Below are 230686 nucleotides of genomic sequence, written 5' to 3' on the forward strand. Positions count from 1 at the left end.
CTGTAGCCGTTCGAACATCGCGATCTACGGTATACACTCCGGCCATGCACGCCATTTGTTTCTGCCCCGGCTTGGGGCCCATGCGTTCGACAGAAGCACCCACAGGTGTTTTTTCCGTTTGCTTGCGTACCATCGGGATGCCTTTGTTGTCACTGGTTTGGACCAAGAGTTCTGCCTCGGTAGCTCGATCGATCGATGGCGGATTATCGAGTACCAAGGCCGCTGATTTTCCCAATCGGCTTCCGATCCGTTCGGCGCTGTCGACTGGGACGTGGAGTGACGTGATTCGTTCCAGTAACCCAACCGCTTTATGGAAGGAAGATTCGGTCGCATGAGTTCCGACCCACGACTCGAAGACCAAGGAATAATCATTCTGCGGGAGCCCTAAATGCTCGTCCAAAGGAATGGCTTGGATCGCTTGATCGGGTGTTGTTCCATAGACGTAGCGTTCGATTCTGAAATCGCCAAAGATGGAGCGATACCTCCGAGTCCGTTTGGGCATTCGATTATAGACTCGCCCTTTCTTCTCGATGGTAGGTCCAACATCTCCCTGGCCTGCTTGCTCGATGATTGTTCCAATCAATGCATGTCCGAGAGCCATTAGTCGCTTGTGTAAATCAAGCTCCGTTTGGTCGATCGCTTGCCCCGTACGAAAAGCTGTGTTAGCCAGCTCTTTAAGCTGTGCGACAATACAATCTACATTCTGGAAATCCAACGATTCGTTCATGATTTGACTCCGTGATTGAGAACCGACGAAAAAGCTCGCCGTTACCCTTATTATCTCTCTCAATACTGAAAACGAAACCAATTGGTTGTCGCCGGAAATGATGCCACAATATCTTGTGCTAGCAAATCGCGACTCACTACCGACTAAGCAACGATGAGCCGGTCACACCCCTGTACGAGCATCTTCGGTCGCAAACATCGGACCGTCGTCGCCATTTTGTTTAATCGTGAAAACACCGAATTTTGGAATGACGGAGGCAGGAATTCGCAACCGCGTAATTTGCCGTCGGCGTTCCGTAAAACGTCCACACTTCTCACAAACGGCATTTTTGCATTCTGCGGGGTCGGCATCAATGCTTGCATCGAGTGTGACGTATACCAACGAGGATTGGTCATCAAACAACGTTTCGCCTTCGATCATCGTAGTGGGGTGGAATATAAACGGGATTGTCAAATTAGACAGCATTGACTGACCGATCAAATCGACCATCATGCGAAAGCCGCCCCAAAAGCAATTGTGGCCTGCGTTCAACGATGATCGAGGCTCACCAAATTCGTATTCCCACCAATACAGAAGCGGCGGAGACCAACCGTTTAGGTTCGCATCACAACAGTCACAAGGGTTTCGGTGAATGTGAGTGCCGCAAGGGAAGAAATCGTCGCGGAAGCGATCAGTAACGTTGGACAGAACGAACAGCTTCGTCATGCAGAATCATCTTGTCTAGCAACATAAAAAAACGAAATGCAATCTATCCCTACCGTAGCGTAGCGGAGCGTAGGATAGATTGTGCACCCGAACTGTATGGCGTTGCTCCGCATCCCGACAGATTATCGCTTGACCGGGCGCTGCCCGCAACCTACCTGCGGATCCTTTTCCTTCTTACCGTCACGACGTGTAAAGCAGAATGATAGACATGCTCGGGTTTTGGGACGGGTAGACCAAACCGATGTAAGGAGTGTCATCCTGCACCTTCACCGCCCCTGTCATCATTTTGCCTCACATCATTCTGCCATCCCGATTCCTGCCATGCCTCGCCGCACCAGAGTTGCTTAAACGAGCGAAGGGCAGCCCCTCCTCAGGGGTACTTCTCCGATCCTGCCGTGGGGCTTCATAACACGGGTTTAAATGCTGACTAGCTACTGGCCCGCAAGGAAGCGAAGAGAAACAATCAGGCTCGACGTATGTCCACCCCCGACTATCCGATGCAACATCTAAGCGTATTTATGTTCGTCAACTAGGGTTCTGGGATGCCGAGGTCACGACAGATTTTGCGGACCAAAAAGTCATTGATCTCGCGATGACGCGGTACCGCACTTGTCTGGCTATTGGCCGGATTAACGTAGAGGCTGTGCTTGGCACCTTCGCGCAGAAGCTCGCATCCATTAGAGGTCAAGTACCGCTCGAGATCTCAACGCTTCATGATGATGTCAGGTCAAATGGTTCTCTCGAGACAGTTTTCCCCACGATGGCTTTCGCAGCGAGTTCTCGGTTTGCGTCGAGCACCATTTGCACGGCCTCGCGAAGATTATCTCGAGCCTCCTCGAGCGTATCGCCTTGCGTATTAGCCCCAGGCAATTCCTCAACGAAACCGATGTATCCTTCAGGCACGGCCATAAAAACCGCAGTAAGCTTCATATTTGCTCTCCTCCAATGTAATATAGACCATTTGGTTACGTGAAGCAAAGTTACAGCCCAAGATCGTCCGTTTTCCACGATCTATTACGTAGAATAACGTGGTAACGACCACGACACCAATGCACAGAACTGCCCGGGCAAGCAAGAGCGAAGCTTACCAAACGGCAAGACCGTCCATGCGTGAGTACCTGCCAACAAAAAGCTCTCGCAAATCCACGCACGCCGCAATCGACGCTGTGATCAAAATTAACGAAAAGGATCAGTCACATAGAGCGAGGATGATTGACCGCCCAAGCCCCAGGGATGGAGACGTTGACTGCATCGTACGCCCGGCACGGGCGTGAACTAATGGGGTGCAAGTCCCCTGTACGAAAATGGGAATTACTTGGAGGACAGAATAACAAATGGTAGCAAACAATCTAAGCACTAGACGAAGGCAACTGCGGGGAGGCTACAAACCGTGGAGAGGAAGCCTGCGAAGGTGTGCGTAAACGCCGGGTTTGTCCGTTGTCCCAAAAGACAACATTCCGCCGTAAAGGCATGTGCTCTTGAGGCTCCCGAAGGGGAGAAACTCGGTGTGGCGGCTATGGCGCAATCCACGCACTCGAGTTCGTAACGTGATCAAGTTAGGGGTTATCAATCGATCAGTTGAAAATGGTACCACATTATCACGGCGGCTGCAGTAATAGCAGTGCAACCCAGCAAGCGACGACCGACAGCGCGAGCAAAAACTGCCATTGTTAGTCCGGATACCAATGTCATTGCCGAAGCAAAGAACACGTAGTCGACGTACACTGCCATTTCGCCGTTGTGATTCCATGGCCCATTGCCGGTATCTTGATAGTGTTGCCAAGCTGCGACATCTGGACTTGCGTTAATTCGCAGAACTGTCGTCCAAGTCATTGCGATGATAATTGTGAGCGAAGTCGCAGATGCGATCGTACAGACGAAAGCTATGCGCTCCAGTGTGTTGCCATTTTTCGGAGCCACACCCGAATTCTCAATCAAGCTTGACGTCCGATTTCGAGTGCCATTATTGAAGGACAGAACGCCCCCATTACATCGAGTGGCGGCAAGTAAAGTTTCTAAAAGTCGAGACGGCCATTCCGCCACTTCGGTGCAATGGATTGTCCGTGCAGTTTTCGGTACTGATATTCGCTGCAGCAGGGCATGGTGCAGAATCGTTCTATCATCGTTTAACCCAGTATTTGTTGTATTCGAATCATGTCGCCAGTGCAAGCTGCACTATGGTTGTGGGATAATTTGTGGCGGTTCAATTCGAACGAGCCGTTTGGTTGGCGTTGAATCTTCGGTTGATTAGCACACCAATCGAAACGCAAATCGCATGAAGTACAAGCATCGGCAGGAAAAAACGCGTTCCGCCAGATTCTCGGTAGAACCAGTGGCAAATGTTCGCAATCGCGCCCGCGAGCACGACTATGACCATCGTTCTTATTTGTCGCGCCGCTTCTGCACGCCGGTGCTGCATTAGGGCCTTCGTTGGTTCGGAGTCAGGCAACATCAATGGGCTCAATTCGCGAACATGTAATTATCCCGGCTTTCGTACCGGTGAGTTCGTTATTGTCAGGTGTTATCCCCGAAATGTCAACAATTTTGATCCACGGCCTCAAACCGGGATAATAATTATCGAGGCCGTTATCCCGGTTTGAACGAAATTAGCCGTCTGGCATAATATGAGATGGGATTGATCGCCGAAAAGCATGGCTGTACCGAGGTAATCATGGACCGAATGAGAGATTTACTGGTCGACACCAAGCAAGCGGCGATCTTGCTTGGGGGGATCCGTACGGACCATTCTGCGATGGAAGCAACAGGGCTGGATGCCCGAACCCGTGATCCAGCTCAAGCGAAAGTGCCTCTGGTCCCGCTCAGAAATTTTCCAAAAATTCCAAAATCGGACAGAGTCGGACAAGTCCCTAGGTGCCTGATCTTCCTGCGCGAGGCTGCTGGTATGGTTTTAAGATCCGTTCTTAGGAACCAGACCCTCTTTTCCACTCGCGTGTATGTCCACAAATCAGCTACTAGCCCACAGAATCGCGGCCGATGCGTTTGAGCAATCGAGTTCTCTCGAGGCGTTTCAAGGGATCGTTCGAGAAGACTCTCGAGTCTTCGAAGCGAGCTGTGAACCATCGAGCTTGATCGCATTCTGCGAACGACTCCGCACGGATTGGTTGGAGAAGGGGATCGTAAAACCCACGGCATTGACATGCCCTGCGATAACGCAAGCTCAGTTCGGGCTCAAGACTTCGCCGGATGTCACGACGGCTCTTGCCGTCTTGCAAATGGCTGCCTCAGGCGAGGATGGGCCGTTCGAGTCGATGAGAACGGCGAGATCGTTCGAGAAACAATTTACTGGGAAGGCTTAGCAACCCTCCTGGAAAAGCTCGTTCCACTCGTGTTGCTGTTCATCAAGGCCACTGGCGATTAATGCATTTTTCTTCACTTGACGTCCAACGGGAATCAGATCCATCATAGAAACCGCAATTCGAACTCTCGCCGATTAGGAGGAAGCAAACTATAGCCGCACTCCTGTTGGACCCTGCTCCAGAAGCTGTTGCAAGGTCTCGGTGGGCAATGCCTGTAGGTCGGGGGCCATCGTTGGATCCGGGAACGGAAATCCGACCCCAAGCTCGGTGTTACCGTTGTTTTCCAGGCCCCCGAAGTCACCCCCGAAGTCGGAAGAATGCTATTTGCCCTCGAAGGAGAGATGAACCGAAGCGAAATTATGGAGGCCATGGGTTTGAAAGATGAAAAGCACTTTCGACGATACTACCAGCAAACAGCAATCGCAGCCGGCCTCATCGAAATGACGATTCCTGACAAACCCAACAGTAGCAAACAACGATACCGACTTACTGCCCTCGGCAAAACGGTCCTAAGGTGATCGGCAACTGAAAAATAGCGAATTGACGCTGGCTGGTTCGCGAGCGTATCCTGCTCAACTTGGCTTCGAGAGCCGTTTGACGTGCGCCCATAATGTCGGCGAAACATCATTGGGGGCGCCAGTAATCAGTTGCTTCAGGCATTCAGCGGAAAACGACAGTAAACAAGCTCGCGACCGAGTCGCGCAGGACGATCACTGATTGCAAGATCAACTACCGCGCGGATACCGTTGTCATACAGTAACCGAAGATCACGAGCGTCCAACGCATTGCCGATGTATAGTAGATTGGAATGTGCCACTCGGATCAATCAAACGACTCGATGGTCTGGAGTAATTTTGAGTGGACGAATACCTATTTAAGTTGCCCAGATTTTACAGTTACTCTTCAATCGGTTTTGACGAAACGACTTGTACGCCACCGCAAACCGGACAGAACGAAGTGAACATTTCCATTTCTGCATCTGTTGATACGTGTGGAAAAATCTTTGCCTGCAAGTCTGATGGTGCGTCGAAAAGTTCTCTCATGCCGCATTTGTCGCAGGCTTTTATATACCAATCGCGTCGTTCGTTAAGATACTTTTCGGTGACCATGAATGGATAATTACCAACGTTCGCCGACAGGAACAGAATCTTGTCTTCAAGTCGAAGCGATAGTAAATGGAGTGGCTGATTCAGCAGAGTACCTTCGTATGCACCAGCACGCTTGCCAGTGACGCGAACCCATACAAGCTCGGGAAGTGCCTGAGTCAGTCGCGGGCCCCCTTCATGCACGATTACCTGTAGATCATCTGGGTATTCAGGATGAAACATTCCAGATAGCGCCGGGTCTGTTCGCCAAGGATGCTCGGAATTCTTCATGGGCAGGGTATCTTGAATGTCGTGTTCCGTTTGTCGAAGATATGACTGGCTATGCACCGTTGAATCCTGCGAAGATGGGGCGTCACAACCAACACTGGCTAGCACCAGGAGCAATAGAATCATCTTAGTGTTGGGCACGAACCACCTCTACAAGCGAATAGACAACTAAACGGATTCTGCACCGGAAGGACCATTATTGTGAGGATCTATCCGAGAATAGTCAACAATTTTGATCCATTTGGCCTCAAACCGGAACAATGTTGAATCCGATCAAAGTCCTTTAGGATGCATTTCCGTTGCGACGATGATCATCGCAACAATCGTCCCGGCCAAATAGAGTGGCCATCCGGTGATCAAGTTTAGCCTGTCTGACGTCGAACGGAGATTGAGACGGAAATGACTTACGATGCATCCCATCCAAAGTATTGCGAGCAAAGGAAGTACATTAGGCCAGTTAACTCCTAACCCTTTGAGATCTATCAAGACGAAGAACGTTGTCGCCAAAGATCCGAAGAAGCGAAAAACTATTCGAACGACAATTGCAACGAGGCGTTTTCCATTGAGTGAGGCTTTCTGAGATGCACTCGAGTACGAATCAGGATTTTCTCTAGGTGGCGAGTATGGATTCTCCGTTTCCTTCATTAAGCGAACTCTTCGAGTGAGCCAAAGTCAACAACATTGGTCAATTGTATCGAAAATTCTTACTCTTACTCTTACTCTTACTCAGGTTTTCACAGTACCCGTATTCCATACGCTGTTTCGAGAACAAGCACCACAAGCTTTTATCATTCGGCTTCACTGACGAGTCACACTCCCACCGAGTTAACTCGGTGGTGAGCCTGGGGCGTTGCAGGCACCTTAAACGAAACGAACCACCGGGGCTCATCACTGTTCCACGAACGAGATCGAGCCGACACCGGTTTTCTTGACCGTTTTCTCTTCGGGATTTCCTGCAACTCTGATACTCCCAACACCCGTCGTAGATGCATTGATGGATTGGGACGCGTGGACAACAGCGCTACCCACACCGGAAACCTTAACCGAGACGTTTTCCGCAATCAATTTGCTGAAGTTAACGCCTCCGACGCCGGTGACCGAGACATTGAGGTTTTTCACGCTTCCTTCGGCCTGAATGCTACCCACTCCGGAAAGCCTAACATTGAGTTTGTCGCTATCGATCCCAAGCAGTTTCGTGTTCCCTACACCTGCGGAGCTTACCGATTCCACCATCGGTGTAGTTATGTTGACCAGCAATCCGAGCGATGTAGAAAAATTACCTGTGGACTTGATGATCAACTCACCATCTACCACTTCGGTAACTACCAACGGAAGTATATTATCATCTGCGGTGACTTCTACTGTTTGGTTATCGCCAATCGTGATCATCACTTCACCGACCGTAGTGTTGCGAATCGAACGAAATTCATCAAGGTCTCGGGCTTCGGACTGAGAAACCCCAGAGCCTGTGATGGCAACGGAGCAGCCCGAAACAGCCAACAACGTAGCGTAAACGGGGAAATACTGGATCAATCGATTCATAGCTATTAGCCTTGGACCTTGGTATGTTTTTTCGAGTAAAGATGGGCTTGGCGGAACCCTCGTCCAACAGGACACTAAAGACTTATTCTAGAGCATTACCGAAGCCTTGGTTTTTATCAACGGAAATTTCTCCAACTACGGACTTTCGTTGGAAAGGTTAGGGACTAATTGCTGTTTTCGCGATGGCTTGCTTCTTAAAGCAAGGCAAATGAGAAACCACCATTTACCGAACGCGGGTTTAAATACTCGTTTGCTAGTTTCGGTGAGAAGCGAAGTAAGATCATGAGTCAAGGCTTAAGCCCTCACATAGTACTTGGATGCGAAATCTGATCCTATTTGGGTTCATGTACTTCGCACGCCAGTGCAAAGGCACCGCACTTAATGCATGTGCCGTTTGTAAGGATATGATCCGAACGCCGGTATAAGGTAAGGGACGAATTGCAATGGCTACAAGCTACGCCCAGTCGCCGATCTAGCCAGACGTAGGGCAATAGCGGCAGGAGTCCTGATGGTAGCAGGAATGTGACGCCAAAAACCAAACCCATGATGGCGCCGTAGTACCCGTCGTCTTGCAAATTTTTGGTGCGATCGTGGAACACCATGCTCAACGCGTGAATCTGCGGGAAGTAGGCATACCATGCGGAGAATAGCAAAAGCATAATCGCGATTGAGATGGTCGAATACGCTGTCCATGCCCAACACCGAGACCGTCTTAATGCGGTTATGTATTCAGCACGCGTCACAACTCACTCCAACGACGAACGTGAAATTATCCTGCTTTTTTACCGGCGAAACCGTTAGTGTGAAGTGCTATCCGAGGATAGTCAACAATTTTGATCCAAATAGATGAAAACGGACGGTAAGCCACTGCCTGCGATCGAACTCAACTGCAATCGTCTGTGGTCCCGGCACTTCATGGAAATCTTATTCCGAGTAGGTCGTGATTGGCAGCCCTTACGGGTTGTTTTCCCTTCGAAAAGTTAGACTTCGCTCTGAAGACGGGCCACCGACAAGCGTCCTTGAATTTGATGCGATTTCATGATTTTCTCGCACAGAGCGCTATACTGCTACTTGGTCTAATTTCTGGGAATGGCCCATGCTGGCCATGGGGAACATCGATTTAGCGGGAGACCCAGTCGCGATACGATTTGTAGTCGCCATACGGATCGCCATTAGCACGTGCGGATTCCATGTATTCATACATCGTTGAACGAAATCGTTCGTTGTACCGCTCGCCCGAAGGTGTGAGTTCCGCGTACCGATCCCAAATCCATTCGATTGTTTCCATATCTACGTAGGACTTCTGTCGTAAAGCAATATCGGCCTCTAGCTGCTTCAGATCCAACAGTGTTGCATGGAATTGCAACATGCTATTTCCGTGCAGATTATCGGTCCATCGTACGGCAGCAGCCCATTCGTTGTCGTCCAGCCCAGTGGGAGTCGCAAGGATGAGATGGCCAATACGCAACCTAATTGCATCGGAAACTTGACAACGACGCATGTGTTCAAACAGAGTGCGATCTAGGGCAAACCATATTCCGACAAGGCATGCGAGCCCGGTTAACGTTCCAACAACATAGCGATTTCGATAAGCGACAGCCACTTGTTAGTGCCTCCTAAAAGCGAAATCCATGCCCATTCATGTTCGGCTTTTCTGTTCCGTGTCCGCATATTCGCGTTCTGCACCACGCCAGTACAACACGCCCATCAGGTAACCGCCAACTACGAAAGCGATCCAAGTAAACGCGAAGACCTGCCAGAATGCCCCTTTGAGCAAAAGACCAAGGGACGTGGCACATGCGAGGAGGCCACCCCAGCCTATCACCCAGCGTTGGAAAATGTAACGCGTTCGTCCTGACTCTCGCGTTGGTGCCCATTCTTTAAGCTCACTCCACTTGTCTTCTTGCGCAAGCTCTCTGAAACAGCTTGGACATTCCGCGGTGTCCTCTTTAGGCAAGCGAACGCCGCAGTTATTGCAGTGAGTGGTGGTATTAAGTGTTGCCATGGTCTTTCAACGCTGAACGAAATGCAATTCCTCCGTCGGAACTTTGGGAAAGATCGTACATGCAAATTGAACGGGGATGCTCATATACGCCGGCGATTATCGCTTGGCCGGTCGCGGTTCGCAACCGAATCTTGGATTCTTCTCGATTCCGCACCGTCATGAGGCGGAGGGCGAGCCATGTAGTAAACGCAAAATCCCAGGCTGCTCAGCATTTACTAACGTTGCTTTCGCATCCTTTGAGAAACATGCGGCACGCGGTTGGCCCCAATTTGCGGGTTTTTAGATTCTTTATCCCCATATTGACTGCATGTTCCAGGCCCTTACATTAGCAACGAGTTTCGTTTTGCTCGGTTTAATGTCTATCTTCATTTCGAGGACTCTTTTCATGATTGTAACGAATACGGAAACCGTGAGTGGACACAACATTCGCCAGACGCTCGGACTGGTACAAGGAAATACCGTGAGGGCCAAGAATGTCGGTCGCGACATTGCGGCCAGTTTTAAGAATCTGGTGGGAGGTGAACTCAAGGGATACACAGAGCTGTTGACAGAATCTCGACGTGAAGCCATGCAGAGGATGCTCGCACAAGCACAACAATTGGGGGCCAATGCCGTTGTGAACGTCCGTTTCTCAACAAGCTCCATAACTGCCGGAGCTTCGGAACTCTACGCTTATGGGACTGCAGTGATTATCGAACCAGCCTAAACGGGGCAAACAATAACCCCTGAACGCGTGTTCTTTGACCAGGCCATTTCCCCTTAGTATGAGTTAGGTAATCCATGGAATTTCTCATAGGTCTTTTGTTTACCGTAGTTCCACTTTTTGTTTTCGGTGTTTTGATAGGACGATGGGTTGAGAAATCGCACTTGCGAACACTCGTCGACCATGAGCAATCGCGCCAAGGCTTTTTGGTGACCCAGTTGAAAACGTATCCAAACGCTATCTCTGGTCAGCAACCTCCCTCGCTTCTGACTTCGGAAGTTGTAATTGCCAGCGACTATCTTAAGAATTTCTTAGCCTCCTGGCGCAACCTCTTCGGAGGCGAAGTGCGTTCCTACAGTCGCATGGCTGATCGCTCCAAACGGGAAGCGATCCGACGTTTGGTCGATCAAGCGAGGGGACTCGGATATAACGCACTCTGCAATGTGCGGGTGGAAGCAGTAGAAATCGGGGAACGGCGGAAAAGGGGTGCTCAGGCCATGTCGTGCTGTATTGCCTACGGTACGGCCTACTATTACGCTCCGTCGGCTGATACCGCAAAACAGGCTAGCGATTCTTTATGAGTGGTGTGGCACCTGAGCCTAATCATCCCCCGCAGAAAAACAGTGCCGGTTCGGTGCCTCAACCTAGTCCGTATCAAACCCAGCTTTCGCCGCTCGCTGACAAACCTTCTACCGCCAATCCAAGAGATCATTCGATCGAGGCAGAGCCCTGGTTCTCAAAGTCCGATTTTCTTGGATCACCAAACGATCAACACATACCACACGAAGAGGCAGGTCACTTTAGTGTCCATCCCGGTGCTCTTTCGGAACAGGAGTTGGCAGAGCACTCCGTTTGGGATGAACCAACGGTATCGGGCTTGTCCCATTCTGGACCTGATGAACGGGCCGTCACATGGTTCCGTTATTACCTGAAGCAAGTGTCGCAGACCTCGGTAGCCACGACGTGGCTGGTCACTGCGGCATGCGTGTTTTTGTCGGGGCCGGCTGCAATCTTTGGTGCATTTTTCGGATCGGCAGGAGGTCAACTTCTGGTCATGGTCGTGCTTTTCGGCCCCACTGTAGAAGAGATCCTCAAAATCGGTTTAGCACTTTGGATTGTCGAAAAGCGTCCGTGGTTATTCGCATACAGGGTTCAGATTTATCTTTGTGGTGTCGGTGGAGGACTTTTGTTCGCTGCGATTGAAAACTGGATCTACCTCAATGTATATATACCTCAAGCGAGCCCTGGGTTGGTAGTATGGCGTTGGACTGTTTGTGTGGCGTTACATACGGTCTGCTCGACGATCGCAGCATACGGTCTGATTCGAATGCGTCACGGGATGCTGTTCCGCCAATCTCCACCACGTATCAGTGACGGAGGGCTTTGGATTGCCACCGCGATCACTCTCCATGCGATTTACAATTTGAGTGCGTATTTGGGGGAGAGTTTTTTGTTTTAGTGTGGGGCGATTTTTCGTTTTGCCACGTGGGTAATCGATTGCAACTAAATGATTTTTTGAACTCGCTTGGCTTTTCCTTCGGAGGCAGGCAAACTGCCTGGCGAGGTTGCTCGAACACTGATCCTCAAGCCGAGTTGGACCTGTAGCGCTTCTTCAATGGCAGGCACTTGATTCTCGGCAACGTCGACATCGAGAGTCACTTCATCGATCGCCCCTCTTTTGTCCAAATTGATGCGAAAGTTTTTGACAGACTCAAACTGTCTCAAAATCGCCTCGATACTCGAAGGAAACAAGTTCACACCTCGGACCACGAACATGTCGTCCGCTCTTCCCAGTATTCCACCCTCGAGCTCGACAAAGGTCGTGTCGGAGCAATTGTCGTACCTCGGTTTAACAATGTCTCCCGTCCTGTACCGCAGTACAGGTGCACCTACTCGCCCAAGCGATGTAAGCACGAGCTCTCGATAGTCTGAGTTCGAATCGCCAGAGTTACGCCCTTCTAGAGGCAAGAACTCTGCAATGAATTCGGATTCAATGACATGCAATCCATTACCATCTGATGCACCGAACCCCCATGGACCGATCTCGGTAGCTCCAGCGTGATCCATGACCCGAGCACCAAAATTTTGCTCGATCTGAGCTCGAACAGAGGGAATCGAACCTCCCGGTTCACCCGCGACAAAGACGATGCGAATGGAACTATCTCGAAGGGATTGACCACGTTCTCGGGCCGCTTGTGCTAAGTGCAGTGCATAGCTAGGAGTCGCGAAAAGCACAGAAGGTTGTGACGTGCGAATCATCTCCAGTCTTGCGACAGTCGACATCCCTCCCGAAGGGATGACAAGACAGTCACGTTTTAGGCAAGCGTCATGAGCGCTCCAAAAGCCAATAAACGGTCCGAAGGAGAATGCCATGAGGATGCGATCACTGCTCTCGATTTGGCACGCATCGAGCACATACTGCCAGGTGTTCGTCCACCATTCCCAGTCCGCTTTGGTATCTTGGATCACCATGGGCCGGCCATGCGTGCCGCTCGTTCGGTGGTAGCGATGGTAAAGCGACTGCGCTTGTTCGCCCCAGTAGGTATGATGTTTGGCGACACCATCCTCGGTGGTCGCGAGCCATTCGGATTTGGTAGACAACGGGAACTCTTGCCACTGATTCAGAGAATCTAATTGCAAGCAGTCTCCCTGGAGTTTGTTGCGATAGTAGCTATTTGCGGGCAAGACTCGACGGAGCAAGGCGTTTAATCGGCCAAGCTGGTAGGTTTGAAGATCGGCACGTGGCAAGTGCAAAAAAGCACGTCGGCTCTCGAAACTAGATAGACTCGAGTCACTGGAATGGGAGCTCATTGATGGGTTGGCCAACCGTTATTGTGGGTTCGTTAAATCCAGTTTCGTGATAAACTACCGGAATGATTGTAGAAGGGATTATAACCACCGAAGACGAAAACGGGAAAATGCATGTGGCACCTATCGGGCCGCATGTCGATCCGGATTTTAGTACTTGGACGTTGTACCCCTTTCAAACATCAACCACTTTTTCGAATTTACATCGTAGTGGGCGGGCCGTATTTCATATCACCGACGATGCGTTTTTGCTCACCGCCAGCGTGCTGGGGCTCGGCAATTCCACCACATCGAATTCGATCCAAGGTTCGAGTGCAGCGGATATGCGTGAAAAAGCTTGTGTAAAGTGGGCGGCGCAGATTGCACGCGCAAGATCCGCAACGCTTCACAGCGAGTTGGGCTGGGTTTTGGATCGGTGCCATCGTTACATCGGATTGGAGGTCACCCAGTGGGACACGTCGGCTCCTCGGGCGACTGCCGTATGTCAGGTTGTTAGCCAAGGCTCCAACGGCGATTTCTGGGGCTGGAATCGGGCGAAGCATTCGTTGCTGGAGCTAGCCATATTGGTCAGCCGTAAGCATCTCACCGATCGAGCAACCTGGGACGCAGAATGGGAGCGGCACCGAATCATCATCCACAAAACCGCTGGTCCTGAGGAACTGGACGCGTTGGCGTTGCTCACAGCTCTGGTCATGCCATAATGGATCCGGTTTGGGACCAAGTTTCTTAGAATTCGAATTGTAATGACAGCCAAATATCACATTGGGATCGACTTAGGGACGACCAATTCGGTGCTCGCCTTTGCTCCTGCCGACGAGCCGGAGGCCATGATTGCCGTGTTGCCTATTCCACAGATTACGGCCCCAGGCACCGTGGAAAGACGGTTGTCTCTGCCATCGTTTCTGTTGCGGATGGATGGGGAGCCGGATCCTACCTTTCGCATGGATGGATTTCGTTCACCATACGGTGTGGTTGGAGAGTATGCGCGCCGCGTCGCTAGCGAGCAACCTGATCGTGTGATTGCCGCCGCTAAGAGCTGGCTGTGTCATAGTGCTGTGGACCGCACTAGCCCGTTACTTCCTTTCGAGAACGATACACCGGAGTTACGGCTGTCCCCGTTGGAGGCGACCACAGCGTATCTGATGCATTTAGTCGATGCTTGGAGCCAGCAATTTTCGGATGCACCGTTTCATGAGCAAAGGGTGGCTATAACCGTACCTGCTTCGTTTGACCTCGATGCCAGGGAGCTTACGAAGCAGGCAGCTATGACAGCTGGTTTCCCCGAAGATTTTGTTTTTTTGGAGGAGCCACAAGCGGCCCTCTACAATTGGATTCACGCCCAGGGAGACAATTGGCGTCGACAACTTAAAAAAGATGACTCCCTTTTGGTGTGCGATGTCGGGGGAGGAACTACCGACTTGACACTAGTGCAAGTCACCGAGGAAGCCGGGGAGTTGGAACTGAGTCGGTTGGCGGTCGGCAAGCACTTGTTGGTTGGTGGAGACAACATGGACTTGACCCTCGCTCACGTTGCTTCGCAACTCTTTGCCTCCAAGGGGCACAAGCTCAATGCATGGCAGTCGACATCGCTATGGCATTCCTGTCGATTAGCTAAGGAATCGCTGCTCCACCCTAAAGCTCCCAGCAGCGTGCCGCTCAACATTTTGGGACGTGGTAGCAAATTGATCGGTGGGACGATATCCGTGGATCTCGAGCGATCGATCGTTGAGTCTACTTTGGTTGATGGGTTCTTTCCAGTCGTGGATTTACAAGATCGACCGGTCGAGTCGGGAGAAACGGGCTTTCAGGAAATCGGGCTGCCGTTCGAGCCCGACTCCGCCATTACGAAACATGTGGCTGCTTTTTTAGGCGACCATTTGCACAAAACTCCCAGTCAGCGGATTTCGCATTTATTGTTTAACGGCGGTGTGTTCAACGCATCGCCGTTCCGTAATCGTCTCGTTCAAACCATCTCGAATTGGAACCAATCTTCGGAGGATGCACTGTTTGTGTTGGGAGGTGTGGAGGATTTGGATCAAGCGGTCGCTTGCGGAGCCGTTTATTACTTGTGGGCAAAGGATCACGGCGGCATTCGCATACGTGGGGGGACTGCTCGCAGTTATTACATTGGCATCGAATCGACTGGACCTGCCATCCCGGGAATTCCTCGTCCGCTACATGCCTTGTGCGTAGTACCTCACGGGATGGAGGAAGGGACGGAGTGTATCATTGGTAGCAAGGAGGTTGGACTTAGGACTGGCAAGAAGGCACGTTTTCGCTTTTTCTCTAGCACCACGAGAACAGCGGACAAGCCTGGGCAGTTGCTCAAAGAATGGGACGAGGGAGAATTGACGGAAACACCACCCATGGAGACAGAGTTGGCTGCTACTGATACGCCGGGGTTGGTTCCGGTACGTTTTGAGAGTCGAGTTACCGAGCTAGGAACGCTTGAGCTCTATTGCAAATCGTCACGATCCGATGACGCTTGGAAACTGGAACTACAAGTTCGATCACCTGATTAATCAATTCGCTGGCATAGCAAAGGAAAACCAGAGCATGAAAATCTTATTAACGTCGGATGGATCGCCAGCGTCGCTCGATGCCGTCAAGGAGTACTGCCGCCTCAGTGCGAACGTGCCTCACGAAATCACAGTACTGACGGTAGATGATGTACAGCCGTACGGCGTACTGAATCGCAAGATGCGACAGCAAGTGGAAAGCTTGCAGAAACAAGTCGCTTTGGAAACCTTTACTGCGGTAGAAGATGTTCTCAAGCAGAGCGGTCGTAGCGGACAACATATCGAGCGGAGCGGCCATGCTGCAAATGAAATTGTCGGTTGGACCGAAAGTCATCCGGTGGATTTGTTGGTGATCGGAGCACGTGGTGCCGGATTCATTTCTCGTTTGCTTTTGGGGAGCACCAGCGATTCGGTTGTCAGCCACTCCCATTGCCCAGTGTTGGTAGTGCGACCAGCGAATCATCCTGATGGAGTTGAGCAGTCCCCTCACGTCACGTTGGCGTGGGATGGCTCTGAGAACTCCAAGATGGCATTGGAGTATCTCAAGACCTGGAGACTGACTCCCGATGCTCGCATATCTATATTATCCGTCCTGCCGCGTCCGAAAGAGTTGCCGGAAGATATTGTTTACGATGCCGAACACGTGGATGCCCAGAAGAGCGAAATAGAGGGCCAATCAGAAGAGCTAAGGCAGATCTATAAGAACGTAGACGTGCATGTCGTCGAAGCGATTTCGGTCGCATCCACCATCATTGGCTTTGCCGATCGCAACAACAGTTCGCTCGTAGTCATTGGTGACAAAGGACGATCTGCGATCCAGCGAATCTTGATCGGAAGTGTCGCGCGGCATGTTTTACACAGCGCGACCTGTAGCGTGCTGATGGTAAAGGCTCCGCAAGTTTCTAACTAGCCGCGAGAGTTCTTGGTGGCAAACACGATCTAAGTTGTTTGCCCGAATGCCGCAGCTAGAAAAAGCTTGCTGTGTAGATATCGCTACTCAGCGGGGAGCTCTTTCAAAATTCCCATTTCCAGCACCCATCGGGTCAGAGCGACATCGTTCGACAGGCTTAACTTGTCCAAGATGCGCTGGCGATGCCTCGCGACGGCTTGAAAACTGGTTCCGAAAAGGGCGGCGATGCTCTTGATTGGTAGGCCTTGAACGATCCTCGAAACAACTTCTTTTTCGCGTTGTGTCAAATTCGCAAGCAAACTGACCGCCTTGTTGCGTCGATCATCGTTCAGCTTTTTTTGCTGAGAGACGGCAATCGCACGGCTCAAACTGTCCTCGAGTTGATTCGGCGCGAATGGCTTTTCCAAATAAGCCAGGGCACCGGAAAGAAAGGCGTCCGAGCACGATTGGACGCTACCAAGTCCGGCTGTGATAATCGTCGGAACATTCCAACCCATGTCCTTTAGGTGCCGCATGAGATCGATACCAGGCATGTCATCCAGCTCGCTACCAATAAACATGCAGCCGACCGGTTCCTCTACGACTAATTGTCGGAAAAGGCTGGCGGTTTCGAACACCTGGCAGCTGATACCCTGACGCGAAACTAGATCAAAAATGCTTTTTTGAGCCTTTTTGTCGTTGTCGACGATCAAGACCGCTACCTGCAAGGCCGGATCAACCTGCACTGCTGGATCAAGTGGTTTGGAGTCCAATTGTAACAAGTGGTTGTATTGGGTTGGTGTATCTGGCGTGCTTGGGATGGAAATTATCTACATGATCGATCTGTTTCTCCGTGCTGCTAGCTCGCCCAGCGAAGTGGCCGAACACATCTTTGGTTGCTCAAAAAACGAAAAACGCAAAAATGTAAACCCGTGGGTGTAACCAAGGTTCCGGTAGATTCGGGACGGAATTTTAGAAAATCGTCCTGCCGCAGTTGCGGAATTTGCCAATAATGTGGCCTTGTTGTGAGCCCGGTGGCACGCTCTGAGGAGCGAAGGGCGTTTTAATGCACCACAACCTTCGTTCCTCAGGATGTTCCACCCTCTCATCGTCGCACGTGGCTACCAACGTTCCGTCAGGTTACCATGCGGTGCCTTCAGGCCACCATGTGGGCAAACAGACCAGAAATCAAACAAACTCAGACAAAACAATCGCGAGCAAAATAGCTTTGAATCCTAAACCCCGTGACAAAACGTCCCGCCGCAAATCCGCCTCAGGCACCGATTCGGAGAATGCAATGGCAAGCCGAACTTCTCCGAGGATAGAGGAACGCCTGCTGATCGAGGAGCTTGGTTCGTGGGGAGCAGACAAAAGGCCGCAGGGCTCTAGCGAGTCTCGCCTGCAGATTCTTAGTGTCTCCTCTGGGCGACACCAGGCTGCAGAGTGGATCTGCCAGAACTGGGAACATTCCGAAGCATCATGCTGGCATATAGATTCCTTCCAGGCAAATCGCACATCGATGCAGTTCGCATTGGACTTGGACAACCAGCCCATTTCGGCCCCAGAAAATCTCAAGATTCTTTGTGCGGCCGATGCGCCGAGCAAGACCTTTGACATGGCTATCCTTAGCCTTGTTAGTACAGGAGAAACAGAGCTGGCACGCGATTACTTGCAACAGCTCTTTTGCCAACTACGAATCGGTGGCTGGCTCATTGCTGCGGTCGACAACAAAGAGGACACATGGCTTCTGAACCAGATGAAGTCGTTTGAAAAGAGCATTAAGTTCAAGAACCATAAACGTGGAAAAGTTTATTGGATCGAGAAAACCGCCGAGTTGAAAAAACTCAAGGACTTCAGTTGCGAGTTAGCGTTCCGCGATTGTGACGAGCTGGTCAAGCTAGTGACAAGGCCTGGCGTTTTTTCTCACCGAAAGCTTGACAATGGTGCCAGGCAATTGCTCGATGCCGTGGACGTCTATCCTCAAGCCAGATTGCTAGACATCGGGTGTGGCAGTGGATCAGTAGCCCTCGGGCTTGCCATGCGAGACCCAACGGCCCACATTCATGCGGTGGATTCCAGTGCCCGGGCCATCGATTGTTTGATGCGGGGGGCGAAGCTCAATCAATTGACGAATATCACCGCCGAGGTCAATTACACAGGTGTCTATGGCGATCCTAACTCGTATGACATGGCGCTGGCAAACCCGCCGTATTATGGCGACTTTCACATTGCTGAGAAATTTATCGCGGCCGCTCAGCGATCGCTGCGGCCCGGCGGGCGAATCGTTCTCGTCAACAAGCAGCCGAGCTGGTACGAAGAGAATCTCAAGAGATGGTTCGAGGATTGCGAGGTATACCCGTCCCGTCGCTATTTTATCGCGTCCGGTATCAAGGCGACGTCTTAGGAGTATTAAGCAAGGTTTTAATAAGCGGCACGAGTTGCGATTGTGCCTGCTTGGACCAATCGAGAACTTCGCTGTGCTCGGTTTTTGTGGGCGCATCCGGCGTGGCGACGTTGGTAACGATGGAGAAAGCCAGGACTCGCAAGGCGCGAGATCGGGCGACCAGCACTTCAGGCACCGTGCTCATGCCGACCATGTCAGCCCCAAGTCTCGCGAACATTCGGTACTCCGCTCGCGTTTCGTAGGTCGGCCCAAGGGTGGCTAGGTAGGTACCGCGGTGAAGGGGAAATCCTAGGGACAAAGCGACTCGCTCTGCGTCTTTCATGAGCACCTCATCGTAGGTGCCACCCACCCTGTTGTGATGACCATAACGCAGAATCTCCTCTGCGCCAGCCGAACCTCGTTCGCCCCTAAGTGTTAGCTCTTGTTCTGAAAAGGGGGACTTTCTCATCGCGTCAATGTGCTGATCGATCAATACAACTTGGCCGCTGCGGAAACGTGGATTGATCCCCCCTGAAGCATTAGAAACGATTAGCTCCTTCACTCCCAAACCAGCCAGAACGCGGACCGGAAAGGTTGCTTGGACTGGACTCCAGCCCTCATATAAATGCGCCCGACCGGCTAAAGCTGCGACTGCTCTGCGACCGATACGCCCCAGAACCAAATTGCCAGCGTGCCCGGAAACGTGGGACAAAGGGAATCCTGGGATGTTGGCATAAGGTATAGTGATAGGATCCTCAATCTCCTGTGCCAGGGAGCCAAGCCCGCTGCCCAGGATCAAGCCCACCAGGGGGCTGGCTCTGAGCAGCAGATCGACGGGGGCGGAAGCACGCAGATATTCAACCGCGATTCGTTCTTGCTCGAGAATGTTCATTAGTAAAACTTTTTCTGTGTCGTGTGTTTTCGAATCGAGCAACAAAATTACCGAGGAGTGCCTCGCAGCGGAAGTTGTTAAATTTCCCGACAGCGGAGTAGTGGGAGTTGCCAAACTTCCAGCCAACGACGTCCCTGTTCACCACCCTGAGCCGTATTCGCAATCATTTGGCCTTGTGAAACCGGCGGTACTTTACCATACTTTTCAAAGCATTTACATGATATTAGGCGAAGCCACCTCCCGCAGCGTTGCGGGTTTATCAGCCACGGGTGTCCCCCGGAGGCTGTTCGTTTTTCTGGGCATCCGATTCGGATGTCGTTAGAAAGTGCGTTGGACTTTGCCGCGAACCCTTCGTAACCGAGTTCGGCTAATTGGCTCGAACCCCGTTTAGAAAGTAAGAATTATGGCGAGATATACAGGACCCAAAGCACGGGTCAATCGTCGTTTCGGTGCACAGTTGTTTGAAAGCGCTGGTGCCGTTCGAGCCTACGAGAAGCGAAGCGAGCAGCCACCAGGGATGCACCCAAAGAGCCGCCGCACCAGTAACTACGGTACCGCTCTCTCGGAAAAGCAAAAGATCAAGTACTACTACGGACTCGGTGAGCGTCAGTTGCGTCGGTACTTTGCTGATGCGGTTCGCAAGAAGGGCAATACCGGGGAAACCTTGCTGTTGATCTGCGAGCGCCGGCTCGACAATGTTGTGCGTCGCGTGGGTTTTTCCAAGACGCGGCCACAAGCTCGTCAGGGGATCGTGCACGGTCACTTTAAAGTGAACGGTGTCAAGGTAACGAGCCCATCGTACGTGCTCCGCCCAGGTGATGTGATCGAAATCCGAAGCAGCGAAGCAGTTCGAAACCTTTATCGTGGCATTATCGCCAACAATTCCCCAGTTCCTTTGGATTGGGTGACGCTCGACACCGAAGGGCTCAAAGCTACGATGCTAGGTCAACCCGGTCCGAGCGACATTTCGCTGCCGGTAAACGCTAACATCGTGGTTGAATTCCTGTCTCGATAATCGGTTCTACCAAAGACTGACACTTTCGAGTTCCCATTCCTCATTGATAGAGTGGACTTTTGCGCATGCATGCATCTGTTGTTGTTTTAGGCGGTGGACCTGGTGGGTACGCCGCAGCTTTCCTGGCAGCGGATGAAGGACTCGAAGTTGTTTTGGTGGAAGCCGAGCCCCGGCTTGGGGGCACCTGTTTGTTACGTGGTTGCATTCCTTCCAAGGCGTTGCTCCACGTGGCGAAGGTGATCGAGGAGGCTCACGAGTTAACCGAAGGATGGGGGGTCGAATTTTCGAAGCCCATCATCGACATTGATAAGGTTCGAGCACGCAAAGACAAGGTGATTGAGACCTTGACCGGCGGGCTCGGGCAACTGGCTAAGCGTCGTAACGTCAAAGTTATTCGAGCGCGAGGCAGCTTTGAAAATTCAACGACACTGCTGCTCGAGGGTGACGATCCGTCGATCCCCGAGGGGGGCAAGGTGACGTTTGACTACTGCGTTGTGGCGACCGGTTCGGTGCCTGCTATGCCACCCGCGTTCAAGATTGGCTCCGATCGAGTTATGGACTCGACTGGCGCACTTCTATTGAAAGACATTCCCGAGCGACTACTCGTTATCGGTGGTGGATACATCGGGCTAGAGATGGGAACCGTTTACGCCAGCCTGGGTTCAAAAGTATCCGTCGTTGAGATGACCGAAGGCTTGCTCCCCGGTGCTGACCGAGATTTGGTTAAGCCACTGCATAATAGGCTGAAGACGCTTTTCGATAACCGTATCTATTTGAACACCAAGGTAGGTTCGATTGCCGAAGTTGATAATCAGGTCGAGGTCACCTTTGAGGGGCCAGGTAAGTTTGGACACGAGCGATTTGATCGGGTCCTCGTCAGTGTCGGCAGACGGCCCGTAACTCAGGGGGTGGGGCTAGAGAATACCTCAGCAAAAGTGAACGAACGAGGTTTTATCGTTTGCGACAAGCAACAACGAACGAGCGATCCGCACATCTTCGCGATCGGTGACGTAGCGGGTGACCCGATGTTGGCCCACAAAGCCAGCCATGAAGCCAAGGTCGCGATCGAAGTTATCCTCGGTCGTCCTGCTATTTTTGACAAAGTTGCAATCCCTGCCGTGGTCTTCACCGATCCCGAGATTGCTTGGGCTGGATTGACCGACGAGCAAGCTAAGCGAGAAGGTTTAGTTGTGGCAACCGAAACCTATCCTTGGGCAGCGAGCGGACGAGCTCAAGCGCTTGGTCGCACCGAAGGGTTTACCAAGTGGCTCATCGAACCCGAATCGCAACGTGTACTTGGATGCGGGATCGTTGGTCCTGGGGCAGGCGAGTTAATCGCTGAGGCAGCGTTAGCAATCGAGATGGGATGTGAGATCCGCGATGTAACCGAGACCGTTCACCCTCACCCAACTCTCAGTGAAACGCTCATGAACGCCGGTGAAGTTCACTTTGGAACAGCAACCGAAATCTACAAGCCAAAAAAGCATTAGGCTTGACTGGCTTGGCGTAGTGAAAAACGTTGGGTGGCACGCCCTGAGGAACGAAGGGCGTGATCCTCCATACCCCTGGTGCCAGTGGTAGCCACCTCTTTTTTGGTAAGGCCAGACTAGCTCCGTCCGCAAGGCGTTCCTTCTCTCGGGATGATTACAAGTCTAATCTGCTTCGAGTGCTGCTTTCTGTTGGTCCACTCGCTCTTGGAGATCGACAGCGAATCAAAAATCTCGGAGTGTTTTCAAAATACGGCTTCTGATCTTCCTGACGTTAACTGACGTGACACCGAATTCCTGAGCAACCGATTCCGTTCCATGACCGTCGATGACGGAGCGACAAAAAATCTCCCAAGCTCGATCGCTATACTGTGACTTGGTTAAGTCAATCTGCGACTGCCATTTCTCACAACCGCCAGCGCTCGATACATCACTCGTTCGGGTCAAGAACGAAATCGCATGCAGCATCTCATGAACACTCGAGCCCCCGATAGCCTCAGGTTGGCTCGCGTTGTTACGGTAGTGATCCGCAATACGGCGAGACACGATCACCTTTAACCAAGCTCGAAATGCCCCAGCTCCCGGCGTACCCGAAAAGGTCCGGAGGTTTCTGGCAATGCTGAGCCAGGTTTCTTGTTCCACGTCAGCTGTCGCATCGGGCTTGAGACCTCGAACACGACACCAATGTCGGATCCGAGGACCGTATAGCAATACCAATCGATTCCACGAACTAGGTTCGAATTCTTGTGCTCGCGCGATAAGAGTCGGGCTCGTACCGCTCGAGGCATTACTCTGAAAGTTCTGATTGCTCATAGGTCACGTTTTGGATCGATCAAATTTCGTGTCACACCTCCACGACTTCTATGTTAGTCCCGATTTCAGAATATTGGCAACACCACAAAAAATAGTCCCCTGACCCAGCCAACAAAACAAACAACCGGAACAAGAGGAGCTAAAATGCTATCGATGTCTACCCTGAATGAAGATCAATCGAGTATCCCAACCCCCTGCCCAGGTCGCGATGAACTGCAACGATATTTACTCGGTCTGACCGATGACCGAGAGATTGAGAGCCTCGAAAACCATTTGGAATGCTGCCCCAGGTGCAACGATTTCTTGTCTGAGTTAGAAGCAGCAGAACCGGATATCATTCATCAGTCTTTTGAGGAAGGTGTCCTGAGCAAAGTTCTACAGACCATCAAAGTCGATCGCTTCCTAAGAAACAGTGCGATAATGGAGGTACCGGACAATCTGGGCGTCTACAGGATTGTCGGCCCACTTGGCTACGGTGGGATGGGCAGAGTCTACGCAGCGGAGCATACGAAACTCCATCGAAAAGTCGCATTAAAATTGTTACCGGTCGCGAATTGTCCACCCTCGGCCGTAGAACGATTTGAACGCGAAGTGATGGCTGCGGGCAAAATTCAACATGCCGCCATCGTCCATGCAACCGATGCCGGAATCGAGTCAGGGTTCCAGTACCTCGCTATGGAGATTGTTAACGGTTGGGACTTAGCACGGATAGCAGTCATTCTTCGAACAGCCTCCGTCGCCGACATTTGCGAAATAGCGAGACAAGTTGCTTTGGCATTGTCTTACGCGCATTCGCTTGGAATGATTCACCGCGACATCAAGCCGTCGAATCTTATGCTGGACAAAACGGGGCAACCTAAGTTGCTTGATTTCGGCTTGGTCCTTTTCGACCAATGGACCGCACCGACGAATGATCTAACGACCGTTGGGCAGTTTCTCGGTACTTTTGATTACATGGCTCCCGAACAAGCGGAAAGGAGTGGCACGGTCGACTCCCGATCAGATATCTACTCTTTGGGGGCAACCCTTTTTCGTATGCTGACCGGCCAGAACCATCTGGGAATGAGCCAGTCTCAATCGCCGCTCGAAAAGATTCGACTCATCAGTGAGCACAATCCCATTCGGGTCGAAACGCTTAGACCAGATTTACCATCAGCTCTATGCAAGCTGGTAAATCAAATGCTGTGCAAGCATCCAGAAGATCGCCCTGCTGTTGCTGCTCATGTCGCGGAATCTCTCGAACCATATTGCAAGACGGCCAACCTGTTAGCTTTGTCGAATTACGTAGAGTTGCATAGCAATGAGTTGGCTGATCAAAGTAACGAAAGTCTACTTCCACCGCTCGCAGCACGTCAGCGGCCAAGCATACGTGTGCCTCGACATTGGGCATGGATCGCTACAAGTTTCCTGCCGTTCCTTGTCTATTTTGGAGTAACCCTCACGATTCAAAGTGATTCCGGAACGCTCGTGATTCAATCGGAGCTCGAAGATGTTTCCCTCAAACTGAGGAAATTAAAGTCGAGCACACAAAGGGAACTAAGTATCAAGCATGGGAACTCGCTCACGACACTCCAGTCGGGTGAATACGAAGCAGTCATCGAATCTGCAACCGATCAAGCGGAGATTTCCGATAGTCTTATCGTGTTGAAGAAGGGTGAAACGGTCGTTGCAAGGATTACAAAAGCTAAGCACCAAGACTTGTCGACCGTCGGACCAAAAGAAATGAAAGGATCGCTAGGTACGGATGAAGAGATTGCGAAACTCGGCCTCCCGACCGAGACCCTCGTCCTAGAATTCGATGGTAAATCCATTCGTTCCTTAATGCGATCTGTCATGTTGGAACGATCGTTCGATCGTTGGAGCGATGCAGCAAATAGTCTCTATCGAGGCTTGAGCGAAACCGAGCGAGAATCCATCTACGGGCTGGTCATCGAGATAGCAAAGAAAAACGGATTTGTAACTCCGAAGCGTTCGATCGCTATCGAGTGGATATCAGATGAGATGGTAGAAGAGTTATTTGTTGAGCAATTGGAGAAGCGGTTTAACTTGGTGGAGTCGTTTAGAGAAATAGATGAAGCGATTGACATAAAGCGGTTTCGTTCTGGCTCAAAGCTTTTCGAAACGCTGGAAAGAAAAATCGTAGTCAATTTAACACTCCATCAAATTTCGGAGGTAATGAAGGATTCACAAAACAGCATGTGGTCCAATGAGCGACTCCTCTCGGAGCATCCAGGATTTTTGCTGCTTCACCCGCTGGTGCGAGCGAACGACACGATTACCAAGCTCCCGCCTGTTTCGATGAACTCGAACAGGTGCATCGACTTGCAGAAAGTCCTGCTTAAAGGCGAACGAAAAGATAAATGGACACGTCTCTGGAGTATTTTACCTGAGCTCACGGACCTTCAATCAAACAATCCAGAGTTTCTTGAGTCAACAATGGAGATCCTAGCCTCCAAGATTGCCTTTTGGGCTGATAGCGAGGCGGTCATGCCAACCACGAGTATGGTTGAAAGCTTCTTGGCCCCGAAGTACCCTTTCATTTCACTTGGTGCTACTCATGGCTATTCGCACAAGGCGGGGGCAGCGGTACGCATACCAGACTTGATTGCCTATCTCGAAGTCTGTGGACTTGTTCCTAAGGAGTATCTACCCGCGCAGCAATTGGAACTCTTATCCAGAATGCTACAGGGTAAAATTACCAATTTAGCTCCGCCGATAAAGGGGATGGTGGAACGAACGCCCGGCGTGCTCGGTTGGTCGAGCACTGGGGACTTGCAAATAATTCAAGAGACCCCTTTTCAAGGAATGGCTTGGCCGGTGCAGCCCGATGAACATGATGCTTTTCTATCACTGGCCTTGATTCGGTGGATTCAATACCTGCAACATAGCGATCGTCTCAGCCCCGCTGAAGTCTTTGAACGATTTCAGGCCAATTTCATCGATCCAAAGGACCTGCTTTCCGAGAACGCTGTCGAATCCTATAACGATTTCATGAAGGATCTCGATGATTCGGAAAAGAGGGAGCGGCAACGCGATTTTGCGTCGGTGCGGATACTGCGATACGTTCCTAAAGCGAATCGCTTGGAGATCGAGCTTGCTCCGCCAGAAGAAATTGCTGCGAATCTGCCAAGTGATGGAGATGCACAAAAGATTATTTTGGAGATGATGCTGGAAAAAGCTGGTTGGCGTATCAACTCGTTGAAGTCCGGCGAGCGAGTAGTCTTCTGAGCAAAACTACCAATTGATGTATCACCCCCGCCAAGGTGAGCGGCAGTTGGAAATCTAACGCAAGTATCACGAACGGCCTTGTTAGTTGGCGCATTGAGGCCAATGGATCGGCACTTCCGGAGGAACATAGGGTACAGCGCATCAGCACGCCCTTCATTCCTCAGTGCGTGCCACCGAGGATGCAAGTCTATGCCCATGAGGTAAAGCCATTCATGGTTCTTAAGCTTCAAGCTAACTTAAGACTTTTCAATCCACTCAGCTGGTGGCTCGATCTCGTCGGCCATGGGTGAGCCACAGTCCTTGCGTCCACTTCCTTCCAGTCGACTGATGACTCGAACCTCCATGTCTTGATCGCAAAGAATCTGACAGCCGAGCCGTACACCGGTTACGCCACGGTCTGACAAGATCTGTTGCTCGGCTTTCGTCATCTTGGTCGGCTCGCCCGAAACAAACTCGACTCGACATGTTGTGCAACGAGCTTTACCACCGCAAGCATGCAACTGGTCAATCCCCGCTTCACGCATCGCCGCCGCAAGCCGCTTTGTGGACTCAACCTCGAACGATCCGATTCCTTCAACAGTAAGCTTCGCCATCAATCTCTTTCTACAACTGGTTAGTAACAACTAAAGGTAAGTGAAAACCAATCAACGGTTCACTTCGAATTGACCCACTCCTCGATCTGCTCAGCACTCATGCCGCCAACTTGAGTATCCACAGCCACGCCATTCTTGAACAGAATCGTCTTGGGAATGCCAGACACATCGTACTCACTCGATAAATCAGGATTATTGTCGACATCGATATGTAGAACCGACGCCGCAAAATTCTTCTCCTTTAGCTTCTCCAGCTCGTCGTCCATGTATCGGCATGGCCCGCACCATGTCGCCCCAAACTTGACCAACGTAACGGGGTTCGAAGTAATCGCCTGCTTAAACTCCTCGGCAGAAACAAACGGGCCCGCGTCTTCGGATATCGTGCGTTCCCCGATGTTTCTCGGCCGAAAGAATACGACGTAAGCTGTAGCGATTATCGCGAGAAAGGCGATGAATTTGAGCGCGGGTGAGGTGTCGGATTTGACCATGGTTCTCAGACCTTTTTTTTGAATTAAAAACCTTAAGGGATTGGCTACTTTTGAGTCGCTTTAAGAAGGATCTCTCGAGTGACTTCGTAAATTTTCTGCTGACGAGTCGCTAACTCTTCCATTTCCGCTATGGAGTCGGCATCTTCGACTTGGCCGAGTGTGTCCTCAATTTTGTCGAGCCGCTGCGCTAGCGATTGCGTGCGCCGGTTGACTCGCAATTGTAACGTTTTGAGAAGACGCAGCTCTGCTAAATTGTCGACCAAAGGCTGATCCTCCGAACCTCCTTGCCCCTGCTGTTCAGAGGCTTGTCGCTTGTTCTCCTCGCGTTTCTTTTGGACCTGCTTTAAAGACTCAAGCAGTTCCTCAAGCGAAAACAGAATCTCATCCTCAATGGCTTGCGTCGTAGAGGAGACGTTCCCCTGACTTAGCTTTTTAGCAACGGTTTGTGCATCGCGGACGATTTGATCCAATGCCTCCGGGAACGCCGTGCTGGAACCTTCGTCCTGCAGCAACAGCAAAGCCCTTTGCCCTTCCATCACAACCTTGGACTGCTCGATCGCAAGCTTGTTGGCTTGAATATCGAGGGTTCGATCACGTGCGTCCCCCTCGAGCTTATCCAGTCTCCCGGTTTCTTCCCGAATCATGCGTTCCTGTTCGCTCATTCGACGCAGTCGTGACTCGAGGTCCACCAACGAACGCTCGATCTCCTCTTCTCGAATCTGCCGTAGAATCCTTTCAAGCTCATCGACCGCCTCTCGCAACTCGCGTTCCGCTTCTAGCTGCTCCTCAACCGCTTCTTGGCGGTTTTCTTCGTCCATTTTTTGTTGAGCTTGCTGCATGCGTTGCTTGGCTTGCTGCACTCGTTCTCGGGCGTTCTCTTCGCGAGTCTTGGGCTGCTGTTGCTTATCGGACGACGATTCCGATTGGGACTCGGATCCTGAATCCGACTCTGACTTCTCGGAGGATCCCTCAGACTTTTCCGAGCCCTCTTTTGGTTTCGCATCCTGTGGCTTGCTAGGCTGGGATGGATCCTGCTGGGACTGATCCTGTTTTCCCGGATTCTCGGTCGATTGTTCGGGGGGAGTTTTATCGGAGGCCTCTTTCTCTTCAGACTTTGACTCACCTGATTTGCTGCCATCTGACTTGCTGTCATCGGATTTCTTCTCGTCCGATTCGCCCGATTCTTCTACTGATTCGTTTCCCTCAGACTTTTCCCCGTCGGAGTTCTTCTCGGCCGATTGGTTGTCTTTCTTTTCCCCTTTGGATTCGGAGCTTTTGGCTTCCGAGTCGGGCTTGAGATCCTTCAGGTCGGATTCCGCACCCTCGAGCTGCTGCTCCAAATTCTGTTGGTCCGCCTTGGCTTGCTTTAAATCTTGGCCAGACTCCGTCCGCCCTCGGACCGATCGCTGCAAAGTCTCAATCCGCTGGAGTTCTTTTAAAATGTCTTCCAGACGAGCCCGTTCCTCCCGGATTCGCGAGCTGCGGTTCTCGCTTTGCAACAGCTCTAGCAGCTTCTTGAGGCTTTCCTGCGCGGACTCTTGTTCTTGTATGGCTCGGCTCAATTGTCCTTTGGCCAACATCTCGCTGGCATTGAAGAGTCGTTGCCGGGTTCCCAACTGCTTGCTTAGTTGAGCCGCTTGCATGAGCAATCCCGCATGCGTTGGATTGGTAACGGCCTCCAGCTCACTCATTCGCAGGAATGTGTCTTCCAGCTTTTGAAGCTTCAGCACCAAGTCCTTTTGCTTGCGTTCGAGATCAGCAGCTTCTTTGGCAGACGTTTGGCTGGGTGTTGCAGCCGGTGCCGGTTGCCCGATGGCGAGTTGCATCCCGTTAAGTACCCAACAACTCGCGACGCAACCCAAGATCAAGAGTGTTCGCAAGCTCGAAAACGATGGGGAGGTCAATCGGTTCATTTTAGGATATCCAATAGTTCTTTTCGTTCTCGCTCTTTTTTCAACCCCTTGGTTTCTTCGATCAAGCTGCTGTTGTTGTCGATGATGTCTCGGAGCATATCGATGATGGCGGTCTGATCTTGAATCTCGAGCATATCAGAAAGGATGGCGTTCAAGTCGACGATAATCTCATTGCTTCGCTCCACCGAGGAACGAGTCAGCTCGCTGATGGGAGCCTGATCGTCGGGTGTCTTGGCCAATAGCTTCTCGAGCTCTGAAACACCCTTGGCGAACACACCCCACTTGGTATCGAGCATAGAGCGAAGCGGCTGTTGAATTTTTTCTTGCCAGCGTGTCCGTCGGTCGGTACTCTCGACTCGGTTGTTGATGAGCTCCTTAGCAATTTGCAGGATCTCCCTTTCCACGCCGTTCAATTCCCCTTCGGATTTGGATACCTGACTGAGGGCTTGCTGGGAACGAAGTAATCGCAAGCGATTGAAACGCGCGGTTTCTTCCTCCTGGTTAACCTCTGGGGGAGGATCGGCAGAGTCGTCGTCACTCGGCGGAGGCGGAGTTGGCTTGCGTTCCAAAATCAGCAGCAAATCTCGCAATTGCGACATTTCACCGATGATGGTTTCGAGTCTTTTCCGCATGGCCGCTTCTCGTCGGTCCAGCAACAGCAGCAACTCGTCTGGAGTCACGATGCTGAGCTGAATGAGACCGGATCGCCCGACATGAGGCTCGGGAGATAGGTCATAGTAGTCGCTCGCTGCCAGTGACAAGGCGAGCGTCGATTTCGGCTGTAGAACCATGGTTCCCGCATCCCGCAACTCTTTGCAATCGATTTGAGTTCGGATTTCCTCGGTCCCGCGAATGTCGATGTCAGTCCGTCTCAAGGGCTCCTCGCCGTTGGCCAGCTCGAGCCAAATTTCGTTCACGTCGTATTCGTCTCGAACCTTGCCAACGATAGGCAACAAGGCCAGTTCGGTGATGGCACTGCCGATGCCGTCGAGAACCATGTCCACTTGTGGTGGGTTATCGACGATCGTTGAGATGACGTACTGTTGCACTCGGTTGGAGCAGACTCCTTGGTCATCCCAAAGCCGCATCTCCACGAGCAAATTTCCTTGTAGCGTTCCAACCGGAATCGTGAACGTCTTGCTGGGGGCTTCTAGTTCCACCGTCTGCTCAATGGCAACCTTTTGGTCGCGATTCGTGCTGTCGATGATGACAAAATCGCACCGACGTATTTCTTTGTTGGCTTGAACTGATAGCTGCACCGATGAGCCTAGCGGGATACGAAGGCCTGTTCGGTATTCCATCCGCTCGGTTCCTGTTCGCGATTGGGTGGAGCGTTGCAGATACTCTGGATAGGTGACATCGAGGTTAAGTCCGGTCACGAGAGGCGGGTCTACCACCTTGAGCTTTAAATCGCTCAGTCGGGCATCGCCACCGAGAATGCTCATGGTGAGCGACTGATTGAGGGATTCGAGTGGAGGACCATCGAGGAGAAAATTCTGCTTGCGATCCGTAGCGTTGAGGCGACGCATGTTGGCTCGCCCCCGGTTCCCATCCGCGTCATAGTAGTAGACGGTACAAGACTCCGGGACCTTTTTGGCATCGAGCGAGGCAAAGCTTTTGAGTTGCCCCGATTGCCCTCTGGGATAGGTTAGCGTTCCATTCTCAAAGCTGAGTAGATAGCGACTGCGGTTCTCCGCGCCGGTGAAGCTGGGAACCTCGAACTCAATTCCCTCGATACCGAGAGAAACGTTTCGAGGCCAAGGATCATTCGCTAATCCAAAAAATCGTTTGGACCAAAGATAGGTCCACTCAGGGTTCAGCAGGAGCAAGACGACGGAAACGGCCAGCGTGAAACCGAGCAGGACGAGTTGCAGTTGCAACGGCCGCTTCAGTACGAGCTCTTCAACGTTCACCGTTTCAATGCCTCTCAGGGCATTCTCTCGCGAGAGAGCGAGCAAGCCTGGACGGGTCGGGTGGTCCGCCACGGAGTTGCTCGTGACCGAGGGCTGCACGGATTGCACCGTTGTGATCAGCGAGCTTTGGAAAGTCGGGTACTTGCGTTCGATCAGCAAAGCCAACGCATGGTCGGACCAACGAACGGCCCAGCGTTTGATGATATTTTGATAGAAGAGGTAAATGATCCCGGCGCTCAAGATCGCCAGCATGCAGACGCGAACCCAGCGAGGGGATTCCGAGGCCCCGATCCAAGCGGGTAGGTAATCGATCCACCCGCAAAGCCAAAACAAGGTCACCGCCCAAAGAGCGGACAAGACCCCTGCCTGTAAAAGGATGTAACGACCGAGCAAGGAGCGAAGCTGGTCTAATGTTTGTCGGATCGGCTGTGGTAAGGGAGCCGATCCGTGACTCTTATGGGTTGGTTGTGCGTACGACATACTGTAATAGTACCCGATTCGCAGTCACGATAGAATCCACCGCCGATAGAAATCCCCTCAAAGCAGGCATTTCCCGCCTTTCTTCCCTTTCCTAAAGATCCGTCTGATCTGACTGATCCGTCTGATCTGACTGAACTGGGGCGGTCTGTAGTCGGTCTAGCCTGTCAAGGAACGCCTGGGCTCGATCTTGGTAGTGTAGTGCTGGGTACCCAACAGTGATCCTCGTTGCTGGGGATGTGATGAGTTGGTAATCTGCCACGACCGTTCTCATGTAAAACCACTTCACTGGGGGATAGCGGAAAAACCAGGGCGGTTCTAAACCACCAACGCGACTATTTAGAAACTCGTTTCGAGCCAATTCTCCATTTGCTTTGGAAAGAGAACGTATCGTAGTGAGATAAAGCGATTTTCTAAACCGTTCGCTTGCCGGGTCGAGCTTGGGGCATAATTCTCGTAGTGCCATCGGGCCACCCAATGCAGCGATTTCTGCGTCGTTCAATTCGCTCAAGGCCCACCATACGATCGATCGGCCTTCCTCGGTGATTGCAGAAAGGTATGCGCTGTCAACATCCATGAGTTGCTTTGCGCGCTGCCACGCCTGCTTCGACAAGTCGAATTCCCCCTCGGTAGCCGCGAACCTTCCAACGATCGCTAATTTTGCAAGCAACGGATTCCAATTTCTGGATCGTTGATAAAGATCGGGCGAAGGAGATGAAACAGGCAAAATCTGTTTGTCCATTCTTGAAAGATCCGCTTTGGTCTGCTCAAGAAACTTTTCTTTGGTCTCATCCTGCTTACCAAGACCTTCAACAATCTGATCAAATACAGCAGAGTGGGGATTTGAAGTGTTATCGAAAATCCGACGAGACAACGTACTAACTGCACTCTCCCATCGCCAAATCTCGATCTCTTGAAATAGCGTATGCGATTCATTTATCTCGGGAATCTTCCGTATGTCCTCTTCTAGAGCAGACAATGGAAAATTCTTCGGATCATAACTCGGTTGCAGCAGAAATCCGAAATGGAGCAATGCCAGTAGCGATGCCAGTACGGAAACCAAGATGGCCAACGGAAATGCAGCTACGTAGCGGAGCCCTAGATTCACACGATCTTGAACAACCCAGCGATTGGCAATTTTATAGATCGCTGCAATGAACAAGCATACGCAACCTAAGATGAATGCGGCAAAGAGTCTATAAGATATTTCATCTCGAAGGCTTCCCAATGGGATGCCATATTGGAATTTTTTGTAGGCCCACAGTAGCAATCCTCCGCACGCTCCTAGCGTGATTACTGTAACCGTTACAGCAATGATCGGTCGCCCAAAACAGAGCGATCCCAACGCTCCTATGGAAAAAGCTAGCGTTAACAATTCAGGGGTTGTAAATCCTGTCAGCTCTAATCCGAATCTTGGCGAGCCAATCGACATGCCTAACTTGCAGGCTGCCAGCCCTACCAAAACAAATCCCATCGCAACGATCAATCGAGTCGTCACAAGCTTCGCTGGGCTTACCCCTCGATCCGCTAAAAACCGAAAGCGGCCCAAAACCTGATCACCCGCGAAAGTCGTGGCTCCAAGAATCCCGACAGCCTGAAATAGGGAGGCACTTATCATATCTCTCAATTCATAGCGATTTAACCATGAAACCGCTGGCACTAGACCTGTAATAACTAGCAATCGTAGTCCAAGCATCTGACGGAATGCCAACACAAATTGACTCCCCAATTCTGTCGGCGATACGTTTTTCCTGATTCGATACTCGATCGCTTCAGCTGGCGAAGATCGTAAGCTACCACGCCGAACCCCGATAGACGCTGTCTGCCCATAAGTCCATCGCCATCGAAACGCCCACACCATGCAAGCGGTCCCGGTGACAAAGAAAAGAGTTCCCAAGCTAAACATGAGAACCTGTTCTGCCGCTTCGCGAGTCGCGACCAAACCCGTCTGCATAAGAAAATCGGTAGACGCCCGGGTCAGAACCCCTATGACAATCAACTGGGCGGTCGATACTGCTATCGCTCCGACGATCAGTGCTACCAAAGGTTCACGAAAGAGAAGCAATGCTAAGTAAAAAAAGGCGACTATCTCGAACCATACTAGGAACAGCACTAGCGGAAACCAAGCGAACTCCGATCGGAAACTTACAGACGGCAATTGCCCCGAGGCAAAGAGAATCAAGGGAACAATCGCCGTAAGGCACAAGACGAGAAGGCAAGCACTTAACGTGACGATGAGCTTGCTCAACAACGCTGACCGCCAACTTGTGGGCAACACGCTGGACCAACCCCATGTACCCGTCTGCCGCTCATGCCCAATGAGCATGCCGCTGCACCCAAGTGCAATGAATGTTGGAGCCAACATGGCAATTAATACCGTGGGGCCAAGGACAACTTCGTGCGGATCACCGCTTGCTAATATGCCAAATGACAACATCACGAATAGCAATTGAAGCACAGGCATGATCACGGCGATGGCTACAACGACCTGCCGAACGACCCGCCAGTCTTTCCAAAGCAATCTTCCGAACGCCGTGCGATCACAGTCCTTCTTCGATCGCGTAATATACGCATTGTTCAGGCTCGCTCCAGGGGCCGATATCAAAGCATTATCTATTGCGGTTTGCATGATTTTCTCCTTTCTACATTGCCTGGGAGAATTTCGTACCATCCATACAAGTCAGATCACCTTGCATGGGCTGGGTAAAGCCGATGTACAGTTCCTCAAGATTCGGTCGTACCGCTTTCACTTCGAAAAGATTGGCATCTTGTTGAATGGCTCGAAGCGTTTCATCGTTGAATCCCCGAACCATCAATTGAATCGTGCGGCCATTCTGGGATGCGTGCAATACCTCGAGCGAATGTATCTCGTTGGGAAGCATAAGAAGTGGATCTTTCATGGATAAACTGAGCATGGAGATGCTGGACTTGATGTCTTCCAGCGGTGCCGCTATCCGCAATTTGCCCTTGTGAAGGATTGCAATCCAGTCGGCGACTCGTTCCACCTCGTGGATTTGATGAGAGCTTAAGAATACCGTTTGCCCCGCGGCCGCTCGATCGATCATGCTTTCCAAAAAGGAACGCCGCACGACCGGATCGAGGCCGGATGTGGGCTCGTCAAGAATCAATAACTGCGGATCAAAGGCCATCGCTAGAGAAAGGGCAACCTTGGCCCGCATGCCTTTTGATAGATCCCGCAGTTTCGTCTGCGGGGGCAATTGAAACTCTTGGATCAATTGATCGTATCGAGTGAGAAAACCATCGGGATAAAATCCAGCGGCATACCAACCAGCATCGGAAACCGACATCCAATCGTAAACGGCTGGCGCATCGGAGACGTAGCCGACCGCACGTCGCAGAGGGAGTGGTGATCTCACTGGATCGAACCCGCAAACGCGGACCGTGCCTGATTGGAATTTGTGATATCCCAACAAGCCGCGAATGAGGGTCGATTTTCCAGCCCCGTTCTCGCCGAGCAAAGCGAACACGACACCTTGCGGCACCTTGAAAGACACATCGTCGAGGACGACTTTGCTACCGAATCGTTTTGATACCCGCTCTACCGAAATCGCTGCTGTCATGGTTGGTTCTCCCGTGATTGGTCGCTGTTGCTGATCGCCCTTTTGAGCCCTTTTTCGAACATATCTCGCAGTCGCTCGGGATCGAGCCCACCACGAATCGCTTCTTCAAGCACGCTTTCTAAACGCTCTGCTAGCAACTGTTTCCGGTCGCTCACACAACGCTGCTTCGCACCAGGACACACGGCCATACCGCGTCCTCGCAATGCTTGAAGAACATCCTCGTCCTGCAACTGCATAAATGCCCGCTGGACCGTGTTCGGATTGACCGCCAACTGACGGGCTAGCTCCCGCACACTCGGTATGACTTGCCCCGGGACTAAAACCCCTTCCGCAACGGCGTACTTGATCTGCCGAACAAGCTGCTCGTAAATGGGCATCCCATTATCGGGTTCAACTGATAGCTGCATCGATCGTCACCTCCTTTTTGGTGTGTTGGTGTTACGATACACCAAAACGCGGTTTAGATCAAGGAGGTAGCTGGGAGAACTCGATTATCCGAACGTTTGATGCCCTACGGTAAGTTCTCTTGCCCGGATCCGGCTCACGCTGCTCAGACCGCCATCCCCTGCAAGTGACTACTTTGGTCTGCCCTGGAGATCGCAGCGCAGGGCGATGCCCGTGCGGTCAGGCGATTGAGGCCTGCGCTCAGCGAGATACTAGCATGCGATAATACGCTATCGTTTGCTTAAGCCCATCTTCCAAGTGAAATTGAGGCTCGTAGCCTAAGAGCCTTCGCGCTAGCGAGATGTCAGCTAAGCTTTCCTTTACATCACCAACTCGCGGGGGCTGAAACTCGATCTTCGGCGAAATCCCCAGCATCTGCCCTAACAGCTTCAGCAACTGCAATAAAGTTGTCTGTCGCCCATCGGCCATATTGAATATCCGCCCACCTATGTTGGGCCGTTCTGCAGCGAGCAAGTTTCCATGAACAACGTTTGCCACAAACGTAAAGTCTCTTGATTGTAAGCCATCGCCGTAAACGATTGCGGGCTCGCCATTGAGAATGCGACTCACAAAAATGGGAATAACGGCTGAATAGGGACTGTCCGGATCTTGTCTAGGACCGAAGACGTTGAAGTATCTCAATCCAACTGTCTCGAGACCGAAGCTGTGAAAATAGGACTGGCAATAGTACTCGCCGCACAACTTGGCAACAGCATAAGGAGACAATGGCATAGGAAGGTCAGCCTCACGCTTGGAGGAAGTCGGCTGATCACCATAAGCGCTACTGCTCGCGGCATATACGAATTTTCGAACCTTTGCCTTGACGCTTTGGTCCAACATGTTCAAAGTGCCGGTCGCGCAGGCGCTGTGTGTATCGAGTGGTCGCTCGAGCGAGAGCGGAACCGATGCTAACGCTGCTTGATGAAAAACCCTTTCGATGCCACTCAGGGCTTCCTTGCAAGCGATCGGGTCCGTTATGTCCCCCTCAACGAACTCGATTCGATCCGAAACCTCTTCTAGATTGTCTCGGTTACCCGTACTTAGGTTATCAAGAACACGAACTGAGTGGCCGGAATCCAACAAGCCCCGAACGATATGAGAACCAATGAATCCAGCACCGCCCGTTACTAAACATCGAGCCATCGAGTTTCCCCTAAGAGTATTTTTGCTAACCTGCTTTTTGAAGGCTGTCCAAAGGATTGTCGCTGGAAACCGCTTTCGTCGCAACCGTCCAATATCCTATCCAAGGAATTGCTTCCCTGGAGCATTGATTCATCACCCTTTTCGCATACTTCAAATTTCCGGAAGCGATCAATGCAACACCATCACATTGCCGCCCCAAACTTTTCAGGACGCAGTCATCATTGAATCCTAAATCCAATATACAGAGGGGATACGTCTTCCATCTCGCAACTCTTTCTGCATTTCCATAGCGCATCCGCGAAACAGTGGCATCGTTTCGCTCTTCGAAGAGATCATGGAATGCGATCAAAACAGGAGCACGATTGCCAACTGGGGCCAGCGACTCAACGAGATGCTCGAGAGATCGCTGCCATTCGGATTCCGAGCGGGAACCAACGCTACGGAGTGGTTCAGGCTGCCGGCTTGGCAATTCTTTCACTCCATAGACCCCGAGAAGATAGTTTGGTTTTTGTTTAATCACTCTCTCGAGCATTTGAACCGGAAAACTATCTCGATGACTGGCTAGACTTGACACTCTATGTTCCCGATCTTTCCGAGTCTGCTAGGGGTATCGATTACTGGGGAGTATCGATTACTATCGTAGATTGCTAAACAGTTTCGCATAAGGATGCAAGACTGGTCGAGCGTTCGCTTTACTGTTGATGGCAGCGGTTCCCCGGACAGGTTCGGCCTCGGTCTCGATAATCAAGATATCCCGATCGTCCCCTAGTGCCTCACGCCGATTTTCAATCATCGCGGGCTCTTGATCCCAGCGATCTTCCGCATCGAATCGAGATGTGTCGTCGGCAGTCGATTCCCAAGCACCTAGCGAATCGGCCAGCGACAGTGGCGAGTCAAAGTAGGACGCTTTTTCAGCTTGCGAGTACTGCGTTTGGTAATCTTCAGTCTCAATAGGTTGAGCAGGATCAAACATCATGGCGTTCATGTTCAGTTCGGACACGATCTCCCGCATCTCTTCCTGAATTTGCCTCTCCAGCATGGCAGCTTGCGAAGGAGTCAGTGAGCCTGTGGCATACGACGCTTCATCAAAACCAGAAAGCTCGTTATGCATGGGCGAATCACCCTCGAGTTGCCCCGCCCAAATCGGTGCAGCCGGTTGTTGTGAAACGGATTCTACGGGCTGCAACTGCAATGCCTCCAAAAACGCATTCGCCTCTGCAACGGAATACGCTGAGGAAGTTTCTTCCCAACTGAGACGGGAAGACTCGTCACTAAGGTTACCGAACGCGATTCCCGAATAAGCTTGATAGCCCGGCGTCGACTGGATGGGAAGGGTGAATTCCTCGTCAAAGTCTGCGCCGAATAGATCCGCAGGGTTCGTAGGAACTCCAGAACCGACTGTTGATTCACGGCTGACGGATTGCCCCTCGTCAACGGCATTGGGAAACGCACCTTGATCTTCGGCAAGTTCATACTCGCTATCGGAATCATCCAGGCTGCCATACTCCACGATATCATCTTGCCCCTCGAGACTCTTTTCCAAGGAAGGCAACAAGTCTCGCAGCTGAAACGACAAGCTCGCTCTTTCGTTGCCGCTTGATTGGGCTGCTGCGGAGACGCTGGCCGTTTTTGTGTCTTCCAAGACGATCTCCACGGGAGCTTCGGAGCTGATTGCCCCTTGGATCGTGGCGACTGTCTTCTCCGGCATCGCGATCGACTCCGGTTCGCTCCATGGGTTCGGCAATTGCTGCAGCATCCCCCAAGCCTTGCCGACGAGTGCTGCGGAGATCGGTTGTTGACGCTCCTGTGCTGCAAGCAACAGGGTCTGGTCCGCAAGCTGATCGATCAACCGAGGGACGCCATCCGTTCCACGATAGATCGACTCCAAGGCTTCTCGAGTCATGACACTACTAACGGAGGCACCACTGAGTTCGATTTTGTGCGCAACATAGCCTGCCGTCTCTTGCGGAGTCAACGGAGTCAGATACGAGCGGCACGAAAGACGTTGGCACAACGATTCCATCCTAGGATGCGACAGGCAATCCTCCAGCTTCATCGTTCCGCAAAGAACCAAACGAACGCGTGGCATACCATCCCGTGTGATATTGGTCAGCAGCCGGATCTCATCAAGCAGCTTAGGAGAAAGCGTCTGAGCTTCGTCGGCAATCAGCAAGAGCCCGTTGCTAGGATTCTCGGGACTTGGTTGCAATCGATTCATAAGGGTTAGTCGCAATTCACCTTCGTTCAAATTGCGGTAAGGCATCTTCAGCTCGAAAAGAAGGCTCTGCAATAAAGCCCGCCGAGTAATCAGTTGCGAGCTAGAGAGCATCACAACGTCAAAGCTTCTACGAAAGTGCTCGGCTAAGCGTAGGCAAAGCATCGTTTTGCCTAGCCCTGTACCCCCGAATATCGCTACCGGCCCCTCAGCACGAACGATAGCTCTCGCCGCTGTCTGAAAGGTCTGCTCGGTGGTGCTGCTCGGATAGTATCGTTCCAGGGTTGGTACGGTAAGAAACGGTCGACTAACCAATCCAAAAAACGTTTCGTACATGCCTGCTTTTCCTCGAAACTTTGATCCTAGACGCCAGAACCGAATGGCCCTCATCTTTGGAATCGGTCGGTAGAGTACAAGCTCATGAGAAAGACCGTTAAAATCGGTACATATTTCCCAGGTCCGCAAGACAGCCTGCCTGTGAATGAAAAACAGCCTGCCTTCGAAAGAAAGACAGCCGTTGAACACCTCGTCCAGTGGGACTCTATAGTCGTTGGCGGCTCAGCGATCGATGATGACTCGACCACGCGTCTCAGTGCTCGTGCGGGCGGAGTCTAGAATCCTCATGGCCGCACAGGTCTGCTCCAGATCGCTAATATTCCGGACTAGCGAAGTAACCGAGCGATGAAACAGACTAAACATCTGTTGGCCAACCGGTAACTCTGTATCGAGCGATTCCTGGTGCCGGCCCGCTTCATCGAACCAAACCAAGGTCGATGGTAGATCCACAAAAGCGACTCCATTCTCGCAACATACCTGAACAGCAGCTGGCGGTCTGTAGGCGATGGCTTCGCTCCAGATCTCAGGAATGTACGCCCCGCAGCTTATCTGAGCCAAGACGGCGTTCGGGTCTACCTCGGGATCCCCAAATCCGACGCTGACGATTTGATAATCTTTCGTTTGCGAATCCGTGCGGCCTTGGTGGGCGATCGCTTGGACCCACGATGGTGCCTCACCCACGATGTAATTGCACCAATCTACAAGCTCGACGAGCTCTCTTTGGGTACGGGAGTGAAGTGACCTCTCGTTCCTAGCCGACTTGGTTTCACAAGCTAAACGTCGGTGACAGAAAAGCAATCTGGGTTTGCCAAGCCTGGTCGCGATCAACTCCTTCAAACGAATCGTAGCAGGAGCATACCTCCGGGCGAACTCCGTCATAAAAGCGACGCCAGCCCCCTGGATTTGCTTTTGCAAATCGGACGCTTCGGTGGTGGATAGATCGATCTCACCGCCACAAAAGACGGCTTTACCCTCTTTTGCTGCTACAAGCAAAGGAGTAAGCCCGTACCAACCCTCTTCGAGAATTAACACGCCATCGAGGCCGTCCGACTCTAACAATTCCCGAAAGCTGACAAAGGGAATCGCGTCAAACTCGCGCGCAGAACTTTCTGCCAGTGCGTGAACAGCGTTGTAGAAACCGACCAGAAAAAACCGATCCCTCATGGCTCGGAGTGCAGGCAAATATCTGGTCTGCCAATCTCTTCCCTGACCGATCACTCCGATCCGCAATTTCATAGAAACGGACCGCTATCTCTTCCGTCGCTTTGTCTTCGCGTTTCCTTGGCGAACCTTATAGCGTGGATTGCTTTTGCAAATGACGTAGATGCGCCCACGGCGGCGGACCACTTGGCAGTCAGGATGTCGATATTTCAACGCCCCGATGGACGAAACGACTTTCATGTTTCTACTCTGGACTTCAAAAAAGGGTTGGGATGATCCCGATTTACGCAATCGCCTGAGGCAATCTTCCCTCACTGGGGATGCGGAGTATACAAAAACCCTGGGGATCTTCAACAGCAAAAAACCAGGATAAATGCTGTTAATGGGGTATCGACAGATTGGCGTGCCGAAATGAGGCCCATCCTGGCACGAATTCCATTCCTGCAACTAATGGACGTGAAGCTGCCGCAACCTGGTCAGCCCATCAAGCAGTGTGCGCTTCTTTCCAACCGGGGCGATCAAGCCCGCATTGGGGTAAATATGTTCTGCTCGATCGCAAAATTGATTCCAAATGATGCCGTGCACGTTTACCTTCGCCAGCAACATCTGAATCGCTTCTAGCCCGTTAATAGGTAGCCTTTGTCGCCCGCTTTCGTCGCATGGCCCGCAATCCTGTTCGACGGAATTGCCTCCCCAATCCATGCCCGATTCCCAAATCGATGGTACCGGATGTTTCCAATTCGAGACAATTTCCGTTTTAGCCATGGAATGCAGGTCAGCCGCCAAGCTACATGGCGTGCTGAGCTGTATCAACAACGGCAATCCAAGAATATTCCAGTGATCCATCAAGTCCGACAGGTCAACCAAATCCCTCGGCAGCGACCCATAGGGCCAATAATTAAGATTCAACTCCAACCCCAGCCCCGACAATCCTAGATCAGCCCGAACCAAGGCATCCGCAAAATGAAGCGGACTGATCCCGTCCTGCTTTTGCCCGAGATACTCGGCCCACGGGGAATCGATGCTGACGATCACCGGTGTCTTGGGATCCGCGCGGCGAACCGCCTGAATCACCCCAACCGCGAGCTGCAAAATCTGCTCATCCGACAAACCTAGCGTGTTCGGTGCATTCAACCCCCCAGCGGCCGACCATATGTGCACCTGACCACGGTATCGCTCCACCGTTTGGGTCGCATGCTTGCATGCAGCGTTGTAAAGCGAATCGAAATCGCTAAACAAGTAAAACCACTTAGGAATCGCGTGCGGCTGCAAATTGATGAGCGGACCTCCGAGCACGCGAAGCGAATGATCCCTCGCCCATGCTATCTGCTTGTCCAATGTGGAAACGCGATCCGACTTCAAATCACCCTCGAGCTGCCCAATTTCCATCGACAACTGAACGGTGTTCGATGCCGCCTCCAATGCAGCCGTGTGCCCCTCCCATCCAGAATAAGGCACCAGCTTGACCCCAAGCAGGGTGCTGAGCTGACGCTCCGACTGATGCCTGGCTTGCAAGGATTGCGAAACAAATGCCCGCCCCAAGGGCTTGGATGCCGAAATGGCAAAGTCAATCGATGCCTGCGCCAGCTCGCAGCACTCCTCTAATCGCTTTGAGGCCAGGATAGCTTGTACGAAATAACCGAGCGAGCGTTCCATGGTCTGGGTAAACGTGTCGGGAATCTTTAACCCAATCCGCTGCCAATCCTGTGCCCTGCCACGGATCCTATGAATGGTCCCCCGAGCTAATTCGAGCGGCAGGATGTACGGCTCATCCTGGCATCGCAGCGAAGCAGTCGATACCAAAAGCAATCCGTACTCCTGAGTCGGCCAAACGATCGACAACTTGCCTGATTCGTTGACCGTGCGATCGATTAGGAGCATGTCACCGTCCAAGCGATTTCGACTCGCCCACGGAATCCCTTCAAGCCCTGAAAAGTAAGCAGTTTGCCAGATGTGCGGATCATAATCCTGGGCATTGGAGATCCGAAAACGCAATTGGCCCATGAAGGTTTGTAAATTGGAGTCAAAAACGCACTTATGCGGCTATCCTAGCGTGTGGTGCACGAAGTGTAATCGATTGTCTAGGTTCCCACAATTTGGCACTTTCAATTCCCATCCCTCGAAAATAGCTGTCTGGACAACCATTGTCCAGACGACTAATATACTAGTGGTAAAGTTGGCTTGATGATGCAGATTCCGGGAGGGTTGAGCCCATGCGACTTAGACAGCGGTTTGACTCGATCCAGCAGGAGTCTTACCTATCGATTTGGAGAACCTACGACCGGTTAAAGGCTCTGGAGGACGCGTTTTTTGCCCAGTGGCAACTGACGGCTCAGCAATACAACGTCCTTCGAATCCTACAAGCACACGACGGGCCGCTTCCCACCTTGACGATCGCAAACAAGCTGATCTCGAGGGCACCGGACGTCACCAGAATGCTGGATCGCTTGGAAAAACAGGCCTGGATCGTGCGATCTCGCAACGAATCGGACAGGCGATCGGTCCTCGTGGAAATCACCGAGGGCGGCACGAAACTCCTCGAGGCCATGACGGATGGGTTAACAGAGCTTCACCAGAAACAGTTAGGACATATGTCAGCCGAAGATTTGCAGCTCCTGTGCGGTTTGCTCGCCAAGTCGAGAGCACCTCATGAACCGGAGGGAGGAGCCTGGAGCTAGAGGAACCCGTTGCAAAGGGTGCACCAATCCATTCAAACCGCCCAACCAAATGATTCCCGCCCCACCACAAATTTGACCAAGCTACATACACTGCCCTGCACGGTTTATTGCCCGATAAGCCAGTAAAAAACGTTTTAGGAGGATAGCCGCTATGATAAACGCGAACAATCGATTTGACGCAATCGTGATCGGTGGGGGCCCGTCGGGGGCAGCTACAGCCACGATTCTCGCCCAAAAGGGATATCGTGTCGCGATTTTCGAACGAGATCACTTTCCTCGTTTTCACGTGGGGGAGTCGCTTATCCCGTTCTGCTATCCTGTTCTGGAAAAGATCGGCATGCTCCCCAAAATGCACGCGAGCCACTTTACGAAGAAGTACGGCGTGCAATTCATTAACGAACAAGGCAAGCTTTCAGAGCCTTTTCGCTTTTCGCAATACGACCCGCATGAGAGATCGCAAACCTGGCAAGTTCTGAGGAGCGAATTTGACAAAATGCTGCTCGATCATGCCCGCGAGAACGGCGTTGAAGTTTTCGAGGGAGCCCGTGTTCTGGACTGCATTCAAGATGGCGAGCGGGTGATTGGGGTCAAGGTAAAACTCGAGGGCAACGAGCAGCAATCAGACTACTTCTCGCAAGTGGTCGTGGACGCTAGCGGTCAGTCGTCAATGCTTATCGATCGGTTCGAGTTACGCCAATGGGATACCGAACTGAAGAAGGCCGCGATTTGGACCTATTGGAAAGGAGCCACGAGAGAACCAGGCCTCGACGAAGGTGGCACAATAGTCATTCAAACGGAAGGCAAAAGGGGCTGGTTCTGGTACATACCGCTCCACGACGACGTTGTTAGTGTCGGTGTCGTCGCTGATTTTGATTATCTGTTTAAGAATCGCGGCACGAAGAACCTGGAAACGATCTACAACGAAGAGGTGGACCGTTGCCCCGGTGTGAAACCTCGCATTGCCGACGCGACTCGCTGCAATGAGTACTTTGTTCAGAAGGAGTATTCCTACAAAGCCAAGCGGGGTGGTGGTGACGGTTGGGTCCTAGCAGGGGATGCGTATGGGTTTCTCGATCCGCTGTACTCGTCAGGAGTTTTACTAGCTCTCAAGTCTGCCGATGTGGTTGGCGAAGCGGTGGCCGATGCTCTTGCTGCGAACGATCCTTCCGAAGAGAGACTCAGAGTGTGGGAACCTGAGTATAACAAAGCGATGAACAGGATGAGGAACCTGGTAATGGCTTTCTATGACGGCTTGAATTTTGGTCGCCTCGTAAGGAAGCACCCAGAGAAAAAGAATCTCATCACGGACATTTTGATCGGAAACATCTTTGAGGACCGAGTCGACGAGCTTTGGCCCCTCATCGATGAGCTACGCCTCGAGACTGAAGAGAGCGTAACAGTGCAAGGAGCACGGTGACGGACGACGGTAATTGAAGGAGGAGTGTGGTCTGATAAATCCTGCCGTAGTGGCCGAGGCAACGAGGCCCACAGAACTTCCCGTAGTGGCCGAGGCAACGAGGCCTGCCCCCTGGCACGAAACCGTCTGGAGCCCACCAAAGCACTTCAAAACTCGGCGGATAGCATTACACCGCGAGAGATTAGAGTGACGCAAGAGTTGTCTTGAAAACCGTTGATCATCAATCCTCGTGCGTTTCTCTAATCTCTAGCGGTGTGGAAATCTTAAGGTGGGATTTATAGCGGACAAAATAAGGACGCAGGAAAGCGTGTGGATAAACCGGGTTGTAGTTTCTACCGACATTTTGCCCCTACGGGGCGTGGCGGATGACGCGGTGTTTGTTTTGTTTCTGCCAACATTTTGCCCCCACGGGGCAATCAAACCGTTCGTCCCGTAGGGACCTAATATCGGTAGTAACCAACGCCCCCCTTTCCCGCTCGCGTCCCGTAGGGACGCAATGTCAACGATCGTGAAGGAATCTATTGGGGCAGGCAATCAGGCCATGCCACAATCCCACCCTCCGCTGCCCAAAAAATGACTCCCCATCAATTAAATGCTGTGTCCCTTGAATCTTCTACCTGCTGGAAGCTTTATCGATGATCACCAACGGTACGAAGTCGTTCGCTTGCTCGGGCAGGGCGGAATGGCAAGTGTCTATGAAGTACGCGACCTTGCTTCCTCCGACCGAAAATCCGTAGCGATTAAGATAGCATCGAGCACCTCAGCCGACCGAAGCTCGGCATGGTCCCGGCTAATATCCGAGTACGAAATAGCACGCACGTTCCAGAGTCTGCATATCGTAACGGTACTCGAACGCGGAGAGACAAAGAGCGGGGTCCCCTACTACACCATGGAGATCGTTCAAGGTGAGCCCCTAGCATCCTGGATCAAGGAACGGGATCTCCCCGCTACCCTACCTGTCGGACACCTCGTGAAACTCCTGCTCCAGATAGCCAAGGCTATTCAAGTCATCCATGACGCGGGGTATGTCTTTGTAGACCTCACCCCTGCCAACATCTTTGTAAGGGACGTAGAGGGTGATTTTGCCGTAACCCTTATTGATTTCGGACTCGCGTGTAAAAGCGTTCCCCTCGACACCGCAGTTGACCCCTCTGCCTCACAACACAAAAGCCTCGTTGGAACCATGACACACCTAAGCCCCGAGCAGGTACGCGGCGATCCTCTCACCAATCGAACCGACATTTACGCATTCGGGATAGTCGCGTACCAACTCTGCACAGGCCAATTACCGTACCAGATGGATAATCCGATGGCTCTTATCGCCAACCAGGCGGTAGCAAAAACCCCCTCGATACGAGCAAAGAATCCTGCCATCCCCAAATCACTAGAGATCATCGTGCAAGTAGCAATGGAGAAGGCCCCCGCAGACCGATTTGCAGACATGGCAGAGGTGATTCATTACCTGGGGAAGGTAACAGAGAAGGGGTGGTTTGCCCGATTGGTGCAGGGCTTTAGGGGGGTAACGGGGTAGAAAGCGACGTAGGGCAGTTGCGGGAATACGGGTTAGATCTCTTGTTCGGTTTCGATTTTTAGTTGCTTGTTTAGATAGTTATTGAATCGCTGTGATCTTAGGAGGAAGTGGATGATGCTTGGCGCAGTTATCAGATACGACATCAGTGCGATTATTGGAATTCCCGGAATGAAGAACCGGAAGTAGACAAAAGAGAAGTAGCCGATTGCGAGTAAGACGAGTGGGGTTAGCAGTATGAAGCCTATGACTGAGGGGGTGGGTTTTCGAAGTGCTGCAGCGGCAAAGGCAATTGTTAAGAGAACGACAAACAAGACCTCGTTTCTCGGACGCATGCGATCGATCCATTGTTGATGGATAAGGTTACCAACTAAGTGGCTATGGATCTCAACCCCGAACATCCCAGATGGGTCGGATGGAACAACGAATTCATCACGGTTTAGGATTCCCTTCATATACTGTTTGCTTAGGTAACCGAACAAGACCACTTTGCCACTGATCTTGGCCTTCGCTGCCTCGATATCTCCCATTATGAGATCAACCAAAGAAACGTAGGGAATACTTTTGCTCGCGCCATAAAAATTGATAAACGAATTGGCTGTCGGAGGCACTATTGAATAGCCGCCTAATTCGACTAACGCGTAACCGATAGTAGACATTGCTTTTAACCGCTGCTTGGCCTCCAGTGAGCTTGTCGGCGTAACGGGATCGCGTGGATTTTTTAAAAACCTACCGGTACTATCGCTTGCTCCAAAAAGGTAACCCTGCGCGCCGGTAATAAACATATCGAGCTCCATTTTCGCGGCTTTGCGAAAATGTTCTCCTGACGGGAGAACTTCAGTGTCTGGTCGGTCATCGTCTCTACCTTTCCAAATGGTGGTCGGTAGCTTTGCAAAAGCCTCTGCAATACGTTCATCCGAATCAACATCATACACTCGATCGTCTGGGAATTTTCCGTCAACGACTAATGTGCGAGGACTCGCTTCAACGATTGAGTCTAGGGCTGTTGCTAAATAACGCCTAGGTAAAGGATAGCTCGTCGAAGCAGCTAGTTCTTTGAAACTCTTGTCATCGACGGCAACGATTACGACGTCCTCGGGAGGAGCAATAGGCCCCCTCAAAAAGAAGAAAAGACGAAGGGTTTGGATGTTTCCCATCGTCCCGACTGAGGAGTGGTAAAGTACTGCGGCGAGCCAGGAGAGAATAAGGGTCAGGGATACCTGCCTGGGAAAGGATCCATAACGCCTAAGAAGCGTGTTGATCTGTTTTCTTCTAATTGCTGATAATCCCATCAGTGTACGTTCGATTGGAAACATGGCCCCTAATAAAACATATCGGAATAAGTTCAGTAGAACGAAAGCTGTTACCTATCGCTAGACAGATACTACGCTTGTATCGGGGTATCGGGAGAGATTCTGAGAATTTAATCTATAAACGGACTTGCATGAGCGGGATGGCGAATTAACTAATTGAATTTATTAATACGGCAAAGCTTACTTGTAAACCACAGAATTGCTCCCAAAGCTCAAGAAGCTTGAAATCCAACCGATTAAACATCTAGGAAGCAACTTCAAGAGGCAACATGACACCACGTAGGCAGAAACATCATGCAGAACGCGGAGCGTCTTGGGTTGAATACGGGATTCTTGTGGCTCTAGTATCAATGGTCTGCATTGTCGCAATCCAGTCTCTCGGTCAAGCAATAGACGACCAATTCGCTAACGCGGAAATGTTAATCGCTGGTGCTGGAACGATGGACTGACAACAAACAAGTGTCAGTACTTAGATCGAGGTTACTCAATATATCCATTTTTCTGTTTATTGAGGGATATTCGTTGCAGAAAGTTTCTTCGTCTTGCTAACCAGCCTCCCAATCCAAGTGCTGTAACAGCCAAAGCAAGAGAAGAGGGTTCGGGAACAGCTGTTGACGAATATAGGTCGATAAAGTTCCTAACCTCTGGGGCACTAGTGGAGAGGAACATACTACCTCGGCTAGTAACACTCGTTGATGCGCCTATATTAATTCCCCATAACTCACCGTTGCCATTCCATGTGCCTCCGCCTGAATCGCCAGGAGCAAGACGAAGATCGTTTGGAAAGTTTGAACGATCTGTAAACAGCGCATTCATGTACAGATCCGGATTGCCTCCTAATAACGGGGTGCCTTCTTGAGCTCTAGAAGTACCTGCTCTTATAAAACCGTCCTGCCCGAGATAGCCGTCGGTAGGATTACCGGTTACCCCGTATCCAGAAAACCAAACGGTCTGATTTTGGGTAGGCCTCCCCTCGGCAAAAACGACATCCTTAACCCCAGCCACTGGACTTTCAAATTTTAAAATGGCGAGGTCAATGCTCCCTCCGGCCGCCGTTCCATTGTAACTTGGATGAAAGATAACCTCAGACACACGCGTAAGCGATCCTAACTCAGGTTGATTAAAATTCGGACTCGTTCCAACAAAGATATCTTGAATGTTACCGAACTCGTTTCTGAACGAGTGGGCAGCAGCGACAGCCAATCTGTCATTTATAAAAACCATTGAGCTGTGAAAAGTACCGAGATCGGTAACTCTCTTCAGAAATCCCGTATTCCCCCCTCCGAAAACACTGAAAGTCTCACCACGTTCCCTAGCCTGCTGATCATCCCCCCCAGAGATAATTATCCCCCCCTCAGCCCTCTTCTCCATCCCGCTAGGTGCAATTCCACTGAGCCCTAGCCCAGCCCCGAGCAATGCAGAGCCTAGGCCAAGTTTCCTTGACGTCTCGCCAATGAACTCACCCCAGGTTCTTGTGGGTAATGATGCGTTGAGCATGTCATCCGAAAGATGACTCGGCAGAGCGGGTGATTCGCCATGCGTTTTTGATGTTGATTGGCCAGAGGTTTCTTTAGCAGTATTTTGTTGCATAGTGCTCACCAGGACGCGAAGACGTAAGGGGCGTTGGCTCCCTGCTTTTTCCTTGGGAGGCTAGCACCTTTTTTAGGACTAAGGAACCAGGATCGAACTAGCCGAAATAGTCGAATCCTGCTCACGCCCCCTAAACCTGCGACAATCCTGAATGTTTTTGCACGATTTAAGACAGACGTGACTTAAAGTCTACAGTCGCCGTGACCTTAAATCTACATCCTTCCTGGATGACTCCAGAAGAAAGGATCCAAAGGGCATTTGGCCCCTCACTTAAGAGATGCTGTAACTCCGAGCTGCCCGAGAACGGGCCGCATGGGGACACTGGAAATCGCCGGGATGGGGTGGCATCGAAACGGTGTGTGTCCCAACCAATACACTTAAAAACTCGGTGGATAGGATTACACCGCGAGAGATGAGAGTGACGCAAGAGGTTTCTACCGACATTTTGCCCCTACGGGGCGTGGCGGGTGACGCGTTGTTTGTTTTCTTTCTACCGACATTTTGCCCCTACGGGGCGTGGCGGATGACGCGTTGTTTGTTTTCTTTCTGCCAACATTTTGCCCCTACGGAGCATTCAAACCGTTCGTCCCGTAGGGACCTAATGTCAAAGATCGTGACGAAATCAATCGAGGCAGGTAATCAGGCCATGCCACCATCCGCTGCCCAAAAAATGACTCCCCATCAAATTATTAAATGTTGTGTCACCAATATGTTCATTTCACCGTAGTGGCCGAGGCGACGAGGCCCAACCGACTGGCACGAAACCGTCTGGAGTTACGCACAGTCAGAGCAGGCGGTCTCCAGGGCGAATGGTCTCGTTGCCTCGTCCACTACGAAGTTGCGGAAACTCCCGTAGTGGCCGGGGCAACGAGGCCCGCCGCCTGACCTGACGAAACCGCGGCAGTTCACTCGCCTAAGATTAGCGACGACTGAAAGGTGCTTGTGCCGGGGCAGCCGTCTTAGCTTGCGTCCTGAGCAGTTCAGGATTCGTTGACTTAATCTCGTCGTATCGGTTCAGATACAGCGAGACAGCACGAGTCGCATGGCCTCGCGGACCAATGGGCCACTTGTACTCTTTCTTGTCGTAGATTTTCGTCAGTAGAAAATCGATACTTTTCTGAACGCGAGCCTGATGGACGTCAGCATCTGGCACGGTGAACAGAATCCATTCCAAGATATGCCCAGTAGTTTGCACCTTGCGTTCTTCATTGGGCTCGTCAGCTCGCCCCTCGAGCCAAGACGTGCTGAAGCTCCCATCCGCATTCTGCAACTGCCACGCGTACTCAACGTATTCTCTCACGAACTTATCGGCACGAGCATACTGACCATCAATCGGCAGCCCTTGACTAGTCCGCTGCTTCACGGCGAACGAGAAACCCATCAGTCGGTGCGTACCCCCACACGCAGCACCTTTGATCGGCTGAGCCAATTCCTCTGCAATAAGCTTGGGAATGCTCCAAACCTTTCCGTCGTTCGAACGCCACTGCTTATTCGAATCGAGATAGTAAGACAAACCGATGAGTTTGAACGTAAGCTCGCTCTTCTCGCGACAGGTTGCCATTTCGTAACGCACTAGATCTTCAACGGTATACTTTTGTGCACCAACCTGGATCGGATAATCTAACGGTACGCCACACTGCGCCAGGATGGCCATGAATTGGCCGGCATGCCCCTGCACACCTCCACCAATGTTAGGAACAAAGCCCCCTCGAACCGGTGTGAAAATTCGTTGTGTACGACAGGTTCCGTTGTGACACATCCAGCCGATCGCATTGACCCGCTGGTTGCCGTGAACCATCTCGTAATCGCCACCAAAGGGCAACAACGCATGCATCACCGCCCACGGAGATCGAACGGAGGTCGATTCCGGAAAGTTCAAGTAGTGATCCAAACAAGCTTGAGCCTTTAGCAGGCGTTGCGTGTCGGCTGCGCTAACAACCACAGGCAGTTCGCCCGGTTTTGCGGAAACTTGAATCCCTTGCACGCCGGGCTCGTCGATCTTGATCTGACGCTTAGGCGGAGTAAGTGGTTTCGATGCTCTTAACGCATCCGCCCCTTGTTCGTCTTTAGCACGTTCGAGCGATTTCACATCGATAATGGGAGCTTCCTGCCCCTTTTGCTCATCCAGTTCTGCAAGCGATATCGATCGCCCCGTACTATTAGTCTGTACGGACCTTGGTAGTTCAGCAGGTGCCTCTTCCGCGACAACTTGATCCTCGTCACCGAAAGGTATACGCACACTTCGGATCTTCTTTGTATCACCGGCCAGGATATCTGCCCGTCTCGGCATAGTCTCTAATTCGGTCGGTTTACTACCAAACTCTACAGCCTCTTCCGTGGTGCTTACGCCCGACCCCACACTTGAGCCGCCACCGACCCCGATTTCAAAGGAATCTGCTAGCTCTGTGTGAACGCTACCAGCCCCAGCACTCTCGAAGCTGTCTTCGTCGATCATATCGGGCATAGCGGGCAAATCGATTGGCTCCAGTCTAATGCCCTGCCAAAGGAGTATCGGAGAAAAGGGAGTCTGTGCGGCGTTGGCCAACTGCCACGACAACGAGAGACTGGACACAATATCTGTCGGCTCAAGCTTTCGCGCAGGAGCATCCCCTCGTACATTGGGATTCTTCGCTTCTCGGACGAATGGGGCGGAACGAGGAACAGGCAGATGATCGTTGATAGGGACGATCGCGTTCTTTGCTCCATTCGTGATTGCTCCATTCGTGACATCGTCCGCAGACTCATCCATTTTGCCTAGAATCAATTCGCCGCCGTCGAGAGCCATGGCGGACTGAGATGAGCCGGGAAAATTTCTCAGCAACGGCGGTTCCTCCAGCAGAGCAGGCTCGTTGGATCGCGGCTCTTTGGTTAACTCACCTGGAATGCTCGGTATGCGCTGCTTAGGGCGATCTGCTCGTCTGGTAGTGGAATCAGCGGCCGCATCTTGCCTTTCCGTCGCATCCACGGGGTTCGGTTTGTTCGCTGGACCTGATGGTGGTATCAAGATGAATGGTTCTTGAGACAATGCCGTGCCACACGACACTCCCAAACCTGTTAAGAACGACGATAAAGCAGTTCGCCTTGCGATTCGACTAAGCTGATTCAGCATTGTTTAGCTATCAATACGAGTCCTGGGGTATAGGTAGTCAGCCCCTGATTTATCGGACCAGCTGGTACGATCCATACAGCTATAAAGGTCGGAATCCGCCCCTATCATCCCCGGAAATCAACCCGCATCTATTGCTAGCTAACCCCAACGCCGCAAACCATTTTTTCGCCCAGACGGTAAGAAGGTGGTAGACTTGGAGGTCGCCACATCGCTCTTCGCTACAAGGATGTCTTCTATGCACTCTGAAATCGCGCAGTTTCTGCGTTTCCTGGACGTGGAACGCAACTCTTCCGACTTGACGATCAAATCGTATCGCGAAGATCTCATGGACATGGCAGACTTCTTGACCGACGAACGGTCTAAGCAGCTCGCACCACGCGAGGTAACCCCCACGGACTTGCGAGGCTATGTGGCTGCCTTGCACGAAGCCGGGTACGCGCGTACCAGTATCTCTCGCAAGCTGGCATCGCTCAGAAGCTTTTTCAAATTTGCGATCCGGCAAGGTTTTGCCGACAACAATCCGGCCCAACCTTTGAGAAACCCACGCGGTCAAAGGAGCTTGCCCCATTTTTTGACCGCCGAGGAAGTCGACCAACTCCTCAACGCACCGAACTCTAGCGACGCCGCTGGACTGCGAGACAAAGCCATCCTCGAGGTTATGTACAGCGCGGGGCTACGCGTGAGCGAAGTGGTCGGCATGAACGACCGAGATATTGACTTTAGCGAAGGTGTCGTTCGCATTCGAGGTAAAGGCCGAAAGGAACGCTTAGGTGCATTAGGTCGTTATGCGATTCGCGCCTTGAAAGCATACATCCCAGTACGACTTGTCAAAGAGACTGCCAATCAAAAGGAACAACCGACGTTCACAAACAAATTCGGTCAACGGCTTACGACTCGTAGCGTTGCGAGAATGCTCGAGAAGTATATCTTGCAATGTGGGCTAGACACCAGAACCACACCTCACACGCTCCGGCATAGCTTCGCTACGCACTTGCTCGATCGCGGTGCAGACATTCGGAGCGTTCAGGAAATGCTAGGGCACAAAAGCTTGGCCACGACGCAGATTTACACTCACGTCAGTACCGCAAACATTAAGAAAGCGTACATCAACGCGCACCCTCGAGCGAAGAACCCTGCGAAACAAGTTGCAAAAAAGGTCGAGTAGGTACACTCCTCGTTTAGGCGATCGGCAGATGGAAATCTTCGGCAATTACAGGGGGTTGTCTAATACGCGAATAGGAGCGTAACAGCGCAAGCTGTACGGTGTCTCCGGCAATGCGAAGCGAGCCGAGTTCGCCATTCGGCGAATGGTATAGAACAAATGGCAGAGTGTGATTACGGGTTTAACTGATGGGCGATGGATTCGTTGAAGCCCTACCGTACGTCTAGCGCCGTTACGCTTAGAAGCGATCAATCTTAAGAAGCCTCCACCAAAGGTTCTCCTTCGAGCGTGTGGGGTGCTCGAATCACCGATGGTTGGTCGACTCGCACGATCTGACCGTCGAATTTATCGACGATATGCTTGACCAGAGGATTGTTCATCATGCCGCGAATCAACTGAGCCTGATTGGTGCTAACCCGAACCGGCTCCAATGCAGGCTGCTTTTCCTGGGCCGAAGCGGCTGAGGTAGCTCTGGCTGGCTCCTGGGTAAGAATGTATTCGACCTGAACATCGCGTCCGCAAATCTCCTTGATCGCCGTAGCCAGCTTGCGGGTATTCTCCGCGGTTAACAGATAGTTGATGGAAAACTGCCCGTCACGACAAACGTAGGCACGCCATTGCACCGCAGAAGCCGGAACGACTCGCAGGACCATCCCGACACACTGAACAATGAGCCCTCCAGCCTTCTCCGCAGCTCGGTTCAGAATGTCTAACTCCCCTCCAGATTCGGTACTTTCACTGATTGCAGCCGCCTCTGGCTTTTCCCTGATCTGATCCACCGCTGACCGAGCTTCAGCCCGATCTGGTAGTGCTGCAGCGGTTGGTTGTCTTGCATCTTCCCGAACTGCATCGCTCGGCTTAGCGGCGGTCATTGAACGATTGTCGGCGGTCATCGAGACCGAACCGGCGGAGCCTGTCGAGCCTGCTGAACTTGCAGGATTGCCCGGAACATATTCCCGTGGTGGTGGGTCGACTACCGCTACGTCATCCGCTACGTCATCTTTTTTTTTTGCCACCTCGGACGATGAAGTTTTCGGGGTGGCACTTGCAGCATTGTTGCTAACCACGACGCGAGGAGGTGGAGCCGTTTGGCCCGACGCGAACGCCTTGGCGAGATCTGCAATAGCTTGCAAGTCTTGTAGTTGGCAAATCTGAACCAAGGCGATCTCCATCAATACCCGGGTTTGAACGCTGTGCCGCATTTTGACGATGGACTCGTCGAGAATCTGCAACGCGGATATCAATGTCGTCGTTCCCCACTGCTCAGCCCAAGCCTTCATTTGAGCGGCATTCTCGGGATTAGCCGTGCGAATCAAATCGCTCGATGCCCCTACGCTTAGTGCCATGAGATCTCGAAGATAGCCGAGTAGTTGCTCAGCAAGCTGTCCGAGGTCGACCCCTTCGGTGGCAGCATCGTTCAAGTCTCGCAGCGCCCCGGCCGCATCGCGTTGAATCATCTTTTGAGCAAAAGCCGCCAGTCGCGTTTCGTCCGCCGTACCTAGCATGCTGTGAACATCTTCGACTCGAATCTGCTCACCACAAAAACTCAATAGCTGCTCCAACAATGATTGGCTGTCACGCATGGAACCAGCCGCGCGACGCGCAATAAGCTGTAACGCTGCCTCGTCGGCTTGCCGTCCCTCGTTCTCGCAAATAAATTTGAGACGCCCTAAAATCTCGGACGTATGCACGGGAGGAAAATCGAACCGTTGACACCGAGAAAGGACCGTGATCGGCATTTTCTCGGGATCGGTCGTACAAAAGATGAACTTCACATGGCCGGGTGGTTCTTCCAGCGTCTTCAACAGTGCGTTAAACGCGGGTGGCGTAAGCATGTGAACTTCGTCGATGATGTAGATCTTGTACGGCGAACGACTCGGCCTCACCGCTGCATTGGCTCGCAGTTGCCGAATTTCATCGATACCACGGTTGCTGGCACCGTCGATCTCGATGACGTCCATGTCTTCCCCGGTATCGATCGCCTGAGCGATATCGGAATGGGGATCGAAGTCCCCCGACGAATCGGCAGAGGCATTCAGAGCCTTAGCAAAGATTCGAGCCGTACTCGTTTTGCCAACTCCCCGAGCCCCAGTGAATAAGTAGGCGTGCCCGACCCGGTTGGTGTGAATCGCATTCAAGAGGGCTTGGGCAACGGTCCCTTGTCCCACAAGTTCCGCAAACGTCTTGGGCCGATATCGTCGTGCGACAACGGTATACTTTCCACTTGATGGGCCACTTGATGGGACTGCGTCCATAGCCGATTGATTTCCCTGCCAGAATTGAGTCAGACGCTGTGCCAGGTCATGGTTTCAGACCTGCAAGCACTTTCAGACAAATATACATGAGTGCAGGAATATTCCTACGCTTAACGGCAAACAAAGCCCTAGCGGTTAGATTAAGGTCTTCCTTTCAGCGGTAAAACGCAGCGGAAGTGTTTGGCACGGGTGACATAAACGAAAAAGACCTACCCGGTATGATTGTGAAAAAAGTCGATTTAGGGTAGAATCCCGCCCCGTTGGGGAGTCTGTAAAACCTTGCAAAAGCTTGGTTTTTTGATCGATTCTCCGGCAGCCTTTCCAGACTCGTTCCTTGTAACCGATCGGTGCTGTTTCCGTGTCCAGTTTACCTCCTGATGACGACTTCGATCCAAACGATCCCGCCAATTTGCCAACAGCGGGTGGGGATGGCGCCGACGGGGGCATGACCGGCGAGCGGATGATCGAAGAGGCTATCGAAGACGAGCTCCGCAACAGTTACCTTACCTATGCCATGAGCGTTATCGTGAGCCGCGCTCTGCCGGACGTTCGAGACGGTCTCAAACCGAGTCAACGCCGCATTCTCGTCGCTATGAACGACTTGAACCTGACTCCTGGTGCATCTCGGGTAAAATGTGCCAAAATCGCGGGTGATACCTCTGGAAACTACCACCCGCACGGCGAGGCGATCATCTATCCAACCCTGGTTCGAATGGCCCAGGAATGGAACATGCGGCATATGCTGATCGACAAACAAGGTAACTTTGGTTCGATCGCCGGTCTTCCCGCAGCTGCCATGCGGTACACGGAAGCTCGATTGGCTGCTCCCGCCGCTATGATGCTGGACGACCTCAAGCAGGATACGGTCGACTTTATCCCCACCTACGACGAACGACGCACAGAGCCCGTGGTTCTGCCGTCGAAGTTCCCGAATCTGCTGGTCAACGGGGCTCAAGGCATCGCGGTTGGTATGGCGACGAGCATTCCACCACATAACTTGCGAGAAATCTGTACTGGTCTTATCCGGCTAATCGATGATCCCGAAACAACCATCTCCGAACTCTGCGAAATCGTCCAAGGTCCCGACTTCCCGACCGGTGGAATCATCTGCGGTCGTTACTCGATTCGCCAAGCATACAGCACGGGCCGCTCCACCATCGTGGTTCGAGCCAAGGTCGATGTCGAAGAAGGCAAGAAAGCACGATTAATCGTTCGCGAGATACCTTATCAGCAAGCACGTGACCGCGTCGTGGAGAAGATCGCCGACTTGGTTCGTGCGGATCGAATCAAAGGCATCTCGGCCATTCGCGACGAAAGCGATTTGAAGGAGCCTGTTCGAATCGTCATCGAACTGAAGCAAGGTCAAGATCCACACATCATCTTGAACCAACTCTACCAATTCTCATCACTCCAGGAGACTCACTCCATCATCTTGCTCGCATTGGTTGATGGCAAGCCACGGGAGCTAACTCTCAAGGAGATGATGCAGGAATTCATACGCCACCGAGTGATCGTCATCCGCCGCCGCACGCAGTTCTTGCTAGCCAGTGCGAGGAAACGCAAACACGTTATCGAAGGGTTGCTGTTAGCCCTGGCCGATATCGATCACATTATCCAAATCATTCGCAGCAGCCGCACTCAAGCCGAAGCCAAAGAAAAGTTGATGGGGGTCGAGTGCCCGGCGTCCATGATGGAACGAGCCCTCGGGGAGCGAGGCTATGCCGACTTCCAACTAGAACGAGGCCGCAGCGATGTCTACTCCTTAACCAGCGTACAAACCGACGCGATCTTGAGAATGACACTCGGCCAATTGGCGGGCTTGGAACAAGAAAGACTGACCCAGGAGCATTCGGCATTGCTGGACGAAATCTCCGAATACCGCGATATCCTGGGTGATTCAGCTCGCATTTTCGGCATGATCCGAGCAGACTTGGAAGACATTGCTCGCCGATTCGGTAACGATCGAAAAACCGTGATCGATGGCGAGGAACTCGGCAACTACAACATGGAAGACCTCATCACTGAGGAAACCATGGTCGTAACGATCTCCACCTCCGGCTACATCAAGCGTATTCCAGCCACGACCTATCGCGCTCAAAAGCGCGGCGGAAAAGGCATCACTGGCATGAAGGCGGTTGAGGAGGATCCGGTCGAACACCTCTTTGTGGCTAGCACGCATGCTTACTTGCTGTTCTTTACCAACCAAGGAAAAGTTTACTGGCAGAAGATTTGGGAAATCCCACAGCTCAGCCGTGAGAGCAAGGGCCGAGCCATTGTGAACCTACTCAATCTGGCCCCAGAAGAAAAGATTCGCGATTGCGTGGTCGTGCGAGACTTCAACTTGCCAGGACACTTCATGATGATGGCCACAAAAAAAGGGATCATCAAGAAAACGGAACTCGAGCAATACAGCCGCCCCAAGAAGGGTGGAATCATCGCGATCAAGTTGCGAGAGGACGATGAGCTCGTTGACGTTGTTGTAACTAAGCCTAACGACCAAATCGTATTGGCAACTGCTAACGGAATGGCTATTCGCTTCGCGGAAAGCGACGCTCGCCCGATGGGCCGAAACACTTCCGGCGTGAAGGGGATTTCACTCAAAGCGGGTGACGAAGTCGTAGGGATGGTTGTTGCCGACCCAACGGCGACTTTGCTGACAGCTTGCGAGTTCGGCTACGGCAAACGCACCAGCTTTGGTCCTGGAGACGAGATGGCTGGCAAGGAGCAACCACCGCTCGAGGATGAGAATGGCGAACCAACCGCAGCCGACGACTCGAACGGCGACGATTCGAACGGCGACGATGCAAGTGCTGGCGAGACCACGGATGAAGCAGAGGGGGATGATGTCAGCTCCTCGAACCGCTACCGAACCCAGCGAAGGGGCGGTAAAGGTGTGATCGACATCAAGACCACGAAACGAAACGGCAAAGTGATTGGAGTCGTTCCCGTCCAAGGCACCGATGACATTCTCATGATGACCATGCGAGGCAAGATACAGCGCATCGCGGCATCCGATGTCAGCGTTATTGGCCGAAACACGCAAGGGGTTCGCATCATGAGCCTAGACGAAGGAGATTCGTTGACCGCTTTGGTCCGCGTTCCTCAAGAGGATATTCCCGAAGATGATGCAATATCCGCTCCATCCGTGCCTGGCTCATCGATGGCTGAAACCGGCACCGACTCGGAACAAGACTCGAACGTCTCAGACGAAGCATCCGGCGGTGAGGTCGACACGAGCGAAAACAAAGCAAACGATGAAACCGACGGAGAGGCTCAATAGCCTTGTATGGCCGCAAACAATTGGGCGACTGACCATAACTGGGCGACCGATAAGAAGCTGTTGGTGCTTGTTTGCACTTACAACGAGAAAGCCAATCTGCCTGAGCTATTCCAGCGAATAGATCAGGCAGTGCCTGGTGTCGCGATATTAGTGGTAGACGACAATTCACCGGACGGCACGTCTGCGTGGGTAAGCGAGGCGGCTAAGACCCGCCCCAACACCTTTCTGATCAGTCGGGTGGGCAAGTTGGGTTTGGGAACCGCTATCCGCGAAGGCATGCATTATGCCATGGAGCACCAGTTCCAGTGGGTATTGAACTTGGATGCAGATCTTAGCCACGATCCGGCGGCAATTCCCAAGCTTCTAGCACAGGCGGAAAACAACGACTTGGTGATCGGCTCCCGCTACGTTGAGGGGGGCGGCTTGGAGGGATGCTCCTGGAAACGAAAGCTGGTTAGCCGCTGTGCGAACGCATATGCTCGGTTCGTAGTGGGCTGGAAGGTTAATGATTGCAGCAGCGCGTACCGTCTGTACCGAGTTGCATCTTTACAAGCGATTGATTGGCAGCAGATCCAGGGCAAAGGGTACGGTTTCCTGGAAGAGGTGCTGTGGCATTTGATCAACAAAACAGACCGCTGGACCGAAGTCGGGATCGTATACACAGAAAGAAAAAAGGGAGCGTCCAAGATCTCTCTCAAAGAGGCACTATCAACCGTATCTTCACTTCACCGAGTCGCCCGCCTCAAAGGAACAACAGGCCATTCCATCCGCCCCGAGTAGAAAGCCTTTAAGGTTCGGCTCAACAACAAGGAGATCTGCGGACGAAAAACTACCCGGTTAACTTAGGGCTTCGTCGCGTAGCGATGCTAATCGTAGCGGAACGGGCGCGAGCCCTCCGATAGGGCATCAATGAATCAATCGCCCATTTGCTCAACCAGAAAACCTCCGCTCCCAATCGTTCCCCGCTTAGTCGTACCCGCTCAGCCCCCTCCAAAAAGAATGGAAACCACCCTCCCTCTAGGAGGTACCCGCGGGGGGGGTACTCACGATGAAGCATTGACAGTCATTGTTGAGCCGACCTTTTGGTTCGCTCAACCGACCAAGTAGCCACCTTCTACTGATTCACCCAAGAGCTCAATTCCCAATGGCTTGAGCGGCTCCCACGATGCACCACACTCCTCGCAATGATCGTTTTCGATCCGACGCATGCGGCCGCAGCTACTACACTTGAGCCTATAGACACGGGGATAGATTGCTAGCAGCGCTCCCCATGTCCCCAGCCCAAACAAAGCCCCCAGCAGGAACCACAGCGCCGAGCTGGAACGCGATAACAATCGAAATCGTGCCGCTATCAGACACAGCACGCCTGACACAAACGCTTGAAGCAGACCTAGTAACCAAATGCTATTCCACGGGACGTGTCCACCGAGTACGAAGTACGACAATAATGATAATGACGATACCAAAACAGGTGGCAGCAGCAACATTACCCGAATTTGTTCTTGATACTGATAAGAATCAGAATTGTCCGCCGTACCTGCGAATTCGACAGGGGATTGGATTCTCGATTGTTGCACAACGTCGTTTTGCGAGCGAATGACCAAAAATTCTCGTTGGTTGTAATTATGCGCGAACGTCAGAGGTATAAAGGTCCAATTCTTTTCATCCTGAAACCAAAAAATCGCACCTCGGTATTCCTTCAAATCAAAGTTGCGGGGGATATCTAACGTTGCGATTGGCTTCACACCTAACCGACCAGTTCTACTATCGGTTTCGTGTTCTACGATCGACATCGTGTAATCGTTCATCAGTAATAGCTTGTGAGATAACAACTTTCCACCGACCATGCCAGATTGCGTTTCACCCTCGTCATCACGGGCAACCCACCTTTCACTTTCTGCGTACCAGTCAATCGGCTGCGGTAGAATCGGCTCGATGACGCGAGTTGCAATATCGAATCGATAAACTCCGCCAGAAGCCGAAAACAGAAAGGAACCAGAAGCCCCTTGTGAAGCCGTTTGATCTATCCTCTCGAGGACAATCGGATATCCTTCAAATCGATCCTTTGGTAGTTTTTGATGATCACCGACCGATTTGGGTCCAACAACCGCAACGAGTTGGAGTTGCTTGATTTCTGGATCATTGAGTTTTCGATAAAAATAAACCAAGCCTCGGTTTCCAAACCAAAGGTACTCGTTCGTTTCTTTGAGCGGTATCATATCCCAGGTGTCAACTCGACTAGATAGAGTTGAGAATCGCGGAAAAAGTTCGGTCCCGAATTGAAGGCTATTTGAATCGGGTTTACCCCCATCGGAGCTATCATCCTGAAGGCTGGAAACTACTCTCGCCTGTTCATGTGGTTTCCCAAGAAACGCACTAAGGGTTGGTTGCTCAACGAGCCACGGTGCGCCATCGGATTCAAACCTAATTATCATGCGAGTAGCAGGCATCGCTTGAAAACCTCGCATCGTTGTAGCCATCACCAACGCGAAGACGATAAAGGCAGCCGCGAGTGTCGACAAAAGTATTATTGTGCGTTCCACTGCGGGCAGACAGAAACTCCTTGAAGGTGCTGGTTGACTGGGGCCTCTAAGGAACGCCGAACGGGCACTGGCCATGATTAATAGCATTCCGATAACGCCCAGCAACCCAGTCACAAGGAATGCGTAGGCATGCCCCCCAATCACAGGTAATACTGCCATTGGTAAGGGCAACGCACACAACAGAGGTAGCAGACGTGCCCCAAACCAGCGACTTGTGCGGCAGGCTATCAATGAACCTGCAAAAAAGAAACCAAAGGTGAACAGAACAACGATTAAAGCTGGCACAATTGCGAATGGAGTTATGGGAAGGGTCGCAGGGCCAATCATCGAAATGTAGAATCCGCAGCATAGCAAAGGAGTCCACATAGATACCATAAAAGCTATAAAGCCGAGTATCGTTCGTATCGTGAACACTCGTGCTAGCGAAATGCCTCGTTGCACCATGTATCCACGTGCTCCACCACTCGAATCGAACCAAAAGCTCGCGACACCCAAAAACACTCCAAAAACTCCTGCGGCAATAAAGGCTTGGAAGCAAAGCTTCGAAGACAGATCCGTGAAGGCGTTTGACAAGAATAACGACCGCATCTCGATCCACAATAAAAGACTGAGGATCACCACACCGATCGGTGTCCAGCGAAGAATATCTTTCGCTTCTTTTCGAATCCAAGCATTCATCATGATCTAGCCTCTTTGCAAAAAGGATTCACTGGTTCGAGATCGCGAAAGGTAAGCGACCACCCCTTCGTCAAACGATGTTTCTGTACGAGTTGCCTCGCTACCACCGATGTTTTGTATCCACTGTTCCGCATCTTCATTGCCATCCACGATGGTCAACAAACAACGCTTCCCAATTCGTCTCTTCGAGATCAATCCCGGAATGGATACAGAATCGAACTCGTCAACGTATTCGCAACTCCATGTCACTATGCGAGACAGAAACTCAGGCACGCTTTTGTTCACCACGATACGTCCCTCTACCATGATCATTACGCGATCCGCGACTCGCTCGATATCGTCGAGCATGTGACTGCTCAACAGAACCGATCGATCCCCCGGCTCAATAAACTCTAGGATCGTTTCGTTCAATGCTCGACGAGCGACAGGATCCAACCCCAGCGAAGGATCGTCGAGCACGAGAACTTCTGGTTGACTACTTAACGTAAGGGCAATCGACACACCAGCTCTTTGTCCACGGCTCAAGTGACGAATGCGATCTGTAGGGCTAATTCCGAAACGACTGATGATGGACTGAAAAACGAGCGAGTCCCATCGAGGAAAGCAATCCGCTTGCACTCGCTCGGCATCGCAAACGGTAAGCCCAGAGTAGAGATAGTGTCCCTCAATGGTATAGCCAATGCGGATGCGATGCTCTGGCAGTAGATGTCTGCTATCGACCCCGAGCATGGAGCACGAACCTCGCGTCGGTTCCAAGAGCCCCATCAACATGCGAATCGTGGTTGATTTGCCCGCTCCGTTGAGCCCCAGCAGCCCTGTAACGCTTCCCACAGGAACCGAAAACGTTGCTTGCTGAACGACCGGTTTTGTGCCAAAGTACCTTGTCAATCCTCTGGCTTCTATTGCGAATTCTGCCATCAGTTCACTCCGTATATATTGTCTAAATATATTGTCTAATCAGCTACCGGCTTTAAACGACGAGTAAAAAGCTCCTCGACCCGCTCGAACACTTCCTCTGGGGAAAAATCGAGCGCGATCGCTTGATGAATCAACGCGTCGATGGACTCATCGAGCCTCCGCAATCGCTCGGTTTTGGAATAGATTTGCCGTCGCTTGGCCACGAAGAAACCGCGACCTGGCTGAGTCTCCAGTACGCCGTCATCCACCAGTTGCCCGTATGCCTTGGCAACCGTGTTCGGATTGATCACCAGCTCCTTCGCCAGTTGCCGGACGCTGGGGACCGAGTCCCCCACTGCTAGCTTGCCGGTTGCCACAGCTCGAATGATCTGGTCCGCAATCTGCCGAAAGATCGGCACACCACTTCCTGCTACTATGCTAATCTGCACCTTCTGGCCTCCCGTACTAACTGTACTACGTGTCATAGTACGGCTAGGCTTGCGTCGAGTCAAGCGTGGAGCGGATTAATTTTTTCGTTAGGACATATGAGAGCCTAGTATCGCCATCGTTAAGTACTGCTATACTTTGATCCGATTCCGTGCCTGTAACGATCTGACTTACGCTGGTGAGTTGCACGCCTCTTATTAAACGTCTCGTCTAATTCAAGTGATCAGAATGAACTATCGAACCAGTTTTTTTCTCGGATGTTTTGTCGTCTCCATAGGTTTCGGGTGCAAACCTGCACCAGATACAAACACAGAACTACCGGTTGCCGAGATTCCGACGCGTGAATCGGATTCCAGCCGAGCGTCAAAGATGCCCCCCTCGACTGAATCGCAAAGCGTGAGTGCAGAACGGACAAAACACGAGTTTGAAAACTACGAGTTTGAACTGCCTAGCCGATTTAAGCCAAATGCAATTCCTCAGAACTCACTTCCCCCAAATCTACGCATGGCGGTCTTTTCCAGTCTCGGAGCGAACGGCGAGCCCGAGGCAGCAATTAGCATGCTTCAGAATTCGTCTGTGGCGGGCGGGAGTGATATGAAGCGTAACCTCATCACCTTTTTTGCCGGTCTGACCAACAAATTCGGAGTCGAAGATGTTGATATTGAGGATGAAAAAGTAATCGACTGGCACGGTCTTTCCGTAACGCAGATTAATCTACGAATCATTTTTCAGGGCAATAAAATATCGGGAGGTTCGCTCTATGGTTTTGAATCTGACTCCAAGACAGTGCTCATTGGTCACATTGGCTACGAAGGAGATCCAGCTGTGTCTACTGCCGAAATGAATCAAGCACTGCAAACCTTTAGAATCAAATCGAAATAAAGTGATACGTTCCAAGCGTAGCGAAATACACGAATCCCTATTAATTTTCGTTTATGAATTGACTTCAAATAGATGGCTTGCCACGATCCTCTCCCAAGCTCCATGACACATCGTCGGTCTCTTTGCATTCTGTTCAGTCTATCTGTACTATTTGTTTGGACGCTGTCCGACATTACTCCCGCGCCCGCAGCTCAAAATGACACGACGCTCGAACAGATCCCTGAGAAACTGGTCGTACTGACGTTTGACGATTCTGCTAGATCGCACTTTGAAACAGTCCGACCGATCCTGCTAAAGTACGGCTTCGGTGCAACCTTCTTTGTTACGGAAGGCTTTGACTTCAAGGATAACAAAAAGGACTACATGACATGGGAGGAGATTTCGCAACTGCATCGCGACGGTTTCGAGATCGGCAATCATACGCGTGATCACTTAGCGATCACGGACAAGAATGCTGCGGCCCTTACCGAGCAGGTTCAAGCGATCCGGGACCGTTGCCTCGAACATAACATCCCAGCCCCGGTCTCTTTCGCTTGGCCCGGCAATGCCTTGTCAGCTCAGGCATTGGGAATCCTTCGCGAACAAGGAATCCTTTTCGCACGACGAGGTGGTGCCCCCGAGTATCCCTATGAGAAAGGTCGTGGCTTTGCCTACGAACCTGGTTTCGATCACCCCTTGCTAATTCCCTCCGCAGGAGACGCTCGCCCCGATTGGGAGCTGGAAGATTTTGTTCAAGCGGTACGACAGGCACGGCATGGCAAGATCGCGGTTTTGCAGTTTCATGGTGTGCCCGATACCGCTCACTCGTGGGTTAGTTTTCCTACGAGCCTGTTTGAGCTAAGCATGAGGTATCTCGCTCGAGAAGGCTATCAAGTTATCGCGATGCGAGATCTGGCTCGCTTCGTTGATCCGAATATTTCTCCATCCGATCTCAACGGTATCATCGAGGATCGCAAGTCGCAGTTGGCATCCGAGCAAATTCTCGATAACTCGCGTCTGCCTCGCGATGATACCGAACTGCGATTTTGGTTAGAGAATATGCTGGTTCATCATCAGTTTACGACTCCCGAAATGACGGCGGCAACCGGAATGACATCGCAGGAAATTCAGGCCGCTATCACTCGGTTGGGAATCGCGAAAGAAACACAGTCTCTTATTTCATCGAACAAGGAAAACTCGGCGTTGGTGACGTTACCGTACCCGGGAGGTCGCCATCCTCGAACCGGTTTTCGCGACGGGATGCTCCGACCTCAGCGCGAGACCAAGCTAAGCATCTTTGCTCCTTGGGAGGACGGTGGTTACGTCGTCGCGGATTTCCCGGAAGCCATCTGGTGGAACGCCAATCAAGCTCGTGAGTTGCTCTACTTAGCTCATACGCATGTTCCCACACGTTGGGATCGTCAGGGAATCACGCTGGATCGCTTGGAATGGGAGTCGGTTCACAGAGAAGACGATGGAGGAGTGAAACGCGGATGGGTATCGACTAGAACTTTGCCAAACGGTGTCACCTTTGGCGTGCGTGCGACTCCCCACCAGGATCATGTCACATTCGAAATGTGGGTTCAGAACGATACAGATGAACCGATGACGGGCGTTTCGGTGCAACAATGCGTCATGCTTGCTCGCCTAAATGGTTTCGAGGATCGCACCAACGCCAATAAGCTTATCCGAGAACCTTTTGTTGCATGCAAGAGTAGCACCGGGGACCGCTGGGTGATTACCGCTTGGGAGTCATGCCAACGAGGTTGGGCCAATCCACCGTGTCCGTGCATTCATTCCGACCCCGCCTTTCCCGACATTCCGTCTGGTGAAACACGGTCCTTATCAGGTTGGGTTTCGTTTTATGAAGGAACGGAGATCGACGCAGAGTTGGAGAGAATTCAATCGCTCCGACAGTAGCCACGCGAGGGTGGCACGCATCCATTGAAGGCTCGATTGCCGACCCTCCCGGACTCTTCGCTTGCCGGTTGAAGACCGAAATACGGCAACTATCATCGAGACTTGTCGAAAACTCTAGGTGGCAGCCAGATGATTCAAAGGTTGCAAAGACGAGCGGCTCAAGTCTTTGTCCGTTTGCGTTGTTCGCGAGGGCGAATAATGTCGGTCGCCAATCCCAACATGCCAAACAACCGAATCACATAGTAGTTCGGATCTAGTTCCCACCAACGATGTTGAACCGACGCGCTAGCTGGATCGGCGTGGTGATTGTTGTGCCAGCCTTCGCCAGCAGTCAGTAACGAAACAAACCAGTTGTTTCGACTGTCATCGCCCGTGTCATAATTTTGATACCCAAAGACGTGCGACAGCGAATTGACACTCCACGTGATGTGCCAAACCCATACGGTCCTCGCAATAATTCCCCAGAGTACAACACTGGCTGTGACTCGCAATGCTTCGGGTTCCCATCCGTACCAAGCCAGTGAGATCGACGCAACAATTGCCGTATAGAGAAACGCATGTGCGAAGTAAAATAGCCCCGCTGGACTAGGCAACTTTTCGATCCATCGATAATAAGGATCCGATAGAATATCCCGCGCATACTTCTCAAACATCGAAAAGGTCTGCAGTCGGCTGCGGCTTTCATAAACAAGCCAGTTGATGTGTGCCCAGAAAAATGTCACACGCGGAGAATGAGGATCGTCTTGTTTGTCGGAATGAACATGATGCCGGCGATGCCACGCGACCCATTGGGCTGGTGTCTCCTGCGCTGCACATATCGCTAATGTGACCAAACTTCTTTCGAACCATTTTGGACATCGAAAGCTTTTATGAGCGAGCAGTCTGTGGTAAGCGATCGGAATCGCGAGCTGGCCAAAAACGACTACGCCAGCGACGAATGCAGCAAGCCCGACCCAAGTGAAGAAGTAGGGTACAAAAACCAACAACGCCAAAACGTGCAAGGAAACAAAGAAGATTACGTAATCCCAGCGAACCCGACGATCGGTTCCCGCCGAAACCGGTCGCGGCATCTCTGATTCATTCGATTCTTTCGGGGCTTTTCCACCGACTTCCTCCAACTCCACAACGCTTGCACTCATAATTCACCGCTTCTACAAAGGTGTGACCATGCGAACATCGGCCGCTCGTGGCTTCATTCGCTGAGCCCGTAACTCTTTGTTAGACAGCAGATCCGGGAGACCCGACACCCCACGTTGGAGAAGATCACGCGTCAATAGCCAATTTTTATCAATAATCAGGAGCAGATTGCGAACAATTGCGAAAACCGCCAATTCCGGAACACTTTCCGCAGCCGGCGCAGTCAAATCGTCCACCAACCAAGTTGCGATCCTGGAATACTCGAGAGACCTCTTGACTCTGCGATGCCATCATGGGAGCCCTTCGGTGGTCAACACCGGCGTTTCCGGGGGACGTCACGATGGCAAGTTCCATGATTTTGCAACGGATCCGTTATCAAAAAATGAATGCACTAATGATCCTGTTGGTTGGTTTTACTTGGTTTACAATGACCGTAGTAAGAGTCGATTTCGAATTGCGTATCAAGTGCGTCTAGGAATTTGAGTTTGTTATGTTGAAACTACGGGTTGCTGTATCACCACTACTTTGGGCAGGCGTGCTACTGTGCGCCATGACGCCGAATTGTTTCGCTCAGCCGCTGAAGGTATTCATCCTCGCTGGCCAATCGAACATGGAGGGACATGCGGAAATCCGGACCTTTGACTACATCGGCAAAGATCCGGCCACGGCTCCCTTGCTCGAGGAGATGCGCAACCCCGATGGAACGCCTCGCGTCTGTGATCAAGTCTGGATGTCTTATTTGACCGGGCCTTATGATGGCAGCGCGAATGGAGAAGGCTTGGGAAAATTAACCGCAGGTTTTGGTGCACGCGGAGATCAACCCACTAAGATCGGCCGAAAGATCGGGCCTGAGTTCACCTTTGGGATCACCATGGAGAAAGAACTAAAGGAACCGATACTCATCATCAAGACCGCTTGGGGGGGCAGGTCGCTTAACACCGAATTTCGTCCGCCTAGTGCTGGTCCATACCAGTTGCCCAAGCAAGTTCAAGCAGAGTGGGATAAACATCCGCAGGGTGCCCATGGCATTCCCAAGCTGGAGGATCGCAAGAAATGGCAAGAAGACAAAGATGCTGCCTCGGGGGTGTTTTACCGTATGATGGTGGAGCATGTAAAGAAAGTGCTTGCAGATCCCGCTCGGGTTTGTCCCGCTTACGATCCTAAGCAGGGCTATGAGCTGGCAGGTTTTGTATGGTTTCAAGGGTTCAACGATCTAGTCGATGGCCAGACTTATCCGAATCGTAATTATGAAGAGTACTCGCGTCTTTTAACGCACTTCATCCGCGATGTTCGCAGCGACCTTGATGCACCGAAGATGCCATTCGTTATCGGGGTGCTCGGTGTCGATGGCGAGAAGAATGTCAACTTCCGCAAAGCCATGGCTGCACCGGCCGCGATGCCTGAATTCCAAGGGAATGTGGTTGCTGTCGATACGGCTCCTTTTTGGGATCGCGACATCGAAGCCGCAGAACCCAAGCAAGGCGAGTATAACAAGATTATTGAAACCGCTCACACATTGAAAAAAGATGGCACGTTCGACACGGAGCGGAAATGGGATAAGTACTGGAAACCGATTGGCAAGCCTCTGCCCCAAGATCGAAACTGGCGATACATCTCAGTCGATGCCGCCGAAGGGACGGACAAATTAGAAGAGTTCACCGATCGGCGATTCCGCGATATCAAACTGCCAGCCGGAATGGAGAATTGGTATATGCCTGACTTTGATGACAGCCAATGGTCCGCAGGCAAAGCCCCTATCGGCAAGGGGGTATGGAACCATAGCGGAATCAAGTTGGACAAACATGCATCCAAATGGGGCAAAGAGGAATTCCTGCTCATGCGTTCCACCTTTGAAGTAGATAACCTCGACTACGATTCCTACCGCATCGCGATTTTAGCGAGACAAGGGTTTCATGTTTATTTAAACGGCCAAAAGATTCACACCTACATCTGGTGGAGGGATGAGCCGTTTTACCGATCCATAATTCTCGATAAAGAACAGACTCAACATTTGAAGATAGGGAAGAACGTTCTGGCAGTTTATGCCAATGATCAATACTCGCCGCGATCTCCAGAACGCTATGCCGCCCTCGATGCATGGATTGAAGGGATCACCAAGGAGGATCAAGTGAAGTTCGATCTTGCCTTGGAGGAGATTCTTTCACCCAAAGACAGAGAGGCACTTCAGGGAGCATCTAACGGCGGCTACCACTACTTTGGCAGCGCCAAGATATTCGCTCAGATAGGTAAAGCCTTTGCCGAAGCAAACCTAAAACTCATGAAGTAACCTTGATGGCTTTGATCTTAATTCGGGCCGTGGGAAAGAGGAAAGATGCCGCAGGCTTGCCCTGCGGAGCTTCACGTTTCTCGCTAATTAATGACTCGCCCAACGCCCCCCTCATCCCGGTTCGGCGGCGAAGCCGCCGAACCGGGATGAGGGGGGAGAAACTCCACCTGTTTAGCAAGAAACGTAATATTCCCCACGTCAAGCATGGGGCATTTACACATAGTAGGTCAATTGGCTGAACAGCTACCCATTGCAATAATTACCCAATCGAATCCAATGCAATGAAGCTCGTCGCTGGTCCGTGTTAAGATCTAAGCCGAAGAAACTATGATTGAAATCAGACAGGCCATTTCCACTGACGTGGAAACCATCACACTGTTCAACATTGCCCTATGCCGTGAAACGGAGGAACGGGAACTTGATCCGGTGACGGTAAATCATGGCGTGAGGCGATTTGTTACCGAATCCAAACGAGGCAGGTACTTTGTGGCTGTGATCGATGGCCAAGTCGTGGGGCAAGCCGCTCACACGTTCGAATGGAGCGATTGGAGAAATGGCGAGATCTGGTGGATTCAGAGTGTCTATGTGCATCCTGATTTTCGTGGCCAGGGTGTATTTCGCTCTCTCTTCATGCACATTAAAGAACTCGGTGAAGCGGACATAGATTGCTGCGGCATCCGCCTCTACATGGAGCAGGAAAACGATTCCGCTCGAGAAAGCTACCGACGCCTCGGCTTCAGCGAAACCGGTTACGTAGTTTTCGAGCGTTTGTTTTCCCGAATGGATGTGTCCTGATCGTGAACGCGAAACAGCTCTTACTCGATGGTGCTACAGGCACAGAACTCAATCGCCGAGGCGTAGACACAGGGTTGCCATTATGGTCCGCCACTGCGCTTACTACGGACACCGGGCTGAATGTCCTGCGCCAAGTTCACTTGGACTACCTCAATGCCGGTGCGGACATCATTACCACCAACACCTTCCGCACTCACCGCCGCGTTCTTGCAGGCAAAGGCTTCTCCGCCCGTGAACTAACCTTGCGTGCAGTAGCTACGGCCAGAGAGGCGGTGGCTGAATTTGGCAGGCCAGCGCTCGTGGCTGGATCTCTCTCAACGCTTGAAGATTGTTATCGTCCTGACCTCGTGCCGTCTGATGATGAATGCCTTGACGAGCACACCGAACGTATCGAACATCTAGTGCAAGGAGGCGTTGATCTGCTTCTCTTCGAGACCATGAATACCGTTCGCGAAGCAGTGATTGCGGCCAAGATTGCCACGGCCACCAGCTTGCCGACATGGGTCACATTCGTCTGCAATAAAAAAGGCCATATCCTTTCGGGCGAGTCACTCACTCAAGCCGCCAAGTTACTCATGCCACTCGGAGTCAAAGCACTGGGTGTGAACTGCATGCCGGCCCACACCATTGCCCAACCACTCACCGAGTTACGCGCCACGTGTGGTGAAGACATCTCGCTGGTAGCCTATGGCAACATCGGCTTCGCAGACGATGAACAAGGCTGGACCACCACCGACTCGACCGACCCTGAAGGCTACTTGCAATACGCTAAAGCTTGGCCCGCACAAATCATCGGTGCCTGCTGCGGCTCTACCCCAGACCACATCCGCAGACTGAAGCAGGGCTTGTGATCCATACCAGCCCGATGCGCATGCAAAGATATCGCCCGTGACCATAAGTATTCGGGCTGGTGATTAAATAGTCCCTCGCGCTTCGTCGATGCTGATTGTGCGCATCTTGTTGCCAAATCGCCCGAACTGTGCAAGAACTTATGCGGTCCGAAAGTTAGGTTAGAATCGGGTGTCTCACCACCAACGAGTAGTTTTTCGGTTGGGTCGATGACATCTTTTGCCGATGGGAACGTTTGATGAACAGAGTTGCGATGAATTTTTTGCTAAGAATAGTCGTGGTGGCAGGCGTGCTGGGAAGTGCCCCCAGCTGGGTTCTATCGCAAGTGGTAGAGAATCAGGCGGCTACTTCGCGAACCGATAACTGGACGCAATGGCGAGGTCCCACCGCCGATGGTAGAGCTGGCGATAAAGCTAAACCACCCACTGAGTGGGACAAGTCTACCAATATTGCATGGACCGTCGATTTACTGGGCGAAGGTTCTGCAACACCGATTGTGCTTGGCAATCAAATCTTCGTATTGTCAGCCGTCAAGACGGATCGAAAGAGCCCGAAGCCAATCGTAAATGACGAGCGAGCTAAGACGACACCCGACGAATCTTACTATCAGTTCGTCGTGTCAAGCTACGATCGGAATTCTGGGACGACTCTTTGGCAACGAATCGTGGTGGAAGATGTCCCGCATGAAGGCAAGCACGAAACGCACACCTATGCTGCTGGCTCGCCAATCACCGACGGTGAACGACTCTACTTTTCGTTCGGGTCGCGAGGTGTCTTCTGCTATTCATTGAATGGGGAACCAGTTTGGAATCTGGCTCTCGGCAACATGCGCACCCGCAACGGCTGGGGGGAAGCCGTGACACCGGCGTTAACCGATGATTCGTTGATCATCAATTGGGATCAAGAGGAAGGTTCGTTTATCACGGCGATCGACAAACGGACAGGAAAAATCCGCTGGAAGACAGATCGCACTGGTGAAGTCACCTCATGGAATACGCCGTTTGTGACGAGCTTTGATGGCAAGCAGCAAATCGTCGTCAATGGTACAGGGGCGGTCAAAAGCTACGATGCGAAAAATGGATCGATCCTTTGGGAATGTGGCGGCCAAACCGTGAACGCAATCCCCACACCTATTCGCTTTAACGACTCCGTCATTTGCATGAGTGGCTATCGCGGTTCGTTAGCTTGTGCCATTCCGCTGGATGCTCAAGGCGATGTTACCGGCAGCACCACGCTTAATTGGAAGATAACGCAAGGGACTCCTTACGTTCCATCCCCCATTCTGTCGGGCTCGCGTCTACTATTCACCGCGGGCAATACGAATGCGCTGAGTTGCGTGGACGCTACCACAGGAAAGCCTCTGCTTGAGAGAATGCGTTTGAACGGGATCGGCAGCATGTACGCTTCTCCGATATTGGCCAATGGGCATTTTTACTTTACAAGCCGAGAGGGAACCACGGTCGTAATAAAGGATAACGAGAGCTTGGAGATTGTCGCAGTGAATGTACTTGATGACGTGATCGATGCTTCGCCTGTGGCTGTCGACGATCAATTGTTCTTACGAAGCTGGAATAAACTCTACTGTATTGAGAATGCTCCAACCACGGAGCAAAACGCAACGAGTCAGAAAGATCGAGATCCATCAACTGCTCCGTTATCCTTCAGACCAGTCAACCTTGAGAAGACTAGTGAAACGTCAGCCAATGCAAGTGTGGGGGATCTCAACGGCGACGGTCATCTGGATATCGTCTTAGCCAAAGGGAGGCACTGGCCGCTTCACAATCGGATTTTGCTAAACGATGGACAAGGAAATTTCGAAGCCCGAAATCTTGGAGATCAGCCGGATCGCAGCTACGCGGCTGTTTTGGGGGACATCGACAATGATGGTGATTTAGACATCGTCGTCAGCAACGATAAGCCTGATAAGAAAGTCGCTTACAAGAACGATGGCAAAGGGAACTTCGTTCTCGATAGTTCGTGGGGAGATTCATCGTGGAATACTCGAAATATCTCGCTAGCCGATATGAATGGAGACGGTTTTCTTGATCTGATCGTTGCGAATAGAAAGAGCTCCAGCTACATCATTCTTAATGACGGACATGGAAATTTTTTAAAGGATAACTGGATCGTCATCCCATCCGAATCCGCAACGACAATCGTGGCGGCTGATTTCGATCGAGATGGCTTTATTGATCTAGCTGTTCCGCATCGAGATGGTGGCGTTAGCCGCATTCTATTCAACGATGACAAGCTAAGCTTTCCACGAACGACAACGTTCGGACCTGCTGCATCTTCAACACGAGCCTGCGCGGCAGGAGACCTCAACGGCGACGGGGCGGTTGACTTGATCGTAGGAGATGATCGCCGAGGCACCTGCGTCTGCATCAATGATGGACAGGGGAATTTTCCTACGACGATTCCCATCGGAGATCCGAAGCTTGCTGCGTATTCGATCGCCACTGGATACATGAATGACGATGATCACCTCGATCTGATTGTTGGGTATTCCAGCGGAGGAAGTCGAGTGTTTCTGAATGATGGAACAGGAACAAGTTTTCAGGAGTTACCGTTCGGTGACAACAATGGAGCCGTTTACGGACTAGCGATCGGAGACTTGAATGCGGACCGTTTTCTCGACATTGTTCAGGCCCGCAGCGAGGCCCCGAACGCGGTAATCTTTTGTTCTGAGTCCAAGACGGAGCAGATGGAACGAGAAATTCGCAACATCTCGGGCTGGGAAGTGCACATCGCGAAGAAGCTCTTGGAGGACGAGGCTGACGATACGGCTAAAGCCCTGGACGGATTGAAGAAGATGTTGGACGAAATTGTGCGCGATGTACCAGCGCCTGCCGTACGGGAGCTAAAGAAAGTTCCGCTTTACTTTTCACCTTCGTATAAAGCTGGACGAAGTGGGGCTGAGTTTCATCCTGGGGCTGGTTGGTTGCGAGACAATGGTCGAGATCCCGCGATGGCGCAAGGAGTCGAGTTTTCTGGAGTTCATGATTTCGAAGCCGAGATGCAGAGAATGCCAAACTTCGCACTTCACGAATTGGCTCACGCTTATCATTTTAGGTCGCTGCCGGATGGTTTTGGTAATCAAGAAATCAGAGCCGCGTATCAACGAGCCAAGCAAAGTGGTTTGTACGACCGCGTCGAGCGCACGTTAGGTAACGGCAAGCCCAATACATTCGAACGAGCTTATGCCATGACCAACGCGATGGAGTACTTCGCCGAGACCACGGAAGCCTACTTCTCGCGGAATGATTTCTTTCCCTTTACTCGCGAGGAGTTGCTTAGGCATGATCCTGAGATGCATGCCTTGTTAGAGAAGCTTTGGGGCGTGACCGCTTCGAAGTAGCAGAGGTGGCTCACAAGCGAATCCCGCAGGCTTGCCCTGCGGATCGTTAGGTTTCTCGCTAAAGAAGCGATCGCCCGCCCCGCCCACGAATCCCGCCGACTCGATCGGCGGATTGTTAGGCTTCCGCATGGCAATCCAGTTCCGGCGAATCGAGCCGGAAACGTAACAATCACCTGGTCAAGCCAGGTGCATTCTCTATCCTGTCGGTGTAGCCGCAGGCGGCTCCGGAATTCCCCGTTGACGGAACAAGCGAATCCCGCAGGATTGCCCTGCGGATCGTTAGGTTTCTCGCTAAAAAAGCGATCGCCCGCCCCGCCCACGAATCCCGCCGACTCGATCGGCGGATTGTTAGGCTTCCGCATGGCAATCCAGTTCCGGCGAATCGAGCCGGAAACGTAACAATCACCTGGTCAAGCCAGGTGCATTCGCGGTGCCGCGCGGCGCTACCCGTCGGTGTAGCGAGAAACGTAAGCTTCACCTGGGCAAGCCAGGTGCATTCTCTATCCTGTCGGTGTAGCCGCAGGCGGCTCCGGAATTCCCCGTTGACGGAACAAGCGAATCCCGCAGGATTGCCCTGCGGATCGTTAGGTTTCTCGCTAAAAAAGCGATCGCCCGCCCCGCCCACGAATCCCGCCGACTCGATCGGCGGATTGTTAGGCTTCCGCATGGCAATCCAGTTCCGGCGAATCGAGCCGGAAACGTAACAATCACCTGTACAAGCCAGGTGCATTCTCTATCCTGTCGGTGTAGCCGCAGGCGGCTCCGGAATTCCCCGTTGACGGAACAAGCGAATCCCGCAGGCTTGCCCTGCGGATCGTTAGGTTTCTCGCTAAAGAAGCGATCACCCACCCCGCCCACGAATCCCGCCGACTTGATCGGCGGATCGTTAGGCTTCCGCATGGCAATCCAGTTCCGGCGAATCGAGCCGGAAACGTAACAATCACCTGTACAAGCCAGGTGCATTCTCTATCCTGTCGGTGTAGCCGCAGGCGGCTCCGGAATTCCCCGTTGACGGAACAAGCGAATCCCGCAGGCTTGCCCTGCGGATCGTTAGGTTTCTCGCTAAAGAAGCGATCACCCACCCCGCCCACGAATCCCGCCGACTTGATCGGCGGATCGTTAGGCTTCCGCATGGCAATCCAGTTCCGGTGAATCGAGCCGGAAACGTAAGCTTCACCTGTACAAGCCAGGTGCATTCCCCATCCTGTCGGCTTGTTTCGACCTACGCGACGCTCGCTTTGTAATGACTGTGGGCTATGATAGTAGCTTAAGATTTTCGCGGTGATGCCTCGAGAGGACCCTGCAATTTATGAGCAGCGAGTATTTCTGGAGATTCGGAAAAGCAGGCTTATGAACACTTCATCCGACATTATCCTCATCGGCAGTGGGATCATGTCCTCTACGCTTGCTGTGATGCTGAAGCAGTTGGAGCCACGGTTACGAATTAGGCTGATCGAAGCGACGACGGAATTGGCACGTGAGGCTTCCGACGGTTGGAACAACGCGGGGACTGGTCATGCAGGAATTTGCGAGCTGAGCTATACGCCAGTACGCGGGCCTGACGGCAAGGTTCCCATCGAGAGAGCACTCAAGATCTTCGAACAATTTGAGCAATCCAAGCAGTTTTGGGGATATCTGGTTAGGAATCAGTTGGTCGGCGAGCCATCCGACTTTATCCATTCCGTTCCCCATGTATGTCTTCTGAGTGGAGCGGAGGGAGTTGAGTTTCTCAGGGATCGGCATGCTGCCATGCAGCAGCATCATTTTTTTAAGAGCATGAAATGGACGACCGATCCCGACGAGATTCATCACTGGGCACCTCTGGTGATGGAGGGACGCGATTCCAGTCACGTGGCTGCAACGAGCGGGGAGGGCACCGAGGTTAACTATGGCCTGCTGGCACGACGAATGTGCGAGTGGTTGAGTGTGCAAGATGAATGCGAAGTCATGAGTGGTTACAAAGTGACGCGACTGCGAAGAGAACACGACGGATGGCGAGTGGAAGTGCAATCGTCAGAATCGCGTGAAGTACGACAGGAACGAGGCAAGTTCGTTTTCGTCGGCGCCGGAGGAGGCTGTTTGCCATTGCTACAGTCAGCGGGGCTTGGCGAGTTTCGAGGACTTGCCGGATTTCCAATTGGAGGCCAGTGGCTGATCTGTGACGAGCCTTCGATTTGCGCGCGACACGAATCCAAAGTTTATGGTGCCACGCCACCTTCCGCCCCTAGTCTAGGAGCGGGGCATCTAGATATTCGCCGATTGAATGGCCAGCGGCAGTTGCTATTCGGTCCCTTCGCATCTTGGACGACTCGTTTTCTCAAGCAGACTGGAAGCTGGAGCGATTTGCTTCGCTCGGTTCGCCTCGACAATGTTACGACCTTGGTACGTGCCGGAGTGCACAACAGTTCTATGGTGCGGTACCTCATCAATCAGGGGATTCAGAGCATGGAGCAACGTCTGAAAGCCTTGCGAGAATTTTATCCGCAAGCTCGCGCGGAGCACTGGCGGTTGCAGCAAGCCGGAATCCGGGTGCAGACCATCAAAAAGACCGATCGAGGGGCGATTTTCTTTGGCACGGAAGTCGTTTCCACTGCCGACCGTACTTTGTCAGCGTTGTTAGGTGCATCACCAGGCGCGTCGGTATCTGTCAGCATCGCCTTGGATGTTGTTCGGACATGCTTTCCGCATATGCTTTCCAGTGCGAAAGGTCGCGAGCGCATGAAGCAGATGATTGCCACCTACGATCAAGACCTGAAACTACCTGAGAACATCGACTCGTTCACCAAAGCTACCATGGTAGCCTCCGAACATTTAAAGCTCGCTAGGTAACCTAGCATCCGAACAATTCCAGGTTGAGCCATCAGACTTTTCCTCAGATGCACATCTAGATGAACAGACTTCCCGTTAATGGATCGTCCCTGCAATTCTGCTACGAGAGGAATGCAGTGTCTCCGAGTGGTTCCATGGTTGAATCATGCATTGGTCCGTCGGTGGCACTGGGAGTCCTCCACCAAATCTTTCGACCTACATTTTTTGACAGATCATGCTTTGCGATTTCAAACGTCCAGCAGATTCAAGGAAGCCAGCAGATTTAAAAGCTAGTTTGAGACTCTGGGATTCTATCCCTATTCTGAAATAGATTGTGAGCCTCCCTGAATCTGCTGGAGAACCCGGGCCGCTCAATCGTCTCCTTAGTTTATCTCGTTCCGACAACAGGGTATGTCGAAAGATGTAGGGCGAAAAATAGAAGCTCGAAATATGACTGGCACCAAATGACGGGCCCCCAATCGAAAGGAGATTCGGATTGACTAATCGCAGATTATGAGTGGCACCATATTCTCTCTCCAATGGTGAGAACATGGGGAAAACCGATGAGTTAGACTTAGATCGCGTTTAATACGCAGTGCCTAAATTAGGTCGCCTTAATCCTTGTCGCATGGTAAAATCAGGGAAGGAGAAAATTATGACGCTAGCTATAAACCTACCAGGACCAGCAATCGACGCTCTTCGCGAAGTGTGGGGAGATCGGTTCGAAGAGAAAGCTTTCGAGGCGCTGATCATCCAGGGATATCGTGAAAGAGTCTTCAGCGTGGGGCGTGTTGCTACGTTGATGGGGCTCAATACATCGATAGAAGCGGAGCAATGGCTAGCGGATCGTGGAGTCGAGAGGAACATTGGACCCGATGACTTGCACCTGGATGCGTCACTTCTTAGTACGCATAATACGCCCCCCTTCAAGTAAGCCCGCCGCGAATGTCGTTTGTTGCTGTCGTATCTGACACGGGGCCGCTCCACTACCTTGTATTGTTGGAACAAGTAGAATTGCTGCGTCGCTTTTTTGGCGAGATTCAAGTCCCATCGATTGTTCTTGCGGAGTTGAATCATGATAGGACGCCTCCTGCGGTACGAGATTTCGTAAGGAGCAAGCCCTCATGGCTTAAGGAGTGTTTCACTCCACCGCTTGATCCAAAGTATTCGCAGCTTGGGAGTGGCGAACAGGCCGCATTAACCGTCGCCTTGAGCCAGCCTGGATGTCTCCTGCTAACTGACGACGGTGCAGCCAGGCGGGCAGCGATCGCGGATCAAATTCAGGTTGCTGGGACGTTAGGAATTCTTCGTGATGCTGCTGTTTTAGGGCTGGTAGACATTCGTATCGAAATTCAGAAACTGAAGGAACGAACGAATTTCCGGGGTACCAACAAGTTGTTCGACGCACTTATCAAACAGGTTGATAGTTTGAAATAGGGAGCATTTCAAATGGCAATTTCAAATGGTGCCATCCATATTTTGATGACAGTTTCCCACACCTCCGGTATCGTTCCGGATATGTCGCACTAACCAAAAGGATTCCCATCATGGGTAGACTACTACGAACAGAACAATTCAGGCACGACGAGATCGCAGTGGTCCTTTGTTGTCAGCGATGTGTCCGCCGGGCATTCTTAGCCGGAATCGATGCCGTTTCAGGGGTCGATTACTCCTACCGCCGAGAATAGATACGACGCAGATTCGAAGCCCTTGCTTCTGTCTTCGCTATCGATATTCTCTCCTTTGCGATTCTTTCTAACCACCTACGAGTAATTTTACGCAACCGCCCCGACATGCTGGCAAATCTCTCCGACGAAGAGGTCGCTATCCGCTGGCTTCGCGTTTTCCCTGATCGCAGAATGGAAGAACACTTGGCTGAACCATCGCAAATCGATGTGCAGCGGGTTCTTGCTGACACGGAGATGATGGCCAAGATTCGGACGCGGTTGTCGGATATTTCTTGGTTCATGCGTGCTCTGGCCGAGCCGATTGCTCGTTTCGCGAACCGGCAAGATGGTTGTACCGGCCGATTTTGGGAAGGACGCTTCAAAGCCCAACGTATCGTCGATGACGCAGGTCTGCTGGCTTGCGCCATGTACGTGGACTTGAATCCAGTCCGGGCTGCTTTGGCCGAGTGTCTTGAGAAATCGCAACACACGTCGGTCTACGATCGCATCGAAGCGGAAAAGGGAAAGCAGATTCCTTCGGCGGCATTCGATTTAATACCGATAACGCACGAGGAGTCGGTGGCTCAGCGTGGCAAGTCTCTGGCTGAGCAACGCCAGGATCACAAGGCCAAGAAGAAGGGAACGACCAAGCGGGTGCCACAAGATAGCTGGCTGGCACCTTTGAGTCTACGATAACTTCTCTGACCGCATCGTTGTAGATCTTTCGGCCAACAAACACCTTGTTGGAAACAGAATTAAGGATAGGCTCCGATAGCAGTCTCACAGCATGCTTTCGATGGTGACCCGTTACCGCTACAAACTCGTTAAGAATTCGAGACTTGTCCTTCTTACTTGCGCAAAGGTATCGTTCACGAATCACTTCGACCAACTCGGCTTTAGCTTGCATTTCCATGGCGAAACTCCGCGATTGGGTAACATCCTAATGAGGAAACCACAATCGTTCGGTAGCGCTTTCAATGAGTCAATGCGCGGCTCAAAAACGGGGAATTCTAATTGTCGCTCTATAATTAAGGCATGGGTACTCAGCTATTACCGATCAACCGCGTTTCCAGTTATAGCCAATGGATGACTTCGAACGCTATCTCCTAATGAGTAATGTACAAACAGACTTACATCAATTGGGCCTGGTTCGTAGGGAGACTTAAACTCCAGTTTCACCGTCTCGCAACCGCCAGAACCAACCACAAACGGATGAAAATCCACAGCCTCCACACACCCACTTCGACCACAACTTCCAACAATGCCGAGGACACGAATTGAACGAGAATTTGGATTGGTAATTCCCAACTCTATCATCGAATTCTCCAGTATTGGAAAATCCAATTGTACAAGGTCCGATTGGTCAAATTGTAACGGGAGCGTTTTGCTGACTAGTTGAATTTGACCAATCCAAATTGCAATAAGTATAATAACAATCCCAAGCGAACCGCAAAACAGAGGAGCATACTTAAAAATCAAGTGATTGTGCATAGATTTCATGATAAGTTCGCTCTTCTTCGAAGATAAATGCCGAGGGCAAGGAATCCTGATCCAGAGACAATTCCAACTAACCAATAAGGAATCGGATACCCCCGCATAGTCGTTCCTTCAGGCTCAGGAATCCCGTAGTGGCTTAATGTGAATTCCTTGGTTGTATTTTTATTGAATTCGATGTCACTTAGTTTTACCCAAATGTCCGGCGAAATAGAGGTTTTTCCACTATAAAGCGTTTTCGAGCTGAATCGAAACTCGCTCGGAAACCAGGTAGCCGAATGAATCTGGTCGTTCGCGTACTTTACATCGACTATATAGGTCACAACGACCGATGACGTCGGTCGGTCTACGAGCTCATAGTGTTGAACTTCGCCACGTTTACCAAAGACAACCGTTGCGCTTTCATGGCCAAACGGATGTTCCGGTGGAAACTTGGCTTCCACGATTTGAGTATCGACCGTGCCTTCGCCAGTGCGAATGGACGTCTGTATTCCGTCTTTTTTTGAAACTATGTCGATACTCGATACATCAAATACTCGAATTGGTGAATAAATCGACATTGCATCTGTCGCAGAGAAGGAAAAAAAGACTGGATCTTTCTGTAAATTCTCTCGCCTGACATTATCCAGCTGTACTACTAAGTCTCTCAAGACATATCCCTCATTTTCTTCTCGTATATCGACTTGAAAGGAGTATTGCGAATTGCCAACTTTGACTCCTTGACTTGAGTCTGATCCAGATGATCGCCAAGTTGGCGATCTTGTGAACGAGAATGCGCCATTACTCGGAAAAGCCTGGAATGAAGCTACACGCCCCATAAGAGCAATCGTCCCTTGAAACTCAACCCCGCGAGGATCGATTCCTTCAACTCGACATCTTACGTTCTGTAGCGAGTCTAGATAGTTCGCCGTAAATCCATCAACCCGCTTCGCTAGAAGGTCCAGATCTGACTCCTGACCATAACCCGAAGCAACGCAAAATACGATCGTAAAAAATGCATAACTTAATTTTCGACACATTTCCATTTCATCAAAGTCCTTAGGTTTGCTGGCTGATAAAATTGGCCCGAATCCAGGAGGATTCGGGCCAACTAAACAGATCTTCGTAGTGCTGCAGTTAGTAGCAATTTACAACGCCACCTCCTCGATTGCACGTCTTGTCGCAGGACGGAACGTTACATGGCGATTCAGTACCCTTACAAGTTGCGGCGTTGGTCGTACAACAATCCGGACGATCGTTTGAGACCCTTTGGCGACTAGAGCTGGTAATCCTCCCACTATAGTAGCGCAGGTGCAGTTAGTTTTTCCGCCCCAAATATTTAGATCCCTATCCGAGATATTCTTGAGTGGGATCGATACTTCTTTTTGTGAGCCCAACTCAATTAGACCCAAATCAATCTTCTCGGGTGACAATATGAGTTGTGGTGCAAAATGAAGTCGTCCTAGTTGTCCCAGAATCGCGACTAGACAAAGGCTCAGACACAACGGAATAGTCCAGCCAATCTTTCCAACGCTCAACAAAGAACGTAAGCCCGTCCAGTGCGTGGCACGGAGTGCATAGGCGGACGCCAACAAAATTACGATATTCAACCCGAGGGTGAAAACTGGTGAGACCTCAATGTTACCAAAACAACCGCAACTCGACTTCCCTCGCCAAATTGCGTACAGATTTGACGCAACTGCGAATAGAAAAAATATTGCACTTGCTAATAATGAGAGAGGCATACGAATGCGCGATAAAAGCCATAAAGCAAGTACCAATTCAAGTTGGATAATCAGGACATTGAAAAAAATTTCCAAACGAGTCACTGGAATAGTTAGCCAAACCATCGCCCAAGCTTTGGCGGCGCATGCACTAAGGAGAACGAGAGCGATTACGACGCTTATCTTGCGCTGTGCAGGTGTAGATTGGTTCGACGCCACTGGTTTTACTCTCCTTGAGCAACATCAGAGTTCTGGGCTGTTGCAAGGGCGACAATCGTTGCAGCATCAACGTTCTCGCTAATGCTTCTGACAGCCCCATCCGCAAACGCGAAATTGACCAGTCCCAGATGACCCGAAAACGGCTCTCCGTATTTATTCGATAGATTCATCGAGCGACTTCCATCAGGTATGACTGTTCCCACACGAAACCCCGACCAAGCGAACAAGTAGGACTTGGTCGACGCTCGACTTGAAGACTGTAGGGCGTTTGATGGGTTGTTATCTATCAGATAGCTGAACGAATCGGTCGCCCCAATATTAATCGAAACAATCGATTTCTTAAACAGCCGAATTCCATCACCAACACTTTCCCAAAAAAGAAACGTGTTGGATGTGCCGTCCGTGACCTCACCTAGTCTGCGTTCCTTTACAAGATTATCTACTCGCAATCGAATTGTTCCAAAATACGGCTTGTTATTAACGTACGCGCCGTCATTTCCCGAGTAGTCACACGCTTTAGCGTTTACCCCAGTTACCGCGGGCCCTGAAAATCGATCAGACAAATCCGTAAGTAGCTCTGAATCTAACGTGCTTGGGCATTTAAGGATGACTAACGAGCGATCAATGTTCAGACGGTTCGGTTGAGAATTACTAGGCACCGACTTGATGAACGCCTCATAAAGTGCGTTTTGTTCTAAGTACGGCAGCATCTTAACAAACAGTCCAACATCACTCCTATACTGCCCCGACGCAGGATGTGCATTCATTGTGGGGCCAGGCAGGTGGCGATGCGCCGATTCGAAATTGATTGCTGCTAGACCTAACTGCCTTAGATTCGACTGGCAGTGCATTCGACGCGCAGCTTCACGCGCTGCTTGAACTGCAGGAATAAGTAAGCCAGCTAGAAGTCCAATAATCGAAATGACTACCAACAACTCAACGAGCGTAAAGGCAGGTCTAATCAATGATGTAGCGGAACAAGAAGAGTTGCTCACACTTTGGCTATACGGAGATAAGAACGCGTTGATCTGTTGATCTGTTGATCTGTTGATCTGTTGATCTGTTGATCTGTTGATCTGTTGATCTGTTGATCTGTTGATCTGTTACTTTTTCCCGCAAAATGAACTCCTTCGGGCTGCTCGGACAAAAAAGGATGCTCAGATCGACTTAGTTGTAGCGGATTGGTTTCTGTCATGCAAGAAAATTCCACGTATTTTTAGTAACGATTTCTTCTTAGTGTGGGACGGTGATTCAACAGGCTGTAAGTCTGTGTCAGCTACGTTCTTTGCGTTCCATGCTAATGCAAGCTGACCTTGATGACCTCGGATCGGGATCGCTTTATCATTTCATGGCTGGCGATTGCCAGACCATTCTTACAATGTAGCGTGACACACGAACCCAACTTGATCTGCTTCTTGCATTCGGATGGCCCATGAAGTGCGTTGTGTCTCGTCGTGGTCGATTCCGCAGCCTTTTGCACTGAGGAAGGATAGTGTTTTTCGTATCGGGTAGCCGTCGGCTTTGCTGCCGGCAGGACCCGGGACTCCCCGGTTGCTGGAGACCTGATACCAAGCTCGCCGAAGATTCGTCGGAGAGACTATCAACTCCATTAGTGCATCCTCTGGGGACACTTCTAAGGCTGGCTTGTCGGTGGACGCTGGATTAATCCGTTCCGTTCGGAACAGTTTTGCTTTGATATCAAGTTTCTGTTCGTAACCTCGCAGTTTTGACGAGAAGGCGACTGGGTGGCGGATATTGCCTTTCGGATATTCTGTCGGCAACGACAAACCCAGCGTTTACGCACACCTTCGCGGGCTTCTTTCCTACGGTCGGTCGCCCTTCCGCAGTTGCCCTCATCCAGTACTTCTGGTTGTAGTGATTCTCGGTGGAAGGGAACTCATCGGTCTGTTTTGCCCAGGCTTCAAAATATTCGGTGACAACATCTCGGCGAGATGATGAAGAAAATATGGCAATCGATGAAGTATCGAGACCCGAGAAGATCGACAGAGAGATAGAAAATTTTAACACATCCCCAATAATCTGCGAGTCTGATCGAAAGATTGGAGTTGAGTTCCTGAAGATCGCCCAATTGCCCCTTACCGAGATCCCTATGCAACTGACGATAACCGACTTGACCAAGACGTATTCGGGCGAGGTCCGTGCGCTCGACAATATCTCTTTGACCATTCCCACTGGCATGTTCGGGTTGCTAGGACCTAATGGTGCGGGTAAGTCGACTTTGATGCGAACGATCGCTACTCTGCAGGATGCCGACCAAGGCTCTATTTTCCTGGGTGACATTGATGTTCTGAACAACAGAGCAGAGGTGCGGCGGTTCCTTGGCTATTTGCCACAGGAATTTGGCGTGTATCCTCGGACCAGTGCTGTAGCTCTTCTGAGTCATTTAGCATGCCTAAAAGGTGTCGGAGATAACGCCCGACATCGTCGAGAGATTGTTGATGCGCTGCTTTTTCGAGTGAATCTATTCGATGTTCGCCACAAATCGGTTGCTACCTACTCCGGGGGGATGCGGCAGAGATTCGGTATCGCACAAGCGCTGCTTGGGGATCCCAAGTTGATCATAGTCGACGAACCTACAGCAGGTCTCGATCCAGGTGAGCGTAATCGCTTTTACAATCTACTGTCAGAAGTGGGTGAAAGTGTTGTCGTGATTCTTTCAACACACATTGTCGAGGATGTCAAAGAACTATGCCAAAACATGGCTATCATACATCGTGGGCAGGTCAAATTTCATGGTTCCCCTAGCTCAGCAGAATCCTCGATGAGTGGCAAAGTTTGGAGCCGCTCTATGTCGAAACAGGAACTGCGGGATCTTAAGGGCCATAGTGTCCTCTCCACCAAACTCATCGAGGGACGACCGGTTGTCCGCGTGTTCAGCGAAGTAGATCCAGGCGACGGTTTTGTAGCGGCAGAACCAAATTTGGAAGATGCTTTCTTCTTCCATATCCAATAGTACGACGAAGCGCAAGGAACCAGGTATGTTGGAATTTTTTCGCTTCGAGCTTCAGTATTGGCTTCGTGGATACATGGTCTACATATTCACGGGGCTCATGGCGTTTATGTTTGCTACAGCAACATACTCGGACAATCTACAGATTGGGGGGGCGATTGGGAACACCTTTCGCAATGCACCCTTCGTCATTCAGCAGTATTATGCAATCGCTGGACTGCTAGGTGCCTTAATCATTACCACCTTTTTTGACTCGGCGGCATCACGTGATTTTTCCACAAAGTTTGCCGATGTTCTCTTTACCAAACCGATTCGAAAATGGGATTATCTCATCGGTCGTTTTCTTGCCGCCAGTTGTGTTGCTTTGCTTCCTATGCTTGGGATATCACTCGGGATCATCATCGCGGGCTGGCTACCGAATCGGGACTTGGACAGATGGTGTGACGTCCACTGGTTAGCTCACGGACTGTCTATTATCTCATTTGCCATTCCTAACATTCTTTTTATTGGAGCAATCGTTTTTGCGATAGCCACTTGGACTCGCAGCACGCTCTATTCCTTCTTGGCAGTTCTGGGGCTTTTGGTGGCTTACAGCGTCGCATTGTCCCTGGTGAGTGAGCTTTCTAACGAAACATTTGCAGCTCTGGCAGACCCCATGGGAGCAACAGCTTTCGGCTTGGCAACCAAGTATTGGACGCCAGATCAACGCAACACATGGGCGCTTCCACTGAGTGGCTGGCTCCTTGCGAATCGTATGTTGTGGCTTGCGGTATCTGCCGGTGTTTTTTCGATCGCTGGCTGGCGGTTTCGATTTGAAACTGTAGCTAAGAATATGAAACGATCGAAACAAAACGTGCTCGCACCCAAGAGCGTCGCCACGACTCATGGCAGCTTGGACTGGCCCGTATCGATGCCGAATCCGAGATGGCTCACTCAGTGGTTCTCCTCGATTCGAATGGAGGCGTGGCTCGTACTGAAGAGTCCAGCGTTTGTCATAATATTGTGTTTTTCAATGCTCAACGCTGGGTTAGCGATTTTCTTTAGCGCGACTGAGGGTTTTGGCGTATCATCGTTGCCCGTGACATACAAAATGGTTGATATTGTTCGCGGCAGTTTGACTGTTTTTGTGATCGCTATACTGGCCTATTTCTCGGGTGTTCTGGTCTGGAAAGATCGCGATAATCGTATCCATGAAATATCCGGTGCGGCTCCCGTTTCCAATAGCGTTCTCTTGCTGAGCCATATCTTCTCCTTGATGGCTATTGTCCTCACCATCCATACCATGGTGATTGGGCTCTGCTGTCTTGCACAGTTGATCAACGGCTACACGCGATTTCAATTTGGGCTTTATTTCGTAGAGTTGACAGTAATCGATGGTGCTAGGTTCTTTTTCCTGCTCGTCATAGCCCTGGCTGCCCACACGATCTCTCCCAATAAATATATTGGCTACTTTGGTTTTATTGGATTTGTCATCGCCAATAACTTTGTCTGGCAATTGCTCAGGGTAGAAACCTTGCTCGTTCGATTCGGACGCTTTCCAAGCTATACATATTCCGATCTCTTTGGCTTTGCCCCCTATACATCTGGAATTGTCTGGTTCGTTGTTTACTGGGGATTTGTTTCGGGATGCCTACTCTGGTTGATTGCCGCTGCATTACATCGAGGAACACCTAAGCGATTTTTCGTGCGCCTGAGATCGGGACTGGTATCCTCCTCCACGTCCTCGAGAGCTCTTTTTGCAACCATGCTCTTGGCTTCTATTTGCACGGGTGGCTGGCTGTACTACAACACGCAAGTCCTCAACACTCTCCTTGGCAGCGAGGAACTCGAAAAGCGCCGAGCCGATTACGAAAGACAGTATTCATCTCTTGCGGACACTCCGCAGCCGAAAATATCCAAGGTGCGTTACGAAATCGATCTCTATCCGAGTGTACTAAATATGGAGATGCGAGGCACGTTGACTCTGGAGAATCGCTCTGGAACGACTATCGAAATGCTCTACCTTAATACCGCCCCGACCTATGATACCGAAATCTCGATTCCGGGGGCTTCTATAGTTAATAAGGACGATCGGCTTTCCGTGATCTCATGGCAGCTTGATCCGCCGATGGAACCAATGGAAAGTCGTGAGATGAGGTTTGTTGTCCGAACCAAGAATCGTGGTATCGAAAATCAAGTCAGCGATACGTCGATTGTACAAAACGGTAGTTTCTTCAACACATCGATCGTGCCCAGTTTCGGATACAATCCCAACCTTCGCATTTTAGATCCGATTCGACGAAAGAAGCTTGGTTTACAAGAAACTCAAGCGGTTCCAGATCTAACCCGAGAATGTGGCCCACTTTGTCTTACGCACTACATTGGTAGTGACGCAGATTTCGTCGATGTTGAGACGGTTATAAGCACATCGCCAGATCAGATTGCTGTCGCTCCAGGATCGCTGATCAAGAATTGGACCGAGGGGGAGCGAAAATACTACCAATACAAACTGGACCATCCCTCTCTCAATTTTTACTCGTTTATTTCGGCTAGATACGAAGTGGAGCGAAGCAAATGGGGCGATGTCGAGGTCGAGGTTTATTACCATCCCGAACACCGATGGAATGTACCTGGGATGGTAAAAGGGGTTCAGGACTCACTCTCGTACTGCTCGAAAAACTTTGGGCCTTACATGCACAAACAAGCTCGCATTATCGAGTTTCCTAGGGTCGCATCGTTTGCTCAAGCGTTTCCCGGCACGATGCCCTATTCTGAGAGTATTGGATTTATTGCCAACCTGAAAAAGCCTGACGACATCGATATGGTTTACTACATCGTATGCCATGAGATTGCCCATCAATGGTGGGCACATCAAGTGATTGGAGCGAGAATGCAGGGGGCTACCTTGTTATCGGAAACTCTAGCGCAGTACACCGCCCTGATGATCATGAAGAAAGAGTTCGGCGAGGATATGATGCATAAATTTCTCCGCTACGAGATGAACAACTACCTCCGTTCTCGTGGCTTGGAGAGGATGAAAGAACGCCCTTTGCTAAACGTCGATCCGAACCAAGGCTACATCCATTACCAGAAGGGTAGTTTAGCAATTTACTACCTCACGGAGATGATCGGCGAAGATCGCGTGAATGCAGCACTCAAGGAGCTGATTGATGCTTATGCCTACACAGGCCCCCCTTATCCGAACTCCTATGAATTGATCGATCGACTCAAAAAGCATACGCCGCCTGACCTACAGTACTTGATCCGAGATCTATTCGAAGAGATCACAATTTTTGATAACCGAACACTTGATGCGACGGTTACAAAGATCGGCGATTCGCGGTACCGCGTCTCACTAGAGGTAGAGTGTCACAAGTGGAAAGCGGATGAGAAAGGGCGTGAAACAGAAACGGATATGGACGATTGGGTTGAGGTCGGTGCCTATGGAAAACCTGCCAAGGGAAATCGCTACGGCAAACTGCTTCACAGCGAACGACATCTCTTAAGCACTGGCAAGCACCGTATTGAGTTTGAGACTGAGGATTTGCCCTATCAAGCGGGTATTGACCCAAAGAATCTTTTGATCGACAGAATCGCCGATGACAATTTGAAAACGGTTAGGGTGGAAAGCGACAAACGTTGAATTCCGCCGAAGAATATCGCGCGGCGATGAAGGAAATGCTCGGCCCGATGGCCAACTTTGACTTGCGGCCCTTTGATTGATCGGCAAGCCTAATGTACAGTATGCTGTTGCAGATCAACGCCTTGCTGTCCGCCGTCTATTTTTGTTTCGGAACCGAATTTCGCTTTTGTAAGCTGATCGTTCATGCATCCTATCCGCGAAGCTCGTGTCCGCTCTGTTTTGGAGGAGATCAAATCCAGCCAGCTTTTCCAAAGCGTTCAGTGGTTCGATACCATTGATTCCACCAATCGATTTACCAAGGACTCGATCAGAACGGGTACTTTTCCCTATCCGGCCCTTGTGGTGGCGAACCAGCAAACCTCTGGCGTTGGCCGGGGAAACAACAAATGGTTCTCTCCCGACGGATGCTTGATGTTTACCCTGGCTTTGCCATTCAAGCTGGGAGAAGGGTTGCTCCCTCTGCATATGGGCTTAACAATCGTAGAAGCAATTGAACCACTGCTGAACGCACCTCCTAAGATCAAGTGGCCTAACGACGTGTATGTCGCAGACCGCAAAGTGGGGGGCATTTTGATCGAGGTCGTCACATTGGACCAGCCTGTAGCAATCGTCGGTATCGGATTGAATTGCCAAGTGGATTTTTCTGGAGCACCCCAGGATGTGCAATCACGTGCGACTAGTCTACATGAGTTTGCTTGTGTACAAAAACCTGAAGAATATTCGCCGGAGTCGATTCTATTGCGAATTATCAGCAAATGGTCGGAGCTCGAGCCTGATCATGACGCCAATCGAGAGCGATTACTCAAGATTTGGCCCCAGTACAGTTTACTCGACGGCAAACAAGTGTACATCGAATCTGCAGGGGAACAAATTCATGGGTACTGCAACGGAATCACCGAAAGCGGGGCACTTCAAATTATCGATACCAACGCTCAGAAACGAAGTATAATCGCAGGGACTGTACTCTCTTTCGAGTAGCAGTGCAACGCGTACGGAAAACTGCTTTCCATTTGGTGTTTGGTGGGATGTAACATGATTCTAAAAGTCCTGATCTTTGCGTTCTGCCATTGCTTTGTTGCAGACGAAAGCGTTCTTGCTCTCGGAGACTCCTATACGATTGGTGAAGGGGTACCGGAGAAGGGTCGTTGGCCTGTGCAACTGGTCCAGAAGTTAAATGAGAAGGGACGCAAGTTCACGGCTCCCAAAATCGTCGCGAAGACGGGCTGGACAACCGACGAATTGCAGGCAGCCATCGCCGAGACCGAACTCGCCGAGCAATACGATTGGGTTACATTGCTTATCGGAGTGAATAACCAGTATAGAGGCCGAGATGTCGAGGAGTACAGACGACAGTTTCAAGCCTTGCTCCAAGTTGCAATCAAGAAAGCTGGCGACAATCCGCGGCGCGTTGTCGTACTCAGCATTCCGGACTGGGGCGTTACTCCGTTTGCAACGAAACGCGGTCGTGACCCGAAGCTAATCGCCGAGCAAATCGACCAGTTCAATTCGATCAACCACGATGAGTCAAAGAAGGGGATGGTTCACTATGTGGACATCACCCCCATGACCCGCGAAGCGGCGAACCAACCGGAAAAATTCCTCGTAGCAGATGAATTGCATCCTTCGACAGAGATGTACGAAAAATGGGCCAAGTTAGCTGCTGAAGTCATCCTTTTGGAAAAAGAAGAATGATCCGTTGAGGACGAACGCCAGCCCGAATCATTCGGGCTACGTGACACCCTGTCGAGTTTGTGGAAACTTGCTAAAGGTCCCTTGGGTCACTGATGATTCTAATGCCGAGACCGCTTGTTCGATCTCTGCTCGCAAAGTGTAGATCGGGGTGATACCGAACCGAATAATATCGGGATCTCGAAAATCCGGAATGACTCGATACGTTTTCACTAAGTCCTGAGTGATCTGCCACGCATTTACATGACGTAGCGAAACATGGGAACCAGATTCTTCTTGCTTTCGTGGTGTTGCTAGATCGAAACTGAGTTATCGCAAACGTTGATCGTAGAGTTCGAAAAAATACTCCATCAATCGCCAGCCACGATTCCGAAGGGATTCGATTCCGGCTTCGCACATCAAATCGACACCGGGCTCGACAGCTGCCAACGACAACATAGGCGGAGTACCTACAGCAAAGCGTTCTATACCGGGGTGCGGCTCATAGGCGCTTCCGAAATCAAACGGACTTGCAGCACCAAACCATCCTGGAATGGGATTACAAAGCTTCGAAACCCAATCTTGACGCAACATCAGAAACGCAGGCGCACCAGGGCCGCCATTCAAATACTTGTACGTGCACCCTACGGCGGCATCGACCTGTGCAGCTCCCAGGTCAACAGGTATAGCACCTGCACTGTGACTAAGATCCCAGACGACAGGCGTTCCATGTGAATGGGCGATGCGTGTAATCGTTGGTAAATCGAAAGCGTAGCCGGTTTTGTAGTTCACGTGCGACAAGCAAACCAAAGCGGTATCGTCGTTCACCTCGTTAGCGATAGCCGAATTAACTTGCTCGTGCGTTGCATGATCCAGCGCGATGGGTCTTAAACGTAGACCAAATTGCTTGCACAGCCCATCCAGCACGTATAGGTCAGTCGGAAAGTTAGCTGCATCGGTGACGATAGTATTCCGTTTTCCACGATGCTGTAAGAGTGCCCATACCGCCTTGTATAAGTTGATCGATGTGGAATCGCAAACCAGCGTTTCTCCCGGCGCGGCTCCGATTAAGCTGCCGATCTTATCGCCAAGTCGCTTTGCAATCGGCAACCAGGAGTCATTCCAGCTACCGATTAACGATTTTCCCCATTCCTCGGAGACGACTTGATTCATTCTCGCTGCAGTCGCCTTAGGGAGTCGACCTAGAGAATTGCCGTCCAGATATGCGACACTCGGATCGTCGATTACAAAACGATCTCGAAATGGCGCGGAATCCAAATCGGTCACTTCTGGTAGGTCAAATTCACCCATGCAAGGTCCAATTCCTGAGCATAACTGTCGCTGTAGAAACCGACATCGTACCAGGAATTGATGGAGAGACTAGACGACAGTGTCGTCTAGTGCTCCTTTATCGATGATGCGAGTTGGCAGGCTAGCAGACGATGCTATATCTCAAGCCCGCTTGGCCGCATAGTACAGGTTCAAAAGGAAAGACCACTGTGATACGTGAATCATTCATCCGGACATCGACGGGCTTGTTCATGAATTCAGAATCGACGGATCGAACGATTCTGGTCAGCCAATCCCATCCCTTGTGGTCCTTGCTATCGATTCGGTGTGAAAATCCAATCTCAACTAGACTCCCCTTGATATCGACTTCAACCGAAACATTAAGAGTTGTATCTTGTGTTCGATAGATCAACTCAGCTAGAGCGTTGACGATCGTATTGGGCAGATACAGAAACTGTGGATTGTCTACTCGACTCGTCACAGACAGCTTTTGTTTGACGCCTGGTCGATGGAACTGTGTTAGCGACTGCTCAAGCAATGAATGAAAATGGTCTGCCTCGAACAGAGTTGATGATTTAGGCATGAACTCTTGATGTTTTGGATGGTGCTTGGGAAGCGGATGAAATCCGTTCGTATCGAGGCTAATCGTTGCAATCAGACCAAACAGGGAGAGGATCGGTGCAGAGTTGATCGTGATCTCACGAAACAAATCGTCTTGTACGGAGTTCATGAACAAGAACCCTTGGATTTCGGAACCTCTTCCTAAGGCCAAACACAGCCCACTGCGTAGACCTTGGTCGGAGATCAAAGCAATCGAACGTTGCGCCGGCTTTCCTTGAGCTGCAAAGGACGAAAGTACTCGCTCGCAATCGCTGAAAATGCGAACCGTTCCAGGCTTCATCTTGAAAAGTGAGCCTTCCGGGTTAACGAAGCAGGAGTATCCTTTTACGAGAGCGTTCTCTGGGCAACGCGCACTTATGCTCGCGTCCAAAATAACGAGTTGGTTTCCCCCGGCGACCCTCCCCGCGAGACAAACACGGTCGACTTGATTAAAGAATTTATGATTCCTTAGCACATACATCAACCTACCTGCTGGATGGGCACAGTGCGAACCGCTAGCCAGATCTTCAGCTAGACTCGCTAGTTGGGATACAATCCACGACTCTTCCTCAAAACATTGATCCAAGGAATCGAGGCGCGCGTTGCGATAGACTTGCAAATCTCTGTGTTCAGTCTGAGCTTGAGGAACACCAGGGCCGGATGTGAGCTCTGTGGGAATCGGACTTGCGTCGAGACGCATCGGTGAACTGACCTTCTCACTCGGCAGCGCGAAATGAGATTGCAAGTCTCCGATCGTGCCAGTTGCATCTTCGTTCTCAAACGCATTCGAACCCGTAACCGTGTCCCTGATCGAAACCAATGCGTGAACCAATGCATTGATCTGTTGCGATGATATGGCTTCCGAAGAGACGATCAAATCCATAGCGGCAAGTACAACATTACATTGCTTTACTGCTCGTGGATACCCGAGAAACGATGCCTCGGTCGCAACTCGTTTCACGAGGTCGATTGCTGTCTGGCTGTGAGGTTGAAGCTCATCCCAGTCCTTTAGTTCGGCGAGCGAATCCCACGCTTTCAAGCGAGCGACAAGCTCTTGGGAATAGCTTCGATTGGGAATATCACCATGGGTCACATCGTCACACGTTAAATTCGTATTCATGGGAGATCTCGGTTTTGATCACGCGAATGGATGGAAACAAATTTCAGAAACTAGCTACGCTTATTCGTCGCTGATGTCATCATCCTCATCGTCATCTCCTCCCGCCTTGTTATGCTTTCCATCGCAGAATGGCTTGTTTAGCGACAATCCACAACCACACAGAACGTGCGATTTCTTTTTCTTATCAGGGCACAAAGGACGTCCATACTTATCAACAATATTCACGTCACCCTCGATAATGATTGGCCCTTTCGGGTTGCAGCAGATCTTGGTTGTACACGTTTCACAGGAATTTGCCATGATTGTCATTCTCCAGTCAATTGAGCGACGCGCGTTCTTTCGAATTCATCCGTCTAGGGAACAGAAATAGAGTACAAAACTGGTTTAAAACTGATTAAAAAAGAGGTCTAAGGATATGTGCCGACCACCCCAATCCCTGGTACTCGCGATAGCCTTTGCTGCGCGACGAGCCCATGATGTAGATATGATCGCCCAATCTCAGTACCCCAGATGCCGATTGACCAGCCGTTAGTTCACGATGTTCAAGCGGCAATTCTGGTGTAGCCCCCAACGGAACAAGTTGAGGATCCGATGTCTCAATCACCTCAAAATTGCGGCTTGCATAAAATGCAACGCAACCTTGAATCCGTTTTCCGTTTCGATCTTTCGGTAGGCAGGTTTTTAGAATCTTTCCTGATTCCGTTACCCAATCGAACAGACTGCCGAGGACACCGACGACCTCACCATCGCGAGCACCGTTTGCACGGACTGCTCCCGAATAGATCAAAGATCGCCTAGAGCCTCGCTCCAGGTCAGTTTCGCCGACATCCTGTACTGCATATTCACCAAAGTTCTTGCATCTCATCGACTTAGTGAACCAAGGATGATCGGCGACCCTAGCGTCTTTGATATCAGGTATGAGTTCCGGATTGGACGCTGCGAGTACCCTACCCATGCGGTTAGCAAGAACTAGATTGCGATACATGGAGTAGCTACCGTTGATGTCTCTTAATCGGCGGCTAGCCGCTTGAAGATTCTCGTCAGAAGGTTCCACAAGTGCTTGCCAAAGATATTTATCTGTTGCCCACCAGCGTATGGCTGCGGAACGCTCAAACAGATTCCTGTCTATCAGATCTATCGCTTGTTTCGAGAACGTCTCGAGCGTTTGTAAATTCAAACGCAGCTCACCGAAGGCCATCTCTCTCAACAACTCTTCCATCTTGGCCGTTGCAAAATCGCCGGTTTCCGTGATTCTCTCGAAGACAGGTCCGAGCGCAACGCCTCGCTTTCCTAGCTTCGAAGCGAATACAATTCCGTTCAGCGATATTAGCTTGATCGACTGCTTATCATCTTGAACTTTTACGTAGGTGTCTTTGTTGATCTCGGGAATTAGTCGAGATCTCATGAGTTCGTCTGGGCTGATACCATTAATCTGGCAATTGGACTCGCTCGCGAAAATCTCGTTGCTAGGAACAATCAGGTGCGAACTCCAGCCTAACCCTGCATAGTCAAGATAACCGTCTGACATTGCCGAAAAGATCGCGGAATCCTTACCCTCGATGCTGGCATAGCTACTGATCGTTCCACCCGGTGTCAGTTTTCTGTGGCCCCGTGGCAGGTGAGCGTAGTGACCGACGGCTATGATGTTCGGATCACTCGAACCGACGATACGTCCATCGCTATCGGTGAAAAACGAGTACCAGCCTTCGCGGGTGTCTCCGTCTTCAGAGAGGGGCATATAGTCCTGGAGAATGATCCGTGCTTCTTCAGCGAGATCAAAAAAAGCCCCCATGACACCAACGCCTTGATCTCCTTTGCTAGCGCTTTTAATTGATGTGCTGAATACGAGACTGTCTCCGGAGTCGATTAACGAACCGCTCGTTTTCTCGATGGCGTAATCATTCGTATCGCCCGTATCCGTCGCTCGGTTGAACCATTGCTCTTCTTTAACGGATCGTCCCAGAACCTTGGCTCGTCGCTTAGCATTGGCATTGGCTACCACGATACCGTCAACTGTTGTGATGACCAAGTCTCGGTAAAGCGTGTAGGAGCTGCCAATATCCTCTAGCCTACTGCACGCCAAAGCGACATGCTGATGGGACTCCTCAAGGTTCTTGGTCACCTTCTGGAGCATGGTGAGTGTGCCTTCTTGGCTCTTCCCCTTCCCGAGTTGGTCCGCCAAGGCGTCAACCTTTTGCTTAAACTCCTGGTAGGTATCCATATTAAACATCAGTTCCAGTTTTCGCGACTGGTAGCTTCGCACATCGTCCACGTACTGGCTGATGTCTTTCATTGTCCAATTGGTTTCCAGCGTCGGGACCTCAAACGCTGCCTTGGATGCATCAAGAAACTCGCCCATCTCGTAGAGCTGTTTTTCCAGAACACGGCTAATCTTATTCACTCTTTCCAGCGCGTCGACAAACACTGTTTCAACCGCCCACGACATCACGTCGCAGGTACGTTCGAGCAATGTCCGATCGATCAGATTGATTTTGATGTAAGCAGTGGTGCAGTAGATTGACTGACAGAAATCTTCTTTTGCAGCGTAGAATTGGTCGAATAGATTTTTCGTACCATCGTGTAGTTCTGCAGCAAAGGTTTCCACTCGCTCCATAAGATCGGTGATTTGCTCCTGCTCTGTTGCGGTTTCGCTAATAGCAGCAGCGGTGCATTTACCTTGATTGCAGATCGGTGAGACACCAATTAGCTCATTGATGATCTTTTCGTAGAACTCACGATGATCGTTGGTGATCAACGAGTTGAAGATACTGAATTTGTTTTCTGCTTTTTGATCGACAATCATGGTCAAGCCTGCTCTTCTGGTTGAAGAAGGGTTTCAATCAATCTTTGGATGGAGATTAGTGTGAAGTACTTGTCCTCGACACCGATTACGCCATCAACGAAACGTTGATCGACGTGTGGTGGCGAAGGGTGAATTTCTTCATCGACGAGGTGATATATTTGTGAAACTGCATCTACGTTCAGAACGACGGGTTCCTCGAACGCGTACAGTCCGATGTCTCTGGCTTCCTTGACGAGTCGCTGGGATGTCTCGAGGAGTATCATCTCTCCCTGATCCGAGTTGGGGCGATCTGGAACATCGAAACAGCGACGCATATTGATAACGACGGCCGTTCTGCCTCGAATGTTGACCAGTCCGTCTATTCGCGGATCGGATCCGGGGACTTTGGTGATTGGAAGCGGTCGGAAATATTCTTCCACCAAAAGTGCCGGTACGGCGAAGGCTTCGTTCTTTATATGGAATGTGGAAATCTGCATGGTAACAGCCGTGTCTTATGGTTTCGATGGATTTCGTCGGATTTGTAAGCACTCTGCGACCGTGGAGCGAACGTGATTCTTATCAATCTTTATGACATAGCGATCAAAGCCAAGGCTTAAGCCCTTTTCGCGGAAGTGATCGTCCGAAAGCGTCGTCAGAGCAACTAGCGGCAATTGATCGAATCGCTTGTCTTCCCTGATTTTCGTAGCCAATTGAAAGCCATCCATGCGTGGCATATTGATGTCTGAGATGACTAGATCATATCGATTTGGCTCAGCACAGAGTCTTTCCCAAGCCTCTAGGCCATCCTCAACGACCTCGACAGTCCATTCTTCGCGAGTTATGTATTGGTTGATCAGTTTCCTAAAGAACAAGCTGTCTTCGGCGACGAGAATTTTCGCCGCTCGAGTCTTTTCATCCTGCCTCTTGATTTTGTCTGGTGCGTGTTTCTCGAACACGCTGAACACATCGAGCAGCATCACAAGATTGCCATTATGCAGGAAGGTTCCTACGATACCCTGATTATCATCTAGTCGTGATTCGAAATTATCATCAACCTCGATGACCGAGATGTTGGGGCCGGTCAAAACACCGATAGGATAGGTTACTGCTGCGGGCCTTATGAGACAGCAGTCTTTGTTTTCTTCATTGAATGCAGTGATTGGCAAGAAAGAGTCCAATCTCATAACCGAGATGGTTTCATTTTTTATTTGACAGTACTCTTTAGATCCTACGTTTCTTATCGAATCGAGGGAGATCCGTTCAATGATCGCTACAAGTTCCAGAGGTATTGCAAAAAACTCGGTATCGGAGTAGCTAAAGACCACCATTTTCTGCTTCGGTAGGTTCTTGCTAGGGCTCGTAGTCGCTACACCATTTGCATTTGCAGTTCGTCCGTTTTTCGGCTTCTTAGAATCAACAAAACGTAGGGAGAGTTTGTTAACTAGGCCATGGATATCGAGGATGAGAGAAACATTGCCAGTCCCCAAAACGGTATGCCCGGAAAAGACTCCACAGTTGGCCAACAGTTTAGGAGTAGCTCGTACGATGATCTCCTGAATACCGAGAACTCGATCAACAATGGCACCAAACTGATGCTTTCGGTATTGCAGTATTACCAAGCAACTCTGCTTGGTCCTCTGAAAGTTGTCCTCCATTCCGAGGGCATCTCTTAGATCTAGCAGTGCCACGAGCTGATCGCGGAGCTGGTAGACTTGCTCACCGTCCACCTGAAGTATATTTTCGATTGCCTTATCATCGTATTGGATGATCTCACTGATCGCAGTCTCAGGGATTGCAAATTGCTCACCCTGAATTTCGATCACCAGGGCTTTAGTCAGCGATGAGGAAACCAATGCCTTAGCCAATGGGAGGATGGCAGCAAAGGTTGCCCCAGATCCCACTTTCGTAGAAACATCGATCGTACCGCCAACAGCCTCGATATTGTTTCGAACAACGTCCATCCCCACGCCGCGTCCTGATACGTCGGTCGCTTGGTCTTTGGTCGAGAAACCTGGTTGGAAGATTAGCATGACCTTTTCATGGTCAGATAGCTGATTAGCTTGTTCCTGGGTAATCACCCCCTTGCTGACCGCTTTTTCGCAAACACGGGTGGCGCAGATCCCTCGACCATCGTCCTCAACGGCCAGTATGATCTCTCCGCTGTGAACGTAGGATTTAAGATAGATGTTTCCTTGACGATTTTTTCCCGCCGCTTCGCGCTCAGCTGGTGTTTCTAGTGCGTGATCTAACGAATTGCGAATCAAATGCGTCAGTGGGTCGGCAAAGCTCTCCAAAATGGTACGGTCGAGCTCTAGATCGCCCCCCTCGATATGAAGTGCCACTTCCTTTCCCAGCTGGCGGGACAGATCTCTAACAATCCGACGGTATCGTTCGAACAACGAACCGGTCGTCTGCATTCTCGTTTCAATGACGGTCTCATGGACACCGGTAATCGACTGAGACAGAGTTCGAAACGCAGAGCTGCCTCGGAAATCGAACTCATTCATGAGTTGATTCCGTGCCATTACCATCGTGCCCGTCCACTCGAGCAGCTTGGTCAAAATGTGAACAGGGACTCGCATCGACTGGTCAACAGCAGCCTTTTCACCACTTGCTTTTGCGTCTGGCTTGGCGGCGGGCTTGCTGTCCGCGCTGGCTGCTTGTCCAACTTTTGGAGCGACTGGTGCAATCGATGCGGCAGGCGGCTTGGGCTGTGCTGGAGCTGGGGAGATAACGGTAGCTGGTGGACTCACCGCGACGGCTGATGCCGCTGGCGCATGATTCTGTTCGGTGTTCTTTTGCCCACGTGGTGACTCTACGCTTGTTGACGAAGTATCGCTCGCCTTAAGATCTGCGATATCCATTTTTGTCACACACTCAGGCTTCAAATTGAAGTGGTCGCAGAGCATGTCCGCAGGCAGAACCGTCTCCAGGTAGAGAATACAGTTCCCTTTGTCCAGTGTGTCGATCTTGTCCTGAGGAATGGAGCTATGAAGAATCTTTCCCAAACTGGAAAAGCCTACAACAACCCCTTCTTTCACATCAATCGCTTGGCGAATCGCTTCGAGATCGAAAGCGAGACGATAAATAAACCCCTTTTTGGTATACGCTTGCTTGATCTTAGAGACGTCTTCATCGGTCAGAGTTGCAGGACTAGCTTCGGCTTGCTTCTTGTTAAGCGCAGCTTCTAGTTTCGCGAGAGGCTCGCGACAATCAAAGCTTGCCCCGATGTCATCCATCTGCAACATGGACTTTAAGGAGTCTACCGCAGCCAACACCGCGTCCGTGACAACGGCGGATGCAGACTCGGTGCCGTTTCGAACTCGATCGAGCAGGGACTCGGCTTTGTGAGCAACGGAAACCAGATTGTCCAGCTTTAGGAAAGTCGCATTCCCTTTGATCGTATGGACAGCACGGAAAATACGATTGACGAGTTCCGAATCTGTACCACCATCGGTCTCTAACGACAGGAGGTCGGTCTCTATGTCAATTAACCCCTGAAGCCCCTCCTCAACGAACTCGGCCAAAAGCTCGGGGTCCGCGTCCTCGGGGGCACCGCTCGATGCTGCCTGGGCTGGTGAAGCGGTCGCGGGTTCAGAAGTGGGCGCAGTTGGCTCAACAGCAGTTTCATCCGAAGCGGCGGTGGCCTCGTGAGATTCAGCGGATGGCATTCCGAGAACCTTGCTCAGTTTATTGGTAGCTTCTGACGGATCGTAGCTCTTACCGACATCGGGCTCATTAAGCATACCAACCAGATCGTCTACCGCTGCGAGAATTGCATCGGTCACTTCGGGGGTAGCCTGCCGATCACCACTTCGAATTTGATCTAGAAGGGTCTCTGCCAAATGACTCAATCGGACTAGATTATCGAGTCCCATATAAGAGCCAGTCCCCTTGATCGAATGAACCGCTCGGAAGATTCGATTGACCAACGCTTTGTCGTTGCCACCGTCAGATTCGAGAGACATCAAGTCTTGTTCGACACTGCTCAAGCCTTGCAAACTTTCAGTCACGAATTCGTTTAGCAATTCCGTATCTTGAAAGTTATCCATAGGTTGGTTGTCGACTATCGTTGCATGAGTCCGTCATGGCAGACTTGTTTTCCTAACCGCCACATCTCCACTGCTTCAGCATTACACTTACTTCGCGTTTTGCTTGGCTAAAAATCACTTCGCGTATTTAGTTTGCACGGAATTGCACTATGTGTTTCGCTAGTGCGCATACCGAGGGCGAGGGCGAGTAACGACCCGACTTACTTTGGCAAGTAAGGTTAATACCTACACATGTATTCAAAACCAAAGAAATACATGGCATGCAAGACAGAGGAGCGAATTCGCAAGGAAAAATGATGCGATTTGATTTGTTCAAATGACGATCACTCACAAGCGTACGCTCTGTTCATCCATGAGAGTAGCAGGAGCGTTTATGGATTTCGCATGCAAGAAATGATTGGTACCGATCGTCATGCACCCGACCTTTACCCTAGACTTTTTTCCTACCGAGTATTACTCGCGACCTCCGGTCGAAAGTCGAGGCACCGGCTTCATCTCCAGGCTCCTTACCGGCGTTCGTAGAAAGCCGCTCGAGCTGGTGCCTGTTTCGTTTAGCAAGCTGGTTGGCGAAACAAAGGAGCGTATGCGTTACCATGATGAGCAAACAACGACGATACCGGCCGACCTAGCACGGCGTGAATCGCTTCATGGCAAGATCGACCTTGAAGCTTACCAATGGGGGATTCTGGTTGGTGGCAAGGAACTCGCATCCCTCCGCATGGTCTATATTCATGGTCCGAAGAATCAGATCATCAACACGTGGATCTTTCCTAACAGGCCAAACCGCATGCCCGTCTATGCAGCTGAGCTGATTGCTGTCGGAACAGAGGTGCGGGTCGCCTTTGTCGATGTACAAGTCCCAGTTATCTCGGATGCATCTCTTCTCGAAGACACGCAATTCTTGACTGGGACCATAGCACCACGTTTTGCAGATTTACCCTGCAACGAATTACCACCGGACTGGGCCGTGGACGCTTCCCAAGGAAACTATACCTATGCTCGCAATATTCCCTCCACAAGCCTGCCTCATGTCGAGGACTGCTACTTAGCTTACATGGATGCCTATCTGTATGGCTATGCTGCGGGGAATGTCGCTTCCGAAATACTTGGACATAAGCGCGACGAAGCGTCCATTGATACCTTGCATCAGTATCAATATCACCACATGGAACACAGCCCCGGTAACAAATTCCTGAGCAAGCTTTTTGGGGCCGATTGGACTGAAAAGTTTATGAGAGACTTTCTTTTTGCGAAACCACAAGGATAAAGCAATGAGCGTAATGAATCTTGTTCGTTCTGCGATTTCAGCCTCGCACCATCAGATTGAGCAAACACCGTTTTCCACGGGAATGATGGATGGCAGGATCACAAAAGAGGACTACTCTCGCGGGCTATCTCAATTGTGGCACATCCACAAGGCATTGGAGTCAAGCGTTCAGACTTGCTCGCAAGCGGCGGAATTCTTTACCGATGAGATGATTCGTACAGATACGATTGCCCGCGACCTCAAAGCATTCGGTTTCCAGGTGGACAGCTTTGACGTCCTGCCAGAAACAGCCCTCATCACTGAGAAGATCAACGCCTGGGGAGCGACAGTTCCTCACGCATTATTGGGATGCATTTACATTCTTGAAGGATCTAGAATGGGTTCTCTCGTCATTGCCAAACCGCTTGGCCGCACTCTCGGTTTAACTGCTGGAGAAGTGTCAGGCCTCGAATACCACCTCGAGGGTGCAGCTCAGACTCCCGCTAGATTGCGAGAGTTTAAGGCTCGAGTGGACAGTGCTGGATTGGATGACCAAGCTGAGGCGGACCTAATCGAGGGCGCAGTTCAATTCATGGATATGCTCAACACACTCTATGAAGCTTTGCCTGTAAATGAGTACAGATCCGACGCATCTCAACACCGTATGACGGCTTAATTCAAAACAACGAAAAAAGTACCGGAGAATGTAATAGCCGGTAGAAAGATAAATTGGGATTCCAAGCCATGAGCACAGACCTATCCACCGAAGAGAAGACAAAACAGTTTGTTGAAATCTTATCAGGAACCCCGGACTCCAAATCGTTGGTGCGAATTCGGAATGAGAAGGCCGATGACAAAATTCGAGATTCCATTCGGATGACACCTGGTGTCCAGCCGTTCAAACACAACTACTATACTTCTGAGCAATTCTATCTGCGCGATCGTGAGCGTGGAATCATCACCAACGTCTATGGTCAACGAGTTCTACGTGTGACGGAAGACTTTATTACAGGGGTACTTGGAGGACTAGAGGATGAGGTCGGCGACCGTGCTGGGATGGTTATGTATGAAACCGGCTATGCATGGGGTATGGAGGACATGCGCAACTTTGTGAAGCGTTCCCAAGGCGAGTTCGAGGTGGATTTCAACAAAATGGGAATGGGGATGATGCTCGAAACCTGGTGGTGGCCCCTTACGATTGAGGGCTGGGGCACTTGGCAATTCGATTTCCGCGAGGCCAAACGGGACATGCTCTTCATCGAGCTCTATGAATCCGCAGTCGCAAAGACGCTTGGTGACATCGGTGCGGTCGTTTGTTATTTCTACGCGGGTCTATTCTCTGCTGTGTTTAGCGTTTTGAGTCGAAAGGACTTCGGATGTGTGGAGATACAGTGCTACGCCATGGGGGCTGACCACTGCAAGTTCCTCATCTCTCATGCGGAAAGAGTTAATGCTGCCGCCTTCTGGCGAAGCCAAGGTGCGACGGGCAAGGATATTATGAAAAAGGTTCGTAGCACATAAGGTCGGAGGCACAGTACTCTTCCTGGCAACAACGCAACTATGATCAAGCTGGATTAAGGAACCGATTAGAAACATGACGTCTGAAACACAAAACCCAAGCAGCCCATCGACGACGGCGCGATCCACTCTAGGATCGCTTCAGGCGTTGAATCTTGGTTCTTTGCTGGTCGGACAGTTGGGGCAAGCGATCAATTGGGGAAATGCCAACAATTTCCAGATTCCGGATTGTAAGCCATGGGTTGAGCTGCCCAGTTCCGTTTCCAACCCTCAGGATACAGTGGAATCGCCCCCTGTCTCGATGACAGCCCAGCCCGCTAGTGAGACTCAGACCAGTGCCGACATCCCAGCGCCAACCGCAGTCGAGGAAACGGTTCTCGTTGAGAAAACTGAAGACACTATTGAAACAGAAGAGGCACCTCCTCAGGTTGTTTCTCAAGATGACAAAGAATCGGAGGTCGATGTCGACCACTCAATCGATGTGGAAGCGAAGGAAGAACCTGCGGCAGCCGTTAGTTCGCCTGAACCAGTGGTAGAACAAATCGAAGCTAACCAACCTGAAGTCGTGGTTCAATCTTCAGAACCCGACTCGGAACCCAGGCTCGAAACGCCGACAGGAGCCGAAATCAAATCGGAAGTCGAGCCTACAGAACTTGCCCCCCAAGATGTTGAAGCCAAAGAGGCGATCCCTGAGCAATCAGCCCAATCGGACGACTTAACGCCTGAACCAACTGTAGAGCGACCAGCAATGAATGCGGCTGCAAAAGTCGCACCAATACCGGAACCAAAACGGCAGCCAGTTGCCGAGGTAGTGGCCGCTGCACCAACCGAACCAGAAGTTCACAAGCCGGTCCCCGCCCTGCAGCCCAAATCAATCGTAGAGAGCCGACCTGTCCGCAAAGTTCCTTTACCGAACTTACAAGGTGCGGCAGGTAGACCACCACACGCGGTCACGACAACCCGCCCTCATTCCACTGATACGGACGACGCTTATCTCACACAATTGGAACGTTTGGTACTCGAGCTCAACATGGAGCTCGCGAGGGTTCGGGGAGAGCAAAGCGACGTCGATCCGATGGAGCAAATGGCCAATCGCATCATTGCGTTAAACCTAGAAAATCTTGCCTTGCGTGAGCAATTGCAGCACGCGTCCCGTCCCAGTTAATCTAGAAAGTCGAAATACACTTTAGGCCTTGAACTATGAACAATCGAATATCGGAGTTATTAATTGGCAGTGACAGTCGTTACCTCACTCCTGAAGAAAGGCAGGAGGTACTCGACTATACCAATGGCTTTCCCGAACGATTTCGGATTCTTGGTTTAATCGAATCCAATGAGGAAGCGGCCGTCCGGTTTTGCATCGATAACACTCGAAAACGATACCCAAACTTTGACAAGTATCACGGCAGTGCTTGGGCGAAGGCATTTCGAGACGTGCAGCTCACCACGCGATTCATGGCACAAGCGATGCTGCTCGATGACATGTCAATTCTGGAAGAAAAGCTATTGTTCTGGTTAAGAACGATCCTGGCAGGATTGAACTTTACTCCTGAGTTTAACAGAGATACCTACACGTATCTCAAGCAGGGGTTTCGTCAAAGCTTGCCACCGGATGCTTTTGCAGTATTTGAACCATTTCTCAACAGAACCATTGAGGTGATGTCCGATTTCCCCGCGCCAGCAACACCAGCGGTTTAGCGAATAGGTTAGAAACAGGATCATTAGATTTTTTTGTACATTATAGATTTTGTGAGAAGAGGCTTAAAGAGCGAACAATGACAAACACAACCGAATTGGAGTTTCGAAACTACTACGTTGAAAGGTTGTATATGACGGCCAATGTTGAGACCGGTGTGCTGGTCAATCGCTCTGGACGGCGAATGATTGCCTTGACTAACGACTTTCTATTAGGGCTGCACCGCGCTTTAGAAAAAGAGTGTGGAGACCGCGTAGAACAGGTACTTTATCATTGCGGCCGCAAGTGGGGACGCAACTTTGGCAAGGGGCTCGACGACGCTTGGTCTGAGTTTTATCAGTTGCCACTCAAAGACTTTCCGCTTGCATTCTTTCAAAGCCTGATTGGTCAGGAATTCGGGCACAACGGATGGGGGCTTCTCTCCCTGGATTACACTCACTTTGCTATGGGTGTCATCGATCTCTCGCTCGAGGGGGCCATCATGGCTGACATCACCGAAGGAAAGATCACCTATCCAGCAGACATACTCACCGCAGGGATTTTGGCTGGCATGTTCTCGCATTTTATAGCGAGAGACGTCGACTGCTATCAGTCCCAGTGTGCAAAGGACGGTTTCAGCGCAAGCCGCTTTTTGCTCTCCGATCCAAAGCGAATCGAGTCACTTCGCGCTTGGAAAACCAGCCCCAAATCTCACGCCGAAATTTTAAACCACCTACTTACTCTACAGTCTTAAACAGATGAGCAAGTTCTGTCAGTGGTCTCGAATGGCATTCCTACCACGTTGAAACCAGCAGAGCCAATGCATCTGACCAAAAAACAGAAGGAAGAATTATGAATAGCGCATTTTCCAAAGTAATGTCCGGGGCAGAAGGTCGCTACTTTACGTCCCTTGAAAGCGAGCAGGCACTGGGCTCTTCATTGGAACTTCCTCATCGGATGCTGATTTCAAAATGGATTCAGCAATTTGAGTTTGAGATCGTGGATTATGCCACTCACGCATTTTGCGATATAACCCCAGATTTTGATGGGCCGAGCGGATCAATGCGTCGTAAGAAGGGGCATCAAGACGGGCGGATCCTGCTCCGATACGCCGCACAAGCTGTTCGTGAAGGTTCATGCGAGATCGCGTTTGAGAAGGTCTTGTCGTGGCTTGTTGGACATTTGGATGCAGCCAATGTTACAGGACATCACATGGAGGTCTTTTTGCACTTCCTCCAACAAGGAACCCATCGCGAGCTGCCCGCGAATGCACATCCATTTGTGGACACCGTCTTTGAAGAGATGATCGCATTTGTTCGCCAAGCATCGTACAGCGGCACCATCCAACGAGCGCACCGTCGCATTGCGGAATTCGCAGCTGAACGCGTTATGGCAATCATGCCTGAGGTAAAGGCGCAGTATGGAGTCTCAAGCGTTTCCAAATGCAAGAGAGACTTTGAGCTTCTTATCAAAGAAGTCGCTCGGGTAATGAAGAGTCCCAACCCGATGGAAATGAAGAAGCAGTTCGCCGGTTGGTTGATCGAGCGGTTGATGAGCCAAGTCGAGTACAATCACGAGGTTTGGTACTGGTCATTCTTGGCACTTCGCGAAGGAATCGTAGAGTGCTGCGGTCCTGAAGCAGCTATGGCGGTCAGCGATCTCTTCGAAACGATGGCCGATAGTTCCAACAACCTGCTACAGGCAGTGCGTTTGACAACCAATGCGGGAGAGATTGCAGATGCCGCTGCCGCTAAGATGCTAGAACGTGGTGAGTCACTCGGTCTGTTGCGAACCGATGAGTTTCAAACCGCAGTTTCTATGGCAAATCGACAACTCATCACCGAGCTATCAATTTTGCATGCGTGCGGAACGGGTGAGATCCCAGCAGAACAGCTTGCCAGCGTCTGGTGTAATACGGTCCTCCCGACCATGCCATCGACACATTCCGGGTTCCTTGCCTCGAGTTTGAAAACGTTGCTGGAGGTTGTGGATGGGCGTTGGAAGGATGACACGGCTAAGGTGTTCCGACATTCAATACTACAACTTGTCGAGGTCGCACGTCGAACCGAAGGAGCGATGAGATTAGCAGAGGTTGTTGACAAAATTTCTGTTGAGTCTGCCAATTGGGCCATCGAAACGTTTAGCCAATTTGCGGCGGACAAGCGTGCCGGTTACCGCGACATTCGCTTGGTCCTCTCCAAGATTGTGCAGTTGATTCCCGCTGGTCCATCGAGTGTCAATGGATATGAGTTCCGGGCTTACATAGCGAAATACTTGCTCCCGAACTTACCATTCAACGTAGGGATTCTCAAACAGGTTTACGATCGAGTCATCCGCATTATCGAGACTCATGCAGATCCCGAGGATGCGAAAGTGGCACGATGCTATCTGGAGGAAGCGATGGGCTGCTTTGATCGACACGCGAAACTGCACGCAGTCGCAGCTCATGCGGATCGATTTGCAATTTCTGCCGTGGAACGAGGATATCAGGCTTCTCCAAGGCATGAGAGCCTGGAGCGGGGAGGAGTCAAGGCAGGTCGTCGAGATGGCAAGCTGCTAATCCAAAAGACGATTGAAGCAGCCATTATAGGCGGTGGAGCAGCGGAGGCTGCTTTGCATGAATATTTCCAAGCGGAACAAATCCGATTCAGCAAGCTGCCCGGCTCGGTTGTCGTAGAGTTTTTGAGAGGCATGCTCGAGCAATTGCGAGAGTACCCAGAAATCGCAGAGTTATTGATGGGTCTCGCGTCCGCTGCACCAGCTTATACCGGTGCATTAAGAATCAACGCACATAGCAGCGCGATGGCAGAACGGATTTCTACCGCTTCCGTAAACTCTTCACCAGCTTACAAAGAGCAATTGGGTGAACGCGGACTAGAAGCTTGCATACGAGACAACTCCGTGATGCTGAGAGGGCTCGCTAGTCACCTAATGTCCTCGCCTGGTGACGTTTCTCGGTTCAAAGCTTGGTGGAGAAAGAGAATCGGTCAAAACATTGTGGCCAGACCGGAGAATTTCGAATCCAATTCACCGTGTGCAAAGGCCAACTTTAACGAGCTGATTAACGCAATCTGGGATACCCTCGATCGCGATGAAGCAGAAACGATTGAGATGTATCTGAACCAGATTTTCGTGAACACCGGCACGAGCGGGGCGACTGAAAGATCCGGTGCCAACAGACGTTTCGTTTCGACCGCCAACCTAGCGGCATCAATTCAGCCGGTTTCGTTTGCCGATGTGGCTGCTATGAAGTAGTCTGTCAGTAGGCAGGCTGCCAGCTTGTCCGCCAACCTTCCTCCGAGGCTGGCAGCCTTACCTATGGTGACCCAAGCGATGCGACACCTAAAAATCATTCCGATTATTCATTCGCGACATGATCTAGGTTCCCTGGAACAATCGGTTCGTATCGCAAAAAGCCAGTCGATGCGCGAGTCCGCAGTCGAGAAGCAACAAAACGTCGTTGACCAGTTTTGGAGCCAACTCCAGGCAGGTATCGAAGGTTGGGGACTCGAGTACGCAAAGACGATTCTTTACCAAGATGCCCTGCCGTTTACCGGTCATCCAGAGCAAATCATCGAACATAAGATTGTTCAGGAATTAGCGGCAAAAGGGAGCACTAACCACCTGATACTAAAGTGGTTACTGGAAAAAGGGGCCCACTTAAGAGGGACAGAATCGCCTGAGTTGCTGCTAAAGGAATATGAGGCCGTGAAGAAGGCTCTCTCGCAGGGCTTGTACTCCGACATTGACGAGCCAGCTGACGTCGACCCAAACGTTGAAGCAAAATTCCTTTTGGAAAAACGAGATCGATTTATAGCGGATCGAATCTCCGAGACTTTACCCGTTGACCATATCGGTATACTTTTTGTCGGCTTACAGCATCGAGTTCAGGATTTTCTACCAGACGACGTCGATGTCGATTTTCCGTTTGGCAAGCCCAGAGATAATCAGGGCGTTGCGGTCCGTGAGGCGCGTGCTTCGTAAGGATATCCCGTATGAAGCGTGTACCAAGAATGCCGATTCTTTAGGCGAGAGGAACCGCCATACGTGCAAAATAGGCATTCCATTGCACACTTTGATTTGCCAAGCCCCAAAACAAACCGACTCTCCTAACACGCACATTCCCGACTTATTGCAGGAGATAGATTGACGATGAGTGAAAAAGAAGAAACCAAGCCTAATGAGACGATGCCGGATTTATCCGGCATGCTTGGAATCGGGGGGATTTTCGACGGCGTCTCGAACTTGATAAACAAGTTCGGTGATTTGGCGGAGAAAGGGGAAGCATTCCGCAGTGCGATGAATCAAGGGGAAACGGCCTCAGGCAAGAAATTCAACACCTCGTTCGGAATGAACGTAAGGTTCGGGCCAGGTCGGGACGGAGATGCAGATAGAGAGATCAAGCCCGTTGCTAAACCAGCCAAACGCGAGACCGACGCGCCTAGTAGCAGCGTCCCTCGGATCCGCGAACCACATGTTGAGATCTTCGACGAAGGAGATCATGTTCAAGTAATCGCCGAGATGCCTGGCGTATCTAGCGAGAACATCAGCCTTTCCTTCGATGGCAAGAAGCTTCATATGCATGGTGTGAGCAAAGTTGCTGAGTTCAAAAAAGAATTGGAATTGCCGCGAGAATTTGGTCCCGATCAGGTATCGATCGCGGCGAACAATGGCGTGGTTGAGATTCGTTTAACGAATCCGTAGAACAATCCTCAACCGATCATAACGGATTGAATAACGATTACCCACGGAAACGGGTTGTGCAATGGATGCAGGAATCAAGGTACGTCTACGAGTTGTCGAAGCAGCCAGCAGAGACGTAGGTAGAGGATTGGTAAGGTTAGATCCCGCTGACATGGAGTCGGTGGGAGTAAGAACTGGCGATATTGTCTTGATCACCGGCAAGCGATCGACGGTTGCAAAGGTTATGCCTGCGCATAAGGACAGCAGAGGCCAATCCTGGATCCAATTGGATGGAGTGCTTCGCGAGTCGGCAGCTTGCAGCATCGATGATCTCATCGAGATTGAAAAAACCGATTTTTGCGACGCTGAGCAGGTCACCATAAGACCTCGGAAAATTCGTCCTGTCGAACGCGACTTGGACTACATAGCTTCTTTAGTAGATGGATTACCCGTTCAAAAGGGGAGCGTAATCCGCGCAATTCTATTCGGCAACGAGTCTATCGACTTCGACGTCCAGGCTGCTAGCCCCGACGGCCCTGTCTTGATAACCCCGAATACGAAGCTACTGATTGAACAGTGCGCTGAAGAAGGCGGAAACAGAGCCCCCTCCTATGAAGATGTAGGAGGTGCCAAAGCTCAGTTGCAGAGAATTCGCGAGATAATCGAATTGCCACTGAAATTTCCGGAGGTTTTCGAGCGTTTAGGTGTCAGCGCACCGCGTGGCGTATTGCTGTACGGTCCACCAGGTTGCGGCAAAACCTTGATCGCACGGGCGATCGCTCAAGAAGCCGATGCAAAATTCTTTGTGATCAGCGGACCGGAGATCATTCACAAGCACTATGGCGAGAGCGAGGCGCACCTCAGAAAGATCTTCGAACAGGCCAGTAAGCAAGGGCCAAGCATCATATTTCTAGACGAGATCGATGCGATCGCTCCGAAGCGAGAGAATGCAGCAGGGGATGTGGAACGTCGCGTCGTCGCGCAGCTACTTACCTTGATGGATGGCTTGAAGCAACGCGAAAACGTTATCGTCATTGCAGCCACAAATCTGCCCAACTCGATCGACCCTGCACTGCGACGTCCAGGCCGTTTCGACCGAGAGATTGAGATTACGATCCCAGACCGCTCGGAACGTCTTCATATCCTCGAAATTCATACACGCGGAATGCCGCTAGAAGACGATGTCGATCTCAGACATCTAGCATCCATCACCCATGGATTTGTGGGAGCCGACTTAGAAGCATTGTGCCGTGAAGCGGCCATGGTTTGCCTTCGAAAGTTGCTGGATCGCATCGATTTGGGACAGAAGAGGATTCCTTACAATCAGTTGGCTTCCATTCGAGTCACTATGGCGGAGTTCCTGCAAGGATTTCAGTCCGTAGAACCATCCGCCATCCGAGAGGTGTTCGTCGAGGTACCCAATGTCTATTGGGACGATGTCGGTGGCTTGGAATCGATTAAACAGCAGCTTCGCGAAGCCATCCTTTGGCCTCTAAAATATGAGTCCCTCTTTTCACAAGCCAAGGTGAAACCAGCTCGAGGAGTCCTGCTGGCCGGTCCGCCGGGAGTAGGCAAAACGATGATTGCCAAAGCTGCCGCCACCGAAAGCCAAGTTAATTTCATCTCCGTAAAAGGCCCCGAGCTCCTGTCTAAGTTCGTGGGTGAGTCGGAACGAGCCATTCGTAACATATTCAGCAAGGCTCGCCAAGCAGCTCCCTGTTTGATGTTCTTTGATGAGATTGATGGTCTCTGTGCGACTAGGCAATCGGGTACGCAGGATTCGGGTGTTGCAGGACGCGTTCTCAGTCAATTTCTATCTGAGATGGATGGCATCGAGGAGATGAATGGAGTGTTTGTCCTCGCCGCGACGAATCGTCCCGACATGGTCGACCCCGCGTTAAGGCGATATGGACGCTTTGAACAGACCATCGAGGTCGGACTTCCAGACAGAGAAAGTCGCAAAGCCATCCTGAACGTCCATTTGAAGATTCGACCTCTTGCCGAGAAGCTCGATTTAAATGATCTCGCTGACCAAACAGAAGGTTTCTCGGGTGCAGATTTGGCGTCAATATGCAGCATGGCCGCTCGGGCTAGCATCCGGCGGGTCGTCGATCAAATCCAGGACTCTACCAAATCGACCCCCAGCGTGTTGATTACCAAGGAGGACATCATGGAGAGTCTACTTCAGGTCAAGGATGGCAAGAAAGGAAAGTCCGAATGAACGAAGCACTTTATCTCTTAGGTTTTTCTCCGAAACTGAACGGCTGTTCCGAACGAACAAAGTCATCATTACAGATTTTAAATGATTCTGGTGAACCCGCTAACGCACCATGTTACGACCCACACACACTTATGCTGTGCGAATTGTTCGAAATCGAACAACTCAAAGTTGGCCCAACCATCGCGTGGTACAGACGTATTGATCGAACCGACTTCGAAGGTGAAGCCGGAGAAAAAAATCTAGCAGATATCAATTGGCTTACCCCGCGAGTCATGGCACACGAAGAGGCGGTTAGTCAACTAAGTTCCCAGTCAGCCTTCTTCCCATCGCGGTTCGGAACATTGTTCTCGTCGGAATCGTCCCTTTACGGCTTTACGCAAAGTGCGACACCTCAGTTGCTCGAATTTTTTGGACGTATTGGAGGTAAGCGAGAATGGGGGCTCAAGTTTTTTGGTGACACTGCTCACGCAGCTAAGCTTATTGCATCGCGCGACGGACTCATCCAAGACGGCAGTCCTATGCGAGGTGCAAACTATCTAAGATTTAAGCAGCTTCAGCGAGAACTAACACGATCGCAATCTCAATTCTTTGTGGAAGCAATGGAGCAAGCCATCGGGTCCGTCACGGAATCCTTCCCTGAGCATGTTATTCGACCAATACGATCTGTCACAAAGAATGAAGGGCATGATGAATTGGTTGGCAATCTAGCTGTCTTAGTATCCGATCTGTTTTCGGACTCCTTGGCTGCTTGGATCAAGGCATGGAATGAAAGCTCTTTCCAAACGACCGCACTGCGTGCCGAATTAACTGGACCATGGCCTGCATACAGTTTCTGTCCGTCCCTTTCGAGTCCAAGTAAATCGGATTCTGAGAGGGCAGTAGCATGAGTTATAAACAGTACTCAACGTCGGATGTGAGCGGTGATCGATGGATGCTCGTCGCCGTTGCGAAAAAAGCGGCCGATTTAAGAATCTTTCCAGACAACGAACACTGTTTGTCTGGAGCAGAGGTGATCGAAGTCTCTAACCTAAAAATCGTTGCGAAAAGAATACTCCACAACGATACCTCAACGCTGACCTCAGAATTAGCGGTCCATTCTTTTAGTGAAGCAATGAACTATTTGCATGCGTCAGCTGATATTCTTCCGGTTCGTTTTGGTGTTATCCTCTCCCAACAAGAGATCGTTTCGAGCATTTTTGAAAACGAAGCAGAATATCTCGCCACTTTGAATCGTATCGAGAATTGCTCGGAACTGAATATCAGGTGGGCCATTCCTGAGCCTACGATATCAAAAGATTCTAGTATGCAAGTCAGCGATCATCGGCTTCGACAAAGTGGGGGCACTTATCTGCGGCGAAAGTTAGAACACAAACGCAAAGAGTCGCAGGTGCAGGGCGATCTCGATCTTCTATATTCACAATTCAGGGAGCGGTATCCTGATGCCATACAAAACTCGAGCACCTCAGTAGGCAACCTGAAGGTGGTCGACGGGCATCATGGCGACCAGACGTACACCATAGCAAAGCTGAATCTATTGGTTCGTCGCTCGGCCGTACGTTCCCTACTCAGTTTATCGAAACAGTTGTTGTTGCGTCACGAACCACCCACGGTAGCTTCTGGACCGTGGCCTCCGTTTTCGTTTATGGAATCGGAGGGAATTAGCAAAGCTGCATAATCCATGCAAAGGTGTGCAAATACACTTTACAAGGAAGCGGTTAGCTAAACCAGAAGCAATATTACGTGTAGATCGTTTGCGTAGGCTGCTGTCCTTTCGTGGAAAGTAGCAAGTATGCAAAGGAAATGCTCTCATTCACCGACTAGCCCGAGTCAAAGCCTCAGAACGGTTGGTGAAATAGTACTCGTTGTACTCGAGAGTGATAGTCAATATGTGTTTCTCTAGTATTGCAGGAGAATTTGAAGTGGCATCAGTACAAAAAACAACCGATTCGTCGAGCTTGGCAGAAGTTGTTGACCGCATCCTCGATAAAGGTGTCGTGATCGACGTTTGGGCCAAGGTATCTCTCGTTGGTATCGAATTGCTCTCCGTTGAAGCTCGGGTTGTCATCGCATCGGTTGAAACCTACCTGAAGTATGCTGAAGCGATCGGCTTGACTGCAACTGCAGCAGCTCCAGCTTAGTGCATTCCGAAAACTCGAGACCAGGCCGGTCCCACGATTGGAACGATTGAATCTATCGTCGGGACCGGTCTTGTTCTCGGTTTCTATTTTTTGAATTAGGTTGTTTTGAGAGGCAGAGAATGGCTAGTTTTCGCGAACAGATGCAACGATTAGCGGACAACATTGCAAGATCCAGAACCGAGCGCAAAGCATTTCTAGAAAGCAATCAGAAAGAATGCTCGAGAATGCGTCGCGAGTTGAGCGACCAGCGCAAACAGATGAAAATGGAGCTTGCACAGGAAGCCAAGACGCTTGGTAAGCAACTGGCCACCTTTAAGCGAGACAATCAGAAAGAGGTCCAAAGAACCCTTCGCGATCTGAGAAACACAAGACTCAGAGATTCGCGAAATTCCAAGGCACAATTGAAACAAGAGATCCTCAGGAACAGGCGAGAAATAGCCCGGTTCCTTCGGCAAAACAACAGCGATCGAAAGCGTTCAGCGCGGCACCAGGATCGGGCCTCTGCGGCAACGATTCAATCCATCCGATCGCAGGTCCAACGCATACGATCCGAGACAAAACGCATGACAAAAACATTGTCCCGCGACCGCAGTGATGCGAGACAGATTTGGCTTCGACTTCGAAACAAAACGACTTCGAGACGCGACATTACACCGTCGCCACAGATTAGCGAACCATCGCTGAACGGTTCCGTCGAGACGGTCTCTAGCTTGGAAAGTGTGGCAGTAAGCGTGAGAATTCCAGACCTTCCGTTGCCCCCCGTTATGGTCCCCCAGGGTGTCTCTTGAGCTTTTGGATCCGAAGCGTTAACTGAACCAGTTCCCACTTTCAAGTAAAGAATACGATCACCATGCACGAGGCATCACCACATCGCGGCGGAGCGGCACCTAAGATTTTGAGCGGAATCCCGGCCCAATCTCAATCTTCAGACTTTATTCCGCAGCCGGGGCCTGATTTCGTTGCGACCGACGCGATCAAAGAGATTACTGATCGTGCATTGGCTTATATTGAAATTGGATATGCAGTCCATTTGTCCGGTCCTGCCGGGACGGGGAAGACGACGCTGGCTTTGCATATTGCCTCAAAAATTGGTAGGCGATGCACCTTATTGCACGGCGACGATGAACTGAGAGGTTCCGATCTTCTTGGTAAGGATGCTGGCTTTCGACGACAATCTGTTCGAGACAACTATGTTAGCTCGATCCTGAAGACCGAAGAGACGGTTTCGCTCATGTGGAGCAACAACAGACTCACAACGGCCTGCGAACAGGGGCATACCGTCATCTATGATGAATTTACTCGATCACCCGCTGCCGCGAACAATGCCTTTTTGAGTATTCTCGAGGAGGGTATACTTAATATCCCATCTTCAGGGCAAGAAAAGAATATTATCCGCGTTCATCCCAATTTTCGGGCTATCTTTACGTCCAATCCAGAAGAGTATGTTGGGGTTCACAAGTCTCAGGATGCACTCTTGGATCGGATGATTACCCTAGAGGTGTCCCACCAGGATCGAGAGACAGAGATCGCGATCGTTCGTGCCAAGAGCAATCGCTCTCAGGAAGATATTTCGCGAATTGTGGATATCATCCGAACAATGCGAGAGCGATTCGGAGGGAAGAATGGGCCGACGATTCGAGCAGCCTTGGCGATTGCAAGAATCCTTGATCATCGCAAGGCTATGGTCTCTTGCGACGATCCCATCTTTATGGCGACATGTAAAGATGTTCTTTTCTATAACTCCTCCAGACAATCTTCAAAGCCATTTACCGCTTCCGATTTTGAATCTATTATTCGAGGGCTCACGACAGGTGGCCGTGAAGCTAAAGGAAGCATACCGAAGGTCAGTACAAATACACTCTCACCAAAAGCCGCAGCCAAGATAGATCTGCCGAGATCAATTGAACCTAGCCTACGGTTAGATGCTCGACTCGATGATCTCGAAAGCAAGATTCAGACGGCCAGCGTCCCACGATCTGCAGAGTTTGCACTCGACGCTAAAAATGATGTAGACAGTTCCATTCTGGAAAAGAAATCTGAGCAGGAAAATTGTGCCGATGAGGTAACCAGCATCGACATAATTCGCGATAACGCTAATCGTCGCTTGCCACGGCCACCTGCATTTGATTCCAACGGTTTCTCGAGTGCACTGCTGACCGTGAAGAAGTAGTTCTTCCTCACCATTACTTGCACCGAACTGGATTTTGATCCATGAGAAACTCCTCGACAAGACGTGGACTGCATAGCATGCGCACGCGAGCGTCCAGAAAGGCCGTCGCTTCGCTCAAAACCCCAGAGTTGTACCTTAAGCTAACGTCGCTTGAGATCGAGCGATCTCGGCGGGCTCACGAGCTCGAGAGTCTCCTGGAGAGGGCAAGTAGACTTTCCGCTAGGATCCAATCGATAGTCCTGGAGCAACAGGAGCTCCAGAGTCGGATTGCTGCGCAACAGAGCGAAAGCCAGATCCAACCAGGGGCGGGTGAAACCCAAGCCCATGATCGTTCCATCGAATTCACCTACTAGAACTACGGAGAGTTTATAATGTCGAACCAAACGGAAACAGCAACCGGTTTCTACGTGTACTCATTCCTTAATGCATCGGATGGTGAAGCCGTTCTTTCTGAAAAGTTGACCGGTATTGAAGAAGCGGAATTGACCATTATCGAGCGAGGTGACGTTGCCGTCGCAGTTTCGCCGATCGTTCCGCGAAAGATTCGCCCCCAAAGGAAATTCCTAGCTGCCCACCAAGAGATCGTGACGCACCTGGCAAAGCATTGGAGCATGCTGCCTGTTTCCTTTGGACTAATAGCGGATGATCTGGAACAAGTACACCATATTCTCGATGGGAACCGCGAGGTCTTACTCGACCAACTCGATAAAGTTGGCGGCCATGTAGAGATGACGGTCACGCTCAAATGGACGGCCGAGAATGTTGCTCAATACTTTGTGGAGCGATATCCCGAGCTACAAGCGGCCCGGGCCTTGATCGTTGAGGGTAGGGCAACCCGCGAAGATCAGATCGAAATGGGGCGAATCTACGAAGCCTTAATCAATGAGGAGCGGACTAATCACTCTCAAGTATTTCTGGATGGATTAACGCCGATTTCACGTGAGCTACAGGTACAGCCAACTCGCGATGACTCCGATGTGATGCGATTGGCATGCTTAATCCATCGCGATCGCGAGGAAGAGTTTAACGCTGCGGTTTACAAGATTGCGGAACAATTCACCGATGAGTTCGCAATCACTTTCAACGGGCCTTGGCCTCCCTACAGCTTCGTCAAGCTAGCACTCTCAATGGACTAGCATTATGTTCTATATCGATGATCTTCTGATGTCTCCGTTCAAAGGCTTTCTATTCATTGCGAAGGAAGTCGCCAAGGCGGTTGATCAAGAGAAAGAAAACCAACGAGCGAACAACATGGCGCAGTTATCTGCTCTGCATGCCATGCTCGAAGCTGGAGAAATCACAGAGGATGAGTTTGACGCACGCGAAGCAGAGTTGCTAGATCTGCTCGAATCAGAAGACTAATCAGAACACGACATGCCAAAAGGATTTGGAACATGAACAGCAACCAGGAACGGCTTAAAGAGAACATCTCACTTTGTGATGCAATCGATCGATTGCTCAACAAAGGAGTCGTAGTAACAGGTGACATAACGGTCTCCGTCGCTGGTGTTGACCTTTTGTATGTCGGGCTACGTGCACTGGTGGTCGCCATTGATGCTATGGACGAAATGCCCCCCAGCCTAACCCATGGCCAGAGACCACGCAACACAACGGGGGTTGCAGCATGAGTGATCCAAATTCTGCCACCTTTTCACCGGATATGGAACTCGCCCAAGCCATGATGGCGTCGGCTGCTGCTTCGCGTAGAGTCGAACTGAATGCTGAGAATGCAGCAACCGGGCTAGGGAGATTGGCGGTTACCATCGTCAATTTACTACACGAGTTGCTCGAGAGGCAAGCTATTCGCCGTATGGAAAAAGGGACTCTAAGCGATGATGAGATAGAGCGGCTCGGCGACTGCTTGATGAAACAATCTGAGGCAATTGATACCCTTTGCGTCGCATTTGGAATCGGTCGAGAGGACCTCAACATGGACCTCGGGCCTTTGGGCAAACTACTGTAACGATCCACTATCAACGCTCGAACCAATACACAAATCAACGGAGTGAAATGAGATGAGTACAACCCGAATTCCAACCGCGACTGCGTCGACATCTATTGCTGACATATTAGAACGCGTTCTCGATATGGGGGTGGTGATCGCTGGAGATATTCGCATCAAGCTTGTTGATATCGAACTACTCACGATACAAATCCGCTTAGTCGTTTGCTCTGTAGAAAAAGCCCGCGAGATTGGCATGGACTGGTGGAATCTCGCGATCGAGAAGAAGGGAACCGAAGCGGAGGAGATGGTAAAGTCCGATGCTGCCATGCTCGCTTCGCGACTCGAAGCGATGGAACAGCGACTTAAGGATATGGAACGCGTTAACGCAAAAGTTCGATAGACAGCCATGAACACGAGCAATCCCACAATCGACAACGCTGCCATCCGTACTGAAGAGACGGAAAAGCTTCGAACGGATCTTGAGTCTCTTGCAAACAAAGTTTCCTTCTTTACGAAGTCCGCTAAGGAGCTATTGGCGGACGGGAGCGGAGACGATCGTAGAGGTACGGTTAAGATTAGCTTTATTACCAAACAGCTTTTCGGGATCGTCATACTTCTTTGTATACTCCTAAACGTGGCATTGAGCTATATGGAAGCGACGGTCAGTCAAATGATCATTGCGAATATTGCTCTGTCTGTGCTTTATGCTTTGGTCGGCATGTGCCTAATGTCGGATCTTGCTAAAGGAAAAACACATTTTCAGGATGAGCGAGAACAGACGCACGAGCGTATTCAATCCGTGACCGTTCACCTTAATGAGCTTTTAAAGGAGCGTTTGCAGTGGGTTAACGCCATCAATGAGGCAAAATGGTGCGTCGAAAATGAACAGATCCGACTGCAACTTGCCAAGGTGGAAGCTGATTCGCAACAGGAGAAAATCCAACTTCTCAACTCAGCTCTGAACGAAAAGACTCAGGCAGCAGACGAGCTTGAAGAGCGCATCGCAAGTTTAGAGGATGAGCAAAAAACCCTGATAGCCCAGTCTGAGCAACGGAACACGGATCTCGAGCGAGCAACATCGGATCTGGAGTTAGCAGCCAGGGAGCTCGAACAAGCGGCAAAGGAGATAGAAGAAAGCACAACTAAAAAGCAACTGCTCGAGGAAGAAATCGAGCAACTCCACCAAAGCGAAAAGTTTGTAGCAGCATCTATCGAAGAAGCTCAGCTCAACCTTGAAACACTTACAAATCAGGCAACAGAGAGGAAAACGGAACTATCCGAGGTTGAAATGCGGGTGGCAAACCTTCTTCACGAAGAGGAGCGCGCGAAACAGTCCTTGGAAGAAACGTCTCTGGCCGTTGCCGAGAGTGAAGCGAGATTGGCTACCCTCGAAGAAACCATCAACGAACGTACAGACCGAGCAAAGATCGTTGAGGAGGCTCTCGCATCGATACAGTTGCAGGAAGAGCAGCTAAAGTCGGTCTGCCAAGACCTGAACTCTCAAAGGGAAGAAACAGAACGAACGCTGGAGCAGTTGGCACAGGAATTGGAAACGTTGGAGGCTAAGCGGCGAGCGTCAGATGAGATTCGACAACAGTTGGAAAATAGTATTAACGACGCTCAACAAGAAAACATAAATCTCCTCAACAATACACTCAGCCTCGAATCCCAAATCTCGAGCCAAAAGGAGCTGATCGTTCAGAACGAGGCCAGATTGAGATTGCTCGAAGAAGCTTGCGAAACGGAGGATCGGAGGCTTCAGGACCAACAATCCGAACGCGATTCCATCGAAGCTCGTGTCGGTTTATTGATGAAACAAATAAATGACCTCGAGTACCTTTCTGTCGCGAAGAGTGTCACCGAGCAGCACACGAACGATCTCAATGCTCCTGATCAATTGGACTCGACGGACCAGATGGAATCCGAACCGTGCCAACAAATGGTATGTGCGGTATGTGCACAACATGCGATCGAGATGGAAGAGCGGGAGCGAATGGAAATCCTACTCGCAGAGCTGAGTGCAAGACAGGAAGAGGCAAACCGGGCCATCGAAAGATCGCAGCAAGTAATCGCGGAAGCAGAAAAACAATTCGCCGATGCAGAAAAGCAAGCGACAGACGCTGAGAAACAGATTGCTGATGCTGAGAAGCAGGTTTCCGATGCCGAGCAACGAGTCGAGCTTCTCACCAAGAAAGCAAATGGTTTGAGTGAGCAAGTAGAGGATCGGGCTGCTGAGTTGTATGCGTTGAAGCAAGAACTGATGGCGGTAAGGTCCGAGAATCGAGAACTAGGTGATGTACAAAAGAGAAAGCAAGATGCGGAGGAAGAACTGAGAGAGCTTCAGATCCGAATTCACTCGCAAGAGCAGGAACTCGGTAAGATCCAGAGCGAGACAGATCAGCTCAGAAATGATTATGAACGCCAGGCCGATGAGGCGCGCGAGATTGAGCAGCTTATTGCAGATCTCACACAGTCGGCCGAGCGATCACGCCGGGAGATAGACGACCTTAACCGCGTTGTCGACTTGCTTAACTCCAACCGAGCGGCCCTTGATGTCGAGTGCGATTCCCTTCAAGCTCAAATGGAGCGAGATTCATTCGATCGACTTGAATTGAACCGTGAGCTAGACAGCATCAAACAGGATCTCAATGACGAGAAAAGCAACCTCGAAAAACTCGTATCGACGCGAGCGGACCTCATAACTGAGGTCGATAGGCTCAACGCTAGTTTGGAGCAGTATCAAGCCAGAATCACTGAGCTTGAGGAAGAACACCGCGAATTATCTCAACGAAATGCAGCATTCCAGGAGCTTGAAACTGAGATACAAAAGGGATCGGAACAGCTTTCACTCCTAAGATCCGAGAAGGAGCGATTAACAAGAGATGTCGAGACGAAGCGGGAAGCACTGTCCGACTACGAAGCTCAAATAAATTCCCTTCAAGACGAAATTAACCAGCTTCGAGCTAGACTTTCGGAAGGCAACCGATCTGAAGACACGCTACTTCGACGGCTTGAAGAATTGAAGGCCAAAGAAAGTGAAGCCGAAAGTAACTACGAACGAATCGTACAGGACATCAAAATGCGCACGAACGAAATCGACAAGCTAACACGGGAATCTCAAAAGCTGGAAGAGAGCAACTCTCGAGCGAACAATCAATTGCAATCTATCTCAGCTGAAGTCGAGGAGGCCCAATCCGTTGCTTCACAGTGGAAGGCCTACATCGCGACTCTGCAAAAGGAAATCGATACTCATCTAGAACGTAGAAATGCTCTCGAGAAAGAAAGGGAGCAATTACAATCCCAGTTGGTTGTCCATCGCAATGAAAAACGAAGCATCGAAGACGCGTGTGAAGTTGCTAGACAGGAATATCGTGTTCTCAATGAGCAACGCATTGATGCGGAGCGAAAACTAGAGGAAATCGAACGCTCCACAGAAAGTGAACTTCAAAATCGCGAATCGCTGGCCGCCCAGAATAGACAAGCGATCGAGCAACTTAACTTGCTGCGACGTGATGTACAGGAAATGGAGTCGACTCTGGATGCTTCAACTCGGCAATGGGAAAGCGAGCAAGAGAGAATCGCAGACTGCCGGGGGCAAATCGCAATTGCAGAGGAGCAATTAAGAACAACACAAACTGATTTGTCCCAGCTTGTAAATCAGAGAATCGCGTTGCAAAGTGAACTAGATGCCTTGGCGGATCGCAGCAAACTGAGCAACGATGAGATTTTGAGATTGGAATTAGAAATCAAAGGCTTGGAATCTGTTAAATCGGAGCTGGAAACGCTCCGGGGCGATTGCGTCCAACAACAGTCCGAACTGGCTCGTATGCAGACCGAATGGGAAAGTATCCGGGATCGCAAACAGGACCTCGAGCTCGACGTTAAGGAGCTCGAAGAGAAGAAGCAAGAACTACTCAGAATCGAGGATGAATATGGCAATCGTTGTCAGGATTTGATTGCACTCGAAACCAAGCTTCAAGAGCGATCGGACGAAATGCGTAAGCTGGAGACGGAAATCGTAGAAAAGAAGATCAGTTTCGCAGATCTCGAGAGACTCGAAACACGCATCAGAGAAGAGCAGAACAACCTCGAGAAACTCTACAAGTCCAAGGCCAGCAACGAGGAGTTGCTTCTTGAAATTTCGCAAACGATTGAGATAAAGAAACGCAACCTAGACGAGACCGAGACGGCTTTAAAGGAGCGATCAAAGAGTCTCGATGAGTTCGATGAGGCTATCAACTTTAAGTGTAATGAGATGGACGGCCTTGCTCAGCGTATCAGCCAGTCGCAGAGGGAGATCGAAAAGTTGGCAACATTGCGCAGAACGACCGAATCTACCATCGGTGAGTTAATGCAAGAGATGGAAGAACTCCAAGAGGCGTTAATGTCTCGATCACAGGAAGCGGTCGTGGCAGAGCGTACTGAGGCCAAGATGAGAGAAAAGATCCAAGCTTTAGAGACTCAGCTCGAGGCACTTCAGTCCACCAAAGAAGGACTGGCCAATGAATCGGAACAATTGACGGTAAGTGTTGTCTCCAGAAAGAGTGAACTAGTACAAACACAGTTACAGTTAACTGAATGCGACCAACAAGTTCAGCGACTACGGGAATCCATCGCAGACTTACAGGACGCAAGGCAAAGAGCCCATGACGAGCTGAACAAGGCGACTAGCGATCTACTGCAAGCGAACGAGGATTTGCGACAGAAGCAAGAGGAATTGGAATTGCTCACGAAGAAACAATCAGAAGTGGTTGTTGCAGAGCAAAGAATCGCCTCGCAGATCGTGGCGACTAAGGAAGCGATTCCGCTGGAATCTACCGAACAGGATGCATGGGGCGTACTCGAAGAAATAAAACAGGTCGAGCAAACTCTAAGAGCCGATCTGGCAAACGACACGCGTCCAAGCAATCCCAAGCAGATCGCGATGGAACCCAACCAGGAATCCGATTCTATCAACCGAACGAAGCCGAGGCAGGATGCTTGGGCTGAGGTTTTTGGCAATTCATAGAAGCGTTTAAACAGGGCATGAAGATATGATATATGCAAGTATTTGGGAATCGTTCGGTACCAACTCAATTTGGCTGGCCGCTTTAACGATCGCTTTTTTCACAGTAAAAGGACTGCTTTGGTTAGTGGTGCCTTATGTCCTGTTTCGTTGGAGAAGTATCTTCAAAAAGGGCAACAGTCCTCGCACAGTGTAAGTTTCCTCATTTACACTATTTGGGATGATTCATGATCAGCTCCGAGTCAGTTGCATCAGCCTAACAAGCTGCGTGACTGACTCGACTTCGAGTTTCTTTGTGATGCGGCTCCGATGAACCTCAACGGTTTTAGGGCTGATAGAGAGCATCTTAGCAATTTGCTTCGAGAGTTTTCCTTCGAAGACGAGTTCTGCTATTTCACGTTCTCTGGCTGTTAAAGACTGCAGCCGACTATTGAAATCGAATCGCAGGTCCTCTCGCTTGCGTTTTTCTGTACCCAGCTTCAACCCCTCTTTCGCAGCGTCGACGAGTTTCTGGTGGTGGAGCGGCAGTTCTAAGACCGTAACAGCACCCATTTTCATGGCATTCACGGCGAGCTCTACGGTGCCATGTCGGGTCATCAAGATAAACGGGAGCTTGCCGAATTGGTTATCAAAACGACACACCAACTCGAGGCCATCGATATCCACGAGCTCGTGGTCAACCAGCAGACACGGAGGTCGTGCTACGCAGATCATGTCAAGTGCATGCTTCGAAGAAGCGAATCGGCTGCAGGCCACTCCCGCCTCCGCCAGAACAAATGAGGCTTCGCTTCGTATCCTCTCATCATCGCTCACCAACCAGACGCCACTACAGCTTGTCGTCATGATCCGTCCCTTCGATGTCAACCTACTCCTCGAAAAAACATATTCGGGCAACGTATCGCTTAGGGGAGAGAATAATAACACTAAAACACCCTAACAATGTGGGAAACCACCCTGGTGCGTATAAGGGAATCACTTATTGTTGCAAAAAATCGTGTCGAATGAGTGGTCTGCGCACAACGGGCTGCCATCACCCCATTGGGGCTTATTTAGGCAGATCTTTCTCGCCTGCTTTTTCAGGAACCAGTTATAGACCAGAGAGTCAGGACTGCGGGATTAACTCGCTAAGTTTCTCGCTGACAATTTTCCCAAGGATCTGGTATCCAGACTCCGTTTGGTGAAGGCGATCCTCGACAAAGTACTTTTCTATTGGTTGCCCATCTTCACTAAGATAGTGCTTCTCTGTTTCTAAAAAGTGGACGTCGTCCATTTCCTCGGACAGGGTTTCTAGAGCACGGTTAGCGGCACGAATCCTGGTCCAGTGCACGAAACGGGATGGAGTCGCCGTGATGCTGAGGAGAATAACGGGAGCCTTGGGATTCTCTTTTTGTATGGATTCAATAACGATCCTGGCAAGGCGTTTAATCTCGTCAGGCTCTTTGTCGCCGGCGCTACCAGTAATGTCATTAGCAACAAACACGACGGCCGCTCGATACCGCAAGCCGGACACAATTTGCGGCGCAAATATAGCCAGATCACAGAACTTCGCGCCGCCGTATCCACGGTTAATGGTCTTGTATGGGGCAACATCTTGTTCAAGAGTTTTCCAAAGCCGAATAGTGGAACTGCCAATGAAGAGAATCGAGTCTTCCGACGACACTGCCTTGTTGGACTCGGTGAGTCGCGCGATATCTCCCGTCCACTTTTCCGCAGCCGCGGCATAGACTGTTAGCCCGTTCTCGGAAAGATAGCTAGCGTGGGTATCAGCCAATGACGATCCTGAGTCAGCAGCAGTCGCCTCTTGAGCGTTTGCCCCTGAAAACGAGGCCTCCAACGCAGGAATAAAGCTAGCAAGTAGAGCAATACCCCATTTCCAAAACGGTCGATACATCTTCCCCACTCCTACCTGTCTATGCGTTAACAATACGACGTGAAACAAGAAGCTCGATCACTCGATGCGCGGATTGCTCTGCGGACTCCGATGAAGTATCCAGAATCAAGTCTGGGTTTACCGGTGGCTCGTACGGGTCAGAAACGCCGGTAAAGTTCTTGATCTTTCCAGCTAGAGCCTGCTGATAAAGCCCCTTCGGATCGCGCTGCATGCAGATTTCGATTGGGGTATTGACGTAGATTTCTAGAAACGAACCCGGCCCTTGCTTTGACTCGACCCATTGCTTGACGAGTTCACGATCCCGCAAATAAGGGCTGACGAACGCGGACAAGCAAACCAATCCAGCGGAAGCAAAGAGTTCGGTCAGGCAACCAACACGTCGAATGTTCTCTTCACGATCATCCGCCCCGAACCCCAGCCCAAAGCGTTGGGCGAATTCAGCTCCATGTTTTGGTTCGAGCAGGTTCGGACCAGCGCACAGTCCATGACGTACGTTATCGCCGTCGAGCACGAATGTCTGCAAGCCTTTGGCGAACAAGGCTTGGTCGACAAGATTGGCAATGGTGCTCTTTCCCGAACCGCTTAATCCGGTGAACCAAAGCACACAGCCGCGGTGACCATTTCGCTTGGCTCTCTCCTCTGTTGTTACAGAGTGTGAATGCCAAACGACTTGTGGGACATCACTCATGGGGAATATCAATCACAAGCTTTGGAGAGGGCAGCTTCAATTTTGTTCATGGTTAGGTGCTCACCTTTCGAGATGCTTCCCCAGCCCAAAAGCCCACCGCTAGCTGAAGCCACTTCCTTCACTTCGGCCAGAAGACTTTCCTTGAGGCTTTCGGCGTCCTGTTCGGTGAGAGCTTCTACAAGACCTTTGGCGTAGGTCAGCCACGCTTCCATGACGTCCTCGGCAGGTCTCTTTTCTAGCCAGGACCGGAGCAGTCTGTAGGACGGAGCGTCTGCGTTACCGAGGTGGATCGATGCCAAGTCCATCACCTTTTCCCTCTCGGCTTCCTCGACAACCCCGTCAGCCCATGCAACTGCGACGAGTGGAAAAACCCGCAAAGCTGCGATCGACTGCGAAGTGATTCCCAATTTGATCACAGAATTCAGGACCGATTCGTCTTTGATACAAGTGACGCGGGAGAATTCGGCTAGTGTATCTTGCTGCTCCTGCTTTGCCTTTAATTCCTCTAATAGTTGAACGTCAAGATCTGCGAAGAACTTGTCTTCGAGGGCATTGCCACGGTCGCGCAAAGAATCTGGTTTGGACATCGTTTCGCCTATCCGAAATTGGGGAAATCGTGAAAATTGTACATTACCAGAATGTAGCCGCAGGTCCAGAGTGGGAGTAAATTCCCATAAACCTCGTTTCAAACCTCCTTTCCAATTGAATATTACGATGACAGCCACCCCCAAAACCATGTTCCAGAAGATCTGGGACAGTCACGTCGTCCACGCAGAGCCTGGGAAGCAAACGATTCTCTACATCGATCTGCATCTAGTCCACGAAGTGACGAGCGCCCAGGCATTTGAGGGGTTGCGGATTGCGGGTCGAAAGGTGCGACGCCCCGAAAAGACAGTCGCCACTCCAGATCACAACGTCCCCACCAGCGACCGCAGTCTGCCCATCGCCGATCCGATCGCCAAACAACAGGTCGACACGTTGCGCAACAATTGCAAGGAGTTCGGCATCCGGCTTTACGACTTGAACGACCGCGACCAAGGCATCGTCCACATCATCGGGCCAGAACAAGGATACACGCAACCAGGCATGACGATCGTCTGCGGGGATTCCCACACGGCGACTCACGGTGCGTTTGGGGCCTTAGCGTTCGGTATTGGGACCAGTGAAGTGGAGCACGTGCTGGCCTCGCAAACTTTGCTTCAGACGTTGCCCAAGACCTATGAGCTTCGCGTCGATGGAAACCTAGCTCCTGGCGTTACCGCAAAGGATCTCATCCTCTATCTCATCGGCAAGCTGACGACTGCCGGCGGAACGGGCTACGTTCTCGAGTACACCGGCGAAGTCATTCGCAAATTGAGCATGGAGGAGCGAATGACGGTTTGTAATATGTCGATCGAGGCAGGTGCTAGGGCCGGTATGATCGCCCCGGATCAGACCACTTTCGACTATCTCAAGGGTCGAACATTTGCTCCCAAGAACTTTGAGGCCGCCGTCGAGTTATGGAAGAAACTGCCGAGCGATCCTGGGGCCAAGTACGACCGAGTCAGTGTCTTCCAAGGTTCCGAGATCGAGCCACAGATCACCTGGGGGACGAATCCTGGGCAAGTGACTTCGGTGAGCGAGAATGTTCCTGACCCGAGCGTCTTCGCTGATGACACCGAGCGAAAGTCCGCAGCGAGCGCCCTCGAATACATGGGGCTCAAGCCCGGTGTACCGCTCACTCAAGTCAACATTGATCGCGTCTTTATTGGATCGTGTACCAATGCACGTATCAATGACTTGCGAGCCGCTGCCAACGTCGTTAAAGGATACAGGGTTAGCGATAAAGTCTATGCGATGGTGGTTCCTGGCAGTGGCCAGGTCAAGCGTGAAGCCGAGGCCGAGGGGTTAGATCGAGTCTTCAAGGAAGCTGGCTTCGATTGGCGAGAAGCAGGTTGCAGCATGTGCCTAGCCATGAATCCCGACCGACTGGCTCCGGGAGAACGTTGCGCATCAACGTCGAACAGAAACTTCGAGGGGCGGCAAGGCAAAGGAGGCCGAACCCACTTGGTCTCCCCAGCGATGGCCGCCGCAGCAGCAATCTCGGGCAAATTCGTCGACATTCGCGACTGGCAATATCGCTAGTTCCGTCACGAGAAAACCACTAATTCCACATTTGCACCAAAACCATCAATAACAGGCTCGCAATACCATGAAACCATTTACCAAACACACAGGAATCGTCGCCGCGATGGATCGCGCCAATGTCGACACGGACCAAATCATCCCCAAGCAATTTTTGAAGCGAATTGAACGGAGTGGATTCGGCCAATTTCTTTTCTTCGACTGGCGTTTCCACGAGGACGGTTCAGACAACCCCGACTTTGAATTGAATCTGGCTCGCAACAAGGGAGCCTCTGTACTGCTCGCACGCCGAAACTTTGGTAGCGGCTCGTCTAGAGAACATGCCGTCTGGGCCATCGATGACTTCGGAATCCGATGTGTCATTGCACCCTCGTTCGCCGATATCTTCTACAATAACTGCTTCAAAAATGGCGTGCTGCCGATCGCATTGAGTGAAGCCCTGGTGGAGGATTTATTCCAGCGCCATGCTTCGGTCGCGCAATTCAGTCTGACGGTCGACCTGGATTCCGAAACCGTTTCCGATGGCAACGGTTTTCTTACCAGGTTCGACATCGAACCATTCCGCCGCCACTGTTTGCTCAACGGGCTCGATGATATTGGATTAACGCTATCCCATGAATCGAAAATCGACGAGTTCGAGAGGACTCATCCCGTCCTGCAGTAGTAATGGATGCTAGACTTGTCGGGGCAGTATTGTTTTAAGCATCGGTTTTGCGCACGACAGGGTTTCGTTTAAACGAGAGAGCACATCATGAATCGACTGACTGAAAATCGACTGACTGTAATTGGGTTTGCGCTCGCGTTGCTTATGCTCGCGGCTGACAAAAATATCGCCTATTCAGCAGACCCCACGGGAAGGTGGGTTGGTGAGTGGCGTAGCCAGTCGACCGGGCATCGTGGTCCCATGCGGGCTACGGTGCGGCAGTCGGGGGACGGTAGCTACCAAGCACGTTTCAGCGGGCGATTCGCTTTGGTGATCCCGTTCACTTACAAAGTTGCCATGCACCCAAGTTATGACGAGTATGGCAATGTTCACTTGTATGCGTCCAAACCGCTCGGACCGTTGATGGGGAGCTACACCATGAATGCCGTAAGCATGGGGAACCAACTGAGCGGAAGCTTTCAAGCGGCCAAGGACGTCGGCTCGATACAGATGCGTCGGGTGCGATAGAGATCCGCGACATTGTCGCTGACCGCTCCGTCGGTCAGTTGCCAGAACCGAATGAAACATTTGCCGATTCTTGATTCGACGATGGAATTAGATAGGTATGGAGTGATAGGGTAGTGAGACATTCCGTTCGTTGTGTTATTCCAACAAGCAGTGGATTGCAATTGTCAGGCATTCGTGAGATGCCGGAGGGAGATCCCATTGGGTCGATTCTGTTTTCTCATTGCTTCACTTGTAATAAAGACTTAAAGGCAATCGTAAAGATCAGTCGCGCTCTGGCTGAGCTAGGTTGGTCCGTTTTGCGATACGATTTCCGTGGGCTCGGTCATAGTGAGGGGCGGTTCCGAGAGTCGAGCTTTACAACGAACCTGGAGGACATGAGGGCAGCATGCGATTTTCTCGAAAGTGTAACAGCTCAGCCGGATCTCCTCATCGGGCACAGTTTCGGTGGCGCAGCTAGTTTGTATCAAGCGGAGCAGGTTGATTCTGCTCGAGGTGTCGTGGCTCTGGCAGCTCCTAGCGATACACACCACCTTGCATCGTTGCTGGAGAAAATGGATCCTGCCATTGCAACGGTGGGGCAGGGCGAGGTTGTGATTGGTGGCTTTCGTTATCAAGTGGATCGTTCCATGCCAGAGGATTTTCGGCGATACGATTTGCCGTCGGCAGTCGCGCAGATTCGCAAGCCTTTACTAGCACTCCATTCGCGAACCGACGAGACCGTGGCTTATCAACATGCATTGAGGAATTGTGGCTTTCAGGGGGAAAAAGCCCACGCGGGGCCCAGATCCTTGGTCACATTGCCAGACTGCGATCACCTGCTGAGCAGTGAAGCGATTTGCAAGGCGGTAGCCCGATGCGTTGACGCTTGGGGCCGAAGCTTGCTGGTGGATCGATAGTTTCTTTGCTCTGGCGGTAGTTTCTTTGCTCCGATTCGTGTACTAGAATGAGTCAATAGCTCGTTCGAAATTTTTGGGCGGTACAGGGTTACCATATGCTGACAACCAATTTGAAGATACTTTTGTTCGCGGTTGTCGTATGTACTTTCTGTTATGGGAATGCCGCTCGGATCCGCAAAGTCAGGGATCTCGCGCTCGTCATGGACTTGATCGATAGTCAGTACGTCGACGAATCGAATCCCGAGGAACTCTACAACGCCGCCATGAAGGGGATGATCGATTCGCTAGACCCCTACTCGGGTTTTGTTCCACCCAGTTCGTTGATGTCCTTTCGATCAGTCTTAGAGCAGGAATTCGGGGGGCTCGGAGTAAGCTTGGATGGGCCACCACGTCGAGATCGATTCACGGTCGTCAGCGCTCTTTTCGACTCGCCAGCTTACAAGGTGGGGATCAAGCCAGGTGATGTGATACTCGAGATCGACGGCGAAAGCGTTGAGGGTTATGAGTTTGATAATCTGACCAAACGACTGCGGGGGAAACAGGGGACCAAAGTGAAATTGTTGCTCGAGCGACAAGGTGAAGAAACACCGATGGCGGTCGAGGTAACCAGGGGAACAATCGAGGTCGAATCGGTATTAGGAGACCAGCGCAAGCCGGATGGAAATTGGGATTTTCGCATGGCTGCCGATCCTCGCATTGCCTACATACGAATCGAACTGTTCGGGGAGAAAACTCGAGAGGAATTGCGCAAAGCGATTCAAAGTGTCGAGGGTATGCGAGGACTGATTATCGACTTGCGCGACAACTCCGGTGGATTGCTCGAGTCGGCGATTGCCATATGCGACTATTTTCTAGACGATGGTGTTCTGGTTGAGACCAAAGGACGTCGACGATCCGAGCGAGAAACGTTTTATGCAAAGCCTGGAGTCATCATCCCCAAGGATATACCCATCGCTGTTCTTGTGAATCAAAACTCAGCAAGCGCTAGCGAGATCATGGCAGCTTGTTTGCAGGACAACCAACGAGCGACGGTTATAGGAAAGAGGACCTTTGGTAAAGGAAGCGTTCAGAACGTGATACCGCTCGACGGAGGTCGTGCGGCATTGCGGCTGACAACAGCTTATTATTTCCCACCGTCGGGAAAAATGATCCATCGCCGCAAAGATGCTAAATCCGACGATGATTGGGGAGTTGTACCCGATGAGGGATTTGAAGTTGGGATTGAATTGGATCAGTTAGATCAGTTGATAGATCGATTTCGAAAACGGTCGGACCCAGCGAACTATGTCGACCCGGTTACGATCCCTCCTGATGTTGCGGACTCCGATACCACACTGGGCAGCGATCCCCAGCTCAACAAAGCGGTTGAGTTTGTGCTTGAATCGATCGATCGAGATTGAGCAGCGACACAGGTAGAGAAACTCCAGGCTCGCTGCTCGATTTGCGGCTTGCCTGGTGTATACTGGGCTATCAGCATACGGAAATCTGCCAAAAGTTACAGAAACGGCACGCGATGCAAATAGGAGCGTAACGGCGCAAGCCGTACGGTAACGAGCGATGCGAAGCGAGCCAAGAGTCGCCGTCGGCGACGAAAACCAGGGCAACCGGAGTGACGGGGATTGCCGAGTAGGTTGATAGGCGGTGGGCGAATTAACGCCCTACCGGAGGGCTCGCGCCCGTTCCGCTACAATTTTGCGTCGCGGCGCGACGAAGTCCTACGGTAACACGGTTCGACTGCGATGCTAAGTCCTTTAAACGGGGAATAGAAGATGAAAAATCGGTTACACGGTATAGGGCCAGGGCTGTTGGTTGTTGTCTTCCTATGGCTTGGTGTCCCCAGTGAGTGTCGCTCGGATCAAATCATCTTGAAGAATGGAGGCAAGCTTTCCGGCAAGATCTTCCCGTCCAAAGAGGATGATATGGTTGTCATCAAGACCGATGATGGAATCGCGATTCAAATAGCCAAGAGCGACGTGCAGCGGCAAATCCCATCGACCGTGGTGCCTATCGATTACGAATTGCTCCTGCGTCAAACGCCTGACACTGCTGATGCGAATAAGGAGCTCGCCGTTACGTGCATTCGCAACGGCATGAGTGCTATGGGGCAGGCTCACTATGAGCGAGTCGCTGAATTAGCACCAAACGATAAATCAGCCTGGGCTGCTATTGGATATATCTACGAAGATCGTTATGGAGGCTGGGTGCGTAGGAGTGAGTTAAACTTTCGGGAGGGAAGAGACGTTGTAAATGGCAAATTGATGACGTTGTTCTCGCGAGCTATTTTGGAAAAACGACAAGAGATCACAAACGAGCGGGCGAAAATAAAGAAGGAAATTGAACTCGCAATCACCAAGCTTAAGAAAAACGACAAGGACGCTGCTTCTGCAGTTGAGTTTTTGAAAACGGTCAATGACCCCATTGCCATCGAATACTTGGAGAAGCAACTCAAGGAGTCGATCGACAAGAAGTTGGGTGGAGTCGAGGTATATATGCAGATGCTCTTGCAGATGCCGGGTGCCTCCGCAGCACCGATCTTTTGCAAGATAGCCATGAGACTCGACCTACCCACTGCACCGGGCGGTCTCGTCGATCAAAGTTTAGCCGCATTAAATCGGGATGAAATGAGTCAAGACATTGCGGTCGCTTACTTTGCAGCAAGATTGGGCTCAGATCCCAAGGCGATGTATGGATCATTAGCCGAATTTCAAGCCATCGCAGCTCGTACCGACCGAGCGGCACAAAATCTGCAAGGCATACCTGGCGGTGGTGCCATTATTCCACTCATCAACTCCTTGGTTACCAGTGGTACGGTAGTTACAAAAGTGAACCAAAATCAAGGTATTGACTCGGCGGGAGGTGCGGGGTTTTCTTCTGGAGGTAATGTTGCCAACAGTGTAAGCGTCCAGCAGCAGAGCGTTCTATTCGCATTGCAGGGTATAACTGGCGAGAACTTTAACTACAACCAGGACGCTTGGCGACAATGGTATGCAGACAAATTTGCCAAGACGAACCTAGATTTACGGCGAATCGAGTAAGACGAAACTCTCCCTTACACCCTATCACTCCATCGTCATCTAGAATGATTGGCAAAATCCTTCTGACCATAATGGGAATCTCAAGAAATGGATCCAATTCAATGCCCATCTTGCGATCGCAAGTTAAAGGTTAAAGAGCAAGTTGCTGGAAAAAGAATGAGGTGCCCTTGTGGCCAACTCATTTCCCTAGATCCGCCCTTACCTTCCACCTCTATTCCGCAAAAAAAGGTTGCTAGTTCACAACCCAAGGAGACTGTGCTAGCCTCGAGGGGTACAGAATTTTCTCACACCTGCGAGTGTGGTCGCAAGCTCCGCGTTACTCGGACAGCCCAACCGAAAAAAGCAAAATGCCCTTGTGGAGTGGCATTCTCTGTGCCTGGTTTTACGCAGAAGGTTGCAGAAAGTACACCTCGTAAAACCACCTCAGTTCCCGTGACTCAACAATCCCTGAGCCCTGCAGCGACCGCCTCCCCTGCTGTTGGCCCAAACTGGGAGCTTGATATTCCCTCGCCTTCTTACGTTCCACCATCGAACTTTGTTTCGTACGCGGGGGCGACGACCCCAGAGCACTCCGCGTATGGGCAGCGTTCCGCATCGCACGACTATCTACAGAACGCTTATCAAGAACAGTACGAACGACCGTCCAGAAGCGAATCCTATTTCGATGGGACTGTGATTGGCGGTATCGTAACGATGGTTGTGGCCCTGGTCTGGTTTTTCGGAGGGTTGGCCGCTGGATATATATTCTTTTACCCCCCAATCATGTTCATCCTAGGACTTATTGCTGTTATCAAAGGGCTACTTGACTAGAGCAGCCTATCTCTTCGAGTCATCGTAATGGATCAGGATTCCATATGCTCTACAACGATGGGTAGTTTTTTGCCGGTGCGGGGAAACGTTTCTTTCCCAGTTAGAGATTTCCTCGCCCGACTTCTTTCGCCACGCCTGCCTTGACTAGATGCTCCATTTGATTGAGTGTGAGCAAGCTCCAACGATCATCCCATGAAAGCCTGCTTATAGATGCGTTGAACAGACTGAAGGGATTCGTGGACGGGGGAACTTGTAAGATGCCTTTCAGGGCTGCACACAATACGCCACCATGTGCCACTACCGCGACCTTCTCGTAAGGGAGAGACGTGATATGTTCCAGTGCCCGCACACCTCGCACTTGCAACTGCCGCCGCGACTCTCCCTCTGGTATTACAAAGTCGTACTCCATGTTGTTCCAACCATCGGAGTATTGCGGAAAACGGGACTCAACCTCACTCCACAGCAACCCCGAAAAGATTCCCGCGTGGATTTCCTTTAGGTCATCCATCGGTTGCAGCTCGAGACTTAAACGCTCTGATAACGGTAAAGCCGTATAATAGGCACGCTTTAACGGGCTACAGAAAATCGCGTCCAAATCCCCCGGCTGAAAGGTCTCGGCAATCGCAGCCGCTTGTTGCTCGCCGAATGGACTCAACGCAACATCCGTTTGCCCCTGGATCCGATTCTCACGGTTGAACAAACTCTCGCCGTGTCGAATGATATAGATCAGCATGTTTATAACACTCTCGCGATCGTGCACTTGAGATAATCTGATTCCGGGCAATGCAAACTCACCGGATGGTCCGCCGGTGCACCACGTTCCTCAAGTATCTGGACCTCCCGGCCCGCACGATCCGCAACCCCTTTGAGCATGTCTCTAAAATCCCCCCGCGTAACTCGGCCCGAGCAACTGCATGTCACCAAGACTCCCCCCGGTTCCAACATTCGAATCGCCAAATAATTCAATCGATGATAAGCAGCCATCGCTCTCCGCATGTTGTCACGCGACGTTGCCAATCGAGGTGGATCCAAAACGATCATGTCGAACCTAGCCCCGAGATCCAATTCGTTCGATAGGTAGTCCAAGAAATCGGCTTGAACGAATTCCACTCGATCCTGCAACCCATTTCGCTCCGCGTTCGCCAGGGCAGCTTGCAAGGCCCGTTCACTGCTATCAACCGCTGTGATCGATGCGGTCTCAGCATGCTTGGCGATCGTCAGGGCAAAGCCCCCTAGGTAGGTACAAATATCGAGGACGCGGGCGTTTCTCGGAGTCCAACGAGCGGCAGCCAGCCGATTCTCCCGTTGATCGAGGTAGTACCCGGTCTTCTGGCCGCGAGACAAATCCACCTTCCAGATCAATCCGTTCTCTTCTAGTTCGATTGCTTCTTCGGGCAAGCTTCCCATGAGTGCTGTAACGCCCGGCTCCATACCCTCCGATTTGGCAGACTTATCGTCGATCAATTGGACAATACTAAGTGGTCGATAGATCTCGAAAAGTCGTTGGGCGATCGCATCGACAAAAGGTAAAATACCGATGCTGTTCACTTGCATAACGAGATGTTCACCGAACTTGTCAACGATCAAGCCGCTCAGTTGATCCGCTTCGCTGAACACCAAACGCATCGATTGATTGTTAGCCGAGGCTGCGAATTGCGTGCGGAGTGAAATAGCTCGATCGATTCTTTGTCGAAAGAAATCTTCATTGATTCGCTCCTCCTGTTTCCAGGTCAACAATCGCACCCGAATGCGACTGTTTGGGTTGTAGAAACCGGATCCAATGAATTTTCCATCCTCACGTACCAACTCTACAATCTCGCCCGGTTCGGGCTGCGATGCAGGCTGGTGAAGGGAATGATCAAGAATCCAAGGATGGTAACCGTTGAAGCCTTGTTTCTTGGTTTGCTTTAAGATTAGTTTGCGGAGAGGTTGCGCTAGTTGTGTCACTGAGAAAAGCCTGTCGATTGTTCTACGGATAATCGTTGCTGAGGTGCATTGTTTTGTTCGGTAATTTTATCCCACGCTTTCGAGCATTCCGCTAACAAGCTTTTGCACTGATCAGGGGATTGGATGCATGCTAATAACGCTTCGCTCAATCGCTGGCGATAGAGATGTGCGTTATCGAAACGGATCAAGAGAGTTGTTGGTTCGGGACGTTGAAAATTGTTGATGAGCGTTGTATAGGCACGGTAGTCGCTTCGACCTGCATTTGGATCGGGCTGCGATGGCCAAAGCTCGACTCGTTCGTCCAGCTTGGAAAAGGTCGCACGTTGTTCAGGTTCGGAAAGCCATGATACGAACTGATTCGAGACCGCTGACTGACGCGTCTTCTTGCCGACTGCAATCAATAAGCCGTGATTCGGATTCCAAGAGAGACCTGCTACTTGCAAGTCGTCTCGTTCGTCTCCCGTAAATTCTCCCGTATTCGGTGGGTAGGCAATGACGAGGGATGCATCGGTGCTGTCGGTTGTTTGTTGCCATGCCTCTTGGGGGGGGAGCAGTATCGACGAAGGGGAAACTCGCCAGATCTCGGTTACGATCTGTGCAGCGTTGACCAGATCGGGGGAATCGAGTTTGGCCGTCATCTTCGAGACGTCGAATAAACCACGATAACGAGCATTGGTTGTCGAAGCAACGAACAGGAAGTGATCGACCAGTCGATCGAGTTGCTGCGGGTTCCATTCGGGTGACTCAGGAGGCGTAACAGTGGGCATTGCCTTGAGAACCTTTTCCCAAGCGTCTCGCGAGTTGGCGGAGAGTTCCTCGGATCGGCCCAAAGTGGGTTCGGCGGCTTTCAGGGGGGGCAGATCGACACCGCTGGCGATTACAGCAAGTGGCTTGGCACCCAACGGCATGGCGTAAACTGAGCCTCCGTAGCGGGATGCTCCTCGCCATCGAGCCGGCCACGCATCCATGGGGGATTCCTTGGGCGGTGCGGTTTCGTCCAATGCATCGGACGGGACCTTGCCATAGGCAGCTTGCGGCAGTTGGCCGACCAATTGCTTGCTCACCATCTCCCCCAGAAGATTGGCAGGGAAAATCCAAACGTCGGTCGAGTCTTGTTTCCGGTCGTGAAATGCGGTAAGTGAAGCTGTTTCGATGGCAAGAGGTTGGTCCGAGAAGGCTTGCCATTGAATTTCGAGCTCTCTCGAAAAATCCCCGTCGACCAACACGACTTTTAGGGGTGGCCGATCCTTGGCGGACACAACCTGATTCTCCTCACCCGTGCCAGGGCCCTTCTTGCCGGGAGTGCAACCGGTCAAACCAATCGTCAGAAGTCCGACGACGGCGTGCAACAGTATCGCGTATCCCAGCGACGGGACGAGGGGGCCGGTTGGTTTATTGTCTTTCATTAGGCTAACAAGTCGTGATGAGAGATTCTGCAATTCGCGAGGGAACAGTATAGTATCGAGCTACGGACGGTTCCTAGGGTTCGTTCGACAGAGTTTCCTCGAATCATCGTTTTCAGAGAGATAAAAATGGCTTATTACATCGGGATCGACATCGGCACCTCGGGCACCAAGAGTCTTCTTATCGACGGGGCGGGGAATATCTTGGCCGAGTCGGCAGCAGAATACCCGGTACATATGCCCAAGCCACTGTGGACCGAGCAAGATCCTGAGGACTGGTGGACGGCTGTCAAGAAGACGGTAAAAGCAGTCGTCAAAGCGGCCAAAGTCAAGAAAAACGAAGTCAAAGCGATCGGTCTGTCCGGCCAAATGCACGGTTCGGTCTTTTTGAATAAGAAAGGCAAAGTGATCCGAAAGGCACTTCTTTGGAACGATCAAAGAACGGCAAAAGAATGCGACGAGATCACCACCCGAGCCGGCGGTAGAGATGAACTAATCCGCATGGTCGGCAATCCCGCCTTGACCGGTTTCACCGCACCCAAGCTGCTGTGGCTGCGGAACAACGAGCCGAAAAACTACGACTCGCTGGCTCATTTGCTACTCCCAAAGGATGACATACGTCGCCGATTGACCGGCGAGTTCGCAACCGATGCCAGCGATGCGAGCGGGATGCTCTTGCTGGATGTCAAAAAGCGACAATGGTCTACAGAGTTGCTCGGAAAACTTGATGTAGATCCCACGATTCTAGCTAAGGTTTATGAGTCCGAACAAATCACCGGGACGCTGCTCCCCGAAGTGGCCGAAGAGTTAGGTCTAACCACCGACTGCAAGGTTGTCGGCGGAGCAGGTGACTGCGCGGCAGGAGCGGTCGGTAACGGGATTGTTAAACAAGGCGTGCTCACCGCGTCGCTCGGCACCTCCGGCGTTATGTTCTGTCACAGCGACACTCCTCAATACGATAGCCAAGGAAGATTGCACACGTTCTGCCATGCGGTTCACGGCAAGTGGCATATGATGGGCGTGACACTCTCGGCGGCTGGTTCGTTGCAATGGTTTGTGAATCAGCTTTGTGTTGAACTAAACGCCAAACGAGGTGTGGATCCTTACCAGACAATCAATATGGAAGCCGCTGCAGTTCCCGCTGGGGCCGAGGGGCTATTCTTTTTGCCCTATCTGGCTGGCGAACGCACTCCGCACGCAGATCCACATGCTCGCGGATGCTTTGTCGGATTGACCAATAAGCACTCTCGAGGCCACATGGCGCGAGCGGTGATGGAGGGGGTGACTTACTCACTGAGAGAGAGTCTCGACATCCTGGACCAGCTTGAGGTTCCCGTTAAAGAAATCCGAGTCAGTGGCGGCGGGTCCAAGAGCCCGCTTTGGAAACAAATCATGGCCGATACCTTTGGCCAGAAGGCTTGTACGATCAATGCCGAGCAGGGGCCCGCGTTTGGGGTGGCATTGCTGGCAGCGGTCGGCAGCGGCGAGTACAAGAACATCGAGGAAGCCTGCGGTGCGACTATCAAAGTTGTAGAACGTACGGCTCCCAAGAAACCGGCACAGAAGGTCTACGACAAAGCGTTCCCGGTTTACCAGTCGCTGTACCGTTCGCTCAAAGACAGCTTTGCAGAAATCTCTAAGCTTTAAGAACGCGGAAAAGAACGATTCAACGTGCGTGCTCCCCGTTTCTTAGTTCCCGATTTACCTAGCTCCGGAAGGGTTTCCTTGCCGGAGCCGGAATCGCATCACGCGATTAAAGTGCTACGAATGAAGCTGGGCGCCGAGATCGAACTGTTCGATGGCGCAGGTAATGTCGGGCAAGGTAAGATTGTCGAGATCGGCAAACGGGATGTTGAGATCGAGATCGAACATTGCACCTTTGCTCCGAACGACCATCACGGCAAGCTCACGCTAGCAGTCGCGTTGCCAAAGGGAGACCGCCAACGCGGAACGATCGAAAAGCTCACGGAGCTGGGGGCGGATCGACTCATTCCGCTGGACACCGCGTTCGGGGTTGCCGAAGTGAACGATCGCAACCAAGGTCGACTGGAACGTTATGCCATTGAGGCGTGCAAGCAGAGCAGACGAAACCGGCTGGTATCGATATCGGAGACTCTGAACATAAAGTCGTTTTGCGAAACGATTCGAACCCTATCTCAAGCCGGAGTACGCTCCTGGGTACTGCATCCACCCAATACAGACCAGGAATACCAATCCATGGAGCAACTATCGAGTCAGTTTCTGCAGCAATCCCTACCTGGCGTGGTGTTTGCGATTGGTCCCGAGGGTGGTTTCTCGGAGAGTGAGGTAGAGGCTATGGTACAATCGGGGGCCATGATGCTTAGCCTCGGAGAACGGATTCTGAGAGTCGAGACGGCTGTGGCGGTGGCTTGTACCCTCGGCAGTTTGTGGGTTGGAACTGCGGAAAACGACGCCATAACCGAAGGCCAGAGTGGCGAGAAACTCACCTGAGAAGCTTTGACCGATGAGATTTACCGGATGAAATTTGTTTCCAGACTGCTTGGTAATCTCATGATTGGGCTGGTCCGTTTTTATCAACGAGCCATCAGTCCTCTGCTTGGCTCGAATTGTCGATTCACACCGACGTGTTCTCAGTACATGATCGAGGCCGTTCAGAAGCATGGCCCGCTAAAGGGAGGAGCGAAAGGGATATGGCGGATCTGTCGGTGCCAACCCTTTTGCAAAGGTGGATACGATCCGCCGTAAGCCGTTCTCGCCAAGACTCGCTCGGCGAGAAGTGTCACTTTCCCGGGAAATTCTGGGAAACCGTCCGCTACAACCGGACCGAGCTTAGGCCGGTGGCGTGGTTTTTTGTCAGGCTGCCTGGATTGCTTTTGCGATCGTGAACGTGACCTAATTATGATGGGACATGTCAGGTAATCGCTACTAGGGCAGGTTTTGATAACTTTCCGTGCGGGGACCTCGTCTGTTCCAATTGCTGAGCCCTTGATAGAAAATGGTTAGCACGCTTTCAACTTCTGAATCGACTGAAAATACCGAACCGCTGCCAACAGCGGTGCTGGAGCTATCGATTGTCGTGCCTTGTTTCAATGAAGAGTCTGGTCTCGAACAACTCCACGCTCGTCTAGCTTCACTGATGGAACGATTTCATGCGGGAACCATCAGCGAAGTGATTCTTGTCGATGACGGGAGCACCGATCGAACCTGGGCGGGACTTCAGGAACGATTCCAAGGCCTGCCTTGGGCGAGGCTGGTCAAGCATCCATGCAATCGAGGCATAACGGCAGCCATCCGCACTGGGATTGAAAATGCGAGCAGCCCTTGGGTGGCGACCATCGATTCCGATTGCACGTACGATCCCCTCCAGCTCCAGGAATTGGCGTCCGCCATCACTGAAAGCGCGGCGATGGTAACGGCCTCTCCCTATCACCCGGACGGTAGCGTGGTTGGGGTTCCCAAATGGCGATTGGCTCTCTCGAAATTGGCATCACTCGGATACAGATCTCTGCTGCGTAGCAAGCTACATACGTACACGAGCTGCTTTCGTATTTACCGTAAGGAGTCGTTCATTGCGATGCCGGCAACCAACGATGGCTTTGTGGGAATTGCGGAGATAGCATGGCATTTGGATCGATCGGGCGGAGCCATCGTCGAAGTTCCGGCAGTTTTAACGACTCGCAAAGTGGGCTTCTCCAAGATGAGAACGCTCCCAGTTATAGGTCAACATCTCAAGCTGATGAGTCGTATATTGATAGCACGCTTGCTAAACCGATAAGACCAATACTGGAACAACACCAGAGTACTACGATACAACCAACAACGCCTCTAAAAAAAGACGACCGATAAACATCATGAGTAGCACGATTGAGAAACTAGATGTCTTACCTTTGCCATCCGACCAAGACGCCTCGGGGCGTACCTTGGGACAAGAAGAAATCGAGTCGGTTGCTAAAGCGATTCTCTCTGGGACTTTGACCTCCACGAAAGGGGAGTTCACTAAGCAATTCGAGATCGAGTTTGCGAAAGTCTGCGAGGTTGCTCACACGCATGCTTGCTCGTCTGGTTCCGCTGCTTTGCACACCGCCGTGGCCGCGATCAATCCTGAACCAGGCGAGGAGATCATTACCACTTCGATCACCGACATGGGAGCGATTTCCGCAATCCTTTACCAAGGCGCTGTGCCTCGCTTTGCCGATGTCGATCCCAAGACCTACAATGTCACGTCGGAAACCATCGCGGCATGCATTAGCCCCCGAACGCGAGCCATTATGGTAACGCACTTGTTCGGGAATCCCTGCGATATGGGCCCCATCAAGGAACTTAGTCGAAAACATCGGATTCCGATCATCGAGGATTGTGCACAATCTTTTCTGGCCGAATATAAAGGGCAACCCGTTGGCTCCATCGGTGACATGGGTTGTTTCTCGCTGCAACAAGGAAAGCATATTACCACTGGCGAAGGAGGAGTTGTCGTTTCCAACGATAATGATCTCGCACGCCGATGCTTTCTGTTTATCAACAAAGGGTGGGGCTACGGCGATGCAAAACCCGACCACTACTTCCTTGCCCCTAACTATCGCATGAACGAGCTCGCCGGTGCTGTGGCTCTCGCGCAACTCGAAAAGCTCGACTTTAGTGTGCGTTCTCGCATTTGGCGAGCTGACGAGTTGTCGGAAACGCTTGCTGACGTGCCTGGTATCCATGTGCCGAGAGCGTTGCCGGGATGCAAACACACCTACTGGAAATACGCTCTGGATGTCGATCCGAACATTATCCCAGGTGGGACGGTCGCTCTGGGGCAGAAATTGAAAGAAGGTGGCGTGTTCTGTGCCCCACGCTATATCCAAAAGCCAGCCTTTCAATGCGAGGTGATACGGGATCAACGCACGTTCGGGAATTCCCGATTCCCTTTCAACTTGGCCATTGACGAAGCACTCGATTATTCGCCCGAGCGATTCCCCGGGACCTTCCAAGCCCTCGCGCGAGTCTTGGTGCTGCCGTGGAGCGAGAACTATCAATCCCGCCATGTGCAATACATTGCCCAAACTATTCGCGACGCCGTCAAGAGCTTGACCGAATCATGAAAGAGTCTCCTTTGAAGTTTGCATTGATCGGTACAGGTGGCATTGCTCAAACGCATTTACAAGCGTTCGGGAAAACGTCGCTGGCAAAGCTGGTTGCAGTCGTCGACATTCGGCGAGAATCGGCCGAAGCGGTGGGTGCTGCCACGGGGTGCCGTGCGTTTAGTTCGCTCGAGGAATTGCTCGGTTCCGATTGTTCGATCGACGCTGCGATCGTGTGCACGCCACCTAATACGCACTTGGAGATTTGCGAACTGCTAGCGGATGCCGGTGTTCATGTTTTATGTGAAAAGCCTATCGCTTTGAATCTGGCGCAAGCGACCCAGATGATACGACGCGCGGAGGAAACGCGGACCATTCTTACCATGGCATCCAAGTTCCGATATACGGCGGACATGATCTATGCCAAACAGTTGGTGACCTCAGGTGTTCTCGGCGAGGTGCTTTTGTTCGAGAATACGTTTGCAGGTCACGTCGATATGAGCAAACGCTGGAATAGCCAACCAGAATTCAGCGGAGGTGGTGTGCTGATCGATAACGGTACCCATTCGGTTGATGTCGTGCGGTACCTGCTCGGTCCTATCACGTCTATACAAGTTCTCGAAGGAAAGCGTTACCAGCAGATCCCTGTTGAAGATACCGTACGCATTCACGCCAAGACCGAGTGCGGAGCGTTAGCTGCTATGGATCTGTCCTGGAGTATCAACAAACAGACTCCTTGGTATGCCAGTATCTACGGTTCTCAAGGAACGGTGCTCGTTGGCTGGAAGGAATCGAAATACAAACGGGCCATCGATTCCGATTGGACCGTGTTTGGCAGCGGCTACGACAAAGTCCAAGCGTTTACGGCCCAACTCAACAACTTTTGCAATGCGATTCACGGGATCGAGCCGCTACTGATTACCTCGCAAGATGCGCTGGCATCGGCTGATGCGATCGACAAAGCTTATGAATCGATGAGGGCCGATGCTTGGGTTTCCATCGCAAGCTACCCGTTGACGGTGGGTCGGATTGCTTCATGAGTTCTCGCATTCACCCGACGGCGATCGTGGAATCAGGAGTCCGAATCGGTAACGGAACTGCTGTCTGGGACAACGTCCATGTCAGGCATGATGCAACCATTGGGGACGAGTGTATCATCGGTGGAAAATCAACGATTGCCTACGGTGTGTCGATCGGTAACCGATGTAAGATCAATTCCAACGTCTACATCTGCACTGCTGTCACCATTGAGGACGGGGTGATGATCTCGGCGGGTGTCGTTTTTACAAACGATCGCTTTCCTCGCGCCGCCACACCTGATCTACAAAAATTGCGTTCAAGCGATCCAGGCGAATCCACGGAGCAAACGATTGTTCGTTGCGGTTCCACGATCGGTGCCGGAGCCATTGTCGGTAGCAATCTCACTATCGGACGATGGGCTATGATTGGCATGGGAACGATTGTGACAAAGTCTGTTCCCGACTTTCATTTGTTCCTTGGATCACCCGGCCGCAGTGTGGGGGCTGTTTGTCGGTGCGGCCAACTGTTAATCATGTTTGAAGAAGAGCAAGCTATACACGCCGAATTGGTCTGCCGAGCATGCGGCCGGTCCTATCATCGCCTCGGTTTTGAAATCAGTGAGCCATTGACCGCATGCTAGCCAGTATCTCTTTGGATTTGGATAACAAGTGGTCTTATATGAAGACTCACGGAGATTCTGGATGGGAGTCATTTCCGTCGTATCTCGATGTGTTGCTTCCGCGAGTATTGGAACTGCTCAACGACCTGGGGCTCAAGATCACGTTTTTTATCGTAGGACAGGATGCGGCTCTGGAGGGTAATCGCAACGCTCTCGGGCTCATATCATCAAGCGGTCATGAAGTAGGGAATCACTCGTTTCATCATGAGCCGTGGCTTCACTTGTACAGTCGCGAGCAAATCGTCGAGGAGTTCGAGAGAAGTGAGCAAGCTATAGAGTTGGCTACAGGTGTGAGAACGCGAGGTTTTCGTGGGCCTGGTTTTAGCTTTTCGCCCACCGTGCTCAGTGTGCTCGTGGACCGGGGCTATTTGTACGACTGTTCTACGTTTCCCACTTTTCTCGGTCCAATCGCGAGGATGTACTATTTTTTTCATAGTCGCCTCGGGAAGCAGGACCGAGATAAACGCAAACAGCTTTTCGGCAATTGGAACGCCGGTTTTCAGCGTTTAAGACCTTACTGGTGGAATCTGAATAGTGATGCGGCCGTTCCAACACAACAAGCAAGTGAAGGGGCTTTGCTTGAATTACCGGTAACCACGATGCCTTGGTTCAAAGTACCGATCCATTTGAGTTACGTCATGTATCTCGCGAGCTATTCAGAGCGGATCGCAGCAAGTTACTTTCGGAGCGCCATGAGGCTATGTTGGCTAAATCGAGTTCAGCCCTCTTTTTTGTTACATCCACTTGATTTTCTGGGAGCGGACGACGAGTCAGACCTGGCATTCTTTCCTGGCATGCAATTGCCGTCACAGGTAAAGATGCGGATAGCGAGAAACGTACTCGGTTGGATGCAAAGCAAATTCGAGTGCGTTACGATGACGCAGCACGCAGAATCGATTTGTTCAGTTCCATAACGCGTGTTTCGACGGGTGAGCGTCCCTTGCCGATCGGCGTCGCATTATAGATGGCAACAGCAGTTTGCTCGATCGCTTTGGAGACTAGCTCGGGCCAGTCGCTTGCTCCTCGCGCCAAGAAAGCGGTTATGGTTGACGAGAGTACACAGCCAGCTCCATGCGTATGCGGGGTATCGAATCGATCGATTTCCAACGCTAAATTTTTATCACCCGTGCCGAGGATGTGCCGCGACTTGCCCTCTACCTCCCCGAGTTTCGCCAGCACGTAAACTGCACCCATTTGATGAAGCTCGTGGATCGCTTGGGCAATCGTTTCTTCGTTCGTCAGTTCGATGCCGCTTAGTCGTTGCAACTCGAATCGATTGGGGGTGACGAGAGTCGCTCGCTTGAGAAGATTTTTGTAGGCTTCGACAGCATCATCATCGATCAGCGAGTCACCCGACTTACTGACCATGACAGGGTCGACGATGAGTGGCACCTCCAAGGTCTCGGCCCATTTCGCAATCGCGTTGATCATGTCGGCGTTGCCGAGGGCTCCGGTCTTAACGATGATGGGGGACAAGTCATCCATCACTGATTGTATTTGAGCCAAGACGAGCTCCGGGCTCATCATATGAATTTGCTTGATCCCCTGTGTGTTCTGAACGGTCAGCATCGTGATTGCCGTGGCACCGTAAACACCGAATTGTTGGAAGGTTTTCAGGTCGGCTTGGATGCCAGCCCCACCGCTACAATCGGAACCACCGATTGTGAGAGCAATCGATTGCGGAGCAAATGTATTTTGTTCAGCCATTGAGATATTTGCGAAAAGTGACGTGTTTGAGTTAGTAAGAAGCGACAGGTTCGGAATGTTCCGGTCACTAGATTACCCTGTCGCCAAACTTTGCACGACTGCAACTTAGCCAGCTGGCTGAGATTGGCTACGAAGAGATACGGAATAGAGAAGCGTGATCGAACCGCACGCAATCAAAGACCAGGGAAACCACTCCGATGGCTTGAAGACCCGATTGTTAACGACGGGTTGTGGGGCATTGAATAGGCCGCCTGTTGGGACATTAACCGGTTCATCCATCACACCAGCTACAAAAACTGCGCTGTCCAGTACCATGCATTCCAGCCCCACGATGATGAGGTAGATGCCGACGGCAGCGAAAAAGGCTCGCATCATGGTGGAGGGACGAATCATGGTTTCTAAGCACCTTGGGGTGAGAAATCGATCGAACGAATAATGAGTCTGCAAAAGAAAACTTCTACTTCGCGAATCGGCTAATATGTTAGTACAAATTGAGCCAACTCACTTAGGATGCGGACGTTCCAGTTGAAACGAATGTACCGGAGCTGAATGACTTAAGTCGCTAAGTGGGTAACGGGCTCGTAAGCAGAGTTTAAGCGTTGTGGTCCAACACTATTGGCAGCAACATTTCAGGTAAGTGACAAGACCAGCAAAACGGCCACCAGACCGGTAATCGCAAGCGCGGCAATCGTATCGTTCTCGAAAAATTCAGCGACGTCATTCAGCCTTTTCGACAGCATTGAGGTCATCCTCGACCAATTTTTCTTCGAAACCGAATCCTCGCGTGGCTGGCACGTGAACGACCATTTGTACATGGTTCGATTCCAGAGCCAGCGATGGTAATAAACGAATGCGTGATAAACGTCTCCTGCTGGAATACTAAGCTTGGATATCAGATTCCTTGTTGGAAGAAACCAAATGATTAAGGCTCCCAATAGGGCGGCCGTGAGAATGGGCCATGTAGCCCCCCAAAGACTTGAAAGGGATAGGGAATTCCAAGAGGAATGGGAGGCCCCCATCCATTTTTGAATAAAAAACCCTACCACTACAAACGTCGAAAGTAGGAACCAAGGCACAAAGACTCCGAGGGGCAGTCGATATGCGTTCGTAGCACATTTGTCTCTCATGATCCATAGAAACCTCAGAACGAGTGCTGTGGTGGTGAGGCTCGATAACACTAGTACCCAAGTTAGGAATGAACTCCCCGTTTCCATTATTGATATCGCGTATTTGACTTCTGCCTTGGCTGTGTAACCTAAAGTCATCGGCAATCCTGCCAATGCCAATCCAGCGACTGTCAGAATAACAAAATATACATACCTGTTCGCCTTGTTTGGCATGCCGGCATTAGCGACTCCGACGCCCAAGAACAATGAGGCTTTTGCGATGCCGTGATGAGCACTCCAGATCAATAAGCTTGAAAATACGAAAGGCCACGCGGCTGGAGTAACCATCGCGATAGACATGATCATCAACATCAAACCCATTTGGCTAACACTCGAGTACGCCAAAACCGTTTTAGGATTTATGGCAAGCATCCCAACGCATGCACCATAGAAGCAGGTAAAAACTCCAAGTGACATGTACAGCTGTCCCCAAAACGGCAAGACAGTTTCGCCTAGCGGTAGCATCCGCATCAAACCGAGCAATCCTGTCTTGATCATAGCGCCGCTCAGTACGGCGCTCGCTGGTATCGGTGCTGCGGGATGAGCTAATGGCAGCCAGCCATGCAGTGGTACAATCCCCATCTTGATCCCAAAACCAACTAACAGCAAACCGCAGATCCAATTCTGGTTAGAAGACTCTGGCCAATGGATTCGCAAGTCGTCGAATTGCCAAGAATTGGATTGATGGGCAAGCAGTACGATCGCCACCAGCAATGCCATTTCACCAAAAAGGGTCATGATTATGTATACTTTACCTGCGAAGATACTGGATCTTTCCCGATCATGAATAATCAATCCGTAAGCAGCCAAACTCATTAGCGTAAAGAACGTTAGAAAACTAATCATGTCTTGAGAGATGCAGACTCCGAGATTTCCTGCCATGGTTAGCAGGAAAAAAGCTTGGAACTGGCGACGGCGCGGTACCTTGGCGAGAAAAGGGCGTGCATATATTCCGGCTATGAACCATAGCAAAGCCGTTAATCCCAAAAAAACTCTTCCGGTGCTATCAACGCCCCAACGAACACCGAGAAACAGCCACGGTATCTCTACGGCAAAATCAATGTTTTGCATTGCCAAAAGTAAACCAGGGAAAGCAGCCCAGGAAGAAAGGTGCGCGATCCAAGTGACACCGCGCCTTCCCACCATTTGTTCCCCGAAGCCTTGTAGGGCCGCAAGAATCAATGGAGTCAGTAAGGTCATTACCAGTAGCCATTCCATCATGGCATATACCCCTGGTTGACAATAAATGTGGCCCAGTCAAGGGGGCTAAACGGCATACCAGCCAGGAGTCCTGTCAACAACGTTAAGAATGCGGTAAACACGGGCGGTAGGAGCAGAGTGAGCGGTGCTTCGAAACGTGACGGTAGACTTTCAGCAGGCCACGATTCCGGGGGATCGCGAAACCAAGCAGCATAAATCAAGGGTAGAAAATAAGCGGCGTTCAGCAAACTACTAGCGACTAAAACACCGAGTATCCATGCCCTACCCGCATCGATTGCTCCCATACCGAGATACCATTTGCTGATAAAGCCAGCAGTCGGTGGCATTCCGATCATGCCTAGTCCCGCGATGGTAAAAGCAGTCATGGTCCACGGCATTCTATGAGCTAGCCCATCCATTTGATAGGTTTTCTTAACACCGAGTGTTTCTGCCATGTTTCCGGCAGCAAAAAACAAGGTGATCTTCATAATTCCCTGGTGAACCAGATGCAAGATTCCACCAATCGTTCCGAGATAGCCAGAGATACCAATCCCAAGGGCGATGTAGGAAACTTGGCTGACGGTCGAAAAAGCCAGTCGTTTCTTGATGTCGTCTTGAAACATGGCTCGAAGGGATCCATACAGAATTGTGACACTCGCACAAAGTGCTAATCCGTTAAGGACGTTTAGTTCATGACACACTTCGATACCAAAGACATCGAGAACTAAGCGCGTAATCCCGAAAGCACCTGCTTTTACGACTGCGACTGCGTGAAGTAGAGCACTGACTGGCGCGGGAGCAACCATCGCCTTTGGTAGCCAAACATGCAGCGGAACCAAGGCTGCTTTGACTCCAAATCCTAGGACCATCATCGCAAAAATGAGTTGCAGTTTGGTAGGGTCCAAGTTCTGCAACTGTGACGCGATCGCCTGTCCACCAAATTCGATTGGGCCGACCAACGATTGCAGCCAAATGATGGCCAAAAGCAAAACACTCCCGCCTGAAAGGGAAAAAAGCAGGTAGTATCGACCACCTTGAAGCGAATCAGGAGTGCCACGATGAATGACCAAGGGAAAGGTCGTCAGGGTCAGCATCTCGTAGAAGATGAGAAATGTCAGCAGATTGCCAGCCACGGCAAGCCCGGTCGAAGCCGTCACGCAAAGGCTAAAAAAGCCAAAGAAGCGAGCCTGGTGCAAAGAATCCCTCAGATACCCAATGGCATAGATAGTTGTCAGCAACCAGAGTCCTGCTGAGAGAGCTACGAACAGGCAGGATAATGGGTCAGCTCGCAGCACGAAGTCGACACCCTGGACCAAACCATAGCGAAACTCGAATTTCTCGCCCCTGGAAACACCACATAGCATCACCGTTACCAAGATAACTTTTAGACACGCGCCAAACAGGTTAAGGAATGTTCGAAGCTGCTTGCGTTCATCGTTAAGGAAAAAGATCATGCAACCGGGGAGAAATGAACTAGCTACGACTCCTAATAGAACCAACTGTTGGATCGTCATGGTCCCGCCTCCTCGACCGCGTCGACAGGGACTCCAATCTCAAGAAGACGAAGTGGTTGAGTAGTCAATACACCCGAGGCTATCATGGTCGCGGCAAGGATTAAGGGTGGCCAGCGCATGGCAGAGGGAATGGGGGCCAAGGGAGCGAGCGATGTGGGAGCCTTTTCGCTCGATAGAGCTACGGCGATTAAGCGGAAAACGTAGACAGCGGCTAATAGTCCGCCAAGCAAGATAACCGACGCAACCAACCAATGACCGCCCGCGACCGCTGCATTCAGCAACATCCACTTAGCAATAAACTCGCCACTTGGCGGAAGGCCCATTAGATTCACGCCAGCCAAAGCAAAGGTAAAGATCAATAACGGCTCACGTCGACCGATACTTACCCAATCCTTGATTTGATCACTTCCAACGGCGAACATTAGAGAACCTGCAACCATAAATACGGAGGCTTTAGCACAAGCATGGGCAAACATAAAGTAAGCCGTGCCCCGCCATGCGAAAGCCGTTTCCCAACCGTCCCATATTCCGAAAATCAGGAAGAGATACCCGATTTGCGATAGAGTCGAATAGGCGATCATTTGCTTCACCCGTTCTTGGCGAATTGCATGGATCGAACCCCATAATATTGCAGCCATCCCTAGCGTGCAAAGCAACTGACTGGCTCCTGTCGACATGACTGGTGCAAAGACATAGAACCACAACCTAAGAATGATAAAAAAGGATCCTTTTAGGACCAGCCCCGACAGAACTCCACTCACTGGAGCCGGAGCACTCGCGTGGGCATCGGGCAACCAATAGTGCAGCGGAAAAAGAGCTGTCTTCACCAAAAGTCCGACCGTCATCAGTGACGCCGCGCAGAGAGTGGTCGCATCGGCTTGTACCATACCGGCTAATTGATCCCAAGCGACCGTTCCATAGGTCCCGTAGATCAATGCAACACCTAACAGATATAAAAGTGAGCCGGTCATTGCCGCAATCAAATACCGCATCGCTGCTACTAACGCCATTCTCCCTCCAGCCAGTCCGATTAAAGCGACTGCGGCCAAGGTGACCATTTCGAGCGTTACATATAGATTGAAGAGATCTCCCGAAAGAAAAAGTGCATTCAAGGCTGACCACATAATCAGCCACAATGGCCAGAAAGCGCGTACGGTTCGTCCATTCGTGAGCGGTGTTCCGTCTGACCGAGTAGCCGAAAAGTATCCGGTTGCATAAATGGTCGACGTAGCCCCTACCAGCGATGTCATTAAAATCATGAAGGTGCTGATGCCGTCGGCGTAGAGCGAAATTCCCAGTGGTGGCGACCAGCCTCCAATAGCATAGCGAGTTGCTCCATCTCGCAGGATTGCATAGGTTAACCAAATCCCCAAAACAACCTGAACGAGAGCGGTCAAGGTGGCGAGATACCCAGCCGCCCGAGTCGATGAAAGGAATATAACCAACGCAGCTAGCATCGGTACGAAAACCAACCCTGTCATGACGATGTGAACATTGAGAACCATTCCGTCAGTCCTCAAAGTGACAGGGCAGCTCAGTCATACCCGTTTCACGGTATAGACGTCGCGTCAAAGCCAACATCAAGGCTGTTGCACTAACCGCGACCACGATTCCGGTGAGCACCATCGCTTGTGGAACCGGGTCTGAATTTTCCGATGGAGTTCGTGCCCCTAGGGCAATAAAGACGAGAAAAACCCCCGGCCCCATCAGGTTTAAAGCCAGTACTTTTCGAACCAGATTTCTGCAAAACAAAATGCCGTGCAATCCTATTCCAACGAGGACGGCACCTGTGACAGCGTACATAATAGAGGGGTGCTCGGTCATTAGATTCCTTTTTCATGAATAGTTTTTCTTGACCGTAAACGTCCACCGAGAAAGACAGCGATAAGAGCTGCCGCAATCGACAATCCGCAAGCACATTCGATCAACAGGATCAGCCACTTCGCCATGTGCTCGGGATACTCTAAAAAGGCTCCTCCAGTCCACATGACTGCTAGTCCTACACCAATAAAGACGAATAATCCAACCGTCAAAAGCAAGCGTTCTAACCACGCAGGCATCTTCTGGCTCCAGTCTACCCCTGCTAGGAATAGAACCACACCGGCAGATGCCAAGATCGCCCCTGCCTGAAAGGCTCCTCCCGGTTGATGCCCCCCCAGCCAGAGAAGATGCCCCCCGACCATGATGGAAATTGGAGCCATGACCCTTACGAACCCACGCAAGACAGGGTTGGTCACTTCGCTAACCAAGCAAGCTTCGTTGGCCCAACCGCCCACAAGTGCCCACGCGGCTAAAACTGCCAATAACAAAACGGTTAATTCCAATAGGGTATCGTAGCTGCGGTAGTTCAGCAGAACGGACGTGACGGGATTGCTGGCTCCGGATCGGTCAAGTTCCGCCATAGCTTGGTCGGTCAACCCTACGGCTTGGCTCGGAAGTTGCGAAATCGCATATCCGACCCAAACAACGATCCCAGAGACTGGAATCACCCCTAAAACCCCACCAACTAAACGTATGGAAAGTTTCACTGGATATCCTCCGGCGATTGGCTGATCGACGCAGCGGTTGTTAGAAGTAAAGCTCCTGTTAAACCCGCTCCTATAGCTGCTTCTGCCAGCGCCACATCAGGGGCACCGAAGCGAACCCACACCAAGGCCAACAAAAGCCCGAACAATATGTACGAAATGATTGCCCAAAAGAGATCTTTCACCAGCAGGCTTTGCAATGCGAGTAAACAGAGTAAAGCACAAACGAAGGAATCAAGAATCCAGATTAGATCGCCCAGTGTCATGATCGCCTCCAAGGTTTAATGCCCGATCTCAGAGCAACCCGAGCAATCAGATGGCAAGCAGTTGCGCTCGATTGAACCATCAACAGCCATACGACGACCAATTTAATGCCGACAGAAAACGACTCGGCATGAAAGAGCAACCCCAAGATCACTAAGCCTAGTCCCAGGTTGTCGGCTTTCGTGGTGGCATGCAATCGAGAGAACACATCCGGGAAGCGTAGCATACCGATACTACCGCCAAAGAAGAAAAAGACACCAACCCCAATCAGGATCGTTGAGATTGAGTAATAAACAGCTTCGACCATTACACTACCTCGTCCGCAACACTTCTACCAAATCGACTTGCTGCTACTGCTGCAACTCCGTCCAGCAATCCAAAAACTAGCGAGATATCCACTAGATAGGGTTGGGCCAAAGCTCTCGAGGCTATCAATAGGACGCAAATAATTGTCGTTCCCATCAATTGGGCTGCGATCATCCGATCTACAAAGGTCGGACCTCGCATAACTCGGATCAAGCCCAAAAAAAGATTGAACGTTAACGCTACCGCAAAGAACAAAAGAAACGAGCTGGTCATTAGTTTAAATTGCCTCCTTTTTGCTCTTCGGATCCGTGGCTCCCGAACAGTTTCACGACCGCCCGTTCCAGTTCCCTGAGTTGATCATAGGTGGAAGACTGAACATCCAGCACATGAATCACGATGGTATCTTCACAAAGGTTGGCGCTTACGGAGCCGGGACAGAGGCTGATCGCATTGGCAAAAAAAACGCGAGCGGTACCTTCCGGTAAAGATGTTCTAAATTCAATCATCCTCGGGTCGATTTGCATCCGTGGCTTGAACGCTCGAATGGCAACGTCGATTCCTCCCTCGATGGATAGGATTAGAAAACGCCACAGGAACGGTATCAGCGCTAACCAACGAAATTGCCAAGCGGTTGCCGGAGCCAACCAAGCCGATGCGCCAGCAGCAGCCAAGACCGTTGGCCCCCCAATCACCCAGCTCTGGGTATCTCCCTCGCTTAGCATCCACCAAAGGAAGGAAAACATAACCGAGTATTTAACGAACCAACGCCAACGGCTGGTTGCGAAGGAACCGTTCTTGTACCCAGGACTGTTTTCGATTCGATTCCATTCCACCGGTATGATACTCCTGCCAACCGTATTCTTTCCGACTGCCACTTCCTTACTCGATTTCTCAAGAAGATGGGGATCCTTTTGGCTTCCGCTGTTGCAAACAACGGACGATCCATTTTTCGATTTCCACCAACCACAGCACGCTGCTTGCAATCAACAATGTCTCAACCCAGTCCTGCCAAGAAATCGCCTCCGTTCCAAACATGGCTTGGAGCGGCGGGAGATAGGTGAACATCAACTGAAAAACAACCACTAAACCAATCGATATCCAAACGGGCTTGCTGCCAAACAATCCATTCCGATTGAGGACTGGTGCTTGAATGAATCGCGTGTTGAACAGATAAAACACTTCGAACATGACGATCGTGTTGACCGCTGTCGTCTGAGCATAGGCGATAGACATTCCCTCCCCCTTCTCGATAGTGAATATCAAGAATGTTCCTATGCACATGATGGTCGATACAAAAGCGATTCGGAACAGAAAATAGTTGGTCAGCAAACGCCCATTCGGATCACGCGGAGGACGCTTCATTACATTGGATTCAGGTGGTTCAAAGGCTAAAGCTAACGCCAACGTTACCGCCGTGATCATATTCACCCACAGCACTTGGAGCGGTGTGAGTGGCAGGGCCAATCCGAAGATGATAGCCGCAAATATAACCATGGCTTCGCCGCCATTGGTCGGGAGGATGAAAAGCAGGGACTTGCGGATGTTGTCGAATACCGTTCGCCCTTCTTCCACCGCCTGAGCGATCGAAGCAAAGTTGTCGTCGGTCAAGACCATCTCGGCCGCTTCTTTGGTAACCTCCGTTCCCTTGATCCCCATCGCAATTCCAACGTCGGCTCGCTTCAAAGCCGGTGCATCGTTCACGCCATCCCCAGTCATTGCCACGACCTCGCCGTGAGACTGGATCGCTTCTACCAAGCGGAGTTTATGCTCGGGACTTACCCGTGCGAACACATCGCATTCCTTCGCGATTTGCCGTAGCTCGGCGTTATCGAAGGTGTCGATTTGCTTTCCAGTCGTCGAGGTCTTGCCATCGCCAATTCCAAGCTTCATACCGATCGCGCGAGCCGTAGTGGCATGATCTCCGGTAATCATTACCACCCGGATTCCCGCAGATCGGCATTGCTCAACCGCCTTGATGGCTTCGTCTCGGGGTGGATCGATGATGCCAACCAATCCTAGCAGCGTTAATTCGGACTTCACATCTTCTAGCTCGAGGGAGCCAGAATCGCTTGCCGACTTGAATGCCAAGGCGAGCACGCGCTGACCTTGACTCGCCAAGTGATCCGCTTGCTCCTCCCAGAATGCACTGTCGATCGCTTGAGCCCCTTGCTCATCTCGGTACTCGGAGCTGCACATGCCAATGAGACGTTCCGGTGCCCCTTTGACCAACACAACTTGCTCTCCACTCCATACCTTGCCTTGCTCGCCAGCGGGAACCGAATGCAGTGAAGCCATGAACTGATTGCTGGATTCAAAGGGTATCATGTCCACGGTTGGCCATTCCCGTTCCAAGCCGTCAATTGTGATCCCACCTTTGGCTGCGAACGCGAGCAAAGCCCCTTCCATCGGGTCTCCTAGTGGGCACCAAGTACCCGTATCGTCTTGCTTGAGACCACCTTCGTTGCACAGGGCTGCAACTAGCAAAGCGCCATGAACGGTATCAACCCCGTTCACATCAACGGATTTATCTTGTTCCTCGAAACGTTGAAACTCTCCTTTCGGCTCGTAACCGCTCCCGGTAATCACATAGTGATCTCGCCCAACCAGCAGATGAGTTACGACCATTTCATTTCGGGTGAGTGTTCCTGTTTTGTCGGAACAAACAACGGTCAACGCACCTAAGGTATCGACAGCTTGCAATCGTCGTATGATCGCATGGCGAGCTGCCATGCGACGGACTCCAATAGCCAACACGATCGTCATAATGGCTGGCAAGCCCTCAGGGATCGCCGCAACTGCTAGCGCGATAGCTGCAAAAACCAATTCGATAAACTCAAGCGATCCAACGAAGTAACCAACTCCAATCGTTAGCATTGCCAACACCGCAATGACGATGGCTAAACGATGCGCAAAGTGATTCACTTTTCGAATCAAAGGCGTTGCAATCGCATCGGTGGTCGCCACCAATTTGTTGACTTTCCCGAGCTCGGTCGCTTCTCCCGTCGCGACCACGATTCCTTTGCCACGCCCTGAGGTGACGAGGGTGCCCGAAAAAGCGAGCCCGTGCCGATCTCCTAGTGATGCCCCTTTGTCGGTGGTGCTCGTATCCTTGTCGGCTGGAATCGATTCACCAGTCAGCATGGCCTCTTCAATTTTGAGCTCATTCGTTTCGATGAGTCGAATGTCAGCCGGCACCTTGTCTCCCGAACCCAAGAGAACGATGTCGCCAGGGACCAACGTGTCGGATGGAACCGTCTTCCTCTTGCCACCTCGAATGACTGTAGCTTCGAGCGACAACATTTTTCGCAAGGCATCGAGTGCTTTTTCTGCACGCCCCTCCTGGAAAAAGCCAATCGCGGCATTGACAAAAATCACGCCAAAGATAACTCCGGCATCGACGTATTTTTCCAGTCCGAACTTCAACGCACCTGCTGCGAACAGGATGTAAATGAGAACGTTATGGAACTGGAGGAGAAACCGCACGAGCGGCCCGCGACGGCTGGGAGGAGGCAATCGATTCGGCCCCCACTCCTTAAGGCGACCCTCCGCCTCGGAATCCTGAAGCCCCTGTTCTCCCGAATTGAGAGCACTCAGGACCTCATCGCTGGTAAGCGTATGCCATGCTCGTGTTGCTTCAGTGTTAGCATCTTGCGTTGCAGAACTCATCGTTAAACTTTTCTCTCCTAAAAAAGTAAATAAACTTAATCGTCATTTGCTCATAGCCGGTTCCGTTGATCTGCATGCCTCTCATTTATTCGTGACATCCGCGCGCCAGGATGCCCCATACTGAGTCAAATAGGCCCACATCGTTACATGGCTTTAATGGTTGATAGTTTGTGATGATTGGCTCATGCGAAAATCTAACCTTAGGTGAATGGAATTTCAATTGTAACGCAAAACATGCGCCTACCTGACCTTAGTGGTGCTGAAAAGGGACGAAACGAAAACGTCTTTAAACCCTAGGTACTTATGGATAAGACACCTTTGGTTTGTATCTCGACTTCGTGAATCCCCACCAAAAGGTTCATCGAGCAACTCGCGATGTCTGACCAGACTTCTAGAAGCAGCGGTTACAAGTTGGAAATACTATTGCCTTCAAGAAGAACCTTTGTATGTTTCAATGCGCATGAATCTCACGCCACCCCACCCACCTGGAAGGACCGTTCATGAAGAATTCACTCACCCCAGAGATGATCCGCAAATTGGATGCTTACTGGCGAGCCTCGAATTATCTGTCCGTAGGACAGATCTATCTCTATAAGAACCCTCTATTGCGTGAACCACTTAAACGGGAACATATCAAGCCAAGATTACTTGGGCATTGGGGGACGTCACCGGGACTTAATTTCCTCTATGTCCATCTGAATCGAGTGATCCAGCGCGACGATCTTAATATGCTTTACATCACCGGGCCTGGTCACGGTGGCCCCTCGCTGGTGGCGCTCGCATATCTAGAAGGGACCTACAGTGAAGTCTACCCCAACGTAACTCAGGACGAAGAGGGAATGCAGAAACTATTCAAACAGTTTAGTTTTCCTGGTGGAATCCCAAGCCACGTCGCTCCAGAGACGCCCGGTTCCATCCATGAAGGTGGGGAACTCGGGTACGCTCTGTCTCACGCATTCGGGGCTGCCTTTGATAATCCTGACTTAATAGTTGCCTGCGTTGTGGGAGATGGCGAGGCGGAAACCGGTCCGCTTGCGACCAGTTGGCATAGCAACAAGTATCTCAATCCCGCTCGCGATGGTTGCGTGTTACCGATTCTCCACCTCAACGGCTATAAGATCGCAAACCCCTGTTTCTTGGCGAGAATTCCCCAGGATGAACTTCAGAAAATGTTTGAGGGGTTTGGCTACAAACCTTACTTCGTCGAAGGTAACGATCCGCTAAAGCTCCACCAGGAATTGGCAGCGGTTCTGGATGATGTCGTAGCAGAAATCAGACAGATTTGGGCAGAGGCACGGTCCAGTTCCGGGGCAAACACTTCATCGACTAAGGCAGTGGTGAAGCGACCAATTTGGCCCATGATTGTTTTCCGCACTCCAAAGGGTTGGACATGCCCTGCCGAGATTGACGGCAAGAAGTGTGAGGATTATTGGCGCAGCCATCAAGTACCGATGGGGGACATGGAAAAGCAAGGCCATGTCGAGATTTTGGAAGAATGGTTAAGGAGCTATCGTCCCGAGGAGCTTTTCGATGAGTCGGGCCGACTCAAAACCGAACTTGCGGAACTTGCCCCCAAGGGGGAAAGGCGAATGAGTGCGAATCCTCACGCCAACGGCGGCAAGCTGTTAAAAGACCTAAGGTTACCAGAATTCCGCGAATATGCAGTCGACGTACCGAGTCCAGGGGCGACCAGCGCCGAAGCAACCCGCATCCAAGGAAAGTATCTTCGGGATGTCATGAAATTGAATCTCGATAGCAAGAACTTTCGCGTCTTCAGTCCCGACGAGAACAACTCGAATCGATGGCAGGATATTTTAGAGGTAACGGATCGTTGTTTCGTTGCGGATATCTATCCAGAAGACGACAGCCTTTCTCCCGATGGTCGCGTCATGGAGGTTCTCTCCGAGCATCAGTGTCAAGGATGGTTAGAAGGCTATTTGCTGACTGGTCGCCATGGCTTTTTCAGTTGCTATGAAGCGTTCATTCACATCATTGACTCGATGTTTAATCAACACGCCAAGTGGCTCAAGGTGTGCAATCACATCCCATGGAGGCGTCCAATCGCATCGCTCAATTATTTGTTGTCATCTCACGTTTGGCGACAAGATCACAATGGATTTAGCCATCAAGATCCTGGTTTCATCGATCATGTGGTCAACAAAAAAGCGGAAATCATTCGCGTCTACCTACCGCCAGATGCCAATACGCTCTTGTGCGTTACCCAACATTGCCTTAGGAGCCGAAACTATGTCAACGTTGTAGTTGCTGGTAAGCAATCCGCTCCTCAGTGGCTCACTATGGATGAAGCGATTAAGCACTGCACCGCTGGAATAGGCATCTGGAAATGGGCAAGCAATGACAAAGACGGTGAACCAGATGTGGTCATGGCGTGTTGTGGCGATGTGCCGACACTGGAAACTTTGGCAGCCGTTGAGCTATTACGTGAGTTCTTTCCCGAACTCAAAGTCCGAGTGATTAACGTTGTCAACCTCATGAAATTGCAACCAACCAATGAACACCCACACGGATTGAGCGATCAGGATTTTGACTCGTTGTTCACGACCGACAAGCCGATCATCTTCGCTTTTCACGGCTATCCCTGGTTGATTCATCGACTGACGTACCGCCGAACGAACCACGTAAATCTTCATGTGCGGGGATACAAGGAAGAGGGGACCACAACGACCCCATTTGACATGTGCGTGCTCAACGATATCGATCGTTATCATCTGGTCGCGGATGTCATCGATCGAGTCCCTGGCCTAAGTGCTCGCGCCGCGTATGCCAAACAAGCGTTACGGGACAATCGCATCGAGCACAAGCACTATATCGCTGAACATGGAGAGGATATGCCGGAGATTCGCGATTGGCGATGGGGTGTTCGTCGCTGATTGTTACGCTGAGTGTCGCGAACTGCTTAGTTAGCTAGATTAAAGAGTATCGCTCTCACGGAGCGGTACTGTTCAGTAGGGCTGCGAGACGGCATCGCATAATGTCTTCATCATTGGACGAGCGATCTTGGTTAGCTCCACGATTCGTTCGACGAGATCAGCTGACTGTATTTCTTTTTGATGCAAAGGCACCATCCCGAGAAAACTCTTCAGCTTGAGATCTGCTGCGTTGGGGTGATCGGATGGAAAACCGCGCGGCATGGTTTTCAGTGAGTCTTCGTAGGGCGTAAAGGTACGTTTATACTTTTTGTTATGAAAGCCCTCGTTCCAGTCCTCTGGATTGCCGTCGACAAATTCTCGAATCTGCTGCAGGACGGGGCCATCGGGACGCCATAGTCCGACTCCACAGAACATTTCGTCACATGCAATGTGGACATAGACACCGGGCGCATGAACGTCCTTGCCAGCTTGGTGCCGAAATTGGATACCGATATTGGTTTTGTATGGGGTCTTGTCCTTGGAGAACCGCGTATCCTTATAGATGCGCATGAGCGAACCTCCCGACTTGGAGGGTATCGCAGACAGCTTCGGTGCGACCTTTGCTAATGGAGCTCGGATTGCGGATATAAAGGCCAGCGACGGTTGGAGGATCGATTCCTCGTATTCCTGCTTGTGCTCAGCAAACCAATCCCGCCGATTGTTCTTTGCGAGACTTGCAAGAAACGTTAGAGTCGATTTTGGAAAGCCGTTGAACTCCACAAGACCCTCGAGTTAAGGAAAATACATCGTGTTAAGGGGACGGCTGCTGACTGACCTTCTTGCCTAACCAATCCGAAAGTGACAGCACCAGTCGATCCTTTTGCTTGTCGATTTGAGCGTTCATTTTTTCGACCAGCTTATCATCGTACTCGGCAAGCTTTTTGTCCAGCAAGCCCCGAAGCTGTTTTCCCATCAGTTCGGCTGCATCTCCGCCGACGTGGCTGATGCGATGGACCTCGAAATGCTTGAGCGTCATGTTCGCTCGATCAATGATCGGCTCAAACCGGACATCGGGAGGGAGCTTGGTGGGATTGACATGAATTTTTATTCGACAATCGATTTGCATCGCCACTGTTGCGTCCGCCATCACAGAAATGGAATACCATTTAAAGCCCCGTTGGTACTGCTTAAGTTGCGAGTACAACGCCAGGGGAACGCTGAGTTGCATCACGATCCGTATTTGACCTGGCTTGGAGAAGTCGATTTGGTCAAAGCTGAGACTCAAATGGGATTGTGGATCGATGAAGTCGATAATGTGTCGCTGCCAAGTCCCATGCTTGACCGTTTTATGGCGACGATTAGTTCTGAGTTTCCCATCTTCCCAGCGGATATTCAAACCGCTGACAATCTCCTTGGACTGGTCCCATTTCCGGAGATCTTCATAATGAGGTGGCAAGTTCTTTAAGCAAAGCCATCTGACCCATGCGGCCAACTCTTCTTGTTCGGTTTTATCTACGGAGATCGGAACATCGGCTAATCGCTCAGGCAGTACAAGCTTACTCGATGCGGGAAGATACTCAGACTCTTCATCTTCGTCGAGTGATCCAAACAAGTCATCCATAGTCGGCGATGACCGATCCTGTGCGACCGCCGGGAAGTTTGAGGTCGTACCGCACAAGAAGGCTGTGGCCAAAAGCAGCAGCAGAAAATTGCTTTGGGGTTGCATAAAGGCTAACTAGCCCAGCGACGGCTAGGTTCGGCTTGGTTAAGTTTATTGTAGAGTGTCTTCAAGCTAATACCGAGCTCTTCGGCGGCAGCAGGCTTATTCCCGTTGTGACGCGAGATGGCTTCTTGCACGGCGATGACTTCCAAGTCTTTGAGAGTCATCGGAGAATTGGTCATCGGTAAAATCGCAGGCTTCGGCTCGCGCCTTGGCAACCGATCCTTAAAGTGTTTCGGTAGGTGGCTCAGTTCAATCGGTGGAAAATCGCAAAGTATCGTCGCATACTCAATAACGTTCGAAAGTTCCCGAACATTGCCGGGCCAAGAATGTTCCTCAAAGGCCTGAATCGTCTCCGGCGCAAAGATTTGTTCTATCGAGGCATGTTCAGGGCGATGTCGCAAATACATGTGGCGAGCGATCTCCAGTACGTCCTGCCCCCGTTCTCGGAGTGCAGGCACACCAATTTCGAAGGTGTTGATCCGAAACAGTAGATCTTCGCGGAAGGTCTGGTCTGCAACCATTTGCTCGAGATTTCGGTGGGTCGCACACACCACTCGAACGTCGACTTGTCTGATTTCGTTGTCACCGACTCGTCGCAGATCGCCGCTTTCCAGAACTCGGAGCAGTTTCGCTTGCATGGATAGAGGTAACTCTCCAATCTCATCCAAAAAAATCGTCCCACCATGCGCTTCGTGGAACAAGCCGTCTCGATTCGAGTCAGCACCGGTAAAGGCACCCTTCTTGTGTCCGAAGAGTTCGCTCTCGATCAGGTGTTCTGGAAGGGCACCGCAATTCACCGCGACGAAGTTCTTGGAGGCGCGGAGGCTACGTTCGTGAACCGATCGGGCAACCAGCTCTTTACCACATCCGGTTTCCCCTCGAATCAAGACGGAACTATTAGTGCGTGCGACTCGACCGATCAATTGTTCGATCTGTTTCATTTCGTCGCAGTTCCCGATTAGTACCGTTCCCTGGCCAGAAGCTTTTCGCTTGACTTTCTCGCTCTCTGTTGTGAGGCGTTTTAGTTCGCGGCGGGCTGCCACTCGATCAAAGAGATCCGAAAGCTCCCGAAGCTTACATGGTTTGCCCAGGTAATCGATGACGCCGAACTTCAGTGCAGCCACTGCGCTTTCGAGTGTTTGTTTGCCCGTCAGAACAATACAATCCATTTTGGGTTGGATTTGTGAAGCCCGTTCGATGACTTGGATACCATTCATGCCGGGCATGTCTAGATCGACGATCATGCAATCGAATACATTTCGTTCCATAGCAGCGATCGCCGTAAAGCCATCTGGGCAAACAGTGACGGCATGTCCCATCTGCGGGATTTCGAGTCGCATGACTTCCTGGATAGACGTGTCGTCATCAACAAAAAGTACAGAGAGGGAACTAGGCTGCATGACTTTGCTCAATGGGCTTAGGGGGACTAAATCGGTTCCGTTTGGAATCGAAAGGATTTTCGATTCCTTCTGGGGCGAGTTCCTCTTCTCGGGGGACGCTGCTGGAGGATGCTGCTTCACGAGGTAGTAGTACCTCAAAACGGGATCCGATGCCAAGACCGAGATTGCTCGCCGAAATTCGACCGCCATGGTCAGCAATAATTCGGCTGGTAATCGATAATCCTAATCCTGTCCCCCGGCCATCCAATCGTTTGGTAAAAAACGGTTCAAACATATGCTTTTGAACCTCTTCGCTCATTCCGCAGCCATTATCCTCTACGCGGACAACCACAAATGATTCTTTATGATGAAGCGTAATTTTGACAACGCCATCGTCTCGATCGGTGGGGATCGCTTCTAAACTATTGGTCAAAAGATTAAGGATGACCTGCTTCATTTCTTGGGCACTGACCCAAGCGGTATAGTCTGTATCCTCTCGCGAGAATTGAATCTTCTTGGATCGAAACTGACCAAGATGCCGTACCATGCTAACCACGTCGTCGATGACTTCCTGCATATCGACAAGCGAGCGTTTTCGTTCCGGATTTAGGCGGCTAAAATCGAGTAATCGCTCGGTAATTCCCTTGCAACGAAATGCTTCATCCTGAATCCTCTTCAAGTAATTCTTCAGAATCTCGATGCTGGCATGATTCTCGCCTTGATCGCCCTCCCAGAGAGAGGGAGGTAGGAGTTTATGGACTCGAGACTCGAGAGCCTCGGCACTCCAAGCAATCGACGCGAGGGGGTTGTTGATTTCATGCGCTACTCCAGCGGCTAGAAAGCCAACACTTGCTAGCTGTTCATTGCGGATTACTTCCTTGGATCGCTCTTGTACTTGCTGATTCAAGTCTCGCTGTATATTAAGAAAACTTTCGACTCCCAGATTGATGGCATTAGCGAGTTCTGCCAATTCGTCCTTGGATTCAGAGTTCAACCGCACGGTGAAGTCGCCCGCTCCGACTCGTCTAGCTTGGGCCAATAGTTCCTTAAAGGGCTTAATGACAGCAATTCTCGCGTAAGCAACCAACCCCACGAGCAAGCCTGCTGCAAGGATCGCGCTGCCCCACGAGAGAACGATCCAGGTTCGATATCGATTCTTGACATCGTCTCGAAAGCTCGCCATGCGTTCTGTTAGAAACATGGGTAGCTCATGAGCGAGCGCCGATAACTGCTCTAAGTCTTGTGACTGTTCGACTAGCAGGAACGCATGGGCGTACTGCTGAATCTCGGAGTGACGCTGATGTATTCGATTGAATAGGGAACGCAGCGATTCGGTGTGCTCTAGTTCGGCTGAACGATCTGAGAGTATCTTGTCGTCTCGATCTGCGGATTCCAATCGAGACTGATAACGTGCTAGCAACAAAGCTACACGCTGCAACTGTTGGGAAAACCTGAGTTGCTGACGATAGTCATCGTATTCGGGATCCAATTGAATTTTGAATGAATCACGATGCTTCAATGAATTCTGCTGGTTGCGAAGCTGATCGATGGCGAGGGTCAGCTCTGAGGTGAGAGGCATTTCTGACGCGCGACTGCTCAAGGTCATGGCTAGGTCGCGATAGGCGTAGACTCCACGAAAGCTGCTGTAGCCCAGAACGCCAATAACTAGGGCAAGAACCGCCATCGAGTTGAGCAGCTTCTTTCGGATTGTCCACTTCGGGATCTGCGGTAATAGGTGCATGCTGATCACCTAGCGTTGAATAACACCATCCCATGGAACTCCTCTCAAAGAGCTATGGAATGAGGGATTGATCTGGGGCTGAGCTGGAGGTGGAGCAATCGGAAGTGGCGCAGCAGGTTCGCTTGCGAGTGGCGGAGCGATGTTGATCACCTGAAATCCGTTCGTATTGGGAAATGCAAACTGTGTACCGCTATTCCCGCTCATTCCGTTTACCATGTACGAACCGACGGTGATGTCGAGCTCAATCCGGTCATCCATCGCTGGGTCCAACTGGATTTTAACTTTGTGAGGTAACGACGTTTGGATTTCGGAGTAGTACTCGTGATTCGATTGTTGAGACTGCGCAATCAATCTTCCAGTCGCATCCCTCAAAAATATTTGCCGCGTAAACCCGAACTGAGGATCGACAACGAGGATACGCTGCAAATTGCCACCCGCGCTAGGCACAAACGTGGTTAACTGAATCATCCCGTCTGCTTGAACAACGGGCTCTTGAATCATCGAGTTCGGATCAAAGGCTGTCACCCCTAGTGCTTCGATCAACCAAAGGGGAGAGACAGGCAAAATGCGTCGAACCGGTTGTGCATCAAACTCATCGTGTCGCGCGTAAAAAAGATTGGGAGTCATTCCAATACGAATGGTCATCCAAAAGGCATCTTGATTACTTCCTAAATCCAGCCCGCGAAAACCTGCGATCGAGGCGGTCATACGAAAATTTCTTTCCCGCATCCAGGTCAGTGTCGAGCTAAGCGACGTCTCTTGGTTGACCCGTACCGAAATGGAATTCGACTGGAGCGAATGAACTTGGGTGGTTCGATTTAGCACCTCAGTCAATTGATCCAGGGTAGGGGGAACAGTAAATACCGGAACTGGCTTTAGTTCATTCAACTGTCGCTTGGGAAGGCAGGTCGCGCCTGTGGAGCAAAACACGACCAAACATGTCAGGCAGAAATTAAGCGTGCAATAACGGGATGCGAACACGAATCACTCCTCGGAATACAGCAGATCGAGGAGTTCTGCTTGCAAAGTTGTCGTATCCTGTGTCGTTAGCTCAACGACGGGAACCATGAAGCTTCGCTCGCCGTTGGACGAGCAAAGATCGAGTACGTCATCTGCGGGCGCATCTGCCTCGTGGAACCCTGAATCGGATCCCAACACCTTTTTTCTCAATAGCAGGAGAGCCAAGAGATAAGCTAGCGATTCCTTGCCAGGGGTTTCTAAGAATGACTGCAAAGTATCGAGTAAGACGTGATTTGGGGCGAGTCGCTTCTTATTAGTTTGCTTCTGCGGAACTTTGCAAACCCACCAACCGACAACACCATCGTTAGGGCCTGTCCATTTTTCTGCGGAATAGTCCCGCCGAATCAAGTCACTCCCTTTTTGAATGATGGCAGAATAATAGCGTTCACCGGGAGCCAGAGTACGGTCCGAGTCAAAACATCGTCGGGAACTTTTTTGGATCGCATAGTCCTGCATACCTCGGCTTCTAACAAAACCGACCGGCTACAGCCAGAGCAGTCTAATGACTTTATTCGGCGGGGTATTCTACCGAGTTTGGTTTCATGTCTTCAAACGGATACCAGCCCGAGAGGTAAATAATCTGTCTACCGAGCACATAGGTAGAAAGCCCCATGATGACCCCCAGCACGTCGGCATAGAAATCACCCCAGTCCGCAGTCCGTCCAACGGGAATCTGAAGAAGTTCGTCAACACCACCATAGATCACGCAAATGAGACCTGCGAGGATAACGTTGTAAGCCCGGTTGGGGCGTGTCGGGATTGCCCACGCTAATAGAAATGAAAGGCCAGCATATGCTCCTGCGTGTAGAAGCTTGTCATTGACTCCGATTTTTCTAATGATCGGCCCTGGCGGGATGTGCGTAGCGATGAACAGGGCGATCCAGTACAGACAAAGTAGCAGAACGGCCCAGCGCAATCCGTAAAGGGTCGATTTCATAAGATCCTGATACTGGTATTTCAAAACAAAAAAGGCATCGACATCTCGACGCCTTTGTATCCTTACCTAATTTTTGTTCGCGAGATCAATCCCACCACCACTGACCTGCTGCCAAATCTTTGGGAGCCCCGAGTTTCTGCACGTTGTCAGAAACGGCGATGTCGACCGAAACACGCGACGGATCAACTAACTTCCTAGCAGCGATGTGGACCCCACCACCAATAGGTGTCATGAGTTGCGAATCCTTGATGACATAATTGATCGCGGTTTCAACTTGGTTAACTTCCGCCGAAGAGTATACCGAGAATCTCGACTCGTCACCGAAAATTCCGAGATCCCAACCAGCTTTGTTGTAGAGCCCGCGATCTTGAATGAACGCTGCTGCAATGCTGATATCGAACAAGTTTCTCATTTCGTTGAAGACTGGAGTCAGTTCTGCAATTGCGTCGAATTTGTCGGTAAATTCCTTGGTAAAGGTATTGCTTGCTGGGTCGCCGCTCTTGCCGGAGCGTTGCCTGGTGCCATCACTCTTCACCCCTTCCAGCTCGCCTGACAACTTCACACCCTTGCCAACAAGGTGCATCGCGGTGCCATCTTCGTTGGAGGACACAGAGGCGTAATCCGCCTCAAAGTACCATCGCTGTAGAGCGTTTGCACCTTGGCGAGGTCGAGTCTTTTGAATCCAAGTCGTCATGGGAACCAATGGATCTTGCAAACCAATACCAATCAGCTTCATTCGGTAGTCAGCCTCAACTAAGACTTGAGCAAACCGAGTCGTCTTCGGAACACCCTTGATGGAAATGGTCTGGTAACCCAGGGCGTCCCTCATGTTGGTCACATACTGGGATACGAATTGTGGATTGTTTAGTTGGCGACTGTCAACACCGTTGGATGCAACGCTAGCATGAAACTGATTCATCCGCTTTAGTCCCTCAGGAGTCGGATCAATTGAGCAACCTATAACAGACGTTGCTCCTTGACCTGGTGCGAATGCCCTGAGGGCTACTACTAGATCGTCAAGTCTTAGAGTCGAGCGTCCATTGCTCAATCCGACCAATCGATTGTTGTAATCGCGATACCACTCGTCCGCCGGCCCGGCGATCACAATGTCCTGCGTCTCGGGCAAGTAGAATACATACTCGAGTCTCTGCAGACCCGCCAAACTCATGACTTCGTCAGACAGATCCTTGCCTGCTTCGAGTTGCTTCTTGACGAAGTTCTCAAGGCGATTCAGCGACACCATTCGCATTGGCGAGGTCTTGAGTTCCTTGCGAGACTTGCTCTGCAAAGCGGCTTGCCTTTGTTGGGCCGCTAACTTGGGATCGACTTGCATAACACGGAGCACGCCAGTTGCATCAATACTGATACCCGCAACGCCTGCTCCGGCTCCGCCATCACCGCCTCCGCCATTACCGCCTTGCCCCATGACGGTAACGCCCGTTCCGCCGAGGAACGCTGTAAGAGCAAAAGTCCATGCTGCACGCAACAAGGTCAAATTACGCATGCCGAGATGCCTTTAAGAGAAGCGACAAATTTAAACTCAATCCAACACCGATTTTCGCGGATGGGGCGAAATCCTGCTAGTCAAGAATAATTGCCTTGCTACCAGTTGGCAACAATTTGCTGAAAATTGGGCTCTAAAGCGGAGCTTTGTCCCGGGTAGTCAAAGCGAGATTTTTCGGATTTCTTGCGATTTCTGGCGTAAATGACTAAAGCTTTATTGACGGCTTCTGCAAAAAAGCGGTATCCCACACATCGTTTGGCGGTCCAAATCAGGTTTTTGATTCCCGATTTTACTATAACTTTTCGGTCCTTGCCGTGAATGCAGCTCCCGTTTTATCGATCAAGCTAATGCTGACCTGTGCGGTCATCTTGCTGATGGATTGCGTGTTCTCCAAGGCAGGGCTTTCTCAACCGAGGGTGCAATTGCCCTCTACGAGCGGATTTGAGAGCTTTTCCGGCACCCAGGTCAACTCATTTCAGCAACCCGTCAACACGGGTTTCGACCCCTACTTCCGCCCCGTGCAGCCGGCCATGCCCATGCAGAGTGCCCCCAATTGGGGGTTCGGCAACCCGTTCAACGCAAATAGTTCGGCTCCAATTATTCCAATGGGACCAGCGAATTTTCCGACCTACATCCCACCAAATGCCCAACAATCTTGGAATCCTGCTCAACAACCCAACTTCCCCCAAGGTGTTTACCCCAACCAGCCAAACGTATTGTTTCCTGCAACCCCGAACCAACCGGGATTCGGAAACTGGAACAACCCCAATCCATACGGCTGGAACAGCAATCCCAATAACGTGCCAACGAACAATTGGTGGAACAGCACAAGCTCCAATCTTGCGTATGGAACCTCTGAGGTCATGCGAATCTTTCAAGGCGTACGGTTCCGCCATACTTGGTTAAGTGGTACCAGTGGCTTCAGCGACAAACGTGACGAATCTGTAGAAATCAACGACACCGATGTCTCTCTCGTCTTTGCGATTCCCAATTTTCTTAACAGCACTCGAGCTCTTTATATTATCCCATCCTACTCGCAGCACCTGTGGGATGGACCCAGTAATGGAACAAGCCATTTACCAGGTAACGCCTTTAGCGGATTTATCGACACCGGTTGGGACACAAACCCATTACAAACCTTGGGCGTTGAGCTCGGGGTTCGGGTTGGAGTCTTCTCGGCATTCGACGCCATCACCTCGGACAGCATTTATGTTCAAGGTAAGGCGGTAGGCCGGTTGCGATTAACTCCGACATCAACGGCGAAACTCGGGGTGATCTATCTTGATCGGAATAAAATCAAATTGCTACCGCTGGCCGGTTTTCTCTGGTCCCCGAATCCCGACTCTCGCTTTGATCTTGTTTTCCCTGAACCCAAAATTTCTCATTACGTTACCACGATCGGTAATGCTGACATGTGGTGGTATACGACAGCCTACTATGGTGGCGGTGTGTGGACCATCAAGCACCCCGACGACTTTAACGATGCCGTTGACATCAATGATATCCGCGTCATGCTGGGGCTGGAGTTTGGAAGGTCTGAACAGATGCGTCAGGGGTTCCGACTCGGCTTTGTCGAGGTTGGCTATGCATTCAATCGAGAGTTGGTCTATCGCCGCCGCACCGAAAGCAACCTCGACATGCCGGACAGCATCCTGATCCGTGGCGGTTTTAGTTACTAATTTGCACTATCTTCTCATATGAGATTTCATTGGAACGACGGGGGTAGAGCCGCCGCAGGCTTTACTGGGTTCTGCGGCGATTGCGTGACGAGATCGATTTCGATCGGGACAGGGCTTTCCTACCGTACGGTGTACGACGAGTTGGGTGAAGCGGCGAACAAAACTCCGCGAAATGGTTTGCCGACGGAGATCGCTGCCTCCTACTTGAGCAAAGCGGGGTGGGGATTCGAATCCTTTGCCGACACGGTCTTCGTGCCTGAAACGTTTCCAACGGGTACTTTTATCGTTCACATGGTACACATGGAACGGCGTCGCTCCGGGCACCTCACTTGCGTCATCGACAACATGGTCCATGACACCTGGAATCCTGCCGAAGATGATTCCTTCCGAATGCGAGGCGTTTGGACCTCGCCAAAAAAGGTTGCTCCAGAAAGTGCAGAGGCGACTTGCTCCGCGGATCCGTCGGAACAAGCTAGCTTGACCCAGCGCGAATTCGAGAAGATTCTGCGTCGACTTCGGGCGTTGGACAATACTGCCAACAACGATGCCAGTACTGAAGGGGAAAAACGGAACGCTTTGCAGATGATGCAGGCGTTGCTTCTGCAACACAATCTTTCTCGCGAGGATCTGCTGGGAGAAGCGGGCAAGCCCTCCTTGCAGCTTGGTCGCTTTTCCTGCGTACTCAATAGCAGTCGAGCATGCACGTGGGAACACGGAGTGGCGCATTACCTTTGCGAAGAAATCTTTCCTCTGGTTCAATATTACTCCAGTCGCTTAGGTAAGCGAACTCTGTTTCATTTTTATGGACCGCAGCTAGACTGTTCGAATTGCTTGGACCTGTTCCGCGAGCTTATCGTGACCATTGCGGCTGCCGCGCAAGTTCGTTTTGGCGGATTTTATCGTGGTAGCGGTGCTTCCTATGCCGAGGGCTACGTTGAGGGGTTGCCCAGGAGCAGAACGCGATCATCGGAGGTTGGTAGGAACGCAACCCCGGGTGTGAGTGATGATTCTCAGGCGCTCATCGCAGCTCGTTCCCTGATCGCACGCAAAGCCGCAAAAGACTGGCTCTATCAGGAATGCGGGATTCAGTTGGTATCGTCGACCAAATACTCCCGCAATGAACGGGATTTCGCCGCGCAGTCATTGGGTAAACAACATGGCGCGACGCACGAAATCAAGCCAGGTAACCGCCCCCTTGGTATCGGCCATAAGAAGTAGCAAGTATCGGAGTTTAACCGCATCGGTATCGCCCTGCGCTGAACCTTTCCAGCCCGGACCTGATTGCATGAGTCAAAGTATCGACCGTGTCGGGTGTTGTGGAGGGCTGCCCTGGAAGCATCAGCGCGGCCCGTTGGGCACGCGGTGAAACGATTACGGGCGGTGCCCGAAACGTTAAATATCTTCGGACTCGTTAGATGCTTCGTTCGCTGAAGACTTTGCATTTTCGTTTGGCTGAGTCGCTGGTGCGGGTGGTGCAGGGCACTCGGGTGGGGCGGGCGGTTTGGGGTGCCGACCCGATTCTCGCAACGCTTGAACGAGAATCATTTCTATCTGCGCATTGGTGCTCCTGAGCTCATCTTCGGCCCAGCGTCTAACAGACGCTAGCACGTCGGGTGAGAGCCGAAGTAGAAAGGAGTCACGTTTTGCCATCGTAAATCGAACCGCTGGGCTAGTTGTACGCTTAGCCTAATTGTCGCTTAGCCTAATTGTAAAGGGTACCTGTGTTGACGACAGGCTGTGCATGCCTGTCAGAACATAAAACGACTAACAGATTGGACACCATCGCCGCCTTGCGCTCGTCATCGAGATCGACGATATTGTCCTCGCGCAGATGTTCGAGTGCTTGCTTCACCATGCCTACCGCACCGTCGACGATCTTGGCACGAGCTGCGATGATGGCCGATGCTTGTTGACGCTGTAACATGGCTGCGGCGATTTCCGGAGCGTACGCTAAGTGACTGATCCGAGCCTCGACCACCTCCACTCCCGCTTTGTCGAGTCGATCCTGAATATCGGTCCTGAGTTGCTCGCTAACCTCGTCAGGACTGCCTCGGAGCGAGATATTTTCATCTTGGCAGTCGTACGGATGGCGTGATGCTAGAACTCGCAAGGCGGCTTCGCTTTGAACGCTAACGTAGTCTTCGTAATCGTCCACCTCGAACATTGCTTCTGCGGTATTCACGACTTTCCACACGACCACTGCGGTGATCTCTATGGGGTTGCCATCCCGATCGTTGACTTTCGATGGCTTGCCAGATGTTCTCGTACGAGGCTGAACCACTGTCCCGGTTTCGTTCTTCTTTTCCGCAAACGTCGTTGCCCCCGTCTCAAAGTTCCGAATCCGTAGCGAGATCTTCTTCTTGGAGTAGAACGGGTTGACCCAAAAGAATCCCGACTCCTTCACCGTTCCGATGTAGTTCCCGAAAAGCAAAAGGACGCGGGCTTCGTTGGGTTGAATTGCCATGAAGCCAAAGAGACTGGTGAAGCAGCCGGTACCAAGGAGAAGTCCGGAGAAGATTAATGAAGGGCCAACAACCCTCGATTCCGACGTCATGGCCAATCCGACCACAATTAGCCCTGCCGTGAGAACGGACCCCAGGAAAAATCGGACTAGCATGCCCCAGCCAGTTGATGGAACTGTTAGCTTTTCTACCGTTGTTTCGCTCATATATCATTCCCTTTGTATTCTGCACTATGATAGCACCATGATATCAGATAGATATCTTTCTGCTAGTTATTGGCGAGAAAATCCAAAGGAGTGGGCGCGGAAGGCAGCAAGTTTTTTCAAATGCTGGCAATAATCTGGGGGTTTTGAGTAAAGTAAATGGGGCCGTAGCGGAATTGCCGAGTTACACTTGAGCTTTGGCTTCGGACTGCCATTTTGTCTTCCCTCCTTGCATCTCGTGCTTCATCCATGGAATTGTTAGGGAAAAAACTTCAACATGCCTTTCTGGCGATCAGCTTGATGGCGATCAGCCTGATTTGGTGCGCTTTGAGCACCTTTGGCCAAGAAGATGACATCTTCGGGGGGCAGCCAGGAGTCGCTGCGACTAACTTTGTCGAGCCGACTGGCAACCAATTCGAAGTCGCATTGAGACGCGATCTGATGCGTGAAACGGACCCGGTTGTTAAATCGCTTCTCAGCGACCCACCGACGACACCCAAACAGCTTGGCAAGGCGATCAAGCTGATGGTGCGGATAAAGAGGTACGATGAAGTCGAGCGTTGGCTTAAAGCTATTTCACGACTCAATCTCAATGAAGAAGTCGCGGCAGCTCTCGTGGACCATGCAGGGCCTCGCACATTTATCGCTATTTCAGAGATTGATACCGGAGAGATCGAGGAAAACAGCAAGGCGTTAGCCAAGCGGATCGTCGAGCTCGCGAGCGGTGCACGAATGAGCCCCGCAACGCTCAGTCAACTCGCCGAGCAAATGCGAAGCGGAGACGGTAACACGAGGCTAGCTGGCTACCAAGGCATTTCTTCGGCAGGCCGGGCCGGCCTCCAAGAATTCTTTGCGAACGTCATGGCAGCTGGCGCTCCTATGCCAACACCGATCATGTGCGAAGCACTAGCCAAATGGGATGAACCTGCCTGGGAGGCTTGGAACGAAGCCATACGCACAACCTATTCCGATGCCCAATTCAACTTGGCGGTTCTGGCCTTTGGTTCGCGCGATCCGAAGTTCCTGGTCCCTTTGGCGTCAGTCATCGCCGCTTCGGACCCGAGCGACTCCGCTTGGGAGCCACTGCGGAAGGCGTGGCGAGTTTCCGAGAAAACCACGGATCAATCGATTTACAAGCAAGCGGTCGCCAACCTCATCGGTTCGTTGTCCTTGCACAGACGAACCAGGTTTGAGAACCAAGAGTCTACAGGACTTGCGTGGCGATTGAAGGATGACGGACGATCCCTGGAGCTAATCGATGGACGTTCGACCGAAGTTGTGTTCCAGAGCCTCCAGTCGATGGCAAATTCCGTGCTGAGGATGGCCAAGCAATCCGACCGGGACAGTGCGTTGGCCTACGCAGTTTTAGCGGAGGGGCTCTCCACTCAACAATCCTTTCTCGAAATGCAAAGCTTGATCGCTCCCTTCCGAGAAAACGCAGCCTTCTTCTGCTTGGCCCTTGACGTTGCTGAGGAGCAGGATTTAGGTAAGGCTCAAGCTGTTATTTTGGAGGAGTTCAATCGCTTTCTAGTGCCATTGACGTCCGACGTGAGAGAGCGACTGTTGCGATCCCTTGATTCGGGTTATCGCGTCGTGCGGTATCGGGCTGCTTCCACCCTGATGAATTACTTGCAAAGCTTGCCCGAAGAGGTAGTCTTCAGCGCACTCCCGAGTCGCGGCAAGCTGGATCGGATCGCGAGGGAGCTTCTTGCCGCAAAGGCTAAGCCGGTTGCATTCGTGGTGGGTAGCAGCTCGTCGTTACGGGATCATACAAAATCGCTTTTGACCTCATTAAACTTCAGTGTGTACGAGTTTGGCTCTGCGAGCGAGGTGCTCACTGCTGCGAAGCAAGGGGTTGCTGCCGACCGAATTTTTCTCGTTTCGAGTGTCTATGAAGTGAGTTTAGCCCAGCTAGTCCAACGATTGCGTGCGGTACCCGTCACCTCGCGAGCAGCGATCATCATGCTGGCAGACAGGCTGAACCAGTCGGAGCGAGAGTTGTTGTCGCAGGATGGGCGCGTAATCTTTGGAAGCGTGCCACCAGAAGCTACCGGTATTAAGCTCTTACTAGATCGATTGAGTGCTATCGATTCGCAAACTCCGGTGCTCACCTTCGCAGACCGGATTGTTTGGGCTGAAAAGGCAGAGCGATATCTACAACGGTTCGCCACGAAGTAGCTCAGAAACTTTCGGACCGCCCGCCCAAGGCATTCGTAATGGTTCGGAAGTTGTGGCGCATCATGCCTTCGTAAGTTCCCGTTTCTTCTCCTTCGGGGCCAGTCGAATCAGTGAATAGTTCACCACCTAATTGAACATCGAACCCATGCCTCCCAGCCCCTTCAATGAGGGAGCGGATGGATTTGTCGGAAACGCTCGATTCGACAAAAACCGCTGGCACCTTTCGATCTGCGATCAACCTCACCAGCTCTTCAACCCGGTGCAGCCCAGCCTCTGAAGCAGTGGATATGCCGTGTACACCTTGTACCTCAATTCCATAACGCTCTCCAAAGTAGCGAAACGCATCATGCGTCGAAATGAGAATGCGTTGCGACTCGGGTATCGACTCTATCCAGTGTCGGCCTTGCAGGTCGAGGTCTGCGAGTCGCTGGCGGAGCTGCACACCATTTTCACGGAAAACGGGAGCATGCTCGTTGTCAGCACCAACCAGTACGTCCTCAATGATCTGGCTGACTTCGATCCAGAGTGAGACATCCATCCAGCAATGTGGATCTGCGTAATGTCCTACATTCGAGGAATGCAGGTCATCCTCAGCGTTGTTTGTGGACCTGCTCGGTAAGTTCAATCGTTCACAAACGGGGACGCGTTGGCTTCGAAGCTGGCTAGCCCTTAGAACGCTGAGCATTCGTCCCTCGAGGTTCAGTCCATTATAGAAGACGACGTCAGCCCTTGCGATCGATCGAACATCGTCGGTTACCGGCCTGTAGAGATGAGGATCGATTCCGTTTCGAATCAATTGCTCGACTCGTACGTGCTCACCACCGATTTGCCGAACTAGATCCGCGATCATTCCAGTCGTCGCCACCACTTTCAAGCGTCTATCGTCGACCGATTCGCGGCGAACGGCTTCGCAACCCGGCAGGAAAAGCAGGCTAGCCAAAAGTAAGGAAAAGATGGCGATCGCGAATAATCGATTCATGGTTTAGACCAACGTAGCGAGATCGGTCAGACCGATTGGCTCACGTGAAGCAAAAGGTTCTCCAAATCTTACGCCGATCGCCTTTCCCCAGAAACCAGCCTCTTCCTTGACACGTTCGATAAAGCTCGGCTCATCGGATTCACGCCCTTTGACCAACTGGCTGTTATAGGCACGTAGTGAAGCCTCTTTGGCGGACCACTCTTGGGAGATATCGAGTACAAATGCTGGCTGTGGTATCAATTTGAGGTGAATGCAAAAGTAATAGTAGATTCGGTTTGGATGGTAGGGTTCGCCGGGGATGTCGCTCTTGGAGAGCTTGCTCCAGAACCTCGCTGCTTCCACAATTTGCGTTGCTGCGACATGGTCAGGATGGGCGTCCTCCCAATACGGTGCAAAAATCCACTTGGGTCTGGTCAAGCGAAACAATCCAGCCAGTTGATGCCGGCGTTCCAAGGTCGGTTCGAGGAAGCGATTGGGCCACCCCAAGTTGTATCGCCAGGGTGCCCCGAGCGCGACATTCGCAATGGCCGTCTCGACGGCGCGAATCTTGGGACTTCCGTGAGGAGTTGGCTCGCCGTTAGTCAAATCGACAATCCCAACCCTAGCCCCTTGCTTCAGGAGCTTGGCAATCGCTCCGCCCATCCCCAACTCCGCGTCGTCAGGGTGTGGGGCAACAACGAGGACGTCCAGCGGTTGCTCCAGTGGTGGAAAACCGGGGTAAGTGCTAGTGGTCATGACGCTCAACTCTTTCTTGTCTCGGTTCTTTCTTAGCTCGGTCTCGACTCGGACACTTTTGTCCGAACCAAATGATGATGGACTTGATATAGTATACGCTGCGCCACAAGTGACTTCGGTCCACTAGCTTGTTCAACGACCTCGCCTGATTTCAGGATAATCTCGACGCTATTAGATTCTGCATTCATGGCTTCTGCGGAATTGGAGACGATCATGTCACAAGCTTTGCGAGACATTTTTACGATAGCTCGAAAACGAACATCTTCCGTTTCGAGTGCAAAAGCGACCACCCATTGCTCCGGTTTCTTTTTACTTGCCAGGGTGGCGATAATATCAGGGGTTTCGACCAGCGACAGTTGCAACCCCTCGCCAGTCTTGGCTAATTTTTGCTGTGCAATGTGGACCGGCATGTAGTCACATGGTGCAGCGGCCCCAATCAAACCATCCGCGTTTTGAAAGACATTCTTAGTCGCTTCGAGCATTTGCTGGGTAGTCAGGACGTCGATCACTTTGGCGGCAGGATGGTATTCTACCTGCACAGGCCCTGATACCACGGTAACTTGATGACCGAGCCCGATGGCGGCATCGACTAGCGCACTACCCATTCTTCCGCTGGACGAATTAGTCAAGTAGCGGACGGGGTCCAAGTATTGTCGTGTCGGCCCCGAGGTGATAACGATGTGTGCCACAGTTCACCCAACCGCAGGATTTGTAAGGAACGGCAGGGCGAACTCTAGAATAGTCTCCGGTTCCGACATACGGCCAGTTCCTAGGCGACGACAGGACAACCATCCCGATTCAGGTCCAATAAAATGCACGCCATCCTCGCGAAGTTGCTGAAGGTTTCGCTGTACTGCCTTTTTTTCCCACATCGGAGTGCTCATCGCAGGAGCCATCACCACGGGGCACTCGACATTCAGATAGAGCGTCGAAAGCAGAGTATCTGCCAATCCCAAAGCACAGGCTGCCATGATGTGGGCCGTGGCAGGTGCGATGATAAGAAGCTTGCAATCGGTTGCTAGCTCGATATGTGGGCCTAGGGGAAAGCGAGCATCGAACGGATGGATTACCGGTTGTGAGTTGCACAGAGCGGCAAAGGTCGCAGGCCCCACGAACTGCTGGGCGGATTCGGTCATCACGACAGAGACCATCTCGCCAGCTTGCACAAGTCGGCTGACCAATGTGGCGGTCTTAAAAGCAGCAATGCCGCCTGAGACTCCGACAACGACGCGACCACTCATCAACGGCAGACCTTTTCGAGTAATGGAGATGCAAAAACCGCACGTAACAAAAGGAATTTATCGACAAAAGGGTTTTATCGCATTTCTACGTGAAGTGTCCAGCGAGCAAGCTACCGAATTCCCTTGCAGCGAGAAACGCTTTTCTCTAGCCGGACCGGGAAAATCCGCTAAAACCATAGTGAACTGGCCGCAGCGGTCGGATCATGAATGGTTCAACGAATGCTCAGGAAAACAAAGAAACAACGATAGGATTTTGCGTGACCAAGGTTTATCAAGGGCTCGGGCTCTCCTGCATGTACCCCGAAAACTGGAGTTTGAGCGAGGAGACTGCCCCCTCCGGTGTGGCGACTGGCTTTATGCTCGAGAGCCCTACATCTGCGTTCATGATGGTTAACGAATATCCATGGAATGTGGCACCACGAGAGGCCGTCGACCAGGCCCGCGAGGCAATGGTGGCTGAGTATCCGGAGGCGGAATTCGAACCTTTCGAGCCTAAGCTCCTGATCCAGGGCGAACCAATCCAAGATTGTCGCGCCGGCGATATCCGGTTCTATTACTTGGATCTAATGGTGATTTCGCGGCTGATATCGTTTACGGTTGGCAAGAAGACCTATCTCGTTCAGATTCAGGCCGAGGATCGCGACTTTGACAAGCTGGAACAAGTCTTTGAGGCTATGCTAGTGAGCATGCTACAGTCGCTCGAGTCGCCGTCTCCATGATTTTTCGTTGCCATTAAATTTGAAGAAGCCGATATGTCCAAGTTGCTAAAAAGCGTTCGTAATAGACTCGCCTGTCTTGCTCGCACCGCATGTGCGGGTGCGGCGATCTGCGGCTCCTTGCTAGGGAGTTCCTTAGGATTGGCGGACGAAGGCATGTTCCCCATGAGCGAACTCGCACGGCTTGATTTGCGATCAGCCGGCATCGAGCTATCACCAGAATCGATCTTTAATCCGGATGGCGTCTCGATCGTGGATGGGATTTGCCGCGTGAATGGCTGCACTGGTTCGTTTCTGTCGGCAGACGGTTTGATTATCACCAACCACCACTGTGCTTTTGATGCCATCCAAAAGGCCAGCTCGAGTCAGAATGACTATTTAAGGAAGGGGTTCGTTTCTAATAACCGTGCCGAGGAAATTCCCTCTCCTGGCTACACGGTTCGCATAACGGAGTCGTACCGAGATGTCTCCAAAGAAGTGCTCGATGCGATCGAAGAAAACATGACCTTTGCAGATCGCTCCAAAGCCATTGAGAAGCGACGAAAAGAAATTGAGAAAGAGGCCGAGGCGGCCAATCCTAGCTTGCGAGCTGAAGTCGCAGAAATGTTCACGGGCAAAACCTATGTGCTGTTCTTCTATACGTACTTAAAGGATATCCGACTCGTTTTCGCCCCCCCTGTCGGAATAGGTGAGTTCGGGGGGGATGACGACAACTGGGAATGGCCCAGACATACCGGTGATTTTTCCTTTATGCGAGCCTACACCGCACCTGATGGTTCTTCGGCAGAGTACTCACCTGAGAATGTTCCCTACAAGCCGAAACAATTCTTGAAAGTACAGCCCAAAGGTGCAAACGAAGGGGACGCGGTCTTCATCCTGGGATACCCAGGCCGTACCTTGCGGCAACGTACTGCCAGCTACTTTGAGTATGAGCAACTTGTTAGACTGCCGACCTTGGTTGAGCTATACGCTTGGCAGATGCAAGAGATGCAGCTAGCCGGTGAAAAGGATCGTCAGGTGGCCATAAAGCATGCGACTCGATATAAGTCCCTTTCCAATGTCGAAAAGCGTTCTCGCGGTCAACTGCAAGGGCTCAAGCGAACCCGATTGATCGACCAGAAGCGACAAGAAGAAGCCGGCTTGCAGAACTTCATCGATTCCGATCCAGCTCGAAAGGCACGCTTCAGCGGAATCTTGAATGCGATCAGTAGCGTGTACCAACCTCAAATGAAGTCTGGCGTTGGCGAGATTACGCTCCAGGAGTTCCGAACGGGCTTTCGAGCTCTATCGTTCGCGATGACCCTTTACGAGTCTTCTGTAGAACGGGCTAAACCAGATCTCGAGAGAGAAACGCCTTACATGGATCGAAACTGGCAACTCACGCAGCAGCAACTCAAGCTTGCGATTGGTGATTGGCATCCCGAGACCGACAAGAGGCTCTTTATGGGATTCGTCTCGCGGCTGTCCGGAATACCCCAAGAGGGATTGCCCAAAGAAGTGAGATCTTGGTTGGAAAATGTAAGCCAGAGCGAAGCCGAATTAAGTAATGAAGCAGAGTTAGGCAAGTTCGTGGATCAAACTTCGGTCGGAAATTGGGAATGGATGTCCAGTAGACTGGGGCTGTCCGCTGTGCAGCTCGAAAAGGAAAGCGATCCGGTTTTGCAGATTGCGATCCAACTCTATCCTGTTTACCTGAAACTACGCGAGGCAGATAAAGAGCGTCAAGGAGAGTTGAACAGGCTATACGGCGAATTGCTCGACGCGAAACAACAACAAAGCCCTGAAAATTTCATCCCAGACGCCAATGCGACCTTGCGGCTAACCTACGGTCGAATCAAAGGCTACTCCCCGGCCGATGCGATCACGAAACAGCCAATCTCGACCGTCAAGGGTGTGTTGGAGAAAACTACGGGACTAGAGCCGTATGAAACTCCCCAAGCTTTGATCGATGCCTACGAAAGAAAAGATTTCGACGGGTATTTGCACCCCATCCTTGGGGACGTGCCGGTCGCAATCCTTTATAATACCGACACGACAGGCGGAAATTCCGGAAGCCCAGTTCTCAATGGTCGTGGCGAAGTGGTTGGAGTGAATTTCGATCGCACTTTCGAAGCCACCATCAATGACTTTGCTTGGAACGAAAGCTATAGCCGGTCGATTGGCGTGGACATTCGTTATGTCTTGTGGGTCACAGGAACTGTATACGGAGCGAAACACACGGTCGACGAGATCCTGCGATGACCAAACACAAACCACAGGGAAGTTGTTAAGGCCTCATGAGAATTCTTGTAACGGGTGGTGCAGGCTTTATAGGATCGAATTTAGTGCGGCAGCTGCTCGAGCAGGGGCACAAGATTCTCAACATTGACAAGCTAACCTATGCAGGAAATCGGGCAACGATTCGCGACGTCGAGCTTAGCCGGCTACACCAGTTGGTTGAAGGCGATATTTGTGACGTACCCTTACTGAATCAATGCTTTGACGAATTCAAGCCACACGCGGTTATACATCTGGCTGCCGAGAGTCACGTCGATCGATCGATTTTAGCTCCCTCCCATTTCATCAGCTCGAACATTGTGGGGACTTATGGAGTCCTGCAGGCCTCGCTGAAATATTGGAAGAGATGCGAATCCACCATTCATCATTCCTTTCGATTTCTTCATGTTTCAACCGACGAGGTTTACGGTGCCCTCGGGCTTACTGGAACCTTCGATGAGAACTCTCGCTACGATCCTAGATCCCCCTACTCCGCCAGCAAGGCAGCTTCTGACCATTTAGTAAGGGCTTGGTGGCATACGTACAAGCTGCCGATATTGATTGCGAGCTCTTGCAACAACTACGGACCCTTTCAGCATCCGGAAAAGCTGATTCCAACCATCATTCTTCGCGCCTTAGGCAATTTACCCATCCCCATCTATGGAACGGGTGAGCAAGTTCGAACGTGGATCCATGTGCGCGATAACTGCCGAGCTCTCGAGCAGATTTTAGAATTCGGTACGGTTGGAGAAACTTACAATATCTCGACCAATGACGAGTTATCCAACCTCGAGATGGCAAGGCGTATTTGTGGGCTTTTGGATTCCATCCAACAAATGCGAGATATCAAGAACTCGCATCAACCCGCTTTGGAAGAGTCATTCAAGTCCTGGAAAAAGTTAGGCAGCTACACAAAGCTAATCTCCTTTGTCGACGACAGGCCAGGCCACGACTTTCGCTATTCACTGGATTCCAACAAGCTACAGTCGACACTTGACTGGAAACCGACTACCTCGCTCAACAGCGGACTGCACGATACGGTCCTTTGGTATATCAACAATCGGGAATGGTGGGACTCTGTAAAAGAGAGAGCTCATCAATAGCAGCCTACGTGGTCATGATTGATGCAAGCGGAAACGGTAATCACGCGAAACCGGGAGCCTCGAGGAGCGATCTGAGCATGCAAAAGAATATTGAGAAACGAGAAAAGGCGATCCAAGCCGCCGAAGCGTGGTGCAGGGGGCTAGAGATTCCATTTCCGATCGCCATGCAGGCATCCTCCCCGCTTCAGGGGGAGCTAGAAAATTTTTTGCACAGCCAGCCCATCCTCATTGGTACCACCGCCGAAGCCTTGCTAGGCGTTCGGCTCGGACTGATAGAGCGGGCTCATGACTTGGTCCAGGATGCTAGCTCTGGCCTGGAAGCCTACATTCATGGGATGATCCATCGGCTGGAAGGTGACTTTTGGAATGCCAACTATTGGTTTCGAGCGGCGGGCAAGCCGATTGTTTCGCAGGTTGCCAGCGTCGCGGGAGAAAAGGGGCTTCTCGATCCATTTGATCCAGCAAAATTGGTAGGACGACTAGAGCGGCTCCCGAAATCAAGCAAAACCCAGACCAATCCTAGTTCAGAAACCAGCCCAGAACTGGATGCGATCCGAGGGGATCTCGAACTCGAATGGTGGGCCGTGTGGTCGCAAGTGGTTTTTGCTCTTTCGTAAAACCCTACTTTTTGTACACTTTTAGATACAAATTTATGTAATAGTGTCGGATCTGGCCCCCCCCTTTGTAGGGTGGAAAGGCACCGGACGGCAGATAGAGTTTCCTTTGATGCGTTTTGGGGAGTTCCCGGACGCACTACGCTGAGTGAAGTATGGATTTAACAAAACTACGAAACATTGGTATCAGTGCACACATTGACTCCGGCAAGACGACCCTCAGCGAGCGAGTTCTCTTCTACGCAGGCCGAATTCACAAAATTGAGGAAGTCAAGGGTGACGGCGACGGCGCGACCATGGACTTCATGGAGCTGGAAAAGGAGCGGGGGATCACCATCACTTCCGCTGCAACTCAGCTGACCTGGAAAGATCACGTGATCAATTTGATCGACACCCCGGGCCACGTCGACTTTACTATCGAGGTTGAGCGTTCGTTGCGAGTACTCGACGGGGCCGTCCTCGTTTTGTGCTCTGTCGGTGGTGTTCAAAGTCAGTCTTTGACCGTGGATCGCCAAATGCGTCGGTACGGCGTGCCTCGCCTCGCATTCATCAACAAAATGGACCGAACGGGAGCTGATGCTTACCGTGTCACGCAGATGGTACGGGACAAATTGAACGCGGATGCGATCATGATGCAAATCCCGATTGGTGCCGGTGAAACCTTCGAAGGGGTCATCGACTTGGTAGGCATGAAGGCATATTTCTTCGACGGCAAGGACGGTGAAAACGTTCGCGAAGAAGAGATTCCTGCTGCCTATACGGACAAAGCTGCCGAGATGCGTCAAAAGATGCTGGAATCGCTTTCGATGTACAGCGACGAAATGATGGAGCTATTGCTGAGCGAACAAGAAGTTCCGAGCGATTTGGTTTATTCCGTCTGTAAGGCTGCAACCCAGCAACTGAGGATTACTCCGGTCTTCTGCGGTAGTGCTTACAAGAACAAGGGAGTCCAACTCCTTCTAGACTCCGTACTTCGTTATTTGCCCAACCCGAGCGAGCGTGAAATCAAGGCGCGTAAGGTTGGAGACGAAACGATCAAGCTAGACTTGAAACCTGACCCGAATTTGCCTTTCGTAGGCATGGCGTTCAAGATCGTGGAAGATCCGTTTGGCCAGCTAACCTTTATGCGAATCTACCAAGGTAAGATCAGCAAGGGAGAGATGTACATTAACCAGCGTACTGGCAAGAAGGAGCGATTTAGCCGAATCGTTCGCATGCACGCTGATAAACGAGAGGAAATTGATACTGCTAATGCAGGTGACATCGTTGCCATCATGGGCATCGACTGTGCTAGCGGTGAAACCTACTCTAACGATCGCGATTACTGCACGTTGGAAAGTATGTTCGTGCCTGAGCCTGTGATCAAGGTAGCTGTCACCCCAGCTAGCCGTGCGGATGCGGACAAGATGAGCAAGGCGTTGAACCGATTCCGCAAAGAGGATCCTACGTTCCAGCTTTATAACGACGAAGAAACCAGCGAAACCATCATTTGCGGGATGGGCGAGTTGCACCTCGACATTTATGTCGAGCGAATGCGTCGCGAATACAAAGTCGAGGTACAAGTAGGTGCGCCTAAGGTTAGCTACCGCGAATCGCCAGGAATTGCGCAAGAGTTTAATTATAAGCACAAGAAGCAAACGGGTGGTTCCGGTCAGTTTGCTCACATCGTTGGTGCCCTGACGCCAATCGATCCAGAAGGTGAAAAAACCTTCGTTTTTGAAGACCATGTAACCGGTGGACGAATTCCCAAGCAGTTTATCCCGCCCGTGGAGAAGGGGTTCCGCGACTCTATGACCAAGGGGCCGCTCGCCGATTTCCCGGTCGTGGGTGTGAAAATCGACTTGAACGACGGTAGCTATCACGACGTCGACTCGAGCGAACGAGCGTTCTACATTGCAGCTTGCGATTGCTTCCGCGAAACTATGCGAGCATCCCAACCCGTATTGCTTGAGCCTATCATGCGATGCGATGTGGAGTGTCCAGAATTGGACCAAGGTTCGGTGGTAGGTGACATCATATCTCGACGTGGTTTGATTACTCAGACCGATACGCGAGACAACGTCTCCTACATCACTGCCGAGGTTCCATTGGCAAACACTTTCGGTTACGCGACCGATTTGCGAAGTATGACCAAGGGTCAAGGCACGTTCTCGATGGAACTGGCCAAGTATGCCGTCGTTCCACGCAACCTGCAGGATGACATCATTACGGAACGCAAGAAGCAACTCGCGGCGCGCAATGCGTAGTTAGCTTCAGGCATCAAGAGATTTTAACGAAGCAAAAAGTCCGGATCGCTCCGGACTTTTTTCGTTTTCTGAATTGACTTCGGTGACGGCATTGACTTCGATGCCGGTGCGGACCGACCGTTTTTCTTATTTTGTGGGGTTGTTCTGGGTGGGCAGTCTCCTACAGTGTCAGATTGCGTCTTGTGTTCTTTGTTTGAGGAGGTGATCTATGCTGCGTCGCGATGTGCTCAAAGGGTTTTCTGCTGCTGGGGCTACGCTAGTTGCGGCCCCGCTATTGCGGGCTAATTGCTCCCCCGAGGATCAACTCGCAAGCTGGCAAGGCTGGAGAGGGCCGTCCCGAACAGGGATCGTCGAGAATCCAGCTTGGCCAGATTCCCTGGATGAATCGCGACTCACCGCCGCTTGGACTCAGTCGATGGGGGATAGCTACTCAGGCCCTGTTTGCGCCAACGGACTGGTCTTTACGACCGATAGCAAAGCGGGCAAAGAGTCCGCCATGGCGTTTTCGCTCGATACGGGAGAGTCAATTTGGACGCAAGCGTGGAAGGGTGCTCACAACGTCCCCTTCTTTGCGGCTAGAAATGGTAACTGGATTCGGGCTACTCCCGTAACCGACGGGTCCAAACTCTACATCGGTGGCATTCGTGATGTACTGTGTGCTTTCGATGTAAAGACAGGTGAGGAAACTTGGAGACTCGATTTCGCTGCTAAGTTCGGCAAGGTCCCGGACTTTGGTATGGTGTGCTCGCCGGTTATCGAAAACGGATTCCTTTACATCCAAGCTGGCAAGGGGGTTCACAAAGTGAATTGTGAATCGGCTGAGATCGTGTGGACCTCCATGCAAGACTCCGGCGACATCATGTCCAGCGGAGCCTTTTCGAGTCCCGTGATCGAAGAGATTAACGGGGTGCGCCAATTGGTTGTTCAGTCCAGAACGACGCTTGCAGGGCTCGACTTGGAAACCGGTGCCATTTTGTGGTCGTCCCAGATCGAAGCATTCCGCGGGATGAATATTCTCACCCCCACAGTCTGGAACAATCAAATATTTACGAGTAGCTATGGAGGCAAGTCGCTGCTTCTCGACGTCAGCAATCCGTCTGAGCCCAAGCGAGTTTGGGAAAACAAACTAGAGGGATACATGAGCTCTCCTATCGTGATCGGTAATCATTTGTATATGCATTTGCGGAACAAACGATTCGCATGCATCAATTTACTCGATGGGAAAGAAGCTTGGGTCACACCGCCTTATGGTGAGTATTGGAGCATGGTGTCCAATGGGACCACCATTCTGGCCCTTGATCAATCCGGAGATCTGCGTTTGATCAAGCACAATCCGGAGAAATTCGAATTGTTATCGGAGAGAAAGCTCACCGACGAGGAGGCATGGGCCCATCTCGCAGTCCTCGGCAGCAAGGTGATCGTACGATCGCAGAAGGCACTGAGAGTCTACAACTGGATCTGATGCGACCTGCGAGGTTAGCAAGGGTTGTTTTGCATCGCACCGTGATACGAATAGTATCGGAAAGTAGGCTGATACTATGCCACGGTAAACGGGGCCAGCGATGTGTGTGATTCTATTTGGTCCCATGGTCCCGGTAGGGACCAGGAACGTGGTTGGCACTAAATGTACGGTCCGAACACGTAGGGATGCGACGAACTGCTGAATTAAGGGGACCCGCAAAGCGGGGTCCCTTTGAATGAATTGTTAGGCCTCAGTACTCGAAGGTGAGGAGCGATCGCCAGCAGTGCTGCTGCGAGACTTGGCAAGGGCCAAGAAGACCACGCCAATCGCTATGAACGCGGGGCCGAGTGACCAAAACACCGTCAAATGAGCGGCGAGACCTACGATGAGGAAAGTGATTCCGTTGGTGAGGAAAACGAGGCCAATGGTTAGAAGGTTCTTTGTCGAGTTCACTGTGATGCTCCTTGTGAGGCCTAAAAACGAAATGCGATCTATCTCTTCCGGAGCGTCGCGGAGCGGTGGGATAGATTGTGCGCCCGAACAGTATGGCTTTGCTCCGCATGCCGAGAGATTATCGCTTGACCGGGCTCGGTTCGCAACCCACTTGCGGATTCTTCCCTTTTCTGGTCATCCCTAGCTCTGTTTAGACTCCTTGGTAAAGCGCCATACAGGCTACAACGCAGAGACGCGGAAAGCGCAGTGGCTCGCGATTGCCACCATCTACTGGCTTTGGCCAAGCCCTGGCCTACGCCAAGGAGCAATCATGGCCGGGGCACTTCTTACCCGACTGTCCGGCGCAAAATTCTAAGCCTATGATTCTTCGACGCTATCAACGGAACGCTCGCCATGTTAGGCTGATTCGGGGCCCTGCATCCTTTTGACGTTTGTTTGCATGCATCCAAGTAGTCCATCTGTGAATAGTTGTAAGGTCGTCCGAAAGATGCAGTGCGTCGTGCTGACATTCGATCATCCCACGCAATAGACGTTACCAGCGACCTGAAGAGAGACTCGTGGTCAGGGTAGAAGACATCTTCTATTTCAATTGGTGGCTTCATAGCAAAAAAAGGGAAACGTCTGTCTCTGGGGGCAGTGAGCCCAAGAAATGAAACTACCATCAGACTGTAGCTGGCAGGCGGTTTCGTCGCAGTCCTTTGTTCGTCCGTATGGTCCTTGATCGACCAGATTGCCTTGAAAAACAGGTAATGCCCCGGTGTTCAATCGGCGGCTGTCTACCGTTGCTCAGCACCCGCAAGTGAGGTTTCTAAAATCTAAAACCGCTGATCGAATGCCTCGGTGCAGGGTTTTGTCTGGTTCGTCGTTGGCTTGGCTCGTCCAGAACATGGGACATTAATCAAGAACTCGCCATTTGCCAAAGTGTGAGCGGTCCGAAAGCCGTAGTCGTAGACCGTAGGGTCTTTCACCGCATTTACCGCTTCAGCTTCTTGCCAGCACGTCGCGAATAGATAGGAAGATTCGTCGATCGACTGGTCTGTGTTGAGCACGATCGTCAAATCGAACTCTCCGTCCCAAACAGCTTGATATCCGAACGGAAGTAGGAGCAACAAAACGATCGCAAATATCGATACGATGACTAAGGAATTACGCATAGGTCTTGAAGCCAGGAGGCCTGCGATCACTGAGGTCGCGGCGAAAAAATCTCACCCATAGAGAGCGGTCGCCATGCAACTTCGGTGGAATGCTTGGTTCGTTGAATTATCTATACAATCACATGAATGCCCTATCAGTGATCAAGTTCGATTGCACGTCTCGATTATACGGCCATAGCGGACACTCGTATTGTATTCGCACACAATACCCGTTGGCTAGCCACGGGACGCCGCACCCGCGTTCCTCGCCCCCATTGAGCTTGCCTCAATGGAGCGCATGACTCGCTGGCTGGAGAACGCACTGACGGCCAGGGGTATCGCTGAATAGCCGACGAATCACGCTCCCACCGAGTGAACTCAGCGGTGAGCTAGGGAGCGGTTAGGGCACGACGGTCTAGCCGGTTAGTCATGCTTTCACTAACACAAGGTCATTGGAGAGCAAGGAGGTGGGATACTCGTTGTCGATGAATATGCAGCATAACGGTTCACGCCGTAAACGGTTACAACCAAACTATGCTATCCGGGTAGGTTCGGGGGCAAAGGATGATCCGCCGGTTTCCATGAGATATCGGATTCCCTGTTTGAAGCAAGGCTTGAGTTCGAAGGATAGAAATGAATACCAGTTGGGTCTTGTCTGACCACGGAACCACGCGGCATGTGCCAAAGCGTATGCAAACATCGGTAAGGTCATGTATTCCGGTCGCCGGACGTCGGTACCTGGCCAATTGCTGTATTGACCATCCCAGTTTCGCGGCGAATTGCCCAGGAAAATGCCAAAGCCGTGAAATACTGCGGTCAAGTCCGTAAGCAGTTCATTGTCATATTCGTCTCCCTGTACACGCCGCTCGCCCATCAATCGCAAGTGCGATAGTTCGTGTGCCATCGTCCCGATGAGTCCGGACAGATTCATCAGTTCGGATGTTTCAATATGAATGATTGTTGAACCGATTTGTTCATCATATAGCCCAGCAGCACCGTTCGGAAGAAATCTACCAGCCTCATTGACCAGCCAAACTTGGTTTGTGTTCGTGAACAACTCTAGTTCTACGGCTTTGGGATCGACACCCATGAAACCGCAGACTTGGTCAAGGAGATTGCGAACGCTCTCCTCAGTTCCATCCACCGAGTCGGGAAAGAAATCTTTAGTCGGTAGGATAGGATCACGCTGAGTAAACAAGTCGCGTCCAAACTGCTGCGAAAGCCATTCGAGTCGATCCTCGATCCAATACTTGGCTTGCTCGTCAACCGGGCATTGGGGCTTAGACCAACCAAACATGTGTGTCCATCTTTATGGTTTAATGCCACCATCTATCGAGTGGTGGCGAGAGAAGTTTTTGGAAGTCGAAATAGGCGATCCGCAACCTTGGTGTAATATTTTATTGTCGGGTTTTGTCCATGGAAAGTCAACATTCTTGGCCATCACCGTTTTGAAACCTAGAAATCATTGTCCTAGCATCGGTCACCGGCCCCCCTTTTGATACGGGGGCCTATAGGGCATTCCGGGGTTTTGAGGGCAAGGACAAAAAATCAGGTTCGATGTATACCCTACTCCGGGTTATAGGACGCAACACCTGAGCTAATTTTCGTTACTCGACCCTGTATCTGAGACACCCTTGACTACGCAATAGGTTCTCATCAACGGTCAGGTGGTCAATTTTGTAGCCACTCCTCAGCAGTATCCACGAGGGAGGAGACTCGTCATAGTTGCGCAAGACAACGTCACACTGGACAATTTGCATGACGCGAAATCCGACAGCATCATCGCCAAGCTTGCAGTTACCGTTCCAATAAATGTCCAGTTCGCAATCTGCTGCTCCAGTCAAGTTGTTAGTCCGCACCTCGATTGCAGTTGGGGCACCAGAAGCTTTAGTCCCAGTACTAAGGAAACGGACGTGGACTTGACGTGGCGAAGCGAGTTGAATCAGCAGCGATTCCAATTCTGCTTTGTCTGGATGCTTCGGCAACAGCATTGTAGTGCGATCAACGTGCATGTTCTTGTTGCGTAACAATCGCTATCTCCCAGCAGAGCGGTCACGAGAGGCGATCGTGCCAGCAACAGTGGCTTCGTAGTGTGCGGTTTCCATTAAAGTATTGTACCGTTTTTCGCTCGCAACCTTGGTACAAAAAGATAGGATTCAACCGACAGCGGCCAAAGTGTCACGAAGTCTAGTCCCCGCCCATGATCCGGGGAGCTGTCGTCGAATTCTCACGGCGGTGGATCATTCAAATTAGCGGATCGCTATCAGTACCGCTGCTTGCCTGCAAAGAAGTGAAGAATGATCAGCAGGCTTTAAGTGCACCCTCTCCTGACTATCGGACGAAAACTCTGGATCGCCAAACTTGGTCCGCGACTTTGTTCGTCGTCCGCTATGGGCTAAACTTCTCCAAAAAGGTTGGCGTCCCCAAGTATTCTACCCGCAAGCCGTCAGCCTGAACCGTTAAATCAATGTCGTTGGCAAAGTCTAGGCTCAAGACAGTTGGGCCATCATGCTTCAACGGCATCGCAAAACAGTTCTCAAACTGCTCTCCCGAAAGTGTGAGACATCCATCCAGGATGGTATCTGGGAATTCTACGAGAGTGCATTGCATGGTCCCGTTCAGAAAAGTCAGCCTTACAGATTGCATCCAAACAGTTCCAGGGTCTATACCAGGGCTACCATCGCTTTGATGCAGATAGGCCATAAGTTCCACCACGAGCAACTCATCGTCCTCGTCGATGGATGTAAGTTTTGAATCGTGTAGTTCAATCGCAGCGTTAATGGATAGATCTTTGTTGAGAAGACGAATTGGCAATCATCCAGGCTTCCTTAATAGGCAGTCGTGATTGTCGGGTTTTATCCTGGCGAAGTCAACATTTTTGGCTCAAACCTTCCCGCCCCCAGGATAGTTTTCACCCCGTTGTCGGCCACAGGCCCCCTTTGAATAAGGGGGCCTATAAGGCATTCGGTGGCTTTATGGTGTAAACAAAAAATCAGGTGCGATCTACGCCCTCCTCCGAATATCCGACGCAAAATCTATGCCGATTTATGTTAACGGGGAGGCTGATTACCTAGCCATTGTTCGATCAGCGATGACAATTCATCGACAGAAGGCATTCCGAATCCGGTATACATTCTCTTGCCATTGTAGTAATACAGATGGTTTGGGCCTTGAAGCCGATCCGATTCGGGAAAGTAATCGTACAACGATATACTATCCACGTTGAAAGATCGAAACGCCATTCGATTAGAGAACCGTCTTGCGACGATACGGACTGTTTCGTCGAATATACGCGAGTAACCATTCCATGGCGCCCACAAATGAATAAACAATGCTTCGGTGGAAAAGTCGATCACCGTAAGGGGGGATTCTGCAGGCGTCCAAGGTCGGCGATCGCGTTGCCGATGAATTGCCGGGTACAATTCGCGAGTGAACCATGATTGCCAATCGTCTGCAAATCGATTCACGATCAGGTTTAGGTGCATCCATTCAACTTCGTTCAACGTATTCAGTATGTCGTCGCCAGATTGAAGAAGTTCTTCGAAAGCACTTGGGGTGGCGAATGAACGTTGGAGGGAGAGAAGTGTTTGTACGGATGATGAAAACGGAGCAAGGAAACGTGCCCATCGATCTGTCTTGTTGTGCGATTGTCGAAACGACATGTTGTGTATGCTAAAGTGTCTCATCTTCCCTGATGAGGGCGTCCATCACCGAGCATCCGGGAATGAAGTCTCTGAAATCAAAACTGCCAGATCTCTGGATCGTACGTTCAGTTTCATTCGTATTGTCAAACAACCTCGTCGAGCTCAGCCCATGCCAGAAGTATTCTAGCATGCTCTGTCATCATTATAATCCGTCGCTACCCGACTCAAGCTTCCATACCGAGACTAGGCCCGCGACGATCGCAATCCATAAAATAGGACATCCAAACAATGCGGTGATGATCCAAAACCACAATCTAGGATGAAATCCAACCTGCAAGCAGGACCGGCTTGGACAATTCGGATCATAGAAAACAATCTGGCGACTACCAGGCGGGTATTGAATCAAAAGTTCAGGATTGCATTCGTTCTTTGAACCAAAGTAATATCTTCTGCCATGTAATTCGCGATTACTGACACGATAGCTGTACCTTAACACTAGTTGAATCGGTTCGCCATCTTCGTTCTTTGGCTGGTAGTGTGAGTCAATCAAGCAATCGGTCGAAACAAATCGTGCTTTCGAAGCGAACGCAAAGTAGACGGCACGCGCAACAACGAATAACGGGATGGCGACTACCAACGTCGCCATGATTGCTGCAGAGTTAAAGTCCAGCATTTGCTTTTTCGAAGGCGGAACGGCGGCCATCACCGAGCATGAGGAGTTTACTCAACGCAAGTCGAAAGCTCTCTTTCGAGCACTTTGGTCCAATGCTTGGTTTTCGCTTGCCCCACTGTTTGCATTTCGTGAACGCATCCATATCTTCACGCCGTAGTCTTCTGCGATGAGTGTCTCCTCTCCGTTAAAAAGACTGTAAACGATTGTTGATTCTAGTGTCTCTTTTGTTTTGGGATCAGATCGAAACAACTTGAATGCTACCACATGCCCGCTGCTCGGATCTGAATCATTGAATGGGTAGGAGAGGCGTACGAAGCCTGCATAGGAATAAGCCACAGAAATGAGGTAGTCGTCGTCTTGCCCCAGGTCCTTTTCGAACGATTGGGATCCATGAATGCCTTCCACCAATTCAACATCGAAGGTAACTCCATAATTATCGGCAAGGGATATTTCGACTTCAGCTCGTTCCTTATTGGTACTCTCTGAAGACGTCTTCGAAACGGGGGTCGCGCACGATACTAAAAGCATCAAAGGGGTAACAAAAAGGAGTGAAATTGATTGCACTCTAGTCATCAGTTCTCCTTTGTATCCCATACACAATTCTCGAGCGATAACTTACAATTATCCCGGCTTGTTCACCGGAAAAGTCGTTATTGTCGGGTGTTATCCCCGAAAGTCAAACATTTTAACCTAACATCATTTTGCCTTCCTTAGTCATCCGTCTTGCAGTCAAGCTGCGCTAACACTGGGCTTAACTCTGGCAAGATGCTAATTCCTAAAGAGGTAAGGAGAGACGATATGCAAAATCTCTGAGTTTATCAAGCAAGCGGATCGACGGAGCGATCCGCGACAATCGTCGCTGACCGCTCCGTCGGTCAGTTGCCACCAAGGCGATCACTCGTTAGGCATTTATGATTCGACGACACAATTGGATAAAACTGTGCGAAAGGCTACAGAGAAACAATCAGGCTCGCCGTTCGCCCATCCCCGATTATCAAACGCAAAATCAAAGCCGATTTATGTTCGTCGCTTTTTGTTCGCCTACGCGTAAAAGGTCAATCGAAGTACCAGGCTAGCACGCGCCATGGGTCGGAAAAGAGTATTGCCAAAGATGCTACCAATAGCAGCAGATAAAGAAATACCGAGGCAACACGCTGTTTGTTTGTTTTGTGGTTCGTCGAAACAAAGCCAAAGGGATTGCAGTACGCGTTAAAAAAACCAACCGGAACCGCGAGTGGTGCGCCCAGAATCAGAAAAAAACCGACATACGCGAAGAAGTCAATCAGAGCGTTGTGGGTGTAATCCCGATAAGGAACCGGTATGCGTCCGAGAGCAAGAACCGTCAACGCCCATGTCGTATATATGGCGGAAATCACGAGTACGGGATACACATACAGGGCACCAGAAATGATCGTGAGTTTGGACCAAGGGCTCAGGTGCGTCTGTGTTGCCGCTTCAGGACTTCGGTACGGATTTGCGTTGGTATCAAGCATAGCACTTTGTTCGACGAACTTGTAATTATCCCGGCTTCAGCAATGGCCCCATTGCATTGGAGCGCCTATGGAGCTTTCGGTGGTTTGATGGCGAAGCCCGTAAGCTCGATGTTTTTTGTCTCTCACTTTGCCTGTGCGAACAAACGATTCTACGGGAGCTTGTGTCCCATCTTGTCTCGCTTGGTCGAGAGGTAAGTTAGATTGTGATCGTTGACCTCTGGGATGATCGGGACTTGATCGACTACGTTGAGATCAAAACCTCGCAGATTGAAAGCCTCGGTCTTCTTGGGATTATTCGTCAAAAGTCGAATCTCGCGTAAACCAAGATCTTTAAGGATCTGGATTCCAACACCGTAATCTCGCATGTCCGCCTTGAAGCCAAGCTTCAAGTTGGCCTCGACGGTATCAAGCCCCTCATCCTGGAGTGCGTACGCTTTGATCTTTTGTGCAAGCCCAATGCCTCGTCCCTCTTGAGGTAGATAAACGAGTACCCCGCAGCCTTCGTTACCGATTCGCTCCAACGCTTGGTGCAGCTGATCGCCGCAGTCGCATCGCAAGGACTGAATGAGATCTCCGGTAAAGCAACTGCTGTGCATGCGAATGAGAGGCGGTGCCGTCGACTTGACCAAGTCCCCCATGACCAAAGCCACAGGTTCTTGGGTCTCGAACTGAACGCCATACACCATAATCTCGAACATGCCGTACTTGGTCGGCAGCTTGGATCGGGCCGTTCTTGTGACTAGTTTCTCATTGATGCGACGATGAGAGATGATCTGTTCTACGGTGATCATCTCTAACGAATGCTTTTGAGCTAACTCAAAAAGTTCGTCGCGGGTCGCCCGATCGCCGGACGAATTGAGAATCTCGCAAAGAACTCCCGCTGGTGTCAGGCCTGCCATGCGCGCTAAATCAACGGCCGCCTCGGTGTGCCCTGCGCGTCGCAGGACTCCCCCCTCCATGGCCACCAAGGGATAGACGTGACCAGGGCGGACGAAATCCTCCTCTTTGCTGTCAGGGTTGGCCAATCGACGAATCGTCTCGGCTCGTTCCCCTGCCGTGATTCCCGTCTTGCATCCCGCGTGGTCAACCGGCGTCATGAAAGCTGTTGTGAGGGGGGATGTGTTGTGGTCAACCAGGGGACGCAGATCCAATCGTTGGCAAACGGCAGGCAGGATCGGTGCACAGAGTTGTCCGTGTCCGCTCAGCATAAAGTTAATCGTTTCGGTGGTGACCGATTCGGCGGCGCAGACAAAGTCACCTTCGTTTTCGCGATCCTCGTCGTCGACAACGATCACCACCTCGCCACGTGCGATGGCCGCAACAGCTTTTTCTACAGTACTAAAGCGAAGACTGGGATTCTCTGACATGGTTTGTTCATTAAGTAAATGGGATCGGTCGACTCGATGGCAGCGCTACTCAGCGGACTCATCCGAGCCTTCTAGGTTATAATCTTTTATCTTTTTGTGGAGCGTGTTTCGATTGATACCGAGCTTGTTCGCTGCTTTCGTCTGCACGTGATTGCAGCTAGCTAGAACCTGTGCGATGAGTTCCTTCTCGATGCGATCAACGATAGCACCATGCAAGTTTGTGGAGTCAGGCGGATTGCTTCTTATGCCGAACTGCACTACTTCGGCGGCGAGCGAATCAAAGCTGGTTGCTTTATGGACCGATTCGGATGTGTCACTATTTTGATCCGCTTTTCCCGTGACAACGGGTGGGAGTAGATCGATGGTCAACTCGTCCGATTCCGCCATCACTACCGCTCGCTCGATGTAGTTTTGCAGTTCACGAACGTTGCCGGGCCAGGAATATTCCTGGAGGGCTTCCATCGCTCCCCGGTTGATGTGAACGACATAACAACTGTTGAGAGAACTGTAGTACTGAAGGAAGTGTGCCACGAGAGCCGGGATGTCATCGCGTCGTTTGCGGAGCGGTGGTAATTCGATAGGAACCACATTGAGTCGCCAGTACAAGTCCTCGCGGAACCGCTCACTTTTTATTTCTTCGCTTAAGTCGCGATTGCTCGCGGCAATGACTCGCGTGTCAACGGTTACCGTTTCTGTATCCCCGACTCGTTCAAATTGCTTTTGCTGCAGGACCCGCAACAGCTTCACCTGAAGATGCATGCTGGTGCTATTGATCTCGTCCAAGAAAATGGTGCCCGTGTCTGCCGTTTCAAAACGGCCTGCTCGGTTGGAGATGGCACCGGTGAACGCACCCCGAACGTGCCCGAACAACTCACTCTCCAGAAGGCTTTCGCTCAACGCACCGCAGTTGACTCGTACAAACGGACCTCCATTGCGTCCGCTAAGTTGGTGGATCGCATTCGCTATGACTTCCTTACCGGTCCCCGTTTCCCCTAGTAGCAGCACTGATGCATTGCTGGGAGCAACTCGTTTGGTAATGCGAGCGATCTCCACCATGGCGGGTGATGAACCGATCACGCCCGGTAGCAATGTGCCCGACGGAAAATTTTGCGAAAAACTCTCTTGCCTGATTCCGGCCATGAATTCCCTGTCTTGGCGAGCCTCGCTATGACGACACCTACGGGATGCCCCTGCGACTAATCGCAATAGTAACCATTGCTCAAAAAATTAGCTAGCTGCCTGTTGTTTGCGCAACCGTATTTTCCTGAGCGTGCCAATTGCTCAGATGTCTGCGATCCTTTGTCTTTACGCTTAGGGGCTATTGGCGCACCTTTAAAAGTTGGCAAGCTATACGGCGACGCCGTCAAACCAACTCGCCAAATCGTTACGCAGTATCAGAGGACATGATTATGCATTACCAATTCCACGGGAAGAACGCGATCATAACAGGATCATCGAAGGGAATTGGAAGATCAGTGGTTTTGGAATTAGCTCGTGGAGGGGCGAACGTGACGGTCAATTCGAGCTCGAGTCGTGATGCTGCTGAGAGAGTTGCTGAGGAAGCTCGTGCCCTCGGGGTGAAGGCGATTGTCTGCCAGTGCGATGTGTCCGATCAAGCAGCTGTGGAGGACATGGTTGCTCAAACGGTGGAAGCGTTTGGAAGTCTGGAGCTGTTCGTATCCAACGCTGTTTACAGCGATCGCCAGCTTATGGTCAATGCCGACATGACCGGCTTTAAGAAAACGATTGATGTTTCCATGTGGGGAGCATTCTTTGGTTTGCGAGCCTCTGCACAGCAAATGATCAAGCAGGGGAAAGGGGGAGCCATCACGATAGTTAGCTCGCCCCACGCCAACATTCCGTTCCCCACTGCCATGGCCTACAACATGGCCAAGGCGGCTATCGATCACATGGCTCGTACAGCAGCCATCGAGCTGATTCAGCATGGCATTCGTGTTAACGTCTTTCATCCAGGTTGGATCGACACGCCAGGTGAACGCAAATTCTTTTCCGAGCAGCAACTTGCTGAAGGAGCAAACTCCTTGCCCACAAAACGATTGGGCACCCCGGATGAAATGGCGCACGGTGTGTGCTTTTCGTTAAGTGACGAAGCAGCGTACATGGTCGGTTCTACCCTCACCATGGATGGCGGGGCTCAGCTCCCTTGGTGGTCAAAGAGAGCTGAGGGCAAGCAGTAGTTGGGAGTGTGTTGGAGGAGTGGTTGCTCACGCCGCGAGCCGGGCGTTAATGTTAGCGTAACGGCGCAAGCCGTACGGTGCCTCCGGCAATGCGAAGCGAGCCGGGCGTCGCCATCGGCGACGCGACGATTAATAACCGGGCGACAAAGATTGCTGGGTAGCTTGGCGGGCGGTGGACGCGTTGACGCCCTAAGGGAGGCCTTGCGGCCATTCCGCTACTATTTGCATCGCTAGTAAGTCGCGAAGGTACGAAGCGCTTCTAGCGTATCGAGCATCGTCTTTTGCGAGACGTCCGACCATTGCGTGGAGCGATGACGGACGATACACAGCTTGAACTGCTCCAAGGCATCGGCTACGTCAGGAGGCAATGTCGGCAGAGCTGCAAATGGGTTTGTGGCCTGCTTGCCATCTTCTTCCCAGGCCGCATCCCCCTCCGATTGCATGGAGTCTTGTCCTGCCCCCGAGCTGTTTAGGTTGTCTTCGTCGGAGTCGCCAAAGTCCGCGTCCTCATAGGTCTTGCCCGTGCTGATCCCGTCTTCAGAAGACCGGTCCGACTCGACATCTTCGTCATCGGTCTTTAGGGAAGTAAATCCGTCATCGACCTCGGAAGTGATCAGTTCTTCATCCTTGGGGTTGTGTTTAGGATCACCGCCCGACGCTTCCCAACGGGTCCGACGCATTTCGGAAATGCTCCATCCGCTGCGGACCGCACCCTCGAGCCAGAGCTCGGCGTCATCCCAGTCCAAGGCTGCGAGAAAGTGGCTCCAGTAGAGGCCTTGGTAGCTCTCCTGCACCGCACCAAATCGTTCGTAAGTTCGTCGTAGTCGACCGACGTGTTGGCTCGTCACGGCCCCCACCTGCTTGCTCCAGGTCTCGTCGCTGTAGTCGGAGGCTGTAGCTTCCGAAGCGATCAAGGCCGACCGCCACTCCGAGATAATTCTACCTTTTTCCCAATTGGTTTGGCTAATGAGGGTATTCCATTTGCCTACGAAGGGGACGGTAACCTCGAGGGAGCGAGCATCCAACTCGGTCGCGTCAGGCGAGGCGGTAGCGACACTGGTTTCAGCTTCCAAGCGGCTGACATCTGCGGTGTCGAAATCGGACGCTGGCTGAGCATTTTCATCATGAATCGGCGACGTAATCATGCAATCCAATCATAATCTAGAGAACTAGGGAGCAACCATCCGCGGAGCTGGGATGGACATCCAAGAGGTTAGCCAAAACAAAGGCAGGAACAACAAGATTGCTCGTAAGCCGACTTGAAAATTTCTTAAACCGCTCCAAACGAGCTACTTAGGTAAAGTTTTCTATCGGATTCGTCACCGGAACCCACACGCAGGCCCGTGCATAACCTGTCGGGAACACGACTTGATTTCGGAAAGTAAATGACGTTCAATGGCCCTTTCGGCTTTCCTAAGTTCGCCCTCCTCGAGATATTGAAGCATAAGGCGGTCGCCTCCCAAGGGTCTGTCACCCTTTTCTGATTGGCAGCAACGATACCCCTCTGGAACTATCCATGAAAACAACAAGTCTATTTCAACTGAACAATCGCGTGGCAGTGGTCATGGGTGGAACGGGCGTGCTCGGGGGAGCTATGGCCGATGCCTTGGGTGGCGCGGGAGCTCGCGTCGCGATTCTCGGTAGGAGTGCCGAGCGTGGGCTGCATCGCGCCGAAGAGATTCGCCGCGACGGAGGAGAAGCGGTTTTTCATCATGCCGACGCCATGGACCGCAGCTCGCTCGAGCATGCTCGGGATATCATTGAGCGGACTTTGGGACCGGTTGATATCCTGGTCAACGCTGCTGGAGGTAACCAAAGCGAAGCGACCTTGCAGCCCGGCGATGATTTCTGCGACTTGCCACTAGATGCTTGGAAAAACGTATTCGATTTGAACCTCATAGGGGGTACCGTTTTGCCATGCCAAGTCTTTGGCGAGACCATGGTGAATCGTAACGCGGGTAACATCATCAACATCGCGTCGATGTCCGGTATCGTTCCGTTGTCTCGTGTGGTGGCTTATTCCGCTGCCAAGGCTGCCGTGATCAACTTTACGCAGTTCCTAGCGCGAGAGTGGGCCAGCCGAGGAATTCGGGTCAACTGCATCAGCCCAGGCTTTTTCCCCTCCGAACAGAATCAAACGCTTCTTTACGATGAATCAGGAAACCTGTCCCCTCGAGGCCAACAGATCATCAATCACACACCGATGGGTAGATTCGGTTATGCCCACGAGCTAGCCGGAACCGCGATCTTTTTGGCTTCATCGGGGGCTTCTGGCTTCATCACCGGGCATAACTTGGTCGTTGACGGCGGGTTTTCTTCGACCACAATCTAGCGGCTTGCGGGTTAAGTTTCGCAGATTCAAAACAACACTCAATTCATCCTTTCCAAGCTAAACAGGAGACCACATGGCTCAGCTTTCCATTCGCCAAGATGCATGCGAACTCGATTTTCTATCGCTCGGAGCGCTCGTGCATCGACTCGATCCAGGGATCATTCCCTTTCGCAAGGCGAAATCGTTCGATATTCACGTATCGGGCGGCGAGTATAACGTTGCAGCCAATCTGTGTGATTGCTTTGGCTTGAAGACTGGCGTTGCCACGGCTATGGTCAATAACGGGATCGGTGAGCTGGTCCAAGGTCGCGTGCGTGAGATGGGCGTAAAGACCTTTTACAAGCACTTTGAGCACGACGGAGTTCGTGGTCCAAACATCGCCACCGTTTACAGCGACCGAGGGCTTGGGGTTCGCCCACCGGTCGTGTTCTACAACCGTGCTAACGAGGCTGGCGGGTTGCTCCAGCCGGGTGACTTTGACTGGAAAACGATTTTCGGATCGGGCGTTCGCTGGTTCCACTCCGGAGGCATCTTTGCGGCTTTGTCAGCGACCACTTCGGAACTGATCATTGAGGGAATGCAAGCGGCAAAGGCTGCCGGGGCCGTCACCTCGTTCGATTTGAATTACCGAGCCAAGCTCTGGAGCCCCATCGGGGGAACCGCCAAAGCACAGGAGCAAATCAGCAAGATTGTGAAGAATGTCGACATGCTGGTCGGAAACGAAGAGGATCTGCAGAAGGGGCTGGGCATTGAGGGGCAAGATGTCGAGTCGACCTCGTCGCTCGATCCCGATTCCTTCTTCAAAATGATCGAGCGTGCGGTGGAAAAATTTCCGAACGTTAAGATGGTTGCCACGACTCTGCGCGAGGTGCATTCCACGAATCGCCATGATTGGGCGGCGGTGCTTTGGTATGACGGAAAGCGTTATGTCAGCCCGACTTGTCAACTCGATGTGGTCGACCGCATCGGTGGTGGTGATGGGTTCGCTTCCGGGTTGATTTACGGCATGTTGGCAGGAAAAGAGCCCGAGCAAGCGTTGCGATTGGGTTGGGCGCACGGTGCGTTGCTCACCACTTTCCCCGGCGATACCACGATGGCCAAATTGCCCGAGGTTGAGGCCATGGCAAAGGGTGGATCAGCCCGAGTGCAGCGTTAGATTTGCTTTTCGAGAGCATAACGGGCACAAAGAGGTTATGATAGAGCGGGCCGCCTGACCCGCTTTTCTTTTGTCGTAGCCAGTAAACGAACCGATCAACATGAGATACCGCTTTCTTTGTGCCATTACGCTCGGTCTAGTCTTATTGCCCTCAGCCATGCTGCTGCCTCTCTCTGGAATCCCAAGTCTGGCAGATGAGACAAAATTGGATTTTCCTATCAAGGAGGTCGCGATTGGGGACTTGGTGTTGGAAGTCGTTGTGAACTCAGAAACGTTTTCCCAGGCATCTGCGATTAACTCAAACGGGTCCATTGTGGGAACTAGAGAGGTGATGGGAGCTGCCTCTGGTATCATTTCGCAGAAGAGTTTTTACTTTGGCATCCACGGGCACTTGGATATGCCATTGCCAGCTAGCTTCACCAACGTGGAGGTAACTGGCATCAGCGATACCGAGTTGGTGATTGGTTACGCGACGCGGCCCATTGGCCATCCGGATGGAAATCTAAATGGCGTCGTTTGGAGTCCCGAGACGGGTGCCGTCACAGTTTTACCGCTACCTGAGGGAGACAGCGCATGTCATTCGCAATCTGTCTCGGCCGATGGCAAGATTGTTGCAGGTTACAGCACCGGACCATCGCGGCTTCGACCGGTCCTTTGGACGTACGAAGCGGAGTCCGGCAAGTGGAGCGTGACCGTGTTGCCAACGTTGCATGAGCACAATCCCTACCTGATGTCCGGTCGATTGCAGATCACTCCTGACGGCAGCTATGTTGCAGGATGTTGCACCGAAGCGTTTTTGCCCAACGGAGTCATCGATAGTTCCTTGTATGTTTGGGAACGGGCTGATGGGGGGCAATGGGAGAGAAGTCAACTCTCCAACGAGCAATTTTACATTTTTGGAATCAACAATAAGCGTGAGTTGGTAGGATCGATGCGGAGCCCGACGGGGAAAACATTGCCGGTATATTTCGACGACAAGGGGGCGATGACGACGCTTGATTTGTTGGAGGGGGATATAGGTGGTGAAGCGAGGGGTATCAACGATCAATCGGTCATAGTTGGTTTCTCGGACGACCCACCTGGCCCGGATGGCGGGCCGGAGCCGTGCATGTGGACGGTGGATGGCAAAGTCAAACGAATTGTGCTTGGTTCCTCACCCTACGGTGTCGTCCAGGGAATCAATGCATCAGGCCAACTGGCGGGCATGGCAACGTTGATTGAGGAGGGGGCTGAGGGTGAAACAGAAGACGTTGTCGAACGAGCCCTAGCATTCCGTTCCAAGCCAAAGTGATAACGGTGTGGTACGCCCTTAGGAGTGAAGGGGCTCATGCGTTTTGGATCCCCATCGCGTAGCGATGCCAATAGTAGCGGAAAGGCCGCAAGGCCTCCGGTAGGGCGCCAACGCGTCCACCGCCCACTAGCCTCCCATTAATCCTCCTCACTCAGTAGTCCTGCATTGCCTCGCCAAAAGCACACCCAGCTCGCTTCGCAATTTCCGCCAAGCTCAGCCGCAGGCAGCCCCGGAAATCCCGCAGGCTTGCACGCAGATCCCGCCAAGCTCAGCCGCAGGCAGATCTGGAAATCCCGCAGGCTTGCACTGCGGATCGTTAGGCTTCTCGCTAAACGAGTGATCGCCCGCCCCACCCCCGAATCCCGCAGGCTTGCACAGCGGATTGTTAGGTTTCCGGCTTCTTGGGCAGATCCGGCGGGGCGAGCCGGAAGCGTAACAATCTCCTGGGTAAACCAGGAGCATTCTTGAGGCGTGAGGGGGCAGCCGTTGGTGTAGCGAGAAACGTAACGATCACCTGGTCAAGCCAAGTGCATTCGCAGACCCCCGACGGCGTTGGGCTCAGCCTAGTCCGCGATTCCCGGACGGCGTAGCCGCAGCCAGTGCCCGGAAATCCCGCAGGCTTGCACCGCGGACGGTTAGGCTTCTCGCTACAATCGCCCTCTCAATCTAATCCGCCCTCGCACCCCACTTCTTCACATACGCCGCCAAAGCGGAACTTCGCAGGTCCCCGAACGAACCGATGTAGGCACTCGGTTGCCACAAGCGTTCGACCTTTGCGCGAATAGCATCCCCGCAAAGTGTTCCCATACGATTTCCTGAGCCTCGTTCATTAGTGCCACCACGAGAGCCGCTGGCGAAACAACCGGATGCACCGATACCGCTATGTGCACATGGTCCGGGAGGAACGATACCTTTTCGATCACAGCCTTCCATTCAGGTTCTAATCGACGCCACGCTTCCGTCACTCTGGGAGCGGAAACATCATGAAACACACCACGTCGCGCTTCCGTTGCGAAGACCAGATGGTAACGCAAACGAGCGACCGCATGATCAGTAGCCAAGAGTGACTCATCCAACGCAAAACTATCTACATAAGTCGGCGAACGAGGACGATCGTCATAGCCGTGGTGATTAGTTTGCCGTTCGAAGTACGAGGCAACTTCTGCGGTTCGGGTGTGACCAGTAGTAGCAGCGAAATAGCCGCGACCAAGCCACTTTTGTTGTTCTCCCGGTAGATGATCCATCGCATCGTACGACAGCCGTTTGCTTATATGACCTTTGATCTTGCTCGCTGCAGCCGATACCGATTCCGTAGCCGTTAAGCTCACAAGAATTCGTAGGTCGACGTTCGTCGCAGCCAGCTCGAGCAAATGGATGTCATAGGGAACGAGTAGATCGCCCACGATTTGTTTTGTGAGGCGGGGGAGCGGTTCGATAGGCTTGCTTCGATTAGATCCGAACCGGAAATAGACTCTGTTGCAGAAGGAGAGTTCGAGTTCTTCGGTGGAATAGGGCTGTATAAACATAGCCGCATTTTCGAAAGCGGCAGTGCGCTATGCAACTGGGGAGTGGTTAAGAAACGGGGTTTTTTGAGGAAAAAACAATGATCAGTCGAACAGACAAATCCCTCTCTAATCAGTCGCTGGCACACCTGCGAATCCCGCCAAGCTCCGCCGCAGGCGGCTCCGGAAATCCCGCAGGCTTGCCCTGCGGATGGTTAGGCTTCTCGCTAAACCTGCAATCGCCCGCCCCAACCCGAATCCCGCTGGCTTGCACAGCGGATCGTTAGGTTTCCGGCTTCTTGGGCAGATCCGGCGAGGCGAGCCGGAAGCGTAACCATCTCCTGGGTAAACCAGGAGCATTCTCGGGGAGCGTGTGTGGGCAGCGGTTGGTGTAGCGAGAAGCGTAACGATCACCTGGTCAAGCCAGGTGCATTCTCAGATCCCGACGACGTTGGGCTCAGCCTAGCCCGCGATTCCCGCTCGGCGTAGCCGCAGGCTGTTCCGGAAATCCCGCAGGCTTGACCTGCGGATGGTTAGGTTTCTCGCTAAACCCGCGATCGCCCGCCCCCCCGAATCCCGCAGGCTTGCACTGCGGATCGTTAGGTTTCCGGCATCTTGGGCAGGTCCGGCGAGGCGAGCCGGAAACGTAACGATCTCCTGGGTAAACCAGGAGCATTCTTTGGGCCGCGCGGGGCGGCTGTGGATGTAGCGAGAAACGTAATGATCACCTGGTCAAGCCAGGTGCATTCTCAGATCCGCTCGGCGTTGGGCTCAGCTTAGCCCGCGATTCCCGGACGGCGTAGCCGCAGGCGGATCTGGAAATCCCTCAGGCTTGCCCTGCGGATGGTTAGGTTTCTCGCTAAACCCGCGATCGCCCGCCCACCCTCGAATCCCGCAGGCTTGCCCTGCGGATGGTTAGGCTTCTCGCTAAACCTGCAATCGCCCGCCCCAACCCGAATCCCGCTGGCTTGCACAGCGGATCGTTAGGTTTCCGGCTTCTTGGGCAGATCCGGCGGGGCGGGCCGGAAACGTAACGATCTCCTGGGTAAACCAGGAGCATTCTCGGGGAGCGTGTGTGGGCAGCGGTTGGTGTAGCGAGAAGCGTAACGATCACCTGGTCAAGCCAGGTGCATTCTCAGATCCCGACGGCGTAGCCGCAGCCAGCCCCGGAAATCCCGCAGGCTTGCCCTGCGGATCGTTAGGCTTCTCGCTAAACCCGCAATCGCCCGCCCACCCTCGAATCCCGCAGGCTTGCCCTGCGGATGGTTAGGTTTCCGGCATCTTGGGCAGGTCCGGCGAGGCGAGCCGGAAACGTAACGATCTCCTGGGTAAACCAGGAGCATTCTCGGTGTGTGTTGGGGTGGCCGTGCATATAGCGAGAAGCGTAAGGTTCACCTGGGCAAGCCAGGTGCATTCAGTAATAGCAAGAAACGAAAAAAGCCAGTTGGACTAGATTTAGGCCAACTGGCTTATTGGGTTTTGCGAATGCAGTTGCTTGCTTGAAGAGCAGCTACACCGAGTTAGGCAGCGATAGTTTCGTCGCTGGTGTTTTGCTTCTTGCGGAAGCGACGTGCTGCTAATCCACCGAGGCCAACAACGCCAAGGAGGGCGAGGGAGGTGGGTTCGGGGACTGCAGTTGCAGATAGCGATATGTCGTCAAGCCTAAATTGGGCCGAGCCCGTTCCTGATCCCGTATTGGTGAACAAAAGACTGAGATTATTCGAAGAGGGAAGGAATGTTGGTTCGATTGTGATCAGCCGCCATATCGATGTGCCAGACCCCGTAGCCTGGGGCGAGAAGGAAAGGCTTGTGTAGTCAACTCCATTGGTGCTAAATTGCACTGATAACTCAGTCATGTCGGAAGCGATTGTGCTCTTTAGAGCACCGAATGAGAGCACAAACGAACTCTCGATGAAACCTGTAGTATTGATACCCGAGATCTCAAAAGATGCAGTTCCATTATTGGTGAGGAAGACGTTGCGGCCACCTGAAGCCCCGGGGTAGTTCGTACTTGGAGACGTCGTCCTGGTGTCTCCAGTTCCCGAAAATGTCAGTCCGGGATTGTCCCAGCCTGTGTTTTGAAAGCTCTGATTTCCAGAGGGTGTATTACCTGATATCGTCTCCAAGAAAATGAGCGTTTGTGCAAGTGTTGGAGAAGAACTTACACCCAAGACTGCGAATAAGCCAATAACTAGAGATACCTTTTTAAGCATTACAAAAAACCTTTCATTTTTATCCAACGCTTCTTGATTCACAAACAACAACTTCGCAGTACGATGGTCTTTTAAAACCGTAGACTCCGCATGTTCATCAAGGATGATAGATACTGCATATTCGTAATGCAAGCATTCTCTCGTGGATAGTTGGGGAATCGTATTTTCAGGAAGGTTTTCTGCGAGACGATTGTTAAGATGGGCGGCAATTCGCTTGCCCGTGTCGTCTATTTTTTGGTGCAAAAGTTGCCGTACGGGCCGCAATTTGTGATATTCCATGCTTTTTCGAGGTGTCTCTTGGATTTTTCCTGTAATGGAAGATTCCAGGCTCGGACAGCGGATCGTCAAGTTTCCGGCTCGCGAGTCAGGACCGGCGGGGCGAGCCGGAAGCGTAACTATCTCCTGGGTAAACCAGGAGCATTCTTGGGGAGTGAGGGGGCGGAGGTTGGTGTAACGGGAAGCGTAAGGTTCACCTGGGCAAGCCAGGTGCATTCTCAGATCCGGACGGCGTAGCCGCAGGCGGCTCCGGAAATCCCGCAGGCTTGCCCTGCGGATGGTTAGGCTTCTCGCTAAACCGGCGATCGCTAGCCCGGCTCTCGAATCCCGCTGGCTTGAACAGCGGATTGTTAGGTTTTCGGCTTCTTGGACAGATCCGGCGGGGCGAGCCGGAGGCGTAACGATCTCCTGGGTAAACCAGGAGCATTCTTGAGGGGGGGTGGTGCGTCGCCCCATGTAGCGAGAAACGTAACGATCTCCTGGGTAAACCAGGAGCATTCTTAGGGAGTGAGGGGGCGGCCGTTGGTGTAGCGAGAAGCGTAATGTTCACCTGGGCAAGCCAGGTGCATTCTTGGGCACTTGCGGCGTCGCCGCAGGCGGAGGATGAGCCTTGGTTGGCGGCGAACACTCGCAAGCGAGTGTTTGTTCGTTCAACGAAAAAAGCCAGTTGGTCGGAGGTTGGATCAACTGGCTTTTAAGTGAATCGACTTGGAATATTACTTGTTGCTGATGTATGACCGCAACTAAGCAGCCACCGACTCGTTAAAACTCTTCTGCTTCTTGCGGAAACGTCGAGCGACCAATCCACCTAGACCAACGACGCCGAGCAGAGCCATAGACGTTGGTTCGGGTACTGCTGTAGCGGAGACTGTGACCATGTCGAAACGCCAGGTGCCGCCAATATCACCGACGGTACCATTGGTTCTCACGAATGCCGGAGTGTCAAGGTCAGGGTTATGGGCAGCCACAATTCTGAACGCGAAGTCGGCGTTTCCACCCGCATTCAGTCCGGAAAGATTTACGGAGTTCTGGTTAAGCCAGCGATCCCCCAGCGTCCGTGTTAGCAAACTGCTTGCTGTCACAGCACCGTTACTTGCACCGCCCAGCGGATCGGTTCCAATTGTGACAAGTGCGGGATTGCTGATGGTTGTCCAGGATATGCCGTCTGTAGTGAACATAAACGCAGAGAATCGACTCGATGTACCGCTTTGCCTCAAATCCCAAGACACGACGACATCATCAATAAATCCAACTGTGTTAACGGCAAACTGAACACCCTGACTCAAATTCGCTGCTGACTGGCTCCAGCCAGTGTCGATTTGCCAACCGTTGTTACCCAAAGGACCAGTCGCCGATTGTGTAGTACCTTCTGAAGATCCGCCGTTCACCGTCCCTGAAGCAAACCCAGTTCCCCCCGCAGTAACACCACCAACCAAACTCGCAGTCCCTGTACCGATACTGGCGGCAGGACTTGCTGTGCTTGCCGGCAGATTGCCGTCTGCATCCCGGTTAAAATTCCACTGCGTGATCACATCCGCTTGCGCGGACACCGCCGTAACGAGCGACAGGAGGCTCGCCATTATCAATTTCTTCATACGTAACTTTCCTATTCCAGAAACATGATGCTAGCGTCACAGACTGCCTGACCGCTATTCAAAGCTCAAAAGTCTAGTTGCTCACCTGACGGATTAGGTTTAGACAGCGTTAAGACGACGAGAAGGTTTAATTAAGATTTGATGAACGCCTGCTGGGCGATTCGTTTATGATTCACTCGTCGCACCAGAGCCGTAGCGGTACCCTGGTCGAACCACGAACATTGCCGTTTTCTCGCTACCCCCCAAGTTCTCAGCTACAATACTATCAAACCGCAATTTCCCCGCCTAACCCCGGACCCTGTGCACTATGCGTTTCCCTCTCACTGCTTTTGGATTTCTAATAGCCTTAGCGAATTCTACTGCTAATCTCTTGGCGGACATCACCGCCGGTGGTGGGGCGGGTGCAAGCCAGACCGCAGTCGCCGACGCGAAACCAAACCCACTCGCTCCCGCTATCGCGGCTTTCGAACGGCAGGACTACGCCGAATTCCAACGACAATTCGCGATGGCCTCCGTCTACCTCCCTCTCCCTGCTGACGAAGTCTTCTGGTGCCGTCTGCTCGCCGAACGTGGGGCGTTCCCCCAAGCCATCCAGCTCCTGGAAACCTACCAAAAATCACACCCCGATGACCCCGAAGCCTATATGACTTTCGGACTCATCGCGATGAAGTCGGGACGCTGGACCGATGCCCAACTCCAATTCGAACACGCTGAGTCTCTCATCCAACAAGGGAAACTGCCAGGCGAACGAAACTCTGCCGTCGTACCCGGCTTGATCCAGCTTCGCGCCGAGGTCGCTGTCCAAAAACAACAATACGAACTCGCTGAGCAACTGTTCACAAAACTACAAGAGCTCCAACCCGATGATTTGCTCCCCACCTGGCGATGCGGCCAGGTTAAAGTCATGGCAGGAAAACTCGAGGAAGGTCTCGAACAAATGAAGCTGGCTCGAACGACCAAGACAGATCTCCCTTGCCCTCAATTCACTGCTGCCATGACCCTCGTCCAACTGCGACCATGGTTCACCGACCCCGAAGCGGCCAAAATTATCGAACGACAATTTCGCGAATCGGTTCGGAACGATCGAGATGATCCTGTAAAGTGGCGTGAGTATCTCAAGTGGCTCTTGATACTGGATCGCCATGATGATCTCTTGACCTACCTGGAGGCTGCTCCTGAATCGGTCAAGAAAACGAGGGATGCAGTGTTGCTTCAAGCCATTACGCTGCGAGCCAAACAGGATTTCCCCCTTGCAGAAACGATGCTCGAAGATCTGCTGGCCACCTATCCGGACGACGTGGAGATTTCTGATCAGTTGATTTTGGTACTGCTACAGAGTACCGACCAAGAAAAGCGGAGCCGAGCCAAAGCCATGGCCGAAGCTAACTTGGAACGATTCCCTGACATTGAGAATATGATCGCAACGGCTGGCTGGGCGGTACTTTGCTTTGAAGAAAAAGAGAAGGCTGAACAACTGTTTTCCAAGCTGGTTGCCCGCGGTGCTCTCTCTGCTCAGTCGGCTTACTTCGTCGGGAAATGGTTCGAGAAGGAAGGACGCGATCAAGAGGCGAGATCGGTCTTTCAAAGCGCGATCCGAACCGCAGGGATTTTCCCAGAGCGAAAGTCGATTGCCGCAAAGCTTTCTCCAGCAGCAGAGCCAGCAGAGGACTTGGGGTTGGATAAGTAAGGTGAACTCGCCAAGCGGGATTTGGAATGCACCTGGCTTGTCCAGGTGAAGTTTATGTTCCCGGTTCGCCTCGCCGGGCCTGATTCGCGAGCCGGAAACCTAACGATCCGCCGATCAAGTCGGCGGGATCCTGGGGTGGGGCGGATCGTCGGTTTAGCGAGAAGCCTAACGATCCGCAGGGCGAGCCTGCGGGATTTCCAGATCGGCCTGCGGCTGAGCCAAGCGGGGTTTCAGGAGCTTCCTGCAGCTAAGCGGTCGGGCTTCGGAATGCACCTGGCTTGCCCAGGTGAAGCTTACGCTTCTCGCTAAACCAACCGCCGCCCGCTCACTCCTCAAGAATGCTCCTGGTTTACCCAGGAGATGGTTACGCTTCCGGCTCGCCTCGCCGGATCTGCCCAAGAAGCCGGAAACCTAACGATCCGCTGTGCGAGCCAGCGGGATTCGGGGTGGGGCGGGCGATCGCGGGTTTAGCGAGAAGCCTAACGATCCGCAGGGCAAGCCTGCGGGATTTCGAAGATCTGCCTGCGGCTTAGCTTGGCGGAGATTGCACGCGAGCCGGGTGTCGGTTGCGGCGATGCAAGAAAAGATGAACGGGGGAGGAGGATTGCTGGGTAGATTGGTGGGCGGTGGACGCGTTGACGCCTTACCGGAGGCCTTGCGACCATTCCGCTACTATTGTTATCGCTGCGCGATGTAGAGCCAGTCCAATCGGCCTGCGGCCTGGATCACGAAGCCTTAATCCATGCGTCCGCGCGACTGAACTCTTGGTAAGCCATCTTTTCGTAGAGCTGCAATGCAGGGTGATTGCGACTGTCGACGGCTGCCACGATGCGGCTGGCTCCGCGACGGATTGCCCACTCTTGGACAAAACCTAAAATGCTTAGCCCGATTCCTCGACCACGTGCCTCGGGAGTCAATCCGAGATACACCAGCTCTACCAACTCTTGCTGATGCGGACACAATAATAGGCAACCCACAGCGCGGCCATCCATCATGACTACCCACCATGGAAGGTGCTCCTCGAGAACACACGCTGCATAGCCCTCGATCGTATTATGCGTCGAACGGATGCCGTTCAGCTCAGGTACATCAAGTGTATCTGTATAAGTCGCTTCGACAATTTCGGCGAAGTCGTCAGAATCGAATTCGTTCGCCTCAACTAGCGTCATTCCCTCCGCGATTTCGATGGCTCTTTCTGGCCGCTGATCTACGGCAGTTCTGACAAGTGAACTACTTGCCAATTCGGGAACGTTCCATTCCATTTGCACCAACTCCGCGACTCGCTCCAAACCCGCAGATCGAAAGCATTCCTGGTACGCGGACTTTTCCGCTGGACTCAGCTCACCATGAGTAATCACCGCTTGGACGATTTCGATGTCTAGTGCCGCATACTCCAAGAGATCCTCGAGCAGCATCGCGGTATCAGCCCGACACTTGGGGCTGTCACAGTCGGGAAAGTCGAGGCCGCCGATCGTGGCCAAGGCTCCGTCGTGGAGAAGCATGTAAGCGGATGAGCCACCCGATGAGCGAGCTGCCAGGATCGGTCGCATGTAATGTGACCTAGCAGCGTGGGTTTTCATTCGTTCTATAATCGATAAGCGATTCGCTGTAGGCAAAAGTGCATGACATGCATGCACGCAATCTTCCCAGTTCGCATACCATTCCACGGAGAGGAGTCCCTAAAAATGTAGCTCTCGAATTCTAATGGCCGTATTACGCAGCCCGGCGTTGTTCGGTTTGCATCTGCGCGTCCCGTTCGGCTTGGTCGGCAGCAACCCTGGCCCTGACCTTATCGGCTTGTTCTCTCACAGCGTCGTTCTTGGCTTGTTCCTGCAGATCGACTTGCTTCTTGGCTGCATCTTTGAGCCGTCTGACCTTGTCGCGGATCTCCATGATCTTGCGATTGCGAGCCGCTAGCTCTTTTTGCTCACGAACATAAGCGACCAACAACTCTTGTAAATGAGTTTGCAATTCCAGAGCAAGTCGTACCAGGACGCGAAATGCGATGAAAACCACGCCTCCCCATATCAGCCAACTCCAGAATCGTCCGTCCATGCACTATATCCTAGGCTGCCGACCGTTTGGTCGCTTCGCTGGCCAAAAGGGCTCGAATTCGATCAAACTCTTCAACGCTCGTAAAGTGGATCGTAATCCGCCCCTTGCCACGTCCGGATTGATTGATCTCGACTTTGGTACCAAGCTTCATCTTGAGGTCGGACTCGAGAGCTTGCAATTGACTACTCTTGGAGGGACGACGGTTGGGAACGATGCCCAGGATTCCGTCCTCCGAAGCCGCCGAACTGGCGACCGCCTCGGCCACTTGTCGCTCAGTTTCTCGTACGCTCCAACCATGCTCGACAATCTTCCTGACAAAGAGATGCTGCTCCTTGATGCTGCCGAGGCTCAATAAAGCCTTGGCGTGCCCGGCTGTGATCTCTTCACGCTGGATCGCGTCGGTGATCCCCTCAGGCAACTCGAGCAATCGGAGCAAGTTGGCGATGGTGCTGCGATCAATCTTGATTCGGTTTGCTAGCTCTTCCTGTGTGCAGCGATGCTCGGTGAGATATCGCTTGAACGACATGGCCTTTTCGACCGCGTTCAAATCTTTACGTTGCAGGTTTTCGATGATTGCCAACTCGGCAACCAAGCGATCGTCGGCGACTCGAACTTCGGCCCGGATGGTCGGCAATCCAGCATGGATGGTGGCTCGAAGCCGTCGTTCACCGCTGATGAGCTGGTAGCGATCTTGAACTTTGCGAACCAGGATCGGTTGCAGCTGTTGGTGCTGCTTGATCGACTCCGCGAGGGATTCGATCTCTCCTTGCAAGAACTGCCGTCGAGGTTGGAACGGGTTCGGGTCGATCAGGTTGGTCGGGATCGCAAGTGAACCGGAATCCGGTCGATCGTTCTTCTTTAGCGATGAGGCAGGGGCTTCGACGGGAACGCTGATCGGTGAGACGGCCGAACGAGCTTCGTTCGCCTTGGCATCGGTGGCGAGTTGCCGGATCGTTTCGGATCGGTTCGCGTTAGTGGTGGCGGGGACATTGGCTGCTGAGGCAGACGCGGCCTGGGCCGGTTGGGCTCCTGACGGGGAGTTTAGCGGAACAGATGGTTGCGCCGAAGTTTTTTGTGGGGTTGAGCCCATCGCCATCTCCGCGGCCCCCTCTTCGACGGGAGTTCCGAGCAGTGCGGCGAGTCCTCTTCCTAAACGACGATCCTTAGTCACGATCTAATACCTCCATGCAAAGTTCGATGTATGCTCGCGTTCCGTGCGAGCGTGGTGCATATGCTAGCACACTCTGTCCGTGACTGGGCGCTTCGCTGATAGCGATATCACGTGGTATGACTGTATCAAAAACTATATCGCCGAAGAAATCCCGAACTTCGGAATCTACCTCACGAGTTAGCTCAAATCTTGGGTCGTACATGGTCAAAAGAATGCCACCAAAAGTCAATCGACCGGGAGACTGCTGCATGACATCGCGGATGACATGAATCATCTGCGTGAGCCCTTCCATGGCGTAGTATTCGCACTGGATAGGCATTAGGACTTCTGTACTGCTGGCCAAGGCAGCTTGGGTGAGTTCGCCAAGAGATGGGGGGCAGTCAATGAAAACGCTATCGTAGTGTCCGAGTCCTGCTTCGAGGTGCTGTCGCAGCAAGGTGCCTTGGCTGACACCTCCTTTGGCAAGCCGATCGACATCCTGAAAGGAGCGGCAGCCTGGCATGAGGTCGAGCTTGGGGCGTTCGGTTGGCAGGATACTTTCGCGGAGAGGAGCGTCGATGAGGAGCGGATGCCTCTCGGCAGGAGCGAGGCCCAGACCGCTGGTGGCGTTGCATTGCGGGTCGAGGTCGACTAGCAAAGTGTGTTGACCGGCGCAAGCCATTGCCCAAGCGAGATTGATAGCCGTGGTGGTTTTGCCCACTCCACCTTTTTGGTTAGCTATGCAAAAAACTCGAGGCATTTAAGAAACGCAGTTGTATGGAGCGGGACTTGAAACGCGAAACGACACCGTGTGGGTTATAGAAAAGAGTAGGCTCTCATGGGAATGTCAAAACCGATTCTTTAGCCGCCCCGGGAATATTCGCCCGAGCCACGCCATCCGATCCGGCATCGCCGCAAGGCGATCTATCGTTTAACCGCATGGGCAACGCCCTGCGGTGCGGCTTCCAGGGGCGGAAGAAGTTTGAAGTGAGAAGTGGGAAGTTTGAAGTAATCGTTTAACCGCACGGGCAACGCCCTGCGCTGCGGCCTCCAGGGGCAGGATATGACAGCGACCCAGAGTATAGTCACCTGAGCCGCGCTAGTCAGGCTCGGGTTTGGACGCTCAACGCAGCCCGTTGCCCACGCGGTTAAACGATGGAGCCTGCGGCCCCAACGGAAAGGCATCGTAGCAACTCAGAGTGTAGCCTACTGAGCCGCGCTGGTCGGGTCCGGGTTAGAGAGATTAACGCGGGGCATTGCCCACGCGGTTAAACGATGGAGCCCACTTTGCCACATTTATACTGTATAATCCCGCGACTGTTTTTCGTGACACCATACCCTCGCTATCCCGCAGAGTTTACCATGATTCATGCCTATCATGTCATATTCGGTACCTATGGTTTCTGGCTTCCCAATGATCCACGAGGATCCTGGTCCGACTTCGTTGGGGCTTGGGAGCTACTCCGCTTTGGGAACGCCACAAAAGGGATCGAGCGTCTCGAACTCACCCCCGAGCAAAATGAGAAACGACTCGCCGCCAAACAAGCCCTCAAGCTACCGGCAGTGCGATTCAATGAGGAACAAACTCAAGCTGTTGCGACCGGATTTGCTAACGCGGTGCGGAAGAGCAATTTTTCGATCTGGAGATGCTCGATTTTCCAGAGCATGTTCACTTGGTGATCGCTCGTCATAGCTACAAGGTTGAGTACATCGCGGGGCTGCTCAAGGGTGAAGCTACGAAACAGCTCAAGGCTGACAAGCTACATCCATTTGCTGATTACGCAGACAAGAATGGTGAGCTACCGACTCCTTGGGGCTCGCGATGCTGGCGCGTCTATCTGGACAACGACGAAGCGATCACGAATGCTATCCACTACGTTGACCAGAACCCGGTGAAGGAAGGGAGACCTGTACAAGAGTGGATCTGCGAGTCAGCCTACCGAGGTCTCGAGCCCGGCTGGATCAAGTATCACTAGCGTCTCGTCGTTTAACCGCATGGGCAACGCCCTGCGCTACGGTCTCCAGGGGCGGAAGAAGTTTGAAGTGTGAAGGTTGAAGTTTGAAAGAGTCGTTTAACCGCATGGGCAACGCCCTGCGCTGATGTCTCCAGGGGCAGGATAAGACAGCGACCCAAGGTATAGCCTACTGAGCCGCGCTGTTCAGGTCCGGGTTAGGACGCTCACCGCAGCCCGTTGGGCATGCGGTTAAACGACGGACCCTGCGGCCCCAACGGAAAAGCATAGTAGCAACTCAGAGGACAGCCGCCTGAGCCGCGCTGGTCAGGCCCGGGTTAGGGCGCTCAGCGCAGCCCGTTGGGCATGCGGTTAAACGACGGACCCTGCGGGTCATGTTCCCGTTGTCAGTTGGACTAAGTCTGGCTCACAAGTGACCTCGGTTGTCTCGACTTCACCCAGCAGCGTAAACGCCGATACATCGGTGATGCGAATCGGGAGCAACTCACCGACCTGCCGCATGTTCCCACTCCAGTGGACAATCCGATCGCAGATCGTCCGGCCTGTAAGCTGTCGCAAATCACCGGTCTCGTGCTTTCGCACCGACCATTTGCTCGGCCCTTCCACCAACACCTCGACCGTTTCCCCGAGGAACCTCATATTGTCCTCGAGCGAGATCTGGTTCTGGACCTCGAGCAGTTCCAAGTTGCGGCGATGCTTGGTTTCCTGCGGAACATCGTCCTCGTAAATCTCCGCCCCCTTGGTCCCGGGCCGCACACTGTATTGGAAGATAAAACTGTTCTTGAACCTGCAACGCTTCACGAGATCGACCGTCTGTTGAAAGTCTTCTTCGGTCTCGCCGCAGAATCCCACTATGAAGTCGCTCGATACCGACGGATAGGGAAAGTACTCTCGGATGCGATCCATCATCGCGTCATAATCCGCGATCGTGTAGCCACGCTTCATTCGCTTGAGAACCGCATCGCTGCCGCTTTGCGCCGGGACGTGCAAGTACGGGGAACATTTGGGCAAGTCTCTAACCGTCTCCAACAATTCCTTAGTCATGTCCTTGGGATAGTTGGTCACAAACTTGATCCGCTCCAAGCCTTCGATCGGATGAAGCATTTGGAGCAGGTCCGCCATGCGAGTGACTCGATCCCCTTGTTTGTACCGATAGGAGTTCACCGTTTGTCCGAGCAGGGTGATTTCTCTGGCTCCCTGGGCGGCCAAGATCTTGGCTTCTTCGACGATTTCGTCTGGCGAGCGTCCTTGTTCGGGCCCGCGGGTCATCGGGACTATGCAGTAGGTGCAGAACTTGTCACAACCGATTTGGATCCGCAGATAGGCTTGGAACGGAGTGGGTCGCATTTCCGGATCGCGTAGCGGGTCGAAAGTCTCGTGCGATCGCTTGATCTCTTCGACGGCTCCGTCTTTCCGATCTAGACTGACGGCCAATTGCTGTTTCTCGCCCAATTCGGCTCGCTCGATCATTTCCGGGATGCGATGCAGTTGGCCTGGGCCGACAACTAGATCGACGAAGGGAACTCGTTGGAAGATGCTGTTCTGGTCCTTTTGAGCCATGCACCCCATGACACCGATCACCTTGTCCGGGTTGGCTAGTTTGAGTTGCTTGAGGTGGTGAAGGTTGTTGTAGACCTTTTCCTCGGCATGCTCCCGAACGGAACAAGTGTTAAACAGAATGGCATCCGCCAAGGCAGGATCCTTGGTCAAGTCGTACCCTTTCTTCCGAAGGGAGGCGACGACCATCTCGCTGTCGAGGACGTTCATCTGGCAGCCGACGGTTTCGATGTAGAGTTTCTTGGTCGCTTGGGAACTGTTTGGCTCGGACATCGGTTTCTGGCAGTTAGGTTGAAAAACGGCATGCGGATGGGGAGTTGCCGCCCCACTCTCTCCCTGAACTCTACCAGTCCTCAGAATTTATGCAATACTCAGCCCCCGACCGGACCAGCCCCCCCAATCGGTAGGGTTGTTTACCGTGAAACATGCCCCAACCGGGGGGGGCCTCGCTCCGCAGGGCCGTTTCGTTTAACCTCTATGAAAAACGGATAACGTCAAGTAGTCGTGAACGATTTTTTTCGCGGAAATGCTCAGTGTTGTTCCATTCGGTAATCCCCTTCCTCTATCCGAGCATCTCCCAGTTATGGGATAGCCCATTTGGCTGTTTTCGAAAGAGGGAAAGGCTGCCCCATCCGCAGACGAGCCCCATGTTGATTGTGGCCCAGGTTAAACTCGAGCTCACCTTTCCCCGAAGATCACTGAATGTCTTACTGAATTTTTCCTTGATTAAATCGTTACGCTTACTAACTTAAAAAACGCCTGGTGAAACGGAGTGTGGCTCTGCTGGGAAGCAACCTCACAAGGGATAATCAGGTCAGGGCGGGGGAATCTCGTCGAGCCTGAGGAGCTTTCTTCAGGCTCTTTTTCTTGGGTGACGGCTCGGATTTAGATGAGATTCTATCGACCCTGCCATCCCTTAAAAAATCCATGTTCGGAGTGAAGTCCGCTCTCCAAAGGTGAAACAACTTTCGCACCCAACGATTGGCCACAGCAGCCACGGCCACGTTGCGGTGTTTGCCCTGCGAGATCAGCGAGTAGGCCAGCTTTTGCCAGGACTCGTCATAGCGAATCAGACGGTGTGCTAACTCGATCAACAAGCAACGCAAGTCTGGATTACCGGCGCGGATTAAACCCGCATCGGCTTGCCTAGCACCACTGCTGGCATTGCGAGGTGTCACACCACAGAAACGGGCCAACTGCTTTCCTGTCAAGAAGCGGTCGACACGGCCAATCTCAGCCCTCAACGTCACAGCTGTGATTAGTCCAACCCCTTTGAGCTTAAGAAGCTCGACAATCACAGGATCGTCTTTGGTTTGTTCGGAGATTTGCGCCTCGGTCGCTCCGATGCGTTCGGTCAAGGAATTGAGCTCTATCAGGTGGTCTTTGAGCACCCATTTGTCCGAAGGACTCAGTGAGGCTCCTTGTTGTAGCCACGCCAACCAAGGCTTGCTCCAAGCCGTAACAGGCTCTGGACACTTAACGCGATTCTCGCGTAACAAGCCACGGATGCGTAGCTTGGTTTCAGTGCGTCGTTTGACTAATTGGCCACGGTGCCGCACCAGTCGGCGCAGTTCACGCAGATAGCTGGGAGCTAGCCAAACCTTGGGCAGGTAGTTGACGCGTGATAGATCGGCAAGCATTTGTGCATCACCGAAATCGGTTTTGTCAGGAGAGCGTTTCATGCGGTTAACGTAACCGGGATGGGCTAACTGAACGGGCAGGTTGTATTGCGTTACCAGCTCGTCGGCTAAGTTCGCAGCTCCGCAACACGCTTCCACACCAATGCGAAGAGGGGTACCGAACTGGGTAAGGGTACTAAAAATCAGAGGTGTAGAATTGGCGACCGAGCGGTTGAGAAGTTTCTTGCCATCCTGGTCCAGAACGCAGACTTGCACGGAATCTTGATGGTAATCTAACCCGGCGAACACAGGAATTTGCGGGAAATCTAGAATTTGCGACATGATGGAACTTTCAGGGATTTGGGATAGAATGGAAGCAACTTGCTGCACCACAAGGATTATGGGCTAACTGCTCGATTGTAATTCGAGGTGCAGCAAGTTGCTTTTTCATACCTATCCGCATGGGCAACGCCCTGCGGTGAGCGTCCTAACCCGGTCCGGATCAGCGCGGCTCAAGTGACTATAATCTGGGGTGCTGTCATATCCCGCCCTGGAGACCGAAGCGCGGGGCGATGCCCACGCGGTTAAACGACAGATCGCCCTGCGGCGATGCCGGGCCTGACCAGCGCGGCTCAGGTGACTTCACTCTGGGGTGCTGTCATATCCCGCCCTTGAGACCGCAGCGCGGGGCGATGCCCACGCGGTTATACGATGAGGCTGCGGTTAGTGGTGGATCGATTGCAGTCGCTCGGATTCTTTCAGCAGGAAATCCACGTCCATAAAGGGCTCGTGACCGATGTCTTGCCACAACACCTTGCCCCGGCTGTCGATCAAGAACGTTCCATGCAACGGCTGCCCCTCAAAGTCATCGTAGGCCCGAAACCCCCTAAATGTGTCCTGTTCCACGTTTGACAGCAATGGAAACCCGATCGGTTTGTCGTAATTCGCCATCCCCTCACGCAGTTGGGCGGCATCCTCCGTGCTGATCGCCACAATCTCGAGTCCGAGCTTACCGAACTCCTCCACCTTGGGCGAGAACGCTCCCAACTGCTCCACGCAGTGCAAGCAGCCAAATCCCAGATACAGAATGGCGATGTAAGGCTTGCCATCGAGATGCTTCGAACTTAGCGAACTCTCATCCGCCCGGAAGGCATGCCAGAGTGGTGCGTAACTCGGCTCCCATCGGAAGGGGCCGAGCGAATCCAGTACGGGCCGCTCGCCGATGTCTTTGGGAGGCGGAACAGGAGCATTCCAGTCCACAGAAATACCTTTGCCTTGCAAGCTCGCTTCGAGCCGAACCCATGCCGCAATGTCGCGTTCGGAGTCAACCGCCAGCGGCTTAAGTTTCTCGAGCAACTCCTGTACTTTGGCGTCGTTTTCGGGGACCAAGCTGGCTAGCCATGCTCCGCGCACGAGAGGCATGAACTCGCCGGGGCTATCGTTGCACTTTCGCTCTGCCGTCGCCCAAGCCTCGGCCGGCTCACCGCACTGGGCCAACCACTCGATTCTTTGCCATTCGGAGACGATGGGGCGAGCCAAATGCGAGTGCTTAAGAGCACTGCGAAAATCGCCGTTCTTGGCGGCGGTATGAGCGTCGATCGCATTTAGCCAATAGGAAACACGCTGCTTGCGATAGAGAGCTTCATGCAAGGCCTTTTCCGCGTTCTTTCGTTCTTCGCTCCACTTTTTTGCGTCGGCATCATCAGGCTGCCTCCAGTTCTTGGACAGCTCTTTGGGCAAGGCTGGGTCGTCCGATTTGCCGAAGAGCTCCATGGCGGTTGGCTCCGACGGTTGCTTGGTGTCTGTCGCTGCTTCAGGCTCGACTGCCGCAGGCTCGGTAGGCTCAGGCTTCTCAACCTCTTTTGTTGAATCTGCTGCTGAATCTTGCGTGGGTGACGATGCCGCGTCCTCAGAAGCGACCTCCGCTTTTGCCGCCTCGCTTTTTTCCGCTTCAGCTTTGGCGGCCTCAGCTTTTTCCGCCTCGGCTTTAGCTGCTTCAGCTTTGAGTCGCTCGATGATCTCCGTTTGCGCCGCGGCTGTTTTGTCCAGCTCTTGGAGGATTTCGGCGAACTTGGCTTTCACCTCGCCAGCAACCTCGGCTGGGGCTGCATAGGTGGCAGCGATCCCACGCCAGCCTAGCCGCTCGTCGCTTCTATGAACGTCCCCTTCGTCTGCTAGGTAGCGGGTGTCGGTTAGTTCCAGCAGTTCTTGCCAGCGTTCGTACTGAGTCAGAACTTGGAGCAGTCGTTCTCGGCCGTAGGAAGCACTGCCTCGATTGTCCAAGGTGTTGTACTTAGGATGCCGAGGCAGCTCGATCATGTTTTTTGCTAGCGATACCGCTTGCGCCGGCTTGCCGATGAGGCTAAGCGAGCGAACTAGCCACTCATTATTGTGGGAGAAGTTATGGATCTGGTCAGGCAGAATGTGGTCGCGGATCATGTGAGCATGGTCGACTCGGGCTGAGGCTTCTTGTTGCCAAGCCGCATCGCTGTAACGCTTGAGCCTCGAGTAGGTATGTCCAGGCATGTGCCACATGTGTGCGATACCGGGTGCACTTGGGCCGCACATGGCCGCAGATTGCAGGGCGAGGTCTTCCTTTTTATAGTCCCACAAGTGGATTCGAAAATGGTGGGCTGGGTGACGCGGGTTCGCTTGGAAGATTTGCGACAGAAGAGAATTCATGGATGAGAAGCTTTGGATTGGGACACCCGAGCCGTGGTTCTGCCAAGCTTGTAGGACGATCATAGCCTTAAGCTCGACATCGTCGGGATAGTCGACCGAAATGCTGTCTAAATCGGACATGTACTTCTTGAGGCGTTCCTCTTTTTGGTTGCGGGAGTCCCTGCGTTTGTTGCCCTGATCTTTTTTTTCCTCTGCCTGGTTCGATTGATCGTCGGATTTGTTTGCTTCCGCGTCCGTTTCCTTCTTTGGCTCCGGCTGCTTGACTCGTTCGTTCCACGCTTCGATCAAGCGGCGTTCTTTGTCATTGGCTTTTGCGATCCGGTCTACAGCTTGTTGGATAAACCCGGCGGAGCGTTTCTCGTTTTCAATGTTAGCGCGTGCCATCCCCCAGTAGTGCATAGGATGGTCGGGATCGAACGAGGCTGCTTGTCGAAAGGAACGCTCGGCTTCGAAGTACCAGAAGCCATGAAGTTGCGAGATGCCTTGATCGAAGAAACGTTGTGCAAGTGGGTGCTTGGTAGAAATAGGAAAGTGCACGTTCCCCATTCCTGGCATTAAGTATCCGGCTTGTCGTGGTCCCTCGTTGAAAGACTCGGCATGCATTGAGTGGCCTGGTGCCGGGCCTGTTGCGGTAGAGTCGGCAGACGAGTGTTGATCGTCGGCGTAGATTGCTGACCAACAGTCCGCAGTGTTTGGCCAAAGGAGCGAACAAGCGATTAGCACAGAACGTCGGAACATAGCAATCATCTATTGGAGGTGGGATGGACTGAGGGACGAGGTGGGAGGAGAAGGATCTCGTCTTGATCAGCAATAGTTTGATTGATCGCTAGCAAAGTTGCTAGATAGAAAGTCGCCGGATTGGGGAGGTGGGGCTGTCGTTTGGCTGCATATTGTTCATGCAGCCTTGAGATCCCTGCAAAGGAAGTTTGCTAGCAAACTTCCTCTTCGCGCATAAAAAAAGCTCCCGGAATGTGAACGAGTCCTAGGGGGGCTAAGGACATTTGCTACGTTTCCGGGAGCATGGATCATTTGCGAGCCACCATTCCATCCGTGGTGGCGGCTCGCAATAGTTGGATGACAACTCAACCATTAACCACATCATGTGGTTGATGGTTGAACGGTGCTTGGAGCACTTCACAACCAACCGTTGTTTTGGTTCTGATCGCGTTGACTGCGATGGGGGGTAAGATAGAAGGGGACCGTGCATTAGGTCAACAGCGCAATGGTCAGTTTCTTGAGACTTTGTAATTTTTATTTTCCAAGTTTGTAGAAATTGCATTCGGGGGCATCGAGGCTGCCAAGTTGACGTGCGCGGAGGACGAATCTTTTGTGCGCGGCATTCGAGGTAGGCATCTGCGACGAGATTGTTTTTGGAGCTGCGTTGGTTGCTACTTTGCATCATTTCTTTGGCGATAACAGCTTGCTCGGGTTGCGATTGATCGATTGAAACGAGTATAACGTAGAAATAACGGATGCCTGGACTGGCTATTGGCACGGCTTGTGCATTTGTTCAACGACCGTAAGGTTGTTGTAAGAGCTCAAAGCATTCCTAACCAGAATGATGGGCACCTTAGGATTTGTTTCGACAGTCGTCATTCAAGGAAGGAGAATGGATTAGCTCAGTTGTTGAGCCAGGTGGGACGATACCCCATCCAGCTTTCGCTCGAAAGCGATATCTATGCAAAGTCGACACGACCGTTACGGATGGTCTCCTTCGACATGGACTGCATGATGATTACGGATCGAGCTTAGAGGTTACAGTCTGCTGTGCAGCGAACCTCTAATAGTTGGGCAAGGTAGCAGTCCATTTGTCATCTCAGCATCGCCGCCATATGATTGGTAGAGCCGATCTAGTCCTCACGGGGGAGAATATTATGCAGATTTCTGGAAACTTTTCGATTTCGGGTATCGACGCAGCACGAGGTGCATCGCGAACGAACGCAATCAAGTCAGCACACGAAGAGACCAAGGCTTCGATGTCGATGCCTGTCGATCAGCTAGAGCTGTCCCCTGAGGCCCTAGGGATGAGCCAAACATCTAGTAGCACCGAAGTCTTTCGTGCCGATAAGGTAGCCGCTTTGCGAGATGCGATCGCTACGGGGAATTACGATACCGACGAGAAGCTCAACGCAGCTTTTGAGATCATGCTCGACCGGCTCGGGTAGTTGGTTGTGTTGGGAGTGTACGCAGCCCGCTAGCATCTTCGTTTAACCGCACGGGCAACGCCCTGCGCTGCGGTCTCCAGGGCAATAGCAGTTTGATTTCCAGCAGATTCAGAGACGCCAGCAGATTGGAAATCAGATCGTCATGGTCGTAGACCGTCGATCGTTTAACCGCATGGGCAACGCCCTGCGCTGATGCCTCCAGGGGCGTGCTATGACAGCGACGCAGAGTATAGTCGCCTGAGCCGCGCTGGTTAGTCCCGGGTTAGGACGCTCAACGCAGCCCGTTGGGCATGCGGATAAACGACCGAGCCTGCGCTGATGTCTCCAGGGGCGGGCTATGACAGCGACGCAGAGTATAGTCGCCTGAGCCGCGCTGGTTAGTCCCGGGTTAGGACGCTCAACGCAGCCCGTTGGGCATGCGGATAAACGACCGAGCCTGCGCTGATGCCTCCAGGGGCGTGCTATGACAGCGACGCAGAGTATAGTCGCCTGAGCCGCGCTGGTTAGTCCCGGGTTAGGACGCTCAACGCAGCCCGTTGGGCATGCGGTTAAACGACCGAGCCTGCGCTGATGTCTCCAGGGGCGGGCTATTGTAGCAACCCGGGGTATTGTCATCTAACCCGCGCCATCATCCCCGTGTTAGAAAGCCTAACGCAGCCCGTTGGGCGTGCGGTTAAACGACCGAGCCTGCGCTGATGTCTCCAGGGGCACGCTATGATAGCAACCGGGGCATCTTCACCTAAACCACGCCAGCTTCTCCGGGTTAGAGCGATCATAGCAGGGCGTTGCCCCGTGCGGTCAAGCGACGGGATGGTTTGCTCGTTCAGCGGTCCTAGTACCCTATCTTATGGTCATTTATCCCCCCTGCGGCACGTTAAAATTGCACTCATCGCCGGTGTAATCGTTACAACCGTCACCGCTATTCGTACCTTTTTCGTTAGTCATCCTAAATTACCAAGCCTCAACATTTTTTCTATTCCATCCTTCTTGACCAGTCGATTTATGTCGCCTGTTGGGATTTAGTTTCCCGATCGTTCACTTTGTTTATAGACCCGTGTGGCTGATTGCTCCGGTCTCGTCAAGAACGCCCTCGGTTCCGAGGGGACGAGTCGCCCCGAGCGAGATGTAACTCTTTCATGGCATGAATGACTCAAGCCGTGAGAGGTGATGCGGATGGTGAGGGCGTCCATGGACGGGATCAGCCCGAGCAAAATTGTTGGCGGTCTATTGGTGTCAAGTAAACGAATCGGGCTTATCGGGAATCAAGGTCCAATATTAGGCGGCTGGCGATCAGAACATCGCCTCGCTGGAACATATGTCCTGCGTGGTATTGCAACTCCAAGGAGAATGGGAATGAAAAAAATTTGGGCTCTTCCAGCAGTAGCGGCACTTGTGTCTGCGTTTGCTGGGGCTGCACAGGCCGACTGCGGTTGTGCTGTCAGCTATGAAAACCTCGGTAGCGGTTTGGTAGACTCGACCGGGTCTGCAAACCAAACCGTGATGCGTAAGGTTCGCAAGGTTGTCTACGAGCAAGAAACGGTTCAGGGTTCCAGAATGGAAAACCAAATCGTTTACGAAGACAAAGTCGTGAACCGAACTCGATACGAAAGAGAAACACTCAATCGTGAAGTTTCCTACACGGTCAATGTGCCTGTTCGTGAAACTCACACTGGTGTTCGTACTTACACCGTCAAGCGACCTGTTTACGAGACGCACACAAAGCAAGTGACGTATAACGTCAAACGCCCTGTGTACGAAACGCACAGCAAGGTTGTTAACTACACAGTTATGGTTCCTGTTCGTGAAACCCACGAAAAGGTTATCAACTATACTGTGAAGCGACCTGTGTACGAAACACATGAAAAAGTCGTTAACTACACCGTTATGGTTCCTGTTCGTGAAACGCACGAAAAGGTTGTCAATTACACGGTCATGAACAAAGTGATGGAAACACGTGAAAACGTTGTTAACTACACTGTCATGGTTCCTGTAACGGAAACCAAAGAACGAACTGTAACGGAGCGAATCACCAAGCCTGTGAACTACACCAAGACGGTTACCGTCAACGGTGGAAGCTGGCAAACAGTTGAGGAAGAAGTTCCTGGTCCTGTTGTTCGTCGCACTGTTCGCGAACCAGGTACATGGACCTTCGATCCTGCAACATGCCGAAACGTATACTGCCCAGGCGCTTGCCGAGTAGAATGCGTTCAGTGCCCACCTAAGAAGGTTTGCAAGAAGGTTTGGGTTCCAAGCTGCGAGACCAAGGAAATCAACTGCGTACGCTACGAAACCGAATGCGTAACCAAGGTTGTTCCTTACACGGTTACCAAGTGCGTGCCTGAGTGCCGTCAGAAGACGGTTACTTACAACGTTTGCAAGTTGGTTCCAGAGTGCCGTCAAAAGACCGTTACTTACACCACCTGCAAGATGGTTCCTGAGTGCCGACAAAAGACTGTTACTTACACCACCTGCAAGATGGTATGTGAGCAAAAGTCCAAGGTTTGCACCTACACCACCTGCAAGATGGTTCCTGAGTGCCGACAAAAGACGGTAAACTACACCACTTGCAAGATGGTTTGCGAGCAAAAAGTCAAGGACGTTTGCTACACGACCTGCAAGATGGTCTGCGAGGAAAAGAGCGTTCCTTACACCTACACCACTTGCAAGATGGTCAAGGAATGCCGAACCAAGGTTGTTCCTTACACAGTTTGCAAGCCAGTATGCTACCAAGAAACCATCAAGGTTGCTAAGTGTGTAAAGGTATGCGTACCTTACACCTACACCCGATGCGTTCCAAAGGTTGTTTGCGAAGAAGTTCCTGTAACCGTTTGCAACGATCCTTGTGCAGTCGCTTGTGATCCATGTGCAGCTAGCGGCATGGGAAGCGGAATCCGTGGTGGCTTGTTCAACGGACGTCTCCGAAGCTTGCTCAACGGTCTGCGATGCCACGGTGGTTGCAGCTGTGCATCTGGTTGCGAAACAGCACCAGCTTGCGGTTGCTAAGACAAAGTGAAGTGAGTTGTGACACAAGCACTCGAATGGTTCTGTTCACCAGCGAGTGCTTGACGAGCGACTCCTAGCAAAAAGAAAAAACAAAGAGGGCTGGCGAGATTCGCCAGCCCTTTTCGTTTTTACATTGATTTAACGGACCTTCATTCGAAAAAATCCGGTGGTGATTCTCCGTTGAGCTGTGCAACGAAGCGGAGAAGATGATATCTGGCCGCATTGGAAGGGAGTGCTTTAGCTAAGTCTTCTGACCTCATCTCCATGGTTGGTACGAAGGCACTCATCTCATAGAATTGCTTGAGAATTCTCTTAAGCTTGTTGTCAGCGTTATATCTTGACTGGTACAGTGCAAAAGATTGCTTGTAAAGACTCTCCGAGAAAACATCCTTCTCCGCAAGCTTATCAAGCCCCTCGATCATCGATTCGACATTCAGTTTTGAAAGATCCCATGCGACTTGACGAGTCGGGAACATACCACTCACAACTACACACAAACGTGGATACGCCATGGCACCGAAATCATTTCCATAAAGTGATCTGAGTTCACGCGTGAAGACTGCAACATCGTCGCTTTGTCCAAGCCATTGCTCAGTCAGCATGGGAACTATTTTGAAAAAAGGCTGAAAGCTATCTGGATGCATCACGGTCGATTGCTCAAGAATGGAATCGATTTGCCCAAGATCATTACTCGTCGTAGACGTGTAAAACAAAAGGAGGGCGTAAGCGACGCTACACGGTCGAGATTTTTCAAGCATGGGAGTGATATCCGAACGCAGCTTTTTCATCTCGTCGTAAAATTTTTCTCTTGTCTCTGACGTGAAACTCCGAGGATTCGTGTTTCTCACCGAACGCCATGCGGCATAGATTCTTCTAAAACCTGAGGATGCCCGCGCTAGATCTCCTCCATCTTTGTGCCATTCGTTCAACGCCTTCAGCTTGGTAAACGTTTTCTCAGACGGAGACTGTTCCTCTTCCCAATTGATCCATTGTAATCCAATTACCTGGGCAAGATTCGTGAAAACATCCTGAGAAGAAAATCCGTAATGCCACCAGAAATTGTTATTGAGGATAAAGTCCCCGATAAGATCCAATTGACTAGTTGAAACATCGAACATCGCGACGCCAAGGGAATCATGGAAAAAAGATTCGCAACTAGTGTACTGCCATGGAATACGACTGAATACTTTAACGATGTTACCTACCCGATATGCGATGCGATTCGCTTTATAGGCGGCGCAGAAGTCGGTTGCACCTTTCGGCAAAACTGTTGGAGCAGACGATAGGTTTGAGTAGAAGTTAGCATCGACGAGAACCGATTCCAACGTTTCCTGGTCGTTCTTTCTCAACGCAATCATCATTCGAGAATCGCTGTTCTCCATGGGTGAGGTAGAGACTAGCTGGACAGGATTCCAAGTCAAGTCGCTTGAGACCATTCTACGATTCTCAAAGTTCTTCCCTATATCCCCATGCCACCACTGGAATACCTCTTGACCATGGACCCATTGTGTCGTGAATCGACCGCATACTACTAATCGCTCTCCACCTCGATACTGTAATGACTCGACTAAATCTTTGCGTCCAATCTCTAACTCATTTAGCTCAATTTCTGTGGGAATTCCTTCGTTCCAAAAAGCCATTCGGTTTCCGCCATCGCTAATAGCGACATTGCTCTTTGCAATCGCTTTTGGTACCTGATTTGCAATCTTCAAACTGCCATCGGTTACAAACACTTCCCCCCGCTCGCACCGGATCGCCAGCTTATCTAGATCGCTGGCTATCGCGATCTGGGCGACCTTGCTCGGAAGACTTTTCGTAGAGGAGCCAACCAATCCCTCTTCCAAATCAAAACGCACCACAGTGTCAGCGATCGCAGCAAAAATGCTCTTGCCGTCCAAGCTGAATACTACACTCGAAACATTCTTCAATTGGACGGGAAAAGTCTTGTCTAGTGTCCCTTTAGACGTGTTCCAAAGACCGAAGGAATCGGAATCAAACACAATCAGGTGGTGGCCATCGCGAGATAACGCAAAGCTGGGGGATTCTCCCTTCAGTGTGATACTGCACAACTCAACCATTGGCTCGCGCGGAATTTTGACTCGATCAATCACGGACGCGGCATTGTCACTCAGACCGTCGGGGACATAAATATCCCCAAATTGTTGTTCTAAAGGTTGTGTCTCTAAAAAGGATCGAACGTTATCTCGAACCTTGTCAAAAAAATCGAGTCGAGACGGTGCGACGGAATCAAAAAAGGTTCGATTAACCGGCCAGTCGTACGAATATCTTTGAGTAACACCCGAAACCTGGACACCATCCTCCATCGATGGAGGATTAGTGATCGGAATCGGCTGTTCACATCCTAGTACAAATACGAGATGAATGACCGATACCGCCAATATCGGTCCGAACTTCAGTCGAAGGGGTGCTGGATTCATGTACGCAACCTTGGTTAACTATTCGGGACTTTTCATTATTTGGTCTAACAGGTCGAGCCACTCGAAATTACCAGTTGGGGTCGGCTTGTTCTGAGCAGGAGCCGATGGTCTGCCGGGACCGCCGCGATTCCCCGTTGACGAATTGCTCAGTGAAGCGTTGGCAAGCAATCGGAAAATAGCTGGACTGACGATCTCATGGTCGATTGCATCCCACTCGGCATCAATCTGAATCCTGTCCTCAAAGGGCGTTTGAGCCCCCCAGGTTCTAGGACCAGAGCTCCCTGCGAAATCGATCAATTCATCGATATAGGTTGTATAAAGACGATTCGACTTCATTGCTTCTGTCAACAATCTGCTCTCAACCTCAGCGTCGCGTAACTCGAATGAGACAGATGGTCGACGTCGCAGTACATACCTTAAGCCATCTGCGTCCACCTTTGATCGTTGCAGACCCAACCGAATGATATCGTTACCAAGCGAATCCCCTAAGGCTTCTAATTCAGGGCGATTTAACTCGGTCCCCTCGAATGCAAGGCATGCTAAATTCTCGAGCTTCGCTAACTCATCAATGATGCTCTTCGTGCAACGCCAACCATCTAAACGAAGCATTTCCAGTCGTTCCAGTTTGGAAAGCCATTGGTAATCGCTGACATCCCCATCATCTAGTCGAAGAGTTAAAGACTTAAGGTTCTCTAACGCACCTAGGCTCGATAGGGATTCCCCAGAAATCGATTGGTTCGTGACGATCTCGAGACGTTGCAATTGCGTAAGCTTCGATAGCTTAGAGATCACCTGATTGGTTACGCAATCCCCCGCCAAAACCAGAGCCTGGAGACCGCTCAACTCACCAATCTCAACGAGCCTGTCCTCGGAGAGATGGGTATCTACCAGCGAAAGCTTTTTCATTTTCGGCATGCTAGAAAACGGGGGAAGCCGATCATTCGTAAATTGACTGCCGCCGATCCCCAAGACTTCTATCGAATCCGAAACCTCTAGAACGAAATCTGGTGGGGCCACCCCTTGTACGACCAAGCCTCGCAGTTTTGGTACGTTAGAAATGTGCAAATGCTTAACGGGATAGCTTAGCCTCAGAACTGCTTCAAAATTTGGTAGATCAATTAATCTCACTGCAGATAGCAGAATGATGCCATCACGAGACTCCAGTTTTTTTAGCGGATGTCCCTCGAGCCGCAACGAATCTATCGTTTGCCCTCTGGGAATATTCATTCTCTCAAGGTTCGGGAGCCTCTTGAGTAAGTAGTTTAACATTGTTCCGTCCCACACACCATTTTCCACTGACAACGCTTTCAAAGTCTCCCAGCCAGCTAGCTGCATGATCTGTGCCTTCTCAATCCCATAATTTTCAATCGTTAATGATTCGATACTTGGATTGCTCTTCAGGGCGTCCAGCTCGATGCCTGTGTAGTCAAAATCCCTGAGGATCAAACGTGGCAATTGCTCACATTCCGAAAGTACATTTAAGACGCGGTTGCGTTGCGATAGTGAAAGATTGGCTATTGCGTAGGATGTGTTTTGCTGTCTCGAATAGACCGTCGATGACGCGACAATCTCGGCATCCGTTGCAATCCCGCTAAGAGAACACTCCTCTAGATCCCCGACGTAAAAGGCAAGGGTACTCATGAGCGGCGCTTCTTTTACCCTGAGCCTTCTAAGCCAAACCCTGGGTGGTCCTGTTTGACTTTTGCTCATTCTCGATTTCCAAAACTTGCTATCACCCAAAACGCCGCTTTCACTGAGGAATTTTCCAAAAACAGGAGCATTGTCCACGTCGACATCGAACAACTGAAAATTGTCGAGTGACAACACCTCCAACGCGGGCAAATTACTCAGCTTTACGGTCACGGCGGTATCATTTACCAACTCTTCGTATTCAAAGATTCTTAGTTTTTTCAAATTAGGCCAACCGTCGATCAGCAGGCTGTCTCCCACTCCCCGAGGAGGTCGAGGTAGAAAAAGCGTAGAAATTTGTTTTGACCAGGGAGGATCCGATAGTTCAGAAAGCACGACATCGGTATGCACTAGATTCATGAAACGAATGCGATCTAGGCCCGACCATTGGTTCAGCGCAGCAGAGGTGATCGACGTTCGCATTAGATTCAGTGACGTCAGCTGCGACATACGACCTACCATTTGCAGTTCGTTTGGTTGGTCAAGCTTGCGCCCGGAAATTCTAAGGGACGACAGGCGAGCATTCGCAACAAGCGGATGCAGTCGCTCGGCGTCGAATGAATTTCCCGTAATACTGAGTTTTCGAAGATAAGGTTCTACAACAATTTGATCTAACAGATCATTGTCGGGGGAATTCAACTCCACCTCTACCAAGCGATCGTGCATTCTCAAAACAAAATTGGGCAATCGATCCTTTAGAAACGCTGGCAAAACCGGAGCTACGGCGGCTACACCTTGCTGTTCGTAGATTTTGGTTGCTAACTCACGTGCCTTCATCGAACGCTGCATCATGACTTGCCAATAGATCAGCATTCCGCCACACAACGAGGTTAACAATAGCATGTCGGATACCGAAAGCCGGATCCTATTAGACTTTGCGGAAGTGGCTAGAGTCGACTTGTGCCACCGGTAAACGACGTCGACAAGCAATACCGCGACGCCCAAAGCTATATTTAGCGACAGACGCGCGAAAGAAAAAAGGGTCAAGTCTGGATATTGCTCGTAATGGGCGTGCAGATAATATTCAAAAGGCCATCCTGCCGAAGTGATTCGGGGGAGTTCCTCGACGTATCCAAGGTTGATGAACGTCGTCTCGTTCCCATAAGATTGTCGCCCGTGCTCGATGGCGCTATAAGGGATATTCAAAACGAGAATAACGAATCCAACCACGGTCGCCAAAAGACAAATTCTCAACACTTGTCCGATGGTTATCTGGCGGCGTTGACGCGATTCAACGCCTGGGTCATCGAAATCACTGACATCGATTGAATCTCGAGGCGTGTCGCCGATCATGGGAGCGCGTTCCTTGTGATAGGATACGTGGATTCGTCTAGCAGTCAGGAAAGGAAGGCATGATAATACTCGATTCCTTCGCGACTTGCACAAAATATTTCGGTGCTCGTTCGCTTGTCGGCGGTAAGCTGCACATCCTTATCAGTTAGCTCATGATCGCGGGCGGATTGCGGTGGCATACCCCGCGTGCTTCCCAACAGCTATTGGCTTCCAAGCCTATGTGGGCTAAACTTTGAACTCTGGGTGGTGAATTGATTTGCCCCCAGCAAAATCTGGCTGTAGCGCAGCCTGGCTAGCGCGCTACCTTGGGGTGGTAGAGGTCGTGGGTTCGAATCCCGCCAGCCAGATTTCCGAAAACCCTGTAATTTCCTTGAGATTGCAGGGTTTTTTCGTGTTTTGGGACTACCCAATTCTTGACGGCCCTTCCTGGATGGTTTCTGGCCCCCCGGCGACGTTTTGTTATACTTCGTCCCCCTTCGCAATTGGGCAAAGCGGAACCCAAATAAAACACGCACCGGAGAACGGAATTGATCACAGGAGAAATCAAAAGCAAAATCGACAGGATATGGGACT

The 230686-nt window shown here is 51.5% G+C and carries 199 protein-coding genes, 1 tRNA gene and 3 pseudogenes (2 of these 203 only partly in view); 93 read left to right on the top strand and 110 right to left on the bottom strand.

Annotated elements, in window-relative coordinates:
• The 6 genes and pseudogenes from SH449x_RS22415 to SH449x_RS22440 form a co-directional block, all read right to left on the bottom strand.
• On the bottom strand, window positions 1–727 hold the 5' portion of the coding sequence (locus tag SH449x_RS22415) for an ISKra4 family transposase (protein WP_482376812.1). It extends 770 nt beyond the left edge of the window; only the first 727 of its 1497 coding nucleotides appear in the window; the start codon lies at window positions 725–727; its stop codon lies beyond the left edge, outside the window.
• A 162-nt stretch (window positions 728–889) separates the two neighbouring features.
• Window positions 890–1432 (bottom strand): hypothetical protein, encoded by a 543-nt coding sequence (locus SH449x_RS22420; RefSeq protein WP_482378313.1) that lies wholly within the window; start codon window positions 1430–1432, stop codon window positions 890–892.
• 529 nt (window positions 1433–1961) lie between these two features.
• Window positions 1962–2123: pseudogene (locus tag SH449x_RS22425) on the bottom strand (type II toxin-antitoxin system HicA family toxin); the annotation flags it as partial.
• 20 nt (window positions 2124–2143) lie between these two features.
• Window positions 2144–2362, bottom strand: a complete 219-nt coding sequence (locus SH449x_RS22430) for a type II toxin-antitoxin system HicB family antitoxin (protein WP_479364058.1) — start codon at window positions 2360–2362, stop codon at window positions 2144–2146.
• 636 nt (window positions 2363–2998) lie between these two features.
• A complete protein-coding gene (locus SH449x_RS22435) occupies window positions 2999–3265 on the bottom strand; it encodes a hypothetical protein (protein WP_482378314.1) in 267 nt (88 codons plus the stop codon).
• A gap of 370 nt (window positions 3266–3635) precedes the next feature.
• Entirely contained in the window at window positions 3636–3851 is a 216-nt protein-coding gene (locus SH449x_RS22440) for a hypothetical protein (protein WP_482378315.1), read from the bottom strand.
• Between the two features lie 535 nt (window positions 3852–4386).
• Between SH449x_RS22440 and SH449x_RS22445 the strand changes: the two genes are divergently transcribed.
• Both SH449x_RS22445 and SH449x_RS22450 read left to right on the top strand, forming a co-directional pair.
• Window positions 4387–4749: a hypothetical protein gene (locus SH449x_RS22445; RefSeq protein WP_482378316.1), complete on the top strand. Its 363-nt coding sequence runs from the start codon at window positions 4387–4389 to the stop codon at window positions 4747–4749.
• Window positions 4750–5066: 317 nt separating this feature from the next.
• Window positions 5067–5267, top strand: coding sequence for a Fic family protein (locus SH449x_RS22450; protein WP_482378317.1), 201 nt, complete (start codon window positions 5067–5069; stop codon window positions 5265–5267).
• A 378-nt stretch (window positions 5268–5645) separates the two neighbouring features.
• Here SH449x_RS22450 and SH449x_RS22455 read toward each other — a convergent pair whose 3' ends face one another.
• The 6 genes from SH449x_RS22455 to SH449x_RS22480 all read right to left on the bottom strand — a co-directional run bounded on the left by SH449x_RS22455 (window position 5646) and on the right by SH449x_RS22480 (window position 9669).
• Window positions 5646–6125, bottom strand: a complete 480-nt coding sequence (locus SH449x_RS22455; RefSeq protein ID WP_482378318.1) for a hypothetical protein — start codon at window positions 6123–6125, stop codon at window positions 5646–5648.
• A 270-nt stretch (window positions 6126–6395) separates the two neighbouring features.
• Window positions 6396–6767 carry a hypothetical protein gene (locus tag SH449x_RS22460; protein ID WP_482378319.1) on the bottom strand — a complete coding sequence of 124 codons (372 nt, stop codon included), beginning with the start codon at window positions 6765–6767 and terminating at the stop codon, window positions 6396–6398.
• A gap of 243 nt (window positions 6768–7010) precedes the next feature.
• Window positions 7011–7664 (bottom strand): head GIN domain-containing protein, encoded by a 654-nt coding sequence (locus tag SH449x_RS22465; RefSeq protein ID WP_482378320.1) that lies wholly within the window; start codon window positions 7662–7664, stop codon window positions 7011–7013.
• Between the two features lie 332 nt (window positions 7665–7996).
• The gene (locus SH449x_RS22470) at window positions 7997–8407 is read right to left on the bottom strand and encodes a hypothetical protein (RefSeq protein ID WP_482378321.1); all 411 of its coding nucleotides are present in this window, start codon (window positions 8405–8407) and stop codon (window positions 7997–7999) included.
• Window positions 8408–8784: 377 nt separating this feature from the next.
• Window positions 8785–9267, bottom strand: coding sequence for a hypothetical protein (locus SH449x_RS22475; RefSeq protein WP_482378322.1), 483 nt, complete (start codon window positions 9265–9267; stop codon window positions 8785–8787).
• A 36-nt stretch (window positions 9268–9303) separates the two neighbouring features.
• Complete coding sequence (locus SH449x_RS22480) at window positions 9304–9669, bottom strand: hypothetical protein (protein WP_482378323.1); 366 nt, start codon at window positions 9667–9669, stop codon at window positions 9304–9306.
• A 385-nt stretch (window positions 9670–10054) separates the two neighbouring features.
• Here SH449x_RS22480 and SH449x_RS22485 point away from each other — a divergent pair, with 385 nt between their 5' ends.
• The 3 genes from SH449x_RS22485 (at window position 10055) to SH449x_RS22495 (ending at window position 11831) form a co-directional block, all read left to right on the top strand.
• A complete protein-coding gene (locus tag SH449x_RS22485; RefSeq protein WP_482378324.1) occupies window positions 10055–10375 on the top strand; it encodes a YbjQ family protein in 321 nt (106 codons plus the stop codon).
• A gap of 74 nt (window positions 10376–10449) precedes the next feature.
• Window positions 10450–10953, top strand: a complete 504-nt coding sequence (locus tag SH449x_RS22490; RefSeq protein ID WP_482378325.1) for a YbjQ family protein — start codon at window positions 10450–10452, stop codon at window positions 10951–10953.
• Window positions 10950–11831: a PrsW family glutamic-type intramembrane protease gene (locus SH449x_RS22495; RefSeq protein WP_482378326.1), complete on the top strand. Its 882-nt coding sequence runs from the start codon at window positions 10950–10952 to the stop codon at window positions 11829–11831. Before SH449x_RS22490 ends, SH449x_RS22495 begins: the two co-directional genes overlap by 4 nt.
• Before the next feature lie 44 nt (window positions 11832–11875).
• Here SH449x_RS22495 and SH449x_RS22500 read toward each other — a convergent pair whose 3' ends face one another.
• Complete coding sequence (locus SH449x_RS22500; RefSeq protein WP_482378327.1) at window positions 11876–13183, bottom strand: phenylacetate--CoA ligase family protein; 1308 nt, start codon at window positions 13181–13183, stop codon at window positions 11876–11878.
• A gap of 62 nt (window positions 13184–13245) precedes the next feature.
• On the opposite strand from SH449x_RS22500, the gene SH449x_RS22505 reads away from it, so the two are divergent.
• The 3 genes from SH449x_RS22505 to SH449x_RS22515 are packed head-to-tail and all read left to right on the top strand — an operon-like array spanning window position 13246 to window position 16609.
• Window positions 13246–13881 carry a DUF447 domain-containing protein gene (locus SH449x_RS22505; RefSeq protein ID WP_482378328.1) on the top strand — a complete coding sequence of 212 codons (636 nt, stop codon included), beginning with the start codon at window positions 13246–13248 and terminating at the stop codon, window positions 13879–13881.
• Window positions 13882–13923: 42 nt separating this feature from the next.
• The gene (locus tag SH449x_RS22510) at window positions 13924–15702 is read left to right on the top strand and encodes an Hsp70 family protein (protein WP_482378329.1); all 1779 of its coding nucleotides are present in this window, start codon (window positions 13924–13926) and stop codon (window positions 15700–15702) included.
• A gap of 34 nt (window positions 15703–15736) precedes the next feature.
• Complete coding sequence (locus SH449x_RS22515) at window positions 15737–16609, top strand: universal stress protein (RefSeq protein WP_482378330.1); 873 nt, start codon at window positions 15737–15739, stop codon at window positions 16607–16609.
• Between the two features lie 83 nt (window positions 16610–16692).
• Here the strand turns inward: SH449x_RS22515 and SH449x_RS22520 are convergent, their stop codons facing one another.
• Window positions 16693–17361, bottom strand: coding sequence for a response regulator transcription factor (locus SH449x_RS22520; RefSeq protein ID WP_482378331.1), 669 nt, complete (start codon window positions 17359–17361; stop codon window positions 16693–16695).
• Between the two features lie 524 nt (window positions 17362–17885).
• Here SH449x_RS22520 and SH449x_RS22525 point away from each other — a divergent pair.
• Window positions 17886–18992, top strand: coding sequence for a class I SAM-dependent methyltransferase (locus SH449x_RS22525; protein WP_482378332.1), 1107 nt, complete (start codon window positions 17886–17888; stop codon window positions 18990–18992).
• Here SH449x_RS22525 and SH449x_RS22530 read toward each other — a convergent pair.
• Entirely contained in the window at window positions 18976–19863 is an 888-nt protein-coding gene (locus SH449x_RS22530) for a purine-nucleoside phosphorylase (RefSeq protein WP_482378333.1), read from the bottom strand. The two genes, SH449x_RS22525 and SH449x_RS22530, sit on opposite strands and share 17 nt — an antisense overlap.
• 403 nt (window positions 19864–20266) lie before the next feature.
• On the opposite strand from SH449x_RS22530, the gene rpsD reads away from it, so the two are divergent.
• Both rpsD and lpdA read left to right on the top strand, forming a co-directional pair.
• Window positions 20267–20878, top strand: a complete 612-nt coding sequence (gene rpsD, locus SH449x_RS22535; protein ID WP_482378334.1) for a 30S ribosomal protein S4 — start codon at window positions 20267–20269, stop codon at window positions 20876–20878.
• Between the two features lie 65 nt (window positions 20879–20943).
• Complete coding sequence (gene lpdA / locus SH449x_RS22540) at window positions 20944–22368, top strand: dihydrolipoyl dehydrogenase (protein WP_482378335.1); 1425 nt, start codon at window positions 20944–20946, stop codon at window positions 22366–22368.
• A gap of 222 nt (window positions 22369–22590) precedes the next feature.
• On the opposite strand, the gene SH449x_RS22545 is transcribed toward lpdA, so the two are convergent.
• On the bottom strand, window positions 22591–23178 hold the full coding sequence (locus SH449x_RS22545; protein ID WP_482378336.1) for an RNA polymerase sigma factor: 588 nt from the start codon (window positions 23176–23178) through the stop codon (window positions 22591–22593).
• 144 nt (window positions 23179–23322) lie between these two features.
• Here SH449x_RS22545 and SH449x_RS22550 point away from each other — a divergent pair, with 144 nt between their 5' ends.
• Complete coding sequence (locus SH449x_RS22550; protein WP_482378337.1) at window positions 23323–26406, top strand: protein kinase domain-containing protein; 3084 nt, start codon at window positions 23323–23325, stop codon at window positions 26404–26406.
• Window positions 26407–26642: 236 nt separating this feature from the next.
• Here SH449x_RS22550 and SH449x_RS22555 read toward each other — a convergent pair whose 3' ends face one another.
• The 13 genes from SH449x_RS22555 to SH449x_RS22615 form a co-directional block, all read right to left on the bottom strand.
• Window positions 26643–26999: a 2Fe-2S iron-sulfur cluster-binding protein gene (locus SH449x_RS22555; RefSeq protein ID WP_482378338.1), complete on the bottom strand. Its 357-nt coding sequence runs from the start codon at window positions 26997–26999 to the stop codon at window positions 26643–26645.
• 59 nt (window positions 27000–27058) lie between these two features.
• Window positions 27059–27487 (bottom strand): thioredoxin family protein, encoded by a 429-nt coding sequence (locus tag SH449x_RS22560; protein ID WP_482378339.1) that lies wholly within the window; start codon window positions 27485–27487, stop codon window positions 27059–27061.
• A gap of 44 nt (window positions 27488–27531) precedes the next feature.
• Window positions 27532–29400, bottom strand: a complete 1869-nt coding sequence (locus SH449x_RS22565) for a hypothetical protein (protein ID WP_482378340.1) — start codon at window positions 29398–29400, stop codon at window positions 27532–27534.
• Window positions 29397–31793, bottom strand: coding sequence for a hypothetical protein (locus SH449x_RS22570; RefSeq protein WP_482378341.1), 2397 nt, complete (start codon window positions 31791–31793; stop codon window positions 29397–29399). Before SH449x_RS22570 ends, SH449x_RS22565 begins: the two co-directional genes overlap by 4 nt.
• 91 nt (window positions 31794–31884) lie before the next feature.
• The gene (locus SH449x_RS22575) at window positions 31885–34419 is read right to left on the bottom strand and encodes a hypothetical protein (RefSeq protein WP_482378342.1); all 2535 of its coding nucleotides are present in this window, start codon (window positions 34417–34419) and stop codon (window positions 31885–31887) included.
• A gap of 13 nt (window positions 34420–34432) precedes the next feature.
• Entirely contained in the window at window positions 34433–35371 is a 939-nt protein-coding gene (locus tag SH449x_RS22580; protein ID WP_482378343.1) for an ABC transporter ATP-binding protein, read from the bottom strand.
• Entirely contained in the window at window positions 35368–35778 is a 411-nt protein-coding gene (locus tag SH449x_RS22585) for a GntR family transcriptional regulator (protein WP_482378344.1), read from the bottom strand. Before SH449x_RS22585 ends, SH449x_RS22580 begins: the two co-directional genes overlap by 4 nt.
• A gap of 238 nt (window positions 35779–36016) precedes the next feature.
• Window positions 36017–36958 (bottom strand): SDR family oxidoreductase, encoded by a 942-nt coding sequence (locus SH449x_RS22590; protein ID WP_482378345.1) that lies wholly within the window; start codon window positions 36956–36958, stop codon window positions 36017–36019.
• A gap of 25 nt (window positions 36959–36983) precedes the next feature.
• Window positions 36984–37532 (bottom strand): hypothetical protein, encoded by a 549-nt coding sequence (locus tag SH449x_RS22595; protein WP_482378346.1) that lies wholly within the window; start codon window positions 37530–37532, stop codon window positions 36984–36986.
• 60 nt (window positions 37533–37592) lie between these two features.
• Window positions 37593–39509 carry an ExeA family protein gene (locus SH449x_RS22600; RefSeq protein WP_482378347.1) on the bottom strand — a complete coding sequence of 639 codons (1917 nt, stop codon included), beginning with the start codon at window positions 39507–39509 and terminating at the stop codon, window positions 37593–37595.
• 222 nt (window positions 39510–39731) lie between these two features.
• Entirely contained in the window at window positions 39732–40745 is a 1014-nt protein-coding gene (locus SH449x_RS22605) for a Gfo/Idh/MocA family protein (RefSeq protein ID WP_482378348.1), read from the bottom strand.
• Between the two features lie 12 nt (window positions 40746–40757).
• The gene (gene ykgO / locus SH449x_RS22610) at window positions 40758–40910 is read right to left on the bottom strand and encodes a type B 50S ribosomal protein L36 (RefSeq protein WP_482378349.1); all 153 of its coding nucleotides are present in this window, start codon (window positions 40908–40910) and stop codon (window positions 40758–40760) included.
• 207 nt (window positions 40911–41117) lie between these two features.
• Window positions 41118–42674: a hypothetical protein gene (locus tag SH449x_RS22615; RefSeq protein WP_482378350.1), complete on the bottom strand. Its 1557-nt coding sequence runs from the start codon at window positions 42672–42674 to the stop codon at window positions 41118–41120.
• Window positions 42675–42883: 209 nt separating this feature from the next.
• On the opposite strand from SH449x_RS22615, the gene SH449x_RS22620 reads away from it, so the two are divergent.
• The 3 genes from SH449x_RS22620 to SH449x_RS22630 all read left to right on the top strand — a co-directional run bounded on the left by SH449x_RS22620 (window position 42884) and on the right by SH449x_RS22630 (window position 46296).
• Window positions 42884–43348, top strand: coding sequence for a MarR family winged helix-turn-helix transcriptional regulator (locus SH449x_RS22620; RefSeq protein WP_482378351.1), 465 nt, complete (start codon window positions 42884–42886; stop codon window positions 43346–43348).
• Window positions 43349–43499: 151 nt separating this feature from the next.
• On the top strand, window positions 43500–44765 hold the full coding sequence (locus SH449x_RS22625; RefSeq protein ID WP_482378352.1) for an NAD(P)/FAD-dependent oxidoreductase: 1266 nt from the start codon (window positions 43500–43502) through the stop codon (window positions 44763–44765).
• Window positions 44766–45369: 604 nt separating this feature from the next.
• The gene (locus SH449x_RS22630; RefSeq protein WP_482378353.1) at window positions 45370–46296 is read left to right on the top strand and encodes a serine/threonine-protein kinase; all 927 of its coding nucleotides are present in this window, start codon (window positions 45370–45372) and stop codon (window positions 46294–46296) included.
• Between the two features lie 32 nt (window positions 46297–46328).
• On the opposite strand, the gene SH449x_RS22635 is transcribed toward SH449x_RS22630, so the two are convergent.
• Complete coding sequence (locus tag SH449x_RS22635) at window positions 46329–47585, bottom strand: CHASE2 domain-containing protein (protein WP_482378354.1); 1257 nt, start codon at window positions 47583–47585, stop codon at window positions 46329–46331.
• 290 nt (window positions 47586–47875) lie between these two features.
• Here SH449x_RS22635 and SH449x_RS22640 point away from each other — a divergent pair, with 290 nt between their 5' ends.
• On the top strand, window positions 47876–48055 hold the full coding sequence (locus SH449x_RS22640) for a Flp family type IVb pilin (protein WP_482378355.1): 180 nt from the start codon (window positions 47876–47878) through the stop codon (window positions 48053–48055).
• 31 nt (window positions 48056–48086) lie between these two features.
• Here the strand turns inward: SH449x_RS22640 and SH449x_RS22645 are convergent, their stop codons facing one another.
• A complete protein-coding gene (locus SH449x_RS22645; protein ID WP_482378356.1) occupies window positions 48087–49196 on the bottom strand; it encodes a trypsin-like serine protease in 1110 nt (369 codons plus the stop codon).
• A gap of 919 nt (window positions 49197–50115) precedes the next feature.
• On the bottom strand, window positions 50116–52305 hold the full coding sequence (locus SH449x_RS22650) for a hypothetical protein (protein ID WP_482378357.1): 2190 nt from the start codon (window positions 52303–52305) through the stop codon (window positions 50116–50118).
• Between the two features lie 235 nt (window positions 52306–52540).
• Between SH449x_RS22650 and xerC the strand changes: the two genes are divergently transcribed.
• Window positions 52541–53470, top strand: a complete 930-nt coding sequence (gene xerC, locus SH449x_RS22655; RefSeq protein ID WP_482378358.1) for a tyrosine recombinase XerC — start codon at window positions 52541–52543, stop codon at window positions 53468–53470.
• Between the two features lie 251 nt (window positions 53471–53721).
• Here xerC and dnaX read toward each other — a convergent pair whose 3' ends face one another.
• A complete protein-coding gene (gene dnaX, locus SH449x_RS22660) occupies window positions 53722–55722 on the bottom strand; it encodes a DNA polymerase III subunit gamma/tau (protein ID WP_482378359.1) in 2001 nt (666 codons plus the stop codon).
• A 445-nt stretch (window positions 55723–56167) separates the two neighbouring features.
• Between dnaX and gyrA the strand changes: the two genes are divergently transcribed.
• Window positions 56168–59002: a DNA gyrase subunit A gene (gene gyrA / locus SH449x_RS22665; RefSeq protein ID WP_482381848.1), complete on the top strand. Its 2835-nt coding sequence runs from the start codon at window positions 56168–56170 to the stop codon at window positions 59000–59002.
• Between the two features lie 6 nt (window positions 59003–59008).
• Window positions 59009–59782: a polyprenol monophosphomannose synthase gene (locus tag SH449x_RS22670; RefSeq protein WP_482378360.1), complete on the top strand. Its 774-nt coding sequence runs from the start codon at window positions 59009–59011 to the stop codon at window positions 59780–59782.
• Window positions 59783–60093: 311 nt separating this feature from the next.
• Here the strand turns inward: SH449x_RS22670 and SH449x_RS22675 are convergent, their stop codons facing one another.
• Genes SH449x_RS22675 through SH449x_RS22685 form a run of 3 tightly spaced genes read right to left on the bottom strand, consistent with a single transcriptional unit; the run spans window position 60094 to window position 63605 of the window.
• Complete coding sequence (locus SH449x_RS22675) at window positions 60094–62226, bottom strand: hypothetical protein (RefSeq protein WP_482378361.1); 2133 nt, start codon at window positions 62224–62226, stop codon at window positions 60094–60096.
• Window positions 62227–62229: 3 nt separating this feature from the next.
• Window positions 62230–63141, bottom strand: coding sequence for an ABC transporter ATP-binding protein (locus SH449x_RS22680; RefSeq protein ID WP_482378362.1), 912 nt, complete (start codon window positions 63139–63141; stop codon window positions 62230–62232).
• Window positions 63142–63176: 35 nt separating this feature from the next.
• Window positions 63177–63605, bottom strand: coding sequence for a GntR family transcriptional regulator (locus SH449x_RS22685; protein ID WP_482378363.1), 429 nt, complete (start codon window positions 63603–63605; stop codon window positions 63177–63179).
• A 190-nt stretch (window positions 63606–63795) separates the two neighbouring features.
• On the opposite strand from SH449x_RS22685, the gene SH449x_RS22690 reads away from it, so the two are divergent.
• Both SH449x_RS22690 and SH449x_RS22695 read left to right on the top strand, forming a co-directional pair.
• The gene (locus SH449x_RS22690; RefSeq protein WP_482378364.1) at window positions 63796–64449 is read left to right on the top strand and encodes a hypothetical protein; all 654 of its coding nucleotides are present in this window, start codon (window positions 63796–63798) and stop codon (window positions 64447–64449) included.
• Window positions 64450–64551: 102 nt separating this feature from the next.
• On the top strand, window positions 64552–66348 hold the full coding sequence (locus SH449x_RS22695; RefSeq protein WP_482378365.1) for a polysaccharide deacetylase family protein: 1797 nt from the start codon (window positions 64552–64554) through the stop codon (window positions 66346–66348).
• Between the two features lie 158 nt (window positions 66349–66506).
• Here the strand turns inward: SH449x_RS22695 and SH449x_RS22700 are convergent, their stop codons facing one another.
• Both SH449x_RS22700 and SH449x_RS22705 read right to left on the bottom strand, forming a co-directional pair.
• Window positions 66507–67487 (bottom strand): acyl-CoA desaturase, encoded by a 981-nt coding sequence (locus tag SH449x_RS22700; RefSeq protein WP_482378366.1) that lies wholly within the window; start codon window positions 67485–67487, stop codon window positions 66507–66509.
• Window positions 67488–67499: 12 nt separating this feature from the next.
• Window positions 67500–67721, bottom strand: a complete 222-nt coding sequence (locus SH449x_RS22705) for a hypothetical protein (protein ID WP_482378367.1) — start codon at window positions 67719–67721, stop codon at window positions 67500–67502.
• A 254-nt stretch (window positions 67722–67975) separates the two neighbouring features.
• Here SH449x_RS22705 and SH449x_RS22710 point away from each other — a divergent pair, with 254 nt between their 5' ends.
• The 4 genes from SH449x_RS22710 (at window position 67976) to SH449x_RS22725 (ending at window position 74774) form a co-directional block, all read left to right on the top strand.
• Window positions 67976–69772 carry a sialate O-acetylesterase gene (locus SH449x_RS22710; protein WP_482378368.1) on the top strand — a complete coding sequence of 599 codons (1797 nt, stop codon included), beginning with the start codon at window positions 67976–67978 and terminating at the stop codon, window positions 69770–69772.
• A 327-nt stretch (window positions 69773–70099) separates the two neighbouring features.
• Window positions 70100–70567: a GNAT family N-acetyltransferase gene (locus tag SH449x_RS22715; RefSeq protein WP_482378369.1), complete on the top strand. Its 468-nt coding sequence runs from the start codon at window positions 70100–70102 to the stop codon at window positions 70565–70567.
• Between the two features lie 2 nt (window positions 70568–70569).
• The gene (locus SH449x_RS22720; RefSeq protein ID WP_482378370.1) at window positions 70570–71418 is read left to right on the top strand and encodes a homocysteine S-methyltransferase family protein; all 849 of its coding nucleotides are present in this window, start codon (window positions 70570–70572) and stop codon (window positions 71416–71418) included.
• A 236-nt stretch (window positions 71419–71654) separates the two neighbouring features.
• Window positions 71655–74774: an FG-GAP-like repeat-containing protein gene (locus SH449x_RS22725; protein WP_482378371.1), complete on the top strand. Its 3120-nt coding sequence runs from the start codon at window positions 71655–71657 to the stop codon at window positions 74772–74774.
• A 169-nt stretch (window positions 74775–74943) separates the two neighbouring features.
• Here SH449x_RS22725 and SH449x_RS22730 read toward each other — a convergent pair whose 3' ends face one another.
• Together SH449x_RS22730 and SH449x_RS22735 are read right to left on the bottom strand one after the other, a co-directional pair.
• On the bottom strand, window positions 74944–75441 hold the full coding sequence (locus tag SH449x_RS22730; RefSeq protein ID WP_482378372.1) for a hypothetical protein: 498 nt from the start codon (window positions 75439–75441) through the stop codon (window positions 74944–74946).
• 40 nt (window positions 75442–75481) lie between these two features.
• Entirely contained in the window at window positions 75482–75907 is a 426-nt protein-coding gene (locus SH449x_RS22735) for a hypothetical protein (protein ID WP_482378373.1), read from the bottom strand.
• A gap of 217 nt (window positions 75908–76124) precedes the next feature.
• Here SH449x_RS22735 and SH449x_RS22740 point away from each other — a divergent pair, with 217 nt between their 5' ends.
• From SH449x_RS22740 to SH449x_RS22755, 4 genes and pseudogenes are all read left to right on the top strand, one after another.
• Window positions 76125–77603 (top strand): malate:quinone oxidoreductase, encoded by a 1479-nt coding sequence (locus SH449x_RS22740; RefSeq protein ID WP_482378374.1) that lies wholly within the window; start codon window positions 76125–76127, stop codon window positions 77601–77603.
• Between the two features lie 634 nt (window positions 77604–78237).
• On the top strand, window positions 78238–78516 hold the full coding sequence (locus SH449x_RS22745; RefSeq protein ID WP_482378375.1) for a UPF0175 family protein: 279 nt from the start codon (window positions 78238–78240) through the stop codon (window positions 78514–78516).
• An 11-nt stretch (window positions 78517–78527) separates the two neighbouring features.
• The gene (locus SH449x_RS22750) at window positions 78528–79019 is read left to right on the top strand and encodes a PIN domain-containing protein (RefSeq protein WP_482378376.1); all 492 of its coding nucleotides are present in this window, start codon (window positions 78528–78530) and stop codon (window positions 79017–79019) included.
• A gap of 110 nt (window positions 79020–79129) precedes the next feature.
• Window positions 79130–79939, top strand: a pseudogene (locus tag SH449x_RS22755) (transposase); the annotation flags it as partial.
• A gap of 360 nt (window positions 79940–80299) precedes the next feature.
• Here the strand turns inward: SH449x_RS22755 and SH449x_RS22760 are convergent.
• From SH449x_RS22760 to SH449x_RS22780, 5 genes are all read right to left on the bottom strand, one after another.
• A complete protein-coding gene (locus SH449x_RS22760) occupies window positions 80300–80749 on the bottom strand; it encodes a hypothetical protein (RefSeq protein ID WP_482378377.1) in 450 nt (149 codons plus the stop codon).
• Window positions 80746–81762, bottom strand: a complete 1017-nt coding sequence (locus SH449x_RS22765; protein ID WP_482378378.1) for a hypothetical protein — start codon at window positions 81760–81762, stop codon at window positions 80746–80748. The genes SH449x_RS22760 and SH449x_RS22765 overlap by 4 nt, the downstream gene beginning before the upstream one ends.
• 108 nt (window positions 81763–81870) lie before the next feature.
• Window positions 81871–82665, bottom strand: a complete 795-nt coding sequence (locus tag SH449x_RS22770) for a MauE/DoxX family redox-associated membrane protein (RefSeq protein WP_482378379.1) — start codon at window positions 82663–82665, stop codon at window positions 81871–81873.
• Between the two features lie 5 nt (window positions 82666–82670).
• The gene (locus tag SH449x_RS22775) at window positions 82671–83630 is read right to left on the bottom strand and encodes a DUF1559 family PulG-like putative transporter (protein ID WP_482381849.1); all 960 of its coding nucleotides are present in this window, start codon (window positions 83628–83630) and stop codon (window positions 82671–82673) included.
• A gap of 408 nt (window positions 83631–84038) precedes the next feature.
• Entirely contained in the window at window positions 84039–84446 is a 408-nt protein-coding gene (locus SH449x_RS22780; protein ID WP_482378380.1) for a hypothetical protein, read from the bottom strand.
• Between the two features lie 185 nt (window positions 84447–84631).
• Here SH449x_RS22780 and SH449x_RS22785 point away from each other — a divergent pair, with 185 nt between their 5' ends.
• The 4 genes from SH449x_RS22785 to SH449x_RS22800 all read left to right on the top strand — a co-directional run bounded on the left by SH449x_RS22785 (window position 84632) and on the right by SH449x_RS22800 (window position 90950).
• Window positions 84632–85639 carry an ABC transporter ATP-binding protein gene (locus SH449x_RS22785; protein WP_482378381.1) on the top strand — a complete coding sequence of 336 codons (1008 nt, stop codon included), beginning with the start codon at window positions 84632–84634 and terminating at the stop codon, window positions 85637–85639.
• Window positions 85640–85664: 25 nt separating this feature from the next.
• Window positions 85665–89258 (top strand): ABC transporter permease/M1 family aminopeptidase, encoded by a 3594-nt coding sequence (locus SH449x_RS22790; RefSeq protein ID WP_482378382.1) that lies wholly within the window; start codon window positions 85665–85667, stop codon window positions 89256–89258.
• Window positions 89259–89441: 183 nt separating this feature from the next.
• Window positions 89442–90236, top strand: a complete 795-nt coding sequence (locus tag SH449x_RS22795) for a biotin--[acetyl-CoA-carboxylase] ligase (protein ID WP_482378383.1) — start codon at window positions 89442–89444, stop codon at window positions 90234–90236.
• A 54-nt stretch (window positions 90237–90290) separates the two neighbouring features.
• Complete coding sequence (locus SH449x_RS22800; RefSeq protein WP_482378384.1) at window positions 90291–90950, top strand: SGNH/GDSL hydrolase family protein; 660 nt, start codon at window positions 90291–90293, stop codon at window positions 90948–90950.
• 36 nt (window positions 90951–90986) lie between these two features.
• On the opposite strand, the pseudogene SH449x_RS22805 reads toward SH449x_RS22800, so the two are convergent.
• From SH449x_RS22805 to SH449x_RS22835, 7 genes and pseudogenes are all read right to left on the bottom strand, one after another.
• A pseudogene (locus SH449x_RS22805) lies at window positions 90987–91238 on the bottom strand (kynureninase/PvdN C-terminal domain-containing protein); the annotation flags it as partial.
• Window positions 91239–91256: 18 nt separating this feature from the next.
• Complete coding sequence (locus SH449x_RS22810) at window positions 91257–92237, bottom strand: aminotransferase class V-fold PLP-dependent enzyme (RefSeq protein WP_482378385.1); 981 nt, start codon at window positions 92235–92237, stop codon at window positions 91257–91259.
• A gap of 121 nt (window positions 92238–92358) precedes the next feature.
• Window positions 92359–93936, bottom strand: coding sequence for a hypothetical protein (locus tag SH449x_RS22815; RefSeq protein ID WP_482378386.1), 1578 nt, complete (start codon window positions 93934–93936; stop codon window positions 92359–92361).
• Between the two features lie 60 nt (window positions 93937–93996).
• Entirely contained in the window at window positions 93997–94236 is a 240-nt protein-coding gene (locus SH449x_RS22820) for a CDGSH iron-sulfur domain-containing protein (RefSeq protein WP_482378387.1), read from the bottom strand.
• Between the two features lie 94 nt (window positions 94237–94330).
• Window positions 94331–96739, bottom strand: a complete 2409-nt coding sequence (locus SH449x_RS22825; protein WP_482378388.1) for a PDC sensor domain-containing protein — start codon at window positions 96737–96739, stop codon at window positions 94331–94333.
• A gap of 2 nt (window positions 96740–96741) precedes the next feature.
• Window positions 96742–97215, bottom strand: a complete 474-nt coding sequence (locus SH449x_RS22830) for a chemotaxis protein CheW (RefSeq protein ID WP_482378389.1) — start codon at window positions 97213–97215, stop codon at window positions 96742–96744.
• Between the two features lie 15 nt (window positions 97216–97230).
• Window positions 97231–100770, bottom strand: a complete 3540-nt coding sequence (locus SH449x_RS22835; RefSeq protein WP_482378390.1) for a hybrid sensor histidine kinase/response regulator — start codon at window positions 100768–100770, stop codon at window positions 97231–97233.
• A 412-nt stretch (window positions 100771–101182) separates the two neighbouring features.
• On the opposite strand from SH449x_RS22835, the gene SH449x_RS22840 reads away from it, so the two are divergent.
• The 22 genes from SH449x_RS22840 (at window position 101183) to SH449x_RS22945 (ending at window position 123374) form a co-directional block, all read left to right on the top strand.
• Window positions 101183–102037 carry a hypothetical protein gene (locus SH449x_RS22840; protein ID WP_482378391.1) on the top strand — a complete coding sequence of 285 codons (855 nt, stop codon included), beginning with the start codon at window positions 101183–101185 and terminating at the stop codon, window positions 102035–102037.
• Between the two features lie 4 nt (window positions 102038–102041).
• A complete protein-coding gene (locus SH449x_RS22845; RefSeq protein WP_482378392.1) occupies window positions 102042–102692 on the top strand; it encodes a biliverdin-producing heme oxygenase in 651 nt (216 codons plus the stop codon).
• 68 nt (window positions 102693–102760) lie between these two features.
• Complete coding sequence (locus SH449x_RS22850; RefSeq protein WP_482378393.1) at window positions 102761–103537, top strand: V4R domain-containing protein; 777 nt, start codon at window positions 102761–102763, stop codon at window positions 103535–103537.
• A 73-nt stretch (window positions 103538–103610) separates the two neighbouring features.
• Window positions 103611–104699 (top strand): hypothetical protein, encoded by a 1089-nt coding sequence (locus tag SH449x_RS22855; RefSeq protein WP_482378394.1) that lies wholly within the window; start codon window positions 103611–103613, stop codon window positions 104697–104699.
• A 35-nt stretch (window positions 104700–104734) separates the two neighbouring features.
• Entirely contained in the window at window positions 104735–105232 is a 498-nt protein-coding gene (locus SH449x_RS22860; protein WP_482378395.1) for a globin family protein, read from the top strand.
• 77 nt (window positions 105233–105309) lie between these two features.
• The gene (locus tag SH449x_RS22865; RefSeq protein WP_482378396.1) at window positions 105310–105963 is read left to right on the top strand and encodes a hypothetical protein; all 654 of its coding nucleotides are present in this window, start codon (window positions 105310–105312) and stop codon (window positions 105961–105963) included.
• A 98-nt stretch (window positions 105964–106061) separates the two neighbouring features.
• Window positions 106062–108464: a regulator of G-protein signaling domain-containing protein gene (locus SH449x_RS22870; protein WP_482378397.1), complete on the top strand. Its 2403-nt coding sequence runs from the start codon at window positions 106062–106064 to the stop codon at window positions 108462–108464.
• A 78-nt stretch (window positions 108465–108542) separates the two neighbouring features.
• Window positions 108543–109193 carry a hypothetical protein gene (locus SH449x_RS22875; protein ID WP_482378398.1) on the top strand — a complete coding sequence of 217 codons (651 nt, stop codon included), beginning with the start codon at window positions 108543–108545 and terminating at the stop codon, window positions 109191–109193.
• A 168-nt stretch (window positions 109194–109361) separates the two neighbouring features.
• On the top strand, window positions 109362–109913 hold the full coding sequence (locus SH449x_RS22880) for an Hsp20/alpha crystallin family protein (RefSeq protein ID WP_482378399.1): 552 nt from the start codon (window positions 109362–109364) through the stop codon (window positions 109911–109913).
• Window positions 109914–109974: 61 nt separating this feature from the next.
• Window positions 109975–112113, top strand: coding sequence for a CDC48 family AAA ATPase (locus SH449x_RS22885; RefSeq protein ID WP_482378400.1), 2139 nt, complete (start codon window positions 109975–109977; stop codon window positions 112111–112113).
• The gene (locus tag SH449x_RS22890; protein ID WP_482378401.1) at window positions 112110–113000 is read left to right on the top strand and encodes a GvpL/GvpF family gas vesicle protein; all 891 of its coding nucleotides are present in this window, start codon (window positions 112110–112112) and stop codon (window positions 112998–113000) included. Before SH449x_RS22885 ends, SH449x_RS22890 begins: the two co-directional genes overlap by 4 nt.
• Window positions 112997–113788: a GvpL/GvpF family gas vesicle protein gene (locus tag SH449x_RS22895; RefSeq protein ID WP_482378402.1), complete on the top strand. Its 792-nt coding sequence runs from the start codon at window positions 112997–112999 to the stop codon at window positions 113786–113788. The genes SH449x_RS22890 and SH449x_RS22895 overlap by 4 nt, the downstream gene beginning before the upstream one ends.
• 244 nt (window positions 113789–114032) lie before the next feature.
• Window positions 114033–114251: a gas vesicle structural protein GvpA gene (gene gvpA, locus SH449x_RS22900; RefSeq protein ID WP_482378403.1), complete on the top strand. Its 219-nt coding sequence runs from the start codon at window positions 114033–114035 to the stop codon at window positions 114249–114251.
• 119 nt (window positions 114252–114370) lie between these two features.
• On the top strand, window positions 114371–115039 hold the full coding sequence (locus tag SH449x_RS22905) for a hypothetical protein (protein WP_482378404.1): 669 nt from the start codon (window positions 114371–114373) through the stop codon (window positions 115037–115039).
• A 62-nt stretch (window positions 115040–115101) separates the two neighbouring features.
• Complete coding sequence (gvpN, locus tag SH449x_RS22910; RefSeq protein ID WP_482378405.1) at window positions 115102–116421, top strand: gas vesicle protein GvpN; 1320 nt, start codon at window positions 115102–115104, stop codon at window positions 116419–116421.
• Window positions 116422–116462: 41 nt separating this feature from the next.
• Entirely contained in the window at window positions 116463–116774 is a 312-nt protein-coding gene (locus tag SH449x_RS22915) for a hypothetical protein (RefSeq protein ID WP_482378406.1), read from the top strand.
• 18 nt (window positions 116775–116792) lie between these two features.
• Window positions 116793–117557 carry a GvpL/GvpF family gas vesicle protein gene (locus SH449x_RS22920; RefSeq protein WP_482378407.1) on the top strand — a complete coding sequence of 255 codons (765 nt, stop codon included), beginning with the start codon at window positions 116793–116795 and terminating at the stop codon, window positions 117555–117557.
• Between the two features lie 4 nt (window positions 117558–117561).
• Window positions 117562–117783 (top strand): gas vesicle protein GvpG, encoded by a 222-nt coding sequence (locus SH449x_RS22925; RefSeq protein WP_482378408.1) that lies wholly within the window; start codon window positions 117562–117564, stop codon window positions 117781–117783.
• Window positions 117784–117815: 32 nt separating this feature from the next.
• Window positions 117816–118049 carry a gas vesicle protein gene (locus SH449x_RS22930; protein WP_482378409.1) on the top strand — a complete coding sequence of 78 codons (234 nt, stop codon included), beginning with the start codon at window positions 117816–117818 and terminating at the stop codon, window positions 118047–118049.
• The gene (locus SH449x_RS22935; protein ID WP_482378410.1) at window positions 118046–118384 is read left to right on the top strand and encodes a gas vesicle protein K; all 339 of its coding nucleotides are present in this window, start codon (window positions 118046–118048) and stop codon (window positions 118382–118384) included. The genes SH449x_RS22930 and SH449x_RS22935 overlap by 4 nt, the downstream gene beginning before the upstream one ends.
• A gap of 52 nt (window positions 118385–118436) precedes the next feature.
• The gene (locus SH449x_RS22940) at window positions 118437–118766 is read left to right on the top strand and encodes a gas vesicle protein (protein WP_482378411.1); all 330 of its coding nucleotides are present in this window, start codon (window positions 118437–118439) and stop codon (window positions 118764–118766) included.
• A 6-nt stretch (window positions 118767–118772) separates the two neighbouring features.
• Window positions 118773–123374 (top strand): coiled-coil domain-containing protein, encoded by a 4602-nt coding sequence (locus tag SH449x_RS22945; RefSeq protein WP_482378412.1) that lies wholly within the window; start codon window positions 118773–118775, stop codon window positions 123372–123374.
• 228 nt (window positions 123375–123602) lie between these two features.
• Here SH449x_RS22945 and SH449x_RS22950 read toward each other — a convergent pair whose 3' ends face one another.
• The 4 genes from SH449x_RS22950 to SH449x_RS22965 form a co-directional block, all read right to left on the bottom strand.
• Window positions 123603–124214, bottom strand: coding sequence for a response regulator transcription factor (locus SH449x_RS22950; protein ID WP_482378413.1), 612 nt, complete (start codon window positions 124212–124214; stop codon window positions 123603–123605).
• 259 nt (window positions 124215–124473) lie between these two features.
• A complete protein-coding gene (locus SH449x_RS22955) occupies window positions 124474–125262 on the bottom strand; it encodes a GDSL-type esterase/lipase family protein (RefSeq protein WP_482378414.1) in 789 nt (262 codons plus the stop codon).
• Between the two features lie 19 nt (window positions 125263–125281).
• Window positions 125282–125950, bottom strand: coding sequence for an adenylyl-sulfate kinase (gene cysC / locus SH449x_RS22960; protein WP_482378415.1), 669 nt, complete (start codon window positions 125948–125950; stop codon window positions 125282–125284).
• Window positions 125951–125958: 8 nt separating this feature from the next.
• Window positions 125959–126537 carry a hypothetical protein gene (locus tag SH449x_RS22965; RefSeq protein WP_482378416.1) on the bottom strand — a complete coding sequence of 193 codons (579 nt, stop codon included), beginning with the start codon at window positions 126535–126537 and terminating at the stop codon, window positions 125959–125961.
• Window positions 126538–126664: 127 nt separating this feature from the next.
• Here SH449x_RS22965 and leuC point away from each other — a divergent pair, with 127 nt between their 5' ends.
• From leuC to SH449x_RS23000, 7 genes are all read left to right on the top strand, one after another.
• Window positions 126665–128074, top strand: a complete 1410-nt coding sequence (leuC, locus tag SH449x_RS22970; protein ID WP_482378417.1) for a 3-isopropylmalate dehydratase large subunit — start codon at window positions 126665–126667, stop codon at window positions 128072–128074.
• Window positions 128075–128141: 67 nt separating this feature from the next.
• Window positions 128142–128738: a 3-isopropylmalate dehydratase small subunit gene (gene leuD, locus SH449x_RS22975; RefSeq protein ID WP_482378418.1), complete on the top strand. Its 597-nt coding sequence runs from the start codon at window positions 128142–128144 to the stop codon at window positions 128736–128738.
• A gap of 87 nt (window positions 128739–128825) precedes the next feature.
• Window positions 128826–129245 (top strand): hypothetical protein, encoded by a 420-nt coding sequence (locus tag SH449x_RS22980; RefSeq protein WP_482378419.1) that lies wholly within the window; start codon window positions 128826–128828, stop codon window positions 129243–129245.
• A 113-nt stretch (window positions 129246–129358) separates the two neighbouring features.
• Window positions 129359–130141: an alpha/beta hydrolase family protein gene (locus SH449x_RS22985; protein ID WP_482378420.1), complete on the top strand. Its 783-nt coding sequence runs from the start codon at window positions 129359–129361 to the stop codon at window positions 130139–130141.
• A gap of 95 nt (window positions 130142–130236) precedes the next feature.
• Window positions 130237–131541: a S41 family peptidase gene (locus SH449x_RS22990; RefSeq protein WP_482378421.1), complete on the top strand. Its 1305-nt coding sequence runs from the start codon at window positions 130237–130239 to the stop codon at window positions 131539–131541.
• A 369-nt stretch (window positions 131542–131910) separates the two neighbouring features.
• Window positions 131911–133176: a tetratricopeptide repeat protein gene (locus tag SH449x_RS22995; RefSeq protein WP_482378422.1), complete on the top strand. Its 1266-nt coding sequence runs from the start codon at window positions 131911–131913 to the stop codon at window positions 133174–133176.
• Between the two features lie 432 nt (window positions 133177–133608).
• On the top strand, window positions 133609–133986 hold the full coding sequence (locus tag SH449x_RS23000) for a hypothetical protein (protein WP_482378423.1): 378 nt from the start codon (window positions 133609–133611) through the stop codon (window positions 133984–133986).
• Window positions 133987–134086: 100 nt separating this feature from the next.
• Here the strand turns inward: SH449x_RS23000 and SH449x_RS23005 are convergent, their stop codons facing one another.
• The 3 genes from SH449x_RS23005 to SH449x_RS23015 are packed head-to-tail and all read right to left on the bottom strand — an operon-like array spanning window position 134087 to window position 137339.
• Entirely contained in the window at window positions 134087–134719 is a 633-nt protein-coding gene (locus tag SH449x_RS23005) for a histidine phosphatase family protein (RefSeq protein WP_482378424.1), read from the bottom strand.
• Between the two features lie 2 nt (window positions 134720–134721).
• Window positions 134722–135933, bottom strand: a complete 1212-nt coding sequence (locus tag SH449x_RS23010) for a class I SAM-dependent rRNA methyltransferase (RefSeq protein ID WP_482378425.1) — start codon at window positions 135931–135933, stop codon at window positions 134722–134724.
• On the bottom strand, window positions 135930–137339 hold the full coding sequence (locus tag SH449x_RS23015) for a hypothetical protein (RefSeq protein ID WP_482378426.1): 1410 nt from the start codon (window positions 137337–137339) through the stop codon (window positions 135930–135932). Before SH449x_RS23015 ends, SH449x_RS23010 begins: the two co-directional genes overlap by 4 nt.
• 126 nt (window positions 137340–137465) lie before the next feature.
• Between SH449x_RS23015 and xylB the strand changes: the two genes are divergently transcribed.
• From xylB to SH449x_RS23055, 8 genes are all read left to right on the top strand, one after another.
• The gene (xylB, locus tag SH449x_RS23020) at window positions 137466–138983 is read left to right on the top strand and encodes a xylulokinase (protein ID WP_482378427.1); all 1518 of its coding nucleotides are present in this window, start codon (window positions 137466–137468) and stop codon (window positions 138981–138983) included.
• 24 nt (window positions 138984–139007) lie between these two features.
• Window positions 139008–139808: an RsmE family RNA methyltransferase gene (locus tag SH449x_RS23025; protein ID WP_482378428.1), complete on the top strand. Its 801-nt coding sequence runs from the start codon at window positions 139008–139010 to the stop codon at window positions 139806–139808.
• Between the two features lie 27 nt (window positions 139809–139835).
• Window positions 139836–140063: a membrane protein insertion efficiency factor YidD gene (gene yidD / locus SH449x_RS23030; RefSeq protein WP_482378429.1), complete on the top strand. Its 228-nt coding sequence runs from the start codon at window positions 139836–139838 to the stop codon at window positions 140061–140063.
• 250 nt (window positions 140064–140313) lie between these two features.
• On the top strand, window positions 140314–141093 hold the full coding sequence (locus tag SH449x_RS23035; RefSeq protein ID WP_482378430.1) for a glycosyltransferase family 2 protein: 780 nt from the start codon (window positions 140314–140316) through the stop codon (window positions 141091–141093).
• Between the two features lie 76 nt (window positions 141094–141169).
• Window positions 141170–142402: a DegT/DnrJ/EryC1/StrS family aminotransferase gene (locus tag SH449x_RS23040; RefSeq protein ID WP_482378431.1), complete on the top strand. Its 1233-nt coding sequence runs from the start codon at window positions 141170–141172 to the stop codon at window positions 142400–142402.
• Window positions 142399–143421 (top strand): Gfo/Idh/MocA family protein, encoded by a 1023-nt coding sequence (locus SH449x_RS23045; RefSeq protein WP_482378432.1) that lies wholly within the window; start codon window positions 142399–142401, stop codon window positions 143419–143421. Before SH449x_RS23040 ends, SH449x_RS23045 begins: the two co-directional genes overlap by 4 nt.
• The gene (locus SH449x_RS23050) at window positions 143418–144041 is read left to right on the top strand and encodes an acyltransferase (protein WP_482378433.1); all 624 of its coding nucleotides are present in this window, start codon (window positions 143418–143420) and stop codon (window positions 144039–144041) included. The genes SH449x_RS23045 and SH449x_RS23050 overlap by 4 nt, the downstream gene beginning before the upstream one ends.
• Entirely contained in the window at window positions 144035–144994 is a 960-nt protein-coding gene (locus tag SH449x_RS23055) for a polysaccharide deacetylase family protein (RefSeq protein WP_482378434.1), read from the top strand. Before SH449x_RS23050 ends, SH449x_RS23055 begins: the two co-directional genes overlap by 7 nt.
• On the opposite strand, the gene thiD is transcribed toward SH449x_RS23055, so the two are convergent.
• From thiD to SH449x_RS23115, 12 genes are all read right to left on the bottom strand, one after another.
• Window positions 144951–145787 carry a bifunctional hydroxymethylpyrimidine kinase/phosphomethylpyrimidine kinase gene (thiD, locus tag SH449x_RS23060; protein WP_482378435.1) on the bottom strand — a complete coding sequence of 279 codons (837 nt, stop codon included), beginning with the start codon at window positions 145785–145787 and terminating at the stop codon, window positions 144951–144953. The genes SH449x_RS23055 and thiD overlap by 44 nt on opposite strands.
• A 105-nt stretch (window positions 145788–145892) precedes the next feature.
• Window positions 145893–146180 (bottom strand): hypothetical protein, encoded by a 288-nt coding sequence (locus SH449x_RS23065; RefSeq protein ID WP_482378436.1) that lies wholly within the window; start codon window positions 146178–146180, stop codon window positions 145893–145895.
• A gap of 236 nt (window positions 146181–146416) precedes the next feature.
• Entirely contained in the window at window positions 146417–148174 is a 1758-nt protein-coding gene (locus SH449x_RS23070) for a complex I subunit 5 family protein (RefSeq protein ID WP_482378437.1), read from the bottom strand.
• Window positions 148171–149667: a complex I subunit 5 family protein gene (locus SH449x_RS23075; protein WP_482378438.1), complete on the bottom strand. Its 1497-nt coding sequence runs from the start codon at window positions 149665–149667 to the stop codon at window positions 148171–148173. Before SH449x_RS23075 ends, SH449x_RS23070 begins: the two co-directional genes overlap by 4 nt.
• Window positions 149664–151172 (bottom strand): complex I subunit 5 family protein, encoded by a 1509-nt coding sequence (locus SH449x_RS23080; protein ID WP_482378439.1) that lies wholly within the window; start codon window positions 151170–151172, stop codon window positions 149664–149666. Before SH449x_RS23080 ends, SH449x_RS23075 begins: the two co-directional genes overlap by 4 nt.
• 4 nt (window positions 151173–151176) lie before the next feature.
• Window positions 151177–151491 carry a cation:proton antiporter subunit C gene (locus SH449x_RS23085; RefSeq protein WP_482378440.1) on the bottom strand — a complete coding sequence of 105 codons (315 nt, stop codon included), beginning with the start codon at window positions 151489–151491 and terminating at the stop codon, window positions 151177–151179.
• A complete protein-coding gene (locus SH449x_RS23090; RefSeq protein WP_482378441.1) occupies window positions 151491–152195 on the bottom strand; it encodes a Na(+)/H(+) antiporter subunit B in 705 nt (234 codons plus the stop codon). Before SH449x_RS23090 ends, SH449x_RS23085 begins: the two co-directional genes overlap by 1 nt.
• A complete protein-coding gene (locus SH449x_RS23095) occupies window positions 152192–152458 on the bottom strand; it encodes a Na(+)/H(+) antiporter subunit B (protein ID WP_482378442.1) in 267 nt (88 codons plus the stop codon). Before SH449x_RS23095 ends, SH449x_RS23090 begins: the two co-directional genes overlap by 4 nt.
• Window positions 152455–152763, bottom strand: coding sequence for a monovalent cation/H(+) antiporter subunit G (gene mnhG / locus SH449x_RS23100; protein WP_482378443.1), 309 nt, complete (start codon window positions 152761–152763; stop codon window positions 152455–152457). The genes SH449x_RS23095 and mnhG overlap by 4 nt, the downstream gene beginning before the upstream one ends.
• Complete coding sequence (locus tag SH449x_RS23105) at window positions 152763–153035, bottom strand: MrpF/PhaF family protein (RefSeq protein WP_482378444.1); 273 nt, start codon at window positions 153033–153035, stop codon at window positions 152763–152765. The genes mnhG and SH449x_RS23105 overlap by 1 nt, the downstream gene beginning before the upstream one ends.
• On the bottom strand, window positions 153035–153637 hold the full coding sequence (locus tag SH449x_RS23110) for a Na+/H+ antiporter subunit E (RefSeq protein ID WP_482378445.1): 603 nt from the start codon (window positions 153635–153637) through the stop codon (window positions 153035–153037). Before SH449x_RS23110 ends, SH449x_RS23105 begins: the two co-directional genes overlap by 1 nt.
• A gap of 16 nt (window positions 153638–153653) precedes the next feature.
• Window positions 153654–156428 carry a cation-translocating P-type ATPase gene (locus tag SH449x_RS23115; RefSeq protein ID WP_482378446.1) on the bottom strand — a complete coding sequence of 925 codons (2775 nt, stop codon included), beginning with the start codon at window positions 156426–156428 and terminating at the stop codon, window positions 153654–153656.
• A gap of 500 nt (window positions 156429–156928) precedes the next feature.
• Between SH449x_RS23115 and SH449x_RS23120 the strand changes: the two genes are divergently transcribed.
• Window positions 156929–159319 carry a phosphoketolase family protein gene (locus tag SH449x_RS23120; RefSeq protein WP_482378447.1) on the top strand — a complete coding sequence of 797 codons (2391 nt, stop codon included), beginning with the start codon at window positions 156929–156931 and terminating at the stop codon, window positions 159317–159319.
• A gap of 72 nt (window positions 159320–159391) precedes the next feature.
• Here SH449x_RS23120 and SH449x_RS23125 read toward each other — a convergent pair whose 3' ends face one another.
• The 8 genes from SH449x_RS23125 to SH449x_RS23160 form a co-directional block, all read right to left on the bottom strand.
• Window positions 159392–160078: a DUF2461 domain-containing protein gene (locus SH449x_RS23125; RefSeq protein WP_482378448.1), complete on the bottom strand. Its 687-nt coding sequence runs from the start codon at window positions 160076–160078 to the stop codon at window positions 159392–159394.
• A gap of 31 nt (window positions 160079–160109) precedes the next feature.
• Window positions 160110–161024, bottom strand: a complete 915-nt coding sequence (locus SH449x_RS23130) for a hypothetical protein (protein ID WP_482378449.1) — start codon at window positions 161022–161024, stop codon at window positions 160110–160112.
• 5 nt (window positions 161025–161029) lie between these two features.
• Window positions 161030–162421: a sigma-54-dependent transcriptional regulator gene (locus SH449x_RS23135; protein WP_482378450.1), complete on the bottom strand. Its 1392-nt coding sequence runs from the start codon at window positions 162419–162421 to the stop codon at window positions 161030–161032.
• Window positions 162411–164141 (bottom strand): sensor histidine kinase, encoded by a 1731-nt coding sequence (locus SH449x_RS23140; RefSeq protein WP_482378451.1) that lies wholly within the window; start codon window positions 164139–164141, stop codon window positions 162411–162413. Before SH449x_RS23140 ends, SH449x_RS23135 begins: the two co-directional genes overlap by 11 nt.
• 9 nt (window positions 164142–164150) lie before the next feature.
• Window positions 164151–165122, bottom strand: a complete 972-nt coding sequence (locus SH449x_RS23145; protein ID WP_482378452.1) for a hypothetical protein — start codon at window positions 165120–165122, stop codon at window positions 164151–164153.
• A gap of 3 nt (window positions 165123–165125) precedes the next feature.
• A complete protein-coding gene (locus SH449x_RS23150) occupies window positions 165126–165617 on the bottom strand; it encodes a hypothetical protein (protein WP_482378453.1) in 492 nt (163 codons plus the stop codon).
• A 52-nt stretch (window positions 165618–165669) separates the two neighbouring features.
• On the bottom strand, window positions 165670–166098 hold the full coding sequence (locus SH449x_RS23155; protein WP_482378454.1) for a VanZ family protein: 429 nt from the start codon (window positions 166096–166098) through the stop codon (window positions 165670–165672).
• Between the two features lie 85 nt (window positions 166099–166183).
• A complete protein-coding gene (locus tag SH449x_RS23160) occupies window positions 166184–167602 on the bottom strand; it encodes a DUF1598 domain-containing protein (protein ID WP_482378455.1) in 1419 nt (472 codons plus the stop codon).
• 314 nt (window positions 167603–167916) lie between these two features.
• Here SH449x_RS23160 and SH449x_RS23165 point away from each other — a divergent pair, with 314 nt between their 5' ends.
• Together SH449x_RS23165 and SH449x_RS23170 are read left to right on the top strand one after the other, a co-directional pair.
• Window positions 167917–169281 (top strand): hypothetical protein, encoded by a 1365-nt coding sequence (locus SH449x_RS23165; RefSeq protein WP_482378456.1) that lies wholly within the window; start codon window positions 167917–167919, stop codon window positions 169279–169281.
• An 18-nt stretch (window positions 169282–169299) separates the two neighbouring features.
• Complete coding sequence (locus SH449x_RS23170; protein ID WP_482378457.1) at window positions 169300–170499, top strand: DUF2786 domain-containing protein; 1200 nt, start codon at window positions 169300–169302, stop codon at window positions 170497–170499.
• A gap of 174 nt (window positions 170500–170673) precedes the next feature.
• On the opposite strand, the gene SH449x_RS23175 is transcribed toward SH449x_RS23170, so the two are convergent.
• Together SH449x_RS23175 and SH449x_RS23180 are read right to left on the bottom strand one after the other, a co-directional pair.
• Window positions 170674–170931 carry a type II toxin-antitoxin system antitoxin gene (locus SH449x_RS23175; protein WP_482378458.1) on the bottom strand — a complete coding sequence of 86 codons (258 nt, stop codon included), beginning with the start codon at window positions 170929–170931 and terminating at the stop codon, window positions 170674–170676.
• A gap of 52 nt (window positions 170932–170983) precedes the next feature.
• A complete protein-coding gene (locus SH449x_RS23180) occupies window positions 170984–171949 on the bottom strand; it encodes an SPFH domain-containing protein (RefSeq protein WP_482378459.1) in 966 nt (321 codons plus the stop codon).
• 213 nt (window positions 171950–172162) lie between these two features.
• Here SH449x_RS23180 and SH449x_RS23185 point away from each other — a divergent pair, with 213 nt between their 5' ends.
• A complete protein-coding gene (locus SH449x_RS23185; protein WP_482378460.1) occupies window positions 172163–174124 on the top strand; it encodes a hypothetical protein in 1962 nt (653 codons plus the stop codon).
• A 1-nt stretch (window position 174125) separates the two neighbouring features.
• On the opposite strand, the gene SH449x_RS23190 is transcribed toward SH449x_RS23185, so the two are convergent.
• From SH449x_RS23190 to SH449x_RS23205, 4 genes are read right to left on the bottom strand one after another with little or no spacing between them, the layout of a single operon-like run.
• Window positions 174126–175103 carry a metal ABC transporter solute-binding protein, Zn/Mn family gene (locus SH449x_RS23190; protein WP_482378461.1) on the bottom strand — a complete coding sequence of 326 codons (978 nt, stop codon included), beginning with the start codon at window positions 175101–175103 and terminating at the stop codon, window positions 174126–174128.
• A 3-nt stretch (window positions 175104–175106) separates the two neighbouring features.
• Window positions 175107–175838: a bacillithiol biosynthesis deacetylase BshB1 gene (gene bshB1 / locus SH449x_RS23195; RefSeq protein ID WP_482378462.1), complete on the bottom strand. Its 732-nt coding sequence runs from the start codon at window positions 175836–175838 to the stop codon at window positions 175107–175109.
• 32 nt (window positions 175839–175870) lie between these two features.
• The gene (locus tag SH449x_RS23200; protein ID WP_482378463.1) at window positions 175871–176527 is read right to left on the bottom strand and encodes a phosphopantothenoylcysteine decarboxylase domain-containing protein; all 657 of its coding nucleotides are present in this window, start codon (window positions 176525–176527) and stop codon (window positions 175871–175873) included.
• A 3-nt stretch (window positions 176528–176530) separates the two neighbouring features.
• Window positions 176531–177079 (bottom strand): flavoprotein, encoded by a 549-nt coding sequence (locus SH449x_RS23205; RefSeq protein ID WP_482378464.1) that lies wholly within the window; start codon window positions 177077–177079, stop codon window positions 176531–176533.
• Window positions 177080–177282: 203 nt separating this feature from the next.
• On the opposite strand from SH449x_RS23205, the gene SH449x_RS23210 reads away from it, so the two are divergent.
• From SH449x_RS23210 to SH449x_RS23235, 6 genes are all read left to right on the top strand, one after another.
• Entirely contained in the window at window positions 177283–177798 is a 516-nt protein-coding gene (locus SH449x_RS23210) for a hypothetical protein (protein WP_482378465.1), read from the top strand.
• A gap of 33 nt (window positions 177799–177831) precedes the next feature.
• Complete coding sequence (locus tag SH449x_RS23215; RefSeq protein WP_482378466.1) at window positions 177832–180036, top strand: S46 family peptidase; 2205 nt, start codon at window positions 177832–177834, stop codon at window positions 180034–180036.
• A 35-nt stretch (window positions 180037–180071) separates the two neighbouring features.
• On the top strand, window positions 180072–181154 hold the full coding sequence (gene rfbB, locus SH449x_RS23220) for a dTDP-glucose 4,6-dehydratase (RefSeq protein WP_482378467.1): 1083 nt from the start codon (window positions 180072–180074) through the stop codon (window positions 181152–181154).
• Window positions 181155–181231: 77 nt separating this feature from the next.
• Window positions 181232–181771, top strand: a complete 540-nt coding sequence (locus tag SH449x_RS23225; protein ID WP_482378468.1) for a hypothetical protein — start codon at window positions 181232–181234, stop codon at window positions 181769–181771.
• A gap of 152 nt (window positions 181772–181923) precedes the next feature.
• Complete coding sequence (gene fusA, locus SH449x_RS23230) at window positions 181924–184014, top strand: elongation factor G (protein WP_482378469.1); 2091 nt, start codon at window positions 181924–181926, stop codon at window positions 184012–184014.
• A 208-nt stretch (window positions 184015–184222) separates the two neighbouring features.
• On the top strand, window positions 184223–185476 hold the full coding sequence (locus tag SH449x_RS23235) for a PQQ-binding-like beta-propeller repeat protein (RefSeq protein ID WP_482378470.1): 1254 nt from the start codon (window positions 184223–184225) through the stop codon (window positions 185474–185476).
• Window positions 185477–185719: 243 nt separating this feature from the next.
• Here the strand turns inward: SH449x_RS23235 and SH449x_RS23240 are convergent, their stop codons facing one another.
• The 11 genes from SH449x_RS23240 to SH449x_RS23290 form a co-directional block, all read right to left on the bottom strand.
• Window positions 185720–185929 (bottom strand): hypothetical protein, encoded by a 210-nt coding sequence (locus tag SH449x_RS23240; protein ID WP_482378471.1) that lies wholly within the window; start codon window positions 185927–185929, stop codon window positions 185720–185722.
• 815 nt (window positions 185930–186744) lie between these two features.
• Complete coding sequence (locus SH449x_RS23245) at window positions 186745–187083, bottom strand: hypothetical protein (RefSeq protein ID WP_482378472.1); 339 nt, start codon at window positions 187081–187083, stop codon at window positions 186745–186747.
• Window positions 187084–187594: 511 nt separating this feature from the next.
• Window positions 187595–188359 carry a hypothetical protein gene (locus SH449x_RS23250; protein WP_482378473.1) on the bottom strand — a complete coding sequence of 255 codons (765 nt, stop codon included), beginning with the start codon at window positions 188357–188359 and terminating at the stop codon, window positions 187595–187597.
• Window positions 188360–188669: 310 nt separating this feature from the next.
• Entirely contained in the window at window positions 188670–189074 is a 405-nt protein-coding gene (locus SH449x_RS23255) for a hypothetical protein (RefSeq protein ID WP_482378474.1), read from the bottom strand.
• Between the two features lie 376 nt (window positions 189075–189450).
• A complete protein-coding gene (locus SH449x_RS23260) occupies window positions 189451–189876 on the bottom strand; it encodes a hypothetical protein (RefSeq protein ID WP_482378475.1) in 426 nt (141 codons plus the stop codon).
• A gap of 236 nt (window positions 189877–190112) precedes the next feature.
• Entirely contained in the window at window positions 190113–190724 is a 612-nt protein-coding gene (locus SH449x_RS23265; protein WP_482378476.1) for a hypothetical protein, read from the bottom strand.
• Between the two features lie 184 nt (window positions 190725–190908).
• Entirely contained in the window at window positions 190909–191379 is a 471-nt protein-coding gene (locus SH449x_RS23270) for a DUF3592 domain-containing protein (RefSeq protein WP_482378477.1), read from the bottom strand.
• A gap of 51 nt (window positions 191380–191430) precedes the next feature.
• Window positions 191431–191907, bottom strand: coding sequence for a hypothetical protein (locus SH449x_RS23275; protein ID WP_482378478.1), 477 nt, complete (start codon window positions 191905–191907; stop codon window positions 191431–191433).
• 527 nt (window positions 191908–192434) lie between these two features.
• Window positions 192435–192872, bottom strand: a complete 438-nt coding sequence (locus tag SH449x_RS23280) for a hypothetical protein (protein WP_482378479.1) — start codon at window positions 192870–192872, stop codon at window positions 192435–192437.
• Window positions 192873–193021: 149 nt separating this feature from the next.
• A complete protein-coding gene (ribA, locus tag SH449x_RS23285; protein ID WP_482378480.1) occupies window positions 193022–194239 on the bottom strand; it encodes a GTP cyclohydrolase II in 1218 nt (405 codons plus the stop codon).
• 45 nt (window positions 194240–194284) lie between these two features.
• Window positions 194285–195295, bottom strand: coding sequence for a sigma-54 interaction domain-containing protein (locus SH449x_RS23290; protein WP_482381850.1), 1011 nt, complete (start codon window positions 195293–195295; stop codon window positions 194285–194287).
• A 353-nt stretch (window positions 195296–195648) separates the two neighbouring features.
• Here SH449x_RS23290 and SH449x_RS23295 point away from each other — a divergent pair, with 353 nt between their 5' ends.
• Window positions 195649–196437, top strand: coding sequence for an SDR family NAD(P)-dependent oxidoreductase (locus tag SH449x_RS23295; protein WP_482378481.1), 789 nt, complete (start codon window positions 195649–195651; stop codon window positions 196435–196437).
• 230 nt (window positions 196438–196667) lie between these two features.
• Here the strand turns inward: SH449x_RS23295 and SH449x_RS23300 are convergent, their stop codons facing one another.
• Window positions 196668–197582, bottom strand: a complete 915-nt coding sequence (locus SH449x_RS23300) for a DUF1016 N-terminal domain-containing protein (RefSeq protein WP_482378482.1) — start codon at window positions 197580–197582, stop codon at window positions 196668–196670.
• A 371-nt stretch (window positions 197583–197953) separates the two neighbouring features.
• Between SH449x_RS23300 and SH449x_RS23305 the strand changes: the two genes are divergently transcribed.
• The 3 genes from SH449x_RS23305 to SH449x_RS23315 all read left to right on the top strand — a co-directional run bounded on the left by SH449x_RS23305 (window position 197954) and on the right by SH449x_RS23315 (window position 201216).
• Window positions 197954–198769: an SDR family oxidoreductase gene (locus SH449x_RS23305; protein ID WP_482378483.1), complete on the top strand. Its 816-nt coding sequence runs from the start codon at window positions 197954–197956 to the stop codon at window positions 198767–198769.
• A gap of 73 nt (window positions 198770–198842) precedes the next feature.
• Window positions 198843–199925 carry a PfkB family carbohydrate kinase gene (locus SH449x_RS23310; protein WP_482378484.1) on the top strand — a complete coding sequence of 361 codons (1083 nt, stop codon included), beginning with the start codon at window positions 198843–198845 and terminating at the stop codon, window positions 199923–199925.
• Window positions 199926–200025: 100 nt separating this feature from the next.
• The gene (locus SH449x_RS23315) at window positions 200026–201216 is read left to right on the top strand and encodes a hypothetical protein (RefSeq protein WP_482378485.1); all 1191 of its coding nucleotides are present in this window, start codon (window positions 200026–200028) and stop codon (window positions 201214–201216) included.
• Between the two features lie 692 nt (window positions 201217–201908).
• On the opposite strand, the gene SH449x_RS23320 is transcribed toward SH449x_RS23315, so the two are convergent.
• Window positions 201909–202742, bottom strand: coding sequence for a transposase (locus SH449x_RS23320; RefSeq protein WP_482378486.1), 834 nt, complete (start codon window positions 202740–202742; stop codon window positions 201909–201911).
• 77 nt (window positions 202743–202819) lie between these two features.
• Between SH449x_RS23320 and SH449x_RS23325 the strand changes: the two genes are divergently transcribed.
• Window positions 202820–203005, top strand: coding sequence for a hypothetical protein (locus SH449x_RS23325; protein ID WP_482378487.1), 186 nt, complete (start codon window positions 202820–202822; stop codon window positions 203003–203005).
• 1233 nt (window positions 203006–204238) lie between these two features.
• Here the strand turns inward: SH449x_RS23325 and SH449x_RS23330 are convergent.
• Together SH449x_RS23330 and SH449x_RS23335 are read right to left on the bottom strand one after the other, a co-directional pair.
• On the bottom strand, window positions 204239–205705 hold the full coding sequence (locus SH449x_RS23330; protein ID WP_482378488.1) for a PEP-CTERM sorting domain-containing protein: 1467 nt from the start codon (window positions 205703–205705) through the stop codon (window positions 204239–204241).
• A 245-nt stretch (window positions 205706–205950) separates the two neighbouring features.
• On the bottom strand, window positions 205951–206802 hold the full coding sequence (locus tag SH449x_RS23335) for a PEP-CTERM sorting domain-containing protein (RefSeq protein ID WP_482378489.1): 852 nt from the start codon (window positions 206800–206802) through the stop codon (window positions 205951–205953).
• Between the two features lie 307 nt (window positions 206803–207109).
• Here SH449x_RS23335 and SH449x_RS23340 point away from each other — a divergent pair, with 307 nt between their 5' ends.
• Both SH449x_RS23340 and SH449x_RS23345 read left to right on the top strand, forming a co-directional pair.
• Window positions 207110–208489 carry a tetratricopeptide repeat protein gene (locus SH449x_RS23340; RefSeq protein ID WP_482378490.1) on the top strand — a complete coding sequence of 460 codons (1380 nt, stop codon included), beginning with the start codon at window positions 207110–207112 and terminating at the stop codon, window positions 208487–208489.
• Between the two features lie 424 nt (window positions 208490–208913).
• Window positions 208914–209186: a hypothetical protein gene (locus SH449x_RS23345; protein ID WP_482378491.1), complete on the top strand. Its 273-nt coding sequence runs from the start codon at window positions 208914–208916 to the stop codon at window positions 209184–209186.
• A 28-nt stretch (window positions 209187–209214) separates the two neighbouring features.
• Here the strand turns inward: SH449x_RS23345 and SH449x_RS23350 are convergent, their stop codons facing one another.
• The 4 genes from SH449x_RS23350 to SH449x_RS23365 all read right to left on the bottom strand — a co-directional run bounded on the left by SH449x_RS23350 (window position 209215) and on the right by SH449x_RS23365 (window position 212454).
• Complete coding sequence (locus SH449x_RS23350) at window positions 209215–210069, bottom strand: GNAT family N-acetyltransferase (RefSeq protein ID WP_482378492.1); 855 nt, start codon at window positions 210067–210069, stop codon at window positions 209215–209217.
• A gap of 133 nt (window positions 210070–210202) precedes the next feature.
• Entirely contained in the window at window positions 210203–210544 is a 342-nt protein-coding gene (locus tag SH449x_RS23355; RefSeq protein ID WP_482378493.1) for a hypothetical protein, read from the bottom strand.
• Window positions 210545–210554: 10 nt separating this feature from the next.
• A complete protein-coding gene (locus tag SH449x_RS23360) occupies window positions 210555–211715 on the bottom strand; it encodes a ParB/RepB/Spo0J family partition protein (protein WP_482378494.1) in 1161 nt (386 codons plus the stop codon).
• Window positions 211708–212454, bottom strand: coding sequence for a ParA family protein (locus tag SH449x_RS23365; RefSeq protein ID WP_482378495.1), 747 nt, complete (start codon window positions 212452–212454; stop codon window positions 211708–211710). The genes SH449x_RS23360 and SH449x_RS23365 overlap by 8 nt, the downstream gene beginning before the upstream one ends.
• 602 nt (window positions 212455–213056) lie before the next feature.
• Here SH449x_RS23365 and SH449x_RS23370 point away from each other — a divergent pair.
• Together SH449x_RS23370 and SH449x_RS23375 are read left to right on the top strand one after the other, a co-directional pair.
• The gene (locus tag SH449x_RS23370; RefSeq protein WP_482378496.1) at window positions 213057–213374 is read left to right on the top strand and encodes a hypothetical protein; all 318 of its coding nucleotides are present in this window, start codon (window positions 213057–213059) and stop codon (window positions 213372–213374) included.
• Complete coding sequence (locus SH449x_RS23375; RefSeq protein ID WP_482378497.1) at window positions 213341–213670, top strand: transposase; 330 nt, start codon at window positions 213341–213343, stop codon at window positions 213668–213670. Before SH449x_RS23370 ends, SH449x_RS23375 begins: the two co-directional genes overlap by 34 nt.
• A gap of 369 nt (window positions 213671–214039) precedes the next feature.
• Here the strand turns inward: SH449x_RS23375 and miaB are convergent, their stop codons facing one another.
• From miaB to SH449x_RS23390, 3 genes are all read right to left on the bottom strand, one after another.
• Entirely contained in the window at window positions 214040–215497 is a 1458-nt protein-coding gene (gene miaB / locus SH449x_RS23380; protein ID WP_482378498.1) for a tRNA (N6-isopentenyl adenosine(37)-C2)-methylthiotransferase MiaB, read from the bottom strand.
• 536 nt (window positions 215498–216033) lie between these two features.
• Window positions 216034–217185, bottom strand: coding sequence for an IS110 family RNA-guided transposase (locus tag SH449x_RS23385; protein ID WP_482378499.1), 1152 nt, complete (start codon window positions 217183–217185; stop codon window positions 216034–216036).
• Between the two features lie 381 nt (window positions 217186–217566).
• A complete protein-coding gene (locus SH449x_RS23390) occupies window positions 217567–220263 on the bottom strand; it encodes a redoxin domain-containing protein (protein ID WP_482378500.1) in 2697 nt (898 codons plus the stop codon).
• Between the two features lie 1136 nt (window positions 220264–221399).
• Here SH449x_RS23390 and SH449x_RS23395 point away from each other — a divergent pair.
• Window positions 221400–221690: a flagellar biosynthesis anti-sigma factor FlgM gene (locus tag SH449x_RS23395; protein WP_482378501.1), complete on the top strand. Its 291-nt coding sequence runs from the start codon at window positions 221400–221402 to the stop codon at window positions 221688–221690.
• 1353 nt (window positions 221691–223043) lie between these two features.
• Window positions 223044–224693: a hypothetical protein gene (locus SH449x_RS23400; protein ID WP_482378502.1), complete on the top strand. Its 1650-nt coding sequence runs from the start codon at window positions 223044–223046 to the stop codon at window positions 224691–224693.
• A 149-nt stretch (window positions 224694–224842) separates the two neighbouring features.
• On the opposite strand, the gene SH449x_RS23405 is transcribed toward SH449x_RS23400, so the two are convergent.
• Genes SH449x_RS23405 through SH449x_RS23415 form a run of 3 tightly spaced genes read right to left on the bottom strand, consistent with a single transcriptional unit; the run spans window position 224843 to window position 230292 of the window.
• A complete protein-coding gene (locus SH449x_RS23405) occupies window positions 224843–227131 on the bottom strand; it encodes a WD40 repeat domain-containing protein (RefSeq protein WP_482378503.1) in 2289 nt (762 codons plus the stop codon).
• Window positions 227132–227149: 18 nt separating this feature from the next.
• Window positions 227150–230113 carry a hypothetical protein gene (locus tag SH449x_RS23410; protein ID WP_482378504.1) on the bottom strand — a complete coding sequence of 988 codons (2964 nt, stop codon included), beginning with the start codon at window positions 230111–230113 and terminating at the stop codon, window positions 227150–227152.
• A 44-nt stretch (window positions 230114–230157) separates the two neighbouring features.
• Window positions 230158–230292 (bottom strand): hypothetical protein, encoded by a 135-nt coding sequence (locus SH449x_RS23415; RefSeq protein ID WP_482378505.1) that lies wholly within the window; start codon window positions 230290–230292, stop codon window positions 230158–230160.
• A gap of 93 nt (window positions 230293–230385) precedes the next feature.
• Here SH449x_RS23415 and SH449x_RS23420 point away from each other — a divergent pair.
• Together SH449x_RS23420 and SH449x_RS23425 are read left to right on the top strand one after the other, a co-directional pair.
• A tRNA-Pro gene (locus SH449x_RS23420) sits at window positions 230386–230460 on the top strand.
• Window positions 230461–230640: 180 nt separating this feature from the next.
• Window positions 230641–230686: the 5' end (the start) of a type I restriction-modification system subunit M N-terminal domain-containing protein gene (locus SH449x_RS23425; RefSeq protein WP_482378506.1), read on the top strand. 1058 nt of this gene lie beyond the right edge of the window; only the first 46 of its 1104 coding nucleotides appear in the window; it begins with the start codon at window positions 230641–230643; its stop codon lies beyond the right edge, outside the window.

Source organism: Brakhagea baltica (genome assembly GCF_052161605.1).
In the GTDB taxonomy this organism is placed as follows: Bacteria; Planctomycetota; Planctomycetia; order Pirellulales; family Pirellulaceae; genus JBKCUI01.

Coding starts and splice junctions, on each gene's coding strand:
- SH449x_RS22420 (WP_482378313.1), bottom strand. CDS start 1,432: ATGACGAAGCTGTTCGTTCTGTCCAACGTTACTGATCGCTTCCGCGAC.
- SH449x_RS22430 (WP_479364058.1), bottom strand. CDS start 2,362: ATGAAGCTTACTGCGGTTTTTATGGCCGTGCCTGAAGGATACATCGGT.
- SH449x_RS22435 (WP_482378314.1), bottom strand. CDS start 3,265: ATGACTTGGACGACAGTTCTGCGAATTAACGCAAGTCCAGATGTCGCA.
- SH449x_RS22440 (WP_482378315.1), bottom strand. CDS start 3,851: ATGCAGCACCGGCGTGCAGAAGCGGCGCGACAAATAAGAACGATGGTC.
- SH449x_RS22445 (WP_482378316.1), top strand. CDS start 4,387: ATGTCCACAAATCAGCTACTAGCCCACAGAATCGCGGCCGATGCGTTT.
- SH449x_RS22450 (WP_482378317.1), top strand. CDS start 5,067: ATGCTATTTGCCCTCGAAGGAGAGATGAACCGAAGCGAAATTATGGAG.
- SH449x_RS22455 (WP_482378318.1), bottom strand. CDS start 6,125: ATGAAGAATTCCGAGCATCCTTGGCGAACAGACCCGGCGCTATCTGGA.
- SH449x_RS22460 (WP_482378319.1), bottom strand. CDS start 6,767: ATGAAGGAAACGGAGAATCCATACTCGCCACCTAGAGAAAATCCTGAT.
- SH449x_RS22465 (WP_482378320.1), bottom strand. CDS start 7,664: ATGAATCGATTGATCCAGTATTTCCCCGTTTACGCTACGTTGTTGGCT.
- SH449x_RS22480 (WP_482378323.1), bottom strand. CDS start 9,669: ATGGCAACACTTAATACCACCACTCACTGCAATAACTGCGGCGTTCGC.
- SH449x_RS22485 (WP_482378324.1), top strand. CDS start 10,055: ATGATTGTAACGAATACGGAAACCGTGAGTGGACACAACATTCGCCAG.
- SH449x_RS22490 (WP_482378325.1), top strand. CDS start 10,450: ATGGAATTTCTCATAGGTCTTTTGTTTACCGTAGTTCCACTTTTTGTT.
- SH449x_RS22495 (WP_482378326.1), top strand. CDS start 10,950: ATGAGTGGTGTGGCACCTGAGCCTAATCATCCCCCGCAGAAAAACAGT.
- SH449x_RS22500 (WP_482378327.1), bottom strand. CDS start 13,183: ATGAGCTCCCATTCCAGTGACTCGAGTCTATCTAGTTTCGAGAGCCGA.
- SH449x_RS22505 (WP_482378328.1), top strand. CDS start 13,246: ATGATTGTAGAAGGGATTATAACCACCGAAGACGAAAACGGGAAAATG.
- SH449x_RS22510 (WP_482378329.1), top strand. CDS start 13,924: ATGACAGCCAAATATCACATTGGGATCGACTTAGGGACGACCAATTCG.
- SH449x_RS22515 (WP_482378330.1), top strand. CDS start 15,737: ATGAAAATCTTATTAACGTCGGATGGATCGCCAGCGTCGCTCGATGCC.
- SH449x_RS22525 (WP_482378332.1), top strand. CDS start 17,886: ATGGCAAGCCGAACTTCTCCGAGGATAGAGGAACGCCTGCTGATCGAG.
- SH449x_RS22530 (WP_482378333.1), bottom strand. CDS start 19,863: ATGAACATTCTCGAGCAAGAACGAATCGCGGTTGAATATCTGCGTGCT.
- rpsD (WP_482378334.1), top strand. CDS start 20,267: ATGGCGAGATATACAGGACCCAAAGCACGGGTCAATCGTCGTTTCGGT.
- lpdA (WP_482378335.1), top strand. CDS start 20,944: ATGCATGCATCTGTTGTTGTTTTAGGCGGTGGACCTGGTGGGTACGCC.
- SH449x_RS22545 (WP_482378336.1), bottom strand. CDS start 23,178: ATGAGCAATCAGAACTTTCAGAGTAATGCCTCGAGCGGTACGAGCCCG.
- SH449x_RS22550 (WP_482378337.1), top strand. CDS start 23,323: ATGCTATCGATGTCTACCCTGAATGAAGATCAATCGAGTATCCCAACC.
- SH449x_RS22555 (WP_482378338.1), bottom strand. CDS start 26,999: ATGGCGAAGCTTACTGTTGAAGGAATCGGATCGTTCGAGGTTGAGTCC.
- SH449x_RS22560 (WP_482378339.1), bottom strand. CDS start 27,487: ATGGTCAAATCCGACACCTCACCCGCGCTCAAATTCATCGCCTTTCTC.
- SH449x_RS22565 (WP_482378340.1), bottom strand. CDS start 29,400: ATGAACCGATTGACCTCCCCATCGTTTTCGAGCTTGCGAACACTCTTG.
- SH449x_RS22570 (WP_482378341.1), bottom strand. CDS start 31,793: ATGTCGTACGCACAACCAACCCATAAGAGTCACGGATCGGCTCCCTTA.
- SH449x_RS22575 (WP_482378342.1), bottom strand. CDS start 34,419: ATGCAAACCGCAATAGATAATGCTTTGATATCGGCCCCTGGAGCGAGC.
- SH449x_RS22580 (WP_482378343.1), bottom strand. CDS start 35,371: ATGACAGCAGCGATTTCGGTAGAGCGGGTATCAAAACGATTCGGTAGC.
- SH449x_RS22585 (WP_482378344.1), bottom strand. CDS start 35,778: ATGCAGCTATCAGTTGAACCCGATAATGGGATGCCCATTTACGAGCAG.
- SH449x_RS22590 (WP_482378345.1), bottom strand. CDS start 36,958: ATGGCTCGATGTTTAGTAACGGGCGGTGCTGGATTCATTGGTTCTCAT.
- SH449x_RS22600 (WP_482378347.1), bottom strand. CDS start 39,509: ATGTACGAAACGTTTTTTGGATTGGTTAGTCGACCGTTTCTTACCGTA.
- SH449x_RS22605 (WP_482378348.1), bottom strand. CDS start 40,745: ATGAAATTGCGGATCGGAGTGATCGGTCAGGGAAGAGATTGGCAGACC.
- ykgO (WP_482378349.1), bottom strand. CDS start 40,910: ATGAAAGTCGTTTCGTCCATCGGGGCGTTGAAATATCGACATCCTGAC.
- SH449x_RS22615 (WP_482378350.1), bottom strand. CDS start 42,674: ATGGGCCAATTGCGTTTTCGGATCTCCAATGCCCAGGATTATGATCCG.
- SH449x_RS22620 (WP_482378351.1), top strand. CDS start 42,884: ATGCGACTTAGACAGCGGTTTGACTCGATCCAGCAGGAGTCTTACCTA.
- SH449x_RS22625 (WP_482378352.1), top strand. CDS start 43,500: ATGATAAACGCGAACAATCGATTTGACGCAATCGTGATCGGTGGGGGC.
- SH449x_RS22635 (WP_482378354.1), bottom strand. CDS start 47,585: ATGGGATTATCAGCAATTAGAAGAAAACAGATCAACACGCTTCTTAGG.
- SH449x_RS22640 (WP_482378355.1), top strand. CDS start 47,876: ATGACACCACGTAGGCAGAAACATCATGCAGAACGCGGAGCGTCTTGG.
- SH449x_RS22645 (WP_482378356.1), bottom strand. CDS start 49,196: ATGCAACAAAATACTGCTAAAGAAACCTCTGGCCAATCAACATCAAAA.
- SH449x_RS22650 (WP_482378357.1), bottom strand. CDS start 52,305: ATGCTGAATCAGCTTAGTCGAATCGCAAGGCGAACTGCTTTATCGTCG.
- xerC (WP_482378358.1), top strand. CDS start 52,541: ATGCACTCTGAAATCGCGCAGTTTCTGCGTTTCCTGGACGTGGAACGC.
- dnaX (WP_482378359.1), bottom strand. CDS start 55,722: ATGGACGCAGTCCCATCAAGTGGCCCATCAAGTGGAAAGTATACCGTT.
- gyrA (WP_482381848.1), top strand. CDS start 56,168: ATGACCGGCGAGCGGATGATCGAAGAGGCTATCGAAGACGAGCTCCGC.
- SH449x_RS22670 (WP_482378360.1), top strand. CDS start 59,009: ATGGCCGCAAACAATTGGGCGACTGACCATAACTGGGCGACCGATAAG.
- SH449x_RS22675 (WP_482378361.1), bottom strand. CDS start 62,226: ATGATGAATGCTTGGATTCGAAAAGAAGCGAAAGATATTCTTCGCTGG.
- SH449x_RS22680 (WP_482378362.1), bottom strand. CDS start 63,141: ATGGCAGAATTCGCAATAGAAGCCAGAGGATTGACAAGGTACTTTGGC.
- SH449x_RS22685 (WP_482378363.1), bottom strand. CDS start 63,605: ATGACACGTAGTACAGTTAGTACGGGAGGCCAGAAGGTGCAGATTAGC.
- SH449x_RS22690 (WP_482378364.1), top strand. CDS start 63,796: ATGAACTATCGAACCAGTTTTTTTCTCGGATGTTTTGTCGTCTCCATA.
- SH449x_RS22695 (WP_482378365.1), top strand. CDS start 64,552: ATGACACATCGTCGGTCTCTTTGCATTCTGTTCAGTCTATCTGTACTA.
- SH449x_RS22700 (WP_482378366.1), bottom strand. CDS start 67,487: ATGAGTGCAAGCGTTGTGGAGTTGGAGGAAGTCGGTGGAAAAGCCCCG.
- SH449x_RS22710 (WP_482378368.1), top strand. CDS start 67,976: ATGTTGAAACTACGGGTTGCTGTATCACCACTACTTTGGGCAGGCGTG.
- SH449x_RS22715 (WP_482378369.1), top strand. CDS start 70,100: ATGATTGAAATCAGACAGGCCATTTCCACTGACGTGGAAACCATCACA.
- SH449x_RS22725 (WP_482378371.1), top strand. CDS start 71,655: ATGAACAGAGTTGCGATGAATTTTTTGCTAAGAATAGTCGTGGTGGCA.
- SH449x_RS22730 (WP_482378372.1), bottom strand. CDS start 75,441: ATGCGGAAGCCTAACAATCCGCCGATCGAGTCGGCGGGATTCGTGGGC.
- SH449x_RS22735 (WP_482378373.1), bottom strand. CDS start 75,907: ATGCGGAAGCCTAACGATCCGCCGATCAAGTCGGCGGGATTCGTGGGC.
- SH449x_RS22740 (WP_482378374.1), top strand. CDS start 76,125: ATGAACACTTCATCCGACATTATCCTCATCGGCAGTGGGATCATGTCC.
- SH449x_RS22745 (WP_482378375.1), top strand. CDS start 78,238: ATGACGCTAGCTATAAACCTACCAGGACCAGCAATCGACGCTCTTCGC.
- SH449x_RS22750 (WP_482378376.1), top strand. CDS start 78,528: ATGTCGTTTGTTGCTGTCGTATCTGACACGGGGCCGCTCCACTACCTT.
- SH449x_RS22760 (WP_482378377.1), bottom strand. CDS start 80,749: ATGAAATCTATGCACAATCACTTGATTTTTAAGTATGCTCCTCTGTTT.
- SH449x_RS22765 (WP_482378378.1), bottom strand. CDS start 81,762: ATGTGTCGAAAATTAAGTTATGCATTTTTTACGATCGTATTTTGCGTT.
- SH449x_RS22785 (WP_482378381.1), top strand. CDS start 84,632: ATGGCAATCGATGAAGTATCGAGACCCGAGAAGATCGACAGAGAGATA.
- SH449x_RS22790 (WP_482378382.1), top strand. CDS start 85,665: ATGTTGGAATTTTTTCGCTTCGAGCTTCAGTATTGGCTTCGTGGATAC.
- SH449x_RS22795 (WP_482378383.1), top strand. CDS start 89,442: ATGCATCCTATCCGCGAAGCTCGTGTCCGCTCTGTTTTGGAGGAGATC.
- SH449x_RS22800 (WP_482378384.1), top strand. CDS start 90,291: ATGATTCTAAAAGTCCTGATCTTTGCGTTCTGCCATTGCTTTGTTGCA.
- SH449x_RS22810 (WP_482378385.1), bottom strand. CDS start 92,237: ATGGGTGAATTTGACCTACCAGAAGTGACCGATTTGGATTCCGCGCCA.
- SH449x_RS22815 (WP_482378386.1), bottom strand. CDS start 93,936: ATGAATACGAATTTAACGTGTGACGATGTGACCCATGGTGATATTCCC.
- SH449x_RS22820 (WP_482378387.1), bottom strand. CDS start 94,236: ATGGCAAATTCCTGTGAAACGTGTACAACCAAGATCTGCTGCAACCCG.
- SH449x_RS22825 (WP_482378388.1), bottom strand. CDS start 96,739: ATGATTGTCGATCAAAAAGCAGAAAACAAATTCAGTATCTTCAACTCG.
- SH449x_RS22830 (WP_482378389.1), bottom strand. CDS start 97,215: ATGCAGATTTCCACATTCCATATAAAGAACGAAGCCTTCGCCGTACCG.
- SH449x_RS22835 (WP_482378390.1), bottom strand. CDS start 100,770: ATGGATAACTTTCAAGATACGGAATTGCTAAACGAATTCGTGACTGAA.
- SH449x_RS22840 (WP_482378391.1), top strand. CDS start 101,183: ATGCACCCGACCTTTACCCTAGACTTTTTTCCTACCGAGTATTACTCG.
- SH449x_RS22845 (WP_482378392.1), top strand. CDS start 102,042: ATGAGCGTAATGAATCTTGTTCGTTCTGCGATTTCAGCCTCGCACCAT.
- SH449x_RS22850 (WP_482378393.1), top strand. CDS start 102,761: ATGAGCACAGACCTATCCACCGAAGAGAAGACAAAACAGTTTGTTGAA.
- SH449x_RS22855 (WP_482378394.1), top strand. CDS start 103,611: ATGACGTCTGAAACACAAAACCCAAGCAGCCCATCGACGACGGCGCGA.
- SH449x_RS22860 (WP_482378395.1), top strand. CDS start 104,735: ATGAACAATCGAATATCGGAGTTATTAATTGGCAGTGACAGTCGTTAC.
- SH449x_RS22865 (WP_482378396.1), top strand. CDS start 105,310: ATGACAAACACAACCGAATTGGAGTTTCGAAACTACTACGTTGAAAGG.
- SH449x_RS22870 (WP_482378397.1), top strand. CDS start 106,062: ATGAATAGCGCATTTTCCAAAGTAATGTCCGGGGCAGAAGGTCGCTAC.
- SH449x_RS22875 (WP_482378398.1), top strand. CDS start 108,543: ATGCGACACCTAAAAATCATTCCGATTATTCATTCGCGACATGATCTA.
- SH449x_RS22880 (WP_482378399.1), top strand. CDS start 109,362: ATGAGTGAAAAAGAAGAAACCAAGCCTAATGAGACGATGCCGGATTTA.
- SH449x_RS22885 (WP_482378400.1), top strand. CDS start 109,975: ATGGATGCAGGAATCAAGGTACGTCTACGAGTTGTCGAAGCAGCCAGC.
- SH449x_RS22890 (WP_482378401.1), top strand. CDS start 112,110: ATGAACGAAGCACTTTATCTCTTAGGTTTTTCTCCGAAACTGAACGGC.
- SH449x_RS22895 (WP_482378402.1), top strand. CDS start 112,997: ATGAGTTATAAACAGTACTCAACGTCGGATGTGAGCGGTGATCGATGG.
- SH449x_RS22905 (WP_482378404.1), top strand. CDS start 114,371: ATGGCTAGTTTTCGCGAACAGATGCAACGATTAGCGGACAACATTGCA.
- gvpN (WP_482378405.1), top strand. CDS start 115,102: ATGCACGAGGCATCACCACATCGCGGCGGAGCGGCACCTAAGATTTTG.
- SH449x_RS22915 (WP_482378406.1), top strand. CDS start 116,463: ATGAGAAACTCCTCGACAAGACGTGGACTGCATAGCATGCGCACGCGA.
- SH449x_RS22920 (WP_482378407.1), top strand. CDS start 116,793: ATGTCGAACCAAACGGAAACAGCAACCGGTTTCTACGTGTACTCATTC.
- SH449x_RS22925 (WP_482378408.1), top strand. CDS start 117,562: ATGTTCTATATCGATGATCTTCTGATGTCTCCGTTCAAAGGCTTTCTA.
- SH449x_RS22930 (WP_482378409.1), top strand. CDS start 117,816: ATGAACAGCAACCAGGAACGGCTTAAAGAGAACATCTCACTTTGTGAT.
- SH449x_RS22935 (WP_482378410.1), top strand. CDS start 118,046: ATGAGTGATCCAAATTCTGCCACCTTTTCACCGGATATGGAACTCGCC.
- SH449x_RS22940 (WP_482378411.1), top strand. CDS start 118,437: ATGAGTACAACCCGAATTCCAACCGCGACTGCGTCGACATCTATTGCT.
- SH449x_RS22945 (WP_482378412.1), top strand. CDS start 118,773: ATGAACACGAGCAATCCCACAATCGACAACGCTGCCATCCGTACTGAA.
- SH449x_RS22950 (WP_482378413.1), bottom strand. CDS start 124,214: ATGACGACAAGCTGTAGTGGCGTCTGGTTGGTGAGCGATGATGAGAGG.
- SH449x_RS22955 (WP_482378414.1), bottom strand. CDS start 125,262: ATGTATCGACCGTTTTGGAAATGGGGTATTGCTCTACTTGCTAGCTTT.
- cysC (WP_482378415.1), bottom strand. CDS start 125,950: ATGAGTGATGTCCCACAAGTCGTTTGGCATTCACACTCTGTAACAACA.
- SH449x_RS22965 (WP_482378416.1), bottom strand. CDS start 126,537: ATGTCCAAACCAGATTCTTTGCGCGACCGTGGCAATGCCCTCGAAGAC.
- leuC (WP_482378417.1), top strand. CDS start 126,665: ATGACAGCCACCCCCAAAACCATGTTCCAGAAGATCTGGGACAGTCAC.
- leuD (WP_482378418.1), top strand. CDS start 128,142: ATGAAACCATTTACCAAACACACAGGAATCGTCGCCGCGATGGATCGC.
- SH449x_RS22980 (WP_482378419.1), top strand. CDS start 128,826: ATGAATCGACTGACTGAAAATCGACTGACTGTAATTGGGTTTGCGCTC.
- SH449x_RS22990 (WP_482378421.1), top strand. CDS start 130,237: ATGCTGACAACCAATTTGAAGATACTTTTGTTCGCGGTTGTCGTATGT.
- SH449x_RS22995 (WP_482378422.1), top strand. CDS start 131,911: ATGAAAAATCGGTTACACGGTATAGGGCCAGGGCTGTTGGTTGTTGTC.
- SH449x_RS23005 (WP_482378424.1), bottom strand. CDS start 134,719: ATGCTGATCTATATCATTCGACACGGCGAGAGTTTGTTCAACCGTGAG.
- SH449x_RS23015 (WP_482378426.1), bottom strand. CDS start 137,339: ATGAAAGACAATAAACCAACCGGCCCCCTCGTCCCGTCGCTGGGATAC.
- xylB (WP_482378427.1), top strand. CDS start 137,466: ATGGCTTATTACATCGGGATCGACATCGGCACCTCGGGCACCAAGAGT.
- yidD (WP_482378429.1), top strand. CDS start 139,836: ATGAAATTTGTTTCCAGACTGCTTGGTAATCTCATGATTGGGCTGGTC.
- SH449x_RS23035 (WP_482378430.1), top strand. CDS start 140,314: ATGGTTAGCACGCTTTCAACTTCTGAATCGACTGAAAATACCGAACCG.
- SH449x_RS23040 (WP_482378431.1), top strand. CDS start 141,170: ATGAGTAGCACGATTGAGAAACTAGATGTCTTACCTTTGCCATCCGAC.
- SH449x_RS23045 (WP_482378432.1), top strand. CDS start 142,399: ATGAAAGAGTCTCCTTTGAAGTTTGCATTGATCGGTACAGGTGGCATT.
- SH449x_RS23050 (WP_482378433.1), top strand. CDS start 143,418: ATGAGTTCTCGCATTCACCCGACGGCGATCGTGGAATCAGGAGTCCGA.
- SH449x_RS23055 (WP_482378434.1), top strand. CDS start 144,035: ATGCTAGCCAGTATCTCTTTGGATTTGGATAACAAGTGGTCTTATATG.
- thiD (WP_482378435.1), bottom strand. CDS start 145,787: ATGGCTGAACAAAATACATTTGCTCCGCAATCGATTGCTCTCACAATC.
- SH449x_RS23065 (WP_482378436.1), bottom strand. CDS start 146,180: ATGATTCGTCCCTCCACCATGATGCGAGCCTTTTTCGCTGCCGTCGGC.
- SH449x_RS23070 (WP_482378437.1), bottom strand. CDS start 148,174: ATGATGGAATGGCTACTGGTAATGACCTTACTGACTCCATTGATTCTT.
- SH449x_RS23075 (WP_482378438.1), bottom strand. CDS start 149,667: ATGACGATCCAACAGTTGGTTCTATTAGGAGTCGTAGCTAGTTCATTT.
- SH449x_RS23080 (WP_482378439.1), bottom strand. CDS start 151,172: ATGGTTCTCAATGTTCACATCGTCATGACAGGGTTGGTTTTCGTACCG.
- SH449x_RS23085 (WP_482378440.1), bottom strand. CDS start 151,491: ATGACCGAGCACCCCTCTATTATGTACGCTGTCACAGGTGCCGTCCTC.
- SH449x_RS23095 (WP_482378442.1), bottom strand. CDS start 152,458: ATGACACTGGGCGATCTAATCTGGATTCTTGATTCCTTCGTTTGTGCT.
- mnhG (WP_482378443.1), bottom strand. CDS start 152,763: ATGGTCGAAGCTGTTTATTACTCAATCTCAACGATCCTGATTGGGGTT.
- SH449x_RS23105 (WP_482378444.1), bottom strand. CDS start 153,035: ATGACCAGCTCGTTTCTTTTGTTCTTTGCGGTAGCGTTAACGTTCAAT.
- SH449x_RS23115 (WP_482378446.1), bottom strand. CDS start 156,428: ATGAGTTCTGCAACGCAAGATGCTAACACTGAAGCAACACGAGCATGG.
- SH449x_RS23120 (WP_482378447.1), top strand. CDS start 156,929: ATGAAGAATTCACTCACCCCAGAGATGATCCGCAAATTGGATGCTTAC.
- SH449x_RS23130 (WP_482378449.1), bottom strand. CDS start 161,024: ATGCAACCCCAAAGCAATTTTCTGCTGCTGCTTTTGGCCACAGCCTTC.
- SH449x_RS23135 (WP_482378450.1), bottom strand. CDS start 162,421: ATGCAGCCTAGTTCCCTCTCTGTACTTTTTGTTGATGACGACACGTCT.
- SH449x_RS23140 (WP_482378451.1), bottom strand. CDS start 164,141: ATGCACCTATTACCGCAGATCCCGAAGTGGACAATCCGAAAGAAGCTG.
- SH449x_RS23150 (WP_482378453.1), bottom strand. CDS start 165,617: ATGCAGGACTATGCGATCCAAAAAAGTTCCCGACGATGTTTTGACTCG.
- SH449x_RS23155 (WP_482378454.1), bottom strand. CDS start 166,098: ATGAAATCGACCCTTTACGGATTGCGCTGGGCCGTTCTGCTACTTTGT.
- SH449x_RS23160 (WP_482378455.1), bottom strand. CDS start 167,602: ATGCGTAATTTGACCTTGTTGCGTGCAGCATGGACTTTTGCTCTTACA.
- SH449x_RS23170 (WP_482378457.1), top strand. CDS start 169,300: ATGAGATTTCATTGGAACGACGGGGGTAGAGCCGCCGCAGGCTTTACT.
- SH449x_RS23175 (WP_482378458.1), bottom strand. CDS start 170,931: ATGGCAAAACGTGACTCCTTTCTACTTCGGCTCTCACCCGACGTGCTA.
- SH449x_RS23180 (WP_482378459.1), bottom strand. CDS start 171,949: ATGAGCGAAACAACGGTAGAAAAGCTAACAGTTCCATCAACTGGCTGG.
- SH449x_RS23190 (WP_482378461.1), bottom strand. CDS start 175,103: ATGAATCGATTATTCGCGATCGCCATCTTTTCCTTACTTTTGGCTAGC.
- bshB1 (WP_482378462.1), bottom strand. CDS start 175,838: ATGACCACTAGCACTTACCCCGGTTTTCCACCACTGGAGCAACCGCTG.
- SH449x_RS23205 (WP_482378464.1), bottom strand. CDS start 177,079: ATGAGTGGTCGCGTCGTTGTCGGAGTCTCAGGCGGCATTGCTGCTTTT.
- SH449x_RS23210 (WP_482378465.1), top strand. CDS start 177,283: ATGAATGGTTCAACGAATGCTCAGGAAAACAAAGAAACAACGATAGGA.
- SH449x_RS23215 (WP_482378466.1), top strand. CDS start 177,832: ATGTCCAAGTTGCTAAAAAGCGTTCGTAATAGACTCGCCTGTCTTGCT.
- rfbB (WP_482378467.1), top strand. CDS start 180,072: ATGAGAATTCTTGTAACGGGTGGTGCAGGCTTTATAGGATCGAATTTA.
- SH449x_RS23225 (WP_482378468.1), top strand. CDS start 181,232: ATGCAAAAGAATATTGAGAAACGAGAAAAGGCGATCCAAGCCGCCGAA.
- fusA (WP_482378469.1), top strand. CDS start 181,924: ATGGATTTAACAAAACTACGAAACATTGGTATCAGTGCACACATTGAC.
- SH449x_RS23235 (WP_482378470.1), top strand. CDS start 184,223: ATGCTGCGTCGCGATGTGCTCAAAGGGTTTTCTGCTGCTGGGGCTACG.
- SH449x_RS23245 (WP_482378472.1), bottom strand. CDS start 187,083: ATGCGTAATTCCTTAGTCATCGTATCGATATTTGCGATCGTTTTGTTG.
- SH449x_RS23250 (WP_482378473.1), bottom strand. CDS start 188,359: ATGTTTGGTTGGTCTAAGCCCCAATGCCCGGTTGACGAGCAAGCCAAG.
- SH449x_RS23255 (WP_482378474.1), bottom strand. CDS start 189,074: ATGCACGTTGATCGCACTACAATGCTGTTGCCGAAGCATCCAGACAAA.
- SH449x_RS23265 (WP_482378476.1), bottom strand. CDS start 190,724: ATGTCGTTTCGACAATCGCACAACAAGACAGATCGATGGGCACGTTTC.
- SH449x_RS23270 (WP_482378477.1), bottom strand. CDS start 191,379: ATGCTGGACTTTAACTCTGCAGCAATCATGGCGACGTTGGTAGTCGCC.
- SH449x_RS23275 (WP_482378478.1), bottom strand. CDS start 191,907: ATGCTTTTAGTATCGTGCGCGACCCCCGTTTCGAAGACGTCTTCAGAG.
- SH449x_RS23280 (WP_482378479.1), bottom strand. CDS start 192,872: ATGCTTGATACCAACGCAAATCCGTACCGAAGTCCTGAAGCGGCAACA.
- ribA (WP_482378480.1), bottom strand. CDS start 194,239: ATGTCAGAGAATCCCAGTCTTCGCTTTAGTACTGTAGAAAAAGCTGTT.
- SH449x_RS23290 (WP_482381850.1), bottom strand. CDS start 195,295: ATGGTGGAGATCGCTCGCATTACCAAACGAGTTGCTCCCAGCAATGCA.
- SH449x_RS23295 (WP_482378481.1), top strand. CDS start 195,649: ATGCATTACCAATTCCACGGGAAGAACGCGATCATAACAGGATCATCG.
- SH449x_RS23300 (WP_482378482.1), bottom strand. CDS start 197,582: ATGATTACGTCGCCGATTCATGATGAAAATGCTCAGCCAGCGTCCGAT.
- SH449x_RS23305 (WP_482378483.1), top strand. CDS start 197,954: ATGAAAACAACAAGTCTATTTCAACTGAACAATCGCGTGGCAGTGGTC.
- SH449x_RS23310 (WP_482378484.1), top strand. CDS start 198,843: ATGGCTCAGCTTTCCATTCGCCAAGATGCATGCGAACTCGATTTTCTA.
- SH449x_RS23315 (WP_482378485.1), top strand. CDS start 200,026: ATGAGATACCGCTTTCTTTGTGCCATTACGCTCGGTCTAGTCTTATTG.
- SH449x_RS23320 (WP_482378486.1), bottom strand. CDS start 202,742: ATGTTTATACAGCCCTATTCCACCGAAGAACTCGAACTCTCCTTCTGC.
- SH449x_RS23325 (WP_482378487.1), top strand. CDS start 202,820: ATGATCAGTCGAACAGACAAATCCCTCTCTAATCAGTCGCTGGCACAC.
- SH449x_RS23330 (WP_482378488.1), bottom strand. CDS start 205,705: ATGCTCCTGGTTTACCCAGGAGATCGTTACGTTTCTCGCTACATGGGG.
- SH449x_RS23335 (WP_482378489.1), bottom strand. CDS start 206,802: ATGAAGAAATTGATAATGGCGAGCCTCCTGTCGCTCGTTACGGCGGTG.
- SH449x_RS23340 (WP_482378490.1), top strand. CDS start 207,110: ATGCGTTTCCCTCTCACTGCTTTTGGATTTCTAATAGCCTTAGCGAAT.
- SH449x_RS23350 (WP_482378492.1), bottom strand. CDS start 210,069: ATGAAAACCCACGCTGCTAGGTCACATTACATGCGACCGATCCTGGCA.
- SH449x_RS23355 (WP_482378493.1), bottom strand. CDS start 210,544: ATGGACGGACGATTCTGGAGTTGGCTGATATGGGGAGGCGTGGTTTTC.
- SH449x_RS23365 (WP_482378495.1), bottom strand. CDS start 212,454: ATGCCTCGAGTTTTTTGCATAGCTAACCAAAAAGGTGGAGTGGGCAAA.
- SH449x_RS23370 (WP_482378496.1), top strand. CDS start 213,057: ATGATTCATGCCTATCATGTCATATTCGGTACCTATGGTTTCTGGCTT.
- SH449x_RS23375 (WP_482378497.1), top strand. CDS start 213,341: ATGCTCGATTTTCCAGAGCATGTTCACTTGGTGATCGCTCGTCATAGC.
- miaB (WP_482378498.1), bottom strand. CDS start 215,497: ATGTCCGAGCCAAACAGTTCCCAAGCGACCAAGAAACTCTACATCGAA.
- SH449x_RS23385 (WP_482378499.1), bottom strand. CDS start 217,185: ATGTCGCAAATTCTAGATTTCCCGCAAATTCCTGTGTTCGCCGGGTTA.
- SH449x_RS23390 (WP_482378500.1), bottom strand. CDS start 220,263: ATGTTCCGACGTTCTGTGCTAATCGCTTGTTCGCTCCTTTGGCCAAAC.
- SH449x_RS23395 (WP_482378501.1), top strand. CDS start 221,400: ATGCAGATTTCTGGAAACTTTTCGATTTCGGGTATCGACGCAGCACGA.
- SH449x_RS23400 (WP_482378502.1), top strand. CDS start 223,044: ATGAAAAAAATTTGGGCTCTTCCAGCAGTAGCGGCACTTGTGTCTGCG.
- SH449x_RS23405 (WP_482378503.1), bottom strand. CDS start 227,131: ATGAATCCAGCACCCCTTCGACTGAAGTTCGGACCGATATTGGCGGTA.
- SH449x_RS23410 (WP_482378504.1), bottom strand. CDS start 230,113: ATGATCGGCGACACGCCTCGAGATTCAATCGATGTCAGTGATTTCGAT.
- SH449x_RS23415 (WP_482378505.1), bottom strand. CDS start 230,292: ATGCCACCGCAATCCGCCCGCGATCATGAGCTAACTGATAAGGATGTG.